The sequence below is a fragment of the Roseovarius litorisediminis genome, assembly GCF_900172295.1.
GTDB classification, from domain to species: Bacteria; Pseudomonadota; Alphaproteobacteria; order Rhodobacterales; family Rhodobacteraceae; genus Roseovarius; species Roseovarius litorisediminis.
This window is the reverse complement of the sequence record NZ_FWFL01000004.1, coordinates 229,383-397,939: the sequence shown is the minus strand read 5'-3', so window position 1 is coordinate 397,939 and position 168,557 is coordinate 229,383. Positions and strand designations below refer to the sequence as shown.

165 protein-coding genes, 1 tRNA gene and 1 riboswitch are annotated in these 168,557 nt (G+C 57.4%); of the genes, 100 read left to right on the top strand and 66 right to left on the bottom strand.

From position 1 onward, the window contains the following. On the top strand, window positions 1-123 hold a 123-nt coding region (locus PEL8287_RS10390), incomplete at its 5' end, for an EF-Tu C-terminal domain-related protein (RefSeq protein WP_463203579.1). A 264-nt stretch (window positions 124-387) separates the two neighbouring features. Here PEL8287_RS10390 and PEL8287_RS10385 read toward each other — a convergent pair. After that, a complete protein-coding gene (locus tag PEL8287_RS10385) occupies window positions 388-1,188 on the bottom strand; it encodes a helix-turn-helix domain-containing protein (RefSeq protein ID WP_085892302.1) in 801 nt (266 codons plus the stop codon). Window positions 1,189-1,268: 80 nt separating this feature from the next. On the opposite strand from PEL8287_RS10385, the gene PEL8287_RS10380 reads away from it, so the two are divergent. The 12 genes from PEL8287_RS10380 (at window position 1,269) to rpoC (ending at window position 16,172) form a co-directional block, all read left to right on the top strand. Continuing rightward, on the top strand, window positions 1,269-1,649 hold the full coding sequence (locus tag PEL8287_RS10380) for an MAPEG family protein (protein WP_085892301.1): 381 nt from the start codon (window positions 1,269-1,271) through the stop codon (window positions 1,647-1,649). A gap of 132 nt (window positions 1,650-1,781) precedes the next feature. After that, window positions 1,782-1,857 (top strand) — tRNA-Trp (locus tag PEL8287_RS10375). Window positions 1,858-2,016: 159 nt separating this feature from the next. Then, entirely contained in the window at window positions 2,017-2,730 is a 714-nt protein-coding gene (locus tag PEL8287_RS10370) for an FkbM family methyltransferase (protein WP_085892300.1), read from the top strand. A 409-nt stretch (window positions 2,731-3,139) separates the two neighbouring features. Beyond that, window positions 3,140-3,880 carry a hypothetical protein gene (locus tag PEL8287_RS10365; protein WP_085892299.1) on the top strand — a complete coding sequence of 247 codons (741 nt, stop codon included), beginning with the start codon at window positions 3,140-3,142 and terminating at the stop codon, window positions 3,878-3,880. 117 nt (window positions 3,881-3,997) lie between these two features. After that, complete coding sequence (gene secE, locus PEL8287_RS10360; protein WP_085892298.1) at window positions 3,998-4,195, top strand: preprotein translocase subunit SecE; 198 nt, start codon at window positions 3,998-4,000, stop codon at window positions 4,193-4,195. 190 nt (window positions 4,196-4,385) lie between these two features. Continuing rightward, window positions 4,386-4,919, top strand: a complete 534-nt coding sequence (gene nusG, locus PEL8287_RS10355) for a transcription termination/antitermination protein NusG (protein WP_085892297.1) — start codon at window positions 4,386-4,388, stop codon at window positions 4,917-4,919. A 136-nt stretch (window positions 4,920-5,055) separates the two neighbouring features. After that, window positions 5,056-5,481: a 50S ribosomal protein L11 gene (gene rplK, locus PEL8287_RS10350; RefSeq protein ID WP_085892296.1), complete on the top strand. Its 426-nt coding sequence runs from the start codon at window positions 5,056-5,058 to the stop codon at window positions 5,479-5,481. A gap of 1 nt (window position 5,482) precedes the next feature. After that, on the top strand, window positions 5,483-6,181 hold the full coding sequence (gene rplA, locus PEL8287_RS10345; protein WP_085892295.1) for a 50S ribosomal protein L1: 699 nt from the start codon (window positions 5,483-5,485) through the stop codon (window positions 6,179-6,181). 291 nt (window positions 6,182-6,472) lie between these two features. Beyond that, window positions 6,473-6,991, top strand: coding sequence for a 50S ribosomal protein L10 (gene rplJ, locus PEL8287_RS10340; protein WP_085892294.1), 519 nt, complete (start codon window positions 6,473-6,475; stop codon window positions 6,989-6,991). 74 nt (window positions 6,992-7,065) lie between these two features. Beyond that, a complete protein-coding gene (gene rplL / locus PEL8287_RS10335; protein WP_085892293.1) occupies window positions 7,066-7,446 on the top strand; it encodes a 50S ribosomal protein L7/L12 in 381 nt (126 codons plus the stop codon). 248 nt (window positions 7,447-7,694) lie between these two features. Then, on the top strand, window positions 7,695-11,831 hold the full coding sequence (rpoB, locus tag PEL8287_RS10330; RefSeq protein ID WP_085892292.1) for a DNA-directed RNA polymerase subunit beta: 4,137 nt from the start codon (window positions 7,695-7,697) through the stop codon (window positions 11,829-11,831). Between the two features lie 96 nt (window positions 11,832-11,927). After that, a complete protein-coding gene (gene rpoC / locus PEL8287_RS10325) occupies window positions 11,928-16,172 on the top strand; it encodes a DNA-directed RNA polymerase subunit beta' (RefSeq protein ID WP_085892291.1) in 4,245 nt (1,414 codons plus the stop codon). A 218-nt stretch (window positions 16,173-16,390) separates the two neighbouring features. Here the strand turns inward: rpoC and PEL8287_RS10320 are convergent, their stop codons facing one another. After that, window positions 16,391-16,954: a TetR/AcrR family transcriptional regulator gene (locus tag PEL8287_RS10320; RefSeq protein WP_085892290.1), complete on the bottom strand. Its 564-nt coding sequence runs from the start codon at window positions 16,952-16,954 to the stop codon at window positions 16,391-16,393. Window positions 16,955-17,232: 278 nt separating this feature from the next. Here PEL8287_RS10320 and PEL8287_RS10315 point away from each other — a divergent pair, with 278 nt between their 5' ends. Next, window positions 17,233-18,198, top strand: coding sequence for an alpha/beta fold hydrolase (locus tag PEL8287_RS10315; RefSeq protein ID WP_085892289.1), 966 nt, complete (start codon window positions 17,233-17,235; stop codon window positions 18,196-18,198). 306 nt (window positions 18,199-18,504) lie between these two features. Beyond that, window positions 18,505-19,224 (top strand): VPLPA-CTERM sorting domain-containing protein, encoded by a 720-nt coding sequence (locus PEL8287_RS10310; protein WP_139837765.1) that lies wholly within the window; start codon window positions 18,505-18,507, stop codon window positions 19,222-19,224. Between the two features lie 67 nt (window positions 19,225-19,291). Here the strand turns inward: PEL8287_RS10310 and map are convergent, their stop codons facing one another. Further along, complete coding sequence (gene map / locus PEL8287_RS10305) at window positions 19,292-20,170, bottom strand: type I methionyl aminopeptidase (protein WP_085892287.1); 879 nt, start codon at window positions 20,168-20,170, stop codon at window positions 19,292-19,294. A gap of 179 nt (window positions 20,171-20,349) precedes the next feature. Between map and PEL8287_RS10300 the strand changes: the two genes are divergently transcribed. Then, entirely contained in the window at window positions 20,350-21,525 is a 1,176-nt protein-coding gene (locus PEL8287_RS10300) for an acyl-CoA dehydrogenase family protein (RefSeq protein WP_085892286.1), read from the top strand. 85 nt (window positions 21,526-21,610) lie between these two features. Here the strand turns inward: PEL8287_RS10300 and PEL8287_RS20025 are convergent, their stop codons facing one another. Both PEL8287_RS20025 and sfsA read right to left on the bottom strand, forming a co-directional pair. Then, window positions 21,611-21,787 carry a hypothetical protein gene (locus PEL8287_RS20025; protein WP_176228614.1) on the bottom strand — a complete coding sequence of 59 codons (177 nt, stop codon included), beginning with the start codon at window positions 21,785-21,787 and terminating at the stop codon, window positions 21,611-21,613. 232 nt (window positions 21,788-22,019) lie between these two features. After that, the gene (gene sfsA / locus PEL8287_RS10290; RefSeq protein WP_085892284.1) at window positions 22,020-22,721 is read right to left on the bottom strand and encodes a DNA/RNA nuclease SfsA; all 702 of its coding nucleotides are present in this window, start codon (window positions 22,719-22,721) and stop codon (window positions 22,020-22,022) included. A gap of 49 nt (window positions 22,722-22,770) precedes the next feature. Here sfsA and PEL8287_RS10285 point away from each other — a divergent pair, with 49 nt between their 5' ends. From PEL8287_RS10285 to PEL8287_RS10265, 5 genes are read left to right on the top strand one after another with little or no spacing between them, the layout of a single operon-like run. Beyond that, window positions 22,771-23,493: a competence/damage-inducible protein A gene (locus PEL8287_RS10285; RefSeq protein ID WP_085892283.1), complete on the top strand. Its 723-nt coding sequence runs from the start codon at window positions 22,771-22,773 to the stop codon at window positions 23,491-23,493. Further along, entirely contained in the window at window positions 23,490-24,206 is a 717-nt protein-coding gene (locus PEL8287_RS10280; RefSeq protein ID WP_085892282.1) for a GNAT family N-acetyltransferase, read from the top strand. The genes PEL8287_RS10285 and PEL8287_RS10280 overlap by 4 nt, the downstream gene beginning before the upstream one ends. A gap of 7 nt (window positions 24,207-24,213) precedes the next feature. Then, complete coding sequence (locus PEL8287_RS10275; protein ID WP_085892281.1) at window positions 24,214-24,786, top strand: peroxidase-related enzyme; 573 nt, start codon at window positions 24,214-24,216, stop codon at window positions 24,784-24,786. A 1-nt stretch (window position 24,787) separates the two neighbouring features. Then, window positions 24,788-25,729, top strand: a complete 942-nt coding sequence (locus PEL8287_RS10270; RefSeq protein ID WP_085892280.1) for an OmpA family protein — start codon at window positions 24,788-24,790, stop codon at window positions 25,727-25,729. Between the two features lie 17 nt (window positions 25,730-25,746). After that, on the top strand, window positions 25,747-26,214 hold the full coding sequence (locus PEL8287_RS10265; RefSeq protein ID WP_085892279.1) for a methylated-DNA--[protein]-cysteine S-methyltransferase: 468 nt from the start codon (window positions 25,747-25,749) through the stop codon (window positions 26,212-26,214). Window positions 26,215-26,361: 147 nt separating this feature from the next. Here the strand turns inward: PEL8287_RS10265 and PEL8287_RS10260 are convergent, their stop codons facing one another. The 5 genes from PEL8287_RS10260 to fsa all read right to left on the bottom strand — a co-directional run bounded on the left by PEL8287_RS10260 (window position 26,362) and on the right by fsa (window position 30,157). Beyond that, window positions 26,362-27,069, bottom strand: coding sequence for a CDP-alcohol phosphatidyltransferase family protein (locus tag PEL8287_RS10260; protein ID WP_085892278.1), 708 nt, complete (start codon window positions 27,067-27,069; stop codon window positions 26,362-26,364). An 87-nt stretch (window positions 27,070-27,156) separates the two neighbouring features. After that, window positions 27,157-27,744 carry a cytochrome P460 family protein gene (locus PEL8287_RS10255; RefSeq protein WP_085892277.1) on the bottom strand — a complete coding sequence of 196 codons (588 nt, stop codon included), beginning with the start codon at window positions 27,742-27,744 and terminating at the stop codon, window positions 27,157-27,159. Window positions 27,745-27,839: 95 nt separating this feature from the next. Beyond that, complete coding sequence (locus PEL8287_RS10250; protein ID WP_085892276.1) at window positions 27,840-28,760, bottom strand: tyrosine recombinase XerC; 921 nt, start codon at window positions 28,758-28,760, stop codon at window positions 27,840-27,842. Further along, on the bottom strand, window positions 28,757-29,464 hold the full coding sequence (locus PEL8287_RS10245) for a DUF484 family protein (RefSeq protein ID WP_085892275.1): 708 nt from the start codon (window positions 29,462-29,464) through the stop codon (window positions 28,757-28,759). Before PEL8287_RS10245 ends, PEL8287_RS10250 begins: the two co-directional genes overlap by 4 nt. Before the next feature lie 39 nt (window positions 29,465-29,503). Then, a complete protein-coding gene (fsa, locus tag PEL8287_RS10240) occupies window positions 29,504-30,157 on the bottom strand; it encodes a fructose-6-phosphate aldolase (RefSeq protein WP_085892274.1) in 654 nt (217 codons plus the stop codon). 103 nt (window positions 30,158-30,260) lie between these two features. On the opposite strand from fsa, the gene PEL8287_RS10235 reads away from it, so the two are divergent. The 4 genes from PEL8287_RS10235 (at window position 30,261) to PEL8287_RS10220 (ending at window position 35,205) form a co-directional block, all read left to right on the top strand. Continuing rightward, a complete protein-coding gene (locus tag PEL8287_RS10235) occupies window positions 30,261-32,462 on the top strand; it encodes a primosomal protein N' (protein WP_085892343.1) in 2,202 nt (733 codons plus the stop codon). A 169-nt stretch (window positions 32,463-32,631) separates the two neighbouring features. Beyond that, a complete protein-coding gene (locus tag PEL8287_RS10230) occupies window positions 32,632-33,864 on the top strand; it encodes an MFS transporter (RefSeq protein ID WP_085892273.1) in 1,233 nt (410 codons plus the stop codon). 15 nt (window positions 33,865-33,879) lie between these two features. Continuing rightward, window positions 33,880-34,752 (top strand): 50S ribosomal protein L11 methyltransferase, encoded by an 873-nt coding sequence (locus PEL8287_RS10225; RefSeq protein ID WP_085892272.1) that lies wholly within the window; start codon window positions 33,880-33,882, stop codon window positions 34,750-34,752. Between the two features lie 108 nt (window positions 34,753-34,860). Then, entirely contained in the window at window positions 34,861-35,205 is a 345-nt protein-coding gene (locus PEL8287_RS10220) for a hypothetical protein (protein WP_085892271.1), read from the top strand. Between the two features lie 77 nt (window positions 35,206-35,282). Here the strand turns inward: PEL8287_RS10220 and PEL8287_RS10215 are convergent, their stop codons facing one another. After that, complete coding sequence (locus PEL8287_RS10215) at window positions 35,283-35,483, bottom strand: DUF1127 domain-containing protein (protein ID WP_085892270.1); 201 nt, start codon at window positions 35,481-35,483, stop codon at window positions 35,283-35,285. A 317-nt stretch (window positions 35,484-35,800) separates the two neighbouring features. Here PEL8287_RS10215 and ruvC point away from each other — a divergent pair, with 317 nt between their 5' ends. From ruvC to folD, 19 genes are all read left to right on the top strand, one after another. Next, the gene (ruvC, locus tag PEL8287_RS10205) at window positions 35,801-36,307 is read left to right on the top strand and encodes a crossover junction endodeoxyribonuclease RuvC (RefSeq protein WP_176228613.1); all 507 of its coding nucleotides are present in this window, start codon (window positions 35,801-35,803) and stop codon (window positions 36,305-36,307) included. Continuing rightward, complete coding sequence (gene ruvA, locus PEL8287_RS10200) at window positions 36,304-36,957, top strand: Holliday junction branch migration protein RuvA (RefSeq protein ID WP_085892268.1); 654 nt, start codon at window positions 36,304-36,306, stop codon at window positions 36,955-36,957. The genes ruvC and ruvA overlap by 4 nt, the downstream gene beginning before the upstream one ends. A 3-nt stretch (window positions 36,958-36,960) precedes the next feature. Next, a complete protein-coding gene (gene ruvB / locus PEL8287_RS10195) occupies window positions 36,961-37,986 on the top strand; it encodes a Holliday junction branch migration DNA helicase RuvB (RefSeq protein WP_085892267.1) in 1,026 nt (341 codons plus the stop codon). A gap of 158 nt (window positions 37,987-38,144) precedes the next feature. Continuing rightward, window positions 38,145-38,792 carry a hypothetical protein gene (locus PEL8287_RS10190; RefSeq protein ID WP_085892266.1) on the top strand — a complete coding sequence of 216 codons (648 nt, stop codon included), beginning with the start codon at window positions 38,145-38,147 and terminating at the stop codon, window positions 38,790-38,792. 6 nt (window positions 38,793-38,798) lie between these two features. Next, complete coding sequence (gene thpR / locus PEL8287_RS10185) at window positions 38,799-39,347, top strand: RNA 2',3'-cyclic phosphodiesterase (protein ID WP_085892265.1); 549 nt, start codon at window positions 38,799-38,801, stop codon at window positions 39,345-39,347. Window positions 39,348-39,589: 242 nt separating this feature from the next. Continuing rightward, the gene (locus PEL8287_RS10180) at window positions 39,590-40,513 is read left to right on the top strand and encodes a sulfite exporter TauE/SafE family protein (RefSeq protein WP_085892264.1); all 924 of its coding nucleotides are present in this window, start codon (window positions 39,590-39,592) and stop codon (window positions 40,511-40,513) included. 65 nt (window positions 40,514-40,578) lie between these two features. Continuing rightward, entirely contained in the window at window positions 40,579-40,968 is a 390-nt protein-coding gene (gene ybgC, locus PEL8287_RS10175; protein ID WP_085892263.1) for a tol-pal system-associated acyl-CoA thioesterase, read from the top strand. A gap of 114 nt (window positions 40,969-41,082) precedes the next feature. Beyond that, window positions 41,083-41,778: a protein TolQ gene (gene tolQ, locus PEL8287_RS10170; protein ID WP_085892262.1), complete on the top strand. Its 696-nt coding sequence runs from the start codon at window positions 41,083-41,085 to the stop codon at window positions 41,776-41,778. Between the two features lie 3 nt (window positions 41,779-41,781). After that, window positions 41,782-42,255, top strand: a complete 474-nt coding sequence (tolR, locus tag PEL8287_RS10165) for a protein TolR (RefSeq protein ID WP_085892261.1) — start codon at window positions 41,782-41,784, stop codon at window positions 42,253-42,255. 11 nt (window positions 42,256-42,266) lie between these two features. Then, window positions 42,267-43,370, top strand: coding sequence for a cell envelope integrity protein TolA (tolA, locus tag PEL8287_RS10160; protein ID WP_085892260.1), 1,104 nt, complete (start codon window positions 42,267-42,269; stop codon window positions 43,368-43,370). Then, window positions 43,367-44,689, top strand: coding sequence for a Tol-Pal system beta propeller repeat protein TolB (gene tolB, locus PEL8287_RS10155; RefSeq protein ID WP_085892259.1), 1,323 nt, complete (start codon window positions 43,367-43,369; stop codon window positions 44,687-44,689). Before tolA ends, tolB begins: the two co-directional genes overlap by 4 nt. 86 nt (window positions 44,690-44,775) lie before the next feature. Further along, complete coding sequence (gene pal, locus PEL8287_RS10150; RefSeq protein WP_085892341.1) at window positions 44,776-45,282, top strand: peptidoglycan-associated lipoprotein Pal; 507 nt, start codon at window positions 44,776-44,778, stop codon at window positions 45,280-45,282. A 14-nt stretch (window positions 45,283-45,296) separates the two neighbouring features. After that, window positions 45,297-46,124: a tol-pal system protein YbgF gene (ybgF, locus tag PEL8287_RS10145; RefSeq protein WP_085892258.1), complete on the top strand. Its 828-nt coding sequence runs from the start codon at window positions 45,297-45,299 to the stop codon at window positions 46,122-46,124. After that, window positions 46,121-47,374, top strand: coding sequence for a tRNA lysidine(34) synthetase TilS (gene tilS, locus PEL8287_RS10140; protein ID WP_139837764.1), 1,254 nt, complete (start codon window positions 46,121-46,123; stop codon window positions 47,372-47,374). Before ybgF ends, tilS begins: the two co-directional genes overlap by 4 nt. 81 nt (window positions 47,375-47,455) lie before the next feature. After that, window positions 47,456-49,372, top strand: coding sequence for an ATP-dependent zinc metalloprotease FtsH (ftsH, locus tag PEL8287_RS10135; RefSeq protein ID WP_085892256.1), 1,917 nt, complete (start codon window positions 47,456-47,458; stop codon window positions 49,370-49,372). Between the two features lie 8 nt (window positions 49,373-49,380). Further along, window positions 49,381-50,154, top strand: a complete 774-nt coding sequence (locus PEL8287_RS10130) for a methyltransferase domain-containing protein (RefSeq protein ID WP_085892340.1) — start codon at window positions 49,381-49,383, stop codon at window positions 50,152-50,154. Window positions 50,155-50,249: 95 nt separating this feature from the next. Then, entirely contained in the window at window positions 50,250-50,855 is a 606-nt protein-coding gene (locus PEL8287_RS10125) for an MOSC domain-containing protein (RefSeq protein WP_085892255.1), read from the top strand. 186 nt (window positions 50,856-51,041) lie between these two features. Next, complete coding sequence (locus tag PEL8287_RS10120; RefSeq protein WP_085892254.1) at window positions 51,042-52,718, top strand: formate--tetrahydrofolate ligase; 1,677 nt, start codon at window positions 51,042-51,044, stop codon at window positions 52,716-52,718. Between the two features lie 89 nt (window positions 52,719-52,807). Next, entirely contained in the window at window positions 52,808-53,698 is an 891-nt protein-coding gene (gene folD / locus PEL8287_RS10115) for a bifunctional methylenetetrahydrofolate dehydrogenase/methenyltetrahydrofolate cyclohydrolase FolD (protein ID WP_085892253.1), read from the top strand. 71 nt (window positions 53,699-53,769) lie between these two features. Here the strand turns inward: folD and PEL8287_RS10110 are convergent, their stop codons facing one another. Continuing rightward, entirely contained in the window at window positions 53,770-54,192 is a 423-nt protein-coding gene (locus PEL8287_RS10110; RefSeq protein WP_085892252.1) for a PaaI family thioesterase, read from the bottom strand. A gap of 264 nt (window positions 54,193-54,456) precedes the next feature. Between PEL8287_RS10110 and PEL8287_RS10105 the strand changes: the two genes are divergently transcribed. Next, on the top strand, window positions 54,457-55,107 hold the full coding sequence (locus tag PEL8287_RS10105; protein WP_235862270.1) for a LytTR family DNA-binding domain-containing protein: 651 nt from the start codon (window positions 54,457-54,459) through the stop codon (window positions 55,105-55,107). A gap of 11 nt (window positions 55,108-55,118) precedes the next feature. Here the strand turns inward: PEL8287_RS10105 and pdeM are convergent, their stop codons facing one another. Continuing rightward, on the bottom strand, window positions 55,119-55,781 hold the full coding sequence (gene pdeM / locus PEL8287_RS10100; RefSeq protein WP_085892250.1) for a ligase-associated DNA damage response endonuclease PdeM: 663 nt from the start codon (window positions 55,779-55,781) through the stop codon (window positions 55,119-55,121). A gap of 38 nt (window positions 55,782-55,819) precedes the next feature. Then, the gene (locus PEL8287_RS10095; protein WP_085892249.1) at window positions 55,820-58,228 is read right to left on the bottom strand and encodes a ligase-associated DNA damage response DEXH box helicase; all 2,409 of its coding nucleotides are present in this window, start codon (window positions 58,226-58,228) and stop codon (window positions 55,820-55,822) included. Window positions 58,229-58,555: 327 nt separating this feature from the next. Here PEL8287_RS10095 and PEL8287_RS10090 point away from each other — a divergent pair, with 327 nt between their 5' ends. After that, window positions 58,556-59,218 (top strand): outer membrane protein, encoded by a 663-nt coding sequence (locus PEL8287_RS10090; RefSeq protein WP_176228612.1) that lies wholly within the window; start codon window positions 58,556-58,558, stop codon window positions 59,216-59,218. Between the two features lie 78 nt (window positions 59,219-59,296). On the opposite strand, the gene PEL8287_RS10085 is transcribed toward PEL8287_RS10090, so the two are convergent. The 13 genes from PEL8287_RS10085 to PEL8287_RS10025 form a co-directional block, all read right to left on the bottom strand. After that, window positions 59,297-60,607, bottom strand: a complete 1,311-nt coding sequence (locus PEL8287_RS10085) for a DUF8689 domain-containing protein (protein WP_085892247.1) — start codon at window positions 60,605-60,607, stop codon at window positions 59,297-59,299. Between the two features lie 134 nt (window positions 60,608-60,741). Next, a complete protein-coding gene (locus tag PEL8287_RS10080) occupies window positions 60,742-61,242 on the bottom strand; it encodes a prepilin peptidase (RefSeq protein WP_085892246.1) in 501 nt (166 codons plus the stop codon). A 17-nt stretch (window positions 61,243-61,259) separates the two neighbouring features. After that, on the bottom strand, window positions 61,260-62,117 hold the full coding sequence (locus tag PEL8287_RS10075; protein WP_085892245.1) for a tetratricopeptide repeat protein: 858 nt from the start codon (window positions 62,115-62,117) through the stop codon (window positions 61,260-61,262). A 30-nt stretch (window positions 62,118-62,147) separates the two neighbouring features. Further along, window positions 62,148-62,699, bottom strand: a complete 552-nt coding sequence (locus PEL8287_RS10070) for a tetratricopeptide repeat protein (protein ID WP_085892244.1) — start codon at window positions 62,697-62,699, stop codon at window positions 62,148-62,150. Window positions 62,700-62,715: 16 nt separating this feature from the next. Next, complete coding sequence (locus PEL8287_RS10065; RefSeq protein ID WP_085892243.1) at window positions 62,716-63,699, bottom strand: type II secretion system F family protein; 984 nt, start codon at window positions 63,697-63,699, stop codon at window positions 62,716-62,718. 13 nt (window positions 63,700-63,712) lie between these two features. Next, window positions 63,713-64,681, bottom strand: a complete 969-nt coding sequence (locus tag PEL8287_RS10060; protein WP_085892242.1) for a type II secretion system F family protein — start codon at window positions 64,679-64,681, stop codon at window positions 63,713-63,715. 5 nt (window positions 64,682-64,686) lie between these two features. Next, window positions 64,687-66,138 carry a TadA family conjugal transfer-associated ATPase gene (locus PEL8287_RS10055; protein ID WP_085892241.1) on the bottom strand — a complete coding sequence of 484 codons (1,452 nt, stop codon included), beginning with the start codon at window positions 66,136-66,138 and terminating at the stop codon, window positions 64,687-64,689. A 13-nt stretch (window positions 66,139-66,151) separates the two neighbouring features. Continuing rightward, window positions 66,152-67,387 carry a CpaE/TadZ family protein gene (locus PEL8287_RS10050; protein ID WP_085892240.1) on the bottom strand — a complete coding sequence of 412 codons (1,236 nt, stop codon included), beginning with the start codon at window positions 67,385-67,387 and terminating at the stop codon, window positions 66,152-66,154. A 252-nt stretch (window positions 67,388-67,639) separates the two neighbouring features. Further along, window positions 67,640-68,296, bottom strand: a complete 657-nt coding sequence (locus PEL8287_RS10045) for an OmpA family protein (protein ID WP_085892239.1) — start codon at window positions 68,294-68,296, stop codon at window positions 67,640-67,642. Window positions 68,297-68,313: 17 nt separating this feature from the next. After that, window positions 68,314-69,735, bottom strand: a complete 1,422-nt coding sequence (locus tag PEL8287_RS10040) for a type II and III secretion system protein family protein (RefSeq protein WP_085892238.1) — start codon at window positions 69,733-69,735, stop codon at window positions 68,314-68,316. 195 nt (window positions 69,736-69,930) lie between these two features. Then, a complete protein-coding gene (gene cpaB / locus PEL8287_RS10035; RefSeq protein WP_085892237.1) occupies window positions 69,931-70,800 on the bottom strand; it encodes a Flp pilus assembly protein CpaB in 870 nt (289 codons plus the stop codon). Window positions 70,801-71,001: 201 nt separating this feature from the next. Further along, window positions 71,002-71,187, bottom strand: a complete 186-nt coding sequence (locus PEL8287_RS10030; protein WP_085892236.1) for a Flp family type IVb pilin — start codon at window positions 71,185-71,187, stop codon at window positions 71,002-71,004. A 180-nt stretch (window positions 71,188-71,367) separates the two neighbouring features. Next, entirely contained in the window at window positions 71,368-71,553 is a 186-nt protein-coding gene (locus PEL8287_RS10025; RefSeq protein ID WP_085892235.1) for a Flp family type IVb pilin, read from the bottom strand. 359 nt (window positions 71,554-71,912) lie between these two features. Here PEL8287_RS10025 and PEL8287_RS10020 point away from each other — a divergent pair, with 359 nt between their 5' ends. Further along, the gene (locus tag PEL8287_RS10020) at window positions 71,913-72,725 is read left to right on the top strand and encodes a lytic transglycosylase domain-containing protein (RefSeq protein ID WP_139837763.1); all 813 of its coding nucleotides are present in this window, start codon (window positions 71,913-71,915) and stop codon (window positions 72,723-72,725) included. 148 nt (window positions 72,726-72,873) lie between these two features. Here PEL8287_RS10020 and PEL8287_RS10015 read toward each other — a convergent pair whose 3' ends face one another. The 5 genes from PEL8287_RS10015 to tldD form a co-directional block, all read right to left on the bottom strand. Continuing rightward, complete coding sequence (locus tag PEL8287_RS10015) at window positions 72,874-73,497, bottom strand: 3-oxoacid CoA-transferase subunit B (RefSeq protein ID WP_085892234.1); 624 nt, start codon at window positions 73,495-73,497, stop codon at window positions 72,874-72,876. Window positions 73,498-73,509: 12 nt separating this feature from the next. Then, a complete protein-coding gene (locus PEL8287_RS10010; protein WP_085892338.1) occupies window positions 73,510-74,208 on the bottom strand; it encodes a CoA transferase subunit A in 699 nt (232 codons plus the stop codon). Window positions 74,209-74,322: 114 nt separating this feature from the next. Next, window positions 74,323-76,845, bottom strand: a complete 2,523-nt coding sequence (gene topA, locus PEL8287_RS10005; protein ID WP_085892233.1) for a type I DNA topoisomerase — start codon at window positions 76,843-76,845, stop codon at window positions 74,323-74,325. Window positions 76,846-76,964: 119 nt separating this feature from the next. Further along, the gene (gene dprA / locus PEL8287_RS10000; RefSeq protein WP_085892337.1) at window positions 76,965-78,113 is read right to left on the bottom strand and encodes a DNA-processing protein DprA; all 1,149 of its coding nucleotides are present in this window, start codon (window positions 78,111-78,113) and stop codon (window positions 76,965-76,967) included. Window positions 78,114-78,503: 390 nt separating this feature from the next. After that, a complete protein-coding gene (gene tldD, locus PEL8287_RS09995; RefSeq protein WP_085892336.1) occupies window positions 78,504-79,925 on the bottom strand; it encodes a metalloprotease TldD in 1,422 nt (473 codons plus the stop codon). Window positions 79,926-80,120: 195 nt separating this feature from the next. On the opposite strand from tldD, the gene coxB reads away from it, so the two are divergent. The 10 genes from coxB (at window position 80,121) to PEL8287_RS09950 (ending at window position 88,493) form a co-directional block, all read left to right on the top strand. Further along, window positions 80,121-80,990, top strand: coding sequence for a cytochrome c oxidase subunit II (coxB, locus tag PEL8287_RS09990; RefSeq protein WP_085892232.1), 870 nt, complete (start codon window positions 80,121-80,123; stop codon window positions 80,988-80,990). 80 nt (window positions 80,991-81,070) lie between these two features. Beyond that, window positions 81,071-82,018: a heme o synthase gene (gene cyoE, locus PEL8287_RS09985; RefSeq protein ID WP_085892231.1), complete on the top strand. Its 948-nt coding sequence runs from the start codon at window positions 81,071-81,073 to the stop codon at window positions 82,016-82,018. Continuing rightward, window positions 82,018-82,182, top strand: coding sequence for a cytochrome c oxidase system small membrane protein (locus PEL8287_RS20020; protein WP_176228611.1), 165 nt, complete (start codon window positions 82,018-82,020; stop codon window positions 82,180-82,182). Before cyoE ends, PEL8287_RS20020 begins: the two co-directional genes overlap by 1 nt. Beyond that, window positions 82,182-82,763, top strand: a complete 582-nt coding sequence (locus tag PEL8287_RS09980) for a cytochrome c oxidase assembly protein (protein WP_085892230.1) — start codon at window positions 82,182-82,184, stop codon at window positions 82,761-82,763. Before PEL8287_RS20020 ends, PEL8287_RS09980 begins: the two co-directional genes overlap by 1 nt. A gap of 25 nt (window positions 82,764-82,788) precedes the next feature. Continuing rightward, entirely contained in the window at window positions 82,789-83,601 is an 813-nt protein-coding gene (locus tag PEL8287_RS09975) for a cytochrome c oxidase subunit 3 (protein ID WP_085892229.1), read from the top strand. A 91-nt stretch (window positions 83,602-83,692) separates the two neighbouring features. Then, complete coding sequence (locus PEL8287_RS09970; protein ID WP_085892228.1) at window positions 83,693-84,379, top strand: SURF1 family protein; 687 nt, start codon at window positions 83,693-83,695, stop codon at window positions 84,377-84,379. Beyond that, window positions 84,376-85,764: a threonine synthase gene (thrC, locus tag PEL8287_RS09965; RefSeq protein WP_085892227.1), complete on the top strand. Its 1,389-nt coding sequence runs from the start codon at window positions 84,376-84,378 to the stop codon at window positions 85,762-85,764. The genes PEL8287_RS09970 and thrC overlap by 4 nt, the downstream gene beginning before the upstream one ends. Continuing rightward, complete coding sequence (locus PEL8287_RS09960; protein ID WP_085892226.1) at window positions 85,761-87,023, top strand: M16 family metallopeptidase; 1,263 nt, start codon at window positions 85,761-85,763, stop codon at window positions 87,021-87,023. Before thrC ends, PEL8287_RS09960 begins: the two co-directional genes overlap by 4 nt. After that, window positions 87,023-87,607 (top strand): GNAT family N-acetyltransferase, encoded by a 585-nt coding sequence (locus PEL8287_RS09955; RefSeq protein WP_176228610.1) that lies wholly within the window; start codon window positions 87,023-87,025, stop codon window positions 87,605-87,607. The genes PEL8287_RS09960 and PEL8287_RS09955 overlap by 1 nt, the downstream gene beginning before the upstream one ends. Window positions 87,608-87,674: 67 nt before the next feature. After that, window positions 87,675-88,493: an MBL fold metallo-hydrolase gene (locus PEL8287_RS09950; protein ID WP_085892224.1), complete on the top strand. Its 819-nt coding sequence runs from the start codon at window positions 87,675-87,677 to the stop codon at window positions 88,491-88,493. A gap of 33 nt (window positions 88,494-88,526) precedes the next feature. Here the strand turns inward: PEL8287_RS09950 and PEL8287_RS09945 are convergent, their stop codons facing one another. Beyond that, the gene (locus PEL8287_RS09945; RefSeq protein ID WP_085892223.1) at window positions 88,527-89,930 is read right to left on the bottom strand and encodes a hypothetical protein; all 1,404 of its coding nucleotides are present in this window, start codon (window positions 89,928-89,930) and stop codon (window positions 88,527-88,529) included. Between the two features lie 233 nt (window positions 89,931-90,163). On the opposite strand from PEL8287_RS09945, the gene PEL8287_RS09940 reads away from it, so the two are divergent. From PEL8287_RS09940 to PEL8287_RS09925, 4 genes are all read left to right on the top strand, one after another. Beyond that, complete coding sequence (locus PEL8287_RS09940; protein ID WP_085892222.1) at window positions 90,164-91,579, top strand: FAD-binding oxidoreductase; 1,416 nt, start codon at window positions 90,164-90,166, stop codon at window positions 91,577-91,579. 184 nt (window positions 91,580-91,763) lie between these two features. After that, entirely contained in the window at window positions 91,764-92,468 is a 705-nt protein-coding gene (locus PEL8287_RS20015; protein ID WP_085892221.1) for an ABC transporter permease, read from the top strand. Beyond that, the gene (locus PEL8287_RS09930; RefSeq protein WP_085892220.1) at window positions 92,465-93,178 is read left to right on the top strand and encodes an ATP-binding cassette domain-containing protein; all 714 of its coding nucleotides are present in this window, start codon (window positions 92,465-92,467) and stop codon (window positions 93,176-93,178) included. Before PEL8287_RS20015 ends, PEL8287_RS09930 begins: the two co-directional genes overlap by 4 nt. A gap of 15 nt (window positions 93,179-93,193) precedes the next feature. Next, window positions 93,194-93,994: an ABC transporter substrate-binding protein gene (locus tag PEL8287_RS09925; RefSeq protein WP_085892219.1), complete on the top strand. Its 801-nt coding sequence runs from the start codon at window positions 93,194-93,196 to the stop codon at window positions 93,992-93,994. 101 nt (window positions 93,995-94,095) lie between these two features. On the opposite strand, the gene PEL8287_RS09920 is transcribed toward PEL8287_RS09925, so the two are convergent. The 4 genes from PEL8287_RS09920 to PEL8287_RS09905 are packed head-to-tail and all read right to left on the bottom strand — an operon-like array spanning window position 94,096 to window position 96,536. Then, window positions 94,096-94,575: a DUF6505 family protein gene (locus tag PEL8287_RS09920; RefSeq protein WP_085892218.1), complete on the bottom strand. Its 480-nt coding sequence runs from the start codon at window positions 94,573-94,575 to the stop codon at window positions 94,096-94,098. Next, window positions 94,572-95,279, bottom strand: coding sequence for a biotin/lipoate--protein ligase family protein (locus PEL8287_RS09915; RefSeq protein ID WP_085892217.1), 708 nt, complete (start codon window positions 95,277-95,279; stop codon window positions 94,572-94,574). The genes PEL8287_RS09920 and PEL8287_RS09915 overlap by 4 nt, the downstream gene beginning before the upstream one ends. After that, window positions 95,276-96,340: an iron-sulfur cluster carrier protein ApbC gene (gene apbC, locus PEL8287_RS09910; RefSeq protein ID WP_085892216.1), complete on the bottom strand. Its 1,065-nt coding sequence runs from the start codon at window positions 96,338-96,340 to the stop codon at window positions 95,276-95,278. The genes PEL8287_RS09915 and apbC overlap by 4 nt, the downstream gene beginning before the upstream one ends. A gap of 1 nt (window position 96,341) precedes the next feature. Next, window positions 96,342-96,536: a DUF6494 family protein gene (locus PEL8287_RS09905; protein ID WP_085892215.1), complete on the bottom strand. Its 195-nt coding sequence runs from the start codon at window positions 96,534-96,536 to the stop codon at window positions 96,342-96,344. Between the two features lie 96 nt (window positions 96,537-96,632). Here PEL8287_RS09905 and PEL8287_RS09900 point away from each other — a divergent pair, with 96 nt between their 5' ends. Then, window positions 96,633-97,370, top strand: a complete 738-nt coding sequence (locus PEL8287_RS09900; protein ID WP_235862269.1) for a hypothetical protein — start codon at window positions 96,633-96,635, stop codon at window positions 97,368-97,370. Here PEL8287_RS09900 and PEL8287_RS09895 read toward each other — a convergent pair. Then, complete coding sequence (locus PEL8287_RS09895) at window positions 97,364-99,322, bottom strand: 4Fe-4S binding protein (RefSeq protein WP_085892213.1); 1,959 nt, start codon at window positions 99,320-99,322, stop codon at window positions 97,364-97,366. The genes PEL8287_RS09900 and PEL8287_RS09895 overlap by 7 nt on opposite strands. 381 nt (window positions 99,323-99,703) lie before the next feature. Between PEL8287_RS09895 and PEL8287_RS09890 the strand changes: the two genes are divergently transcribed. The 6 genes from PEL8287_RS09890 to fdh3B all read left to right on the top strand — a co-directional run bounded on the left by PEL8287_RS09890 (window position 99,704) and on the right by fdh3B (window position 105,347). Continuing rightward, window positions 99,704-100,246, top strand: a complete 543-nt coding sequence (locus PEL8287_RS09890; RefSeq protein ID WP_085892335.1) for a DUF3305 domain-containing protein — start codon at window positions 99,704-99,706, stop codon at window positions 100,244-100,246. Then, the gene (locus tag PEL8287_RS09885; RefSeq protein ID WP_085892212.1) at window positions 100,243-100,863 is read left to right on the top strand and encodes a DUF3306 domain-containing protein; all 621 of its coding nucleotides are present in this window, start codon (window positions 100,243-100,245) and stop codon (window positions 100,861-100,863) included. The genes PEL8287_RS09890 and PEL8287_RS09885 overlap by 4 nt, the downstream gene beginning before the upstream one ends. After that, a complete protein-coding gene (locus tag PEL8287_RS09880) occupies window positions 100,860-101,489 on the top strand; it encodes a TorD/DmsD family molecular chaperone (protein ID WP_085892211.1) in 630 nt (209 codons plus the stop codon). The genes PEL8287_RS09885 and PEL8287_RS09880 overlap by 4 nt, the downstream gene beginning before the upstream one ends. A 55-nt stretch (window positions 101,490-101,544) precedes the next feature. After that, a complete protein-coding gene (locus PEL8287_RS09875; protein WP_085892210.1) occupies window positions 101,545-101,736 on the top strand; it encodes a twin-arginine translocation signal domain-containing protein in 192 nt (63 codons plus the stop codon). Between the two features lie 110 nt (window positions 101,737-101,846). Further along, window positions 101,847-104,741, top strand: coding sequence for a formate dehydrogenase subunit alpha (locus PEL8287_RS09870; protein WP_085892209.1), 2,895 nt, complete (start codon window positions 101,847-101,849; stop codon window positions 104,739-104,741). A gap of 12 nt (window positions 104,742-104,753) precedes the next feature. After that, on the top strand, window positions 104,754-105,347 hold the full coding sequence (fdh3B, locus tag PEL8287_RS09865) for a formate dehydrogenase FDH3 subunit beta (protein WP_085892208.1): 594 nt from the start codon (window positions 104,754-104,756) through the stop codon (window positions 105,345-105,347). Window positions 105,348-105,396: 49 nt separating this feature from the next. On the opposite strand, the gene PEL8287_RS19775 is transcribed toward fdh3B, so the two are convergent. Next, window positions 105,397-106,008 (bottom strand): hypothetical protein, encoded by a 612-nt coding sequence (locus PEL8287_RS19775; RefSeq protein ID WP_139837761.1) that lies wholly within the window; start codon window positions 106,006-106,008, stop codon window positions 105,397-105,399. 132 nt (window positions 106,009-106,140) lie between these two features. Between PEL8287_RS19775 and PEL8287_RS09855 the strand changes: the two genes are divergently transcribed. From PEL8287_RS09855 to PEL8287_RS09845, 4 genes are read left to right on the top strand one after another with little or no spacing between them, the layout of a single operon-like run. Beyond that, on the top strand, window positions 106,141-107,379 hold the full coding sequence (locus PEL8287_RS09855; protein ID WP_085892206.1) for a formate dehydrogenase subunit gamma: 1,239 nt from the start codon (window positions 106,141-106,143) through the stop codon (window positions 107,377-107,379). Next, entirely contained in the window at window positions 107,380-108,717 is a 1,338-nt protein-coding gene (locus tag PEL8287_RS09850; RefSeq protein WP_085892205.1) for a c-type cytochrome, read from the top strand. 1 nt (window position 108,718) lies between these two features. Further along, window positions 108,719-108,856 carry a hypothetical protein gene (locus PEL8287_RS20010; RefSeq protein ID WP_176228609.1) on the top strand — a complete coding sequence of 46 codons (138 nt, stop codon included), beginning with the start codon at window positions 108,719-108,721 and terminating at the stop codon, window positions 108,854-108,856. Then, a complete protein-coding gene (locus PEL8287_RS09845) occupies window positions 108,853-110,226 on the top strand; it encodes a sigma-54-dependent transcriptional regulator (protein ID WP_085892204.1) in 1,374 nt (457 codons plus the stop codon). The genes PEL8287_RS20010 and PEL8287_RS09845 overlap by 4 nt, the downstream gene beginning before the upstream one ends. Before the next feature lie 2 nt (window positions 110,227-110,228). Here PEL8287_RS09845 and PEL8287_RS09840 read toward each other — a convergent pair whose 3' ends face one another. From PEL8287_RS09840 to PEL8287_RS09820, 5 genes are all read right to left on the bottom strand, one after another. Further along, window positions 110,229-112,196 (bottom strand): sensor histidine kinase, encoded by a 1,968-nt coding sequence (locus PEL8287_RS09840; RefSeq protein ID WP_085892203.1) that lies wholly within the window; start codon window positions 112,194-112,196, stop codon window positions 110,229-110,231. Window positions 112,197-112,318: 122 nt separating this feature from the next. Further along, window positions 112,319-113,344, bottom strand: a complete 1,026-nt coding sequence (locus PEL8287_RS09835; protein ID WP_085892202.1) for an extracellular solute-binding protein — start codon at window positions 113,342-113,344, stop codon at window positions 112,319-112,321. A gap of 121 nt (window positions 113,345-113,465) precedes the next feature. Further along, window positions 113,466-114,269 carry a metal ABC transporter permease gene (locus PEL8287_RS09830; protein WP_085892201.1) on the bottom strand — a complete coding sequence of 268 codons (804 nt, stop codon included), beginning with the start codon at window positions 114,267-114,269 and terminating at the stop codon, window positions 113,466-113,468. Beyond that, on the bottom strand, window positions 114,269-115,027 hold the full coding sequence (locus PEL8287_RS09825) for a metal ABC transporter ATP-binding protein (protein ID WP_370737918.1): 759 nt from the start codon (window positions 115,025-115,027) through the stop codon (window positions 114,269-114,271). The genes PEL8287_RS09830 and PEL8287_RS09825 overlap by 1 nt, the downstream gene beginning before the upstream one ends. Continuing rightward, a complete protein-coding gene (locus PEL8287_RS09820) occupies window positions 115,015-115,485 on the bottom strand; it encodes a Fur family transcriptional regulator (protein WP_085892200.1) in 471 nt (156 codons plus the stop codon). The genes PEL8287_RS09825 and PEL8287_RS09820 overlap by 13 nt, the downstream gene beginning before the upstream one ends. A 95-nt stretch (window positions 115,486-115,580) precedes the next feature. Here PEL8287_RS09820 and PEL8287_RS09815 point away from each other — a divergent pair, with 95 nt between their 5' ends. The 3 genes from PEL8287_RS09815 (at window position 115,581) to PEL8287_RS09805 (ending at window position 118,880) form a co-directional block, all read left to right on the top strand. Beyond that, window positions 115,581-116,486 carry a zinc ABC transporter substrate-binding protein gene (locus PEL8287_RS09815; RefSeq protein WP_085892199.1) on the top strand — a complete coding sequence of 302 codons (906 nt, stop codon included), beginning with the start codon at window positions 115,581-115,583 and terminating at the stop codon, window positions 116,484-116,486. A 120-nt stretch (window positions 116,487-116,606) separates the two neighbouring features. Continuing rightward, window positions 116,607-118,508 carry an acyl-CoA synthetase gene (locus tag PEL8287_RS09810; protein ID WP_085892198.1) on the top strand — a complete coding sequence of 634 codons (1,902 nt, stop codon included), beginning with the start codon at window positions 116,607-116,609 and terminating at the stop codon, window positions 118,506-118,508. A gap of 15 nt (window positions 118,509-118,523) precedes the next feature. Further along, window positions 118,524-118,880: a cupin domain-containing protein gene (locus PEL8287_RS09805; RefSeq protein WP_085892197.1), complete on the top strand. Its 357-nt coding sequence runs from the start codon at window positions 118,524-118,526 to the stop codon at window positions 118,878-118,880. 18 nt (window positions 118,881-118,898) lie between these two features. Here the strand turns inward: PEL8287_RS09805 and PEL8287_RS09800 are convergent, their stop codons facing one another. Next, window positions 118,899-119,492, bottom strand: a complete 594-nt coding sequence (locus tag PEL8287_RS09800) for a TetR/AcrR family transcriptional regulator (protein WP_085892196.1) — start codon at window positions 119,490-119,492, stop codon at window positions 118,899-118,901. Window positions 119,493-119,558: 66 nt separating this feature from the next. Here PEL8287_RS09800 and PEL8287_RS09795 point away from each other — a divergent pair, with 66 nt between their 5' ends. Together PEL8287_RS09795 and PEL8287_RS09790 are read left to right on the top strand one after the other, a co-directional pair. Beyond that, complete coding sequence (locus PEL8287_RS09795) at window positions 119,559-120,140, top strand: NAD(P)H-dependent oxidoreductase (RefSeq protein WP_085892195.1); 582 nt, start codon at window positions 119,559-119,561, stop codon at window positions 120,138-120,140. A gap of 25 nt (window positions 120,141-120,165) precedes the next feature. Further along, window positions 120,166-120,654, top strand: coding sequence for an anthrone oxygenase family protein (locus PEL8287_RS09790; protein WP_176228608.1), 489 nt, complete (start codon window positions 120,166-120,168; stop codon window positions 120,652-120,654). Between the two features lie 71 nt (window positions 120,655-120,725). Here the strand turns inward: PEL8287_RS09790 and PEL8287_RS09785 are convergent, their stop codons facing one another. Then, window positions 120,726-122,291, bottom strand: coding sequence for a 2-isopropylmalate synthase (locus tag PEL8287_RS09785; RefSeq protein WP_085892193.1), 1,566 nt, complete (start codon window positions 122,289-122,291; stop codon window positions 120,726-120,728). Between the two features lie 417 nt (window positions 122,292-122,708). On the opposite strand from PEL8287_RS09785, the gene PEL8287_RS09780 reads away from it, so the two are divergent. After that, the gene (locus tag PEL8287_RS09780; RefSeq protein WP_085892192.1) at window positions 122,709-123,374 is read left to right on the top strand and encodes an SDR family NAD(P)-dependent oxidoreductase; all 666 of its coding nucleotides are present in this window, start codon (window positions 122,709-122,711) and stop codon (window positions 123,372-123,374) included. Between the two features lie 39 nt (window positions 123,375-123,413). On the opposite strand, the gene PEL8287_RS09775 is transcribed toward PEL8287_RS09780, so the two are convergent. Further along, complete coding sequence (locus PEL8287_RS09775) at window positions 123,414-124,871, bottom strand: MORN repeat-containing protein (RefSeq protein ID WP_085892191.1); 1,458 nt, start codon at window positions 124,869-124,871, stop codon at window positions 123,414-123,416. A 152-nt stretch (window positions 124,872-125,023) separates the two neighbouring features. Here PEL8287_RS09775 and PEL8287_RS09770 point away from each other — a divergent pair, with 152 nt between their 5' ends. The 3 genes from PEL8287_RS09770 (at window position 125,024) to PEL8287_RS09760 (ending at window position 128,143) form a co-directional block, all read left to right on the top strand. Next, a complete protein-coding gene (locus PEL8287_RS09770) occupies window positions 125,024-126,694 on the top strand; it encodes an NAD+ synthase (protein ID WP_085892190.1) in 1,671 nt (556 codons plus the stop codon). A gap of 163 nt (window positions 126,695-126,857) precedes the next feature. Further along, window positions 126,858-127,277, top strand: coding sequence for a hypothetical protein (locus tag PEL8287_RS09765; RefSeq protein ID WP_085892189.1), 420 nt, complete (start codon window positions 126,858-126,860; stop codon window positions 127,275-127,277). Window positions 127,278-127,333: 56 nt separating this feature from the next. After that, window positions 127,334-128,143 carry a CE1 family esterase gene (locus PEL8287_RS09760; protein ID WP_085892188.1) on the top strand — a complete coding sequence of 270 codons (810 nt, stop codon included), beginning with the start codon at window positions 127,334-127,336 and terminating at the stop codon, window positions 128,141-128,143. A 28-nt stretch (window positions 128,144-128,171) separates the two neighbouring features. On the opposite strand, the gene PEL8287_RS09755 is transcribed toward PEL8287_RS09760, so the two are convergent. Then, entirely contained in the window at window positions 128,172-129,092 is a 921-nt protein-coding gene (locus PEL8287_RS09755; protein ID WP_085892187.1) for an MBL fold metallo-hydrolase, read from the bottom strand. Window positions 129,093-129,332: 240 nt separating this feature from the next. Between PEL8287_RS09755 and gltX the strand changes: the two genes are divergently transcribed. Next, entirely contained in the window at window positions 129,333-130,658 is a 1,326-nt protein-coding gene (gene gltX, locus PEL8287_RS09750) for a glutamate--tRNA ligase (protein WP_085892186.1), read from the top strand. Here gltX and PEL8287_RS09745 read toward each other — a convergent pair. Continuing rightward, on the bottom strand, window positions 130,642-131,922 hold the full coding sequence (locus PEL8287_RS09745; protein ID WP_085892185.1) for a DUF2254 domain-containing protein: 1,281 nt from the start codon (window positions 131,920-131,922) through the stop codon (window positions 130,642-130,644). The two genes, gltX and PEL8287_RS09745, sit on opposite strands and share 17 nt — an antisense overlap. Window positions 131,923-132,021: 99 nt before the next feature. Continuing rightward, entirely contained in the window at window positions 132,022-132,555 is a 534-nt protein-coding gene (locus PEL8287_RS09740) for a gamma-glutamylcyclotransferase family protein (RefSeq protein WP_235862267.1), read from the bottom strand. Window positions 132,556-132,683: 128 nt separating this feature from the next. On the opposite strand from PEL8287_RS09740, the gene PEL8287_RS09735 reads away from it, so the two are divergent. From PEL8287_RS09735 to PEL8287_RS09710, 6 genes are all read left to right on the top strand, one after another. After that, on the top strand, window positions 132,684-133,148 hold the full coding sequence (locus PEL8287_RS09735; protein WP_085892183.1) for an RrF2 family transcriptional regulator: 465 nt from the start codon (window positions 132,684-132,686) through the stop codon (window positions 133,146-133,148). A gap of 50 nt (window positions 133,149-133,198) precedes the next feature. After that, window positions 133,199-133,984, top strand: coding sequence for an SDR family oxidoreductase (locus PEL8287_RS09730; RefSeq protein ID WP_085892182.1), 786 nt, complete (start codon window positions 133,199-133,201; stop codon window positions 133,982-133,984). A gap of 94 nt (window positions 133,985-134,078) precedes the next feature. Then, window positions 134,079-134,165, top strand: a riboswitch (glycine riboswitch). Between the two features lie 155 nt (window positions 134,166-134,320). Then, complete coding sequence (gene gcvT, locus PEL8287_RS09725; RefSeq protein WP_085892181.1) at window positions 134,321-135,445, top strand: glycine cleavage system aminomethyltransferase GcvT; 1,125 nt, start codon at window positions 134,321-134,323, stop codon at window positions 135,443-135,445. Window positions 135,446-135,463: 18 nt separating this feature from the next. Then, complete coding sequence (gcvH, locus tag PEL8287_RS09720) at window positions 135,464-135,823, top strand: glycine cleavage system protein GcvH (RefSeq protein ID WP_085892180.1); 360 nt, start codon at window positions 135,464-135,466, stop codon at window positions 135,821-135,823. Between the two features lie 101 nt (window positions 135,824-135,924). Beyond that, complete coding sequence (gene gcvP / locus PEL8287_RS09715) at window positions 135,925-138,774, top strand: aminomethyl-transferring glycine dehydrogenase (RefSeq protein WP_085892333.1); 2,850 nt, start codon at window positions 135,925-135,927, stop codon at window positions 138,772-138,774. 599 nt (window positions 138,775-139,373) lie between these two features. Next, complete coding sequence (locus PEL8287_RS09710; protein ID WP_139837760.1) at window positions 139,374-140,288, top strand: M8 family metallopeptidase; 915 nt, start codon at window positions 139,374-139,376, stop codon at window positions 140,286-140,288. 336 nt (window positions 140,289-140,624) lie between these two features. Here PEL8287_RS09710 and PEL8287_RS09705 read toward each other — a convergent pair whose 3' ends face one another. The 4 genes from PEL8287_RS09705 to PEL8287_RS09690 form a co-directional block, all read right to left on the bottom strand. Beyond that, complete coding sequence (locus PEL8287_RS09705) at window positions 140,625-142,409, bottom strand: bifunctional helix-turn-helix transcriptional regulator/alpha/beta hydrolase (protein WP_085892178.1); 1,785 nt, start codon at window positions 142,407-142,409, stop codon at window positions 140,625-140,627. A gap of 161 nt (window positions 142,410-142,570) precedes the next feature. Continuing rightward, complete coding sequence (locus PEL8287_RS09700; protein ID WP_085892177.1) at window positions 142,571-143,434, bottom strand: inositol monophosphatase family protein; 864 nt, start codon at window positions 143,432-143,434, stop codon at window positions 142,571-142,573. 60 nt (window positions 143,435-143,494) lie between these two features. Beyond that, window positions 143,495-146,014: an ABC transporter permease gene (locus PEL8287_RS09695; protein ID WP_085892176.1), complete on the bottom strand. Its 2,520-nt coding sequence runs from the start codon at window positions 146,012-146,014 to the stop codon at window positions 143,495-143,497. After that, entirely contained in the window at window positions 146,011-146,688 is a 678-nt protein-coding gene (locus PEL8287_RS09690) for an ABC transporter ATP-binding protein (RefSeq protein ID WP_085892175.1), read from the bottom strand. Before PEL8287_RS09690 ends, PEL8287_RS09695 begins: the two co-directional genes overlap by 4 nt. Here PEL8287_RS09690 and PEL8287_RS09685 point away from each other — a divergent pair. Next, a complete protein-coding gene (locus PEL8287_RS09685) occupies window positions 146,687-147,376 on the top strand; it encodes an arylesterase (RefSeq protein ID WP_085892174.1) in 690 nt (229 codons plus the stop codon). The genes PEL8287_RS09690 and PEL8287_RS09685 overlap by 2 nt on opposite strands. 48 nt (window positions 147,377-147,424) lie before the next feature. Here PEL8287_RS09685 and PEL8287_RS09680 read toward each other — a convergent pair whose 3' ends face one another. From PEL8287_RS09680 to PEL8287_RS09670, 3 genes are all read right to left on the bottom strand, one after another. Further along, complete coding sequence (locus PEL8287_RS09680; protein WP_085892173.1) at window positions 147,425-147,631, bottom strand: cold-shock protein; 207 nt, start codon at window positions 147,629-147,631, stop codon at window positions 147,425-147,427. A 278-nt stretch (window positions 147,632-147,909) separates the two neighbouring features. Continuing rightward, window positions 147,910-149,262, bottom strand: a complete 1,353-nt coding sequence (locus tag PEL8287_RS09675; RefSeq protein WP_085892172.1) for a hypothetical protein — start codon at window positions 149,260-149,262, stop codon at window positions 147,910-147,912. 204 nt (window positions 149,263-149,466) lie between these two features. Next, window positions 149,467-150,021, bottom strand: a complete 555-nt coding sequence (locus PEL8287_RS09670) for a L,D-transpeptidase (RefSeq protein WP_085892332.1) — start codon at window positions 150,019-150,021, stop codon at window positions 149,467-149,469. A gap of 82 nt (window positions 150,022-150,103) precedes the next feature. On the opposite strand from PEL8287_RS09670, the gene PEL8287_RS20005 reads away from it, so the two are divergent. Continuing rightward, window positions 150,104-150,241, top strand: a complete 138-nt coding sequence (locus PEL8287_RS20005; protein WP_176228607.1) for a hypothetical protein — start codon at window positions 150,104-150,106, stop codon at window positions 150,239-150,241. Window positions 150,242-150,578: 337 nt separating this feature from the next. After that, window positions 150,579-150,869: a hypothetical protein gene (locus PEL8287_RS09665; protein WP_085892171.1), complete on the top strand. Its 291-nt coding sequence runs from the start codon at window positions 150,579-150,581 to the stop codon at window positions 150,867-150,869. A gap of 57 nt (window positions 150,870-150,926) precedes the next feature. On the opposite strand, the gene PEL8287_RS09660 is transcribed toward PEL8287_RS09665, so the two are convergent. After that, a complete protein-coding gene (locus PEL8287_RS09660) occupies window positions 150,927-151,115 on the bottom strand; it encodes a hypothetical protein (protein WP_085892170.1) in 189 nt (62 codons plus the stop codon). A gap of 476 nt (window positions 151,116-151,591) precedes the next feature. Here PEL8287_RS09660 and PEL8287_RS19770 point away from each other — a divergent pair, with 476 nt between their 5' ends. After that, window positions 151,592-151,867, top strand: a complete 276-nt coding sequence (locus PEL8287_RS19770; protein ID WP_139837759.1) for a hypothetical protein — start codon at window positions 151,592-151,594, stop codon at window positions 151,865-151,867. A 653-nt stretch (window positions 151,868-152,520) separates the two neighbouring features. On the opposite strand, the gene ettA is transcribed toward PEL8287_RS19770, so the two are convergent. Beyond that, window positions 152,521-154,176 (bottom strand): energy-dependent translational throttle protein EttA, encoded by a 1,656-nt coding sequence (gene ettA / locus PEL8287_RS09650; protein ID WP_085892168.1) that lies wholly within the window; start codon window positions 154,174-154,176, stop codon window positions 152,521-152,523. A gap of 194 nt (window positions 154,177-154,370) precedes the next feature. Here ettA and PEL8287_RS09645 point away from each other — a divergent pair, with 194 nt between their 5' ends. The 4 genes from PEL8287_RS09645 to PEL8287_RS09630 all read left to right on the top strand — a co-directional run bounded on the left by PEL8287_RS09645 (window position 154,371) and on the right by PEL8287_RS09630 (window position 158,947). Further along, window positions 154,371-155,642 (top strand): alpha/beta hydrolase, encoded by a 1,272-nt coding sequence (locus tag PEL8287_RS09645; RefSeq protein WP_085892167.1) that lies wholly within the window; start codon window positions 154,371-154,373, stop codon window positions 155,640-155,642. A gap of 75 nt (window positions 155,643-155,717) precedes the next feature. Beyond that, window positions 155,718-156,332 carry a nicotinate-nucleotide adenylyltransferase gene (locus tag PEL8287_RS09640; protein ID WP_085892166.1) on the top strand — a complete coding sequence of 205 codons (615 nt, stop codon included), beginning with the start codon at window positions 155,718-155,720 and terminating at the stop codon, window positions 156,330-156,332. 60 nt (window positions 156,333-156,392) lie between these two features. Further along, a complete protein-coding gene (gene dacB / locus PEL8287_RS09635) occupies window positions 156,393-157,886 on the top strand; it encodes a D-alanyl-D-alanine carboxypeptidase/D-alanyl-D-alanine endopeptidase (RefSeq protein ID WP_085892165.1) in 1,494 nt (497 codons plus the stop codon). A gap of 20 nt (window positions 157,887-157,906) precedes the next feature. Continuing rightward, window positions 157,907-158,947, top strand: a complete 1,041-nt coding sequence (locus PEL8287_RS09630; RefSeq protein ID WP_085892331.1) for a PLP-dependent cysteine synthase family protein — start codon at window positions 157,907-157,909, stop codon at window positions 158,945-158,947. Between the two features lie 130 nt (window positions 158,948-159,077). Here the strand turns inward: PEL8287_RS09630 and gatB are convergent, their stop codons facing one another. Beyond that, the gene (gene gatB, locus PEL8287_RS09625; protein WP_085892164.1) at window positions 159,078-160,589 is read right to left on the bottom strand and encodes an Asp-tRNA(Asn)/Glu-tRNA(Gln) amidotransferase subunit GatB; all 1,512 of its coding nucleotides are present in this window, start codon (window positions 160,587-160,589) and stop codon (window positions 159,078-159,080) included. 159 nt (window positions 160,590-160,748) lie between these two features. Here gatB and PEL8287_RS09620 point away from each other — a divergent pair, with 159 nt between their 5' ends. Then, complete coding sequence (locus PEL8287_RS09620; RefSeq protein WP_085892163.1) at window positions 160,749-162,413, top strand: matrixin family metalloprotease; 1,665 nt, start codon at window positions 160,749-160,751, stop codon at window positions 162,411-162,413. 69 nt (window positions 162,414-162,482) lie between these two features. On the opposite strand, the gene PEL8287_RS09615 is transcribed toward PEL8287_RS09620, so the two are convergent. Next, complete coding sequence (locus tag PEL8287_RS09615) at window positions 162,483-163,220, bottom strand: DUF8737 domain-containing protein (protein WP_085892162.1); 738 nt, start codon at window positions 163,218-163,220, stop codon at window positions 162,483-162,485. A gap of 89 nt (window positions 163,221-163,309) precedes the next feature. Here PEL8287_RS09615 and PEL8287_RS09610 point away from each other — a divergent pair, with 89 nt between their 5' ends. Beyond that, window positions 163,310-163,633, top strand: a complete 324-nt coding sequence (locus PEL8287_RS09610) for a winged helix-turn-helix transcriptional regulator (RefSeq protein ID WP_085892330.1) — start codon at window positions 163,310-163,312, stop codon at window positions 163,631-163,633. A 6-nt stretch (window positions 163,634-163,639) separates the two neighbouring features. On the opposite strand, the gene PEL8287_RS20455 is transcribed toward PEL8287_RS09610, so the two are convergent. The 4 genes from PEL8287_RS20455 to PEL8287_RS09600 form a co-directional block, all read right to left on the bottom strand. Next, window positions 163,640-163,762, bottom strand: a complete 123-nt coding sequence (locus PEL8287_RS20455) for a hypothetical protein (protein ID WP_268877807.1) — start codon at window positions 163,760-163,762, stop codon at window positions 163,640-163,642. A gap of 27 nt (window positions 163,763-163,789) precedes the next feature. After that, a complete protein-coding gene (locus tag PEL8287_RS09605; protein ID WP_085892161.1) occupies window positions 163,790-164,278 on the bottom strand; it encodes an Hcp family type VI secretion system effector in 489 nt (162 codons plus the stop codon). A 342-nt stretch (window positions 164,279-164,620) separates the two neighbouring features. Then, entirely contained in the window at window positions 164,621-164,803 is a 183-nt protein-coding gene (locus PEL8287_RS19765; RefSeq protein WP_139837758.1) for a hypothetical protein, read from the bottom strand. A 50-nt stretch (window positions 164,804-164,853) separates the two neighbouring features. Next, window positions 164,854-165,114: a hypothetical protein gene (locus PEL8287_RS09600; protein ID WP_085892160.1), complete on the bottom strand. Its 261-nt coding sequence runs from the start codon at window positions 165,112-165,114 to the stop codon at window positions 164,854-164,856. 266 nt (window positions 165,115-165,380) lie between these two features. On the opposite strand from PEL8287_RS09600, the gene lepA reads away from it, so the two are divergent. Further along, on the top strand, window positions 165,381-167,180 hold the full coding sequence (gene lepA / locus PEL8287_RS09590; protein ID WP_085892158.1) for a translation elongation factor 4: 1,800 nt from the start codon (window positions 165,381-165,383) through the stop codon (window positions 167,178-167,180). A 158-nt stretch (window positions 167,181-167,338) separates the two neighbouring features. Further along, window positions 167,339-168,025: a hypothetical protein gene (locus tag PEL8287_RS09585; RefSeq protein ID WP_085892157.1), complete on the top strand. Its 687-nt coding sequence runs from the start codon at window positions 167,339-167,341 to the stop codon at window positions 168,023-168,025. A gap of 139 nt (window positions 168,026-168,164) precedes the next feature. On the opposite strand, the gene PEL8287_RS20000 is transcribed toward PEL8287_RS09585, so the two are convergent. Then, on the bottom strand, window positions 168,165-168,320 hold the full coding sequence (locus PEL8287_RS20000; RefSeq protein WP_176228606.1) for a hypothetical protein: 156 nt from the start codon (window positions 168,318-168,320) through the stop codon (window positions 168,165-168,167). Window positions 168,321-168,557: the final 237 nt, after the last annotated feature.

Here is a 168,557-nt window from a genome sequence, read left to right as displayed (position 1 = left end):
GACAACCTGAAGTTCACGGTTGAACTGATCGCGCCGATCGCCATGGAAGACGGCCTGCGCTTCGCCATCCGCGAAGGCGGCCGCACCGTCGGCGCCGGCGTCGTGTCGAAAATTATCGAGTAAACCAAGTTTACTCGCTGAAATGCTCTGAGGGCGGCCATAGTTTGGCCGCCTTCTTTTTTGTCGTTTATCCGTTTGAAAACGCTCTTTGGCATTTAGATCCGGAATGACGACGTTTCCCCTATGGGGATCGCGTTCATACCCGTTGGTGTTTTGATGCTAGTTGCCTTTGTCGGCATTGCGACGGTGTTCCGCAGGTTCTTTGGATCGCGAAAAATCCTTTTTTACCCGTAATGAGTGGCTATTCAGGATTTGTGCCCACTCATTTCAGAATAATTTGCTGCCCTGGCCCTTTGCGCGTATCTGCGCATCGGTCGCATCGTCCAGCGGCACCATCAGTTCAACCTCTAATCCTTCGATTATCGCGTCCTGCACCGTAGCCAGTTGCCCCACAAACGATGTCATCTCCAGCGTAGGCCCGCCGGGCACACTCAGTCGTAAAGGTACATAGATCGGTGCAGGATGATTGCCGGTGATCATCTGTGGGATATGGTCAAACACACCTTCACGACGCGCCTGATCAAAGGCTTGTCGAATCTCAGGAACACGTTCGGCTTTTTCCAGCATTCGGAAATACAGCCCCTGACTGGCCTCGCCCCAGTTCAGAATCCGGGCGCGAAATTGTGGCGACAGTAGTAACTGCAACAGATTAGGGGATTCGTTGTCAGGATCGACCCCGAGGTTGGAAAACATGACCCGTGCGGGCGCGTTCATCCGCAGCACAGTCCATTCCGGGTTTAGGATGAATCCGGGGAAGGGCCAGTTATCAAGGATGCGGCAGGTGATCATATTCAAGGTGTCCGTCACCTCGTCCGAACTGAGAGTGCGGCGCGGGTAGGGAGTGCGGTGGTCCGAAGCCTCAAAGAGGGCGCCGCGCTGTGCCGCACTCAGGTTCAGTTCGGCACACAGGCGTTGGAGAAAGGCTGGCGAGGGGCGCGATCTTCCGGTTTCCAGAAACGAGACATGGCGCTGCGTGCTGCCCAACCGGTTGGCTAATGCCAACTGGCTGAGGTTGAGCGCACTGCGCAAGGCTTTGAGCGCCTTTCCGAACCGAAAGTCATTTTTCATGCAACTATTCCCCACGAGGGAATTGGGGATATTCCCCGAGCTTCATATCTAGCCTTTGTGGAAATCAAAAGGAGCGAAGGATGGTTTTTTGGATACTGGCTGCGATGGCCCTTTATCTGGTCAATGTCTACATGGCGGGGCTGATGTTGTTTGCCCGGATTGGGCCAGTGGCCTATTCCGGGCCGCGCGACAGCCTCCCTGAACCCGGCGTGTACCGGGCCCGGACCTTGAAAGCGGCGGCAAATTTCGCTGAAAATCTGCCGGTTTTTCTAGGGCTGGGACTATTGGCCCTGGTGGTGAATGGCGCAGATTTATCATTGGCGACACTGGGTGCTGAAATTTTCGTCTTGTCGCGCATCGTCTATATCGCAGTTTACATCGCGGGTGTTCCGTTGGTGCGCTCGGTTATCTTCACTTTCGGGTTGATCGGGATGGGCATGATGGCCTGGGCGCTGGTCTGAAAATCGGCACCTGAATTGCCATGCCGGGCTACGCGGCCATGCTGCCGAAGCAGGTTTTAGGGACCGAACCGCAAAAATAGGAGATTGCACGCTTGATTCCGGGCTTAAGGTGCCGTAATCCGACGCAGCGATAGGGGTATAGCTCAGCTGGTAGAGCGACGGTCTCCAAAACCGTAGGTCCCGGGTTCGAGCCCTGGTGCCCCTGCCATTTCAATCTGAAAATTTTCCTCTGGCGCGTTCTGCGATTCCTGTGGCCAGTGCGCAGCGTATCCACGCAGACCTGTTCACTGCCCGATTAAACTAGGTCGTTGCCGCCTGTTCCCAAAACTTGTAACCCTTCGTCCCTGACAAGAGACGAGGATCTGCAATGAAGACCTTCCTGAAAAAGGCAATCCCGGCGTCTTGGCGGCGCCGATTTAAAGAGAAAAAGAAACTGCATGCCCGCGCGGCACTGCACAGAATATCGTCGCGCGGCGTAAAAGTGCAGACAGTGATTGATGTCGGCGCGTCGGATGGGCGCTGGACCGTGCAGACAAGAGACTATTTTCCTGACGCTGATTACCTTTTGATTGAAGCCAATCCACATCACCAGCCCGCCCTTGAAGAATTTTCCAGATCCCACCCGCGGCCGCAGTACAAAATTGCAGCGGCAAGCAACCAGAAAGGGAAAATCAGTTTCAATGGCGATGATCCGTTTGGCGGCAAGGCCGAACCGGACAATTGTGCCAATCCTTTGGTCGTCGACGCCGTGCGCCTTGATGATCTTGTTGAACCGAACGCCGGCCTCCGTCCGCCTTATATGCTGAAGCTTGATACGCATGGCTATGAACTGCCCATTCTGGAAGGATCGAAGAACATCCTTGCCAACGCGTCTCTGGTTGTCATTGAAACCTACGGCTTTCAGATTGCGTCGGATTCCCTGCTGTTCGATGAAATGGTCTCGTACATGCGCACCAAAGGTTTTGGCGTGGTCGATATGTCCGATCCTCTTTGGCGGCCAGGGGACAGATGTTTCTGGCAGGTGGATCTGTATTTTGAGCCGCTGTCAGTGCCGCTTTTTCAGAATAATGCCTATGCTTAGTCAGGTTTAGACAGTTCCGGTCTTTTTGTCAGAGTTGCGCTCTGCCACGGCAAAACGGCATGGCATCGGGCGCTATGACGTCTTGCTATCGGATAACATCCGCATCTGTGCCAGAAAGGATTGCGCAGAGTTGGAGAGACGAATCGTTTTGGCTCGGCGCGGATTTCAGTGCGAGTTTTTTGGGTGAAGGTAAGGCCCTGCCGGGTAGCTGGCGGGGTCTTATTCATGCCTGTATGCGGTATTCATGCCTGTATGCGGTAAGTGTCAAAATTGGCGGCGCCAGATTTCCGACACCGGGTTGCCTTTAATTTGCCAGATTTCAGCCTTAGGAAAACCTTTAACCCCCTTGGTGCTATTGGCCAAGGGGGGGTACGCGTGGGGGCGCAGACAGAACAGACCGAGTGCTGCCATGAGTAAAAGATCGAAAGGCGCGCCAGATCCACTGGCCTATCTGCCCCACGAGGGGCGGGAATTTAGCGGGCATCCCCCTGTCGACGCCCAGTCCCCCGAGATTGCCGAGCAAACTGCCGACAGGTTGATCCGCAGGATCATGGTTGAGCAAAAGCGCGAGGTAAGCCACAAAAGCCTGCCGGATCTGATACCTGATATTTCCGACGACGTTCTGGAACCCGCGCCAAAAAAGGTAAGGCATCCGCGTCGTACAAATCCCCATATTGCGAAAGTTCAGAAAAAGCTGGTGATTCCCGTGCTCAGCCGCCTGTCGCCGTCGCGGGGGTTGATCTGGCTGTCGGACAAGGTGGTGAACTATACGCCGACACGTAAACATTCCATCATCGCAGTTCTCGCGCTGATCATGGTGCTTCGGCCATGGTTCTTGCCGGTCTTCTTGTTTGTCAGCTTTTGGGTCATCCTGATTTCGTATTTCAGCCTTGGACCTGACCGTGTTGCCGAACTGCTTGTCGGACTCTGGCAGCGGATCGACAGAAGGAACCCGAAACTGGCCGAATCCATCCGTCAGCGCGCTGAAGCCGGGGCCGAGCGTATTGATGCTTTCATGGATCGGCTGCCCGCGAAATGGACCGAAGGCTACCAAAGCCCCGACTTTTCGCGCCTGGCAGAGCCCGATCCGGTTTCACAGGATCAGCTGGACCCGTTTGACCGGATCGCAGCCGAGGCACAGCAGGGCTAAGCCAGGTATAAGCGCAACATCTGAAGGGCCAGGGCCGTTAAGCGGCTTCTGGCCTTGAATTTGCCGATCTGCCCGCGTATGTGGCGCACATAGGTTTCTTGAGAGAAGACAGGGCACATGGCACGCACTAATCCGCTTCAATTTATTCAGCAGGTCCGGTCCGAGGTTTCCAAGGTCGTCTGGCCAACCCGGCGCGAGGTTATGCTGACCACAGTGATGGTGTTTATCATGGCGGCGCTGACGGCAGTGTTTTTCTCTCTGGTCGATCTGTTGATCCGTGGCGGGTTGCAGGCGGTTCTGGGGATGTTTGGCTGAAGGCTGAGAAAAACCTGAATGGCCCCTTGAAATCAAGGGCAATCAGCGGTAGGTGACAGGCCTCTTCTGGACATGGCGTGCGGCGATTCGGGTTGCGCGCCGATTTTTGTTTAGGAGGCTCGGGTTTAACCGCCTGAATTAAGTAAGAATTATGGCCTTGCGGCCGGTCAAGACAAGGGCATGAAGCAGGATGGCAAAACGGTGGTACTCGGTTAGCGTTCTCTCGAATTTCGAGAAGAAGATTGCCGAGCAGATCAGACAATCCGTCGCCGATCAGGCCCTGGAAGACCAGATCGACGAGGTTCTGGTCCCAACTGAAGAAGTGATCGAGATGCGCCGCGGCAAGAAAGTAACCGCCGAGCGCCGCTTCATGCCCGGGTATGTGCTGGTGCATATGGAGATGTCCGATCGCGGCTATCACCTGATCAACTCGATCAACCGCGTCACCGGTTTTCTGGGCCCCCAGGGCCGCCCGATGCCGATGCGCGATGCCGAGGTAAATGCGATTCTGAACCGTGTGCAGGAAGGCGAAGACGCGCCACGCACACTCATCCACTATGAAGTGGGCGAGAAGGTCAAGGTCAACGAGGGTCCGTTTGAGGATTTCGACGGCACGGTCGAGGAAGTGGACGAAGACAACCAGCGCCTCAAGGTGACGGTTTCGATTTTTGGTCGGGAAACCCCGGTCGAACTGGAATTCACGCAGGTCACCAAACAGGGCTGAGCGTGGGATCGTCGCAGTTCCAGACGGGAATGCGGCGTAAGTGGGAGGCGAGGGGGCCGCGGCACCCGGACCGGACCACACAACTAAGAACCCAAGGGGCGCGCCCCGACGGTGTTGGAAACAAAGGAGAGGCCACATGGCCAAGAAGCTCGCAGGTAAGATGAAACTGCAAGTGCCCGCAGGACAGGCAAACCCCAGCCCGCCGGTTGGTCCGGCCCTGGGTCAGCGCGGCATCAATATCATGGAATTCTGCAAGGCGTTCAACGCCAAGACCGCAGACATGGAGCCTGGCGCCCCATGCCCCACCGTGATCACCTATTATCAGGACAAGTCCTTTGACATGGACATCAAGACGCCACCTGCGTCGTATTACCTGAAAAAAGCGGCCAAGCTGAAATCGGCGGCAAAACTGCCCGGCCGTGAAACTGTCGGCACCGTGACCACCAAGCAGGTCAAGGAAATCGCCGAAGCCAAGTGGAAAGACCTGAATGCAAACGATGTTGAAGCGGCGATGAAAATCATCCTCGGCTCGGCGCGTTCCATGGGCATCGAGGTGAAGTAAGATGGCGAAAATTGGAAAACGTACCCGCGCCGCTCGTGAAGCCTTTGCTGGCAAAGACAACCTGACCGTGGAAGAGGCTGTTGCCCTGGTTAAGGGCAATTCCAACGTGAAATTCGACGAAACCGTCGAGATCGCCATGTGCCTGGGTGTTGACCCTCGCCATGCTGATCAGATGGTACGTGGTGTCGTCGGTCTGCCCAACGGCACCGGCAAGGACGTGCGCGTTGCGGTTTTTGCCCGTGGCCCCAAAGCCGAAGAAGCACAGGCCGCTGGCGCCGATATCGTTGGTGCTGAAGACCTGATGGAAATCGTGCAGAGCGGTAAGATCGACTTTGATCGTTGCATTGCGACCCCGGACATGATGCCGATTGTTGGCCGTCTGGGCAAGGTCCTTGGCCCGCGCAACCTGATGCCGAACCCCAAGGTGGGCACGGTTACCATGGATGTGGCAGACGCTGTCAAAGCAGCCAAAGGCGGCGAAGTACAGTTCAAGGCCGAAAAGGCCGGTGTTGTGCACGCCGGTGTTGGCAAGGTGTCCTTCGACGAAGGCAAGCTGGTTGAAAACATTCGCGCTTTCATCGGTGCCGTCCAAAAGGCCAAGCCGACGGGTGCCAAAGGCGCCTATATGAAAAAGATCTCGCTGAGCTCGACCATGGGCCCGGGCGTCAACATTGACGTCAGCAACGCAGCGGTTGAATAACGTCTGTATCGCGCAAGCGATCTGACGACCAAGAATTTGTTCCGGTCCGTTCGCGGACCGGAGCGAATGGCAGGGCCGCCAAATTGGCCCTGTCCTGTCCGAGACGGAGGGTTCGTCGCAATCGCGGGGAATAATTCCTTCCTGAGATGGGGAACGAGATGAGATTTCTTTGAAGGCACTGCCTTCGGGTGATTTTGGCCTCGGGACCCTGAAATTGGACCCGAACGGGGCGTTGCACATGCAGCACCCTTAACTGAGCCGGGGGGAAACCCCCATATTTGGAGTGAAACTGTGGATAGAGCCCAGAAAGAGAAAGTGGTCGAGGAACTCGGCCAGATCTTTGAAAGCTCTGGCGTTGTAGTGGTTGCCCACTACACGGGTCTTACAGTTGCTGAGATGCAGGATCTTCGTGCCCGCGCCCGCGGCGCCGAAGCCTCCGTACGTGTCGCCAAGAACAGGCTCGCCAAAATCGCCCTTGAGGGCAAGCCGTGCGCAAGCATTGCTGATTACCTCTCGGGTATGACCGTTCTGACCTATTCCGAGGACCCCGTGGCAGCAGCCAAGGTGGCCGAGGACTTCGCCAAGGATAACAAGAAATTTGAAATTCTTGGCGGCGCTATGGGTGAGACCGCTCTGGACCGTGCTGGTGTTGAAGCCACGTCGAAACTGCCGTCGCGCGATGAACTTATCGCGACCATCGTTGGCATGATCGGCGCACCTGCTTCGAACATCGCGGGGGCCATTGGCGCACCTGCTTCGAACATCGCGAGCATTCTTTCGACCATCGAAGAAAAGGCCGAAGCCGCGTAAAGCAACTTGTAATATCCGCGTAGGGATTGATTGCCCAACGTTGGAACACATCTAGAAAACGGAAAGAGTCAAAAATGGCTGATCTGAAAAAACTTGCAGAAGAGATCGTTGGTCTGACGCTTCTCGAAGCACAAGAACTGAAAACCATCCTGAAAGACGAATACGGCATCGAGCCCGCAGCCGGTGGCGCGGTCATGATGGCGGCTGCTGGCGGCGACGCCGGTGGTGCTGCTGCTGAAGAGCAAACCGAATTTGACGTGATCCTGAAATCGGCCGGCGCGTCGAAGATCAACGTCATCAAAGAGGTTCGCTCGATCACTGGTCTTGGCCTGAAAGAAGCCAAAGATCTGGTCGAAGCTGGTGGCAAAGCCGTCAAAGAGCAGGTCTCTAAAGATGAAGCAGAAGAGATCAAAGGCAAGCTGGAAGCAGCTGGCGCCGAAGTCGAACTGAAGTAATCAGCGCCGGGGCAACCCGGACAAAAAACTGGCTGGGTCCGGAGTATCCGGGCCCAGCCTGACCTGTCTTAGAAAGGGCTTTGCAGCCCGCAATCTGCGAAGCCCTTTCTAAGGCCAGGTTTACATGATCGGGAGGCTGTCATTGGGACGACAGCCATGAATGGATCATAATCTGCCGTCTCGGATGGTAACGGTGCTGGGGCCCGACAGCACGCGCTACCGGTGAGAAATGAAAGGTGATATCGACCATGGCTCAGACCTACCTAGGCCAGAAACGTTTGCGCAAGTACTTTGGCAAAATCCGCGAAGTGCTGGAGATGCCGAATCTTATCGAGGTTCAGAAATCCTCGTATGATCTGTTCCTCGATTCCGGCGATCAGCCGCAACCGATGGATGGCGAAGGCATCAAAGGTGTTTTCCAGTCGGTTTTCCCGATCAAGGATTTCAACGAAACCAGCGTGCTGGAATTCGTCGATTACGAGCTGGAAAAGCCGAAATACGACGTCGAGGAATGCATGCAGCGCGACATGACCTACAGCGCCCCGCTAAAGGTCACACTTCGCCTGATCGTTTTTGATGTCGACGAAGATACCGGTGCCAAATCGGTCAAGGACATCAAGGAACAAGACGTATTCATGGGTGACATGCCCCTGATGACGCCGAACGGCACCTTTGTCGTGAACGGCACCGAACGTGTGATCGTATCCCAGATGCACCGTTCGCCCGGCGTGTTCTTTGACCATGACAAGGGCAAGACCCATTCATCGGGTAAACTGTTGTTTGCCTGCCGGATCATTCCCTATCGCGGGTCGTGGCTGGACTTTGAATTCGATGCCAAGGATATTGTCTTTGCCCGTATCGACCGCCGCCGCAAACTGCCGGTGACGACACTGCTTTATTCCCTCGGAATGGATCAGGAAGGCATCATGGATGCCTATTACAACACGGTCGATTTCAAGCTGAAAAAGAAAAAGGGCTGGGTCACCAAGTTCTTCCCCGAGCGCGTGCGTGGCACCCGCCCGACCTATGATCTAATTGACGCCAAAACCGGAGAAGTGATTGCCGAAGCAGGTAAAAAAGTTACCCCGCGGGTGGTCAAACAACTGATCGACGACGGCAAGGTTACCGAGTTGCTGGTGCCGCATGAACATATTCTTGGCAAGTTTGTCGCCAAGGACATCATCAACGAAGAAACCGGCGCGATCTATGTCGAAGCCGGTGACGAGTTGACGCTCGAATACAACAAAGACGGCGAAGTGACCGGTGGCAGCCTGCAGGAACTGCTGGACGCGGGTATCACTGATATCCCGGTTCTGGACATCGATAACATCAATGTCGGTCCCTACATGCGTAATACCATGGCCGCCGACAAGAACATGAGCCGTGAAACCGCGCTTATGGATATCTATCGCGTCATGCGTCCGGGCGAGCCGCCCACCGAAGAGGCCGCATCGGCCCTCTTTGACACGCTGTTCTTCGATTCCGAACGGTATGACCTGTCGGCTGTTGGTCGCGTGAAAATGAACATGCGTCTGGATCTGGATAAAGAAGACACGCAGCGTACGCTGGACCGCGAAGATATCGTGGCCTGCATCAAGGCGCTGGTCGAGCTGCGCGACGGCAAGGGCGATATTGACGATATCGACCACCTTGGTAACCGCCGCGTCCGTTCGGTTGGCGAGTTGATGGAGAACCAGTACCGCGTCGGCCTTCTGCGGATGGAACGCGCGATCAAGGAACGCATGTCATCGGTCGAAATCGACACGGTGATGCCGCAGGATCTGATCAACGCCAAACCGGCGGCCGCTGCTGTGCGTGAATTCTTTGGTTCAAGCCAGCTGTCTCAGTTCATGGACCAGACCAACCCGCTGTCGGAAGTGACCCACAAACGTCGTCTGTCGGCGCTTGGGCCGGGTGGTCTGACACGCGAGCGTGCGGGCTTTGAGGTGCGCGACGTGCACCCCACCCATTACGGTCGGATGTGCCCGATTGAAACGCCGGAAGGCCCGAACATCGGTCTGATCAACTCACTTGCCACCTTCGCCCGCGTCAACAAATACGGCTTTATCGAAACACCGTATCGCAAGGTCGAGAACGGCCATGTGACCGACGAAGTGCAATATATGTCCGCGACCGAAGAAATGCGCCACACCGTGGCACAGGCCAACGCGACGCTGGATGAAAACGGTAACTTCATCAACGATCTGGTGTCGACCCGGCAGTCGGGTGAATACATGCTGGCGCCGCGCGAAAACGTCGATCTGATTGACGTCAGCCCGAAACAGCTTGTCTCGGTTGCGGCTTCGCTTATTCCGTTCCTGGAAAACGACGACGCCAACCGTGCCCTGATGGGATCGAACATGCAACGCCAGGCAGTTCCGACCCTGCGGTCCGAGGCCCCTCTGGTGGGCACCGGGATCGAAGGCGTCGTGGCCCGAGATTCAGGCGCTTCGATCATGGCCAAACGCGCCGGAATCATCGACCAGGTCGATGCCAGCCGGATCGTTGTGCGCGCCACTGCGGACATGGAAATTGGCGATCCGGGGGTTGATATATACCGGATGCGCAAATTCCAGCGTTCGAACCAGAACACCTGCATCAACCAGCGTCCGTTGGTCAAAGTGGGTGACACCGTTGAAAAAGGCGAGGTCATCGCCGATGGCCCCTCGACCGATCTGGGTGAACTGGCCTTGGGTAAGAACGTGGTCGTCGCGTTCATGCCCTGGAACGGCTACAACTACGAAGACTCGATCCTGATTTCCGAGCGTATCGCGCGGGATGACGTGTTCACATCTGTGCACATCGAAGAATTCGAAGTAGCCGCCCGCGACACCAAGCTTGGGCCCGAAGAGATTACCCGCGACATCCCTAACGTTGGTGAAGAAGCGCTGCGCAACCTTGATGAGGCGGGCATCGTTTACATCGGCGCCGACGTAGAGCCGGGCGATATTCTGGTCGGCAAGATCACCCCCAAAGGTGAATCACCGATGACGCCGGAAGAAAAGCTGCTGCGCGCCATCTTTGGCGAAAAGGCATCCGACGTGCGCGATACTTCGCTGCGCGTCAAACCGGGTGATTTTGGCACCGTGGTCGAGGTGCGTGTCTTTAACCGCCATGGCGTGGAAAAAGACGAGCGTGCCCTGCAGATCGAACGTGAAGAGGTCGAGCGTTTGGCGCGTGACCGTGACGACGAGCTGGCGATCCTTGATCGCAACATCTATGCCCGTCTGAAAACGCTGATCATGGGCAAGGTTGCTGTAAAAGGCCCCAAAGGTGTCAAATCAAACTCGGAGATCACCGAGGAATTGCTGGAAACACTGACCAAAGGCCAGTGGTGGCAGCTCGCCCTCAAGGATGAGAAAGACGCCCAGATCGTCGAGGCCCTGAACGAGCAGTACGAGGCGCAGAAACGCACCCTGGATGCCCGTTTTGAAGACAAGGTCGAAAAGGTGCGTCGCGGCGACGACCTGCCCCCGGGTGTCATGAAGATGGTCAAAGTCTTTATCGCGGTGAAGCGCAAGCTGCAGCCGGGTGACAAGATGGCGGGCCGTCACGGCAACAAAGGTGTGATTTCCAAGGTTGTTCCGATGGAAGACATGCCGTTCCTTGCCGATGGGACGCCGGTTGATTTCTGCCTCAACCCGCTGGGTGTTCCCAGCCGGATGAACGTGGGTCAGATTCTGGAAACCCATATGGGCTGGGCCGCGCGCGGCTTTGGCCTGAAGATCGACGATGCCCTGCAAGAGTATCGCCGGTCGGGCGATCTGACGCCGGTGCGCGAAGCGATGAAAATCGCCTATGGTGATGATGTCTACGAAGAAGGCATCGCTGGCATGGGCGAGGACCAGCTGATCGAGGCCGCAAGCAATGTCACGAACGGTGTGCCAATCGCTACGCCAGTCTTTGACGGTGCAAAAGAGGCGGACGTGAACGATGCGCTGCGCCGTGCCGGTTTTGACGAAAGTGGTCAGTCGGTCCTGTTCGACGGTCGGTCGGGTGAAGAGTTTAGCCGCAAGGTGACGGTAGGTGTCAAATACCTGCTGAAACTGCACCACCTGGTGGATGACAAGATTCACGCCCGTTCGACTGGTCCGTACTCGCTCGTTACGCAGCAGCCGCTGGGTGGTAAGGCGCAGTTCGGTGGTCAGCGCTTCGGGGAAATGGAGGTCTGGGCGCTGGAAGCTTACGGTGCCGCCTACACCCTGCAGGAGATGCTGACAGTCAAGTCGGATGACGTGGCAGGCCGGACCAAGGTCTACGAGTCGATCGTCAAAGGCGAAGACAACTTCGAAGCTGGCGTGCCTGAATCGTTCAACGTTCTGGTCAAAGAGGTCCGTGGCCTCGGCCTGAACATGGAACTCCTGGACGCGGAGGATGAGGAGTGACGGGTTAACCGGAATTTTTGAAAAATTCCGGTCCGTTTTCTTTCAAAGAAAACGGGCCCGACTGCCCCACCAACGCCCGAATTCAAGGATTTGAAAATGAACCAGGAACTGACAAACAACCCGTTTAACCCCGTCGCACCGGTAAAGGTTTTTGATGAGATCAAGGTGTCGCTGGCAAGCCCCGAGCGCATCCTGTCGTGGTCTTACGGCGAGATCAAAAAGCCCGAGACCATCAACTACCGAACCTTCAAGCCCGAGCGTGATGGCCTGTTTTGCGCGCGTATCTTTGGCCCGATCAAAGATTACGAATGCCTTTGCGGCAAATACAAGCGTATGAAATATCGCGGCGTTGTCTGCGAAAAATGCGGTGTTGAAGTCACGCTGCAAAAGGTTCGTCGCGAACGTATGGGCCACATCGAACTGGCCGCGCCCTGTGCCCATATCTGGTTTCTGAAGTCGCTGCCGTCGCGCATCGGCCTGATGCTGGACATGACCCTGCGCGATCTGGAACGAGTTTTGTATTTCGAAAACTACGTCGTCATTGAGCCCGGCCTGACCGATCTGACTTATGGCCAGATGCTGTCGGAAGAAGAGTTCATGGATGCGCAGGACGCCTACGGCATGGACGCCTTTACCGCCAACATCGGCGCCGAAGCGATCCGCGAAATGCTGCAGAACATCGACCTTGAATCCGAGGCCGAGACCCTGCGCGCCGATCTGAAAGTGGCGACAGGTGAGCTGAAGCCCAAAAAGATCATCAAGCGTCTGAAAGTTGTCGAATCCTTCCTTGAATCGGGCAACCGGCCCGAGTGGATGGTCATGACCGTCATTCCGGTCATTCCGCCCGAGTTGCGCCCGCTGGTGCCGCTGGATGGGGGCCGCTTTGCCACGTCCGACCTTAACGATCTTTACCGTCGGGTGATCAACCGCAACAACCGTCTGAAACGTCTGATCGAACTGCGTGCGCCCGATATCATCGTGCGCAACGAAAAGCGGATGCTGCAGGAATCTGTGGATGCTCTGTTCGACAATGGCCGTCGTGGCCGGGTGATCACCGGGGCCAACAAACGCCCGCTGAAATCGCTGTCGGACATGCTGAAGGGCAAACAGGGCCGCTTCCGTCAAAACCTTCTGGGTAAACGGGTCGATTTTTCGGGCCGTTCCGTCATTGTGACCGGCCCGGAACTCAAGCTGCATCAGTGTGGTTTGCCCAAGAAGATGGCGCTGGAACTGTTCAAGCCGTTCATCTACTCGCGGCTTGAGGCCAAGGGCCTGTCCAGCACCGTGAAGCAAGCCAAGAAATTGGTTGAAAAGGAACGCCCCGAGGTCTGGGATATTCTGGATGAAGTCATCCGTGAACATCCCGTTATGTTGAACCGGGCGCCGACGCTGCACCGCCTTGGTATTCAAGCGTTTGAACCCGTGCTGATCGAAGGCAAGGCCATTCAGCTGCATCCGCTGGTCTGTTCGGCCTTCAACGCCGACTTTGACGGTGACCAGATGGCCGTACACGTCCCGCTGAGCCTTGAGGCACAGCTGGAAGCACGCGTTCTGATGATGTCCACGAACAACGTTTTGTCGCCAGCCAACGGTGCGCCGATCATCGTGCCGTCGCAGGATATGATCCTTGGCCTTTACTACATCTCGCTTGAGCGTGAGGGGATGACGGGTGAAGGCATGATCTTTTCGTCCATCGACGAAGTTCAGCATGCGCTGGACGCAGGCGAGGTGCATCTGCACGCCAAGATCACGGCGCGCGTGCCGCAGATCGACGAAGAAGGCAACGAAGTGATGATGCGCGTGGAAACCACGCCGGGCCGTGTTCGTCTTGGTGCGCTGCTGCCGCGCAATGCCAAGGCACCCTTCCATCTGGTGAACCGTCTGTTGCGCAAGAAAGAAGTGCAGCAGGTGATCGACACCGTCTATCGCTACTGCGGTCAGAAAGAGAGCGTCATCTTCTGCGATCAGATCATGACCACGGGCTTCCGTGAGGCGTTCAAGGCCGGTATCTCGTTCGGCAAGGACGACATGGTGATCCCCGACAGCAAATGGGGCATCGTCGAAGAGACCCGCGATCAGGTCAAAGGCTTTGAACAACAGTATATGGACGGTCTGATCACTCAGGGCGAAAAATACAACAAAGTGGTCGATGCCTGGTCGAAATGTAACGATCAGGTCACCGATGCGATGATGACCACCATCTCGGCTGAACGCCGCGATGAGAACGGCGCCGAAATGGAGCCAAACTCGGTCTACATGATGGCCCACTCGGGCGCGCGTGGCTCGGTCACTCAGATGAAACAGCTGGGCGGTATGCGTGGCCTGATGGCCAAGCCGAACGGTGACATCATCGAAACGCCGATCATCTCGAACTTCAAGGAAGGTCTGACCGTTCTTGAATACTTCAACTCAACCCACGGTGCCCGTAAGGGTCTGTCGGATACGGCCCTGAAAACGGCGAACTCGGGGTATCTGACCCGCCGTCTGGTAGATGTGGCGCAGGATTGCATCATTCGCGATCATGACTGCGGCACCGATCGTGCGATCACCGCCGAACCGGCGGTGAACGACGGCGAGGTCGTGGCGTCTCTGGGCGAACGTATTCTGGGCCGTGTCGCGGCCGAGGATATCGTGAACCCCCTCAACGACGAGGTGATCATCGCCGCGGGCCAACTGATCGATGAACGCATGGCCGACGCTGTAGAAGAGGCAGCTGTTCAGACCGCGCGCATCCGCTCACCCCTGACCTGCGAGGCCGAGGACGGTGTTTGCGCCATGTGCTATGGCCGTGACCTTGCCCGCGGTACGATGGTCAACACCGGCGAAGCGGTTGGTATTATCGCCGCCCAGTCGATCGGTGAGCCCGGCACACAGCTGACCATGCGGACCTTCCACATTGGTGGGGTGGCCCAGGGTGGTCAGCAGTCGTTCCTTGAAGCCAGCCAGGAAGGTAAGATCGAATTTGACAGTGCTCAGACACTGGAAAATGAGAATGGCGAAATCCTGGTTATGGGCCGTAACATGAAGTTGCGGATCCTGGGTGAAAAGGGCGTTGAACTGGCCAGCCACAAGGTGGGCTATGGTACGAAACTGTTTGTCAAAGAGGGCGACAAGGTTGCCCGCGGCGACAAATTGTTCGAATGGGATCCCTACACCCTGCCAATCATCGCCGAGAAATCCGGTACGGCCAAGTTTGTCGACCTCGTCAGCGGCGTTGCCGTGCGCGATGTGACCGACGATGCCACCGGCATGACCCAGAAGATCGTCATGGACTGGCGCGCGGCCATCAAAGGCAACGAGCTCAAACCAGAAGTGCTGGTCGTGGGCGCTGATGGCGAACCGGTGCGCAACGATGCGGGCAACCCCGTGACCTATCCGATGTCGGTGGACGCCGTTCTGTCGATTGAGGACGGTCAGGAAATTCATGCCGGTGAAGTTGTCGCGCGTATCCCGCGTGAAGGTGCCAAGACCAAGGACATCACCGGTGGTCTGCCGCGTGTGGCCGAACTGTTCGAGGCGCGTCGGCCCAAAGACCACGCAATCATCGCCGAAATCGATGGTTACGTGCGTTATGGGCGCGACTACAAGAACAAGCGTCGCATTTCCATCGAGCCAGCAGACGACACGTTGGAGTCGGTCGAATACATGGTGCCCAAGGGCAAGCACATTCCGGTACAGGAAGGTGACTATGTCCAGAAGGGCGACTACATCATGGACGGCAACCCCGCGCCGCACGACATCCTGAGTATCATGGGTGTCGAAGCGTTGGCGGATTACATGATCGACGAGGTGCAAGAGGTCTACCGCCTGCAGGGTGTTAAGATCAACGACAAGCACATCGAAGTGATCGTGCGTCAGATGCTGCAGAAATGGGAGATCCTGGATAGTGGCGATACCACGCTGCTGAAGGGTGAAAACGTCGACAAGCAGGAGTTTGACGAAGCCAACGCCAAGGCAGTGTCCAAAGGCGGCCGCGAGGCCAAGGGCGAGCCGATCTTGCTGGGGATCACCAAGGCAAGCTTGCAGACCCGCAGCTTCATCTCGGCGGCGTCGTTCCAGGAAACCACCCGCGTTCTCACTGAGGCCTCAGTTCAGGGCAAACGCGACAAGCTGGTGGGTCTCAAGGAGAACGTCATCGTCGGCCGCCTTATCCCGGCCGGGACCGGCGGCGCCACCCAGCAGATGCGCCAGATCGCTCAGAACCGCGATAACGTCGTGATCGAAGCCCGTCAGGAAGAAGCGGCCGCTGCCGCTGCTCTGGCGGCCCCGGTCGCCGATGATGTTTCCGACGGGGATGTGTTCGACAATCTGGTTGAAACACCTGAAAGCCGCGACGAATAAACTTCGCTTTTGACCCAATCAAAAGGCCCCGCCACACCGGCGGGGCCTTTTTTGCGGGCATGCCCAACCCAGGCCGTCTGTCGATTTTAAAATTTCAAACCCGGCCCACCGATAAAGCATGGCGTCATCCGCTTGGTTGAACAATGCGGAGTGTCGGGGCGAGACGTCCGGGGTTTCCAGATTGATCTTTTCCCGCAGGATACCGAAGAAAAACTGCGTCAGCCAACCCCTTGCGCAATCAGCACCTCAGCCGCCAGTTTTGCCTTTTGTGCGGGATCGTTCCCCAGCCCCATCACCGCCGTCACAATCGCTCCTTCTTTAAGAAGCATCAGCTGGTTGGCCAGTGTTTCGGGCTCTCGCGCCCCGGCAGCGCGGGCGATTTTGGTGAAATGCTCTAGCAAAAGCCGTTTGTGTTCAGCCGACTGCACATGGATCGGATGTTCTTTTTCCTGATATTCGGCGCTGGCCTTGATGAACATACAACCGCGAAATTCCTTTTTGGAAAACCATTCGGCCAGCACATCATAAAGCGCCAACAACCGGCCCACTGGCGTGTCCGCGATTTCTTCGATCCGGCGATACAGGAAGTTACGGAAATTCTCGTCGCGCAGGCGTAGGGCGGCAAGGATCAGATCCTCTTTGGTCCGGAAATGCTTGTACATTGAGGTCTTGGAAACGCCGGTTTCCACCACAAGCATATCCATCCCCGTGGCGTGAAATCCGTTGCGATAGAAAACATCCAGCGCTTTCCTGACCAGCTCATCGCGCTTGTTTGGGCGCATGAATCTCTCCTACCCTTTACTGTTCGGTACTTTTTTAAAATTCTGTATCTTAGAGGTAATATAGCATTTTATAGGCTTAATACAACATATTGCAGCGAAAATGGGATGAATAATCGGAAAGGCGCCGGCAAAATAGTTTGACAAGATGTACAGATCGGTACATATACACAATTATAGTGTACTGATCGGTTCACCAATTTACCGCCAAACCGCCAAACTGCCAGACCCGGCCTGGGCCCCGACCTGACCTGCCTGGCCAGACAAAAAAGGATTTGATCATGAAAACCGAACTGCTTACCGCAGCTGGCGCTGCCCTGATGATCACGGCGGGTCTGTTGCCCGAAGTCCAGCCCCACAGTGCAACCGCCGTTCTGGCCGCCATGCCGGACGTGTCCTACAAGGTCGAAAAAATCAACGGCTTGAATATCGCCTACCGCGAGGCAGGCGATCCGGCGAATCCCACCGTCTTGCTGCTGCACGGTTTTCCCACTTCGTCGCATATGTTCCGTAAGCTGATTCCGGAACTGGCCACGGCTTATCACGTCATCGCCCCCGACTATCCAGGTTTCGGGGCATCAGATATGCCCGCTGCGGCCGATTATGACTACACTTTCGCCAATGCAGCCGAAACCGTAACCGAGTTGCTGGATGTCAAAGGTGTTGGCAAATACTCGGTCTACCTGATGGATTACGGTGCACCGGTGGGGTACCGTATGTTTGCAAACGAACCTGGGCGGGTGACCAGCTTTATCATCCAGAACGGCAACGCCTACGAAGAGGGCCTGCGCGAGTTCTGGGATCCGATCAAGGCTTACTGGGCCGACCCTTCGGTGGAAAACGGCGATGCCCTGCGGGAGTTTCTGACACTGGATGCCACCAAATGGCAGTTCACCCACGGGGTGCAGGATCCCAGCAGCATCAGCCCTGACAACTTCTGGCATGTGCAATATCTGTTGGACAGACCAGGTAATCAGGATGTGCAGCTTGAGATGTTTTTGGATTATGGCACCAACGTCGCAGAATACCCGAAATGGCAGGCGCTGTTTCGCGAATACCAGCCACCTGCACTGCTGGTTTGGGGCGGCAACGACAAGATTTTTCCGACCGAGGGTGCGTATCCCTACAAACAGGATCTGAAGAACATCGAGTTTCACATCCTGGATACAGGTCACTTTGCACTGGAAGAGCAGGGGGATGTTATCGCAGCCGAGATGCTGGATTTTCTGTTGCACGTAAATCGGTAACAGGAATCAGATCAAAAGTTCGCGGCGCCCCGACAGAACCCTACCGGTTCTAACGGGGCGCCAGTCTCTTCCACGCCCTTTGACAAAGGCCTCGAATCAGTTCGGGTACTGAGTAGCCGCGCAGCTTTTACGTGCTCGGCACTGGATATTATCTCTGAAAATTGGCAAAACTGTACACAGATAAGAAACTGAAATACAATTTTAGAATGTATTATGGAGCCCCGATAGGCGAAGTGATCTCTTGCGTTTGACGTTGCTGAGAATAAGTCAGCATTGTGGCGATGTATAGATTATTTGGGGGTTATCATGTCTTTTCGTAAATCATTGGCTGCCGCTGCCACGGCGCTGATTGCAGGCTGTTCGACAGCATCTGCGGCAACAGTCTACGACGCCTTTAGTCACACAATTAGTGGCGTGGCCGAACACAGTCTTTGGTTCTCAGGGTCTGAGTCAAGCAATCCTCCGGGAGCAACCGGAGCGAAATCGAACCATTTTCTGTTCGAGAACTCAGTTGCGGGCAAGGGTACCTTTACCGTTGACGGGGTGCTTGCATCACTGACCGGTATTGTTCAAAACGCCGGCGGACAGGCGTTCAGCATACTGCTTAATCTGGTTGAAACCAGCAACCCCGGTGCAGGCCATCAAAAAGGGACAGGTCTGGGCGACGCCGATAGCTGGACATATTACACTCTGGACAGCAGCAAATCCAACACGCTGACTTCGCTTTCCGGGCTTGCCAGCTATGATATTACTCTGGACGATGCGATGTATGACGCGCAGTTTGGTATCGGTGCGAATGACAAGAATGCTGGTTTGTTGGGCTTTTCAAGCTGGGTCATCCTGACTGAAACGGGCGCTTGCACATCTTACTCCAACTGCAGTTCCCGCACGGGTGACCTTAACCTACTGTTAACAGGCGGCGGGGGTGGATCCGGTACCGTCCCGCTGCCAGCCTCGATTGTTCTGTTGCCTGCGGCCCTTGGAATGTTTGGTGCCGTTGGCATCCGCCGTCGCCGTAAAAGCTAGGGCACAACCTTTGAGCAAAAAAAACGCCCGCGGTTAGCGGGCGTTTTTTATTGGCCTATTGCTATCGTCACTTCCAGGTCGGGTAAAACCGCCCGGCGGGCGACAGGGTAAAAATATCGAACCCGTCTGCCGTCACACCAATAGAGTGCTCAAACTGCGCCGAAAGCGATTTATCGCGGGTTATCGCAGTCCAGTCATCGGACAGGACCTTGGTTTCCGGGCGGCCAAGATTGACCATTGGCTCGATAGTGAAAAACATTCCTTCCTCCAGAACCGGCCCGGTGCCCGCGCGCCCGTAGTGCAGCACATTGGGCGGCGAGTGAAAAACCCGGCCCAGACCGTGACCGCAGAAATCGCGCACCACCGACATCCGGTGACCTTCGACATAAGCCTGAATCGCATGGCCGATATCGCCGAATGTATTGCCCGGTTTGACCGCCTCGATCCCGATCATCAGCGAATCGTGGGTTACTTGGATCAGTTTTTCCGCATAGGGCTTTAGGTTTCCTGCCACAAACATGCGGCTGCTGTCACCGAACCAGCCGTCGACAATCACCGTGACGTCGATGTTCAGAATATCGCCGTCTTGCAGTTGGTCGTCAGTGCGCACATTGGTGTCATTCTTCCATTTGCGAATTTTGTCGCCCGGAATACCATGGCAGACCACATGGTTGACGCTGATGCAACTGGCGTGCTGATAGCCGCGATAGCCGATGGTGGCCGATTTGGCCCCGGCGGCATTCACCTTGTCCTCAATCATCCGGTTAAGCGCTCCGGTGGTCTGGCCGACGAAAACATGATCTGCGACCTCGTCCAGAATGCGGGCGGCCAGGGTGCCGGCCTTGTGCATACCGGCGAAATCCGCAGCCTCATGAATGCGGATGCCATCGCGGGTCAGTCGTCCTTTGTGTTTGTTCACGTCAATGCCTCGTGTCGTCTTTATCATTCCCCCCTATTTAGGCGGGATTGCCCCAAAGGGCCAGAGGCTGCGGTGGGCTGTGTTCAAACGGCTTTAACCCGCGGGGTTTGCGGCATTTTGTACATTCCGGTTTTTGAATGTTGCAGCCGATGAAATTCTCGGAGATTTAATTGTCATACATTTAATCCTGCAAATGGAGTCACGCCATGACCGCAAAGATCGACAGCATCCTCGCCGCCGCCCGCCAGCATTGCCAGAACGAGATCCTTCCGAATGTCGATGCCTGGAACGCTGCGGGCGTCTGGCCCCGGTCTGCGTCGGACAAGGCTGCGGCACTTGGCCTGACCGGCCTTTATGCGCCCGAGGAATTTGGGGGTCAGGGGCTGTCGCTGGGCGATGGTATCCGTGTCTACGAAGAACTGGGTCAGGGAGATGGCGCCTATGCCTTTGCGCTGTCGATGCATAACATCTGTACCTTTGCCGGCTGCGGCTTTGGCACCGAGGCATTCAAGGCGCAATGGGGCAAAGAGCTGACATCAGGCCGCAAACTGGCCAACTTTGCCCTGACCGAACCGCAGTCTGGCTCGGACGCGACCAACATGTATTCGCGCGCCGTGATCAACGGGGATGGCACATGGACGATCAACGGTGCCAAGGCCTGGGTCAGTCTGGCAGGCGAGGCGGATATTTATTTCACGGTCGTCAAAACCACCGACAAGCCCGGCCATCACGACATGGCCATGATCGCCATTCCGGCAGATGCCGAGGGGCTTAGGTTCGGACCACGATACGACACGCCTTCTTACAATTTCCTGCCCCTGTCCGAGATGTACCTCAAGGACGTTGTGGTGAGCGAAGACAATATCATTCTGCCCGTGGGGCAGGGGTTGCAAGGCTCCTTGATGGCGATTGATATCGCACGGGTTTCCATCGCGTCGGGCTGTTGCGGGCTGATGCAGGCCGCGCTGGACACCGCACTGGCCTATTCTGCCAACCGCAAGATGTTCGGCGGCAAAAACATTGATCTTGATGGCATTCAATGGATGCTTGGCGATGTCGCGACCGAACTTGAGGCCTCGCGCCTGCTTTACCGCGCGGCGGCCAACGCCCTGGGCACCCCCGAGGGGCCCTTGATGGCCGCCCATGCAAAACGCTTTGTGCCCGATGCTGCCGTCAAGGCCGCGAATACCTGCACACAGGTGCTGGGTGGCATGGGGTTGCTGAAACCCTATGGCATGGACCGCCTGTCGCGGCTTGCCCAGATGCTGCGCATCGTGGATGGGACCACCGAGATCAGCCGCGTCGTCATCGGCCGCAGCCTGAAAAAGCGCGCCGCCAGCCTGCCATCGCCGGTCATTCCCAAGGGCTATGGTGAAAGCTGAGTGCCGAGCACGCCTGCCGGGGCAGCTATCACCATCTGAAACAGGCTGTTTGCCCTTTATGAAGGGCAGACTTCGCCTCGTACGATCACTTCTTGTCGCGCGCGGCTTTCTCTTCTTTGGTCAGCTTGTTGTTCCAAACATTCTTGCTCAGGCCAAGCTCTTTTGGAAAGGGTTTGGTTTTACCAACACTGACGGTGCCCCCCTTGTTCAGGAACTCCTGAATAAGCGCATCGTCGGTGGTTTTTTTGGGGACATGTTTCATAGGCGCAAGCGTATCCTTTAGCCCAATTCCAGACAACTGCTGTTTTGCGAACTTAGCTGCCGTTGAGTGCCGGGCGCTGCCCGGCGGCGCGGCGCGCCTTTATTCCGGGCAACGGGGGTCGTCCGTTCAGGGCTCCTAGCGGTTGTTGGATGATGGTGGCTATGCCGGATGAAGCAAGGCTTTCTAAAAACTGACCCCGCCGGGATCATCGTACGCGGATTTGTCGCCAAGCCTATCCGACCGGCACCGGCCTACCCAGGTTGATCGCCTCTGGTGTAATGCATGTGCCATAGGCCATCGCTTCAACCCCCGCCGCACGCGCAACCTCAAAGGCCGCGGCATAGGTGGGGTCGATATCCGCCGCCACCGTCATGGACGCACAGTCGGTGCGTTGGATCAGGTAAAAGAGAATGGCGCGGTGGCCTTCGCGTGCCATCGCGGCCAGTTCCCCCAGATGTTTGCTGCCCCGCGCGGTAACGCTGTCGGGAAATTCAGCCAGTCCCGGCTGGCGCGAGAGGGTGACTGATTTCACCTCGACATAGGCATCCGGCAAACCGTTCTGTTGCAACAGAAAATCAATCCGGCTGCTTTCCCCGTATTTCTGCTCGGGCAGGACGGTTTCATAGGCGGCCAGCTCGGGCACCTCGCGGGCCATGATGGCCGTGCGCAGGGCGCGGTTAGGCACCGAGGTATCGACCCCGGTAAAATGGCCGTTTTCATGATCCACAAGCCGCCAGCCAAACTTCAGCTTTTTCTTGGGGTCCTCATTGGGCTCGACCCAAATTCGCATCCCCGGCGTGGCCAGCCCCATCATGCTGCCAGGGTTGGCGCAGTGGGCCGTCACCTCGCGCCCGTCCTCCAGCCGGATATCTGCCAGAAAGCGTTTATAGCGGCGGATGAGCACGGCAGGCATAAGAGGGGTTTGAAAGCGCATGCCAGCAGGCCTATACCGAAGAAAACGACCTTTCAAGGAGCGCCCACCGATGACCAATCCAACTGCCGCCATGCTGGTGATCGGCGATGAGATTCTGTCTGGCCGCACCCGCGACGCCAACATGCACTATCTGGCCGGTGAACTGACCAAGATCGGCATTGACCTGTGCGAGGTCCGTGTGGTCAGCGATGATGCCGAAGCAATTGTCGCAGCTGTGCAGGCGCTTAGCGGGGCCTATGACACCGTCTTTACCTCAGGCGGAATCGGGCCAACCCATGATGACATCACCGCCGATAATATTGCCCGCGCCTTTGACCGTCCGATCGGTGTGCGCGCTGATGCCCGCGCTGTCCTGCAGGCCCATTACGACCGTACCGGGCTGGAGCTGAACGAGGCTCGCCTGCGCATGGCCCGCATCCCCGAGGGGGCCACCCTGATCGACAATCCAATCAGTGCCGCGCCGGGCTTTACCCTGGAAAACGTTCATGTGATGGCCGGTGTTCCTGCGATCTTTCAGGCAATGGTTGCCAGCGTGCTGCCCACCCTGAGAGGCGGTGCACCTTTGCTGTCTCAAACCCTGCAGATCAACCGGGGCGAGGGTGATATCGCAAAACCTCTCAGCGATCTGGCAGCGCGCTATCCCGATCTTTCGCTTGGCTCCTACCCGTTCCAGCGCGATGGCGCTTACGGGGCCAATATCGTGATTCGCGGCAATGACGGTGCGCGGGTAGACGCCGCCATCGCCGAGTTGAGCTCTCTGTTTCCAGCATGATGCCCGATGCCGCAAAACTCTATGAGGTGACCGAGGCCACCTGGCCCCCCGCCGCCCGCAAAACGGTTGGCCCCTGGATCATCCGCGACGGGCAGGGCGGAGGCAAACGTGTGTCATCGGCCACCGCGCGGCAGCCGGTGGCGGCTGAACATCTGCCGGCAGCCCAGTCTGCCATGCAGTCGATGAACCAGACCCCGCTGTTCATGATCCGCGCAGGCGACGACGCTCTGGATCAGATGCTTGCAGATCAGGGGTACACCATCGTTGACCCTGTCAATATCTTCGCCGGACCCATTGCTGACCTGGCCCAGCCTACCCCGCGCACAAGTACTTTTGCCATATGGGAGCCGCTGGCGATCCAGCTGGATATCTGGGCGGCGGGCGGTATTGGCCCTGGCCGCATCAATGTCATGCGCCGCGCCCCGTCCCCTAAAACCAGTATCTTCGGCCGCGCCGACAACCGCCCGGCCGGAACCGCCTTTTGTGCCATTCACGAAAATATCGCCATGGTGCACGCGCTTGAGGTGCATCCCCGCAGTCGCCGCCAGAACATGGGCCGTTACATGATGCAGCAGGCCGCGATATGGGCTCAGGAAAACGGCGCCACCCATATGTCAGTCGTCTGCCGCCAGAACAATACCGGCGCCAATGCGCTCTACACTTCCCTGGGGCTGACGCTTGTGGAACAGTACCATTACCGACAAAAGGCATGATCCAACGATGACAAAATCTGACAAGACCACCGCACTTGACCTGCCCATGGTCGACCCGCTGCCCGAAGCCACGCAAAAATATTTCGATATCTGCAATGAAAAACTGGGCATGATTCCCAATGTGCTTCAGGCGCACGCCTTTGATATCGACAAGCTGAATGCCTTCACGGCGCTTTACAATGATCTGATGCTGGCTGACAGCGGCCTTTCCAAACTGGAACGCGAGATGATCGCGGTCGTCGTCAGCTCGATCAATCGCTGCTGGTACTGTCAGGTGGCCCATGGCGCTGCGGTGCGCCAATTGTCTGGTGATCCGGCCCTGGGCGAGGCGATGGTGATGAATTATCGCGTGGCGCCCCTTGACGCCCGCCAGCGCGCGATGCTGGATTTCGCGGCCAAGGTGACCACGGCCAGTGCCACGATTGAAGAAGAAGACCGCAATGCGCTGCGCGCCGTGGGCTTTAGCGAGCGCGACATCTGGGACATCGCCAATGTGGCGGGGTTTTTCAACATGACCAACCGGGTCGCCAGCGCCACTGGCATGCAGCCCAACCCCGAATATCACGCGCAGGCCCGCTAGGATGATCCGGGCGCGACTGGCACTGCTGGCCGCCCTGATCCTGCCCGCCGATGCGGGCGGGGCGCTGGATCTGTCATTACCCGGCAATGCCACCCTGACCGCCGAGGTGATCAGCCGGGCAGACAGTTACCTTTTGCCCGTAGGCCCCTATGTCGATAATTCCCTGCCGACACTGGAAATCGAAGGCAGCGTGCTGCAGCAGGCCTGGCGGATCTCGGCTCAAAGCATGACTACCCTTCAGGTCGTTCAGCCGCTGCGCGACCAGTTGGAAGAGGCTGGATATGACCTGCTTTATGATTGCAGTGGTCAGGAATGCGGCGGATTTGATTTCCGGTTCAACACACCCATTCTGCCTGCGCCTGATATGTTCGTGGATCTTTTCGACTATCGCTTTCTGGCCGCGCGCAAGGGAATTCCGGGGTCCGGTGCCGATTACGTTTCGGTCATCGTCAGCCGCTCGGGCGTCACCGCCTATGTGCAGATCACCCATGTCGATCCTGGCGGGGTTGAACCCCTCAAGGTTGATCCCAACGGCCCCGTCAGCCGCCCGACACCTGCACCGGATGGAAAAATTGCCAGTGCGCTGGTCCAGTACGGACATACCATTCTTGCGGATCTTGAGTTCGAAAGCGGTTCGGTCTCGCTTGGCGCGGGGCCCTATGCCTCGCTTGTTGATCTGGCGGACTATCTGAAATCCGACGAAACGCGTCGAGTGGCCCTTGTGGGGCACACCGATGCGGTCGGTGGGCTTGACGTCAATATTGCCCTGTCGCGCAAACGAGCAGCGTCGGTGTTGGAACGGCTTGTCGACTCCTACGATGTACCGCGTGATCAGCTTGAGGCGGAAGGCATGGGGTATCTTGCGCCCGTTGCCCCCAATCTTACGCAGGAAGGGCGCGAGGCCAATCGCCGGGTCGAGGCGGTTTTGCTCAATACCGAATAGAAAGAAGGAAACCGTTCATGCCCGCGGCCCGTCTCGATACGCCCCTTGGCCTGATGACCGTCGTGGCACAAGGCGGCACCATCAGACGGCTGAGTTGGGAAAAAGGCGCGGCATGCAACACCACCGAGTCCACTACCCCCGAGCTGGACGAAGCCCTGCGCCAGTTGCGTGCCTATTTTGACGGTCGGCTTGGCCGGTTCGATTTGCCGCTTTACGTTGAAGGCTCAGATTTCCAGCGCGCGGTCTGTGACGCGATGTTGGCGATCCGCCTTGGTGATACGCGGACCTATGGCGATTTGGCGGCTGATCTGAACGCTTCGGCGCAGGCGGTGGGCAATGCTTGCGGCGGCAATCCGATACCGGTGATCATTCCGTGCCACCGGATATTGGGGGCATCCTCGTTGGGTGGGTTTTCCGGGAATGGCGGGGTCGAAAGCAAGGTCTGGCTGCTACGACACGAAGGGGCGGCTGGCTTGCTGATCTAAGGCGTTACACCTTGAACCAGAGATATCAGATTAAGGAGAGGCGCGTATTCCATTCAGTTTGCGCTCTTTAGGGGGGGCGGTTGTGTAAGCGGCATTCTGAAATCGCCCTGTTTTTTGTACAAAACCGACGTACAAAACGTACAGGCCTTACGATAGATCTGGTTTCTTTCTGGCGGGAATCAGTTGTTGTGCGATGCCTGCAAAAATCAGGTAGATGCTGGTCGCCGTCAGCCCCCAATGCGCCCAGCTTTGAGGATGGAAATCCACCCAGGCCGCCCATCCGGCAAAGAAGGTCCAGGCAAAGGCAATCGGCAGCGATATGGACCGCCAGCGCTCAGTCCGGACCGGGTGGATGAATTTCAGCGGCAGGAACATTGCAGCCGCCAGGGCGGCAACAAGGGCGACGATGATCCAGAAATTCGGCTCGATTGCAAACAGAACAAGCACCAGCATATTCCAGCAACCCGGGAATCCTGAAAATGAATTATCCAACGTTTTCATGCGATTGTCGGCAAAATACAAGGCGCTTGAAAAGGTGATGATGATGATTGCAAACCACCCGGTCCATCCTGGTAGCAGGTCTGATTTGAATAAGGCAAATGCCGGTATGAAGACATAGGTCAGATAATCAATGATCAGATCCAGCAACACGCCGTCAAAGTTAGGCGCGAATTTCTTGACGTGATATTTGCGCGCCAGCGGCCCGTCGACCCCATCCACGGCAAAGGCAACCACCAGCCACAGAAACATCAGGCTCCACTTGCCATCTACGGCAGCCAGCATTGCCAGCATGGCAAAAACAGCCCCCGTGGCTGTCAACAGATGAACCAGTAAAGCTTTTAGTTGCGGCGTCATGCCCGCTTAATGGCCGATACGTCTGTAAGATGCAAAGAAAAAGCCCGGCGTCTTGCGACACCGGGAAAATCCTGCGGCTTTGACGCCTTAGTTCGACACGCGAACCTCTTCCATCGGGTAGGCCAGAGCATCCTGTGATTCCCAACCGATGTGGCAATCGTGGCAAAAGCTCTGCTTGAATTTCATGGGTTTGCCGTTTGGTTGAACGGCGCTGTACAGCCAGTCACCGGTGTCTGGTGCGCCACCTTCTTCCAGTTTCGTCATGATGAAAAGCGGGCCCACCTGGCCGATTTTTTTCTTGCTGCTGATCTTTATGCTTTCCTTGGCGAGCACCGAACCTGCGGGCATTTCAACGCCCTCTTCGGCGAATTTTAGATATTGCTCGGCGGCAATGTCATTGGCAAAGGTCTGCAAAAGGCGGTTGCCATGTGGGCCCGCCACCGCAGGCCGGGTCGAACTGACTGTCCAGTTGCGGTATTCTTTGGCGACCTCGTTATCGCCTTTGGTGTAGCTCTCAACCATCTTGTCTTTCATGCAGTCGTACAGCGCGATGATGCCGGCCTCATCCAGATCAAACGGGTCCTCCACATCGACAGCGCAGTTGCCTGCCATAGCTGTTTGTCCAAACATCAGACCTGCCATCAGGGTTGCGGCGGTGAAAAACGGTTGTTTCATTATGACCTCTCCATTTTGTTCAAAGAATATGGTGATTTCTTTGAGCGCACACTTGCACGATTCAAACGTAATGGGGCGTCACATATGCGTGAGACTCAGCGCTGACCGTGCGGGTGGCTGCGATTGTAGACTTCCATCAGTCGCGCGGTATCGACAGCGGTATAAGCCTGGGTGGTCGACAGTGAGGCATGGCCCAAAAGTTCCTGTATCGCGCGCAGATCGCCGCCTGCATTCAGCAGATGGGTGGCAAAGCTGTGGCGCATCGCGTGCGGTGTGGCACTGGCGGGCAGGCCCAGTTGCAAACGGGTTTGTTCCACGACCTTTTGGATCGCCCTTGGATTGAGTTTGCCTCCGCGCACCCCCAGAAAAAGTGGTGTTCCCGCCTCAATCGGGAAGGGGCAGAGGTGAACGTAATGCGCCACGGCGTCACGCGCGGGCGCGATCACCGGCACGATCCGTTCCTTGCCCCCTTTGCCAGTTATCCTGAGGGAGTCGCACAGAGGCAGATCGGCGCCGGTCAGGCTCAGGGCTTCGGAAATCCGCAGCCCACAGCCATAAAGCAGGGTCACCACAGCCTGATCGCGTGCCGCGACCCAAGGCGTTTCGGACTGCATTTCAAGGGTGTTGATCATATCCTGTGCCGCATCTGGCGACAGCGGGCGCGGTAATTTGCGTTGAAATTTTGGTGAACGGGCAGCGAGAACAGCGGTAGGTTCAAATCCTTCCCGCTCGGACAGCCAGCGATAAAAGCTTTTGACTGCGGACAATTTTCGCGCCAGCGAGCGCGGCCCGACATCGCGGCTACGGGTAAAGGCCATCCAACTGCGCATATCGCCGACGCTGATTCGGGCCAGTGGTGCCAACCCCTGGGGTTCGCCCTTGTGCATGGTCATAAAGGCCAGAAAATCGTTCACGTCACTTGAATAGGCCGCCAGAGTGTTCGCGGCTGCACCCTTCAGGGCCTTTTGTGCGTCCAGCCAGCCCTGCAACGCGTCGCGGGCGGCCGGACTGATCATGACAACCAGCCGCGCATTGCCCGTTCAAAAACACCTGCAAAAAAGGCCAGAAGGTCAGTGCCCTGCTGCGGCGTAAACTGATGCGGGTCCTCGGCCCCCAAGGCCAGCATGCCAGGCAGGCGGTCTTTGCCAAAATCAAGCAGAAGGCAGGCCTCAGAACGCACAAATCCGGCGTCCCGCCCGTATATCTGAATGTCGCCTTCATGAACCTGGCGCAGGGTGACCTGGCGCAGGGGCGTATTACGCCCGCCAGACAGGTATTCATGGATAAAGCCTGGTTCAGCCACTGACAGGACATTGCCCAACCGATTCACTGCTGGATCATTGTCGTTCTGCACCGATTCCAGCACCAGCTTGACAGATTCCACCCGCAAAATGCTGGCCACGTCACCATCGAGATCACGCAGAAAGCTTTCAAATTCAGTCGGGTCCAGCATGCGCAGAATGGCCCGATGAATCTGATTTGTCCCCGCCAGATTTTCGTATGCTGCTGCGATGACACTGCGATGCGTGTCTTCCAGCCGATCCAACCGAGCCTCTAGCCGTTTCATCGCGATACCACGCAGATCGACGATGTTGCCGCCCATCGACTGTTCATTGGCAGCAATGAGGGCGCGCATAAGATCTTGATCTTCAAGTATAACGTCAGGCTGCGCGATGATTTTCTTGCGCAGCGCGTCATTCATTTCTGGTTTGGTACTCATTAACGCCTCAGCCTTGATTTGCGCCCTTATAACATGACTTTACAGGATTTTCTGCCCCGTTTTTGCCCAATCGGCCATAAAAGACTCTAGGCCCTTATCGGTCAAAGGGTGCTCGGCCATTTGCTTGATAACCTTTGGCGGGGCGGTCATGACGTCCGAGCCGATCATAGCCGCCAGATAAGCGTGATTGACGCTGCGGATCGAGGCGGCAAGAATCTGTGTTTCAAACCCGTAATTGTCATAGATCTGGCGAATGTCCGAGATCAGCTCCATCCCATCAAGGTTGATATCATCCAGACGCCCGATAAAGGGACTGATGAATGTGGCACCTGCCTTGGCCGCCAAAAGCGCCTGATTGGCCGAGAAACACAACGTGACATTTACCATGTTGCCCTCGCCTGACAGCACTTTGCAGGCTTTCAGCCCATCCCATGTCAGCGGCACTTTGACGGCGATGTTGTCGGCAATCTTGGCCAGCTTGCGGCCTTCGGCGATCATCGCGTCGGCCTCAAGTGCCACCACTTCGGCACTAACCGGACCTTCGACCATATCGGCGATTTCCTTGGTAACCTCCAGAATGTCACGACCGGATTTCATGATCAGCGAGGGGTTTGTGGTCACACCATCAACCATGCCCAGATCATTCAGTTCGGCGATTTGATCGACTTCGGCGGTATCTACGAAAAATTTCATGTCAGGGGTCCATTTGCGCGGGGTTGGAGTTTCTCTTTCCTGCGTTTACCTCATAGAGTGATCCACTGAAACCCCTGACGACCCCCCGATAAGGAGCCTTGTGTTGACGCCACGGACGCCAGACTTTTTTGACGAAGGGGCATTGGTGGCGGTTCTTACAACGCAGCCTCTGGACCGGGCGCTGGATTACAAGGCACCCGAGGGTGGATGCCACATCGGTGCTTTTGTCGAGGTGCCCCTGGGGCCGCGCAAGGTGCTGGGTGTGGTCTGGGGCCCCGGGCAGGGCGGATTTGACCTGAGCAAGGCGCGCTCGGTCATCCGGGTGCTGGATGCGGCCCCGATGCGCGATGAGATGCAGGAGTTTCTGCAACGCGCCGCAGATTACACGCTGACCCCAATGCCGGCCATGCTGCGGCTGGCCACCCGCGCGCCGGGGTTGAGCGACCCACCGTCGATGCGCAAAGTGTACCGTTTGGGGCAAGGGCGACCCGACCGCGAAACCGATGCACGGCGTCGGGTGTTGGCGGTACTCAACGAATATGGCGGGTTGTCGTTTACCCTAAAAGAGCTAAGCGATCAGGCCGGGGTGACGTCATCGGTTGTCAAAGGGCTGGTGAAACAAGGTGTTGTACTTGAAGAGGACACGCCGCGCGATGTGCCCTTTCGCCTGCTGGATCCTGCGCTGAGTGCCAAGGACCTGACCGAAGATCAGGCCCGCGCGGCGGACGCGTTGCAGGCCGGGCTGCGAAAGGGGGGGTATGGCACAACCTTGCTGCGCGGTGTCACCGGTTCTGGCAAGACCGAGGTTTATCTTGAAGCGGTGGCCGAATGCTTGCGCCAACGGCGGCAAGCACTGGTACTGTTGCCCGAGATTGCCCTGACTGCCGAGTTTCTTAAACGGATCGAGGCGCGGTTTGGGGCAAAACCTGCCGAATGGCACTCGGGCGTTACGATGACCGAACGCCGCCGTACCTGGAAAATGGTGGGGCAGGCGGGCTGTCAGGTGGTTGTCGGTGCGCGCTCGGCTTTGTTTTTGCCCTTCCAGAACCTTGGGCTGATCGTGGTCGATGAAGAACACGATACATCGTACAAGCAGGAAGATGGTGTTTTGTATAACGCCCGCGACATGGCGGTTTTGCGTGCTTCGATCTGTGGGGCGCGGGTGGTGTTGGCTTCGGCCACACCCAGCCTTGAAAGCTGGGCCAATGCCGAAGCAGGCAAATACGAGCGGCTGGAGCTTACCGCGCGGTTTGGCGAAGCGGTGATGCCTGATTTGCGCGCGATAGATATGCGCACTGAAGCCCTGCCATCGACGCGCTGGATTTCACCCACCTTGCAAAAGGCGGTTCAGGCGCGGGTCGACAAGGGTGAGCAGGCGCTGCTGTTCATCAACCGACGCGGTTATGCGCCAATCACACTATGCCGGGCCTGTGGGCATCAGCTGGGTTGCGAGCATTGTGATGCACGGCTGGTCGAGCACCGCTTTCTGAAGCGGCTGGTTTGCCACCAATGTGGCGAGACGCGACCCATTCCCGATGCCTGCCCCTCGTGTCAGGCTGAAGACCGGCTGGCTGCAGTGGGCCCGGGGGTTGAGCGCTTGTCGGAAGAGGCGGCGGCGCTTTTTCCTGACGCGCGGATTGCGACGCTGTCGTCGGATATGTTTGGAAGTGCCCGTGCGCTGAAAGAGCAGATCGAACAGATTGCGGTGGGGGGGGCTGACATTATCATCGGCACCCAACTGGTGGCAAAAGGCCATAACTTTCCGCATCTCACACTGGTGGGCGTGATCGATGCCGATCTGGGCTTGCAAGGATCAGATATGCGTGCGGCGGAGCGCACGTTTCAGTTGATGCGGCAGGTGGCAGGCCGGGCAGGCCGGGCGGAAAAGCCAGGCACGGCGATGCTACAGACGTTTCAACCCGAGCATCCGGTGATCCGTGCGATTCTGGCAGGCGACGAAGAAGGGTTCTGGCGCGCCGAGGCCGACGAAAGGCGCCATGCCGGCGTGCCGCCATTCGGCCGGATGGCGGGAATTATCCTGTCATCGCCCGACATGCAGGGGGTATTCGATCTGGGCAATGAACTGGCCCGTCGTGATGGCCCTCTGCGGCAGATCGGGGCACAGGTGTATGGCCCCGCAGCTGCTCCTGTTGCCCGGATACGCGGACGACACCGGGTCCGGCTGTTGGTAAAGGCACCCAAAGGGGCGGCGCTACAGGTGGCTGTGGCGCAGTGGATCGGTCAGGTGCGTATACCGGGGCAGCTTCGGCTGACGGTCGATATTGATCCACAAAGTTTCTACTGATGCGTTTCGAGTGAACGTCTTTATCCCACTGAAACACCCTGTCTGGAGTAACTGAGCCGCCTGCGTGCCCATGTGCTCGAAATTTATCCATGTTTGCGCACAGAAATATCTATCGCAATTGCAGATTCATCCCCTCGCCAAGCCCAACTGATCGGCGTAAAGGTGCTGAATGACACGCACCGTCCCCCTTGCAGATGCACGGCATCTGCCGTTCTGGCGTCGCCCCGTTACCTTGCTTTTTGTGATGGCGGCAGCGATGCCAGTGGCGTTTGCAACCTGGTCTGCCTTGCTCAATAATTTTGTGATTGAGGTGGCACGCTTTAACGGATCCGATATCGGCTGGCTGCACACGGTCCGCGAAATCCCCGGGTTTCTGGCGGTTGGGGTGATCGCCATCATCATTTTTGTACACGAGCAGGTGCTGGGGATCGTCTCGCTTTTCCTGCTGGGTGTGGCCACCGCTTTGACCGCTTGGTTTCCATCGCTTGGTGGCATCCTGACGATTACAATGCTCAGTTCGATCGGGTTTCACTACTACGAAACAGTCAATCAGTCACTGCAACTGCAGTGGCTGGACAAGTTGCGCGCGCCAAAGGTGTTGGGGTGGTTGGTTGCGGCCGGGTCGGCCGCGACGCTGGTGGCTTATCTGCTTATTGTCATGACATGGGAGACGCTTGGACTGACCTACAACACCGTCTATCTGTTGTCGGGCGGTTTCACCGCGGCGACTGCGGTATTCTGTTTCATTGCCTATCCACGATTTGAGGCGCCGAACCCGCAGATCAAAAAGATGATCCTGCGCCGCCGCTATTGGCTTTATTATGCACTGCAGTTCATGGCCGGGGCCCGGCGGCAGATTTTTGTGGTCTTCGCTGGTTTCATGATGGTCGAGAAATTCGGCTTTGCCGTGCATGAAGTGACAGGCCTGTTTCTGATGAACCTGGTGGCCAATATGATTTTCGCGCCGCTGATGGGGCAGGCTGTCTTTAGATATGGCGAGAGGAATACGCTGATCTTTGAATATGTCGGGCTGGTTGCTGTATTCCTCGCCTATGGCGGAATTTATTTCTTTGGGTGGGGGGTGTTGCTGGCCGCTGGATTGTATGTGATTGACCATTTGCTGTTTGCCCTGGCGTTGGCGCTGAAGACCTATTTTCAGAAAATTGCCGATCCGGGTGATGTTGCGCCTACTGCAGCTGTGGCCTTTACCATAAACCACATCGCTGCGGTTTTCCTGCCTGCGTTGCTGGGCTATCTGTGGCTTATATCGCCCGCTGCGGTATTCATGACGGCAGCCGGCATGGCATGTGTTTCGCTAATGCTGGCGCTGATGATCCCGCGGCATCCGGAAAAGGGAAATGAGACCATTTTTTCGGTATTCGCCACATCCCCTGCTGAATAATCTGAGGTTCGTCTGATGACCACGTTTACCGCCCTGACCACCCTGACCGGAAAAGAGCCCGCCGAAGCGCTGGCCGAGGCCTTGGAAAACCTTGTGCCCGAACCCACTGGGGTCGGGGTGTTCGAGATCGAGGATGGATCGGGCCTGTGGGAAGTGGGAGGATATTTTGAATCCACGCCTGATCAGGTTGGGCTGGCTCTACTGGCTGTCCTTTATGACGCCAAGCCCTTTGCCGTGTCTGAACTGCCCGATCAGGATTGGGTGGCCAAGGTAAAACGCGAATTGAAACCTGTTCATGCAGGGCGGTTCTTTGTCTACGGCAGCCATGATGCCGACAACGTCCCAGAGGGGTGTGAGCCTTTGCTGATCGAGGCCGCAATGGCCTTTGGCACAGGGCACCATGGCACCACACTGGGGTGCCTGCGGGCACTTGACCGGCTGGCGAATGCGGGCTTTGTGGGCAAATCGGTTCTGGACGTCGGTTGCGGTACCGCAGTTCTGGCAATGGCGGCAGCGCGGATTTGGCCGGGTGTTGTGTTGGCAAGCGACATCGACGAGGTTGCCGTCGAGGTCGCCCGTGCCAATGTCGCCGCAAATGGGCTTGAAGGGCGGGTCCGATGTATCGAGGCCACAGGACTGGACCATGAAGTGTTGCGGGCCAATGCCCCCTACGACCTGATCTTTGCCAATATCCTGAAAGGGCCTTTGATAAACTTGGCGCCTGACGTGACGTCATGCTTGGCAGAGGGCGGTCGGGTGATTCTCTCGGGAATTTTGAATGAGCAGGCAGACGAGGTAATTGACGTTTATTGCAATCTTGGAAACAGTCTGCAATTTCGCGATGAGATTGGTGAATGGACGACAACAACAATCGCGAAAAGTGTTTGAAAACAATTCGAAAACCAGCAAATTTGAGGCAGTTGCCTTAGTCTTGCCATAATTCGAACGTAGCATTTAGTTTAAGTCGGTGGGGCCGATGAAAATGGGATATTAATTATGAGTGATGTGTTTCAGAGTTTTGATGCTCGCCTTAAGAAAATTGATCGCAAACGGTCGCGTCTTTCGCGTGGTTATGTAAGCCAGGTTGGTCGAGACGGATTGATTGTTCTGCGCCCGAAACGCCGGCAAAGGTCTTTCCCTCTGCGTGGCCTTACCTTTCTGGTCGTCGGATTCTTCTGCTTCAAAGGTCTGATCATGGCCCATCTCGGGGCGGCGCTTTATGAACAGCGCGTTGAAGCACTGAACTCCGGTTCGATCATTGAACAGGTTGGCGCATTTGCTATGCAGGCCGATCCGATCACGCAAAGCATTTCTGCCAAGATTCGCCCTCTGCTCAGGTAATTTTAGCTAGTACTTATACTGAAAAAGCCCTGCACTTGGTCCCGGTGCAGGGCTTTTTCTTTGCGCTGTTGAAAAACTTAACCTTGGCGAACAACGCTGTCGATATCGCTGCGGCACAGGCCGATATCGTCCAGTTCACGGTCGCTGAGTTGCGACAGTGCCTTACGTGTAGCGCGGGCATCATTCCATGCGGCGAAAGCGCCAACGAATTTTGCGACAGCCTGACCAAATTGGCCTGCAGGAACTGCATGAGTGCGGGTTGTATCTATAACGGCCATTGTTTCATTCCTTAAAGGGGGCGGACGTATGTGTCTGTTCTGGGCTGCAGGTAGTAGGGCAAAATCGCTCTTACAACACATGTTTCCGCATATGCCCTATGCGTTTTCTGCAAGGCTGAATCTTTTTGGTAAAAACTTGATTTACTTAATTTATAGCAGCGAAAGTCCGGGATGTTTTGTCAAATTCCGCCCGTTTCTCTTCGGCGGGCCAATTTTGGCCGTATCGGTGTCGCAAGGCGTTGGCATTGCATTCTTCTTGGTCTTTGTTCCCCTTTCGTGCTAGGGGTTGGGAAAAGCAGCAGAGCAGGGCACAGATCATGCGGGTATTGGGCGTCGACCCCGGATTAAGAAACCTTGGCTGGGGTGTGATAGATGTGGAAGGCAGCCGGATCTGCCATGTTGCAAACGGTGTCTGTCGCTCGGTTGGTCAGGATCTGCCAGAGAGATTGCTATCGCTGCATCAACAACTTACCGAGGTTTTCTCCAAATTCCTACCTGAAACTGCGGCTGTGGAGCAGACATTTGTCAACAAAGACGGGGCCGGCACGCTGAAGCTGGGACAGGCGCGCGGTATCGCCTTGCTGGTGCCCGCCCAGTTTGGACTGTCTGTTGGCGAATATGCCCCCAATACGATCAAGAAAACTGTTGTGGGTGTCGGCCATGCCGACAAGTCTCAGATCGCGCATATGGTGCGGGTTCAGTTGCCAGGTGTTGACTTGGCGGGACCAGACGCTGCAGACGCCTTGGCGATTGCAATTTGTCATGCACATCACGCGCGGTCAGCCGGGATGCTGGCAAGGGCCGTGCGGAGGGCCAGTGCATGATTGGACGGATCGCAGGACGGATTGATTATCGCGCACCAGACCATGTGCTGATTGATGTGCGCGGGGTGGGTTATCTGGTCTATTGTTCCGATCGCACATTGCAGGCCCTGCCCGGCACGGGGGAGCATACAGCGCTATATACGGACCTGCTTGTACGCGAAGACAATCTTCAACTCTTTGGTTTTACAACGCTTTTGGAAAAAGAATGGCATCGGTTGCTGATGAGCATTCAAGGGGTGGGTGCCAAGGCGTCTTTGGCCATACTGGGGGCTTTGGGCCCTGATGGGGTAGGACGTGCGATTGCCTTGGGCGACTGGAATGCTGTGAAAGCGGCCAGAGGCATCGGCCCGAAAACCGCACAGCGTGTGGTGAATGAACTGAAAGACAAAGCACCTCAGGTCATGGCGATGGGGGCTGCACCGGCGCCGGTGAAGGACAGCGGTGAGGATGTAATTGAACCCATGACGCCTATGCCGGTTGCCCCCGCAGGATCGAATGCACAGGCCGAGGCTTTGTCGGCTTTGACAAACCTTGGTTATGCGCCCGGCGAGGCCGCCGGCGCCGTGGCGCAGGCCGCTGGAGAAACGCCTGATGTGTCTACACCAGAGCTGATCCGTTTGTCGCTTAAGCTGTTGGCGCCAAAGGGGTAATCCATGTCCGAGCCTGATCCCACATTGCGCCCCGAGTTGCTACCCGAGGATACCGACCGAAGTCTGCGACCGCAGGCGCTTGACGAATTTATTGGTCAGGCAGAGGCGCGTGCGAACCTCAAGGTGTTTATCCAGTCCGCGCGGCAACGGGGTGAGGCGATGGATCATACCTTGTTTCACGGCCCCCCGGGGTTGGGTAAGACCACACTGGCGCAGATCATGTCGAAGGAACTGGGCGTTGGCTTTCGCATGACGTCGGGGCCGGTGCTGGCCAAGGCGGGCGATCTGGCCGCGATATTAACCAATCTGGAGCGTAATGACGTTTTGTTCATTGATGAAATTCATCGTCTGAACCCTGCTGTGGAAGAGGTTTTGTATCCTGCTTTAGAAGATTTCGAGCTGGACCTGGTGATTGGCGAAGGCCCTGCCGCACGGACAGTTCGCATTGAATTACAACCCTTTACGCTGGTTGGGGCCACCACGCGGTTGGGCTTGCTGACCACCCCCCTGCGCGACAGGTTCGGCATCCCGACCCGGTTGCAATTCTATACGGTGGACGAACTGCACGAGATCGTGGCGCGCAATGCAAGGTTAATGAATATCCCCACTGACCGGGATGGCGCGCGGGAGATCGCGCGGCGGTCACGGGGAACGCCGCGGATTGCCGGGCGGTTGCTGCGGCGAGTGGTGGATTTTGCGATCGTGGATGGAAATGGCAGCATTTCCAAGGAGTTGGCCGACAATGCGCTGACCCGTCTGGGGGTGGACCATCTGGGGCTGGATGGTGCGGACAGGCGATATTTACGTTTGATTGCAGAGGCTTATCAGGGTGGCCCCGTGGGAATCGAGACCATCGGCGCGGCCTTGAGCGAGCCGCGCGATGCGTTGGAAGAGGTGGTTGAACCTTTCCTTTTACAACAAGGGCTTATCCAGCGCACCCCGCGTGGGCGGATGTTGGCGCAGGGGGGGTGGAAACATCTTGGCATGGCTGCGCCCAAGGCAAAAGGCCAGGAGGATTTGTTCGAGTAAGACCGTACGATCCGTACGTTTTGTACGTGGATTTCGTACGCGGGACGCACCATCTGGCGGCCACCGCGTACGTTTCGTACGAAATCCGGCCGGATGCCCCCATTTGACCATGCCAACGGGTTTGTTAAACCGGGCGCGTCACTGCAAAAGGGCCGACCATGACTGACACGATCAATCCCTCCGAGATAGAGGCGCTGTTCACCCGCGCCGACGGCAGTTTCGTATTTGCCCGCTGGGGGCGACCGATTGTGCCGATTGTCTTTGGCGTCGATGACAAGACACTGGAAGTGATCAAAGGCGCGGTCGAGGCTGTGGCAACCCTGGCCAACCACGAGGTCGCCGAGACTGACCCGGAACTGGGCGCCAATCTGATGATCTTTTTCTTCCGGCAGTGGGATGAACTGATCGAAGTTCCCGATCTGGACAGGCTGATCCCCGATCTGCATCCGTTGGTGGACAGACTGAAATCGGCAGACGCCAACCAGTACAGGATTTTCCGCTTTGACGAGACAGGCGCCATAAAGGCCAGTTTTGTGTTCCTGCGTATGGATGACCAGCTCAGCGAGGTACCGGCCGAGACACTGGCGCTGAGCCAGATCGTGCAGACGATTTTGCTGTGGTCGGATACGGCTTTCAGCGCGAAATCCCCCCTCGCGGTAATGCCGGACAATCAGGCCGTCATCCTGCGCCCGGACATCGCGGGGCTGGTGCGGGCGGCCTATGATCCGGTTTTGCCGCCTCACGCCGATGACCCGTCGTTGGCGCTGCGGCTTTTCGCCCGGATAAACGCAGCTCAGGTGCAGTGACCACTGATGCGGGTGTTCGTTGCGATAGGTTTGCCGGACGAGGTGAAAGACGTGCTGATGGCAGTTCAGTCAGAGCTGCGGGTGGGCCGGTTGGTGGACCCTGATAGCATGCATGTCACGCTGGCATTTCTGGATGACCAGCCGCTGACAATGATTGAGGCTGTGCACGAGGCGCTGGGTGAAATTTCTGTCGCGCCTTTTGAGATGACGATCCGGGGGGTGGATGTGTTTGGCGGCAACAGCCCGCGTCTGGTCTTTGCCGGGATAGAACCATCGGAGGCCCTGAGCGGGTTGCGCCGTAAGATAAGGACGGCGGTTCAGGGTGCTGGCGTTCAGCTGAAACACACGCGATTTCGCCCGCATGTGACATTGGCAAGGATTTCAAAAGACCGGCAACAAGACATCGGCCCGCGGCTGGGCCGGTTTCTTGCGATGCACGCTGGCCTGTCGCTGGGGCCTGTTCCGGTATCGAAATTTGGGTTGTACCAATCGCATCTGGCGCCCGAGGGCGCATCTTATGAGGTGCTGGTCGATTATCCGCTGGGGCAAGAGTAGTTACCTTAGAGGGCTGGCGGAAGTATAGCCGTCATGTCACGCAAAACCCGTAACTGCCCCGGAAATCCGGTCAACGCCTGAAGCCGACGCCATCATCGGAAATGGGTGAAATGGCCTGCTGCGCGGCGGTCCTGAAGTCGCCGTTCGTCGGGCCGCGGCGGGTTGTCGCGGATTGTTTTCTTGCGTTCGCCAGGGCCCAGGCGTAGGTGCGAGACCAGTGCAACCAGGTATTCCCGGCGCTTATGGAAATTTATTTGCCCATCGCCGAGGTGTCGGTGAACGGCCCTCTTCTACTTTCCATCGGGCTTGTTGTCGGCCTGCTCTCTGGCATGTTCGGGGTTGGGGGCGGTTTTCTGATCACACCGCTTTTGTTCTTCATCGGCATCCCGCCTGCCGTAGCGGTGGCCACATCGGCCAACCAGATCGTCGCATCGTCCTTTTCGGGCATTCTTACCCATATCCGCCGTCGTACCGTCGATTTTCCGATGGGGATTGCGCTTATGGTAGGGGGGCTCACCGGTTCGACCGTGGGCATCTACATCTTCAATTTACTAAGCAAACTCGGTCAGGTCGATCTTCTGGTAAACATCTTCTACGTGGTCGTTCTTGGGCTGATCGGCGGGATGATGTTTATCGAAAGCCTGAACGCGATACGCAAGGCAAAGGTGCAGGGCCCCAAACCCAGACGCAAGCGGGGCGGTCTTGACTGGATTCACGCCATGCCGCTGCGAATGCGCTTCCGCTCATCGGGGCTTTATATCTCGGTCTTTCCGCCGCTTATTGTCGGCTTTTTTGTCGGCGTGCTGTCGGCCATCATGGGTGTGGGTGGCGGGTTTGTTGTGGTGCCTGCGATGATTTATATCCTTGGCATGCCGACCAAAGTCGTTGTCGGAACCTCGCTGTTCCAGATTATCTTTGTCTCGGCATACACCACGATGATGCATGCCTATAACAGCCACACAGTCGATACGGTGCTGGCCATGCTGCTTATTGTCGGCGGCGTGATCGGCGCCCAGATCGGCGCCCGCATCGGGCTGCTGCTGAAAGCCGAACAACTGCGCATTCTGCTGGCCTTGCTGGTTCTCGCTGTCTGCCTCAAGCTGGGGCTGGATCTGGCGCTGCACCCGACCGAGATTTATTCGCTCACGACCCCCCATCGGTTCTGAGCGCGGCGAATGGTCGTTGACAGGGTGGCTTGCGAGGCACCGCGGCCTTGCCTAGTGTCAGCGCCATGACACACTGTTTTCCGATCCGCGTTTACTACGAAGATACCGACATGGGCGGGATCGTCTATTATGCCAACTATCTGAAGTATATTGAACGGGCCCGCAGCGACTGGGTGCGCGAAATGGGAATTGACCAGAACCGGATGCGCGACGCCGAGGGCGTTGTTTTTGCGGTGCGGCGGGTTGAGGCCGATTATCTGGCCCCGGCCAGGTTTGACGACATGCTGGAGGTGCGCACCAGAACACTGGCGGTCACCGGGGCGCGGCTTGTGATGGAACAACAGGTCCTGCGCGGTGAAGACCTGCTTTTTGCGGCGACCGTAACGATTGTCTGCATTGCTGAAACCGGTCAGCCTGCCCGTTTGCCGGCGAATATCCGCCTGATCCTGCACTAGCCATGCGAATTTAGCAGCCGATAACGCGGATGTGTTGGCTTTCCCCTTGGATATGGGGTAGTTTGACGCGCAATAAGTCCAGACAAACTGGGCCACACACAAAAGAGCAGGCAGATGGAAGCAGAAACCCTGGCACTGGCACAGGAGATTGATTTCTCCATGTGGGCGCTATTTGCACGCGCGACATTTATCGTGAAACTGGTGATGCTGATGCTGACCGTGGCCTCGTTCTGGTCATGGTCGATTATCATCCAGAAAATCATAAGCTATCGCAAAGCCCGAAAAGAGGGTGAGGTTTTCGATCAGAGGTTCTGGTCAGGCGAGCCGCTGGACGGGTTGTTTGACGAGATCGGGCCCGACCCGGACGGACAGTCCGAGCACATTTTTGCCGCGGGCATGACCGAATGGCGGCGCAGTCACCGCAACGACGGGGGTATGATCGCAGGCGCCGCCGCGCGGATCGACCGCAGTATGGACGTTGCGATTGCGAAAGAGGCAGAAGAGCTGCAAAGCGGTTTATCGGTGCTGGCAACGGTCGGTTCCACGGCGCCTTTTGTGGGGCTTTTCGGCACCGTCTGGGGTATCATGCATGCCTTTATCAACATCGCCGAGCAGCAGAATACCAGTCTGGCAGTGGTTGCACCCGGCATCGCCGAGGCCCTGCTGGCCACGGCGCTGGGGCTGCTGGCAGCCATTCCGGCGGTGATTTTCTACAACAAGCTGAGCGCTGACAGTGATCGGATCGTGGCCGGATACGAGGCCTTTGCCGACGAGTTTTCCACCATCCTCAGCCGTCAGTTGGACAGCTAGGCCATGGGAGCCGGAGTAGTCCAGAAAACCGGGGGAGGCGGGCGCAGACGGCGGGGCCGTGGGCGCAGCCGCCCGATGTCCGAGATCAACGTCACGCCCTTTGTCGATGTGATGCTGGTATTGCTGATCATCTTCATGGTGGCAGCCCCTCTGATGACGGTAGGTGTGCCGGTGGAATTGCCGAAAACGGCGGCCAACTCCTTGCCGGGTGAACAGGAAGAGCCCCTGACGGTGACGCTCACGGCGCAAGGCGTGGTGATGATCCAGAAAAGCGAAGTGTTGCGGGACGAACTGGTGGCGAAACTGCGCGCCATTGCGGCGGAGCGCGATAGCACGCGGGTTTACCTGCGTGCCGATGGGGCGGTGCCCTATGCGGATGTCATGCAGGTGATGGGCGCACTTAACCGGGGCGGATTCAATGATATCGGTCTGGTGACCGACACCGGCGGCCCGTCTCTGGACGGCCGGGACGGCTAAAGGCGGATTGGGTGAACACCGGTCAGATCATATCGGGCGCGGGCCATGCGGGCCTGATCTGCTGGGCCTTGCTGGGTGGCTTTTTCCAAAGCGCGCCGGCACCGTTTCAGGTGACTGAAGTGACAGCGATTTCAACCGAAGAATATGCTGCCCTGATCGCGCCACAGCAGGCGCCAGACGCGGTTTCCAACGTTGCAACGCCCGAGCCCCCCGCGCCGGGGGATATGGCGCCTGATCTGTCGTCCACGGCGGATGACGCGCCCGACGTAGCACAGCCTGATGTGGCGGATACCCCGCCACTGGAAGAGGCGCCGGATGTGACCGAGATAAGTCCACCCGTCGAAGCCGAGGTGAGTGACGAGCCGCCCGTGCTGGAGCCGCCATCCGAGGATGTGGCTGTTCTGGTGCCCGAAATCTCGCCCCGTCCACAACCGCGCCCGGCGCCGCGCGTGGCGCCTGAACCCGTCGCGCAGCCCGAGCCGGACGTAAAGATTGACGATGTCGATCAGCCAAAGGCGGAACCGTCGGACAAGCCCGACGAGGTGGTCAAGGAAGACAAACCCGAGACCGCCCGTGAGGAAGCCACGACCAAGATCGTGACCGAGGCGGAAAAGGTGGCCAATGCGGCGCCGTCAAAATCGGTGCGCCCGCGCACCCGGCCGGCGGCCCCGAAACCGGAACAAACGGCGAAACCGGCAGACACAAAGCCGACCACGGATTCCAGTTCCGTTAACAATGCCCTTGCCGAAGCACTCGGCGCGGGCGAGAGCAATACCGGCAAACCCGGTGGCCCGCCGCTGACCCATGGTGAAAAAGATGCGCTGCGGGTGGCAGTGCAACAGTGCTGGAACGTGGGTTCTTTGAGTTCCGAGGCTTTGAATACGACGGTTGTGGTAAGTGTTGCGATGACCGAAAATGGGAAACCCAAGTCCGAGACGATCCGAATGCTAAGCTCAAGCGGCGGCACCGGTAATTCGGCGCAGCAGGCATTTGAAGCCGCAAAACGCGCAATTATACGTTGTGCAAAAAGCGGCTATGGTCTGCCAAGGGACAAATATGACCACTGGCGCGATATTGAAATGACCTTCAATCCTGAGAATATGAGGATCAAATGATGAAACAGTTTCTGACCCTCCTGATGGCCTTGTTTATTGCGGGCATGCCCGCCTTTGCACAGGACGGGCCGCTTCGGATTGAAATTACCGAGGGTGTGATCGAACCCTTGCCATATGCGGTGCCGAATTTTGTGGCCGATAATGCAGCAGGCGCACAGTTTGGCAAACAGATCGCCGATGTGATTGCATCGGATCTGACGGGCACGGGCCTGTTTCGCGAAATCCCCGACACGGCGTTCATCAGCCAGATCACCAGTTTCGCCAGCCCGGTGCAGTTTGCCGACTGGAAAGCGATCAACGCGCAGGCGCTTGTCACCGGGGCTGTCAGTGTCGATGACACAGGCAAGCTGGTGGTGCGGTTCCGGATCTATGACGTTTTTGCCGGGCAGGAGCTGGGCAATGGGTTGCAGTTGGTGGGCACGCAGGACGGGTGGCGCCGGATGGCCCATAAGGTGGCCGATCAGGTCTACAGCCGGATCACCGGTGAGGGCGGATATTTCGACAGCAGGGTGGTGTTTGTGGCCGAAACCGGTCCCAAGGATAAACGCGCCAAACGCCTGGCGATCATGGATTATGACGGGGCGAACGTGAGTTATCTGACCGACAGTACCAGCATAGTCCTGGCGCCGCGGTTCTCGCCCGCGGGCGACCGGGTGCTTTACACCAGCTATGAAACCGGTTTTCCAAAGATTTACGTTCTGGATGTCGCCAGTGTGAACCGCCGCAGTCTGAACACCGCGGAAGGCACGATGAGCTTTGCTCCGCGTTTTGCCCCCGATGGGCGCACGGTGGTTTATTCGCTGACGCAGGGCGGCAATACCGATCTTTACCGGATGGACACAGGCAGCGGCGTCAGCACCCGGCTGACCAATGCTCCGTCGATTGAAACCGCCCCAAGTTACAGCCCCGATGGCCGCCAGATCGTGTTCGAGAGTGATCGGTCAGGCACGCCGCAGCTGTACATCATGCCCGCAGACGGGGGTGAGGCGCGGCGGATCAGTTTCGGCCAGGGGCGCTATGGCACACCGGTCTGGTCGCCACGCGGCGATCTGGTGGCCTTTACCAAGCAGTCCAAAGGCCGGTTCCACATCGGGGTGATGCGGCTGGATGGCAGCGAAGAGCGGCTGTTGACGGCATCCTTTCTGGATGAGGGGCCGACATGGTCGCCCAACGGGCGGGTCATCATGTTTACCCGTGAAACACAGGGTGCGCAGGGGCGCGCCAATCTGTATTCGGTGGATATCACCGGTCGGAACCTGAAACAGATATCGACCGAGACAGGCGCAAGCGATCCGTCATGGTCGCCATTGCAGAAATAACCCCCCGGTTCGTGCGTTTCCTTGGCGCGCGGGCTGTGGTAGAAAGTGGCAAGGGCATGAAAAAACAACGAGTGGGGCACTATAAAATGACCTATCTGAGCAAGACACTTATCTTATGCGCCGGTCTGGCGCTGGCAGGCTGTACCAATCCGGACCGTTTTGCCAATACCGGCGCTGACGGCCTGAACGGCGGTGGCGCTTTGGCGGGATCAGCGCAGGATCCGGCTTCGCCTTTGTATTTCCAGCAGACCGTGGGCGACCGGGTTCTGTTCGAAGTGGACCAGTCCAACCTTAGTCCCACAGCGCAATCCACGCTGGCGGGTCAGGCGCAATGGCTGATGTCGAATCCTGAATATAATGCCGTCGTCGAAGGCCATGCCGACGAACAGGGTACACGTGAGTATAACCTTGCGCTTGGTGCGCGGCGGGCAAATTCGGTTCAGGAATATCTGGAAAGTCAGGGCGTGGCCGGCAACCGCATGAAAGTGGTAAGCTATGGCAAGGAACGTCCGATCGAAATTTGCAGCGAAGAAGCCTGTTATGTCAAGAACCGCCGTGCGGTGACGGTGATCTCGGCTGTTCCAAGCAGCTGATAGCGGAGGACGCGATGCGCCGTTTTGTAAAGGTTCTGGCCCTTGTGGCAATGGTAAGCCCCGCACCGGGTGTCGCGCAGACCGATGAAACCCTGGCGGACATCCGCCAGGAGTTGTCGGTGCTGTATGTCGAGTTGCAGAAGCTCAAGCGCGAGCTGAGCACGACGGGGTCGGTCGGGGATGCGAGCATCGGTGGCTCGGCGCTGGATCGGGTTGCAGCGATTGAAAGCGAATTGCAGCGTCTGACATCAAAGACCGAAGAGCTTGAGTTTCGCATCGACCGGGTGGTTAGCGACGGTACCAACCGGGTGGGCGATCTGGAGTACCGCCTGTGCGAGCTTGAACAGGGCTGCGATGTCGGGACGCTGGAAGAAGGCAGCACGCTGGGCGGGGTGCTGCCGGCAACCGGCAGTGTCGGCACGGTTGTGACTCAGCCTGACGCCGACGGCCCGCAGATGGCTGTGGGTGAGGAAAGTGATTTCAGGCGTGCCGAAGACGCGTTGAACGCGGGTGACTATGCCGCCGCTGCCGAGCAGTTTGCAAGTTTTCAGAATGCCTATCCCGGCGGACCCCTGACAGCGCGTGCCGGGCTTATGCGTGGTCAGGCACTGGAAGGTGCGGGTGAACTGACAGGCGCGGCGCGGGCCTATCTGGATACGTTCAGTGCGGCGCCAACCGGGCCGGTGGCCCCCGAAGCGTTGTATCATCTGGGCAACGCCTTGGGCGGTCTGGGCCAGACCGATGAGGCCTGCGTCACCCTGGGCGAGGTCGGCAGCCGCTTTCCGCAAACAGATGCGGCGACCGAGGCCAGAACGGCAATGGCTGATCTGGGCTGTTCGTGACGAGCAGGGCTGATTTGCTGCGCGACCGGATTATTGCCCACTTTCTGCCCAAGCCACCCGAAACGCTGGGCGTTGCCGTGTCGGGTGGTAGCGATTCGCTGGCGCTGTTGGTTTTACTGAACGACTGGCGCCGGGAAGGCGGGCCGAAACTGGTTGCGGTGACGGTGGATCACCGCCTGCGCGACGAGGCCCGCGACGAGGCCGAACAGGTGGCCCGGATATGCGAGGGTCTGGATATTCCCCATGAGACGCTGGCATGGACAGATTGGAACGGGCAGGGGAACCTGCCGGATCAGGCCCGTCGTGCGCGCTATGGTCTGATGGTTGACTGGGCCAGCGCGCGTGGGATTGACGCAATCGCCCTTGGACATACAGCCGATGATCAGGCCGAAACGTTCCTGATGCGGCTGGCGCGTGAGGCCGGTGTGGACGGGCTGTCGGCGATGGCCGCGACCCGGCGGCAGGGCAAGGTGATTTTCTGCCGCCCGGCACTGCATATCTCCCGCGAAGAGTTGCGCGATGTGTTGCGCGACAGGGGGATGGCATGGGTCGACGACCCAAGCAACGCGGATCTTGCTTATGAACGGGTTCGGGCGCGGCGGGTTCTGGCGGCATTGGCGCCACTGGGGATCACTGCGCAGAACCTGTCAAATGTGGCCCATCACATGTCCGACGTGCGCGATACCCTTTACTGGTACGCCTTTCTGGCTGCACGCAAAAGCGTTGGGTTTCAACAGGGTGATCTGCTGATCGACCGCAAAGGGTTTCGGGCGCTGCGAGGCGAGATTGCCCGCCGCTTGCTGCAAGACGCATTGAAATGGGTCAGCGGTGCAGAATATGGCCCCCGCGGCCGTGCCATGGATCTGCTGCTGGATGCCATCAGGAGCGGAAACAGCATGACCTTGCAGGGCTGCCAGATCACCGTGGGCACGGAACAATTGCGTGTCAGCCGGGAATACAACGCCGTGGCTGGCCTGCGGTGCGGGACTGATGAAATCTGGGACGGGCGCTGGAAAATAACCGGCCCGGTCACAGTGGGGGCAGAGATTGCCGCCTTGGGCCATGAGGGTCTGTCGGAATGTCCGGAATGGCGTGAAAGCGGCCTGCCGCTGGCATCGGTTATCGCCAGTCCGGCAGTGTGGCAAGGGCGCGAACTGCTGGCCGCGCCGGTGGCAAGATCAGAAAACGGCTGGTCTGCAGAAATGATTAGAGATGGTGAACATTACTTTGCCGCATTATTATCTCATTGAAGATGTAGGTATGATCTCTATTTAAGAGTGGCGGGCCATGTGATAGACGCAGGCCCAATCCGAATTTTTGGGAGAGATTCCTTGGGTAACGCAAGAAACATCGCCTTTTGGCTGGTCCTTTTTCTGCTGATTATGGCGCTGTTCAACCTTTTCAGCGGCTCTGGAAACACGTTGCAGAGCAAATCGGTTAAATATTCCGAGTTTGTGACGGCTGTGGAAAACGGCGGTGTGAGCCAGGTCGTGCTGGATGGCGAAAGCATTCGCTATCGGGATGCATCGGGCAAGGAATTCATCACCATCAAGCCGGTCGATGCCGAGATTACCTCTCGTTTGATCGAAAAAGGTGTGCCGGTCACGGCGGAAAGTCAGGAACAATCCGGCTTTCAGACCTTTCTGATTTCGCTGTTGCCGTTCCTGTTGCTGATTGGCGTGTGGATTTATTTCATGAATCGCATGCAGGGTGGCGGCAAAGGTGGCGCGATGGGCTTTGGCAAATCCAAGGCCAAAATGCTGACCGAAAAGCATGGCCGTGTCACATTTGACGATGTGGCGGGCATCGATGAGGCCAAGGAAGAACTGCAGGAAATCGTGGAGTTCCTGCGTCATCCGCAGAAATTCAGCCGCCTTGGTGGCAAGATTCCCAAAGGGGCGCTGCTGGTTGGCCCTCCGGGCACAGGTAAAACACTGCTGGCCCGGGCGATTGCGGGTGAGGCGGGTGTACCGTTCTTCACGATCAGCGGTTCTGACTTTGTTGAAATGTTCGTAGGCGTGGGGGCAAGCCGCGTGCGCGACATGTTCGAGCAGGCGAAAAAGAACGCACCCTGTATTGTTTTCATCGACGAGATCGACGCTGTTGGACGCCATCGTGGTGCCGGGTATGGCGGTGGTAACGATGAGCGCGAGCAGACGTTGAACCAGCTGCTGGTTGAAATGGACGGGTTTGAAGCCAACGAAGGCGTGATCATCCTGGCCGCAACCAACCGAAAGGACGTGCTGGACCCTGCGCTGTTGCGTCCGGGCCGGTTTGACCGTCAGGTCACCGTTGGTAATCCTGACATCAAAGGCCGCGAGAAAATTTTGGGCGTACACGCCCGCAAAACCCCGCTTGGTCCTGATGTGGATCTGCGCATTATTGCCCGTGGTACGCCTGGGTTCTCGGGCGCCGATCTGGCTAACCTGGTGAACGAGGCTGCGTTGACAGCGGCCCGCGTTGGCCGCCGCTTTGTCACCATGGACGATTTTGAACAAGCCAAGGACAAGGTGATGATGGGGGCCGAGCGCCGATCGATGGTGCTGACCGACGAGCAAAAGGAAAAAACCGCCTATCACGAAGCCGGCCATGCGGTTGTAGGTCTGGAATTGCCGAAATGCGATCCGGTCTACAAGGCCACGATCATCCCGCGCGGTGGCGCGTTGGGGATGGTTGTCAGCCTGCCCGAGATTGACCGTCTGAACTGGCACCGGTCGGAATGCGAACAGAAACTGGCGATGACCATGGCCGGGAAAGCTGCCGAGATTCTGAAATACGGTGAGGACAATGTCAGCAACGGCCCCGCAGGCGACATTCAGCAGGCCAGTGGATTGGCACGCGCGATGGTGATGCGGTGGGGCATGTCAGACAAGGTTGGCAATGTCGACTATGAGCAGGCCCATGAGGGATACATGGGCAATGGCGCAGGCGGATTTTCGATCTCGGCCCATACCAAGGAACTGATTGAAGATGAGGTGAAGCGTCTGATCGACGAGGCCTATGTGATGGCCCACAAAATTCTGACCGACAAGAAGGAAGAGTGGGAGCGTCTGGCCAAGGGGCTGCTGGAATATGAAACCCTGACCGGCGAGGAAATCATGCGTGTCGTGCGCGGCGAGCCGCCTTCGTCGGATGACGATGATGGTGACACGGCTGGCGATGAAATCAAGCCGTCTGTCACAGCGATTCCCAAGACCAAACCCAAATCGTCGCCCGGTGGCGGGTTGGAGCCCGAGCCCTCGACGTGAGCGGCCCGGTGAAACAGCCCGACTGGAACCCGGGCGCCTATGCCCGGTTCCGTGATCAACGCCTGCGCCCGGCGCTGGACCTGCTGAATGCGGTGGGCCAGATGGGGGCCGGCGATATTGTTGATCTGGGCTGTGGCAATGGCGCGATCGGCGATGCCCTGACGGCCCGCGCGGGTGGCCGGCAGGTGGTTGGGGTTGATGCATCGCCTGCGATGTTGGAAAAGGCAAAGCAGACGGGTGCCTATGACAGCCTGCAACAGGCCGATATCAACGATTGGCATCCGCGCCGCGCGCCGGGTCTGATTTTTTCCAATGCTGCGCTGCACTGGGTTGGCGGCCATGAAAAGCTGATGCCAAAGCTGGCGGGGATGCTGGGCAAAGGCGGGACTTTGGCCATTCAGATGCCGCATCAGAACAAGGCGCCGTCGCACCGTGTCTGGTTAACCCTGGTCGAGGAAATGTGCCCTGGACGGGTCGAGAAAATGGGCACGCCTGGCGTGATGGCCCCGGTGAAATACGAAGAATTGCTGAGCCGTCTGGGACAGTTCCGCATGTGGGAAACCGAATATTATCAGCGTCTTATGGCCGAAACGGGCAGCCATCCGGTGCGCCGTTTTACCGAAAGCACCTATGCGCGACCGGTGCTGCAGGCGCTTGACGACAAAGAAAAATCAGAAGTGATCAAGCGGTACGAAGAAGTCATGCATGCGGCCTATCCGGTACGCGCTGATGGCTCGGTTCTGTTTCCCTTCCGGCGGATGTTTTTCACCCTGACGGTGTAGCACTGCCCCTGAAGCCCACGAATCATATTTTCATTTGACCGTTTCGGCGGATCGGGGGAAGGTGCGCGCAAATTGATTATGAAAAGGTGATCCTGATGCCTGCATTGCTGCCCACGGAATTTGTTGCGAAAATTGTTTGGTTGGGGCGGGTCGCAGATCGTGAAACCAGCCTGCGGTCTGAACCCCTGCAAGAGGTGCAGGCGACATTTGCAGGGGTCGCGGGTGAAGAGCATGCCGGGCTGACCCGGCCCTCGTGCAGCCGGGTGACAAGCCAGTATCCGCGTTACACCGAGATTCGCAACGTCAGGCAGTTTTCGGTTGTCTCGGCCGAGGAACTGGCGGCAATCGCCGCCAAGATCGGTGTGGCCGAGTTTGATCCTGCGTGGATCGGAGCGTCGATTGTGATCGAAGGCATTCCTGATTTTACTCATGTGCCACCGTCATCACGGCTGCAGACGCAGGATGGCACAACTTTGGTCGTGGACATGGAAAACCGTCCCTGCGTTCTTCCCGCCCCGGTGATCAATGAAGACGCCCCGGGCCATGGCAAGGCATTCAAATCGGCGGCCAAAGGCCGACGGGGGGTAACAGCCTGGGTCGAGCGGGAAGGGCCGTTGCGGGTGGGCGATACGTTGCGCCTGCATGTTCCGGATCAGCGCATATGGCAGCATCTGAGCGACGTATCAAGCGACGCGGATTGACCGGCCCAAAAGAGTGTTCCGCACCCTGCAATACAAGGTGACAGCGTGTTTCCGAAAAGAAACCTGGCTGCGGCGGCTCGCCGCATCAGGTGCGGGATATGTCGGATTCGCAGTCTGTATACCGTGGAAGACCCGGTATAGCGTTGTCAGATCAATCCGCCCGGCGGCCACCTTGAAGGAAAAACAATGAGCTATAAATCTGACATCGAGATTGCGCGCGAAGCCAAGAAAAAACCGATTCAGGAAATCGGTGACAAGCTGGGCATCCCGACCGAGCATCTGCTGCCCTACGGCCACGACAAGGCCAAGGTGAGCCAAGAGTACATCAACTCGGTTCAGGGCAACAAGACCGGCAAGCTGATCCTTGTGACCGCGATCAACCCAACCCCTGCGGGCGAGGGCAAGACCACCACGACCGTGGGTCTGGGTGACGGCCTGAACCGTATCGGCAAGAAGGCGATGATCTGTATTCGCGAAGCGTCGCTTGGGCCGAACTTTGGCATGAAGGGCGGGGCCGCTGGCGGCGGTTACGCGCAGGTTGTTCCGATGGAGGACATGAACCTGCACTTCACCGGCGATTTCCATGCCATCACCAGCGCGCACAGCCTGCTGTCGGCGATGATCGACAACCACATTTATTGGGGCAACGAGTTGGATATCGACGTGCGCCGGGTGGTGTGGCGCCGGGTTGTAGACATGAACGACCGCGCACTGCGGCAGATCAACGTCTCGCTTGGTGGTGTCGCCAATGGTTTCCCGCGCGAAGGCGGGTTTGACATCACCGTGGCCTCCGAGGTCATGGCGATCCTGTGCCTGGCAAACAACCTGAAAGACCTTGAAAAACGTCTGGGTGACATGATCGTGGCCTATCGCCGCGACCGCAGCCCGGTTTTCTGCCGCGATATTCAGGCCGCCGGCGCGATGACCGTGCTGCTGAAAGACGCGATGCAGCCCAATCTGGTGCAGACACTGGAAAACAACCCGGCCTTTGTGCATGGCGGACCGTTCGCCAACATCGCGCATGGCTGCAACTCGGTCACGGCCACCACAACGGCGCTGAAAATCGCCGACTACGTCGTGACCGAAGCCGGTTTCGGTGCCGATCTGGGGGCCGAGAAATTCATGAACATCAAGTGCCGCAAGGCCGGTCTGGCGCCCGATTGTGTGGTGCTGGTGGCGACCGTGCGGGCGATGAAGATGAACGGCGGCGTGGCCAAGGCCGATCTGGGTGCAGAAAACGTTGATGCGGTGAAAGAAGGATGTTCGAACCTTGGACGTCACATCGGCAACCTCAAATCTTTCGGCGTGCCGGTGGTTGTGGCGATCAACCATTTTGTCAATGACACCGACGCCGAGGTTGAAGCGGTCAAGGACTACGTGAAAAGCCAGGGTTCGGAAGCGATCCTGAGCCGTCACTGGGAGTTGGGCAGCGAAGGCTCGACCGATCTGGCCAAGCGCGTGGCCGAGATTGCCGACAGCGGAGTCAGCCAGTTTTCACCGATCTACCCCGATGACATGTCGCTGTGGGACAAGATCAACCGTATTGCCAAGTCGATCTATCGTGCCGACGAGGTGATGGCCGACAAGAAGGTTCGCGATCAGCTGAAGCAGTGGGAAGATCAGGGCTATGGCAACTTGCCGATCTGCATGGCCAAGACCCAGTACAGCTTTACCACCGATCCCACCCGTCGCGGCGCCCCTACCGGCCATTCGGTGCCGATCCGCGAAGTGCGTCTGAGCGCCGGTGCCGGGTTTGTTGTTGTTGTCTGCGGTGAGATCATGACCATGCCGGGCCTGCCCAGCAGACCGGCCGCCGAGTCGATCCATCTGAATGATGATGGTATGATTGAAGGGTTGTTCTGAAGACATAAAAGGTTTGACCCGGGCATTGAACCCGGGTCAAACCTGTGCCTTCGGCGAGAGTATTTGAAGAAAACTGAAAGGGGTGCTGCATGAGTGCTGATATCATCGACGGCAAGGCCTTTGCGGCCAAGGTTCGTGAAAAGGTCGCGGGCCATGTGGCACGTCTGAAAGAAGAACACGGCATTGTCCCGGGTCTGGCGGTGGTGCTGGTAGGGGAAGATCCCGCCAGTCAGGTTTATGTCCGCTCAAAGGGCAAGCAGACTGTCGAGGTCGGCATGAATTCCTACGAGCACAAGCTGGATGCGGACACCGCTGAGGCAGACCTGCTGGCGCTGATTGATACGCTGAACAACGATCCGGCAGTGCATGGCATTCTGGTGCAACTGCCGCTGCCCAAACACCTGGACGAGGATCTGGTGATCAACTCGATCAATCCGGCCAAGGATGTGGACGGGTTTCATATCTCGAACGTCGGCCTGCTGGGCACCGGACAGAAATCGATGGTGCCTTGCACGCCGCTGGGATGCCTGATGATGCTGCGCGAGCACCATGGCAGCCTGTCGGGGCTGGATGCGGTGGTAATCGGGCGTTCGAACATCGTGGGCAAGCCGATGGCGCAACTGTTGCTGGGTGATAGCTGTACCGTGACGATCGCCCATAGCCGCACCAAGGACCTGCCAGAGGTGGTGCGTCGCGCCGATATCGTGGTTGCTGCCGTGGGCCGCCCCGAGATGGTGCCGGGCGACTGGATCAAGGAAGGCGCCACCGTGATTGACGTGGGCATCAACCGGATCGAGCGGGACGGCAAGAACAAGCTGGTCGGCGACGTCGATTTTGCAAGTGCGGTGGAACGCGCCGGCGCGATTACACCGGTGCCGGGTGGCGTGGGCCCCATGACCATCGCGTGCCTTTTGGCCAATACGGTGACGGCCTGCTGCCGCGCCAACGGTCTGGCCGAGCCTGAGGGGCTGACAGCCTGAACCTGACCTTAAGGAGCGCGGAAGCGCCGCCTGCAAGGAAATCAAAACCCCCGGTCGCAAGCCGGGGGTTTTTATGTGACAGGCACCGGCATCATCGTTCCGGTCATGATCGCGATATGGGTCTCGTTTTCGCCAGCAAGCGCAAACACATCCGCTTGCACGATCACCAGACGGCGGCCTGGTTTGATCACCCGGCCGCGCGCGATTAACAGGTCGCCTTGGGCCGGGGCCAGCAGGTTTATCTTCATCTCGGTGGTCAAAACTTCGTGATCGTCGGGCAGCACCGACAGGGCGGAATAACCCGCTGCACTGTCCCCGATTGAAAAGGTCAGACCGGCATGAGCAAAGCCATGTTGCTGGCGGCTGCTGTCGAGAATGGGGGCCTGAATTTCGACAGCGCCTTTAGACACTGCCTTTATCGAAGCCCCGAGCGTCGCCATCAACGACTGGGCGTCAAAGCTTTTGCGAATTTTCTGTTCTGTTTGCGGGGACATATTGGCAAGTTTTCCCATTCCTGACGTAACGTTAACTGGTTCATATTAAGCTTAAGTATGGCCGCCGTGAATGTTGGCAGGCGGAGAAAACTGCGTATAAATGCACGCACAAGGGTGGTTGTAAGCAGTATGTCAACGTTGACGAGAATAAAGTTACATTTTTCTGAAACATTTGCCACACTCTTGTCGCCTTTCACGTTGCTGTCGTGGGCGGTTTGCATCGTAGTCGCGGTGCTTGCCGGGCCGTTCGGCACCTACGCCGGAATGAACTTGCAAACGCGGCTGGTCTATTGGCTGGTCATTGTCACAATCGCGATTGTTATCGGGCATGCTGCGCGGGCAGCGGCGGTGGCGTTGATCGGCCCCAGACGCCCGATCCTTTTTGATCTGGTCGCGGCAACTCTGGTCGTCATCTTCCTTTCACCGGTTATCCGGATCGTGCGCGGGGTGACCGAGCCATCGTTGGACGGGTTGAGTCTGATCAGCATTGGATTGAATACTTTTGTGATCGCCGCAGGCGTGTTTGTACTGCGGCGGCAAAGCGGGCTGGAACAGCCGGGCAGCTATTGGGTTAAGCCGACCGAGCCTGAAGCACCGGTTCCGCGCCTGTGTCGCCGTTTGTCAGATGAATTTCAGGGCGAGATCCTGAGATTGTCGGCCAGTGACCACTTTGTTGAGGTTACCACGGTCAACGGGGTCGAAACCCTGCGGATGCGCTTGGCCGACGCGATTGACGAGATGGACCCGACCCATGGGTATTGTGTCCACCGGTCGCATTGGGTGGCGCATTCGGCTGTTGTTGGTATTGAACGCGAAAATTCGCACAAACTGTTTGTGAAGCTCAGCAATGGAGACGAATTGCCGGTAAGCCGAAAATACCGCCCCAATCTGGTTAATGCCGGGCTGATTGACTAACGCGAAATGCTTTAGCGTGGCATCGGTGCAGGCCGTGGAACCGGACCTGTCAGTACGGCCATTGCCCCGGGCCCCATCAGCGCTTGCAGGCAGGAGTCAGTGCTGCGCACCCCCCCTGTATAAGTGCCATAGGCAGGCAGGATCACACGGGTCTTGTCGATCAGAAAAGCAGGACGCGACAGATGACACCCTTTTAAGCGTAAACTGACCTTGGGATGGTAGTGGCCTGATATTTCGCCCTTTTCGCCCATTCGGGCGATATGGCGGAAGGTCAGCGGCTGCAGGCATAATTCGGTCAGATGGGCGCCGCCCAGATTGACCGGCCCGGGATCGTGATTGCCCTCGATCCAGATCCAGCGGCGGCCCGCCTGCAGCGATGCGATCCAAAGTTTTTCATCGTCGAGCAGCGCCCCGACTGCCGCACTGTCATCGAAACTGTCGCCCAGGCATACAATCATGCGCGCGTCGGTTTTGGCTATGTCTGCCTCAAGTCGGGAAAGGGTGTCGCGGGTTTCATAAGGTGGCAGGGGAGGCTGACCGCGCCGCGCACGGCGTTCGGATTTACCAAAATGCAGATCCGAAACGCAAAGCAGGTTTTGCGCAGGCCAGTAAAGCGCGCCGGACCCAAGCGCTGTCAGGTCGGTGCCATTCAGGGTGAAATTGTATCCGTTCATGATACGTTCTTGTCGCGGGAGTGACGGATTTGCAAGGTCTAGTTTGCCAGCCCGGCGGCCTGCATCAGGCGTTCGGTTTCTTCGGCCAGAAGCCGTTCCTGCGCCGCGCCGGCGACCGGCGTGCGTCCCACCTCAAGAAACAGAGGGGCCGCCAGAGGGGTAACGCGGGGCAGGCGTTGCAGATTAATGCGGGGGCCAACCCGCGCGATCATCTCTTCGATACGGCCAAAATCAACAAGACCGCGCATCGCTTCCTGCCGGGTAATATCCAAAAGCAGGTGGTCGGGATCATACTTGGCCAGCGTGTCATAGATGATGTCCGACGACATGGTGGCCTGCCGCCCGGATTTGCGCGATCGTGGCGTGTTGCGTTGAATGAGGCCTGCGATGCTGGCCGAAGCGCGAAACGTGCGCTTCATCACCGCATTGCCCATCAGCCAGGTATCCAGACCATCGCGCAACGCCTTTATGTCAAACAAAGGCCCGGCGCTGATCAGCGGCTCCAGCCCCCAGATCAGGGTGGCATAGTCGGTTGCAACAAAACCAAGCGGGGCAAGGCCGAGCTCCTCCATCCGTTTGGTCAGCAAAAGGCCAAGGGTTTGCTGGGCATTGCGGCCGGCAAACCCATAGATGCAAGCATGCTCACGTCCGTCATGGGGGAAGCTTTCGATCAGCAGGCTGTTGGCGCGGGGCAATTCCGACATCTGCCGCTGAAGGTGCAGCCAGTTGCGGGTATGATCCGGTAATTCGGGCCAGTCATCTTGTGCAAACATCGCCAGAATGCGCTGGCTGAGCTGGGTGGAGGTGGCGAATTTGGTACCCGAGAATACCGCCACTTTGGGTTTGCGCCCCTTGTGGCGGCTGACCTCGACGGTCATGTCGCGCAGGCCCTCAAAGCGTACGATCTGGCCCCCGATCAAAAAGGTATCGCCGGGCGAAAGTGAAGCGGCAAAGCCTTCTTCGACCTCGCCCAGGGGTTTGCCGCCGCGGGCGCGTTTCATCCGCACCTTGAGTGTATCGCTGTCCTGAATGGTGCCGATATTCATGCGGATCAGTTGGCTGGCGCGAGGGTCCCGCAACTGCCATTGCCCGTCGGGGCGCTGCAACAGGCGCTGCCATTGATCATAAGCACGCAGGGCATAGCCGCCGGTGGCGCAGAAATTAAGACAGGCATCGAAATCTTCGCGGCTGAGTTTGGCATAGGCGCCTGTGGTGATTACTTCAGTGTAAAGCTCTGACGCATCGAAGGGGCCGGCGCAGGCGCGGATCAGGATATGCTGGCAGAGCACGTCGCGCGGTCCGGGGCCGCGAGAATCACCGTCCAGATCATGGGCAAAAGCGGCCTGAAGGGCGGCCAGACATTCAACCACTTCAAACCGGTTGGCGGGCACAAGAAGCGCCTTGGATGGCGCGTTGTAGCGATGGTTGGCGCGACCGATGCGCTGCACCAGACGCTTGACGTTTTTGGGGGCACCCACCTGAATGACCAGATCGACATCACCCCAGTCGATGCCCAGATCCAGGCTTCCGGTGCAAACGATGGCGCGCAATTCGCCGCGTTGCATGGCCCCCTCGACACGTGCGCGTTGCTGTCGGTCAAGGCTGCCGTGGTGGATGCCGATGGGCAGGGCATCATCATTGGCAAGCCAAAGATTATGAAAGAAAATTTCGGCCTGCGCGCGAGTATTGTGGAAGATCAGAGTGGTGTTGTGCTGCCGGATCTGATCCATCACCGCAGCTATTGCATAGGCGGCCCCACCACCTGCCCAGGGCGGGGCCTGAGGTGTTTCCAGCATGGCAATGTCCGGATCGGGGCCGGGATCGGCCAACAGGATATCGCAGGGGTCAGGATGGCGGGCCAGAAGGCTGGCGATGGCAGCGGGATCTTCGACGGTGGCCGACAGCCCGACACGTTTCAGGCCGGGGCAAATCGACTGCAGGCGGCTGAGCGCCAGCATCAGCTGATCGCCGCGTTTGCTTTCGGACAGGGCGTGTATTTCATCAACAACAACCCGTTTGAGACCTTCAAAGGTACGGGCCGCATCCTCGTAAGATGTTAAAAGCGCAAGGCTTTCTGGCGTGGTTAGCAGGATATGCGGCGGATCTGCGCGTTGGCGTTTTTTCCGGCTGGCAGGCGTGTCGCCGGTACGGTCCTCGATCCGGATGGGCAGGCGCATTTCGTCAACCGGTGTGCGCAGGTTGCGCTTGATATCAGCCGCAAGTGCCTTGAGGGGGGAAATGTAAAGGGTGTGCAGGCCCTGATGTTTGCCGTCGGCAAGATCGACAAGTGTAGGCAAGAACCCGGCCAGTGTTTTGCCGCCGCCGGTGGGCGCGATGAGCAGCAGGGCAGAGTCCGTGGACCGGTCCAGCATGGCCTGCTGGTGCGGATGCAGAGACCATCCACGTTTGGCAAACCAGGTTTTAAAAAGGTCGGGAAGAGGTGCCATGCGCCCACCCTAAAGCACTTTGCGTTTTCCTGAGCCAGCGAAAATGGCAAAAGGCACTCGCGTTTTTTGGATCTGTGGGCGCTTCTTATTCAATCTGTGCGTCGGTAAAATGCAACATACTTTGGTATGCGCCACGACTGGAGAAGTCTTTATATTGGCGAAAAGCGACTGCATGCTGTCAGGTAATTCGTCAGATAATTGTGCTGCGTCAAAGCGCCTGTGATCCCAATTTGGTAGGCTTAATGTTTGGGGTGCCGGGAAGGCGTTCTGGCGTTTCAAACGCCGTGGCTTGGGATGGCACTGCTGAGATATTTGGGAGGAAATACCATGGCCTTTAATGTGAAGAAGTTGGCGTTAAGCGTGTCTGTTGCAGTTACGCCGTGTTTGGCAAGTGCGCAGAATTGGGATGGTTTATATGGTGGTGTGACGCTTGGTTATGCCAGCCATGATGCAACGCATTCATTCAGCAATGGCGCACCCACCGGAAGTTCCGATCCGGATGGCGCGCTTTATGGCGGGTTTGTCGGCTATGCGGTCCAGTCCGGCCAGATGGTTTACGGTGCCGAGTTGGATTTTGAAGGTAGTTCTGCCTCGGGATCATTCACCAATACAACGGGCGCGACTTCGGGTGGCCGGGTTGAGCAGAATTGGCAAGGATCGATCAGAGGCGTCTTGGGGTATGCGGGCAATCTGGGGCCCAACCCCGCTTTATTTTATGCTACAGCCGGTTGGGCCTACGGTGATTTCGATTTTCAGGGCGGCCCTGCAAGCGCCTTTGTGAACAACAGATACAGCGACAGTTTAGACGGCTGGACAGTTGGGCTGGGTATGGACATGCGGCTGGCGAATAACTGGTCGCTTCGGACCGAGTATCGCTATACCGACTTTGGCACGGCAAATGGCACTCTTGCCCCGTCATTTCCGGGTGTATCCATGCCGGTATCCGTCGAGCAGCATGCGGTACGTATTGGATTGCGCATGGACTTCTGAATGTGAAGGACAAAAAAGACCCCGGCGAGGTGTTTGATCCTTTCCGGGGCCGTGTATCCGGGGCGGATGCCGCCCGTTTTAGTGCAGGATTTCTTCTTGTTTGACGAACATGTTGGCCCAGGCCCTGTCGATCAGCTCGGGGGACATCTGATAGGGGATGCCCTCGAACTCGCAGATGGCGATCATCTGGTCGATCAGGAAGATGGGCTGATAGTTGGCATAGATGTTGTCGATGGTCGGATATTTCTTTTTCAGCAGGTGCACGAGCGCGGCTTCTTCCAGAGGCATCTGTTTCTTGCGGGCGACCATGGCAAAGATTTTCAGGAAATCCTCCTGACAGGGGCCATCAATCTTGATCTTGAAGAAGATCCGGCGCAGGGCCGCGTTATCGAAAATCTCGTTCGGGTGGAAGTTGGTGGAAAAGATAACCAGCGTGTCGAAGGGTACTTCGAACTTTTCACCCGATTGCAGGGCAAGGATGTCTTTGCTTTCCTCCAGCGGAACAATCCAGCGGTTGACCAGTGACTGAGGCGGTTCGGCCTGGCGTCCAAGGTCGTCAACGATGAAGATACCGCCAGTGGACTTCAACTGTAGCGGCGCCTGATAAGTCCGGGCCGTCGGGTTGTAGACCAGATCCAGCATATCGAGGCTTAGTTCACCCCCGGTGATCACGGTCGGCCGTTCACAGCGGACATAACGCGCATCATAGCTGCGGCGGCGGCGCAGGCTGTTGGGGTCGTCCACTTCCTGTTCGGCTTTGGAATGCACGATCGGATCATAAACAGTGATGACCTGACCGGCGTATTCGATGGCGCGGGGGACGTATATCTTGTCACCCATCGCGTCGCGGATACCGTTGGAAATACTGGATTTACCATTGCCCGGAGGGCCATACATCAGAATAGAGCGACCGGCGCTGACGGCGGGGCCAAGGTGATCAAGCAGGCTGTTGGGTAGAACCAGGTGGCCCATCGCGTTGGTCAGTTGGTCGCGCGTGACCTGAATGTTGCGGATAGACTGGCGTTGAACCTGCTCGCGGTAGACCGCCAGCGGTACCGGCATCGCGCCGAAATATTCGGACTGCGACAGCGCATCAAGGGCGCGGGATTTGCCCGCATCGGTCAACTGGTACCCCATTTCGCCACCCGAATTGGCATTCAGGGTACCTGTTGCCTCGAGCAGTTTTTGTTCGCGGGCCATATCGATCAGCTCTTGGGTGACCGCACGGGGCAGACAGATCGCGACGCAAAGCTCGGAAACCAGATTCAGGTTCTTGCGGAAAATCGTTTTCAGCAGAATGTCCCGCATCATCACCACAGGCAGCTGCATTTCTTCCAGCCGGTTGGGGGGCGGGGGGGGCTGAACACCTTGAGTGACTTGCATATTCATCGGTTTGCGCCTGCCTTTGATTTATGACGTCAGCACCCGCGAACACACACGCGCGCGGATCAAATGCAATATGCAAGCGAAACGTGCAGAAATTGTGGAGAGGGTCGGGCGGCTGCAAGGCAGAGTGCCGTGATTTACTGCCCGAATGCCACACCCAGTCCAAGGTAGATAACCAATGTGCTGCCCAGGGAAAATCCCATCGGGAATTTCCCTTCGCGCGTCCAGCTTTCCCAGTCAGGCGCAAGCTTGCGAAGGGGGGTGTGTTTGGCGATCCGATGTGTGATCAGGGCGGCAAGCGAGTTGGCAGCCAAAATCAGAAGCACGAGAGAGATATCGCCAAGTGCAATGAACGGGGCCGCGGCAGCGGTGAACTTGATGTCACCTGCGCCAACCAGTCCTGTCATGTTGAGAAATATGCCCGGTAAAAGCACGACGGCCAGCTGTAAAATCCGCCAGGCATATTCAGAAAAAGGAAGCGTAATCAATCCAATAGCAAGAAACACGCCAACAAGTGCCAATACCGCCTTGTTGGGAATTCGCATGGAGCGCAGATCGCTCCATGCGGCCCAAAGACAGATCGGTGCGACAAATGGCAGGAACCAGAGCGCTGAAAAAACGGTAATGTGCAAGGTCATCTGCGAGCGACCTTGGCCTAGTTGCTTACGTTTTCTTCAAGGGCCTGAAGGCTGCGTGCGGCGGCCTCAAAATGCTGGGGATGCGTATCAATTGCGTCACGCAACAGGCCTTTGCCGATAGCAGTATCACCCTGTTTGATTGCGGATAGCCCAAGCGAATAAAGAAGCTGTGCGCGTTCTGCCTGATCCATCGGGATTACAGGTAGAGAATATTTCTTTTGCGCGCCACGGGCCAGAACCAGATTGTTTTTCGCGGTAAACAACGAGCTGTCCTGTCGGATTGCGTCGACGAACAGCCGCTCGGCCCCGGGATAGTCGCCGCGGGTCAGTTTGGAATACCCCCAGTTGTTCATCACGCTGGCGGGTTTTGTTGTCAGGCCAACAGCGGTTTCATAAAAGCTGTCAGATTTTTTCCACTCCTGATTGCTGTCGGCGATCATTGCCTCAAGCCGGTAGCGCTTGAAGGTTTCGAACGTGGGGGGGATCTGATCCAGCGTCTGTTGGGCGCGGTCCCATTCGTTGTTGCGGATCAGGGCATCTGCCAGATCGACGCGATCTTCATCGGTTGCATCCTTATGTTCGGCAACCTTGGACCAGACGGTGACGGCCTCGGTATTGCGTTTGGCACGGATCAGGGATTTTCCCAGACCGCGCTGCAGGTCGATCCGGTCGGGTTTTTCATTGGTTGCGCGCTGAAAATAAGAGACCGCCTCGTTCGGGTCGGCCACTGTCAGCATCACATCATTAAGATTGGATTCATCCACCACGTTGACGTCCTGAAAGGCACGGTCAACATTGTTACCGGTAGATTCTTCACAGCCTGACAAAGCAAATGCGCCTGTCACGCACAGGGAAATAAGAATAGGGTGGCGCATTTTTTGCGTCCTTTTACTGCCTCAGCCTCATCATGGTATCGTGCGGATCAGATAGTCGCTGCTGCCCCGACGTACCAGTTTGTAGTCTTGTTCTTGTTTTTCTTCACCGTAATCGAAATTTTCGGATTTTGCGAGCGCTAAGCGTAAATTATCGCGAATTGCGTCACTTTCGCCATTATCCAGGGCGTAAGCCCTGCGGAAAACCTGTTCGGCTTCGGAGTTTTCGCCCTTTTCCATCAGCACAACGCCCAGATTGTTCCAGATTTCGGGGGATTTTTCGTCTTTGGAAACCGCTTTGCGAAGCAAGTGTTCAGCCTGACCGAGGCGCCCGAGGCCAAGGTTGGCACTGCCAAGTCCGGCCAGCACATCGGCGGTCAATCCGTGTGTAAGTGCGGCGCGCGAATAGGAGTCTATGGCAAGCTCATATTCACCAGCATTCATTAGGCGATGCCCGACAAGCAGGCCGTCTACGGCCTCGCCGCGGGTGGCAACACCGGGGGCATAAGGGTTGTCGGGTGCCTTGTCCTGACTGCAGGCAGTCAGGAACAGAACCAACACTGCAATTACCCCCGCCCGTGTCATTAAGCCTCGTGTTCTTTTATTGGCCGGCCATCGTGAAGAGTTTCATGATGCCCAGAACCGATGGGCCAACCAGAATGATCAGCAATGGCGGAACTGTAAGCATCATTGTTGCCAATGTCATCTTTGTGGGTAGCTTGTTGGCTTTTTCTTCGGCCCGCATGACACGTTTGTCACGCATTTCACCAGCATAAACCCGTAGCGCATCTGCGACAGAGGTGCCGAAGGTCTGGGACTGGATCAGAACCGTAACAAAGCTTGAGATATCCTGAACGCCACAACGCTCGGCCATTTCGCCAAGAACCGAAGGTTTGTCGCGACCGGCCTTGATCTGATGGGCAACGATTTCGAATTCGTCCGCCAGCGAGGGATAAGAGGCGCGCATTTCCTTGGATACCCGGATGATCGACTGATCCATCGACTGGCCAGCCTCGACGCAGACCAACATCATATCAAGGCTGTCGGGAAAGCCATTTGTGATTTCATCCTGACGTGTTTGTTGCCGTTTGGTGATCCAGTATTTTGGCAACATGTACCCCGCCAGACCAGGCCCCAGAATATACATCAGGGTTTGGGTCGTGGTTGTTTCCTTACCAGATTGGAACAGGATGAAGTAAAGCACACCAAGAACGAGGAACCCGATACCCAACGCAAATTGTGCAAAGTGGAAATACCGAACCGCGTCACGGTTGCGATAACCGGCCTGCATCAGCGTGAGGCGCATCTGTGAAAGCTGTTTTTCATCCTGGGGTTCCAGGAAGTTCGCATATCTGTCCAGCTTTTCGTTCCGGGTGCCTGAACGAAGACGCTTCTTGGTCTCTTCCTCAGGTTTTCCGGTGCGCGTGGCTTTCTTGAGTTTATCTAGGGGGTCCTGGCTTTGCTTGATCAAAATCGGGATTGTGATCAGCACAAGCAGAACACCCAGGGTGCCCACCGCAATCAGGGGGCCGAAGGGCCCAAGTGCGCCCGTCAGAATATCTTGGATCTGAGTCAGGATTTCCATTTTAAGTTCCTCTTCAGACTTGGATGTTCACAAGCGCGCGCATGACGATAAGGTTCAGCGTCAGGAAGGCACCTACAACCAGACAGGCGGGTATGAAATACGGGTGAAGCATGGCTTCGTCATAATAATCGGGTTTGAGCAACTGGATGCCGACAAGCGCCATCAATGGGAAACCGGACAGAAACTTGCCGGACCACTTGGCCTCGGCGGTGATTGCCTTGACCCGGCGAAACAGGCGGAACCGCGAACGGATCACCTTGGCCAGACCATCCAGGATCTCGGCAAGGTTCCCGCCTGATTGCTGCTGAATTGTCACGGCGACGGCCAAAAACCGCAAATCCTGCATGTCCAGGCGTTCTGCCATATCCTTGAGCGCCTCGCCTGTGTCTCGGCCATAGGCGCTTTCGTCAGCGATAATGCCAAACTCAGTCGCCAACGGGTCACCGACTTCGGTTGCGACGATTGCGATCGCAGATGAGAACGGATGCCCCACCCTGAGTGAGCGAACCATAAGTTCGATTGCATCGGGCAGTTGCTCTTCCAGCATGCCCATCCGCTTGTTGGCTTTCATATTGATCCAGGTGAAAACACCGCCGACGCCCATGACAACAGAGACCAGAGCCCTGACAGGAACACTGGTAGCGGTGCCAACCGACAAGCCAATAAACGCAAGAAAGCTTACACCGACCATGATCAGCATCAGCTGCTTAGGTGTAAAGGCGATGGCGGCTTTCTGGGCCTTGGTTGACAGAATCGAATAAAGCGGAATTTTGCGCGACTTCAGGTGTTGCTGCATTTCCTTGCGCAGCTTTTCCATCACTTCTTCGCGGTCGCCGGTCTTGTCCAGCATTTCCAAGCGACGGTTGACGCGATTGTTCAGACTGATAGAGCGCCCGAAAACCGTCAGGTAGAGACCCTCCACAAGCACCAAAACGCCGATGAAGATTAAGCCATAGATAATCGGTTCTGCACTGATTGACATCTGCGTTACTCCGCGGCGATGGGTTCAAATATGCTGGGGGGCAGATCGTAGCCCCACAGACGGAAACGTTCGGAAAAGTTGGACCGGACACCGGTTCCGGTGAAATGGCCGATGATCTTGTTGTCCGGGGACAGGCCCACGCGCTGGAATCGAAAGATTTCCTGCATCGAGATGACATCGCCCTCCATCCCGGTCACTTCTGTGATCGACGTCATCCGGCGTGATCCATCCTGAAGGCGGCTGGCCTGTACGATGAGGTTTACCGCTGAAGCGATCTGGGAACGGACGGCTTTGAGCGGCATTTCGATACCAGCCATGGCCACCATGTTTTCAAGACGGCTGATGCCGTCGCGCGGGTTGTTGGCGTGGATTGTTGTCATCGAGCCGTCGTGGCCGGTGTTCATGGCCTGCAGCATGTCGATCACTTCTTCGCCGCGCGTTTCGCCGACGATAATCCGGTCCGGGCGCATCCGCAGGGCGTTTTTCAGACAATCGCGCGGGGAAACTTCGCCCTTGCCTTCCACGTTGGGCGGGCGGCTTTCCATGCGGCCCACGTGGGTTTGTTGCAGTTGAAGTTCCGCCGTATCCTCGATCGTCAGGATACGTTCTGAGTTGTCGATGAAGCCGGACAACGCATTCAGCGTGGTGGTTTTACCTGAGCCGGTACCGCCCGAGACGATGATATTCAGCCGCGTGGCCACTGCGGCCTGAAGATAGGCGGCCATTTCCTCGTTGAAGGCGCCGAACCTGACCAGGTCGTCAATGCCCAGCTTGTCCTTTTTGAATTTCCGGATGGACACCAGGCTGCCATCCACGGCAACCGGGGGCACCATCGCGTTGAATCGCGAGCCGTCGGCAAGACGGGCGTCAACATAGGGGTTTGATTCGTCGACCCGGCGACCCACGGCCGAAACGATTTTGTCGATGATCCTCAACAGGTGCTTTTCATCCTTGAAAACCACATCGCTCATTTCCAGTTTGCCGTCTCGTTCAACAAAGATCTGATGCGGGCCGTTGACCAGAATATCGTTGACCGTGTCGTCCTTGAGCAGCGTTTCTAACGGACCAAGACCTTTGACCTCGTCGTACAGTTCTTGTGTCAGGGTGGTACGGTCTTCGCGGTTGAGGACGATACCGCGCTCTTCCAGCACCTCACCGGCGATTGAACTGATTTCGGCGCGAAGATCAGATTCAGTGGCGGTATCAAGCGCGGAAAGATTGAGATTGTCGAGCAGCGAACGGTGCAGTTCGAGTTTGATTTCCCCCAAACGCTCCTTGCGCTTGCGTTCTTTGTCCATCGGAACGGCCTTGGCGGCAGAGACTTGCTCGGGGCGGCGCAAAGACGGTTTTACTGCGACAACAGCCTCGACCGGCTTGGTGGCGGGCTGCTCGTCCAGCTTTGCGGGCCGGGCTGATTTCGCGGACGCCGCGTTTGGTTTTTTGTAGCGTGAGAACATCTGATTTTACCTTTTAAGCAGCTTCTGCTTCGCTTTTTCCAAGTTCGTGCAACGACGCGGCCAGTTTGGCGATTTCCTTGCGCAGCGGATTCTTGGCGGCTGATGAAGCCAGGGGTTGACCATGGTCTGAACTTTGGCAAATTGCCCGGCCACCATCGGGAAGTTGAACTTCAATCCCGATCTCAAGGCTTTCCGACAGGCGCTTTACGCGGGATTTCCCGTTCAGATCGGTGAATTTCGGGGCACGGTTCAGACAGAAACGGAGTTTCTCAACCGGTAATTCCTCGGCCCTGAGAGCGCGCTTCAGGCGCAGGGCGTTCTGTGCGGACCGCATATCCAGTTCGAGCGTCGTGAAATAAATCTGTGATGTGACCAGTACTGTTTCGGTCCATTGCACAAGGGTGTTCGGCATGTCGATGATAACATAGTCAAATTCGGCGCGGGCCAGCTCGATCACCTTTTTCACGTCTTCGGGGGTGATCATGTCAAGCGGCAGGATGTCGGGCGGAGATGTCAGGACCCAAAGCTTGTCCTCGAAGGTAACCAGAGCCTGCCGGAAGATATCCTCGTCCATAGAATCGGTGTCGGACCACATTTCATAAACGACTTCGCGCCGCGGCAGATCAAGATATGTTGAAACCGATCCGAATTGCAGATTGAAATCCATCAGGCACACACGGGGCGAATCTTTTTTGTCGACGGTCGCAAGTTCCCAGGCAAGGTTCACTGCAAGGGTGGTTGCCCCTGTTCCCCCAGCCAGGGCATGGACGCCCAACACAACGCCATCAGCGTTTGTCTTTGCCGCGCCATATTGTGGCTGAGCCGCCACGGGCGGAACTTCGACTGTCTTGAGGCGCTCGATTGCCGCCTCAAGTTCATTTTCGGGCAAGGGGTAGGGCACAAATTCGTCCGCGCCCTGGCGCAGCAGTTGGTGCAGAGCGGCGGGGCTGACATCTTCGGCAATCAGAATTACCTTGATGTTCTTGCTATTGGCCAGCGAGATGATCTCGCCCAGCATAACAAGGTCATCTTCGTCGGTTTCGTCAATTGCAACGGCGACAAATTCGAGAGATGCGGCCTCGGGCTGGTTGAGAAAAGCAAGCGCTTCTGAAAACCCAAGATCCCCCCAGTTTTCACCAAGGGCGGTTTCCATATCTTCAATGAGAAGGTCAAAGTTCTGAACATCACGGCTGATGGTACAAGCAATGATCGGGCTTGGTTCTGGTTGTTTCATTGTGCTGCTCGTCATCTCTCTACTGGTCCTATTCTGCTGTCGCCCTACGTCGGACACCAAGATTCGCCGAATGCGCATGCCCTGTCCGGTGTACGGCGCCCCTAACATGTGAGGGAACCACTCATGCTACGGTAAGACTGTCCCCCATAACTTTGGCAACATTTAGACCAAAAGATCGCAATTGTTCGATTATGGTGAACAAAAAAAACCCGCCAAAGGGCGGGTTTCAGGTGGCCCGGCAAACAGCCGGACAGGGAGATAACGGTATCAGTTCGATTCGCTCGCAGAACCTTCTTTGACAATTATCAAATCAGATGCCGGTTTCGCGCTTTCGATATATTCACGATAGACAACCTCGGCGTATTTGCCGTCCATGACCATGGGGTGGGACTTTATAAATCCTGAAACTTCGGTCACGGTGCGGCGATTGCGCCGCTCGCGTCCTTGAGTGACAATCAGTGGTTGGGTTTCTCCAAAGGAAACAAGGGCTTCAAGCCGGGATCGACTGATACCCTGTGTGCTCAGATAAGCCACAACAGCCTGGGCACGGCGCAGGCCAAGGCGTTTGTTATAGCCTTCGGACCCAACCGCGTCGGTGTGACCGTAAACCTTGAAACGCACTTCGGGGAACTGACGTATCCAGGTGGCCTGGGTGCGAAGTGTATCGCGGGCTGTTTCATCCAGTTGAGCCGAATTAAACGCAAAGTTCACTGTGCTTAACACTTCATCCGAGAAGCGGTTCGACAGATCGTGGACGTATCCCCGCTCACCTGTCATGACCAGCTGGTTGTTCATGTTGGCGTTACCGAAATTGCCGCCATCCACCAAAGAACCTGCTTCGCTAAAGTAAGAGCGATAGACCTCGCCTTGTTGTGAGCAGGCAGTCAGTGCAACAATTCCTGCCGTTGCTAGAAGATGTTTCATGTTCCGCTGCCTTCCCATCAATCCATCACATAGCCGTAAGAGCCGCTGAAATCCTGTTTGGCCACTTCACCAACGACGCCACCTTTGGAGCGTACTGATTTGGCGACGCGACCGTTAAGAAACAGATCTTTTTCAGTCGGAAGCTTGACCCGATCCGTTGGCAGGGCAAAGGCCTCGCCGCGTGTTGGCGAAACAAGATGCGCTGTCACGATGATAACAAGTTCGGTTTGTGACCGCTGGTAATCCGCACTGCGGAACAGCGCGCCAAGGATCGGAATGTCACCCAACCACGGAACCTGACCGTTATTGTCGCGAAAATCGTCCTGAAGAAGGCCGGCAATTGCAAAGCTTTCACCATCGCGCAGAGAAACCGTTGTAGACGTTTCACGCCGGCGGAAAGCATCAATTTGAAACCCGTCTGCTTGAATTCCGTTTGTCGGATCCAGAGAGGAGACAGCCGCCCCCATCTCCAGGTTAATCACGCCGTCATCAACAACACGCGGAACAAAGTTGAGTTCCACACCGAACGGTTTGAATTCGATGGTAGTCGTGTCGTTATCCTGTGCCACCGGGACAGGATATTCGCCACCTGCCAGAAAATTCGCTTCCTGGCCTGAAAGAGCGGTCAGGTTTGGTTCAGCCAGAGTGCGAACAACCCCTTTGGTTTCAAGGGCTTCCAGAAGAATACCCACCTCGACCGAGCCGACGTCAAACCCAAAGGAGATTGCGCCGTTGTTGTTGTTCACATTGGGTACCGCACCGCTTAGAACGCCCAGAATACCACCTTGAGTAACAGAGGTGTTCGTACCACCGATTGCACCCAGACTGTTACCGGAGCGCCCGTCGATCGCAAGCGACGTAGACAGCGCTTTTGAAACATTGCGTTGCATTTCAGCAAAGCGGACCTTCAGCATGACCTGCTGATTGCCCGACACCGACATCAGGTTTGAAACCCGCTCGGGGGCATAGCGTTCGGCAAGATCCAAAGCGCGTTGCAGGCGCGATGAACTGGAGACCGTACCGGAAAGAACGATACCGTCATTCGCAGAACGTACCTCGATCTTTTCACCGGGAAGGATCTGACGCAGACGTTCTTTGAACTCTGAAACATCGGCGGTTACGTGAACCTCGACGTTAGTGATCAGACGCCCGTTGCCATCCAGAAGGGTTAATGTCGTACGCCCCGGAGTTTTCCCCAGAACATAGATTGTCCGATCTGAAAGAGTCGAGAAATCAGCGATAGCAGGGTTCGCGATACTGAGTTCCGCAAAGGGGACGTCACTTTCGACGACAACCGCGCGGTTCATCGAAACATTCAGATCCCGATTTGAGCCTTTTTGGACAACGCGCAGGTTTTCCGCCTGCACAGACGTCGCAAGTGGCCCAACAGATACTGCCAGCCCAAGAAGGGCGGCTTTTACAAAGCCTAAATTTTTCATGTGACCTGCCTTTCCGATCACGCCTCATTTTTGGGTCTTATCGCCCGTGTTTCGAAATACTCTGCGTCAATTCCAAATTTTTTTCAAGAATCAATGATATTATTCTTTTTTTAGTTGCCGTTGTGGCGAAATAGCTGCGTTAAAAACAAAAAGGGCGCCCCAAAAGAGCGCCCTTTTATAACGGAATTGAGTTTTTTAGTTGGTGCAGGGGATCATGCTGACGACCAACTCGGCACCGCGCCGGGTGCGCACAGAACAGACTTCTTTTTCAGGGGCTTTCTCGGCAACGATGTCTTCGGTGATGCCCAGAAGGCTGCGTTGGTCAACTTCGATTACTTCTGCAATCGTGTCATCCATTGCGCCAACCAGGGACAACGCCAGGCGACCTGTTGCCTGGGCCTGCGCCAAAGCAGCAACCTGTTGCGGGCGAACAGCAACTGTCACAGTGCGTGCGATCGAAGCCTGAGTGCGCTCGCCACCCGATATCTGGTCAACCGCAATCAGCTTGATTCCGGTATCGATCAGCTTTGTTACGTCACCTGTTGAATTGCCTTCGGTGCGAACACCTTCGCCCCCGATTTTACCAGTCCAGTATACATCGACATAGTCGCCCGGGCGCAAGAAGCCGGAAACACCACTGGACACGTCAACCTTGATTGCAAAGGCACGCATGCCGCGCGACAGTTGCGATGTCAGGCCAGCGTCTTCACCGGGGTTGGTCACCTTGACGGCAAGAACGGCTTCGTTCTTTTCCATGGTCCGCAGGACGGTACGGGGTTCATCTTCACCTTCGGGGAACAGTTCCTCGTAGGTTTTATACACGCCTTCGGGCAAAGAGTTTTTGGGGAATGCGGTTAAACGGACGTCTGCTTTCAATAGCGTCTCTCCGTATGCCAAACTGCGTTCGGCGACATACACGTCGACCGTTTCAATCGCGGGTTCGCGCTGCGATCGTTCGAGCGCCAATTGCGCCTGATATCCCTGGATATAGTTCTTGGCCATGTAGACGGCAAAACCAGCCAGTCCCAGCCCCAATACCAGCACAAGTCCAAATACCAATCGCATGGTCGTTCCCCTTTCACGGTTCTCAGCTCTTGTCGGCAATCCATTTTGCCGAAGCGTCAATTTTAAGAAGTAGCGTCAGATTGTGGCGAAATTCGGGTTTCAGCGGACTATTTTTGAGACCAGAACTGCAGTGGTATGAACATGTCTGACGATTCAAATTCGCACTGTGTCGCTGAATGCCGCGTTGGCAGTTCAGGCGCTTTATTCGACGCCGGTCGTTGTTTTCGCCAGATCTGAACTGATTGTTGATGCGGCTTTTGACACCCCAAGGCGGGTCTGTTGTACGCCAACGGTCGCAAGGCCTACGATAGCGGCTGTCAGGACAACCCAGTCAACTGTGACCGCACCGTCTTCGTTCTGTATGAAATTCTGGATATAGTTTTTCATGCTTCTTCTCGTCACGGTCTAAAATGTGGACTTGGAAGCCTGAGTAACCACTCGGGGATCCAGGCAGCTATCAATCTTCAGGCTAAAAGGAAGCCTTATTTGAACTGATAACAGGGAACTTAGGTAAAATGGCCGCATGCCGGAGGCATACGGCCATTTTTAAGCGCTGAAGCGGTAGGTTTATTCTACGCCAGTTGTGGTGGCGCCAACATCTTTCGAGATGGTGCTTGCCAGTGTGCCAACGCCTTTTTTGACGGTGGTTACACCGGCAATGCCCAGGCCAACAACGGCTGCGGTCAGAACGACCCAGTCTACTGTTACGGCACCGTCTTCGTCTTTTGCGAAATTCTTGATAAATTTGATCATGGTTTGGTCCCTCCAAAGGATCAGTTGCTCAGGTTACAACCGTTTAGCAGTAGTTGGGCCGTCTCTCTGTTTTGGCCCGCTGCCTTTGCGGTATGTAGCTATATAGCCAGCCAATTCAGGCAGGAATTGGGCGCGATTCGAGCCTTTTTTGTGAAGATTAATTTTTTTGCGGGGCGGTTATCTAAGTGATTGAAAAGTAATATTTTATTTCTTAAAAAAAGTACTTTGCGTTGGCGAAAAACCGCTTTTTACGCGATTTCGCCGCGCCAAATGGTTTCCCGATTCAATACAATGCTAGCTATAAAACGCTACTTTTGCGATAGTAGTCCTAAAGCGAAAGAGGCAGAGCAGAGCCACTCATGAAAATCGGCATTACACTGGCTTTTTGCCTTTCGATAACCTTGCCGACGGTGTCAAAAGCCGGTGATCCGGCCCCTTTTCCCGAATTTACCTTTAAAAAAAGTAAACCACCCAAGGCTGGCACCCGCAAACTGATAACGGTTCAGATCGAGCCCAAGGCCGAGTCGGCCCAGGATGTGGCCAAGGATACCGAAGAGGTGCCGGTTGCCCCCGTTGTGGCAAGCTATGACTGGTTCTGGCAAAAGGTGTCGCCCGACCTGACCGATGACACCGCCGCGCGGATGCGCCTTGCCATGGATAGTCTGGGCAAGGCACCTGCAGGTCGTAGCGTTCCGCAGCCGCGGTTGCAGATCCTGCAGACCATAGTGCGCGCCGAGGGCACAACCATTCTGCGTTCAACAATCGGTACAAGGGTTTCACCTGCGCTGGTGCTGGCCGTTATCGCGGTCGAGTCAGGCGGACGCGTCGAAGCCGTCAGCAGCAAGGGTGCCCAAGGGCTGATGCAGCTTATGCCTGACACGGCGAAGCGCTTTGGCGTCACCGACAGCCTGTCATCGGGTGAGAACATCAAAGGTGGTGTGGCATATCTGGATTGGCTGCTGAACGAGTTTGATGGCGATGCGGTGATGGCGCTGGCCGGATATAACGCCGGTGAGAATGCGGTGAAAAAACACAAAGGCGTGCCGCCCTACGCGGAAACCCGTGATTACGTGCCCAAAGTGCTGGCGGCTTTCGAGGTGGCCAAGGGGCTGTGCAAAACACGGCCGGAACTGATCACCGACGCCTGTGCTTTGACCCTTGCCATGAACTGAAAAGGGCGGTGCAAAAACACCGCCCGTAACATACAGTTTATATACACCCTATATATAAGGTGTCGCTTCGCCGTTTCTCCGACAGTTAAATTTGCCGGAAAAACCGCGTTGTCCTGACATCTGTCTTTCTTTCGGGCCACCGAAAAAATCAGACAATTGTTGCCTCGGTTGCAGCGCGCAATTCGTCGCGGGTGACGCCCTCGGCGCATTCCACGATATGCAGGCCCTTGTGGGTGACATCCAGCACGCCCAGGTTGGTGATGATCCGGTCGACCACGCCTTTTCCCGTCAGCGGCAGGGTGCATTGTCTGAGGACTTTGCTTTCACCATGTTTGTTGGTGTGATCCATAACCACCACCACGCGGCCGACACCGGCGACCAGATCCATCGCGCCGCCCATGCCTTTGACCAGCTTGCCGGGGATCATCCAGTTGGCCAGATCGCCGTTTTCGGCCACTTCCATCGCGCCGAGGATCGCCATGGCGATCTTGCCGCCGCGGATCATGCCGAAGGACGTGGCGGAATCAAAATATGAAGTTTCGGGCAATTCGGTGATGGTTTGCTTGCCCGCATTGATCAGATCGGGGTCTTCGGTGCCTTCAACCGGGAAAGGGCCCATGCCCAGCATGCCGTTTTCCGATTGCAGCACCACCTCGACCCCTTTGGGGATGAAATTGGGCACCAGGGTCGGAATGCCGATGCCCAGGTTTACATATGTGCCGTCTTCCAGTTCCTGTGCCGCACGGGCAGCCATTTGGTTGCGATCCCACATTTTGCCGTCTCCTTATGCTGCCGGGCGCGTCGTGCGCTGTTCAATACGTTTTTCGTGCTTGCCCTGTATCAGGCGGTGCACATAGATGCCGGGCAGGTGGATCGCATCGGGATCAAGGCTGCCGGTGGGTACAATTTCTTCGACTTCGGCGATGCAGATCCTGCCGCACATCGCGGCAGGCGGATTGAAATTGCGCGAGGTCTTGCGGAAGATCATGTTGCCGGTTTCATCCGCTTTCCAGCCTTTGACGATGCTGAGATCGGCAAATATGCCTTCCTCAAGAATATAGGTCTCGCCGTTAAAGTCTTTATGCTCCTTGCCCTCGGCTATCACGGTGCCGACACCTGTCTTGGTGTAAAAGCCGGGGATCCCACAGCCGCCCGCGCGCATCCGCTCGGCCAGAGTGCCCTGCGGGTTGAATTCCAGTTCCAGTTCACCGGACAGGTACTGACGCATGAATTCAGCATTTTCGCCGACATACGAACTCATCATTTTCCTGACCTGTTTGCTTTGCAGCAGAATGCCGATGCCAAAATCATCAACGCCGGCGTTGTTGCTGGCAAAGGTCAGGTCCTTCGTGCCCGCCTCTTTGATCGCCTGCAGCAAAAGTTCGGGAATGCCGCAGAGGCCAAAACCCCCGGCGGCGATCAGCATACCGTCCTGCAGCACGCCATCCAGCGCTTCGGCTGCATTTGCATAGACCTTTTTCATCATGGAAACCCTCTTGAAGCCCGTTTGCCCCGATATGCGGCGGGTTGCGGGTGAGAGTCAACGTGAACCGGCCAAGTTGCGGCGGTGCCAGGCATTACGGCGAATGACCTGCGGTTATTTCTTGGCCGCGGCCTTTTTCTTTGTCGGGGCTTTACGCCCCTTGCCTTTTTTCGAGGCCTTTTCGGCAATCAGTTCCACAGCCATTTCCATGGTTACATCTGTGGGCTCGGTTCCTTTCGGAATCGTGGCGTTAACCTTTTCCCATTTCACGTAGGGGCCATAGCGGCCGTCCATGATATTGACCGGGCCGCCCGACTCGGGGTGTTCGCCCAGCTCTTTCAGCGGTTTGGCAGCCGCGCCGCGCCCTGCACCCCGCGACGCGGCCTTTTTGGCAAGTTCTTCGACCGCGCGATTCATACCGATGGTAAAGACGTCTTCCACATCCTTGAGATTGGCGTAAAGCCGGTCATGTTTCACAAACGGGCCATAGCGGCCGATGCCGGCCTCGACCATCACGCCGTCCTCGGGATGAGGGCCGATCTCGCGCGGGAGATTGAGCAGCTTGAGGGCTTTTTCAAGGTCCATGTCGTCAGGGGCCCAGCCTTTGGGCAGGCTGGCACGCGGGGGTTTCTTGTTTTCTTCGGTTACCTCGCCGCGTTGCACATAAGGGCCAAAGCGACCCGAGCGCAGGCTGATGTCATCGCCATTGTCTTCGCCCAGAACCCTGTCGCCTCCCTCGGCGGATTCTCCGCCGATGGGTCGGGTATAGCGGCATTCGGGATAGTTGCCGCAGCCCACAAAACCGCCGGACTTCGATGTTTTGAGGTGAAGCTTACCTTCGCCACAAAGCGGGCAGGTACGCGGATCACTGCCGTCTTCGCGTGGCGGATAAAGCGTGGGGGCAAGCGCATCATCCAGCACACTCAGCACTTCTGTAATGCGCAACTCGGATGTTTCCGCTATGGCGGCCGAAAAATCGCGCCAGAAACGGGCCAGTACCTGTTTGTAGTCGGCTTCACCCGCGCTGACACGGTCAAGCTCTTCCTCAAGGTTGGCGGTGAATTCATAGCCCACGTATTTGCGGAAGAAATTCAGCAGGAAGATCGTGACGATCCGCCCCTTGTCTTCGGGGAAAAGGCGGTTCTTGTCCTTGCGGACATATTCGCGGTCCTGAATTGTGGTGATCACGCTGGCATAGGTTGAGGGCCGTCCGATTCCCAGCTCTTCCATTTTCTTGACCAGCGTCGCCTCGGTGTAGCGCGGCGGGGGCTGGGTAAAATGTTGTTCCGGGCTGACATTGCGCTTGTCGGCCTTTTCGCCCTGCATGATCTGGGGCAGGCGGTTGTCGTCGTCATCCACGACAGCATCATCACGGCCTTCTTCGTAGACTTTCATGAAACCGTCGAACAGCACGACCTGGCCGGTGGCGCGCAGCCCGACCTGGCCATCGGCGCTGCCGATGTCGACAGTGGTGCGTTCCAGACGGGCGGCCTCCATCTGGCAGGCCAGAGTGCGTTTCCAGATCAGATCATAAAGCTTGCGCTGATCGGTCTCGGTGATTTTAAGCTGGGCTGCATCGCGCGCCATGTCGGTGGGGCGGATACATTCGTGGGCTTCCTGCGCATTCTTGGCCTTGTTCTTGTACATTCGCGGGCTGGAAGGAACATAGGCGTCACCGTAACGCTCTTTTATGGCATCACGGGCGGCCATGACCGCCTCGGGCGCCATATCAATCCCGTCCGTCCGCATATAAGTAATGTACCCGGCCTCGTACAGGCGCTGTGCGGTTGACATGCACTGCCGCGCGCCCATGCCAAATTTACGGCTGGCCTCTTGTTGCAGGGTCGATGTCATGAACGGCGCCGAAGGGTTGCGGCTGGCCGGTTTGGCTTCAACCGAGGTTATGGTCAGATCCCGCGAGGCGACAGCCTGTACAGCCAGTTCGGCCTGCGTGGCGTTTTCGATATCGAATTTATCCAGCTTTTTGCCAGCCAGAACGGTTAAACGCGCCTCGTACTCCTGCCCGCGGGGCGTGCCCAGCAGGGCCTTGACTGACCAGTATTCGCGGGCGTTGAACGCTTCGATTTCCATCTCGCGCTCGACAATAAGACGCAGGCAAACCGACTGTACCCGGCCCGCCGACTTGGCGCCGGGCAGTTTGCGCCACAGGACCGGCGACAGGTTGAAGCCGACAAGATAATCCAGTGCCCGGCGGGCAAGATAAGCCTCGACCAGTGGCGCGTCGACCTGCCGGGGGTTTTTCATGGCCTCGGTCACGGCGGATTTGGTGATCGCGTTGAAAACCACGCGGCTGACGGGCGTGTTTTTATTGATTGCCTTGCGCTTGCGCAGGGTCTCTTCGAGGTGCCAGCTGATCGCTTCGCCTTCGCGATCGGGGTCGGTGGCGAGGATCAGTGCATTATCGTCTTTCAGAGCGTCAGCGATGGCCTTGACGTGCTTGCGGCTGTCATACCCGACCTCCCATTTCATTTCGAAATCGTGTTCGGTATCGACCGATCCGTCTTTCGGTGGCAGGTCACGGACGTGGCCATATGAGGCCAGAACCGTATAGTCGGAGCCCAAATACTTGTTGATTGTCTTGGCTTTAGCCGGGGATTCGACAACGACAACGGGCATGGAAACTCCTTTCGACTCGGGACGAGACTTATGGCGGCGGACCATGTGGGGTGGCAAGGGGAATTGTCAATGCGGCCCTGTCAAAAGCCGCAATTTGTCCGGATTGATCTGGTGTGCGGTCAGGGCGCGAGGGAAAGAAGACCGCCAGCCTGCCGTTTGATGCGCCCCTCCAGCTCCAGATCCAGCAGCACCGGCGCTACACTGTGCGCAGGGGCAGAAAGATCTCGGATCAACTGATCTTCTGCCACGGGCGAAGGCCCCAGGCGATCAAGGATCTGACTGTGCAGCAATGCAGTTTCGCGCAGGCTGCGTTTTTCAGCAGGCGGTGCAGGCGCGTCGGATAGCGGCATTTCGCCTTGTTCTGCCGGGGCCTGAGTGGCCGGCAATGCCTCGATTACGTCATCCGCGTTGCGCACAAGGCGGGCGCCATCGCGGATCAGCATGTTGCAACCGCTGGCGCGCGCGTCAAAGGGATGGCCGGGCACGGCCAGCACTTCGCGCCCCTGATCAAGGGCGTTGCGCGCGGTTATCAGCGAGCCGGATTTCGCCGCGGCCTCAACCACAACAACGGCCTGAGACATGCCGCTGATAATGCGGTTGCGGCGTGGAAAATGCCGGGCCTGGGGAATTGTGCCCATGGGCTGTTCAGACAGGCGCAGGCCGGCTTTGGCAATATCTTCGGCCAGACGGGTGTTTTCGGCGGGGTACATCACGTCCACGCCACCGGCCATTACCGCGACAGTGCCGGTTTCAAGGGCAGCCCCATGGGCAGCAGTATCGATCCCTCGGGCCAGGCCCGAGACGATGACATTACCCTTGCCCGCAAGACCGGCGGAAAGCGCTTTGGCCATTCGGGTTCCAAGCGATGAGGCATTGCGCGCACCAACGAGGGCAATCATCGGGCGTTGAGTGATTTTGGCGTCGCCGATGGCCCACAACAACGGTGGGGCATCCGAAATCTCTTGCAACAAGGCAGGGTATTCGGGGTCGGTGAAGCAAATAAGTCGCGCACCGGCAGCGTTTCCAGCGTTCAGTTCATCCTGAACAACGCCATCCGGACAAATCTGGTAATTTTCCACCCCGGCGGCTTTGGCAACATCCGGCAGCGCCAGGAGAGAGGCCTGAGCGCTGCCATGTTCTGTCATAAGCCGGTAGAAAGTGGAGGGACCGACCCTGCGGGAACGCAAGAGACGAAGCCATGACACCCGATCATCTTCCGTGGTGGGTGGGAGTGGGGGGTGAGTGGAAGGATGTATTTCCTCGGTCATCATGACTCCGCCTGCTTACCAAACCAGTATTAGGTCCCTGTTGGTTAATGGGGGGTAAACCTCAGATGTAAGCGCTGAGAAAAATGGGGAATCAGGGGTAACTATAAGAAAATAAGTAAAAAATACAAGATTCACTGCCGTTGATAGATGCCGGGATTACTGTTTCCAGGCTCAAGATCACACTGGCCTGATGCATTTGTCAGAAATTTGAACATTCGATTCGCTCGCATTGCAGGGTGACTGCCGAAATGTTCCGGGATGAGGTTTGCCAAAAATTCCAATGATTTTTCAAAGCGTCACATTGGCCAAGACCAACGAGAACGCAGCCGAAGGCGAAGTGCGAGACAAACCTGAGTGCGCGCAGGCGCACTCCGCTTGATAACACTGTGTTCAGATGGCCGATCCGCCAACGGTCAAGCCACTGATCATCACGGTGGGCTGACCTACACCCACGGGCACCCATTGGCCCTGTTTGCCGCAATTGCCCATGCCGGGGTCAAGTGCCATGTCGTTGCCCAGCGCGCGGATCTGCTTGAGGGCGGTAGCACCGTCACCGATCAGCGTGGCGCCCTTTACCGGTGCACCAACCCTGCCATTTTCGACGCGATACGCCTCGGTGCAGGAAAACACGAACTTGCCGTTGGTGATATCCACCTGTCCGCCGCCAAATCCGACCGCGTATATGCCATCCTTCAGATCAGCGACGATATCCGCCGGGTCCGCCTTGCCGCCCAGCATATAGGTGTTGGTCATGCGCGGCATCGGGGCATGGGCATAGCTTTCTCTCCGGCCGTTACCGGTCGGACGGGCGCCCATCAGCCGGGCGTTTTGCCGGTCCTGCATGTAACCTACCAGAATGCCATCTTCGATCAGGGTGTTCTTTTGTGACGGCGTGCCTTCGTCATCCACGGTGATCGAGCCGCGCCTGTCGGGGAGTGTACCGTCATCCAGAACGGTCACGCCCGGGGACGCAATACGCTGCCCCATAAGCCCGGCAAAGGCCGAGCTGCCCTTGCGGTTAAAGTCGCCCTCAAGCCCATGACCAATTGCTTCGTGCAGCAAAATTCCGGGCCAGCCGGGGCCAAGAACCACGTCCATCACCCCTGCGGGCGCAGGCCCGGCATCAAGATTGACGACCGCCACGCGCAGCGCCTCTTGGGCCTTTTTCTGCCAGTCGGCAGGATCCAGCAGGCCATCAAGGCCAATACGCCCGCCCCCCCCGGCGGTCCCGGTTTCACGGCGTCCGTCCTGATCGACAATGATCGAGACATTGATGCGGGTCATCGGGCGGATATCGCTCACTTCGGTGCCGTCCGGGCGCAGAATGAAAACCTCCTGATGCGACGCTGCGATGCTGGCCGAAACCTGCACCACCCGGGGGTCAAGATTGCGCGCAAAGGCATCTATCTGGCGCAGGGTTTCCAATTTCACCGGAAAGGACGCCCCGGCGATCGGGTCGGCATCGGTGTACAGGTGGCGGTTGGTGCGGGCTGGGGGCGGGGCCATCGTGCCGCCGCCATCGCCCACTGCCAGACGTGCGGTTTCGACCGCGCGGGCAAGGGCCGTCTCGGAAATATCTGAAGAATGCGCATATCCGGCCACTTCGCCGCGCACCGCGCGCAGTCCAAACCCTTCGGAGGCATCATAGGATGCAGTCTTGATCCGCCCATCATCAAACAGAAGCGCCTCGGACCGGCGGCGTTCGAGGAACAGTTCGCCATCATCCGCACCCCGGGTCGCGGCCCGCAATTGGGCAAGAGCGCGGTCGCGGTCCAGCGATGTCTCGAACGGGCGGAAGGGGCTGTCGGTCATTTTCAGGCGGTTCCTGTCTGTCTGAGGGCACATTAATTTGATCTAAATCAAAAAAGCGTCCGTTTGCCGCAATGGTCTTTCTTGTCTGTCGCAGCAGAATATGGTTTCTAGCGGCCTTGAGACAATGGGATTCCGTCGATAGAAGATCCCTACGTACTGACAGATATGAACCGCTTCAACCGATCAGGGTGTAAAATGCGACTACTTTCCAGCCTTCTGGCCGTCATGGCCGCCGTTTCCGCCCTTCCTGCGTCCGCACAGGAAGGTCTTGAATCCATCGGCAAGCCAATTTCCGGCGGCAAGGGGTTCCAGCCTGCCGCAACCGAACTGGCCCGCGATCTGCAATGGCTGGACGGTATGGTCCTGGTGATCATCACCGCGATTACGGTTTTTGTAACGGCCTTGCTGTGCATTGCCATCGTCCGTTTCAATCGCAAGGCAAACCCGACCCCGGCAAAATTCACCCATAACTCGCCGCTGGAAGTGGCCTGGACCCTGATCCCGATTGTGATTCTGGTCTTTATCGGGGCGTTTTCGCTGCCTGTCCTGTTCAAGCAGCAGGAAATCCCGCAAGGCGAGATCAACATCAAGGTGACCGGTTACCAGTGGTACTGGGGTTATGAATATACCGATCACGACTTCGGCTTTGAAAGCTTTCTGATAGGCGAAGGCAAAGTTCTGAACGACGAGGTTGTGGCCGAACTGGAAGCAGCCGGTTACACCCGTGACGAATTTCTGCTGGCCACCGACACGGCGGTTGTCGTGCCGGTGAACAAGGTTGTCGTGATGCAACTGACCGGTGCCGATGTGATCCATAGCTGGACCATTCCCGCCTTTGGCGTGAAACAGGATGCGGTGCCGGGACGTCTGGCGCAGCTTTGGTTCAAAGCCGAAAAAGAAGGCGTATATTTCGGTCAGTGCTCTGAACTGTGCGGTAAGGACCACGCCTATATGCCGATCACCGTCAAGGTGGTTAGCCAGGAGGCCTATGACGCATGGTTGAAAGGCGCGATCGAAGAATATGCCGGCAAGCCGCTGGATTATAACGTGGCCGCAGCCGAATGATGGCGGCGGGGCGGGGTAATCCCCGCCCAACGGCAGAAATGTAGGGCGGGGGTTACCCCGCCATATCCGGAAAGACGGAAATGAGCGACGCAAGCATCAACACAACAGGCGCACAGACGCAGATTGGCGACGCCGGGTTTGGCGATTATTTTGCCCTGCTCAAGCCACGTGTGATGTCACTGGTTGTGTTCACTGCGCTGGTTGGTCTGCTGGCGGCCCCTGTTGGCGTACATCCCGTAATCGGTTTTGCTGCGATTTTGTTTATCGCCGTAGGCGGCGGGGCGTCAGGTGCGCTGAACATGTGGTGGGATGCGGATATCGACCGGATCATGAAACGCACCAAGGGCCGCCCGATTCCAGCGGGAAAAATCACCGAAGGTGAAGCGTTTGCCTTTGGTATGACGCTGAGTGTGATGTCGGTGATCATGCTGGCGCTGGCCAGCAATTTTGTAGCGGCGGGCCTGCTGGCGTTCACAATTTTCTTCTACGTTGTGATTTATTCGATGTGGCTGAAGCGTTGGACCCCGCAGAACATCGTAATTGGTGGTGCGGCCGGTGCCTTTCCTCCGATGATCGGCTGGGCAGTGGCCACGGGAGGTATCAGTGTCGAGAGCGTACTGATGTTCACACTGATCTTCATGTGGACACCGCCGCATTTCTGGGCGCTATGCCTATTTATGAAATCTGACTATGAAAATGCCGGTGTGCCGATGCTGACCGTCACCCACGGACGCCGCGCAACCCGCACTCACATTCTGGTCTACACGATCCTGCTGGCACCGATTGCTGTTGGCACGGCCTTTACCAGCATTGGCGGACCGATTTATCTGGCTGTGGCGTTGCTGCTGAATGCGCTCTTTCTGAAAGGCGCCTGGGATATCTGGCGCCGCGACGAGGTGCAGGCCGAAGCCGACAAATACCGCACCGAAAAGAAAGTGTTCGCTCTGTCACTGTTTTATCTTTTCGGTCATTTCACCGCGATCCTTGCGCAATCGGCGCTGGCGCCCTTTGGCATCGGAGGCTGGTGATGGCTTTGTCGCGTCAACATGAGCTGCACAAACGCCGCTTTGGCCGCAACCTGGGCCTGGGTCTGGTGCTGGCTGGGTTTGTGGCTTTGGTGTTTGGCATGACGATTGTCAAAGTCACCAACGAAGATTTTTCGGTTCCTTCCAGTCAGGGGGCAGGCAACTGATGGAAATGGACGCGAAAACCAAAACCGTGACACGCCTGGTTGGCGTTGTACTGCTGATGGGCGGACTGGCCTGGGCCTCGGTGCCATTTTACGACTGGTTCTGCCGGGTGACCGGCTTTGGCGGGACAACAGGCGTGGCATCGAAAGCGTCAGGTGAAGTCCTGGACAAGACAATCACGATCCGATTTGATGCCAGCAAGGAAAACGGCATGCCATGGAAGTTCAAACCCATGGTGCGCGAGATGGAATTGCGGATCGGTGAAACCGGACTTGCCTTCTACGAGGCCTATAATCCGACCGACCGTCCCGTAGCAGGGCAGGCTGCCTATAATGTCACACCCTACGAAGCGGGTGGATTTTTCACCAAGATCGACTGCTTCTGCTTTACGGAGCAGGTGCTGCAGCCCGGTGAGCGGGTGCAAATGCCCGTCACCTTCTTTGTCGACCCAGAGATCGTGACCGACCGGGATGCGAAATACACCCATACGATCACCCTGTCCTATACATTCTACGAAATTGATCTTCCGCAAGAGCAAGCCGCCCTTGCACCCGAGCAAGAAACCGATAAAAAACTGAACTGAGCCTTCCACGAGGGATAGCAATAAGATGGCACACGAAAAAAACCACGACTACCACATTCTGAACCCCTCAATCTGGCCGTTTCTTGGCGCGCTGGCTGGGTTCATCATGCTTTTTGGGGCGGTCCTTTGGATTTCACCCAATGTCGAGAATAACCAGCCTTGGGTCTTTCTGGCCGGGTTTGTCGGCGTTCTCTACGTGATGTTCGGCTGGTGGACGGATGTTGTAACGGAAAGCCATGTCGGCGATCATACGCCGGTCGTCCGGATCGGTCTGCGCTATGGTTTCATGATGTTCATCATGTCCGAGGTGATGTTCTTTTCTGCGTGGTTCTGGGCTTTCTTCAAGAATGCCATGTACCCGATGGGACCGATGTCACCAATCAAGGATGGCGTCTGGCCGCCGGTCGGGATTGAAACCTTTGATCCCTGGCATCTGCCGCTTATCAACACGCTGATCCTGCTGTGTTCGGGTTGTGCCGCGACATGGGCACACCATGCGTTGGTGCATGAAAACAACCGTGAAGACGTGAAATGGGGCCTGATCATTGCAATTGCTCTGGGTGCGCTGTTCACGGTGTTCCAGGTATATGAATACAGCCACGCGGCCTTTGGTTTTTCGGGTAACATCTATGGTGCGACCTTCTTCATGGCTACCGGTTTCCACGGGGCGCATGTGATCATCGGAACGGTTTTCCTGTTCGTCTGCCTGATGCGGGTCTACCGCGGCCACTTCACCCCCGAACGGCATGTCGGGTTCGAGGCTGCGGCCTGGTACTGGCACTTTGTTGACGTGGTGTGGCTGTTCCTGTTTGCTGCCGTTTACATCTGGGGCGGCTGAGAAATCGCGTGGGTGACACCCACGCGCCCTCGATCAAACAAGGCGCGCGGGCAACTGCGCGCTTTTCCTTTTCAACCCGGAGCGTTCAGGTTTGCGCCGTATCATCATCCCCTTAGTTTTTGGACTGGCCGGGGCGGCTGTGCTGATCTCGCTTGGGGTTTGGCAGGTGCAAAGGCTGGCATGGAAAGAGGCTGTTCTGGCCGATATCGAAGCCCGGATAGCCGCCGCCCCCGTTGATCTGCCAGCAAAGCCCGATCCGGTTAATGATCGCTATCTGCCGGTAAAGGTCAGCGGCGTATTGGCGGGACCAGAACTGCACGTGCTGGTCAGCCAGAAACAGGTCGGCGCCGGATACCGGATCATTCAACCGTTCGAGGTGCAGGGCCGCCGGATCATGGTGGACCGTGGTTTTGTCACTGCAGACAAGATTGACACACCCCGGGCTCAGACCCATGAAACCCTGATCGGTAATCTGCACTGGCCCGACGAGACGGATGGCTACACGCCTGAACCTGATCTGTCCAAAAACATCTGGTTTGCCCGTGATGTGCCCAAGATGGCCCGCGCACTGAAGACTGAACAGGTTTTGCTGGTGGTGGCCAGCCAGAAGTCGGAAACGGACCCGAGTTTGACGCCACTGCCCGTGGACACAAGCGGCATTCCAAACGATCACCTGAGTTATGCAATCACCTGGTTTTCACTGGCGGCGATCTGGCTGGCGATGACCGGATACTTCCTGTGGCGGACGACCCCTACCAAGAAAGGCGATGTGACGTGAAATACATTTCGACAAGGGGTCAGGCGCCCGTATTGAACTTTGAAGAGGCAATGCTGACCGGGTTGGCGCGCGACGGCGGGCTTTACGTTCCGGAGACCATTCCACAGATGAGCCACGCCGATATCGCGGCGCTGGAAGGCTTGTCCTACGAAGAGGCAGCATTCAGGGTGATGCGGCCGTTCATTGGCGACACGTTCAACGATGACGAATTCAATCAGATCATTGCCAAGGCCTATGCCGGGTTCGGTCACGCCGCGCGCGCGCCGCTGGTGCAGTTGGATAGCGGGCATTTTCTGCTGGAATTGTTCCATGGCCCGACGTTGGCATTCAAGGATTTTGCCATGCAACTGATCGGTCAGTTGTTTGAGGCGGCGCTGAAGCGCAACGGGCGACGGGTATGTATTGTCGGCGCGACCAGCGGCGACACAGGCAGCGCCGCAATCGAGGCGTTCCGCGGTCTGAAGGCAGTGGATGTTTTTATCCTTTATCCGCATGGCCGGGTGTCCGAGGTGCAGCGCCGTCAGATGACAACACCTTCCGAGTCGAACGTGCACGCACTGGCAATGGATGGGCATTTTGACGACTGCCAGGCGCGGCTAAAAGATATGTTCAACGATTTCGAGTTCCGCGATGCGGTGGGGCTGGCAGGTGTCAACAGCATCAACTGGGCACGCGTGCTGGCGCAGGTGGTTTACTATTTCACTTCAGCAGTGTCGCTTGGCGCACCGCACAGGAAGGTTAGCTTTACGGTGCCGACGGGCAATTTCGGCGACATTTTTGCCGGCTACATCGCCAAACGCATGGGCCTTCCAATTGACCGGCTTGTGGTAGCGACGAACCAGAATGACATCCTGCATCGTTGCCTGAGCGGGGGGGAATACAAGCCGGATGGTGTCGTGCCTTCGATCAGCCCTTCCATGGATATTCAGGTCAGCTCGAACTTTGAGCGGGCCTTGTTCGAGGCATACGGGCGTGATGGCAATGCTGTCAGCCAGTTGATGGATGAACTGAAGGCGGGCGGGTTCAATGTCAGCCAGGGTGCCTTGCAGGTGTTGCGTGAAAACTTCGACAGTGGGCGTTGCAGCGAAGAGGAAACCCGTACAACGATACGCGAGGCCTATGCCCGTACCGGTGAGTTGCTGTGTCCGCATTCTGCCGTGGGCGTGAAGGTGGCCAAGGAGCAGCGCGTGGCGGGAACGCCGATGATCACGCTGGCGACGGCGCATCCGGCCAAATTTCCGGCTGCGGTAGAAGACTCGAGCGGTGTGCATCCCCCCTTGCCCGATCGCATGTCGGACCTGTATGAGCGGGACGAACGCGTAACCCGGGTTGAAAACGATCTGGACGCGCTTGAGACACTGATCAGAGAACGGACCGGGAATTGACCGTCAACCTTACCACGCTGCCCAACGGCTTTCGCATCGTCACCGAACATATGCCGGGGCTTCAGTCTGCGGCGATTGGCGTGTGGGTGCTGGCAGGCGCACGTCATGAAACGGCACAGCAGAACGGCATCGCGCACTTTCTGGAGCACATGGCGTTCAAGGGCACCAAACGGCGCACCGCGCTTGAGATTGCAGAGGCGATCGAGGACGTGGGAGGGTATATCAACGCTTATACCAGCCGCGAGGTCACGGCCTATTACGCGCGCGTGTTGAAGGACGATGTGGCGCTGGCGCTGGACGTGGTAGCGGATATTCTGCGCAACCCGATCTTTGACGCCCGCGAGATCGAGGTCGAGCGGGGCGTTATCCTGCAGGAGATCGGTCAGGCGCTGGATACGCCCGACGACATCATCTTTGACTGGTTGCAGGAAGAGGCATATCCCGATCACCCACTTGGCCGCACCATTCTTGGGCCGGAAGAGCGGATCAAGGCCTTTGCGCGCCACGATCTGGAAGGGTTCGTCGAACAGTATTATCGGCCCGGGCAAATGATCCTGTCGGCGGCGGGGGCGGTGGATCACGATGCGCTGGTGCGTTTGGCTGAAAAGATGTTCGGTGACATGGTGCCCAGTGCAGTGATCGAGCCACCGGTCGCACGTTTCATGGGCGGCGAAAGCCGTCACATCAAGGATCTGGAACAGGCGCATTTCGCGCTTGCCTTTGAAAGCCCGGATTATGCCGATCCGCAGATATATACGGCGCAGATATATGCCAGTGCGCTTGGAGGCAGCATGTCGTCACGCCTGTTTCAGGAGATCCGCGAGAAGCGGGGCCTTTGTTACACTATTTACGCGCAGGCCGGGGCCTATTCTGACACGGGCATGACCACGATCTATGCCGGCACCTCGGCCGAGCAGATGCCGGAACTGGCCCGGATCACTGTCGATGAGATGAAACGCGCGGCAGATGACATGAGCGCAGAGGAAGTCGAGCGCGCCCGGGCTCAGATGAAAGCGGGTCTGTTGATGGGGTTGGAAAGCCCCAGCAACCGGGCCGAACGTCTGGCGCGGATGTTGCAAATCTGGGGCCGGGTGCCTGCGCTGGAAGAAGTCGTTGAACGGATCGATGCGGTAGGACTAAAAGATGTTTCAGCATTGGCCGAGCAGATAGCGGCACGCGCCCCTGCGGCGATGGCACTTTATGGTCCGGTCGGGAATGCGCCCACGCTGGAGGCATTGCAGGAAAGGCGCGCAGCCTGATGTTTATCCCGCGCCGTAAGCTGCGGATCGAGACCGAGCGCATGACCCTGCGCCAGCCGGTGATGAATGATTTTCGCGATTGGAGCAGCCTGCGCACGACAAGTGCAGATTTCCTGACCCCCTGGGAACCAAGCTGGGCCCGGGATCATCTGGCACGCAAGGGTTTCACCAACCGGGTCTATTGGGCGCAGCGTTCGATCTCCAACGGTTCGGCCGTACCGCTTTTCCTGATCCGGCGTGAAGATCAGGTTTTGCTGGGCGCGATCACCCTGGACAATATTCGGCGCGGCCCGTCTCAGGCGGGCACCCTGGGATATTGGATCGGCGCGCCCTTTGCGCGGCAGGGTTATATGAAAGAGGCCATATTGGGCATGGTGCATTATGCGTTCGAGCGTTTGGATCTGAGCCGGATCGAGGCCGCCTGCCTGCCGGAGAACAAGGCCTCGCGTGCCTTGCTGGAAAAAAGCGGGTTCAAATACGAAGGTGTCGCACAAAGCTATCTGCAAATCGACGGTCGCTGGCGCACCCATGTGCTCTATGCGTCGCTCAGGATGGACCGGCGTGGACGCACCGAAGCCGGATAAGCCAATCCTTTAGGGGTGACGGATGGGGTTTGTGTGCTACCTTGGTGGGACAAGGAGGTATGCTGCCATGATACGTTTTATCCTTGTTCTGATAATGTTGGTACCGCCCGCTGCCGCGCAGGAACGTCGGCCCAGCCATTGCATTGCCATTTCGCAAAGCGCCCCGGGGTTAGAGTATCTGCAGAAGGCCGCCTTCAGCGATCCGCTGCCCGAATTTTCAGTGCGCATCAGTTATATCGCGCATGCGTCTTTCCTGATTCAGGCGGGACAAAGAAGTGCTGTAACGGATTTTACCGGGTTCATCGGCAACGTGGATTTCACCCCGGATGCGGTTACGATGAACCACGCCCATGACACCCATTGGACAGCCTATCCGGATCCTGAAATTCCCAATGTCCTGCCCGGCTGGGGTGAATTTGGTCAGGGCATCGAACACCACCTTGATCTGGAGGACATGCTGATCCGCAATGTGCCAACCGATATCCGGTCCTTTGGTGGCGGGATCGAACCCAAGGGTAACTCGATTTTCGTATTCGAGGCGGCAGGCCTGTGCATCGGGCATCTTGGCCATCTGCATCACGAGCCGACAGACGAACAATACGCAGCCCTTGGGCGTATGGATGTTGTCATGGCGGCGGTGGACGGAGGTATGACACTTGACCTGCCCACGATGATGAAGGTGCTGCGGCGGCTCAGGGCCAGAATCATCATTCCCATGCACTGGTTTGGCGATGGTACGCTGGGGCGTTTCCTGGCGGGGATGGCGCCTGATTTTCCGATTGTGAATGAGGGCGGCAGCGAGATCGAAATTTCACTACGCTCTTTGCCCTCCCAACCTACTGTTGTGGTACTTCGACCGCGTTATTTGCGCGATGCGGAAGAATAGGAAGGCCCCGGTTTGGCCGGGGCCATGCCATGTTTATTTGGAAAGAGGGGACAAGCCACCAAAGATGTGGCTGATTTTGATGCCGTCACTACTGCTGCTTACGTTGTGGCAGGTAAAACAGTTTTCAGACTGAAACCCGTTGTTGGTATCCGGGTACTGGTGGAATGTTTCCATCGTGGAATTGGCCAGCCGCAGACCGCCGCGGATGTTCGCATCTGTGCCGCTGGTTGGTATCTGGCCCTCAGCCGTCCAGATGCCGCCCAGCTGGTAGTAATTGCCGCGTACATCCCCCAGTTTCGCCAGCATGCCCAGAACCGTGGCATTCAGCGAAACCAGATCGGTATTGCTTTCAACCTCGGTTGTCTCTGCGGGGCTGTTGCCCCAGGGGTTTTCCTGAACCACATCGACCGGGACAATCGTGCTGCCCTTGTCAGCGGTGATATTGCCGGAACTGTCGACGCTGGCCACTGTTGTCACAGCAGCGGGCTGGGCTGCACCTGATGGCAGAAATGTCCAGTTGCCGGTACTGTCATAAGCCTGCGATGTCGCCGTGCCCTGCTGGTTGAGATAGTAAAATTCGGCATTTGGCGCATTGCTGATATGCTCGAAACTGATCCAGACCAGTTCGGGGTGGCCATTCACGGGGGCAACGATGTGCATTCCGACCAGCGCCAGTTCAAGTGTTTCCGATCCATTCCGCGTCCAGGTGGTGTCGGACGTTTTGGTATAGGCCGGAACCTGGGCTTTCATGGTGACAAATTCTGCAGCATCGACCGTTGAGGCATCCACCCATGAGGTCTTGAGTTCCATCGTCATGGCCTGCGGATTTGCCAGATCATGGCCAACATAGGCCGCGATGAGTGCCATGTCTGCTTCGGTCGTGGGAAAGTTTTCGGCAATGGGCGTGCCGGTGAATTTTCCGGTTTTCTGTCCGGTCAGGTACTGGGCATAGATATCGTTGGTGTGGATGCCGTAATAGTTGAGAGAGCCTTTCTGACTGATCAGAACATCGCTGCCTCCGGCCTGTCCAGTTCCACCGATATCTTCGGCTTTCACGCTGCGCAGGCTCATCAGATTGGCAGCTTCGGTACTGTTTTGCTGAAAACTGAACCCACCCTGAGCATTGGCGACCACATCGTAGAATTCGGGGCTGTCGAACACGAGATCATCGCCTGGCGCCGGGCTGGTCAGCCACAAGAACATCTGCGCCCCCCATTTGTAAAAGTCGCAATCGGTGTTCTTTATTGGTGGAAAGGTAAACCCGTCAGCCGGGCTGACCGCGCCATTCTGCGCGGCGGACCCTGAATAAAACCACGCATCAAAGCCGCTGGAATCAAGGCCGCAGGTATTTTGGTAATCGCTGGGAAAGCTGTTCTGGGCGAAGGCGCTGCCGCCAGCCAATGCAAAAAGCGCTGTCGTTAACAGGACCGGTTTCATGGAAATCTCCTTGTTGAAAGAACTTGGGAATGAAAGTTTGGGTGAAACACATTCTACTAATCTGTGGTTGTATATTCACCTTTGATTGAAGGTCTGTCCAGATAAATCGACCTTAGCGTGTATTTCGGGGGCCATAGGGAGGGTCGCGTTGAAAGGATGCCGAATTACCACCGGGCTGCGCGCTTTCAACAAGAAGGACTGGACGGTCCCGGCGTGCGTGCTAGGACAGGGGTATGACCCTGAATTCTGCTGATCCCGCTTTCGTCGCAAATCTGCGTCGGCTTCTGCCGCCCGCCGCCTTTCGCGACATTTCACCCGCTTATCTGCAAGAGCCGCGCGGCCGTTGGCAGGGCCAGGCGGGTGTCGTTGTGGCACCAGATTGCACCGAAGATGTAGCCGCTGTTGTGCGTGCCGCCGCCAAGGCATGCGTGCCCATAATACCTTACGGTGGGGGTACAGGCCTGGTGGGCGGCCAGATCAGCGCAAATGGCCCGGCACCGGTTGTTCTGAGCCTTGAGCGCATGTGTGCGATACGAGGTGTTTTCCCTGACGAGAACGTGATGGTTGTCGAAGCTGGGGTGATTTTGGCAGATATTCATGATGCGGCCAGCAAAGTGGATCGCTTGTTTCCCTTGTCGATTGCCGCCAAAGGCAGCGCGCGTATCGGCGGCAATCTGGCTACCAATGCGGGCGGGGTGAATGTGTTACGCTATGGCAATGCCCGCGATCTGTGTCTGGGGTTGGAGGCCGTGTTGCCTGACGGGCAGATCTGGCACGGGCTAAAACGCCTTCGCAAGGACAATACCGGGTATGATCTGAAGAACCTGCTTATTGGTTCGGAAGGCACCTTGGGGGTGATCACGGCGGCCGCGCTGAAACTTCACCCAATACCTGCAGGCGAAGGTACGGCGCTGATGACGGTGAAAGACCCGCGCGCTGCATTGAATCTTTTGGCAATGGCGCGCGATCAGTTGGGAGAGGCGATCAGCGCGTTTGAATTGATGCACCGCACCGGATTGGAGTTTCTGACCGAGGCCCTGCCAGATTTGCGCCAGCCCTTTGAGGTGGCCCCGGAATGGTTTGTTTTGATTGATGTTGGTCTGGCACGTGGGCTGAATCCGTCTGAAGCACTTGAGGTTCTGTTTGCTGATGCGTTCGAGGCGGGGCTGGTCAGCGACGGCACGATCGCGCAATCCCAGGCGCAGAGACATGCCTTCTGGGAGGTGCGTGAACAAATCCCCGAAGCAAACCGGCGGGTAGGGTCCGTCAGCTCGCACGATATCTCTGTACCGATGAGCGTCATTCCCGAGTTTATTGAAAGGGGAGGCGAAATCATTGCCGGTCTGGGTGATTTCCGGATCAATTGTTTCGGACATCTGGGTGATGGCAACCTGCATTACAACGTTTTCCCCCTGGCGGGGCACCACCGGGATGACCACCGCAATCAACGCGACGCGATCAAGCGCGCGGTGCATGATCTGGTTGATGAAATGGGCGGGTCGATTTCGGCCGAGCATGGAATCGGACGGCTGAAAGTGGATGATCTGGAACGCTACGGTGACCCGACCAAACTGTCGATGATGCGCGCAATCAAGGCCGCGCTGGATCCGGTTGGCATTATGAATCCGGGGGTTATTCTGCGCGAATGAGGTTTGATTGCGCCCTTTTTGTCCAGCTTTGCAGTTGTGGACATGGGGGCGATACCCATTCTGACCATTTGGACTGAGGGTGGGGCGAAAACAGACGGCACATGCCGCATTTCCCCTGTTTTTCCATAAGTTAAGTGGCTAACTCTTGGAGCGGAAGCTGGCGCAGGGGGACGCGCGGAGGATCATGTCTGAGTTGTGGGAAGGGTTAACCCAGGCCTTTTGGCTGGTGGTCACGCTGGATGCGGATCTGGTGGGTATTACCCTGCGATCGCTACGGGTGACTCTGACGGCGCTGATTCTGGCGTCGGCGATCGCACTCCCTCTGGCGGCCTTTCTGGCGGTCCGGCGGTTCCGGATGCGGCGGCTGACGATTGCAGTGCTGAATGCCCTGATGGGGCTGCCGCCGGTGGTGGTTGGGTTGATCGTTTACGTGTTTCTGTCGCGTGCCGGTCCGCTGGGCGTACTTGGGTTGCTGTTCACACCTACAGCAATGGTAATTGCGCAGGTGATCATCATCGTGCCGTTGATTGCCTCGGTGGCACATCAGTCCTTGCGCGAATTATGGGCGGAATATCATGATCTTCTGATCTCTATGAATACCACCCAAACGCAACGTATCGCAACATTGCTATGGGATGGCCGCCGGGCCCTGTTAACGGCGGCACTGGCCGGTTTTGGCCGTGGCATTGGAGAGGTCGGGGCGATCATGATTGTCGGGGGCAATATCGATCAGGTGACCCGTGTGCTGACCACGGCCATCGCATTGGAAACCGGCAAGGGCAATTTTGCCCTGGCACTTGGTCTGGGATTTGTCCTTATCGCCTTGGCGGTGGCAGTCAATCTTGCGATCCACTGGCTGAGCCGGACCGAAACGGAGGGCCGGTGGTGAGCGAATTGTTCCCATTGACTGTACAAGGCGCAAAGGTGCAGCGGCGCGGCAAGGTATTGCTGGGGCCGGTTGATCTGACGCTGGAAGGTCAGGGTGTGACTGTGGTGATCGGACCCAACGGCGCGGGCAAAACCAGCCTGCTGAAGATGTTGCACGGGATCGTCCGGTTGAGTGCCGGAAAGGTGACCTGGGCCTGCGGCCAAACCGAGGCACAGCGCCGGCAGGGGTTTGTATTTCAGGCGCCAGTGATGCTGCGCCGTACCGTTCTGGAAAACCTGACCTATCCTCTGCAGCTTGCAAACATGGCCAAACCCGAGGCGATGGCGCGGGCGAAGGATTGGACACAACGTATCGGGCTGGGTGATGCACAGACCCGTCAGGCGACTGTTCTGTCCGGAGGAGAGCGTCAGAAGCTGGCGCTGGCCCGGGCGTTGATCCGTGACCCGGATGTGCTGTTTCTGGATGAACCCTGCGCCTCGCTTGACGGGCGGGCGATGCGTGAAATCGAAGAGATTTTGCAGGCTGCCGCCAAGTCCGGTACGCGGATCATCATGTCGACCCATGACATGGGGCAGGCGCGGCGCCTGGCCACTGAGGTGATTTTCATTCTGCGCGGAAAGGTACACGAATTTGCGCAGGCCGGGGCATTTTTCAACTCGGCACAGACTGTCCAGGCACGGGAATTTCTCAACGGCGATATAGTCGAATAGAAGGGAGACTTTGGTATGTTGAAATGGTTTGCAAGCGCGGCTTTTGCGCTGGCTTTGGGTTCGGCTGCGATGGCCGAAGACCTGAAAATGGCAGTGACAACGTCGTTCCACAATTCCGGGCTGGCCGAGGTGCTGCTGCCGGAAATCAAGAAAGACACCGGTATTGATCTGCAGCTTCTGGTGGTCGGCACCGGTCAGGCCCTGCGTCTGGGTGAGGCAGGAGATGTGGATGCCATTCTGGTCCACGCCAAGGCGGCGGAAGAGAAATTTGTCGCCGCTGGCCATGGCACCCATCGGACCGAGATCATGTATAACGACTTTGTCATTATCGGCCCCAAGGCGGACCCGGCCAGCATCAGTGGCGCCGGCAGTGCCGCAGCGGCCTTGCAGATGATCGAAGGGGCCGAAGCCCCCTTTGTCAGCCGGGGCGATGACAGTGGCACCCATAAAAAGGAACTCAGCCTTTGGAAAGGGGCGGGGGTCACGCCCGAAGGGGCATGGTACAAGGCCGTAGGCGCAGGCATGGGGTCAGCATTGAATACGGCAAGCGGCATGAATGCCTATATCCTGTCGGACCGGGCCAGCTGGTTGAATTTTGGCAACAAGGGTGATCTGGCATTGCTGTATGCGGGTGATCCGGTGCTGTTCAACCAATATGCCTATATTCCGGTGAATCCCGAAAAACACGCTCATGTCAAAAGCGATCTGGCCATGCAGCTTGAAGCCTGGCTGGTTTCGGACCGTGCCAAGGAACTGATAGACGGCTACCGTTTGTCCGCCGAGCAGCTGTTCACGTATAACGCCAAGAGCGAGTGACAGGGATATATACAGGGTAGGGCGCGCGGGGGCCCCAAGGGGTATTTGTGCCAAGAAAAAGCAAGGGCGTGTCCCTTGCTTTTTTTTCGAAGAGGCGGGGTTTATTCGTCGAGGCTGCCGTGGATTGCAAACTGTTCCAGCCCGGCTTCCTGCACTTCGATCACGCGATAGCTTTCGCGCACCCCGGCCTCGGTCAGCTCGCGTGCTACCGTCAGCAACGTGTTTGGGGCGTGATCCTCGCACAACTCAATCATATGGGCGATTTCCTCGTTGGCGATGGGCAGGGCCGCGGCCAGATCAGGGGCGCCGTAGATGTCCACGAAATGCTGCGCCAGTGCCCGGCTCAGAGCATCGCGCTCGGCCTCTTCCACTTGGGTAATGGCGACGAAGGTAACGCGGCCAAAGGTTTCGACCCCAAGCCAGCCGTTGGAAAAGGCCTGCCGTGCCTTGCCGGTAAGGTCCGCCTCGGTCCAGTTGGAAAACTCGAAGCCGCCCGAAATGCACCATTCTCCGGTGCGCGCGGGGCTGTGGAACACGCGTTGGTCGCTTTCGTCGAAATGGATTGCACGGGCCAGTTTCATGGGCTTTTCTCCAGCTGGGTGCTGAGCGGGATCAGGTGGGTTGTCTTGGAATCGCGCAGCAACATACCAAACTTTTCATCGACGCCAAGGAAGGTGCCGGACAGGCCATTTTGCGTGATATCCTCGCCAATGCCATGGGCCAGCCCGCGCCACTCGGCATGAACAGGTTGTGCGCCGTGTTCGTCCCACCGCGTGATCCAGTTAAGGGTATGGCGCGACCAGCTCTCCAGAAGCGCGGTCGGATCTACATCGGCGCAGCCTTCATCGTAAAGGGCTGTCTGATCCGGCCGATCGCCAGGGCGTTCGGCGATCTGCATCAGCGGTAATTCAAACCCCACCACCAGCCATCCGGGCAGGGCCGCAGGGTCGCTTCCGCCAGCCGCCACGCGCAGCCGCCCGCACGACGCGCCGTTGATGCGGATGCCACCGGACCATTCCAGATGAACCGCCACTTCCGGGGGGGCCAGCGCGCCAAGCGCGTTCTGAAAGCCGACACCGCAAGTGGGAAGCATGGCCATCGCGTCTTCCAGTGGCACCTCGGGGGCCATGACCAAAGCCGCCATTATCCGGTCGGCGGTGATGTTGTGCACGATCAACCCGGCATCGCAGCCAAGTGCGGCCATGGCACAGGCCTTGTCGAACGGATCGATCCGGCCCTCTACACCCAGGCCGGACATCAGCGGCGGGAAAGCAGGCGCGGTCATGCCACCCCCTGGGCAATCAGCTGCCGGGCGATATCACGAAAAGCCTGCGCCTGAGGCGCATCAGGTTTAGAGACCACAATGGGCGCGCCACCATCGGCCGCCAGACGGATATCCAGATGCAGTGGGATCTCGGCCAGCAGAGGCACGTTCATTTTTTTGGCTTCAGTTGCCACACCGCCGTGGCCAAAGACGTGCTCTTCATGGCCGCATTGCGAGCAGATATGCGTCGACATGTTTTCGATCATACCCAGCACAGGCACGTGCAACTGGTTGAACATGTCGATCCCCTTGCGCGCATCCAGCAACGCCACATCCTGCGGGGTCGAGACGATAATCGCACCATCCAGCGGCGCCTTTTGCGCCAGTGTCATCGGCACATCTCCGGTGCCTGGTGGCAGATCTACCAGCAGGCAGTCGAGCGCACCCCATTGCACCTGCATCAACATCTGTTGCAGCGCGCCCATCAGCATCGGACCGCGCCAAACCACGGCCTGACCTTCGTTGGTCATCAGACCGATGGACATCATCGTGACGCCATGATTGCGCATTGGCAGGATCGTTTTGCCATCGGGCGAGGCGGGCCGCCCCGAAACCCCGAGCATCCTTGGCTGGCTGGGCCCATAGACATCGGCATCAAGCAGGCCAACGCGCCGCCCTTCGGCGGCCAGGGCGCAGGCCAGATTTGCCGAGACAGTGGACTTCCCCACACCGCCTTTGCCGGAAGCAACGGCAATGATGTGCTCAACACCGGGAATTCTTTCGGGGCCTTTCGGTTCGGCCTTGCGTTGCGGTTTCAGGTCCGGTGGGGCCTTGGCTGAATGCCCTGTAAGTATTGCTGAAACCTCAGCCACACCTTCGATTGCCTTTACAGCCGCCTCAGCCGCATCGCGGACCGGGGCATAGGTCTCTGCCTTTGCTGGATCAATTTCCAGCACGAACCGCACCGTATTGCCTTCGACTGTCAGTGCCCGGGTGACGCCTGCTGAAACGATATCCGAGCCGCTGACCGGATCGGTAATCTGTTTGAGCGCATCAAGCACGCTCTCTCTTGTCAATGCCACGTCAGTTTTGTCCTTTGATCGTCCCGGTGACGACATGCTCGACATCCAGGCCTTCGACGGTCAGCACAACCTTGGCTGTGAATTCCTTGCCCGCAATATCCCCCGCATTGCGCAGGCCTTCTTCGATCGCCTGTTGCGAGGTCACACCGACCTGCTTGAGGAACTTGCGCATTGACATATTGAAGTCATCGCTCATTTTTTATCTCCTTCTTCCAAGTTTGTTGACGCAGGCCCCCGGGTTTTCCTACCCTTTGGCATGTGCGATTGGATTCCATCCCTTAAACGGGCGGCATTGGCCCTTGTTATCGTCGCGACCGGCCTGATGCCAGCCTTGGCGCGTGCCGATGACCGGACCTTTCGACTCAGCGTGCCGGATGCGCTGATTGAAACGGGGTTGATGAAACATCTGCTGCCGCGATTTTCGTTGAAAACCGGTGTGCGGATTGAGTTGGTGCCCGAGGCGACCGAGGCCGAGATCACCCTTTCGTCTGGCAAAGGGCGGCCCGTTTTTTCGGATTCCAAAACCACATGGCATCTGCGCTTGCATGCGCAGGATCATGCCGGGGCCGCGCGGTTTGCAGATTGGCTGAATTCTGAGGTGGGTCAGCGGACACTGACCAGTTTTGAAGTGGACGGCACCGCACATTATACGCTGCCCGACGCCGTAGAAGAGATTGACGGCGCAGTGCAGTTTGAGGGCAATGCGGTTCGCGGACGGGCCCTGTCGGTGCGGCATTGCGGCCGCTGTCATGTTGTCAGCGAAGATAACCGGATGAACGCCATCGGATCGACCCCGTCCTTTTTCGTGCTGCGCGCGATGTCGGATTGGGATGTGCGGTTTCAAAGTTTCTACGCTCTCAACCCGCATCCGGCTTTCACCCAGATTGCCGAGGTGACAAAACCGTTCCCGATCCACCAACCGCCGCCCATCATCCCGGTTGAAATAACGTTGGATGATCTTGAGGCGATTTTGGCCTATGTATCGGACGTCGCCCCGGCCGACCTGGGTGCGCCGCTTGTTCATCAGTGATCCCGGCGTTTGCTGAGGTAATCATCGGTCGTACGCGGTCGTGGGCGCTCGCCGCCCTCAAACGGGTTATCCTGAGAGTTGAATTGTGCGTTTACCCGGCAGTTGTCGCACATCTGGATCATCCTGGCCGCGTCAGACGTGGCGAACATCGAGTGCTTGCCAGCCAGCTTTTCGATGATCTTTTCCACCGTCGATTTCACCCCGAACAGCGCGCCGCATTCGATACAGGCAAAAGGTTCTTCTTCGTTCAAGACCACCTGTGTCAGCGCCGCGTCGGTCAGGTTCAGGCGCGGCTCGTAGGTGATGGCGTCTTCGGGGCAGATGTTGGCGCACAGACCGCATTGCAGACAGGCATCCTCCTGAAAGCGCAGCTGTGGCATGTCGGGGTTGTCGTTCAGGGCACCTGAGGGGCAGAGCGAAACGCACGAAAGGCACAGGGTGCAGGCCTTGGTATCAACCAGTACGGCCCCATAAGGCGCGGTGTCGGGCAGTGGCAGGGTGTCTGTGCCGGGGTTCAGTGCCTTGGCCGAAAGGCGCGCCACCTGACGGCGACTACCCATCGGAAGCACCGGATCGGTGCAAGGCGCGGGCAGGTCTGCCGGGCCGTAAAGCGCATCGCTAAGCGCATCCGGATCGGTAATATCCAGCAGCCTGATCCTGGCTTCACCCGCGATCGCCTGTGCCAGGGGCACCTCCATATCCAATGCGTCGCGCTCGGTGTTGGGCGACAGCAGTAGCGCGACTTCGACAAAGCCCGAGGCAAGCGCGGCCAGCATCTCGGCATGTCCGAAACCTGACAGGGTAGATACCTCGAGCGGGATCACATCAGCCGGCAGGCCCCGGCCGTGGCGTGCTGCCATTTCGATCATCTGGCGGCCATAGGTTTCATCACAGACCAGCACACGCGGCGCCTTGCCTCCGGCGTTGCGATAGGCCTGTGCCAGTGTCTGCAGGCGGCGGAAAATGATCTCGGGTTGAGGTGCGTCATAGGTAATGGCCCCTGACGGGCAACGCGCCGCACAGGCGCCGCAACCGGCACAGACCATCGGGTCGATGCTGACGTGGTCGCCATCGGGGGTTATTGCGCCAGTAGGACAGATATTCAGACATTTGGAACAGCCTTGCTGCTCGGCCCGCGAATGGGCGCAGATCAGCGGCTCCAACGCGACATAAAGTGGTTTTTCAAATGTGCCCAGCAGTTGCGAGGCATCAAATACCGCGTCTGAAACAGCAGTCAGGCTAGCCGGATCGGCGCGCAGATACCCCTCGCGCTTCTCCGGGGCCGGGAACAGCGGGGTGCCGCCGCTCAGATCAAGAATGATGTCACAGGCACTTTGCCCACCATCGCGCGGTTCGGTCCAGCCAAGGGGGCCTCGTCCACCCGGGTCAACCTGCTGCAGGGCATCAATCAGCAGGGAAAACCCGCCAAGCGCCCCGTTGGCGCGGCGCAGCCGACCCCGGATCACGTCAAAAGCGCGGTCTTCTGGCACATCACAGTTGTCTGTCAGCAGCACGGTGACATTCAGCACCGGGGCCAATTTACCGGCAGCGGGCAGGGCCACATCACCGGCTCCGATAATCAGGCATATACCCTCCGAGATAACGTCCAGCGTCTTCTCACCAGGTGAGGGCAGGCTGGCTTCGGCCAGAAGGGCGGCCATTTTGGGTAGTTTAGAGCGGGGGTCAGATGTCCAACCGGCCCGGTCACGCAGGTCGATGAATCCTGGATCGGGGGCGCCAATTTCGGCGGCCAGTTCTTCAAAAACCCGCTGTTCCTGTCGGCAACAAATAATTGCGTCGCCTGTGGCAATTGCCTTGGATGCCTGGTCAATCTGGTGGGTGCAAAGGCCTGAATACACCTTGGAGCATGCAAAGCCGCTTACTTGTTCCAATGCGCCGCGATCCAGCTCTTGAGTTCCGGAGCAGTTACACAATATCAATTGCTTAGGCATGTTTTTCCTGGCTGGATTGTGGTGGATTTATGGGTGGATTTTGGATGCTGCGGCGTAAGATTAGGCACGATTCGTTCCAAGCGTAAACAGGTTTTCGAATCATTCGGTAAGCCCGCCTTGGGAGAAAATAATCCTTAGTGATTCTGTTTGGCTTGTGCTTGCCGAGGCATGGGCGGAAGCAGTGTTGTTGCCCGTTTCGGACAAACTGTCCCTCGTCACCCCTTTGCCCAGCATCAAGTGCCCAAATTGTCCTTAAGTTGTTTATGTGCACCATCGCATCCAGAAATCGCTTTGAGTGGTATGGAATTTGTACCAATCTGGTTGTCAGTCAAGCTGGGGGCCGACTTACAAGTGATCCACAATCCCGATATGTACGCCACTATGCCCTTGGGGGTCGTTGTAAGGAGGACGCCCGGGGTAACCCGTTGGGCGGCTTGGGCTTGGAAGGCGGTCTCGGTACTGCCCGGCGCGGGACAGGCGCGCTGGCGCGAGTTGCGCAGTGATGGCGACGCCACCGACTATCATGCAGCCACACCCCTACTGGAATTACACGGCGCTGAAACAGAAGCGTACCTGCACGGGATCTCGGCGCGGGTGCCGTCGGTCTATGTGGTCATGCGACCCACTGAAGGATCAGAAGGCCCGCCGCTCGATGTGGTGCTGGTCACGGCCTCGCCCTACGAGGCGCAGGATTATGCCGACAGCGGCGAGGAGATCGTGGAAAAGGTGCCTATGCCCGAGGGGCTGGTGGCCTGGGTGCGTGACTTTGTCGAAGCCTATCACGAGGATGAGGTTTTCAAGAAGCGCCGCCGCGACAAAACAACGGTCGGTCAGGCAGAGGACGGCGTGGGAGACCCGCGTATCGCTCAGCTGAGCGATGTCTACCGATCACCGCAAATGATCCGTAAAGGAAGGTTGCATTGAGCCGCGGAAGTGATTTCTGGTCCCGCCGCAAGGCGCAGGTCGAAGCAGAGGCAGACGCCGAAGCCACTGCCGCCGAGGCGGCCGAACTGGCATTGCATGAGGCCAAGCTTGCAGAAAGATCCGACGAGGATTTGCTTGAGGAACTGGGCCTGCCTGATCCCGATAGCCTGCAGCCCGGGGACGACTTCAAGGCCTTTATGGCCAAAGCGGTGCCCGACCGTCTGCGCCGCCGGGCATTGCGGCGCCTTTGGCTTTCGAACCCTGCGCTCGCCAATCTTGACGGGCTGCTGGATTACGGTGAAGATTTCACCGACAGCGCCAAGGTTATCGAGAATATGCAAACCGCCTATCAAGTCGGGAAGGGTATGAAAGCCCATGTCGATGAAATGATCCGGCAGGTCGAGCTTGAAGCCAACCCACCGGAAGAGGCCGATCCGCTGCCCGAGCAAGATGAGACCGATGAAGCGTTGACGCTGGCCGATGAGGCCGGACAAGTACCAGCGTTGGACATCGCCGAAGTTGACGAGGTCGAAGACGAAAACGAAGACCTGTACACAACTGCACCGCGTCGGCGCATGCATTTCGAATTTGAAGATCAGGCTGGAGGACCGGCATGAGCAAGCAAGAGGTATTGATGAGCGATCAAACCACGGCACCGGAAGTTGCGGAAGAAGATCGCTTGCGTGCCGATCTTTATGATTATCTGGGATTGGTCCTGTCGGGCCCACCCGATGAGACGCTGTTGAAACAGACCGCAGCGCTGAAGGGGAATGAGACCGAGCTGGGTACAGCCATTGCCGCGCTCTCGCGGATTGCCGGCCTTAGCAAACCCCGAACAGTCGAAAGCGAGTTCAACGCGCTTTTCATCGGTCTGGGACGAGGCGAGCTTTTGCCTTATGCCAGCTATTACCTGACCGGGTTTTTGAATGAAAAGCCTTTGGCGGGCCTGCGACGGGACATGGCCGTACGCGGCATGACACGGGCGCAGAATGTCTATGAACCCGAGGACAACATCGCCTCATTGATGGAGATGATGGCCGGACTGATCCGCGGCCGGTTTGGTAAACCTGCGTCACTGACCGATCAGAAAACATTCTACAACAAACACATCGGCCCTTGGGCCGGTCATTTTTTCACGGATTTGGAAGCAGCCAAGAATTCGGTTCTCTATGCATCCGTCGGCGCTGTCGGCCGGGTGTTCATGGTGATTGAGGCCGAGGGCTTTCGAATGAGTGCGGACTGAACCGCACTGTAACCGGCGGGGAAGCCCGCCATCAACGAGAGGGAGGAGACCCCTTATGACCAGAAAGACCGAAGGCACGACCAGCCGGCGCGACTTTCTTAAGCTGGCTGGCACTGCTGCGCCTGCTGCCGTGGCGGTCGCCGCGGTCAGTGGTACTGCGGCCGAGGCGGCCGAGCCTGACCTGACATCGAACAAGATGCAGGATACCGCGCACACTCGCGCCTATCTCGACAGCGCCCGGTTTTAACACTCCGGACGACGTCTCAAGACCCGCTGGCGACTGGTTGCGATAGGCCCGACAGTCAGAGGTAAATCAGGACCCAACCCCGAGATGGGGCTAAGGGAGGAGAAAGAAATATGCTTAGGAAAAAGACCAACGGGGTTGCGAGACGCCCCCAGCGGACAAGTATCCTGTCTGAGGTCGCCGCAAAATCGGTTGACCGCCGCGCATTCCTGCGCGGATCAGGACTGGCCATAGGTGGCCTGGCCGCGATTGGTGCTACAGGTGGCACCGTAACAAAAGCCAACGCTCAATCCGCTGCAAAAGAAGCAGTCGAGACAGTGAAATCAGTTTGTACACACTGCTCGGTGGGCTGCACGGTTGTGGCCGAAGTCAGCGACGGTGTGTGGATCGGGCAGGAACCCGGCTGGGACAGCCCGTTCAACCTGGGCGCCCATTGCGCCAAGGGCGCGTCGGTACGCGAACATGCCCATGGCGAGCGTCGCCTCAAATACCCAATGAAGAAAGAGGGTGGAGAGTGGAAGCGCATCAGCTGGGAGCAGGCGATCGGCGAGATCGGCGACGGCATGATGAAAATCCGGGAAGAAAGTGGCCCGGACAGCGTTTACTGGCTGGGATCGGCCAAGCACAGTAACGAGCAGGCGTATCTGTTCCGCAAGTTTGCTGCCTACTGGGGCACGAACAACGTGGATCACCAGGCGCGTATCTGCCACTCAACCACCGTTGCGGGTGTTGCAAATACATGGGGCTACGGCGCCATGACCAACAGCTACAACGACATTCACAATTCCAAGGCCATCTTCATCATCGGCGGCAACCCGGCCGAGGCGCATCCCGTCTCGCTGTTGCATGTTCTGAAAGCCAAGGAACAGAACAACGCCCCTGTCATCGTCTGCGACCCGCGCTTTACCCGTACGGCGGCGCATGCCGATGAATATGTGCGTTTCCGTCCCGGCACCGATGTGGCGTTGGTCTGGGGCATCCTGTGGCACATCTTTGAGAACGGCTGGGAAGACAAAGAGTTCATCCGCACCCGTGTCTGGGGGATGGATCAGATCCAGGATGAAGTGCGCAAGTGGAACCCCGAGGAAGTTGAGCGTGTGACCGGCACACCGGGCAGCCAGTTGCGCCGCGTGGCGCGTACGTTGGCCAACAACCGCCCCGGCACCGTTATTTGGTGCATGGGTGGCACGCAGCACACCAACGGCAACAACAACACCCGTGCCTACTGCATCCTGCAGCTGGCCCTTGGCAACATGGGTACCTCGGGTGGTGGCACAAACATCTTCCGCGGTCACGACAACGTGCAGGGGGCAACCGATCTTGGCGTTCTCAGCCACACGCTGCCGGGGTATTACGGCCTGTCCGCCGGCAGTTGGGGCCATTGGGCCCGCGTCTGGGGCGAAGACCCCGAATGGCTGTCTGGTCAGTTTGACAGTATCAAGGACAAGGACGGCAAGAACACATCGCTTCAGAACCTGAAGGGTATCCCTGTAAGCCGCTGGATCGACGGTGTTCTTGAAGACGCAGAGAACATGGACCAGCCCAACAAGGTGCGCGCCATGGTTCTGTGGGGTCACGCGCCCAACAGCCAGACCCGCGGCAAGGAAATGAAAACGGCGATGGAAAAGCTGGACATGCTGGTCGTGGTAGACCCGTATCCCACCGTGTCTGCCGTTCTGCATGACCGCACCGATGGCGTTTACCTGCTGCCGGCCTGTACGCAGTTCGAAACCCGTGGCTCGGTCACGGCATCGAACCGCAGCTTCCAGTGGCGCGACAAGGTGGTTGATCCGTTGTTCGAGTCTAAACCCGACCACGAGATCATTGGCATGTTCGCCAACAAGTTTGGTTTCGGTGACCGGTTCTTCCGTAACATCGAGATGGAAGACGAGAACACGCCAAACGTCGAAAGCGTATTGCGTGAAATCAACCGCGGCATGTGGACAATCGGGTACACTGGTCAAAGCCCTGAGCGGCTGAAACTGCACATGGCCAACCAGCACACGTTCGACAGGACAACGCTGCAAGCGATTGGTGGCCCGGCAGATGGTGACTATTATGGTTTGCCATGGCCCTGCTGGGGCACGGCCGAGATGGGTCACCCGGGTACACCAAACCTTTATGACATGTCCAAACCTGTGTCTGAGGGCGGCCTGACCTTCCGTGCCCGGTTTGGTGTGGAACGCGATGGCGATAACCTGCTGGCCGAAGGTGTCTATTCAGTGAATTCGGATATTCAGGATGGTTATCCTGAGTTTACGATGCAGATGCTGATGGATCTGGGCTGGGATGGCGATCTGACCGCCGAGGAACGTGCTGCCATCGACGCGGTCGCCGGACCCAAGACCAATTGGAAAACCGACCTTTCAGGCGGAATCCAACGTGTAGCGATCAAGCACGAATGTGCGCCCTTCGGCAATGCCAAGGCGCGTGCAGTCGTGTGGACCTTCCCCGATCCGGTGCCTCTGCACCGCGAGCCGCTTTATACAAACCGGCGCGATCTGGTCGCGGATTATCCGACATACGAGGACCGGCACGATTACCGTCTGCCGACCATGTATGCCTCGATCCAGAAGAACGACTTTTCCAAGGATTATCCAATGATCCTGACGTCTGGTCGTCTTGTCGAATACGAGGGCGGCGGTGACGAGTCGCGTTCAAACCCCTGGCTTGCCGAACTTCAGCAGGACATGTTTGTTGAAATCCATCCGCGCGATGCCAACAACCTTGGTGTCCGTGATGGAGAACAGGTCTGGGTTGAAGGGGCCGAGGGCGCCAAGGTCAAAGTCATGGCGATGGTCACCGAAAGGGTGGGTGAGGGCGTAGCCTTTATGCCGTTCCACTTCGGCGGTCATTTCGAGGGCAAAGACCTGAGGGACAAGTATCCCGACGGAGCCGATCCTTATGTCCTGGGGGAGTCGTCGAATACGGCGCAAACCTATGGCTATGATTCGGTAACCCAGATGCAGGAGACCAAAGCGACTCTCTGCAAGATCAGCGCAGCATAAGGAGAACGAGATATGGCTAGAGCAAAATTTCTCTGCGACGCCGAACGCTGCATTGAATGCAACGCCTGCGTCACGGCCTGTAAGAACGAGCATGAAGTGCCATGGGGTATCAACCGACGCCGGGTCGTCACCATCCAGGATGGTAAACCCGGTGAGCGGTCGATCTCGGTGGCCTGCATGCACTGTTCGGATGCACCTTGTATGGCAGTCTGCCCTGTAGATTGTTTTTACCAGAACGAGGAAGGGGTGGTTCTGCACTCCAAGGACCTCTGCATCGGGTGTGGTTATTGCTTCTATGCGTGCCCCTTTGGCGCGCCGCAATATCCACAGGCGGGCAATTTTGGGTCCCGCGGCAAGATGGACAAATGTACCTTCTGTGCCGGTGGCCCCGAAGAAAACCACAGCCAGGCCGAGTTCCAGAAATACGGACGCAACCGGATCGCCGAAGGCAAACTGCCGATCTGCGCCGAGATGTGCTCGACCAAGGCGCTGCTGGCAGGGGATGGTGACATCGTCTCTGCTATCTACCGCGAACGCGTAGTGGCGCGCGGTTTCGGTTCGGGCGCCTGGGGTTGGGGAACGGCCTATGACCAAAAAGGTGGCTAAAGCTGCTGCGGGAACTCCGGCCCTTGGGCCGGGGTTCCTTTCATGGGCGTCAATTTTCCAGACGGCACTCCAGTGCAAGCCTCGGCGTATACTGTCGCCTGGGAAGGTTGCTGCCGTTTTCACAACGTCCGTTAACCTCAACAACCTGACTACGAGGCAAAGGGTTATTTGGTCCGAAATGGAAAGTTTTCTGGTTCACGCAACCCGGCCCTATGGTCGGATCCTCGCCACAGGCTTGGGTCGCCTGTCTTGCCCAGTTCTTACAAACGTTATCCAGCGCGTTCGAGTCGAAACTTTCAAAATTCGACCGGCCCGCGATCGCTTTGCGGCTGCCGTTCAGCGTTTGTTTTTCGGTGCCCCCGGGGCCTTTGATGCTGATCCAGTCAATGCCGGATTTGCAGGACGCCGATGCATGCCAACGAATGCGCCTTTCTTCGGTGTAACTCCTGCCATTCGGATCCCAGCGTTCCCACCTCAGTTTACGGGGGGCAGCTCCGGGATTATCGGGCCTGAGTCTCAGAATGACTTCATGATCTCGCTGAGGCTGCTTAAGGATAATGTAATCGCGTGCGGCACCACTTTCGACGCCGAGGCTCTGCGCGCTTGCAAGCGCCGGAACCATCGCCAGGTGACAGGCTATAATACAAAACTTCAGTCGCATCTAAATAACTCCTCAAAAATACAATTGCAGGAAAGAGTGCTTGAAATCGGGCGCTCGCGGTTTTCAGGATACCACCAGAGCCCTGTCTCAGCAGGTCAGGAAATCCACCATTGCATGCAGCCGGAGGCATAAATGCAACCTATAACAACAATCGTTCTACTCCTTGCTCTGCTGACCCCAGCTCATGCGCAAGAGCTTTCCGAAGACGTGGCTGGAACGTATCAGTTGGCCCAGGCCGAGCCTGATAGCCGTGCCGCCACAGGTGGGGCGCAGACACTGGAAGACATTCTCGCCCGGCAACGCGGCGAGGAAATCGACGATACGTTCCGCAGAACCGCGACGGGTAATCCCGACAGCGCTGCAGGGATCGCATCGCAACTGGGAACGCTGGGTGGTTCATCAGACCCTGAACTTTGGCGCGCGCTGCGCTATGGCACGGCTGATATTACCGTTTCCAGCGGCGGGCCCGAGGCGCGGGTGCTGATGCAGGATGGCGGTATGAAATGGCTGGCCTTTCGCGAGGGACCCCTGTCAACCGTCGGGGCCGGGGCACTTGGCGGCACGCTGGTTCTGTTGTTGCTGTTCTACATGATGCGCGGCCGTATCCAGATCGACGGCGAAAAAACCGGCCGCACGGTGACCCGTTTCAAGGCGATCGAACGGTTCGGCCACTGGCTTATGGCGGGGTCGTTTATATTGCTGGGAGTCACTGGTCTTGTTTCACTGTTTGGCCGCAAAGTGCTGATCCCAAGCTTTGGACACGAGGCATTTTCGACCATGGCCATCGCGTCGAAATGGATTCACAACAATGTCAGCTGGGCTTTCATGCTGGGCCTGATCATGGTGTTTTTCATGTGGGTTATGCACAATTTGCCAAATCGCACCGACATCAGGTGGCTGGCCCAGGGCGGCGGCATCCTGTCCGATGGCGTGCACCCCCCTGCAAAGAAATTCAATGCGGGGCAGAAACTGATCTTCTGGTCGGTGATCCTGTTCGGCGCCTCTATTTCAATATCGGGACTGTCGTTGCTCTTTCCCTTTGAATTGCCACTCTTTGCGAAGACTTTTAGCATTCTGAACGCCACTGGTTTGCCGCAAGCCGCGGGCTTTGGTGACCTGCCGGTGATGCTGGCCCCGCATGAGGAAATGCAACTGGCCCAGCTTTGGCACTCGATCATTGCCTTTGTTTTGATGGCGATCATTTTCGCGCATATCTATATCGGGTCGATCGGGATGGAAGGGGCCTATGACGCCATGGGCAGCGGTGAGGTCGAGGAACAGTGGGCGCGCGAGCACCACAGCCTTTGGCTGGAAGAAGTCCAAAGCCAAAAGGGCGCAGAGCCCGATGGCAAGGCAACCCCAGCGGAATAAATGCGCGCGCTTGCCGCCAGTCTTTGCCTGATTTTCCTGCCTGTCCCGGGGGCAGCGCAGGAATTTAGCACTCTGAAGGGCCACGGCGGGCCGATCATGGATATCAACGTCAATCCAGAGACTGGCCAGGTGGCCACGGCAAGTTTTGACAACTCGGTTGGGCTTTGGAAGGGCCGGTCACCCATTTGGCTGGAAGGGCATGAGGCCGCCGTGAATTCGGTGCTGTTTCTGGGTAAAGACATTCTTTTGTCTGGGGGTGATGATTTTCGCGTGCTTCTCTGGAGTCCCACCCTTTCTAAGCCAAGCGAGATCGCTGTGCATCGTGGCAAGGTCACGAATGTCGCTATATTTGAGCATGGGCGTGAAATTGCCTCGGCCAGTTGGGACGGAACGATTGAACATCGCAGCGTTATTGATCCGCTTGGGACGTCCGAAACGAAAGACCCGATCCATTTCAAATCAACCACCCTCACTGGCCATGATGCCGGGGTGAATGCCATCGTGTTTTCTGGGGCAGGGGAGCTCTATTCTGCATCGACTGACGGTACAATCCGGCATTGGCAGATTGGTCTGAAGGAAACAAAATCGCGGGTTATTGTGTCGCACGGGTTTGGCATCAATGAATTGGTTCTGAACGATAAAGAGGGCTGGCTGGCCTATGGATCGGTCGATGGTATGACACGGGTGATAGCCCCCGAAACGGGTGACACACTGGCGGATTTTACGCTGGAACGGCGGCCAATCCTGTCGATGGCCTATCATGACGCCACCAGCCAGTTGGCCGTGGGCGATGGTCATGGCTACATCATGATGATCGACACTGCTACCTGGCAGATAACCCGTGATTTTCGCGCCATGCTCCGGGGGCCGGTCTGGGCGCTGGATTTCAGCCCCGATGGCAAGACCATTTATGCCGGAGGGCTGGAAGATGTCGCATATTCATGGCCCGTGGCGTTGCTGGACGGGTATGAACCAGTAGACGGGCCAACGCGGTCTTTCTTGCGTAACCCCGAAGACATGCCCAACGGTGAGCGCCAGTTCATGCGCAAATGTTCGATCTGCCATGCGCTGACGCCGCCCCCCTCGCGCAAGGCCGGGCCCAGCCTTTACAATTTGTTTGGGCGCCGGGCTGGGACAGTGCCCGATTATCCCTATTCCGACATTTTGTCAGGATCAGATATAATCTGGTCCGATGATAGTATTGATGCTCTGTTCGATCTGGGGCCGGATCACTATATTCCAGGTTCAAAGATGCCGATGCAGCGTATCACAGCAGCCCAAGACCGGCAGGACCTGATCGGGTTTCTGCGTATTGCTACGGGCGAAAAGGAGAACTGAAATGAAAGCCATGTTCACGGCCTTTGTGGCCATCGCAATTATCAGCGTTGGGGCCTACTATGTCCTTGGCGGGATGGGATTTACCAGCCAGGACAGAAATGCAGGTAACGCGGTGCGGCTGAGTGATACCGACGAATGACCACAGGTGCCGGGCAGGCCGCCGTTGCGCCCCCTCGTGAAGACGAATACGGCGAAAACCTTGAACTGGGCTCGATCCTTGTGATCGATGATGAGCCTGGGATGCGGAATTTTTTGACAAAAATCCTTGAGCCAAGGTGCAAACGGGTTGAGCAAGCCCGATCGACCAGCGAGGCGTCATCTATTCTGGATCAATCTCATTTCGATCTGGTGATCCTGGACAATATCATGCCCAACCAGACTGGCCTGGACTGGCTGGAAGAACAGCGGCCCGTCGGCTTTTTCGCCGATACAATCCTGATCACCGCGTATGCGGATCTGGACACGGCGATCAAGGCGTTGCGAACAGGGGTTGCGGATTTCGTGCTCAAACCGTTTAGGGCAAACCAGATTCTCAATGCCGTAGCCCGGGCGCTGGATCGTAAATATCTGCGGCGCGAAAACATCTTGCTGAAACACGAACTGTCCGAGGGGGGCAATGCAGCGCGCGGGCGGCTGTTGGGAAATTCGCTGCCGATCCAGAAGGTGCGCGATATTCTGAACAAACTTGCGCCATTGCCCACGTCAGTTCTGTTCACCGGGGCCAGCGGCACCGGAAAAGAGATTGCAGCACGAACGCTTCATGGCCTTTCTGATCGGGCAAATAAACCGTTTGTTGCAGTGAACTGCGCCGCGATTTCAGCTGATAATATCGCCGATGATCTGTTTGGCGTGGTCGAGGGCAACACCCGGCGCAAAGATGGCCTGTTTCTGCATGCGGATGGCGGCACCTTGTTTCTGGATGAGGTGGCCCAATTGCCTGAACAGGTGCAGGCGGCTCTTTTGCGCGTTCTGGAAGATCAACGGATCAGGCCCGCAGGCGCTGAACGTGAAATCCCGCTTAACCTGAGGTTCCTGTTTGCTACCAATGCTGATCTTCCCGAGGCGGTGGCCAAGGGCAGTTTTCGCGAGGATCTGTATCACCGCATCAATGTGGTGAATATCGAGATGCCGCTATTAAGCGAACGCACGGAAGATATCGTTGAACTCGCAGCCCTTTTCATGAGCCAGTTTTCCAAAAGCCTTGGGATGCCCGCGCTTGAGATGAACGAAGAAGTGCTGCTTAAACTCAGCCGTTATAACTGGCCCGGGAATGTGCGCGAACTGAGTAATCTTATCGAAAGATCTGTTATTCTGGGGGCATTTCCGGACGAGTTTTCTGGCAGTGGCCGTGTTACCGGTACGACAGCGATCGAAACACTGGAACTGGTCGAGCAGCGCCATATCATGAACGTTTTGGACGCCTGCGGTGGAAACCGCGCCGAGGCCGCGCGACGCCTTGGTGTGTCGCGCAAAACGATTGACCGTAAATGTACCAGCTGGGGGGTGTAGGCTTAGGCTGCAGCCTGTTCGCCGTGGTCCTCGGGCAACCAGACCGTAAACTCGGCCCCGCCTCGGGCCCGGTTTCGAACTGAAATCAGGCCGTCGGCGGCCCGGATGAGTGTCTGGCTGACTGACAAACCCAAGCCGGTGCCTTCCCCCATTTTTGTCGTATAGAACGGGTCGAATACGGTGTTGAGTTTTTCTGCTGACACCCCCGGTCCCGTATCGGCAATTACCAGTTTTGCACCGGATTTACCGTCATATTCGGCGGCACTGATCGTGATCTCAAGCTTGCCGTCGCGCTTCATCGCCTGCACCGCATTGATGATCAGGTTAATGACCACTTGCTGCAATTCGCCGGGGTTGATGCGGACAGGCGGTGGGTCACCTCGGTGTATCGTGACCGTGACACGGCCCTTGGAAATGACATGATCGACCAGCACGATACAATCGTCCAGAACTGCGCCGATATCCACACTCTCCTCAAACGTGCCAAACTCGGAAGGTCGGGCGAACTGCAGCAACTTTCCGACGATGGCATTGATGCGGCTAACCTGCTGATCAATCAGGGCCAATTCAGTCGCTACAGGATCAGCCTGCGGGCCCAGGGTTTGGCGTATCACGTCGACATTGCCCTGAATAACAGCAACAGGGTTGTTGATTTCATGGGCCACACCGGCGGTGATTTCACCGATCGAGGCAAGCTTTTCCGACATGACCAGTTGTTGATAGGTGGTTTCCAGTTTTTCGTTGGCTTCGCGCAGTTCCGCGGTGCGTTCTTCAACCCTGGTGTTCAGCTCGTCCGCCCATGAGCGCAGGGCCTTGTCACGCTCCTGTACCTGATCCAGCAGGCTATCAAGGTGGGCTGCGACAGTGCCGATTTCATCTTTTGAAGCAACCTGGCCAATGCGGGCGTCCAGCTGGCCGCCTTCGACCTTTTTCATTGTCTGGGTCATTTTTTCGAGCGGTGAAAAGATACCGCCAGCCAGCCGCAGGAACAGCGGCACCGTCAGGGCGAGCACCAGAACAAAGGAAACGAAAATCAAAACATACGCACTGCGCTTGGCGGCAGTGAACGGCGCTTCCAGAAACCCGACATAAAGCATGCCTACGCGTTTGCCAAAACTGTCGGTCAAAGGCAGGTAACCCGAGATATACCAGTCATTCACCACAAACGCGCTGGCAAGCCATGTGGTTCCCTCATCCAGCACAGTATGGCGTACCACCGCCGAGACGCGGGTGCCAAGCGCGCGGGACCCTTCAAAAAGGCGCACATTTGTGGACACCCGCACATCTTCCAGAAACAAGGTAGCGGTCCCTTGCCTGTCATTTCTGATGTCAGTTTCACGGTAGACAAGCGCGTTGATCGTGTCGATAAAATCCAGATTTCGGTTTAGCAGGATCCCCCCTACCAGAACGCCGTGCCGGTCAGGTGTGGATACATCTGTGGCCGTGTGCACCACCATGCCACGATCTTCAGTGGTACGGTCGGTAGGCACTGCGGCCTCGGTTTCGATCAGCGGTATCCGGGCGCGGCTTGCCAGATTGCCGGGCAAACCTTCCAGATCAGCTGCTGAGAAGATGTCGATCTGGGTCGCGAGCTGCCCATTTGCGGCGGCCCGAATGACCGGCCACTTCTGTTTTGCATCAGATGCGGCGTCTGCTGGCAAATAGTACAGGAAATCCAATTCCAATGCCTTGCGGTGGCCCTCAAGAAATGCTTGGAAATCATACTCGGGCGCCTTGGAAGCCTCTTGAAAACTGACAGAATGGGCCAGACTGTCGACATGGTTTCCGGTTTTGCTGAGGATCTGTTGCAAATATTGCTCGGCGATGCGCAGATCGCTTTCCACATTGGTGATCAACAGATCGTCGTAATTGGCCGACCAGCGGCTCACAGCCAGAACAAGCAGCAACGGCATCAATACCATCAGCGGTAGCAAGGCAAGGATCAGCAATCGCAGCCGGACAGATGTCATTGGTCACTCGGGTTTAGTGAACTGACCATCAGCTTAGGCGACAATTGGGTGTCAGGCAAATAACAAGACAACGAAAAAGGCACCGGGCGCACCGGTGCCTTTCATAGAATAAAGTTGCGGGATCAGTTCCAGCCAACCTGATTGAATATGATCTGCGCTTTGCCGGCGTTGCGGCTGAAGGCCGAGGTGTTCGTGGTGGTATCCGCCTTGAAGTCACCCAGCCGCGCGGTGCTATCGTCTGCGCCTAAACCAGGAACTGCAGGGTATTCGTGGTTCTGATTTGCGAAATGCTGTTGGGCAAAATCGCTTGTCAGAAACTCAAGCAACGCGGTGGCTTCTTCAGGGTGCGGGGCCGCCGCCGTGATCGATGCCGTGGCGAGATTGATATGTGCCCCACGCCCATCCTGATTGGGCCAGACCCACCCAATGCTGTCGATTCCAGCACTCAGCCCGTCGACGTCCTGATCAAAGCCGCGTAGAAAATAATAGTGGTTTGCAACGGCAATATCGCATTCACCTGACACAAGGCCACGCAGTTGGTCGGTGTCACCCCCTTGCGGTGGGCGGGCCATGTTGTTGACGATCCCCTGCGCCCATTCCATGGCTGCCTCTTCGCCGTCGACTTCAATGATCGAAGCCAGCAATGACTGGTTGTACACGTTGGACGAAGACCGGATGCAAACTTTGTCTTTCCACTCAGGCATGGCCAGGTCCTCATAGGTTGCTGGCGGGCTGTCGACCCGATCTTTGGCGTAAAAAATCATGCGGGCCCGCTGCGATACGCCAAACCACAGATTATCCGGGTGCTGTAGGTGATCAGGGATACGGGCTTCGATCACATCCGAGTTGAACGGCTGCAAAACTCCGGCTTTTTCTGCACGGTCCATACGACCGACATCGACCGCAATGAATATATCGGCGGGGCTGTTGTCGCCCTCAGCCGTCAGGCGAGCGATCAGTTCGTCAGCCTTGCCCTCAATACGGTTTACGGAAATGCCGGTTTCTTCAGTGAAACGGGCATAGAGTGCATCATCCGCGTCATAGTGACGGCTGGAATAGATGTTGACCTCTTGCGCAAAAGCGGGGGCCGCAAAGGCGGCCAGCGCCGTTGAAATTGTTAGGCCTTGGGCAAATTTCAGGGAGCTCATGAAGCGTCCTTTCTGATTTCTGACTAAATTACTATGTTATCTCTGATATTTCTGATAAAAAGAGTCAAGTCAAATTAATACTGCCAAAGCCAAGACGCCGTGCAGTAAAGATTCAGTCGTTTCACGATCGCTGCGCCGGTCTTACAACAGCACTGATCAGGCTGCTCAAAGCGAATAACGTGGCCGCGACACAGACAATTGTTGGCCCTGTCGGCGTGTCCAGAGTAAATGATATCTGCAGCCCGCCAAGGGCCGCCGCCGCGGCAATCAGCGAGGCGATGGCTGCCATACGTTCCGGTGTGGCCGACAGCGGTCGCGCCGCAGCCGCAGGTATGATCAACATGGCCGCAATGAGCAAAACGCCGACAACTTTGATGGCCACGGCCACGACAAGCGCAAGGGCAAGTGTCAGGACCAGTTGTTCGCGCTTGGGGTCGATGCCGCTGGCATAGGCCAGATCTGTGCTGATTGTGGTGGTCAGCAAAGCCTGCCAACGCCAGACAAGAAGTGTTAGTACCAGCGCGGCGCCCCCCCAGATAATCAAGAGATCGATTTTAGCAACGGCAAGGATATCGCCAAAAAGATAAGCCATCAGATCAATACGCACATTTGTCAGGAGCGACACGGCCACCAAACCAAAAGCCAGTGCCGAATGCGCCATAACCCCCAAAAGCGTATCCATCGCATAGCCGCGCCCGGTCAGGGTTGATACGGTGGTTGCCATGATCAGCGCCACCGTCAAGGCGCCGGCGAATATGGACATTGAAAACCCCAAAGCCAGCGCGACACCAAGGATCGAAGCATGTGCCGTTGCATCGCCGAAATAGGCCATCCTGCGCCAGACAACGAAACAGCCCAATGGCGCCGCAGCCAGAGCGACACCAAGCCCTGCAAGGGCCGCGCGGATAAGGAAATCGTCAAGCATTACTGCGCTGCCTCATGTGAATGGTCGTGATCGCATTCATGGTCATGGTGGTGGTCATGATCATGCCGATACAGGGCCAGTGCACCTTGAGTGCCGCTGCCAAATATGGCGCGGTATTCAGGGGCCGAGGCGACGACATCCGGTTTGCCTTCGCAACAGATATGGCCATTCAGGCAGATCACCCTGTCTGAGGCACTCATGACCACATGCAATTCGTGGCTGACCATCAGAACCGCACAGTGGAGTTCGCTACGGACCTCTTCGATACGGCGGTAAAACGCGGCCGAACCGGGCTGGTCCAAACCCTGGGTCGCCTCGTCAAGAATCAGCAAGTCAGGCTTTTCGATCAGCGCACGCGCCAGCAGAACGCGTTGAAATTGCCCACCCGACAGGTCGGCCATCTGGCGGTCCTGCAGGTCGGGCAAACCGGCCTGTTCAAGGGCAGTGTGCAGGTCTGTGTCGGCATGTCGTCCGGGTAAGCCCAGAAAGCGCCGCACGGTCATCGGCAGAGTAGGGTCGATATGCAACTTTTGTGGAACATAGCCGATACGAAGGCCTGGTAACTGCTTAATCGAGCCACGCGCCGGTTTGATTGCCCCGATAAGCGCGCGCAGCAATGTCGACTTACCCGAGCCATTGGGGCCGACAATGGTAACAATCTCGCCGCGTTCAAGCGCCAGGTTGACACCTGTAAGCACCGTGTTGGCACCGTGACGGATATCAAGGTTATGGGTTTCGATCAACGTCACGCAGCACATCTCGGGCACAGGCCAAGGGCCTCGACCACCGCCTGTTCAATTTTGAATCCGGTTTCGTCGGCGGCTCGGCCCAGCATGCCACACGAAGGTTCGGCATGCGCCTCGGCCACTGCATCGCATTTTCGGCAAATCAGGAAAGCCGGCGTGTGGTTCTGACCGGGGTGGGCGCAGGCGATAAAGGCATTCAGGCGCTCGATCTTGTGCGCAAAACCATGGCTGACCAGAAAATCCAGCGCGCGGTAGGCAACAGGCGGCTGTGATCCCAGGCCTTCTTCGCGCAATTTGTCCAGTATCTCATAGGCACCCATCGCGCGGTGTTCCTGCAGCATGATTTCCAGCACCCTGCGTCTTACAGGGGTAAATTGCAGCCTGTGACGAACGCAATGTGCTGCCACGGCCTCAAGCCCGTCTTTGATGCAGGTAAGATGATCATGAGTTTCGAACCCGATTGCATCCATTGTCAGCCTCATTTGATAAAGCGTTCAGGGGTTGATATGTTATAAAGTTACATATATCAAGTTAGATTATTGCTTACTCGTTGGAAGATATTGCGATGCGTTTGGCTGTTCTGCTGTCAGTTTTCTTAGGTGCTTCGGCCGCGGTGGCCGAGGTGCCGCGCGTGGTCACAGATATAGCGCCAATTCATTCTCTGGCTGCGCAGGTCATGGCTGGTGTGGGAGAGCCTGACCTGATCATTCAGCCCGGAGTTTCCCCTCATAGTTATGCGATGCGGCCGTCCGAGGCATCTGCATTGGCCAAGGCAGATCTGGTAATCTGGATGGGTGAGGGGCTGACACCCTGGCTGGCTGGTGCGATTGATACGCTGGCGCCTGATGCCCGGAAAATCGCGCTTTTGGAGTCTGACAAAACCCAACAAATGCCACGTCGCGAAGGGGTGGAATTTGGTCACGAGGCGCATGATGAACATGACGCTCATAACCACGCTGATGGCGTCGACCCCCATGCGTGGCTAAGCCCTGGAAACGCCAGGGAATGGCTGTTTCTGATCGCTGCCGAACTGTCTGCGATGGATCCGGAACACGCCGGGATCTACCAGGCCAATGCCGAAAGCGGAGCTGAACGGTTAGAGCAGGTCGTGCAGTCCATTTCAAAGGAGCTTGAACCGGTTCGTGGGGTGCCGTTTGTGGTGCTTCACGATGCCTATCAGTATTTCGAGAATAGCTTTGACATCCCAGCCGCCGCTGCAATTTCACTGAGTGATGCCACAAGCCCGGGCCCTGCGCGCCTTGCTGACTTGCGTGCACTGGTCAAAGACAAGGCAATAAACTGCGTACTGAGTGAGCCGCAATTCGACACCAAATTGACCGGCGCGATCCTCGCGGCAGGCTACAAGACCGGCGAACTGGATCCGATGGGTGCCCGGTTGGTACGGGGCGCGGGGCTTTATCCGGCGATGTTGCAGGCACTGGCCAAGGGTTTTGCGTCTTGCGCAAGGTGATTGCCACAGACCTGGGGTGAAAAACGCAGCGTAAAACTTGCGCGATGTGGAAAACACACTCATGCTGGTTTCAAAGGGAATACCGCACCTGCCTTAAGGGTGCGCTGGGAGGAAATGATGATGAGTTTTGCCACGCGGGCGGATGTGCTTGCCATTCAGAATGAAATGCCATGGGATGCACGCGCGCGGCCTGAGACGCTGTATCAGATGCTTCGGCACACGGCAAAAACCTTTCCCGGCCGTCCGGCTGTTAGCTATCAGCTGTTTTCAGGCCCAACGGACAAAGCGCAAACGCTAAGCTGGCAACAATTTCATGATCAGGTTTGTCAGGCTGCCAACCTGTTCCGGTCCTTGCGGGTCAAGGAAACAGACGTGGTTGCCTTGGTGTTGCCGAATTGCCTTGAAACGGCCGTGGCGACAATCGGTGGCATGGTCGCGGGGATTGTAAACCCGATCAATCCGCTGCTGGAGCCTGAACAAATTTCGGCTATTTTGCGCGAAACCGGCGCCAAGGTCGTGGTCACGCTCAAAGCCTTTCCCAAAACGGATATCGCCCAGAAAACCGCCGAGGCCGTACGCCACGCGCCGGGTGTGCATACGGTGCTTGAGATTGACCTGAACACTTATTTAAGCCCTCCCAAAAGCTGGATTGTGCCGTTCGTGCGGCCCAAAAACCCTAACAATCATCACGCTGATGTCCTGAACTTCAACAAAGAAGTGTCGCGGCAGAATACCGCGCTTGATTTTGCTGATAGCGCAACAGATCGCGTCGGGGCCTATTTCCATACCGGGGGCACCACTGGGATGCCCAAGGTGGCGCAGCATCGCTATTCAGGCATGATTTATAATGGCTGGCTGGGGCATCGACTTCTGTTTGATGAAAACGATGTAATCATGTGCCCGTTACCTCTGTTCCATGTTTTTGCCTGCCATGTGATCCTGATGGCGATGATCAAATCCGGGGCCCATGTCGTTTTTCCAACACCTGCGGGCTATCGCGGAGATGGTGTGTTCGATAATTTCTGGAAGCTGTGCGAGCGCTGGAAGATCAGCTTTGTGATTACCGTGCCCACCGCGACCTCGGCCCTTATGCAGCGCCCGGTGGATGCCGATATTTCGACCGTCAAAAATGCCTTTTCAGGTTCGGCTCCGATGCCGCTGGAGTTGTTCAAGCGGTTTGAATCGGCCACCGGTATGACTGTGATCGAAGGCTATGGACTAACCGAAGCGACCTGTCTGGTAGCCTGCAATCCGCCGACGGGGGAAAAGAAGGTTGGGTCAGTCGGGGTTCCGTTACCTTATACGGATGTGAAGATTTACAAGGACACCTCTGACGGACCAGTTGAATGCGGTGTCGATGAAGTGGGCGAGATCTGCATCGACAATCCAGGTGTTTATGCCGGGAATACCTACACGGAAGCGGTCAAGAACCGTGAACTTTATCACCACGGGACCTATTTGCGCACCGGCGATCTGGGCCGGATCGACGAGGATGGTTATCTGTGGATCACCGGCCGGGCAAAAGACCTGATCATTCGTGGTGGCCACAATATTGATCCTGCAGATATCGAAGAAGCCTTGATGGCCCATAAGGCAGTTGCCATGGCAGGGGCGATTGGACAACCCGATGCCCATGCCGGTGAAATCCCTTGCGCCTATGTTGAACTTGTTGACGGGGCCACGGCCACGGGTGACGAACTGCGCGAACATTGCAAGATTCATGTTCACGAACGTGCGGCCGTTCCGAAATACGTCGAGGTTCTGGACGAGTTGCCAAAAACCGCCGTGGGCAAGGTATTCAAACCTGACCTACGCAAACGTGCGATTACACGCATTTACAATGCAGCATTGGAAGAGGCCGATGTGAAGGCGCATGTAGTACAAGTCATTGACAGCAAAAAGCGCGGTCTGGTGGCGCAGCTTGAGAAAACCGGAGACGTTGATGAGGCGCGGCTGGGCGAGGTGCTGGGCCAGTTTATACGGCCTTGGGAATGGGCAGAGCATGCGCCAAAGCAGGACTGAGCGGAGATTGTAAAAATGACTGACAGGGATTTCAGGTTGGACCCAAGCCCGGCAAAGATGGAGCCGTCGCATTTGAATGTACCCGAGGTGTTCACCACCCAGGACCAGACTGAACTGAACTATACGCATTTTGCAAACAAGGATGAAAGCGTTCTGTCGGGCGTCTGGGAATGTGCGCCCTGCCGGGAGGAAATCGAAAGCTATCCGGTGCACGAAATGATGACGGTGGTGTCGGGATCCCTAGCTTTGACTCATGCGGACGGCCGGACCGAAACATTTACGGCTGGCGACACATTTTTTATCGCAAAGGGCACGAAACTGATTTGGGAGATCACCGAAACCTTGCGAAAATTCTATATGATCGTCGAATGAGGTGCGACCGGGCGTTGTTCATGCTTCGTTAAGTGTCAGGCTTTGAATGGCGATGGCGCTTATTCGTTCTATATAGCGCGGCTGAGGCCAGCCACAGGTCACGGTCAACTGTTCCCAGTTTGAAATTGATAGCAGCGTCCACAGAATATCTGTCGCGCTGTCAGGGTCCAATTCCGGTTTCAAAAGGTCTTCGGCGTCAAGCGCAGTTATAGCCGCGGCGCATCCCTCGCGCATGTCCTGCATTCTATCCGCCCAGGCTGTGGCGGCGTCTGCGTCGGTCTCTTTCATCACCATCAGTGTTTTGGCCACGCCAAAGATTTTGGGAATATGGTTGGCCCAGGCCTCGATGTAGCGGCGCAGCCTGTCGGTGCCAGATTTGGCTGACCGCGTTTCCGCCAACCCGTCCTGTATTCCAAAAACTTCATCCTGATATTTGGTTGTGGCGATGAATAGTTCGGTCCGGTTGGGAAAGTGCAGGTACAGCGCCTGCCGGCTGACCCCAGCCTTTTTAGCAATATCAGACATTCGTGCGGCTACGCCCGGATTTGAATCAAGCAACTCCCAGGTTGCTTTGAGAATTCGGGTGCGGGTGGGTAAATTTTGACTTGACATAGTGTAAACCTTCTCTTACTTGACATCGTGTCAATTGACACTGTGTAAAGTCAACGGAGAAATGCAATGAAGAAGAAAATATTCATCTGGGTGGCACATCCGCGCGCAAAATCGCTTTGTGGAAAACTGGCGGATGCCTATCAGGAAGGTGCGAAAGGCAAGGGCGGCCAGGTTCGGCGAATGGATTTGGCGAATATGGTCTTTGATCCGCACTTCGACGGCTATGGCCCGGATGCCCCTGCGCTAGAACCTGATCTGTTGGAGTGGCAGGAAAATGTTGCCTGGGCTGATCATCTGCTGATCGTGCATCCCTATTGGTGGGGCGCCATGCCCACGACAGCCAAGGCAGTGCTGGACCGCGCGCTGACCTCGGGCTTTGGCTATAAATATCACAGTCGCGGGATGGGCTGGGACAAGCTGCTGACGGGCCGTACAGCCGATGCGCTGATCACCTCGGACACGCCACCGCTGATAGATACGTTCATTTACCGTAAACCGGCGCGTCGGGTGATCCGCAACCAGGTTCTGGGTTTTTGCGGGATCAAGGCGCGCAATGTTGTCCAGTTTGGGTCGGTCAAACTGGCAGATGCGGCAAAAATCACCGGCTGGATCACCAAAGCCCATGAAATGGGCCGCTCGGCGGCCTGACAACCGTCTTAGAGGATTAAAAACTATGACACATACAATCGAACTTATCGCCTACGCAGGGGCGACTTTGCTTACCGGACTTGTTGCCGGGGTCTTTCTGGCTTTTTCCGACTTCGTCATGCGCTCACTTAGCGCAGCAACGCCCGTAGCCGGGATCGAGGCGATGCAACTGATCAACCGCAAGGTTTATGCCTCGGTCTTTCTGGTGTGGCTGCTGGGGATGGCACCGGTATCAGCTGCGTTGGCTGCTTACGCTTGGTTTGCCATTGATGGCCCTGCCGCGGACTGGTTCATTGCCGGCGGAACGATCTACGTGATCGGCACGTTTCTGGTGACAATGCTGGGCAATGTTCCGATGAACAGGCGGCTGGACGGCATGACAACCGCTGGGGCCGAAACGCAGATTTACTGGCAAACATACGCTACCTACTGGACCATGTGGAACCACGTGCGTACCGTTTCGTCAGCACTGGCTTCGGGGTGTTTTCTGGTGGGGTGCGTTCTTTATGCCTGACAGGCGCCAGGCCACTGAGCTTTCATCACGAAAACAAAAGGGCGCATCCGTTGGAATGCGCCCTTTTTTCTTCAGGAAACGTCTTTGTACGACACTTCCCGCGCATCCGAACCGGTTTTTTCGCGTCGGACCAACAGACGGTTCAGGGCATGAACATAAGCCTTGGCGCTGGCGACCACAGTGTCGGTATCAGCCGATTGGCCGGTGACGATCCGGCCGTCTTCTTCCATCCGCACGCTGACCGTGGCCTGCGCATCGGTACCTTCGGTCACGGCGTGCACCTGATAAAGTTGCAGCCGCGCGTCATGTGGAAAGAGATTTTTAACCGCATTGAATGTCGCGTCCACGGGTCCGTCACCGGTGGCCTCGGTGCCGTGTTCAACGCCGTCAACTTCCATTGTCAAAGTGGCCATCTGTGGACCATCGGTGCCGCAAACAACGCGCAAGTGCTTGATTTGCAAGCGATTACTGTCAGTGTCCGCGCCTGCGGTGACCAGGGCGATCAGGTCGTCATCGTAGACTTCCTTTTTACGATCAGCCAGTTCCTTGAAGCGCACAAAGACATCATTCAGTTGATTATCAGCCAGTTCATATCCCAAATCCTTGAGCTTTGAACGCAACGCAGCGCGCCCCGAATGTTTACCCATAACGATATTGGTTTCGGTCAGGCCCACATCTTCAGGGCGCATGATTTCAAACGTCTCGGCGTTTTTCAGCATGCCGTCCTGATGGATGCCGGATTCGTGGGCAAAGGCGTTTTTACCAACGATGGCCTTGTTGAACTGCACCGGAAAGCCCGACACGCTGGCCACGCGGCGCGAGATGTTCATGATTTTGGTCGTGTCAATGCCGGTGTAGAAGGGCAATATATCCCCGCGTACTTTCATCGCCATGACGACTTCTTCCAGGGCCGTGTTGCCTGCGCGTTCGCCTAAGCCATTGATTGTGCATTCAATTTGCCGGGCGCCGCCTTCAACCGCTGCCAGGCTGTTGGCCGTGGCCATGCCCAGATCGTTGTGGCAGTGAGTGGCAAACACCACCTCATCCGCGCCCGGGACGGTGGCGATCAGGCGGCGGATCAGGTTGGCGGATTCGACCGGTGCGGTATAGCCGACCGTATCGGGGATGTTGATGGTGGTGGCACCGGCCTTGATCGCAATCTCAACCGTGCGGCACAGATAATCCCATTCGGTGCGGGTGGCATCCATCGGTGACCATTGTACGTTGTCGCAAAGATTACGCGCATGGGTTACGGTTTCATGGATACGGTCGGCCATCTCATCCTGGGTCAGGTTGGGAATAGCGCGATGCAGGGGGGAGGTGCCGATAAAGGTATGAATGCGCGGGCGTTTCGCGTGTTGCACCGCCTCCCAACACCGGTCAATATCTTTGAAATTCGCGCGAGCAAGGCCGCATATCACTGAATTCGCGGCATTTTTCGCAATCTCGCTGACGGCATTAAAGTCGCCCTCGGAGGCAATAGGGAAGCCAGCCTCGATGATGTCGACGCCCATCTCATCCAGCAGGCCAGCGATTTCCAGCTTTTCGGCGTGAGTCATAGTGGCGCCGGGGGATTGTTCGCCGTCGCGTAAAGTGGTGTCAAAGATCACCACTCGGTCTTTGGTTTGATCGGTCATTTCGGGTCTCTTTATGTGATTGTCCTAAGCCTGTGGCGCGAAAAGGCACATCCTCTGAGCGGTCGCGCCGTCTGGCACGCTCAGAGGCGGCTTAGGAGTAGCAGGATAGCGCGACAGGCGGCGCCAGAGGGCCGCTGAGCAAATGCGATATGATCCTGCGTTTTCATGGGGGAAATTATAGGCACGGTTTTGGGGGATGGAAACCCTGATTTTGGAATGTTTACCTGCGGAGTAGGTAGAATCGGATAAAGTTATAGTTTCCATATTGGGAATTGGCGATTTTGGGCAGGATCGCGGGGGTGTGGTGCCCATAGCAAAGTTAACGGCGCCTGTGTAGGTAGCGCACAGATTGCACATGGATCTGCGCGTTTCCAAGCGTTGCCTTGAAGTTGTGGCAGGGGCTGCTAGCTGTGACTCATGGAAAAGGCATTGATTATCGGAGTCTCGGGCGGAATCGGCGATGCAATGAGCGCGGCCCTGACCGCTAGGGGCATAGCTGTCACGGGGGTGTCGCGCAGCGGCGACGGTCTGGACGTAACTGATGAGGCGTCAGTTCATCGTGTGCTTGGGCCTCTGGCTGGGCCCTTCGATCTGATCTTTGTCGCCACTGGTGCGCTGGAGATTGATGGTGCAGAGCCCGAGAAAAACCTCAGATCGGTCACGGCCAGGGCAATGATGGACCAATTCATGCTGAATTGCGTAGGGCCGTCGCTGGCAATGAAACATGCGATCCGCCTGATGCCCCGTGACCGGCGTTGCGTTTTTGCTGCGCTGTCCGCCAGAGTCGGATCCATTGGGGACAATGGTTTTGGCGGCTGGTATTCCTATCGTACCGCCAAGGCTGCACTGAACCAGATGATCCATACCGGCGCGATTGAACTGGCGCGCACCCACCGCCACGCGATTTGTGTCGCGCTGCACCCTGGGACGGTTCGAACGTCCTTTACCGAAAAGTATCTTGGCCGCCATCCCGCAGTGCCGGCACCTGAAGCTGCTGCAAACCTTCTGGCGGTACTTGACGGCCTTTCGCCGGAACACACCGGTCAGTTTCTGGACTGGCAGGGCAAACCTGTCCCCTGGTAAGGGGGCCTGGAACACACGCACATCGGCCTGGCAATGCCATCACTCAGACGGCGTATTATCCGTGGTCGTATCGGCCACGCCTTCGCTGCCTGAGGATTCTGCTTTATTGGAAAGGGCCCCATCCTGCCACTTGCCGCTGGCCTCTTCGCCTGTGGCATAGCGCATGATGCCTTCACCCTGGCGTTTGCCGTTGCGGAACATACCCTCGTAGACATCGCCGTTCAGATAGGTGGCCGTACCTTTGCCGCTGATTTCACCATTCTGCCATTCGCCCGAGTATTTGAAGCCATCCGGCATCACAATCTCGCCCTGACCATGGCGTTGGCCTGCGCTGAACTGGCCGGTGTAGACAGTACCATCGGGATAGGTAGCTGTGCCCTGGCCCTGGCGCTGACCGTCTTCCCAGTTGCCTTCGTACCGGTAGCCGTCGGCATATGTCATCACGCCATGCCCGTGGTTGCGGGCATTCTGAAATTCGCCTTCATAGACCAGACCATTCGGATAGGTGGCCTTGCCCGTGCCATCAATCACGCCGCCGCGCCATTCGCCTTCGTAGGTCGAGCCATCTGGATAGGTAATTTTGCCCTCGCCATTGGCCAGATCATCGCGAAACTCGCCCTCATAGACCGATCCGTCAGGATAGGTGACCTTGCCTTGGCCCGAGATTTTGCCGGCACTCCATGACCCGACATACTCGTACCCGTCTGTTCCCGTGAATTTCCCTTGCCCATGGCGGCGGTCATCCTTGAATTCGCCCTCATAGACATCGCCATTTTCATAGGTGACGCGGCCGGTGCCTTCGCGCCGACCGCTGACAAGTGTGCCCTCGTAGACATCGCCATTGGGCTGGGTCAGTTTGCCGGTGCCATTGATCTGGCCATCTTTCCAGAGGCCGGTATAGATCAACCCGTCGGGCATGATCAGCGTGCCTTTGCCATCACGTGTGCCGCGTTTGACCTCGCCTTCGTATACGGCGCCGTCCGGATAGGTGATCTTGGCCATGCCTTCCTTGACGCCATTGACCCAATCGCCATCATAAATATACCCGCCGGGCGATTCCATTCGGCCCCGCCCGTCGTGCATCGCATTGCGAAAGCCTCCTTCGAACCGCACACCATTGGCGTATACCGCCACACCGCGCCCGGTGATTTTGCCATCTTCCCAGGTGCCTTCATAGGTGCCGCCATCGGTAAAGACGATTATGCCAACGCCGTTGGGTTTGCCCTTTGCAAATTCACCTTCGTAAACAGATCCGTTCGGAAAGCGTGCAACACCTTTGCCTTTGATTTCACCTTCAACCCACTCGCCGGAATATTCATAGCCATTGGGCAGGGTATAGGTTCCTGTGCCGTGCTGAAGGCCATTCTTGAAGGTGCCTTCGTAGATGCCGCCATCGTCATATTGCTTGGTGCGTACATCGCCATCCTGTGCGTGCAGCATGCTGGCGCCGGTCAGCGCGGCGATGAGTGTGATGGTCCGTGTCAGTGAAAACGTCATTTTTGCCCCTGAAGCCCCAGCCCGCCAATGCCTTGCGGGTGCGGGAAATCTAGTGGACCGGTGGCGGGCTGACAATGTGTTTTGCTCAAATCGGCTTTCCCTCGCCGGGCGATCTGCTAAATCAGGCAAGGAAATCAAGCGCGAGGCACCCGATGGCCGACAGGTTTCGCCTGACACTGGCACAACTGAACCCCACGGTGGGCGATCTTGACGGCAACGCCGTGATGGCACGCAAGGCGTGGGAAGCGGGGCGCAAGGCAGGCGCACAACTGGTAGCGCTGCCCGAGATGTTCATCACTGGTTACAACACGCAGGATCTGGTGATGAAACCGGCCTTTCACCAGGCGGCCATCGCCAAGCTGGAAGAGCTGGCGCACGATTGCGCAGACGGCCCGGCGCTGGCGATTGGTGGTCCGGCGCTTGAGGGGGCAGGGCTGTATAACGCTTATTACATCCTGCAAAATGGCCGCACGAGCGCCTGTGTGCTGAAGCATCATTTGCCCAATGAAACTGTGTTCGACGAGGTGCGGATTTACGATTCGGCCGAGGTTGGCGGACCTTATGTCGTCGATGATGTGCGCATCGGCAGTCCGATCTGCGAGGACGCCTGGCATGAAGACGTGACCGAGACCCTGGCCGAGACGGGGGCGGAATTTCTGCTGGTTCCCAATGGGTCGCCTTATTACCGCAACAAGATGGAGGTGCGTCAGAACCTGATGGTGGCGCGGGTGGTCGAAACCGGATTGCCGCTGATTTATCTCAACCTTGTGGGCGGGCAGGACGATCAGGTGTTCGACGGCGGCACGTTTGTTTTGAACCCCGGTGGTGAGCTGGCGTTGCAGATGCCCGTTTTTGAAGAGGCGATCACGCATCTTGATATGGTGCGCACGCCAGAGGGCTGGCGCGCTGAACAGGGTGAGCTGGCGCATATTCCCGACGCTTATGAGCAGGATTACAACGCCATGGTTCTGAGCCTGCGCGATTACATGCGCAAAACCGGGTTCAAACGGGTGCTGCTGGGGCTGTCGGGCGGCATTGACAGTGCCATCGTGGCAACGATTGCCGTTGATGCTCTGGGACCCAAGAATGTGCGCTGTGTGATGCTGCCGTCGGAATATACCAGTCAGTCCAGCCTGGACGATGCCAAGACTGTGGCCGAAAATCTGGGCTGCCGGTATGATTTTGTGCCAATATCCGAGGGGCGGCAGGCCGTTACCAATACCCTGGCGCCCCTGTTCGAGGGAACCGAGCCGGGCTTGACCGAGGAGAATATCCAATCGCGCCTGCGCGGGCTGTTGTTGATGGCCATGTCGAACAAGTTCGGTGAGATGCTGCTGACGACCGGCAACAAGTCCGAGGTCGCGGTAGGATATGCAACCATCTATGGCGACATGGCGGGCGGCTACAACCCGATAAAGGATATGTACAAGACCCGCGTTTTTGAAACCTGCCGTTGGCGCAACGCCAATCACCGTGACTGGATGATGGGCCCCGAAGGTGAAGTCATCCCGCCCAATGTGATCGACAAGCCCCCCAGTGCCGAGCTGCGCGAAGATCAGAAAGACAGCGATTCACTGCCTGATTACCCCGTGCTGGACGGTATCCTGGAAATCCTAGTGGATCGGGATGGCAGCATCGGCGATTGCGTCGCGGCTGGGTATGACCGGGCCGATGCCAAGCGGGTCGAACACCTGCTATACATTAGCGAATACAAACGGTTCCAGTCGGCCCCGGGCACCCGCTTGTCCAAACACGCCTTCTGGCTGGATCGTCGCTATCCCATCGTCAACCGCTGGCGGGATGAACGCGAAGCCGATGTTTGAAGTGCGACGCAGCAAATCCAACGCCCGCGTGCTCATGATTCTGAGTACAGTGTTTTTCCTTGTTGCTTTGTTTGCCTTTTATGGATTTGCGCAATACGGGCTGTCGGGCCTGTTTTCACCTCTTGTTTTCGCGATCTGAGGCCTGCCGCTACTGGCGGGGCTGGTGATTCTTTGGGCCGGCGCTCGGCAGTCAAAATATCCTCAGCTTCTTCTGCAAGCAGATGAAACTGGTATCAAACTGGGTGAGGGTGAAAAGACGCATTGGTCAAACGTCGAGTCACTCATCGTTTTGAATTCCTATCTTGCGTATTCTCCAAGGCAAATTTTGACCGTGAGGCGGCGTTACACGCCATCGGGATCTGCCGCCAAACGTGTAGAAACCGTGGCGCGGCACGTGCTGGAAGATCGCAGCACACCCATATCGCTAGGCGATCGCCCGGCAGCAGAAATTCTGGATCGACTTGGTACTCTCATGGCCGGTGCCGGATATCGGCTGGACGGCTCACCAACACGGAAATACCGCGGTCTTTGCACCCAAAGCCTTTGGCCGGTAATCTCTGATGACCACAAAGATGTGATTTGAGCTATTCATAAAGGGCTGCAAATTGGAGCTGACTTTTTAAGCCAGAGGATTTACCGATGCGCCTGCGTTTTTTGCTTGCCGTTCTTGCATGTATGGCGGCCGCGCCGACCTTTGCCTGTGGACCTGATAGTGACTGCCAGTTAGGAAGCCGTCACTACCGAATTGCCATGCCTGAAGGGCATGATGGCAAAACCCCCGTCGGTGCGATTCTGTTTGCCCATGGCTATCGCGGGTCGGCCAAGGGGGTGATGCGCAATAGATCCCTGCGGCGTATGGCGTCTGAGATGGGGGTGGCACTGATTGCATTGAAATCGGGCGATGACGACTGGGTTATCCCCCACGCACCGCGGCATGAGGATGCGGATGGATCGGTTGAGTTCAATTATGTCGATGCGGTGCTGCGGGATGTCACGAAGAGGTTTGCCATTGATGACAGCCGGATCATGGCCAGCGGGTTTTCGGCAGGGGGCATGATGGTTTGGAATCTGGCCTGTGCGATGCCCAACCGCTTTTTCGGCTTTGCACCGATTTCCGGCACGTTCTGGCTGAAGCCGCCCAAGATCTGCAAATCTCCGGTAGCCAGCGTGGTGCATATTCATGGCGATTCTGATCCCACCGTACCGCTGGGCGGGCGTCAGATTTTGAACACCCATCAGGGGGACGTGATGGAGGCCATTGATATGTACCGTGATTTTGGAAATTTTGGGCAAGAGACCAGATTGCAGCAAGGCGGATTGACGTGCCGTAACCGACGCAACAATGAGGGCGAGATTCTGGATTTCTGTATGTTCAAGGGCGGCCATTCGTTCCGCACTGAATATGTGCGTTTCGCCTGGAACAGCCTGAAAAAAGCGGGGCAGTTTTAAATCAACTGCCCCGCCTTAAATGCGAAGTCTAAAGCATCATCTGATAGCTTGACGGCACATAGTGAAAGCCATCGCCGCGGGTATCGACATAGCCCAGGGCAGGCCAGGGCATGTGGTAGCCGATAAAGGGCAGCTTGTCGGCTGCCAGCATGCCCAACAATTTGCGCCGGGTTGCGGCGGCGGCGGTCTTGTCCTGATCGAATTTGACCTCCCAATCCGGATAGGCCAGCGACCAGACATAGTGGTTGGCAAAATCCGCGCCCAGCAACAACGGTTTGCCGTCGCTTTCCAACATATAAGTCATGTGGCCCGGTGTATGTCCAAACGCGCCGATTGCGGTAATGCCTGAAACCACGCTGGCTTCGGGGTTCAGCAGGGTGGTCTTTTCGGCCAGAGGCTTCATTTTAGAGTCAAACCCTGCATTGCCAGCCGCTGACCAGGCGTCAAATTCGGTGGCGCCGGTTACATAGCGTGCATTGGCAAAAGTGGGCGTGCCATCTGCCATCAGACCGCCGATGTGATCGCCGTGCATGTGGGTGATAACCACAACGTCAACCTGATCGGCGGTATATCCGGCAGCACTCAGGGCCGCGGTTATCCCATCGGGATTCAGACCGGTGTCAAAAAGCACCAGCTCCGCACCGGTATTCACCAAAGTCGGCGTAAAGAAAAACTGCGCCTTGTCGGTTGGCAGGTTAGCCGCAAGCGAGGCGGCTGCAAACTCTTCTTCGCTGGTGTTTAGCCCGAAAATCTTGTGAGGATCGGGGACGGTGCGGGTGGCCGCCAAAAGCGTTGTGATCTCAAAACTGCCAAGATTAAAGCGGTTATAGGGTGGTGTCGAAGCGCCCAGCATCGGGGCGGCTGCACGGGCGGCAGAGAATGCCCCTGCAAGCGGCAACGCTGCGGCAGATGCAAGGACAGTGCGGCGGGTAAGCATCGTTTTGGTCATGCGATTCCTCCTATGGATGAACAAAAGATAGTGCATTTTCGTAGAGGTCACCCGGGTTTCACATCATTGTGAGGTCCGCCAACCGGCATCGGCATGCTTCTGCCAGGAAGGATGGTTGCGTCTTTTCGGTTCAGGGTCGGGTAAAGCCGCTGCATTGCTGCTACTGCGCGGAATGCCTCCCTAGTTTTCTGGACAAAGCCTGCTTCATATGACATTTCGCAGGCGAACCAGGAGACACACATGACCACCACCCGTTTCGCCCCGTCACCCACCGGTTATATCCATGTGGGCAACCTGCGCACCGCGCTGATGAATTACCTGATCGCCGCCAAAACCGGCGGCACGTTCATCCTGCGGATCGATGATACCGATCCGGAACGTTCAAAAGAAGAATATGTTGATGGGATCAAGCGGGATCTGGAATGGCTGGGCCTGCACTGGGATCGGATCGAGCGGCAGTCTGAGCGGCTGGACCGTTACGCCGAGGCTGCCGATCGCCTGCGCGAGATGGGGCGTTTCTACGAGGCGTTCGAGACGCCGACAGAACTGGACCTCAAGCGCAAGAAGCTGCTGAACATGGGCCGGCCGCCGGTCTACGACCGCGCCGCGCTGAACCTGACAGACGAAGACAAGGACAAGCTGCGCGCCGAGCGTGGAGATGGTGTGTGGCGGTTCAAACTGGATCAGGAACGGATTGAGTGGAGCGATGGTATTCTGGGCGATATCTCGATCGATGCGGCATCGGTCAGTGACCCGGTGCTGATCAAGGCCGATGGTCAGGTTCTGTATACGCTGGCATCGGTGGTGGATGATACCGACATGGGTGTGACCAACATCGTGCGCGGATCTGACCATGTGACCAATACGGCGACGCAAATCCAGATCATCAAGGCCTTGGGTGGTGCAGTGCCAGCGTTTGCGCATCATTCTTTGCTGACCGGTCCGCAGGGCGAAAGCCTGTCGAAACGTCTGGGCACGCTGGCCTTGCGCGATCTGCGTGACCAGGGCGTTGAGCCGATGGCGCTGCTAAGCCTGATGGCGCGGCTGGGGTCGTCTGATCCGGTAGAGTTGCGCAATGATATGGCCGAGTTGATTGATGGGTTCGATATTTCGCATTTTGGCGCAGCGCCAACCAAGTTTGACGTAGCCGATCTTTTTCCTCTGACGGGCCGGTATCTGCAGGGGCTGCCGTTTGAGTCGGTAAAGTCAAAGATCGCAGCGATTGGTGTGCCGGACGACATGGCGAAACAGTTCTGGGCCGTGACCCGTGAGAATATCACCATTCTGGCCGATCTGGATTCCTGGTGGGAGATGTTCCGCAACGGGGCAGAGCCGGTAATTGACGATGAGGACCGCGAGTTTGTGGCCGAGGCTTTGACGTTGTTGCCGGACGGCCCCTATGACAGCGAAAGCTGGGGACAGTGGACCGCTGCGGTGAAAGAAGCGACGGGCCGCAAGGGCCGGGGGTTGTTCATGCCGCTGCGCAAGGCGCTGACCGGTCAGGCGCATGGGCCGGATATGGCGCAGGTGTTGCCGCTGCTGCAGAAGATCAAAGCGAAGGGCTAAAGCCCCCATCGGGGGCTGCAGCCTTTTGCAGGCGGTTCTTGTCGGCGTCGGTCAAAAGGGCAGTGTCCGCGTGCGCAAGCGCATATGACGACATCTTTTCGGTAGCGTCGGCCATGCCGGAAATGCTGCATTGCGAAAGCGAATGCAGGGCATGTTGCAGGCGGCATCCCACCTCGATCACCGAGGCCCCGTCGCGTGCTGTGCTTGAGAAAGCATTTTCAATCAAATCACTTGCGGTAAGTTCGGGCAGGAAAATATTGGCAAATTGCGGCGGCTCTTCGGGTGGGCTTGTGTGGGCCCATTCCCATAAAAGCTTTTCCTGACGGGCGATCACGTCGATCGCGGTTCCCGGATCATTGATGCCTGGCGAAAGCGCGCGTGAAGCGATCTCGGACAAGACCAGCAGGCCAAAGCCCGCGTCTTGTTCGAACGTGCGGTGCTGGCCAAATGTCAGGCAATTCCGGATCGACTCCAATTTACCTTCGGGCAGGCCGGAAACATGACCAAGTTGCTGACCTTCCAAAACAAACCGGCCCGGCGCGAGTGTGATATAGGCATAGGCGCCCGTGGATTTCAGCGTTTTGTCTGCCTGGTGTACATCAATGAATTGCAGATACCCCGAACAGGGTGCGCAGAGGGGTGTTGCGCCTGTGGGGATCACGGTGTCGGATGTCAGGGGAATAGCGCCAAACGCAGGGAACTTGCGGGTTTGCAGCAGGCTGGAACGCGCCTCGGCCTCGGCTGCGCGCAGGGTGGCATCCATGCTGCCCAGATCACTCAGATGGTCGATCCAGCGCAGTATCGCCAGGATGACAAGCACCAACACCACAACTGTATAGCCCATCACAACCACCGAAGCCCCAGGCGCGTGAAGTTTGGCCTTGAACAGGATAATGGCGCTGAGCGCATAGACAAAGGCACCGATAAAGGTGGCCAGAACGGTCTGGGTTGTCGTATCGGCCAGCAGGATTCGATGGGCCCGCGGGGTGGCCTGGGATGCGGCGGCGTTGTGCGCGGTGACCATCACATTCAATGAAAAGGTGCTGACGGCCAACATGCCCGAGGCAAGGATAGTCAGGACCGGCATCACCGCGTCGGGGGTGAAGCGTTCGCGCAGGAAGGTTGGGATCAGGTCATCCAGCAGCATCGCCGAGACCGAGGCGAGAATGGCCAAAAAAGCCATCAGCGCCACGCGCACCCACAGACGCCGGCTGAGGCGCAACAGCAAAAGAAAGGGTTTTGACGTGGGTTTGATGCTGTGCATATCGCCTCCTGACCTGAAGCATGAGCGATGTAGGGCAAGAGGTCCAGTGGCTGATTGCGACGCGCATCCGCCTTGACCGGTGGCCTTAGACGCGGATCATCAGGCCGGGTCGATGATCCGGACAGACAGGGCACGTAGGCGGTCGTCGACAAAATCCTGTTCATCGGGCTTGAGTGTGCGATGGCGTGGATAAACCGGTGCGGCGCGGTCGTCCATAACCGGCGCATCCCAGCCCGAAGTGGTATTGAAGAACCGCTCGGCGCCGTCCTCGCCGAATTCGCGCAGATAGCCCTGCACCACCACATCGATATAGCTAAGCAGGACGGGGTAGGTTTCTGACGGGATGCCGTGACGGCCATCAGGGATGGTATAGACAGCGATTTGCGGTTCATGGGGCAAGCCGTGCGTGATCTGATGCGCGGCATGGACGCGGTCATAAGCGCGTTCGCGTTCGTCCAGAGCAATCCAGTCATCGCCTGGAACCGCGGCGATCAGACCTTCAATCGTGCTGTCGGCGTCTGGCACGACCGTCAGATAAGCCACCGGGCGCAGCGTGGTGTGGCGCCAGACCCGGCGCCAGCCGCGCAAGCTGGCAGTATGGGCGTCATCAAACACATGGGTGTCGCGATTCACCAGGCTGCCATAGCCAAAGAAATATGCATGTGAATTATATGTTATCGGCCCGGCCCTTGATCTGAGTCATGTCGTGTAAAACAATTTGCCAGCAGAATAGCGCGAATTCAAGCAACTGGGCAGGTGCCATGCGTATCACCAAACGAACCAATATAGCTATTCGTCTGCTGATGTTCTGCGGGGTGAATTCTGATCGACTGGTCACGAAGTCTGAAATTTCGGCGTGTTGCAACACATCGGAAAGCCATCTGGCGCAGGTAATCAACCGGTTGGGTCAACTGGGATATCTGAGCACTCAGCGCGGGCGCAGCGGGGGGCTTAAGCTAAAACGTCCGATGTCCGAGATTACCATTGGTGAAGTTTTCCGAGAGTTGGAGGCGGGCGCGCCGATTGCCGAATGTTTCGCTGATGTCGATAATACTTGCCCGCTGGTAAACGCCTGCCGGCTGAAACTGGCCATCGCGGCGGCTGCGGAAGCGTTCTATGTGTATCTGGATAAAATAACGCTTGATGAACTGGTCTGCAATAACACGGCTTTGGCCAATATCATGGCGCTGCCGGGATGTAGGCGCGAGGCATTGGTTGACAACTGACCAGCGCTGCCTTTCCAATCTGCAGCAACAGATTGGGCAGGAATTCAGGTATGTGGGAATTGGGATTGTCCGGACGAGCCATCGTCACCGGAGCAGGGCAGGGTATAGGCCGGGCAATTGCGCTGCAACTGCTGGCTGCCGGATGCCACGTGCAGGCAATCGGACGGTCCGGGGAAAAGCTGCTGACGCTGGCAGACGAGGCAAAGGTCCCTGCAGATCAAGTGTTGGCGACTGCGCTTGATATTCAGGACACAGCCGCAGTTGCACAGACGTTGGCGAAGTCGCAAGCTGATCTTGGGCCGCCACGATATCTGGTCAATTCGGCGGGTGTCCTGAAATCATCGCGACTGCTGGACACACCCGAGGATGCACTGGCCAACACAATCGCCATCAACCTGACCGCAACCGTTGTGATGAGCCAGATCGTGGCTCGGCAGATGATTGAGGCCGGACAGGGCGCGATTGTGACCATCGGTTCAAATTCGGGTACCACTCCGCGTTTGTTACTGGGTGGCTATCCGGCATCCAAGGCAGGGCTTGAGATGGCGATGAAATGCCTGGGGCTGGAGTTGTCCGAATATGGCATCCGCTGCAATATCGTTTCGCCTGGTTCGACCGACACACCGATGCAGGCAGCCTATCAAGGTGACACCAAAAGCCGTGAAAGAGTGCTGAAGGGTGACACGGGCAGCTGGCGATTGGGAATTCCGCTGGGCCGCATGGCGCAGCCTGAGGACGTGGCCGATCTGGTGTTGTTCCTGTTGTCTGACAGGGCGCGTCACATCACCATGGAAAACATCGTGATTGACGGTGGAGGGACACTGGGCGCCAGATGAGTTCAAGCCATATGGTCGGGACTGAACAACCAGAAAGATGCAGCCCCAAACGATTGTGACTTGCAACGAATCGCGCGGCATACTATCGCACACTGAAATCTGATCGGGAGAACCGGCTATGCCGGTGCCGAAGGAGCAACCGCCCCGGAAACTCTCAGGCAAAAGGGACCGATTGGATTGAAGTACTCTGGAGAGTGGTGCAAGCTGCACCCGCCGAAGGGATAGCGATCTCAGGCGAAAGGACAGAGGGGGCATCGTGGCACAGCCCAAGAGGCGTGCCGGAACGATGCCGGAAAGATCGCCAGATTTTCCCCGGCAGTTTTTGGGAGGACCGAGATGAGCGATCTGCGTACAACTCCGCTTCGCGACCTGCATGTTGAACTGGGCGGCAAGATGGTGCCTTTTGCAGGGTATGAGATGCCTGTACAATTTCCACTGGGCGTGATGAAGGAACATCTCCACACCCGCGCCAAGGCAGGGTTGTTCGATGTCAGCCATATGGGGCAGGTGATTGTCTTTTCCAACCAGGGCTATCGTGCTGCTGCGTTGGCCATGGAGACGCTCGTTCCGGTGAACCTGGCGGATTTGGGCAAAAACCGGCAGCGCTATGGGTTTTTCACCAATGAAAAGGGTGGCATCGAGGACGATCTGATGCTGGCCAATCGCGGTGATCATATGTTCGTGGTCGTCAACGCTGCCTGCAAAGAAGGCGATGTCGCCCATATGCGCGAAAACCTTGCCGACTGTTCCGTTGAAGAAATCACCGACCGGGCGCTTTTAGCGCTGCAGGGGCCCTCCGCCGAGGCAGTGATGTCCGGTATTGTATCTGAGACGGCCGACATGAAATTCATGGATGTTGGTATGTTCGATTCCGATTTTGGTGAACTATGGATTTCCCGCTCGGGCTATACTGGCGAGGATGGTTTTGAGATTTCGGTAGCCAACGATCAGGCCGTGGCATTTGCCAAAGCACTGCTGGCACATGAGGATGTGGAACCCATCGGCCTGGGCGCACGTGATAGTTTGCGCCTGGAAGGCGGGCTTTGCCTTTATGGTAATGACATTGACGCAAATACCAGCCCGGTCGAGGCCGCACTGACATGGGCCATCCAGAAGGTGCGCCGCAGGGGCGGCGAACGCGAGGGCGGTTTCCCCGGTGCGGATCGCATACTGGATGAGCTGGAAAATGGTGCCGGGCGTACCCGTGTCGGACTGCGCCCCGACGGGCGGGCGCCGATGCGCGAAGGTACTGAACTATACGCCGCCGCAGAGGGTGGAGAGGTGATTGGCAAAATCACATCCGGCGCTTTTGGCCCTACGATTCAGGGGCCGATGTCGATGGGATATGTACCCAGCGATCTGGCCGCAGAAGGGACAAGACTTTTTGGGGAAGTGCGCGGCAAACGCCAACCTGTTTCGGTTGCTGCAATGCCCTTTACCCCAGCCAATTTCAAACGCTGATCATCGAAGGAGAGACAGATGAAATTCACCGAAGAACATGAGTGGCTGCGCGTCGAAGATGATGTCGTAGTTGTGGGTATTACCGAACATGCCAGTGAACAGCTGGGCGACGTTGTGTTCGTGGACCTGCCGGAAGTGGGCACTGAAGTGGTCAAAGATGACGAGGCCGTCGTGATCGAAAGCGTCAAGGCCGCCAGCGATATTCTGGCGCCGATCGACGGCGAGATCGTCGAGGTCAACGAGATGCTGGTTGATGAGCCGGGCAAGGTAAACGAAGATCCTCAGGGCGATGCCTGGTTCTTTAAGATCAAGGCAAGTGACCCGTCCCAGCTGGACGATTACATGGATGAAGCCGCCTATAAGAAGTTTATTGGCTAACGGATGATCGCTCTCGTCGGGGCCTTCTGACGAGAGCATTTTCAGCAAGACAAAGCGCAGGCGGGCCACCCCGAGCCTGCCCCGTTTAGATGGAGTTTGGGATGCCTTTCGAACCGACCGACTATTTGCCTTATGACTTTGCCAACCGCCGCCATATTGGCCCCTCGCCGGAAGAGATGGGTCAAATGCTGGAAACCCTTGAGGTGGCCAGTCTGGACGAATTGATTGACCAGACCGTGCCCAAGGCCATCCGTCAGGATGAGCCGCTGGATTTCGGGCGTCCGATGTCCGAGCGCGAATTGTTGCACCACATGCGACTGACTGCGGGTAAGAACAAGGTTCTGACTTCATTGATCGGGCAGGGTTATCACGGTACCGTCACGCCGCCTGCGATTCAGCGCAACATTCTGGAGAATCCGGCCTGGTACACGGCCTATACGCCTTATCAGCCTGAAATCAGTCAGGGGCGGCTTGAGGCGCTGTTGAATTATCAAACCATGATCAGCGATCTGACCGGGCTGGAAATTGCTAACGCGTCGCTGCTGGACGAGGCAACCGCCTGTGCCGAAGCGATGACCATGGCGCAGCGGGTGTCGAAATCCAAGGCCATGGCATTTTTTGTTGATCGTGACTGCCATCCGCAGAACATTGCGGTGATCAAAACCCGTGCCGCCCCGCTGGGGATAGAGGTGATCGTCGGCAACCCCGACAAGATGGACCCTGAAAAAGTATTCGGCGCAATCTTCCAGTATCCGGGCACCTATGGCCATGTGCGTGATTTTACCGATCACATTGCCAAGCTGCACGAGCATAAGGCCATCGGTATCGTCTCGGCCGATCCGCTGGCGCTGACCCTGCTGAAAGAGCCGGGCCAGATGGGCGCGGATATTGCCGTGGGCAGCACGCAGCGGTTTGGTGTACCTCTGGGCTATGGTGGACCGCACGCGGCCTATATGGCCACAAAAGACGCGCATAAACGCTCAATGCCCGGGCGGATTATCGGCGTCAGCATTGATGCCAACGGCCACCGTGCCTATCGCCTTTCGTTGCAGACGCGTGAACAGCATATTCGCCGTGAAAAGGCGATGTCGAACGTTTGTACTGCGCAGGCGCTTTTGGCGGTCATGGCATCTATGTACGCAGTTTTTCATGGGCCAAAAGGCCTGAAGGCAATTGCGCAACGTATTCATCGCAAAACAGTGCGTCTGGCCAGGGGGTTGGAAAAGGCTGGCTTCAAGGTAGATCCAAAGGTGTTTTTTGACACAATCACTGTGGACGTCGGCCCGTTGCAGGCGGCAGTGATGAAGTCGGCCGTGGACGAAAAGATAAACCTGCGAAAGGTCGGTGAAACGCGCGTTGGCATTTCGCTGGATGAATGCACAAGGCCCGAAAATATCGAGTCAGTCTGGCGCGCCTTTGGCATTTTTCACAAGGACGATGATTTCAAACCAGAATATCGTATTCCGCCGGAAATGCATCGCAAGACCGACTATCTGACCCACCCGATTTTCCACATGAACCGGGCCGAGACCGAGATGATGCGTTACATGCGTCGCCTTGCGGACCGTGATCTGGCGCTCGACCGGGCAATGATCCCGCTGGGCAGTTGTACGATGAAACTGAATGCCGCCGCCGAAATGATGCCGGTCAGCTGGCGTGAATTTTCAAGGCTGCACCCCTTTGTGCCGGCCAATCAGGCGGAAGGGTACAAGGAACTGATTGATGACCTGAGTGCCAAATTATGCACCATCACGGGGTATGACGGTTTGTCCATGCAACCAAACTCGGGCGCGCAGGGCGAATATGCAGGGCTTTTGACAATTGCCGCCTATCACCGTGCGAACGGGGAGGGGCATCGCAACATCTGCCTCATTCCGATGAGTGCGCATGGCACCAACCCTGCCAGCGCCCAGATGGTCGGCTGGAAGGTCGTGCCCATTCAGTCAAAGGAAAACGGCGACATTGATGTCGAGGATTTCCGCGCGAAAGTGGAAGAGCACTCGGACAATCTGGCCGGCTGCATGATCACCTATCCCAGCACTCATGGCGTATTTGAGGAAACGGTCAAGGATGTCTGCAAGCTGGTGCATGATCATGGTGGGCAGGTTTATATTGACGGGGCGAACATGAATGCCATGGTTGGTCTTTCGCGCCCCGGCGATCTGGGCGGGGATGTCAGCCACCTGAACCTGCACAAGACCTTCTGCATTCCGCATGGCGGCGGCGGCCCCGGCATGGGGCCGATTGGTGTCAAAGAGCATCTGATCCCGCATCTTCCGGGGCATCCGTCGACGGGTGGAGAGCAGGGTCCGGTCAGTGCGGCGCCCTTCGGCTCGCCTTCTATCCTACCGATTTCATGGGCTTATATCCTGATGATGGGGGGCGAAGGTCTGACGCAGGCGACACGTGTGGCGATCCTGAACGCCAACTACATCGCGAAACGGTTGGAGGGGGCTTATAAGGTGCTGTACCGCGGTAAACAGGGACGGGTGGCGCATGAATGCATCATTGACACACGCCCCTATGCCGACAGCGCCCACGTCACCGTGGATGACATTGCCAAGCGGCTGATCGATTGCGGTTTCCACGCCCCGACCATGAGCTGGCCGGTGGCGGGCACGCTGATGGTCGAGCCGACCGAAAGCGAAACCAAGGCCGAGCTGGACCGGTTCTGTGATGCGATGCTGGCGATCCGCGAGGAAATCCGCGATATCGAGGAAGGCAGAATTGACCCTGAAAACAACCCGTTGAAGCACGCGCCTCACACGGTGAATGACCTTGTGGGCGAATGGGAGCGGCCGTATAGCCGCGAGCAGGGTTGTTTCCCTCCGGGATCGTTCCGGGTGGACAAATACTGGCCCCCGGTTAATCGGGTGGACAATGTTTACGGCGACCGCCATCTGGTTTGCACCTGTCCGCCGATGGAAGATTACGCCGAGGCGGCAGAATAAGCTGAAGCAAATTTGACCGGCCGCGCGGGGAGTTTCGCGCGGCCGGTCGGCATTGTGACAATTGTACGAAACGTACGGATTGTACGTGGATTTCGTACGCTCCGACGACCTGTTTCAGAAACCCACGTACGTTTCGTACGAAATATCCGCCGCCGCTCGAAAACGCCATGCTACGCCTGTTGGTCTGAGTGTTGGCACGCGGGGGAAATGTACTGCGTCCGCACCGCCCCGCGGGACGGCAGGTGGTTGCCACCGATGAAACGGGGCCGAAGCCGTGGAAGGCCCGCGATTTGCCGTTGGCGGGCATGCCTTGTGGGGTAACAACAACAATTTCTGAGCCTGCTGAGCGTCCCCTGAATATCCATGCAGCGGGTCTGCGGTGCGCACCAGATTGTGTCACATTCCCAACAGCGCCCAGGACAAAAAAACTGGGTATCATGCGCTTTTAAGAAACAATCGCGTCCAGAGTCCGTTTCCGTAGGCCGTTTTGGAAATACTGACGCAAGCGCGCCCGAAATCGGCCATATTTCTGACAAACTAATTAACACTGGTTGTTCGTTAATACTTTGGCCGCCATTGTTTTCGAAAGGAATTCTTTGATGACACGTAATAACAACCGCTACGAACTTGATGATGATACGTTTAACTTCGACTGGGCATATGCACGTGGAAATTTCGACTGGGCATATGCACGTGGCGATCAAGGGGGCAGACCTTCGGGGCCACCCAATGGCGGAAATGGCGACACAGGGACGTCGACAGGTACCTACACCAGCGGCGCGCCGGATGGCGCGTCTGACGGTTTCAATCTGGAACTGAACTTTCTGGGCGACGCCTGGACCCTGGATGCGATGAACGCCTTTGCCGCCGCCGCTGATTACCTTTCCAACCTTATCACTGCCGGGCTTGCCGACGACGGTGCGATTGACGACCTGGTGATTGACGTGTCTCTGATCGACATTGACACCATCGGGGGCACGATTGGGCAAGGGCGTCCCACCGCAGTAAGGTCGTCGGACGATGCAACCCCTGATGGCTTGCCGGTTTCAGGTGAAATTTTCGTCGATACTAACGACGTGGATTTTCTTCTTTCGCAGGGGACGTTGGATGATCTGGCCCTGCATGAAATTCTGCACGTCATGGGAATGGGTACCCTGTGGGAAGTACCCGGCGTGCGGGACTACCTGTCAGATCCGGTTTTTGTCCCGGATCTGACGACGCGCAATCCGAACGACGGTGATACGATCATAACATATACCGGTGGTGCGCTTGACGAGAGCGGCACGACCCCGCTGGTTGAGACGGAAGGTTCTCTGGGCCACTGGCAGGAAGAGGCCTATGGCGATGAACTGATGACGACTGTGTTCAACACCAGCGGTAATTTCCTGTCGCAAATGTCTTTGGATGCCCTCAAAGATCTTGGTTATTCGGTGGACGACACGGTTGGTGCCGAACTTGCGACGGCGATTGACCTTACCGCGTCTTATAGCCTTGACGATTTCGCGATCGTTTAAACATCAATAGCAAGGTTTCCGCTTTGATCGTTTGGAAAACTTTTGCGGATACCCTAAAGCGTTTCGCCCTAAACCCATGATTCAGGTTTTCTGGGAAACGCTTTAGAATGAATAAAAAGGGCGGTCTCTGTCGAGACCGCCCTGGTTTCGTGATAAAAAAGTGACTTTTTATAAGATGCGACCCGAGGTGGCGGGCCTAATTGAAAATAGCGGTCTGGTTGTTTGCCAAGAAAACATTTTCGTTTTCGATCAGCTATGATCCCCCAGGCCATTGGTACGATCAACTTTATGTGAACTGCGACAGGCTGTCATACCCCAGATAGGGTAAAATACAATTTATTCTTGTAGAAACTTGCCGACCGCATCCAGCACTGAACGCCAGTGACGGAAGAAAACCAGCTGTCCTGAATCTTCATAAACCTGGTAATTGATCCAGTCGTGATCCTGCTGGAATTCGTGCAGCGTGCCAAGGGGCACCTGCGGGTCTTGTGTGCCGTTGATGAAGGTCACCGGCAGGCGGCCGCGCAGCGCATTGACATCGGCGGTCCAGTCATCGCGCTGACGCCCCAGCAGCATGCGCGAAAACGCGTCATGGGCCGAATGGCTATCCGACAGCGCGGTTTCCGAACCGGTGACCATGGCCTCGAACACTTCGGGGTCTTCAAAGGTGGCAACATCGGCGGGGCAGTTGCCATAGACCGCATGAATAAAGCCGCGCTTGCCGATCTTGCGCGCCAGCACAAAACCGGCCTTGACCATGAAAGGCAGAAGGTGGGGGGTGAATTTGGCACCCGCCAGAATAAAGCGGTGCCATTTCTCCATCCGCTCAAACTGTTCCCGGCGCGTCATTGGCAGGACGCCGGCACAGGCGATCAGCGCGGTGAACCTGTCGGGATGCGCCAGCGGCAGCTGGAAGCCGTAAAACGTATCGCTGCCCATGGTCAGGATCGGGCATTTTTCAACGCCTGCAGTATCGAGCACCTGAATGACATCGCGGATCAGCGCCGCATCGTAGTTTTCGTGCTTTGGCAGCGGATCGGACAGGCCATAGCCTGCACGCACCGGCACGATAATCCGCAGGCCGCGGCGCTGCGCGTCGGCCTCGGCCGAGGCGGGCCAGCGGACAAGGCCATAATCCAGCGGCATGAACAGCACCGGGGCGCCGTCGGGATCGCCCAGAAGAAGGTAATCCAGCCGCCGCCCGTCTGGTGTAACGACCGAGCGGTATCGGCGTTCTTCCAGCGTGGCATAACCGCGGCTGACGACGCGGGGGCCGGGGGCGGACTCGATCGCGAGGTTGGCCATGTCCATGACCGATAGGGCAAGGCGGACCAGTTCGACCTGCGAATGGGTTTCGGTCTTGGACAGGATCGAGCGGATCTGCGCGCGGATGGTATCCACCGAACGGCCCCGCTGCGTGGCGATCTCGGCGACCGAGCAGCATTCGACCAGCGCGTGAACCACATCAGTCTCGGCGCTGGTCAGGTCAAAGGCACTGCGCAGGATATCGCGAAACCCCTCGGGCCAGCCCACCTCGTTCGAGGAGGCCAGAACCAGCGGGGTGCCATCGGCGATGGTGCAGCGTTGCAGGCGCAACACGACAAAATTGCCGCGTTCACGTGAACGGACGCGCAGCACGGCGGTGCTTTTGCTGCTTTGGGATATGAGCGTGTGCACCGTGCGGCTGACCGCATCGATATCATCGGCGTTGATCGGCAGGTCAGAAAGCTGTGCGCTACGGTTCAGCGCCAGCCGGGTCTGGGCGGCATCATTGGCGGCGCGTACCTTGAGATCGCCATCAAGGATAAAGGCGGCGACCCGTTCAAAGGGGGCCAGGATTTCGTGGACCTCGTCGGTCAGCCCGACAGTATCAACTCGGTCCAGAAAGGCACTGGCGCGGCGGAAATGGCTGGCGATCAACGGATCATCCAGCAGGCGCGGGGCCTTGAAATCAGCCTGTGCGCGCAGCGGGCTGACGGCGTTTTCCCACAAATCCAGAAGTGCCTCGTACCGGGTGGGATCAAGCGCCACGTCATAAAGACGGTCGATCGCGGCATCCCTGTCGTCGTCCGGCAGGTTTGACGGATCCTGATTTTCTGGCTGTTTGCGCCTTGTGCCCATTTATTTCGACCTCTTGGGTTGTACGCATACTACCTGAAATCACGGTTTCGTGAAGTCTGGTTTGCCTTAAGTTAATGAACGACCTGTTTCCAATTCGGGCCTAATCCGCAGGGGGCAGGCGGTTCATCATCGCAATCCAAGGCGTCAACCGGGCCTGGGTTTCAATCCAGCAGGAACGCAAATCGGTCACGCAGGCGGTTCCAGCTTTCCTGATTGGGGGCGGCCAGAACATAGCCTTGGGTGATGCCGGCGTTATAGTCGCGCCCGTCCAGCATTGCCGCCACGCCGCCTGCCTGCTGGCAGGCCAGAACGCCGGCTGCGTGATCCCACGGGTTGGGCACGCCCGACAGGCAGAAATCCATGCCGCCCTGCGCCAGCATCCGGTATTCGTGGCACGAACAGCGCAGCATATAGGTGCGGGCGAATTCTGGAAGACAGGCGGCCAGTTCAGCCTGTTTATCCTTTGGTGCAAGATAAAGGTGCAGATAGCCCGACATGTCCGACAAGGCGCCCCCGCGCGAGACACGGAGCGGACGGTCGGCGCCAAGGCTGCGCGACAGATGCGTGGGCTGGCCTTCGGCCGCGATGACCCAGTCATCCATAACCGGATCATACAGCAGCCCAAGGACCGGTCTGCCAAAGCGCGCGACCGCGACGATCACGCCAAACAACGGCAGGCCGTGGGCGAAATTCCAGGTGCCATCCACCGGATCAAGGATAAAGGAAAGCTCGGCCTCGGCGATCTTTTCGCGCAGGGTGGGATTGGCGGCAACGGCCTCTTCGCCCACAACCAAAGCATGGGGAAACGCCTGCTGGATGCCGCGCGACAGCATCGCCTCGGCGGCAGTGTCGGCCTCGGTCACCAGATCATGAGGGCCGGATTTGGACGAGATATCGGCGTGGCCCAGATTGCGAAAGCGCGGCATGATCTCGGCCCGGGCGGTTCGGCGGACAAGGTTGATCAGCGTGGCCTGCTGTGCGGGCGTCAGCGGTGAGGTAAGCGAGATGGGAAGGGAATCGGTCATCCCAAACCAATAGCGTGTTTCGGGGATAACCTGCTACCTGTTGAGTGCCGAAAAACCCGTCTATTCGCGCGCGCGCAGGATTTGGCCCGGGCGGGCCGTGAGCGGCCCCCAGGCAAAAGCCATCCCCGCCAGCAGCGTGACCACAAGTCCGCCAAGAATGATCAGCAGGGCCGAGGGCCAGATCACCTCGAATGAGGTTTCCATGATGAAATGGCTGACGGCCCAGCCCCCCAGAATACCGGCGCCAAGTGCCACGGCACCTGCCGCAAGCCCTAGGATGGCGGCGCGCATGGCAAGACTGGTCAGGATGCGGCCGCGGGTAGCGCCAAGGGTTTTGAGGATCGCCGCCTCGTAGGTGCGGGCCGACTGATCTGCGGCGGCCGCGCCAATGAGAACCATAAAGCCGGTAAGCAGGGTCACCGAAGCGCCCCATGCCGTAGCTGAAGCAAGCCCCGCCAACAGATCCGAGACACGGTCAAGCGCGTCGCGCACCCGGATGGCGGTGACATTGGGATACATATTCGAGATATCGCGAAGAATGGCGCCTTCGGCCTGTGGTTCGGCATAGACGGTCGCGATGAAAGTATGCGGCGCGCCTTCAAGGGCAGCCGCATTCATCACCATGACAAAACCCATGCCGGCAGTTGAAAAATCAACCGCGCGAAGGCTGGTCAGATCGGCGGTGATGTCACGGCCAAGGATGTTGACGGTAATTCTGTCGCCGATCTTCAGCCCAATCTCGGCGGCTTCTTCTGCGGCAAAACTGACTTGCGGCGAACCGGTGTACCCCTTGCCCCACCAAGCGCCTTCGGTAATGCGGGTGCGATCGGGTAGCGCATCAGCGTAAGAGATGCCGCGATCCCCCTTGATAACCCAGTGGTCGGGGGCGATTTCGGACGCAGGCACGCCATTGATACGGGTCAGGATGCCACGCATCATCGGGGCGCGGTCGGTGCGCGAAACGGCGGGATCGTTTTCCAGCCTGTCCAGAAAGCCCGGCATCTGATCCTTTTGCAGGTCCACAAAGAAAAATGCGGGCGCCTTACCGGGCAGGTCACGATCAATGGCGCTGCGCAGGTTGCCATCAATCTGGCCCACAGCGGCCAGTACCGACAGGCCCAGCCCCAGCGACAGCATGACCGGGCCTGCGGTCGTGCCCGGCCCACCGATGGCGCCAAGCGCCCAGCTAAGCGCGGGTTTGCGGCGCAAGCGGGGGCGCAGGCGATGAGCGGCAAGGCGGACCAGCAGAGCGGCAAGCGCCAGCAGGGCCAGCGCCCCGGCAATGCCGCCCGCTGTCCAAAGCGTCAGGCGCAGATCACCCGAGAGCCAGCTGGCCGAGGCCAGCAGCAGGGCGATCAGCCCGGCGGTGACCAACAGGAATGGAAGTCGGGGCAGGGCGCGCGCGCGGGCCGTGGCATCGCGAAACAGGGTGGCGGCACGGACTTCTTGCGCGCGGGCCAGCGGCCACAGGGTGAAGATCAGAATGGTCAGGCTGGCGTAAAGCGCCGCCTCAAGCATCGGGCCGGGATAGGGGCGGAAGATGGCGGGGACCGGCAGGCGTGATTCCAGCAACGGGGCCAGAAGCACGGGGATACCGGTACCAAGCGCGATGCCCGCGACAAGACCCGCCAGCGCCAGCACACCGACCTGCATGAAATAGGTCTGGAAGATGGTTCTCTGATCGGCGCCCAGCGTGCGCAGGGTGGCGATCACTTCGGTCTTGCCCGCCAGATAAGCGCGCAGGGCGGCCGATATGCCCACGCCGCCCACGGCAAGGCCACTAAGCCCAACGAGCACCAGAAAGGCGCCCAGACGGTTGACGAAATCCGCCACGCCGGGGGCGCCATTGCGGGCATCGCGCCAACGCATGCCGTTGTTTTCAAATTCTTCCTGCAGCGCCAGCTGGGTCTGCGCCAGATCGGTGCCGGGCGGCAGGTCAAGCCGGTATTTGGTTTTGTAGAGCGAGCCGGGTGACAGAAGGCCCGAGTTTTCAAGTGCCGTAGTGGCGACAATCGTGCGCGGGCCAAGGCCAAACCCGTCGATGGCATTGTCAGGCTCGTCGGTCAGGGCGGCCATCAGGCGGAAATCCTGCGTGCCAAGGCGGAAAGTGTCACCGGGGGCAAGGCCCAGCCGGTCAATCAGCAACGGGTGCATCACCGCGCCAGGCAGGCCAGCCGCGCCCTGCAGCGCCGTTTCAAGCGGCATGTCGGGGGTAAGGGTGACCTTGCCGATCAGCGGATAGGCGTCATCGACGGCCTTGATCTGGGTCAGGCCGCGCTCATCCGATGGTGTGACGGCCATCGAGCGAAAATCAACGACTTCCGAGGTTTGCAGGGCAACCTTATCCATCCAGGCGCGCTCGGGCGCGGTGGCAAAACGATAGGTCAGCCGGATTTCGGCATCGCCGCCCAACAGCGACGCGCCCTCGGCCACAAGCCCGGCACCTATGCTTTCGCGAATTGTGCCCACGGCGGCGATGGCGGCAACACCAAGGATCACGCAGGCCAAAAAGATACGAAAGCCATGCAGGCCGCCACGCAACTCTCGCCGGGCAAATCTGGCGGCAATGCGCAAGGTCATGCGGTCTTCTCGATCCGGCCATCGCGCAGGGTGATCACGCGGTCGCAGCGGTCGGCCAGCTCGGGATCATGGGTGACCAGCACAAGGGTTGAATTGTGGCGGTCGCGCAGGCCGAAAAGCAATTCAATGATCGAGGCACCTGTGGTGGTATCAAGGTTGCCGGTGGGTTCATCTGCCAGAATGATGCCAGGCCGGGGTGCGGCGGCGCGGGCCAGCGCGACGCGCTGTTGTTCGCCGCCCGAAAGCTGCGAGGGGTAGTGATCGGCGCGTGCCGAAAGGCCGACGGCGTCCAGTTCCTGAGTCGCTCGGGCATGGGCATCGGCGTGACCTGCCAGTTCCAGCGGGGTGGCGACATTTTCAAGCGCGGTCATGGTCGGGATCAGATGAAACGACTGAAACACAACGCCGAAATGATCACGGCGCAAGCGGGCCAGCTGATCCTCGTTCATTGCGGTCAGATCGTGGTTCAGGGCGATCACCTGCCCGGATGTGGCCTGCTCCAGCCCGCCCATCAGCATCAGCAGCGAGGATTTACCAGACCCGGACGGCCCAACCAGCCCGCATGTTTCACCGCGGTGGACATCCAGCGTAATCCCATGGAGTATCTGCACAAGCCCGGCATTGCCCTGAAGCGACAGCGTGGCATCGTGCAAAGATAGAATCGGAGAGGTCATGCGTTTACGCCTGATTGCAAAGAATTTTCTGACATATGGGGTATTGGCGCTCAGGGGCAAGGCGGTGGCGGCTTTTCTTTTGCTGGCCAGTCCCGTCTGGGCCGAACCGGTGACTGTTCTGGCGCTGGGCGACAGCCTGACCCAGGGCTATGGTCTGCCCGAGGATCAGGGCTTTGTCCCACAGCTTGAAAAATGGCTGACGGGTCAGGGGGTTGAGGCCCGTCTGATCAATGGTGGCGTGTCTGGCGACACCACCGCAGGCGGTGCCGCAAGGGTGGACTGGAGTCTGACGCCCGAGGTGGACGCGATGATCGTGACATTGGGGGGCAATGATGTTCTGCGCGGGATTGACCCCGGGGTAAGCCGGGAAAATCTGGATAAGATTTTGAGTGTCGCCAAGGACAAGGGTGTAAGTGTGCTGCTGGTTGGCATGCCGGCACCGGGCAATTTTGGCCCTGACTACCAGCAGGCTTTTGACGCGATATACCCCGATTTGTCGGAAGCCTATCAGACGCTGCACTATGACAATTTCTTTGACGGTTTGGGCGATGCTACGCTGGCGGAAAGCCAGGCCTATTTCCAATCTGATGGAATTCACCCCAATGCCGAGGGCGTAAAAAAGATTGTCGCGGCGTTGGGGCCGAGGGTGATTGATCTGATCAGGGTTTCCCAACAGGCCCCAGATTGAAAAAGGGCCCCATCCTGGGGCCCCGTTCCGAAATCTTTTGTTTGTGGCTTACGCCAGGGCGATATTCGACGCGCTTTCGCGGCCGTCACGGCCTGCTTCGATGTCGAAGGTTACTTTCTGGTCGTCTGCCAGACCGGTAAGACCGGCACGTTCAACGGCAGAGATGTGTACAAACACGTCTTTTCCGCCGCCATCGGGTGCGATGAAGCCGTAACCTTTTGTTGAGTTGAACCATTTTACGGTGCCAGTAGCCATCCCGTAGTCTCCTTTTCTCTTGCTGCCCGCGGGGTGCGGCAGCCCGGCTAGTCAGTGCAAGATCGAGTGACTGAGCCGTTGGATAGGAGCAGATGGTCGATAGTGGTAACGTCGCGAGCATTGATATGCGCATGATGTGCCCGCAAATCAAGAAAAATTAATTTGTCGCAGCCGAATAGGCGGATATTTGATGGGCACCCGGTGCAGAAGCCCCGGGTGACCCTTTTATATGCTTCTGGCATAAGCAGAGTGGTTTTTGCCTACGCCCAATGACCGCATCAGTTGTCGTCTTCGGTTTCAGTTTCAGCTTCGCCAACCGGGCAGCAGCGATATTCCTGACGTTTCTCAAGCAATGCGATCTGTTTTTCCAAAAGCTTGTTTTCAAGCGCCTTGCGCACCAGATCCAGCTCGATCGACTTTTGCCGGCTATCCTCGCAGACGTTGCAGGAATCAAGGCAGCCTTTCACCAGAACTCCCTGCGTGGGCAGGCAATAGGTGCGCACAAATTCAAGCTCGGCGGCCAGCCTGGTCCCTACCTTGTCTGAACCGGCCTGCGCAAGGATACCTTCCTTGACCAGATCGTCGTCGACTTTCTTGAGAACCTTGTCATGAACGTCGGGCGGCAAGGGCTTGGCCGTGGCTGCCAGACGAAGGGGCGTTGCCGTGGCCAGGAGATTGGTGTTGAAGCCACCTCCGGTCAGGCCAACGCTGCCTACGTTTGACAGGATATTCGCCCGTTGTGCCGCCGCTGAGGTACGCCCCGTGGTCTGCACGTCCAGGCGGGCGGTCTGGGTGGCCAGAACCCCGTTTGGCAGCACCTTGATGCCGGTGGCAGGCCGCACCGGGCGTGCCTCGGCAATACTGCTGGCTGCGGCGTCGACAACCCGGCGCAACACCGAAACGATCCGGAACCGGAGGGTTTGCTGTTTGACAAGCTGATACGCGAAATAGGTGACCGCGTGGCACTCGTTCTTGTTTTCGATCACCCGGGTCGAGGCCTCGTAGGCGCTTTCGCTTTCGCCCTCGGCATGGCTGCGGCTTTGTACTTCGCCGATCTGCGTGGCATTGGCGGCACGTGTGGCCTGAACCGAGCGATCATGCGACGCCCGCGCGTGGCTGGACAGCTGGCGCATAAAGGATGATGAACTGCGCGAGTTGAAGTCGCCTTCGACATTGACGCTGCCGCCGCCTGCAAATCCGATTGACGCATAAGAGCCATCGACATCGGTTTCGAAGTCGGAATGCGACGACGATGCCGCCGAGCCCTGATCGGTGACCGTCAGATCCGAGAGGTACCGATCCATCGAACGCATGTAGTATGTTTCCTCGGACGTCTGCTCGTGCCGGTAGCTGACCTCGCTTTCGCGGTCATAGGTGAACCGGCTGTTGCGGTTCGACGTATAAAGCCGGACCTTTTCGCCGGGCAGCAGCGTGGTGGAATAGACAACGTCACCCAGGGACAGCGGCCCCGGACAGCGTTCAAGCTCGGCCACGATGGTGATTTCCACTGGCACATCATTTTGACGGTTGGTCAGCCGGTAGGAAATCCGCAGGCTTTCGCAGCAGGGCTTGGTCATCACTTCGGGGCAGCAGGGAATTTTATTTGTTGAGATAAGATCACCGTCAGGCATAACTTGTTCCTCCAAAAATTGAGTTGTTTAAAATCTGCCTGCCGCCACTCGTAGAAAATGCGACTTGTGACGTTCGCGTGCAGGCACGCCCAAAGGGTACCACAATTCGTGCTTTGATAGAATAATTACAGCCAGAACGCGCCGCATTCGGCCAGAATTGGCTGATGCGGGCGAAATATTTGGGCGAAAATATCGCCAGGATGGTTAGAGAACAGTGACGACCGTGCCGATCGGAACGCGCTGATACAGATCCTGAACATGCTGGTTCAGCATGCGGATACACCCGTTCGAGACCGAGCGCCCGATGGAATTCGGGGCGGTGGTGCCGTGGATGCGGAAGAAGGTATCGCGCCCGTTCTGGAAGAGATACAGCGCACGCGATCCCAATGGGTTACCCGGGCCACCGGGCTGAACATAGTCGTTGTCCTTGAACTTGGCATAGGTCTGGGGCTCGCGTTCGATCATCTCGTTGGTCGGGCGCCAGGTGGGCCATTCTTTCTTGACGGCAATCGTGGCGGTGCCGGTGAATTCAAGCCCGGCCTTGCCGACGCCCACGCCATAACGCAGTGCTTTGCCTGGTTCGGTGATAAAATACAGGAAATGCGCGCGGGGCAGGATCAGCAACTGGCCGGGCTGATATTCGCTGCTGATGCGCACCGGTTGCGGCGTGAATTTCGGTTCCAGCTCAAACGCGTTTGCAAGGCCGGGCAGAGCGGCAGCGGCAAGGCCGGTGGCCAGAAGTTTACGGCGGTGAATCATGTCGACGGTCCCTTTGATACGCATTTGGTTACTACACGGCTTCATATAGTTTGCCACGAATTCCGCGGAAAATCAAAACCTGGTGAAGCGCATTCTAGCGCGTGCCATGGTCGTCGGAAACAGGTCTGATCCGTTCCAGAAAGACAGCGCCGCATTGCCCGACCTTGAAGCCGGGGCTGGGGTCAACGCTGTTGGTCAGCCATTTGAAAAGGCGGAGTAATTTCCTCATGCGGTGTCGTATAGCACAACTGCGGTCAAATGGCGGCCCAATCGGTGAATCGATAGGGCAACGGTTGCCGGTACCATTCCAGCCTGTTGTGCGTCTGGCGTTTGGCGTGGTCTTTTTGAACGGCCATGGTGACTCTCCTGTGTTTTGGTCTTTTCAAGAGATGGAGAGTGGACAGGCCTGGTGCCAGAGGCGGTCCTTGTGTCGTGAACGGATGTGAGCAGATTGTAAAATCCGGGTTTTTCCGGGCCATGCTAAATCGGGGTTTTTTTACCAAAAACGGCGCAAATCCTGTATACTGGGCAGGCGAATTTCTGAAAGGGAGGGGACGATGTCTTATGTCACGATTACCACTTGGGAAATTGCCGACGGAACCGATTATGACGTCAGCATGCGCAACATTCGTGAAAAACGCCTGCCCGCGCTAAAGGAACTGGGCGCCAACCGTGTCACCGTGGTGCGCACCAGCGACCGCACCAGTGCGGCAATCACCGAATGGCCCGATCAGGTCACTCGCGACACCGCTGAGGCCGCGATTGAAGCGGTGCGGGCAAAGGTGCATACCGAAGACATGGTGCGCCTGACCGGTGAGATGAACGGCGAAGTGGTGGCAGAGGTCTGAAGCGTTTCGGGATCAGGTTGATCCGCAGAAGGTGGTTTCTGGAAAGGCCGCGCGCTTTCAGGCCGCGAAACTTGCAGGAAAACGCTGCCGCATCAACGTAAGGATGCCGAACGCAAGAAGTGCCGCAAGAGTGACATTGAGGTAGGTCACGCTGCCCTGCCACAGTGTGGCGTTAAAAAAAGCAAGCTGTACCAGTGCAACCGCGAAACCCAGAAAGCCGCTGAATATAAAAAGGACTGCTGACATCTTTCACCTTCCCGATTGTCGCCACTTTAAAGGATGTGACGTTTCATAGCTTGCACCTAACTGTGGCCGTGGCTCGCGGTAATTTGGGTAATTTCTGGGCAGGTGACGCGTGTCGGATGTCCTTTGAGGCCGGGAAAACCCTTTGCTTTTGCTGCAAATCTCCAAGACTTTTTTCCGAGAATAATGGCGCCGGTAGCGAATCCTAGTCGTTCCGGCACCGGCCGGGCAAGAGCAATTGTTGACATTTTGTGGTCAATTGCGGGGATTTTGACTTATTGTCATCCATAAGTAGGGCCCTGAAGACCCCCTGTGGCGCAATGTATGGCAGCGGCAAGATTTTAAAAAATAGTTTAAAATCAATGATTTTAAGATTTTCAGGCGGATATTTGCTGTCAGATGGACGGATTTCCCCGCAAAAACGCGCCCCACCCAATGCCATGTATCTTCACGTGACTGTCAACCACGGGGAGAAAGCCATGTGGCCGAAAAGAAGGAACGCAGCCTGCGCCGAAGATCCAAAGCCGCAGCAAGAGTATGAAGATCTGCTGAAAGAAACTTTGCCGGACCTGCGCCCGTTGAGCAAACCCGCACAACCCGCCCAGCGGCCCGCCCCATCCCGCCCGATGCTTCAGGACGACAAAATCCGCCGGGCCACGGCACCCGTGCCGCCGGTGCCTGACTTTGTGATAAGCGGGCTTTCGCGACGCGTGTCCAATCTGGACCTACCCTGCGGCACATTGGTGGCTGTGTAAGGGGGGCTGACATCCCCACGCGCGGCGACTGAGCCGGTACGGGCCAAGGTGCACACCGAGGACATGGTGCGCCTGACCGGCGAGATGAAAGGCGAGGTAGTTGCTGAGGTGTAGGGTGCGTATTTGTGGCGCACCACATGTTGAATGGGCGGAAGTGGTGCGCGAAATTACGCACCCTATGGTCGGCATAGAAAGAGGGGCGGCCCGAAGACCGCCCGATTTCAAAGGAATAATCCGATGATGGTCAGCAAGAGCATCAAAGTCGCAACAATGTCGCGATAAGATACTCGCCCCTCTATCTTGAATGAAAACCGCATGGCGTTAGCCTCTAGCGATGCTCATCCGGATGAGCGTTAAAGTTCGCTCAGTATTTATATCCCGCCCTTATAACGGCGGTTCGGCGTGCTCCTATGTACACTTGGAGCTACCTTTCGACGACTATCCGCTCAGAGTATTCACGGCACCGCCGTGAGTTCTGCCGGGCCGCCTTAGCCAGTCCAGGCTAAGGACCGACATAGCACCGCTAAGCGCTTACGATTTCGGGACGGGGTTTGCAGTTAGCCTTTTCAGGGGTGCTCACCCGACGCACGACCGTTTAAGGCCTCCTTCGTCACCACAACATATAGGGGCTCGCCAAGAAATCGTCAATACATCTACCTCGCAAACTTCTTGTGCTTCAATCGCTTCGGCTCCAGCGCGTCAGCCCCCAGACGGCGTTTTTTGTCTTCTTCGTAATCCGTAAAGCCGCCTTCGAACCATTCCACGTGGGCGTTGCCCTCGAACGCCAGCATGTGGGTGCAGATGCGGTCGAGGAAGAAACGGTCGTGGCTGATCACCACGGCGCAGCCGGCGAAATTGACCAAAGCATCTTCCAGTGCACGCAGGGTTTCGACGTCAAGATCGTTGGTCGGCTCATCCAAAAGCAGCACGTTGCCGCCCGAGCGCAGCAGGCGGGCCATGTGGACGCGGTTGCGTTCGCCGCCCGACAGAAGCGAGACCTTTTTCTGCTGGTCGCCGCCCTTGAAGTTGAAGGCCGAGCAATAGGCGCGGGCGTTGACCTCGGCGTCGCCCAGTTTGATGATGTCCTGACCGTCGGCGATGGCCTCCCAGACGTTTTCATTGGGGTTCAGGTCATCGCGGGACTGATCGACATAAGACAGCTGCACCGTGTCGCCGTATTCAATTGTACCGGCATCGGGTTTTTCCTGCCCGGTCAGCATCTTGAACAGCGTCGATTTACCCGCGCCGTTGGGGCCGATTACGCCGACAATACCGCCGGGGGGCAGCGAGAATGACAGGTCTTCGATCAAAAGCTTGTCGCCCATATGTTTCTTGAGACCATTGACCTCGATTACCTTGTCGCCAAGGCGCGGGCCGTTGGGGATGACGATCTGGGCATTGGCCAGCTTTTCACGCTCGGACTGATTGGCCATCTCGTTATAGGATTTGATCCGGGCCTTGGATTTGGCCTGCCGGGCCTTGGCGCCCTGACGCATCCATTCCAGTTCGCGTTCAAGGGTTTTCTGCTTGGACTTGTCCTCGCGCGCCTCTTGTGACAGGCGTTTGGCCTTTTGTTCCAGCCAGGCGGAATAGTTGCCCTCGTAGGGGATGCCGCGGCCACGGTCCAGTTCGAGGATCCAGCCGGTAATGTCATCCAGAAAATACCGATCGTGGGTGACGATCAGGATGGTGCCCTTGTAGTCAATAAGATGCTGCTGCAGCCAGGCGATGGTCTCAGCATCAAGGTGGTTGGTCGGTTCGTCCAGAAGCAGCATATCGGGCACTTCGAGCAGCAGTTTGCACAGCGCCACGCGGCGGCGTTCCCCGCCCGACAGGCTGGACACTTCGGCGTCGTCGGGGGGGCAGCGCAGGGCCTCCATTGATACGTCGATCTGGGCATCGAGATCCCACAGGTTTTCGGCGTCGATCTGATCTTGCAGGGCGGCCATTTCATCGGCGGTTTCATCGGAATAGTTCATCGCCAATTCGTTGAAACGATCCAGCTTGGCCTTTTTCGCGGCCACACCCAGCATCACGTTTTCACGCACGTTGAGCGTCTCGTCCAGTTGCGGTTCCTGCGGTAGATACCCCACGCGCGCGCCCTCGGCGGCCCAGGCCTCGCCGGTGAAATCGGTATCAATTCCGGCCATGATCTTCATCAGGGTGGACTTACCCGAGCCGTTGACGCCAACGACACCGATTTTCACGCCGGGCAGAAAGGAAAGGTTGATGTTCTCAAAGCACTTTTTGCCGCCCGGGTAGGTCTTGGACACACCCTGCATGTGATAGACGTATTGATAGGCTGCCATGGTGAACGCTCCGGTCAGTAAATGGTTTGGCCGAGGCTTAGCCTGTCAGGACGGCGGGTGCAATCGGATGGGGTGGAAAACGGCAGGGTTGGCGCGCTCACAAAGACCTGAACACCGCGACGTGGAAATACGTTGTCCGGTCAGATCGGCTGGGTGATAGTGCGGGACATTCTTTTGGATATAGATGGCCGATCATGCGAAACCAGACCAACGGGCCGCCCACCAATTTGGAATACGTGCTGCTGCAATGGCTGCGCTGGCTGGCAGTTGCGTTGCTGCTGGTTCTTTTGCTGGCGGCATGCGAACGCAAGCCGCAGTTGGTGACCGGTCTGGGCCCCGGCGGTGCAGATGTGAGTGGCAGCACGGCGAAAGTGTTTTTCGTGACCGACAGGGGCGCGCAGACCGAGGGGCGCAAGGGCCTGGCCTATGGGCATCGGCGCAGTCAGTCGATGGCGTTTGGCGAGGCGATTGTCCGGTTCGGATCGGACGGGGCCGTGGCCGGTACCAGCCGCCGGATCCCGATCAACGTGGTACGTGTGGACGAACAGCTGCGGTTTCCTCAGACGCCCCTGCCGTTTTCGCAACGCCGCGGGGTGGTTGTGCCGGATAAGGGGGCACGGGCGGTCTATGGGGCTGCCGCCGATGAATTCAAAGCGCGGGTGGCGCAGGAGTTGAAGCGAACGGGGCAGAGCGAGATTGTGGTTTTCGTTCATGGTTTCAGAAATGATTTCAACGATGCGGTGGCGACGCTGAGCAACATCTGGCATGCGTCCGATCGGATGGCGATGCCGATTGCCTATACCTGGCCTGCGGACAATCCCGGCCTGCTGGGCTATTTCAGGGATCGCGAAAGTGGTGAATTTTCGGTCTTTCACCTGAAAGAAACCCTGCGTCTGCTGGCCGAGGTCGAGGGGCTGGACAGCCTGCATCTGATTGCCCATAGCAGGGGCACCGATGTGGCCACCACCGCCCTGCGCGAAATGATCATTGAGGCACGGGCGTCGGGGCGAAATCCGCGTGATGTGCTGAAAATTGACAATCTTATCCTTGCCGCCCCGGATCTGGATTTTGGCGTGGTCCGCCAGCGGCTGATCGCCGAAAGGTTCGGCCCCGCGTTTGAATGCATCACCGTTTACATGAACCCCGAAGATGGCGCATTGGGCACGGCGCAGGCGGTGCTGTCGGGGACGCGTTTTGGCCGGCTGTCATTCGAGGATTTGAGTGAGGTCGACCGCGAAATTTTCCGACAGATCGGTAATGTCTATTTCATTGACGTCAGCCAGGTGGCAACGCGGACCAGCCATTCGTATTTCAGCCGGAACCCCGACGTGATGACGGACATTGTGGCGTTGTTGAAGACAAGTGCCGCGCCAGGCAGCCCGGAGCGGCGCATGACCCATCTGGAGGCGAATTTCTGGCAGCTGGAGCTGGAGGAAAACTTCAGGGTTGTCAGGCCGGACCGGTAGGCAATTGCCGGTGTGCGCGGGAGTCAAAACCCTGAATTCGCTGGACACCGGCCGCCCGGCTGGCAAAAGGGAAGAATGAAGTATTCTTTGCCAGCAACGCGGCCCGGTCAGGTGATCGGCCTGTTGGGGGGGTCGTTTGATCCGCCGCATGCCGGGCATGTGCATATCAGTCGCGAGGCGATCAAGCGCTTTGGTCTGGACAAGCTGTGGTGGTTGGTGAGCCCTGGCAATCCGCTGAAAAAAAAGGGGCCTGCGCCGATGGACATGCGTATGGCCGCGGCCCGCAAGATCATGCAGCACCCCAAGGTCGAGATCAGCGATTTCGAGGCACAGGCGGGAACGCGCTATACGGCGGAAACGCTGTGCGCGTTGCGGTCGGCGTGCCCGCAGGTGCATTTTGTCTGGCTAATGGGGGCTGACAATCTGGCACAGTTTCATCTCTGGCAGGACTGGCAAGAGATTATCGAAAGCGTACCAATGGGCATTCTGGCCCGCCCCGGACAGCGTATTCCGGCGCGCACCTCGCGCGCGGCGCGGATTTACGCCCATGCCCGCCTGCCGGGCCGCCAAAGCCAGCTGTTGGGACAGTTGCGCGCCCCGGCCTGGTGTTTTGTCAACGTGCCGATGATCGCCATATCCTCGACCAGATTGCGCGCGCAGGGCGACTGGCATGCGACGCCGCAAAAGTGATGACTTCATGAGGTCGATATCGCATTGCCTGGCGATGCAGCCTGAGGTTTACTTGGACGTATGACCAAAAGCTTTTCGCGACGATTTTTTCTGGGCAGTGCCCTGAGTGGACTGGCGGGTGCGGGGTGGGCTACGCCGCCGGCGGTGTCATTGCGACCGCGGGCGCGACCGGATGCAGGCAAAGCGCGTGCCGTTCCCGGCGCTGACGCGCTGGTGGCCGATGCCAAGCTGGGCGGGCGGGTCGGGTTTTCGGTGATGGATGTGAAAACCGGCCTTGTGCTTGAGGGGCGTGACGCCAGAAAAGGACAGCCGCCCGCCAGCGTGACCAAAGCGGTCACAGCCCTTTACGGGTTGGCGGTGCTGGGGGCGGAGTACCGGTTTGGCACGCGTCTGTTGGCAACAGGTGTTGTGAAAAACGGTGTGCTGAATGGTGATCTTGTGCTAGCGGGCGGCGGTGATCCGACGCTGGATACCGATGCGCTGGCAGATATGGCGGCCCGGTTGAAAAAGGCCGGTGTGCATTCGGTCAAAGGCAGGTTTCTGGTCTATGGCGGGGCCTTGCCTTATGTGCATGAGATTAACAGCGGTCAGCCCGCACATGTAGGGTATAACCCATCTGTGTCGGGGCTAAGCCTGAATTACAACCGGGTGCATTTCGAATGGAAGCGCAACGGCAGCGGGTACCATGTGATGATGGATGCCCGCTCGGCCAGATACCGGCCTGACGTGCAGGTGGCACGTATGCTTGTCAAGGAACGCAAGGCCCCGATCTATACCTACCGGGACGGCGGAAGTTTTGACAGCTGGACGGTGGCCCGGGCGGCATTGGGCAAGGGCGGCTCGCGCTGGCTGCCGGTGCGCAAGCCCGAGTTCTATACCGGCGAGGTTTTCGCTACATTTGCCCGGTCCCAAGGCATCGTGTTGCGCGCGCCTGAAGTGATGAAAAGCGCCCCCGGGGGTACCGTTCTGGTAACCCATCAAAGTGCCCCGCTGCGCGATATCCTGCGGGAAATGCTGAAATATTCAACCAATCTGACTGCTGAAATGGTGGGATTGGCTGCAACTTCGCGGCGCCTGGGACGCCCCGCCACATCCCTGCGGGCCTCTGCCCGGGAGATGAACAGCTGGGCGCGCAAGGAATTGGGCATGGATAGCGTGCAGTTGGTGGATCATTCGGGTTTGGGTGGGGCCTCGCGGCTGAGCCCGGCGGCCATGGCCGCGGCGCTGGCGCGCGTGCATCGCAACGGCGCGCTGAAACCGATCCTGAAGGATATTCCGATGAAGGACGGCAAGGGCAGGCCCATATCCGCCCCCCCGGTCAAGGTGGTCGCCAAGACCGGGACGCTGTATTTCGTAAGCTCATTGGCGGGATATATGACCGCGCCGGACGGTACTGAACTGGCCTTTGCGATCTTTGCCGCTAACGAAAAACTGCGGGCCGGAATCAATCCCGAACGGGACGAACGCCCGCCCGGTGCGCGCGGCTGGAACAGGCGTGCAAAAAAACTGCAGCAGCAGCTGATTGAGCGATGGGGTGTGGTTTATGGCAGCTGAAATCAGGCGGAGCAATTGAAATGGGTCGGTGGGTCACTGAAGCAATCAGAAAGATTGAAGCGGATTATCAAAGGTCTGCAGATACCCATTTATTCAAGCTGACAATCCCGCAGCTAACGGGCGTCGATATCTACCTGAAAGATGAAAGCACACATCCCACAGGAAGTCTGAAACACCGGCTGGCCCGGTCGCTGTTTCTATATGCGTTGTGCAATGGCAAGCTGGATGAAAACTCGACCGTGATCGAGGCGTCTTCAGGCAGCACCGCTGTATCCGAAGCCTATTTTGCCCAGATGCTGGGCCTGCCTTTCATTGCGGTGATGCCGCGCAAGACCGCGAAAAGCAAAATTGACAAGATCACGCTTTATGGTGGTCAGTGCCACTTTGTTGACAGCGCCCCGCAGATGCATGATGCGGCCAGCGCATTGGCGCAGGAAACCGGCGGTTATTTCGTGGATCAGTTCATGTATGCCGAGCGGGCAACAGACTGGCGCGGCAACAACAACATCGCCGAAAGCATTTTTGTGCAGATGCAGCAGGAGCCGTTTGCGGTGCCCCATACCATTGTAATGAGCGCCGGGACGGGGGGCACCTCGGCGACGCTGGGCCGGTATATCCGCTATCGCGGGTATGACACGCGGCTGTTGGTTGTCGATCCCGAAAATTCGGTTTTCTATGACAGTTTTGTTCAGAACGATCAGGGGCTGGTGGCGGATTGTTCAAGCCGGATCGAAGGGATCGGCCGACCCAAGGTTGAAAAGTCGTTTCAGCCCGGTGTGATCGACGAGATGCTGAAAGTGCCGGATGCGGCCAGTGTTGCGACTATCCTGTGGCTGGAAAAACTGATTGGCCGCAAGGCAGGGGCGTCCACCGGGACAAACCTTTGGGGGGCACTGCATGTGGCGGAGAACATGATGAAAACCGGCCAGAAAGGATCAATCGTCACGCTGATGTGCGACAGCGGAGAGCGGTATCTGGAAACCTATTATAACGCGGACTGGGTCAGAGGCGCTATTGGCGATATCACAGGTTATTCCAAGCGTCTGGAACGCTGGCTGTAAACGGTGCCAGAGGGACCCATAGGTAAAGCAAGGAATGGATTCGGCCTTTCGGTGAATCTTCCCAACAAAGGGCATTTCTTGCCTGCCCAGCGGACAGGCGAAATCGCCTGCCGCATAAGACACCCGCGAGTTATAGCCCCAGTTTGGCGCTGACGATCTGATTTACCGCCTTGGGATTGGCCTTGCCTCCGGTGGCCTTCATCACCTGACCTACGAACCAGCCTGCCAGTTTGGGATTGGCCTGCGCCTTTTCGACCTGCGCGGGGTTGTCGGCGATGATCTGATCCACCGCCGCCTCGATGGCGCCGGTATCGGTGACCTGTTTCATGCCGCGCGTTTCGACGATCTCTGCCGGATCACCACCTTCGGAATAGACGATCTCAAAAAGGTCCTTGGCGATCTTGCCACTGATGGCGTCCGAGCTGATCAGGTCAACGATCCCACCCAGTTGACCCGGTGAGACCGGCGACTGGGTGATGTCGTGGTCTTCTTTCTTCAACCGGCCGAACAGCTCGTTGATCACCCAGTTGGCGGTCAGCTTGCCGTCACGTCCCTGGGCAGCCTCTTCGAAATAGGCGGCGTTGGCGACATCGGCGGTCAATACGTTGGCGTCATATTCGGACAGGCCGAAATCCCCCATGAAGCGCGCTTTTTTCTCATCCGGCAGCTCTGGCAGACTGGCGGCAATCTCATCCACCCAAGCCTGTTCGATCTCCAGCGGCAGCAGATCGGGGTCGGGGAAATAGCGGTAATCATGCGCTTCTTCCTTGGACCGCATCGAGCGCGTTTCGTTCTTGTCGGGATCGTAGAGGCGGGTTTCCTGGGTAACTTCGCCCCCGCCTTCGACAATCGCGATCTGGCGGCGGGCCTCGACCTCGATCGCGGCCTGAATGAACCGCATCGAGTTCATGTTCTTGATCTCGCAACGCGTGCCCAGATGGCTGAAATCCTGCGTCTCCATGTATTTTTCATACTGGCCGGGACGGCAGATTGACACGTTCACATCCGCCCTCAGGCTGCCGTTCTGCATATTGCCGTCGCAGGTGCCCAGGTAGCGCAGGATCTGGCGCAGTTTGGTCACATAGGCGGCGGCCTCTTCGGGACCGCGGATATCGGGGCGGCTGACGATCTCCATCAGACAGACACCGGTGCGGTTCAGATCGACAAACGACATGTTCGGGTCCATGTCGTGGATCGACTTGCCGGCATCCTGTTCCATATGGATGCGCTCCACACGGACAAGGCGGGCAATGCCCGGCTCCATATCCACAAGAATTTCACCTTCGCCTACCAGCGGATTGTAGAGCTGGGAAATCTGATAGCCCTGCGGCAGGTCGGGGTAGAAATAATTCTTGCGATCGAACGCCGACCACAGGTTGATCTTTGCCTTCAGCCCAAGACCGGTGCGCACGGCCTGTTCCACGCAAAACTCGTTGATGACCGGCAACATGCCGGGCATGGCCGCATCCACAAAGGATACGTTCGAGTTGGGGGCCGATCCGAACTTGGTCGAGGCACCGGAAAACAGTTTGGCCCTGGACGAAACCTGGGCGTGCACTTCCATCCCTATGACAAGTTCCCAGTCATGTTTGGCACCCGCAATCACCTTGGGATTTGGGCATTCGTATGTCAGGTCAAGCATATTTTCGCCTCTTTTTTCCTCTATTGGCTTCTAGGTCAGCGGAACTCCGCAGGCAAGAGCAAGGATTTCTTGTGTTGGTTGAGATTAAGTTTGTGATGTGTAAGCAGCGTGTTTGACGGCGAGAAAAGTAGACAACGATCTACTGACGAGGAGTGAAATATGGCAAACATAACTAACTTGAACTGGGGGACTCCCCAATTGGGTGACGCAGGTGGTGTGATAACCTGGAGTATCGCTGCCGCCGGGGAGAATATTGAAGTTTTTTCTGCCGCGGGCAGCACCACGTCGGTCGATGCCAACTTTCTGACATTTGATTATGAGCAGGTCATTCGCGATGCCCTTGCGCAATGGTCGGCTGCGGGCAATATCGAATTCATGCAGGTCGAGGATGCCGGCGGTGCAGCCGGCACTGGCAAGGTTGCCGATATCCGCATTTTCTTTGGGCCTATCCCGGGCGGCACAGTCGGATGGGCCTGGTTCCCCTCGTCTTTCGGGTCGGCCCTTGCGGGCGATATACTGCTGGATACTGTAGACATCTTCAACAAAAGGCCCGACCTGTTTGCCGCGGTGGTGGTTCACGAACTGGGTCATGCCCTTGGCCTGGACCATCAGGACGATCCCAATATTGACTCTGTCATGACATCAACTGTCAGCACCAGCATCCTTACGGCCGACGACATCAGCGGCATTCAGCAAGTGTACGGCGTGCAGGATAACGGCCCGGTTGTCTATAATATGCCGACTGGGCAGGCCGATCTGACGATCCTTGATATCGCTGCCGCCGCCACAGTGAACGGGAATTCCTTGAACAACAAAATCACCGGCACAGATGTGGCTGAAACCATCAATGGCCAGGACGGTAACGACACGTTGATCGGCAATGGTGGCAACGATGTGATGAGAGGCGGTAATGGCCGTGACCTTGTTGTCATGGGTAGGGGCGCAGACCTTTTCCAGGATAATGCCGAAAGCGGTGTTTCCGGTAGCGACTCAGTATTCGGCAATGCCGGCAATGACACCATTCTGGGCGGCGGCGGGAATGATAAGTTCTTCGGTGGTATCGGTGCAGACCTGATTTTCGGAGGTCTGGGTGATGACAAGATCTTTGGTAATGAACAGAGCGACCGGCTGCACGGTGGCGAAGGCAACGATACGGTTATCGGCGGCAATGGCCGTGATTTTGTTTCACTGGGTTCCGGCGCTGACATTTTCTTTGACAACGCCCAAAGTGGTTATTTTGGTAGTGATACCGTTTTTGCAAACGCGGGTGACGATACCATTCAGGGTGGCAACGGGGATAACCAATTCCACGGGGGCCAGGGGAACGACCTTATCGTTGGCCGCCAGGGCAATGACCTGATTCGTGGCGGCGCCCAGAGCGATGTGATCTATGGGGGCGGTGGCAACGACACGATTTACGGTGACAACGGTCTTGATCTGATTTTCATGGGCGACGGCAACGATATTTTCTGGGACAATGCGCAGACCGGGTTTTACGGCAAAGATACCGTTACGGGCGGCGCGGGGAACGATACGTTTTTTGCCGGTGGCGGTGATGATGTCTATACCGGTAGCGCCGGTGCGGACACATTTGCCTTCAACGTTGGCCTGGGTCAGGATACCATCACCGACTTTGAGGTCGGAGCCGATATTCTGCAATTTGATAATGCGCTTTGGTCAGGCAACCTGACGGCGGCTCAGGTTGTCAGTAGCTTTGCAACGGCTGCGGGTGGGAATGTCGTGTTCGATTTCGGTCTTGATACGCTGACCCTTGAGGGCCTGCTGACGACCGCCGGTCTGGCAGACGATCTGGCTATCGTCTGAGGGTTTGGAAATGGGCGTTGCGCGCGGGCCGCTCTTTGGAGAAGAGGGCACAGGCCCGCGCGCGCAGCCTCAGCCAGTGACAGGCAATCTGGAGTTTGCCCATCGTAGCTGAGTGATCGAGATCAGGTGGAACCCCAGAAACATCGGCACGAAGAAGCCCGGGAACATTGCAAGCGGATGCAGGTTGATGATGTTGGGCAGGTCTGGTGACAGGAGGTGGGCAAAACCCTCTGACGTCAGGATGCCAGTCACAACGGCGACCGCAAAATCCAGAATGCCGATCATGTTGGACTGCGCGATTTTCCGGTGTGCGTCAGGATCACCTTGTTTACAGGCCTTCCACGCGCGGTAACCCGCGATCCCTGCTGCGATGTCGCCAAGACCGGCAGGCAGGGCGAATTGCCAGGGGATTACCCCTGCCGCCCAACCCGCCAGAAATACGGCGCCCATTACGCGCGGGATCTGATAGGCAGCGATCAGGCCGGGGCTGGTATGTTCCATGATCTGCCGTCCGGTCGGCGTCATGCATGCCAGCGCCCAAAGGATAAAGGCGCCGCCAAACAAAGATATCAGCACATAGGGCGGATTGCCGAGAGTGGCGGGCACGTTGAAAAAATCGCGTTCTGACAGGTACATGGCAAATGCGAACCACAGCGATACCAGCAGAGCAGGCAGGATCAAAGCGCGCCCTGTCCGGGCAGGGGCAAGGCCTGCGCGCGTGGCGCCAATGGTGATGATGGCAAGCGCCATTGCCGGCAGCAAAATTGAAAAGAAATGGACATAGCCGGTGAAGAAAACATGCAGCATGGGTGACTCCTTTTAAAGCTACGAAAAAAATAGAGACTACGAATAAAGAAGTCAATTCAGTTTTTGAATTCAGTCCCTATATTGACGCCATGAAAAAAGACAGCCGTAAGAATTGCCCGGTCCTGCGGGCCACCAATGCAATGGGGGATCAGTGGTCGATCCTGATACTGCGCGAATTTTTCCTGGAAGGGCCCCGCCGGTTTCAGGATTTGCAAGACGTGCTGAAAGTGTCGCCCAACACCTTGTCAGGACGTCTGCAGAAACTGGAAAAGGCCGGAATCATTGAGCGCCACCAATATTCCAGCAACCCACCGCGCGCCGAATATCACCTGACCGAAGCGGGCAGGGCGCTTTCACCGGTTATGGGTGCTTTGCATACATGGGGGTCGGCTTATACACCCGATCTGGAATGATCCGGTTCAGGCCCGCCGCAGGCTGGCCACAAGACGGATCAACAGCTGCTCTACCGGCCCGCGATAGGGCGTGCCGGGAGGTTTGTCCTCTTCAACCGCCATCAGATAGCGGAAATTGTTGATGCACATCAGCGAGCCTGTCTGCGGGCGCGGGCGTCAGGCCCCTGCCGCGATGTCATATTCAATCTCATGTTCGTCCCCGGCAGAGTGGTCATCGGCCTGCACGGTATACTTGATGTTGATCTTCTCGAATTCGATCTCCACCCGTTCCCCGATCTGCTCCTGCGGGTCTTCCAGTCCCTGATTGGTCATCTGATATCCGCTGATCATACAATTGGTCAGCGTGATCACCAGATAATCCAGATGGGCATCGCCACTATCCTTGCGCACGGACAGCACGATTTCATCAAAGGATTTTCCCTGCGCCACCGCCAGCGCCAGATAGGGCGAGCTTGCATCGTAAAATTTCAGCACCTCCACGGGTGAGGCAACGGCCCGGCTGCGCCGTCGGCCACGCCCGATCAGTTGACTGCTGTCGCGTGCGACATCCCAGTCGATCCCGTGGAAATCAATCTCGTCCTCGTGATCGGCCCGCTTGCTTTCGCCTGCGATATCGGGAATTTTCATGTAACCGGTCAATGGCATTTTGGTAGCTCCTGAATGTCTTTTGATAATGCGGCGAGTGTAGCACAGATTTTCGCGTCAGCCGAATATTGACCGGAGCGTCACGGGCGGAAAGCTGCCAACGTTCCATGGGGCGTCCAAATCAAGCCGCTCGGGTTTCAGGCCCGCACTTTGGGCTTGTGGGCGTGTGCCATTGGGGCGGGCTGCAAGCCCGGGCCGCGCCCGACCCTCCCCCCGGGAGGGCGCATTTACGGCGTCGCATCCCTCTTGGACGAATCGGCTTTTTTTTGCAGGCATCGGAAAACCAGACCGTATCGACGCGCCCACCCAGGATCGGTCGCGACCCTCATGCCCCACTATCATTCAGAAAAACGGCAGCCAGGCTTCAACGGCTTCGATAAGCGCGCTCACTTTGTCGGGGTTGAGAGCCAAATACCCACCACCAACCGCCGGAATACCCCATTTGATAAGTGTATCGACCACAAGGTCGCCTTTTCTGGCGCACCATTTGAGGCAGGCCGCCAGCCCACTTTCAATCATCGCCAATGCCGCTTAGACCTTCCTCTTGTCCGGTGTCTCGGTCTCAATTTCTTTGGTCAGGTCGTCCACCCCGGCCAGATCAGGGTAATATGGTGTTCAATGACAGACGCCTCGTCGATGGCTTCCGGCGGGTTGTTTCCGCCGATACCAAGGCGGGTCTGCAGAACGGCATCTTTCTCGGCAGCTAAATTCAGCAGCGCAACTTCTACGTCATACCGTGCCCTGATCCGCTCAATCTCTTCGGCCACTGCCTTTGGCCCGGCCTCCCAGATCGCATCGTCAATCAACGCCACCCGCCGCTGAAGCTCCCAATCCATCGGCTTGCCGTCAAGAGTGCAAGCGCAAGAGCCTTGTCACTTTTGCTTTGGACATGCATGACAGAGGGAAAAAACCCGCAATGCCGCGCGGGAGGCGATAGTCACCGAAACTTCCTGAGGCTGTTCATTCAGCCAGTTCTTAAATTCATCGTCATCCAAAAGAAAAAAATCAATTCGCCAAGAAGCCATCCGGTTAATCATATCTACGCCCAAGAACCATTCAAGCCACCTTGACCAAGCCCCAAATCCCATACATATCCCAATCCATGACAGACCTCGCACATATCCGCAATTTCTCGATCGTGGCGCATATCGATCACGGGAAATCCACGCTGGCTGACCGGCTTATTCAGTCCACCGGAACCGTCAAGGACCGGGACATGAAAGAGCAGATGCTGGATGCCATGGATATCGAACGTGAACGTGGCATCACCATCAAGGCCAACACCGTGCGCATCGACTACACGGCAGACAATGGCGAACAATATGTGCTGAACCTGATCGACACCCCCGGCCATGTCGATTTTGCCTATGAGGTCAGCCGCTCCATGCGCGCGGTCGAGGGCAGCCTTCTGGTCGTGGACAGCACCCAGGGGGTCGAGGCGCAGACACTGGCCAACGTCTATCAGGCGATCGACGCCAACCATGAAATCGTGCCGATCCTCAACAAGATCGACCTGCCCGCGTCTGAGTGTGACCGCGTGGCCGAACAGATTGAAGATGTGATCGGCATTGACGCCAGCGGTGCCATCCGGGTGTCCGCCAAAACCGGCGTCGGCATCCATGAAACGCTTGAGGCAATCGTGCAGCACCTGCCGCCCCCCACCGGCACCCGCGATGCGCCGCTCAAGGCGATGCTGGTCGATAGCTGGTATGACGCCTATCTTGGCGTGATCGTTCTGGTCCGCATCATGGACGGTGTTCTGAAAAAGGGCGACCGCATCCGCATGATGTCGAACAACTCGACCCACCATGTCGACCGCATCGGCGTGTTCAAACCCCAGCGAGAGGACATTCCCGAACTGGGCCCGGGCGAAATCGGTTTTCTTACCGCGTCGATCAAGCAGGTCCGCGATACACGTGTGGGCGATACGATCACCCATGAAAAGGGTGGCACCGACAAGGCATTGCCGGGCTTCAACCCCAGCCAGCCGGTGGTTTTCTGTGGCCTGTTCCCGGTGGATTCAGCCGAGTTTGAGGACCTGCGTGATGCCATCGAGAAACTTGCCCTCAACGACGCGTCCTTCTCTTACGAAATGGAAACCAGCGCGGCGCTTGGCTTTGGTTTTCGCTGCGGCTTTCTGGGCCTCTTGCACCTTGAGGTCATCCGCGACCGGATCGAGCGTGAATATGATATCGATCTGATCACCACCGCGCCCAGCGTCGTCTATCACATTCACCTGCGCGACGGCTCCATGGAAGAGCTGCACAACCCCGCCGACATGCCCGATCTCAGCATTGTCGACCACCTTGAGGAGCCGCGGATCAAGGCGACCATCCTTGTGCCTGACGAATACCTTGGTGACGTGCTCAAGCTGTGTCAGGACCGGCGCGGTATCCAGATGGATCTGACCTATGCCGGCACCCGCGCGATGGTGGTCTATGACCTTCCTTTGAACGAGGTGGTGTTTGATTTCTACGACCGTCTTAAGTCGGTCACCAAGGGCTATGCCAGCTTTGACTATCAGCTGACCGACTACCGGCAGGACAATCTGGTCAAGATGTCCATTCTGGTGAATGACGAACCCGTCGATGCCCTGTCGATGATGGTGCACCGCGACCGGGCCGAGGCGCGGGGCAGGGCGATGGTTGAGAAACTCAAGGATCTGATCCCCCGCCACATGTTCAAAATCCCGATTCAGGCGGCCATTGGCGGCAAGGTGATTGCCCGCGAAACCCTGTCGGCCATGCGCAAAGACGTAACGGCCAAATGTTATGGCGGTGACGCGACCCGGAAAAAGAAACTGCTGGAAAAGCAGAAGAAGGGTAAGAAAAAGATGCGCCAGTTCGGGAAAGTGGATATCCCTCAGGAAGCTTTCATAAGCGCGTTGAAAATGGACAGCTAAGCTGGCCATTTTTGGCGATTATGAACGACGGTGCGGGTAAGCGATTGGCAAAGCCAATGGAAACCTTACCCCTGCTAGGTTGTGTGGGTGGGTGAGCGAAAGCGTTGAATTAGCGGTACTTCGTACCCGAATGCTTGCAGCATAGGAGGCCGAAAGTAATGCACTCAGATGACGAAAGGGCGGAAGACGACCGTAGAGTTAATGCCCTTGTAGAGTACATCAGGAGTCTTGGCCTTGAGCGAATGGCTAGGGATATTTCTGACGAACGTATTGCCGGACGCATTCATGATCGTCAGCTTTGGATCAACTCATACGATATTCAGAAATCAATAGAAGATGATCGTCAAGAAAACATTGAACAGCGCTTTATAACATTCCAGGCCCAATTGTTCGACAAGGCCGCAAACTACAATAACATTGTTATTACTTTCGGTTACGCTGGTTTTTTTGCGATTTGGAATTTTGTTTCAGATAGGCTGCATAGTTGGGACACTGCGCTAATAGCTCTACTTCTTGGCTCATCGCTGCTCGTGTTCATTTTTTGGACGCTATCGGTTTCTTTTCACAACGCTTTCGCAATGAGAAAACTCACTGGAATCTATCTGGCGGAGTTTGAAAACACGGAGGATAAGATTGCGGCTATTGTTGAAAAAGAAAGTAAAATTAATCTTGGTCTAATGCGGCTTCAGAGAATCTGGCTCTTTGTTTTCTTTTTTACGGTAGCGACTGGTTTCTCTGCTGGTTTGGCGTTAATTGTTTTAATGCTTTGCAGAGTACTTGGAATTGACTTCGATCTATTTGATATTTGGATAGCCGTTGTCGGTCCGCCTACATACGAAATCTAGTTGTAGAAAAATGCCCAATCTCCGATTGGGCAGCGCCCGAACCGCCCGCGTCATGCCAGAGGTACGCCTGTGGCGTGACGCGGGCGCTTCGTTTCCTGCCTCTCGGTTCGGGCGCGGCGGTTCACTGAAAGGCCCGTCCTCAGAACAACCCGTCGCCGCCTTTTTTCTCTTCCGCGGCCTTGTCGGCCACCACGACCGCACCCGCGCCGATGCCTGCGATCACAACCGGGGCGCAGGCGGACAGGGTGACGCTGCTGCTGGCCATCGCCAGAAAGATCCAGAGTTTCAGTTTCATGTCCGCTCTCCCACGGGAATTAAAATCAATCTGCCTGTCCGATAGCATAGGCACACAGCCGCTAACACATCTGAATGCCGCCGCAAAGCTTTTGCAACTGCAGCATTTTGCCTGTCACACCCCCCGCGCGTTAAATCGCCGCTTATCCCCCGCCAACCCAGCCGGATTACAGCGAAATTTCGACTTATCCACAGGGATTTCCCCAGTAAATCCAACGGGTTATCCCCAAGAAATTTC

Excerpts from the sequence above, each read along its gene's own strand:
- PEL8287_RS10055 (WP_085892241.1), bottom strand. The coding sequence starts at position 66,138 with ATGTTCTCACGCTACAAAAAACCAAACGCGGCGTCCGCGAAATCAGCC.
- PEL8287_RS09805 (WP_085892197.1), top strand. The coding sequence starts at position 118,524 with ATGACTGACAGGGATTTCAGGTTGGACCCAAGCCCGGCAAAGATGGAG.
- PEL8287_RS10250 (WP_085892276.1), bottom strand. The coding sequence starts at position 28,760 with ATGATCAGTCCGGCCGCCCGCGACGCGTTGCAGGGCTGGCTGGACGCA.
- PEL8287_RS09705 (WP_085892178.1), bottom strand. The coding sequence starts at position 142,409 with ATGGGCACAAGGCGCAAACAGCCAGAAAATCAGGATCCGTCAAACCTG.
- PEL8287_RS10370 (WP_085892300.1), top strand. The coding sequence starts at position 2,017 with ATGAAGACCTTCCTGAAAAAGGCAATCCCGGCGTCTTGGCGGCGCCGA.
- PEL8287_RS10300 (WP_085892286.1), top strand. The coding sequence starts at position 20,350 with ATGACCGCAAAGATCGACAGCATCCTCGCCGCCGCCCGCCAGCATTGC.
- PEL8287_RS10015 (WP_085892234.1), bottom strand. The coding sequence starts at position 73,497 with ATGTGGGATCGCAACCAAATGGCTGCCCGTGCGGCACAGGAACTGGAA.
- PEL8287_RS09795 (WP_085892195.1), top strand. The coding sequence starts at position 119,559 with ATGAAGAAGAAAATATTCATCTGGGTGGCACATCCGCGCGCAAAATCG.
- dacB (WP_085892165.1), top strand. The coding sequence starts at position 156,393 with ATGACCAAAAGCTTTTCGCGACGATTTTTTCTGGGCAGTGCCCTGAGT.
- folD (WP_085892253.1), top strand. The coding sequence starts at position 52,808 with ATGAGTGCTGATATCATCGACGGCAAGGCCTTTGCGGCCAAGGTTCGT.
- ruvB (WP_085892267.1), top strand. The coding sequence starts at position 36,961 with ATGTCCGAGCCTGATCCCACATTGCGCCCCGAGTTGCTACCCGAGGAT.
- gatB (WP_085892164.1), bottom strand. The coding sequence starts at position 160,589 with ATGCTTGACCTGACATACGAATGCCCAAATCCCAAGGTGATTGCGGGT.
- PEL8287_RS09620 (WP_085892163.1), top strand. The coding sequence starts at position 160,749 with ATGGCAAACATAACTAACTTGAACTGGGGGACTCCCCAATTGGGTGAC.
- fsa (WP_085892274.1), bottom strand. The coding sequence starts at position 30,157 with ATGAAATTTTTCGTAGATACCGCCGAAGTCGATCAAATCGCCGAACTG.
- PEL8287_RS10315 (WP_085892289.1), top strand. The coding sequence starts at position 17,233 with ATGAAAACCGAACTGCTTACCGCAGCTGGCGCTGCCCTGATGATCACG.
- PEL8287_RS10050 (WP_085892240.1), bottom strand. The coding sequence starts at position 67,387 with ATGACGAGCAGCACAATGAAACAACCAGAACCAAGCCCGATCATTGCT.
- PEL8287_RS09675 (WP_085892172.1), bottom strand. The coding sequence starts at position 149,262 with ATGCCTGACGGTGATCTTATCTCAACAAATAAAATTCCCTGCTGCCCC.
- PEL8287_RS10180 (WP_085892264.1), top strand. The coding sequence starts at position 39,590 with ATGGAAATTTATTTGCCCATCGCCGAGGTGTCGGTGAACGGCCCTCTT.
- PEL8287_RS09745 (WP_085892185.1), bottom strand. The coding sequence starts at position 131,922 with ATGCACAGCATCAAACCCACGTCAAAACCCTTTCTTTTGCTGTTGCGC.
- thpR (WP_085892265.1), top strand. The coding sequence starts at position 38,799 with ATGCGGGTGTTCGTTGCGATAGGTTTGCCGGACGAGGTGAAAGACGTG.
- rpoB (WP_085892292.1), top strand. The coding sequence starts at position 7,695 with ATGGCTCAGACCTACCTAGGCCAGAAACGTTTGCGCAAGTACTTTGGC.
- PEL8287_RS10275 (WP_085892281.1), top strand. The coding sequence starts at position 24,214 with ATGACAAAATCTGACAAGACCACCGCACTTGACCTGCCCATGGTCGAC.
- PEL8287_RS10120 (WP_085892254.1), top strand. The coding sequence starts at position 51,042 with ATGAGCTATAAATCTGACATCGAGATTGCGCGCGAAGCCAAGAAAAAA.
- PEL8287_RS09890 (WP_085892335.1), top strand. The coding sequence starts at position 99,704 with ATGCCCTTGGGGGTCGTTGTAAGGAGGACGCCCGGGGTAACCCGTTGG.
- PEL8287_RS10280 (WP_085892282.1), top strand. The coding sequence starts at position 23,490 with ATGATGCCCGATGCCGCAAAACTCTATGAGGTGACCGAGGCCACCTGG.
- PEL8287_RS10260 (WP_085892278.1), bottom strand. The coding sequence starts at position 27,069 with ATGACGCCGCAACTAAAAGCTTTACTGGTTCATCTGTTGACAGCCACG.
- PEL8287_RS09950 (WP_085892224.1), top strand. The coding sequence starts at position 87,675 with ATGATACGTTTTATCCTTGTTCTGATAATGTTGGTACCGCCCGCTGCC.
- PEL8287_RS10255 (WP_085892277.1), bottom strand. The coding sequence starts at position 27,744 with ATGAAACAACCGTTTTTCACCGCCGCAACCCTGATGGCAGGTCTGATG.
- PEL8287_RS09770 (WP_085892190.1), top strand. The coding sequence starts at position 125,024 with ATGGCCGACAGGTTTCGCCTGACACTGGCACAACTGAACCCCACGGTG.
- coxB (WP_085892232.1), top strand. The coding sequence starts at position 80,121 with ATGCGACTACTTTCCAGCCTTCTGGCCGTCATGGCCGCCGTTTCCGCC.
- lepA (WP_085892158.1), top strand. The coding sequence starts at position 165,381 with ATGACAGACCTCGCACATATCCGCAATTTCTCGATCGTGGCGCATATC.
- PEL8287_RS09840 (WP_085892203.1), bottom strand. The coding sequence starts at position 112,196 with ATGACATCTGTCCGGCTGCGATTGCTGATCCTTGCCTTGCTACCGCTG.
- PEL8287_RS09870 (WP_085892209.1), top strand. The coding sequence starts at position 101,847 with ATGCTTAGGAAAAAGACCAACGGGGTTGCGAGACGCCCCCAGCGGACA.
- PEL8287_RS09700 (WP_085892177.1), bottom strand. The coding sequence starts at position 143,434 with ATGACCGATTCCCTTCCCATCTCGCTTACCTCACCGCTGACGCCCGCA.
- PEL8287_RS20025 (WP_176228614.1), bottom strand. The coding sequence starts at position 21,787 with ATGAAACATGTCCCCAAAAAAACCACCGACGATGCGCTTATTCAGGAG.
- PEL8287_RS09680 (WP_085892173.1), bottom strand. The coding sequence starts at position 147,631 with ATGGCTACTGGCACCGTAAAATGGTTCAACTCAACAAAAGGTTACGGC.
- pdeM (WP_085892250.1), bottom strand. The coding sequence starts at position 55,781 with ATGAACGGATACAATTTCACCCTGAATGGCACCGACCTGACAGCGCTT.
- PEL8287_RS20455 (WP_268877807.1), bottom strand. The coding sequence starts at position 163,762 with ATGTGCATCAACAATTTCCGCTATCTGATGGCGGTTGAAGAGGACAAA.
- PEL8287_RS09880 (WP_085892211.1), top strand. The coding sequence starts at position 100,860 with ATGAGCAAGCAAGAGGTATTGATGAGCGATCAAACCACGGCACCGGAA.
- PEL8287_RS10045 (WP_085892239.1), bottom strand. The coding sequence starts at position 68,296 with ATGAAACATCTTCTAGCAACGGCAGGAATTGTTGCACTGACTGCCTGC.
- PEL8287_RS10085 (WP_085892247.1), bottom strand. The coding sequence starts at position 60,607 with ATGAATATGCAAGTCACTCAAGGTGTTCAGCCCCCCCCGCCCCCCAAC.
- PEL8287_RS09905 (WP_085892215.1), bottom strand. The coding sequence starts at position 96,536 with ATGAGCGATGACTTCAATATGTCAATGCGCAAGTTCCTCAAGCAGGTC.
- PEL8287_RS09945 (WP_085892223.1), bottom strand. The coding sequence starts at position 89,930 with ATGAAACCGGTCCTGTTAACGACAGCGCTTTTTGCATTGGCTGGCGGC.
- PEL8287_RS10125 (WP_085892255.1), top strand. The coding sequence starts at position 50,250 with ATGCCTGCATTGCTGCCCACGGAATTTGTTGCGAAAATTGTTTGGTTG.
- PEL8287_RS09665 (WP_085892171.1), top strand. The coding sequence starts at position 150,579 with ATGTCTTATGTCACGATTACCACTTGGGAAATTGCCGACGGAACCGAT.
- PEL8287_RS10385 (WP_085892302.1), bottom strand. The coding sequence starts at position 1,188 with ATGAAAAATGACTTTCGGTTCGGAAAGGCGCTCAAAGCCTTGCGCAGT.
- PEL8287_RS20020 (WP_176228611.1), top strand. The coding sequence starts at position 82,018 with ATGGCTTTGTCGCGTCAACATGAGCTGCACAAACGCCGCTTTGGCCGC.
- PEL8287_RS10110 (WP_085892252.1), bottom strand. The coding sequence starts at position 54,192 with ATGTCCCCGCAAACAGAACAGAAAATTCGCAAAAGCTTTGACGCCCAG.
- PEL8287_RS10220 (WP_085892271.1), top strand. The coding sequence starts at position 34,861 with ATGAGTGATGTGTTTCAGAGTTTTGATGCTCGCCTTAAGAAAATTGAT.
- PEL8287_RS09585 (WP_085892157.1), top strand. The coding sequence starts at position 167,339 with ATGCACTCAGATGACGAAAGGGCGGAAGACGACCGTAGAGTTAATGCC.
- PEL8287_RS09605 (WP_085892161.1), bottom strand. The coding sequence starts at position 164,278 with ATGCCATTGACCGGTTACATGAAAATTCCCGATATCGCAGGCGAAAGC.
- gcvP (WP_085892333.1), top strand. The coding sequence starts at position 135,925 with ATGCCTTTCGAACCGACCGACTATTTGCCTTATGACTTTGCCAACCGC.
- PEL8287_RS10310 (WP_139837765.1), top strand. The coding sequence starts at position 18,505 with ATGTCTTTTCGTAAATCATTGGCTGCCGCTGCCACGGCGCTGATTGCA.
- PEL8287_RS09730 (WP_085892182.1), top strand. The coding sequence starts at position 133,199 with ATGTGGGAATTGGGATTGTCCGGACGAGCCATCGTCACCGGAGCAGGG.
- gltX (WP_085892186.1), top strand. The coding sequence starts at position 129,333 with ATGACCACCACCCGTTTCGCCCCGTCACCCACCGGTTATATCCATGTG.
- PEL8287_RS09710 (WP_139837760.1), top strand. The coding sequence starts at position 139,374 with ATGACACGTAATAACAACCGCTACGAACTTGATGATGATACGTTTAAC.
- PEL8287_RS09790 (WP_176228608.1), top strand. The coding sequence starts at position 120,166 with ATGACACATACAATCGAACTTATCGCCTACGCAGGGGCGACTTTGCTT.
- PEL8287_RS10040 (WP_085892238.1), bottom strand. The coding sequence starts at position 69,735 with ATGAAAAATTTAGGCTTTGTAAAAGCCGCCCTTCTTGGGCTGGCAGTA.
- PEL8287_RS09690 (WP_085892175.1), bottom strand. The coding sequence starts at position 146,688 with ATGACCTCTCCGATTCTATCTTTGCACGATGCCACGCTGTCGCTTCAG.
- fdh3B (WP_085892208.1), top strand. The coding sequence starts at position 104,754 with ATGGCTAGAGCAAAATTTCTCTGCGACGCCGAACGCTGCATTGAATGC.
- sfsA (WP_085892284.1), bottom strand. The coding sequence starts at position 22,721 with ATGCGCTTTCAAACCCCTCTTATGCCTGCCGTGCTCATCCGCCGCTAT.
- PEL8287_RS09855 (WP_085892206.1), top strand. The coding sequence starts at position 106,141 with ATGCAACCTATAACAACAATCGTTCTACTCCTTGCTCTGCTGACCCCA.
- PEL8287_RS09735 (WP_085892183.1), top strand. The coding sequence starts at position 132,684 with ATGCGTATCACCAAACGAACCAATATAGCTATTCGTCTGCTGATGTTC.
- ruvC (WP_176228613.1), top strand. The coding sequence starts at position 35,801 with ATGCGGGTATTGGGCGTCGACCCCGGATTAAGAAACCTTGGCTGGGGT.
- PEL8287_RS09895 (WP_085892213.1), bottom strand. The coding sequence starts at position 99,322 with ATGCCTAAGCAATTGATATTGTGTAACTGCTCCGGAACTCAAGAGCTG.
- ettA (WP_085892168.1), bottom strand. The coding sequence starts at position 154,176 with ATGGCAGCCTATCAATACGTCTATCACATGCAGGGTGTGTCCAAGACC.
- PEL8287_RS20010 (WP_176228609.1), top strand. The coding sequence starts at position 108,719 with ATGAAAGCCATGTTCACGGCCTTTGTGGCCATCGCAATTATCAGCGTT.
- PEL8287_RS10285 (WP_085892283.1), top strand. The coding sequence starts at position 22,771 with ATGACCAATCCAACTGCCGCCATGCTGGTGATCGGCGATGAGATTCTG.
- dprA (WP_085892337.1), bottom strand. The coding sequence starts at position 78,113 with ATGACCGAGGAAATACATCCTTCCACTCACCCCCCACTCCCACCCACC.
- PEL8287_RS10070 (WP_085892244.1), bottom strand. The coding sequence starts at position 62,699 with ATGACACGGGCGGGGGTAATTGCAGTGTTGGTTCTGTTCCTGACTGCC.
- PEL8287_RS09755 (WP_085892187.1), bottom strand. The coding sequence starts at position 129,092 with ATGACCAAAACGATGCTTACCCGCCGCACTGTCCTTGCATCTGCCGCA.
- tolB (WP_085892259.1), top strand. The coding sequence starts at position 43,367 with ATGATGAAACAGTTTCTGACCCTCCTGATGGCCTTGTTTATTGCGGGC.
- PEL8287_RS09760 (WP_085892188.1), top strand. The coding sequence starts at position 127,334 with ATGCGCCTGCGTTTTTTGCTTGCCGTTCTTGCATGTATGGCGGCCGCG.
- PEL8287_RS19770 (WP_139837759.1), top strand. The coding sequence starts at position 151,592 with ATGTGGCCGAAAAGAAGGAACGCAGCCTGCGCCGAAGATCCAAAGCCG.
- tldD (WP_085892336.1), bottom strand. The coding sequence starts at position 79,925 with ATGACCGACAGCCCCTTCCGCCCGTTCGAGACATCGCTGGACCGCGAC.
- ybgC (WP_085892263.1), top strand. The coding sequence starts at position 40,579 with ATGACACACTGTTTTCCGATCCGCGTTTACTACGAAGATACCGACATG.
- PEL8287_RS10010 (WP_085892338.1), bottom strand. The coding sequence starts at position 74,208 with ATGAAAAAGGTCTATGCAAATGCAGCCGAAGCGCTGGATGGCGTGCTG.
- PEL8287_RS09955 (WP_176228610.1), top strand. The coding sequence starts at position 87,023 with ATGTTTATCCCGCGCCGTAAGCTGCGGATCGAGACCGAGCGCATGACC.
- PEL8287_RS09980 (WP_085892230.1), top strand. The coding sequence starts at position 82,182 with ATGGAAATGGACGCGAAAACCAAAACCGTGACACGCCTGGTTGGCGTT.
- PEL8287_RS09820 (WP_085892200.1), bottom strand. The coding sequence starts at position 115,485 with ATGGATGCAATCGGGTTCGAAACTCATGATCATCTTACCTGCATCAAA.
- PEL8287_RS09920 (WP_085892218.1), bottom strand. The coding sequence starts at position 94,575 with ATGAAACTGGCCCGTGCAATCCATTTCGACGAAAGCGACCAACGCGTG.
- gcvH (WP_085892180.1), top strand. The coding sequence starts at position 135,464 with ATGAAATTCACCGAAGAACATGAGTGGCTGCGCGTCGAAGATGATGTC.
- PEL8287_RS10105 (WP_235862270.1), top strand. The coding sequence starts at position 54,457 with ATGAACTTGCAAACGCGGCTGGTCTATTGGCTGGTCATTGTCACAATC.
- PEL8287_RS10265 (WP_085892279.1), top strand. The coding sequence starts at position 25,747 with ATGCCCGCGGCCCGTCTCGATACGCCCCTTGGCCTGATGACCGTCGTG.
- PEL8287_RS10065 (WP_085892243.1), bottom strand. The coding sequence starts at position 63,699 with ATGGAAATCCTGACTCAGATCCAAGATATTCTGACGGGCGCACTTGGG.
- cpaB (WP_085892237.1), bottom strand. The coding sequence starts at position 70,800 with ATGCGATTGGTATTTGGACTTGTGCTGGTATTGGGGCTGGGACTGGCT.
- PEL8287_RS09685 (WP_085892174.1), top strand. The coding sequence starts at position 146,687 with ATGCGTTTACGCCTGATTGCAAAGAATTTTCTGACATATGGGGTATTG.
- PEL8287_RS10075 (WP_085892245.1), bottom strand. The coding sequence starts at position 62,117 with ATGCGCCACCCTATTCTTATTTCCCTGTGCGTGACAGGCGCATTTGCT.
- PEL8287_RS10270 (WP_085892280.1), top strand. The coding sequence starts at position 24,788 with ATGATCCGGGCGCGACTGGCACTGCTGGCCGCCCTGATCCTGCCCGCC.
- gcvT (WP_085892181.1), top strand. The coding sequence starts at position 134,321 with ATGAGCGATCTGCGTACAACTCCGCTTCGCGACCTGCATGTTGAACTG.
- secE (WP_085892298.1), top strand. The coding sequence starts at position 3,998 with ATGGCACGCACTAATCCGCTTCAATTTATTCAGCAGGTCCGGTCCGAG.
- ruvA (WP_085892268.1), top strand. The coding sequence starts at position 36,304 with ATGATTGGACGGATCGCAGGACGGATTGATTATCGCGCACCAGACCAT.
- PEL8287_RS10380 (WP_085892301.1), top strand. The coding sequence starts at position 1,269 with ATGGTTTTTTGGATACTGGCTGCGATGGCCCTTTATCTGGTCAATGTC.
- PEL8287_RS09615 (WP_085892162.1), bottom strand. The coding sequence starts at position 163,220 with ATGCTGCATGTTTTCTTCACCGGCTATGTCCATTTCTTTTCAATTTTG.
- PEL8287_RS10230 (WP_085892273.1), top strand. The coding sequence starts at position 32,632 with ATGACACGCACCGTCCCCCTTGCAGATGCACGGCATCTGCCGTTCTGG.
- PEL8287_RS20000 (WP_176228606.1), bottom strand. The coding sequence starts at position 168,320 with ATGAAACTGAAACTCTGGATCTTTCTGGCGATGGCCAGCAGCAGCGTC.
- pal (WP_085892341.1), top strand. The coding sequence starts at position 44,776 with ATGACCTATCTGAGCAAGACACTTATCTTATGCGCCGGTCTGGCGCTG.
- PEL8287_RS09600 (WP_085892160.1), bottom strand. The coding sequence starts at position 165,114 with ATGGATTGGGAGCTTCAGCGGCGGGTGGCGTTGATTGACGATGCGATC.
- PEL8287_RS09780 (WP_085892192.1), top strand. The coding sequence starts at position 122,709 with ATGGAAAAGGCATTGATTATCGGAGTCTCGGGCGGAATCGGCGATGCA.
- PEL8287_RS09775 (WP_085892191.1), bottom strand. The coding sequence starts at position 124,871 with ATGACGTTTTCACTGACACGGACCATCACACTCATCGCCGCGCTGACC.
- PEL8287_RS09830 (WP_085892201.1), bottom strand. The coding sequence starts at position 114,269 with ATGCTTGACGATTTCCTTATCCGCGCGGCCCTTGCAGGGCTTGGTGTC.
- PEL8287_RS09815 (WP_085892199.1), top strand. The coding sequence starts at position 115,581 with ATGCGTTTGGCTGTTCTGCTGTCAGTTTTCTTAGGTGCTTCGGCCGCG.
- PEL8287_RS09645 (WP_085892167.1), top strand. The coding sequence starts at position 154,371 with ATGCGAAACCAGACCAACGGGCCGCCCACCAATTTGGAATACGTGCTG.
- PEL8287_RS09940 (WP_085892222.1), top strand. The coding sequence starts at position 90,164 with ATGACCCTGAATTCTGCTGATCCCGCTTTCGTCGCAAATCTGCGTCGG.
- map (WP_085892287.1), bottom strand. The coding sequence starts at position 20,170 with ATGATAAAGACGACACGAGGCATTGACGTGAACAAACACAAAGGACGA.
- PEL8287_RS09810 (WP_085892198.1), top strand. The coding sequence starts at position 116,607 with ATGAGTTTTGCCACGCGGGCGGATGTGCTTGCCATTCAGAATGAAATG.
- PEL8287_RS10095 (WP_085892249.1), bottom strand. The coding sequence starts at position 58,228 with ATGGCACCTCTTCCCGACCTTTTTAAAACCTGGTTTGCCAAACGTGGA.
- PEL8287_RS09835 (WP_085892202.1), bottom strand. The coding sequence starts at position 113,344 with ATGAGCTCCCTGAAATTTGCCCAAGGCCTAACAATTTCAACGGCGCTG.
- PEL8287_RS09850 (WP_085892205.1), top strand. The coding sequence starts at position 107,380 with ATGCGCGCGCTTGCCGCCAGTCTTTGCCTGATTTTCCTGCCTGTCCCG.
- topA (WP_085892233.1), bottom strand. The coding sequence starts at position 76,845 with ATGCCCGTTGTCGTTGTCGAATCCCCGGCTAAAGCCAAGACAATCAAC.
- PEL8287_RS10245 (WP_085892275.1), bottom strand. The coding sequence starts at position 29,464 with ATGAGTACCAAACCAGAAATGAATGACGCGCTGCGCAAGAAAATCATC.
- nusG (WP_085892297.1), top strand. The coding sequence starts at position 4,386 with ATGGCAAAACGGTGGTACTCGGTTAGCGTTCTCTCGAATTTCGAGAAG.
- PEL8287_RS10060 (WP_085892242.1), bottom strand. The coding sequence starts at position 64,681 with ATGTCAATCAGTGCAGAACCGATTATCTATGGCTTAATCTTCATCGGC.
- rplL (WP_085892293.1), top strand. The coding sequence starts at position 7,066 with ATGGCTGATCTGAAAAAACTTGCAGAAGAGATCGTTGGTCTGACGCTT.
- PEL8287_RS09785 (WP_085892193.1), bottom strand. The coding sequence starts at position 122,291 with ATGACCGATCAAACCAAAGACCGAGTGGTGATCTTTGACACCACTTTA.
- PEL8287_RS10030 (WP_085892236.1), bottom strand. The coding sequence starts at position 71,187 with ATGAAAAACTATATCCAGAATTTCATACAGAACGAAGACGGTGCGGTC.
- PEL8287_RS09610 (WP_085892330.1), top strand. The coding sequence starts at position 163,310 with ATGAAAAAAGACAGCCGTAAGAATTGCCCGGTCCTGCGGGCCACCAAT.
- tolR (WP_085892261.1), top strand. The coding sequence starts at position 41,782 with ATGGGAGCCGGAGTAGTCCAGAAAACCGGGGGAGGCGGGCGCAGACGG.
- PEL8287_RS09825 (WP_370737918.1), bottom strand. The coding sequence starts at position 115,027 with ATGTGCTGCGTGACGTTGATCGAAACCCATAACCTTGATATCCGTCAC.
- PEL8287_RS10320 (WP_085892290.1), bottom strand. The coding sequence starts at position 16,954 with ATGCGCCCAAACAAGCGCGATGAGCTGGTCAGGAAAGCGCTGGATGTT.
- PEL8287_RS09640 (WP_085892166.1), top strand. The coding sequence starts at position 155,718 with ATGAAGTATTCTTTGCCAGCAACGCGGCCCGGTCAGGTGATCGGCCTG.
- PEL8287_RS09875 (WP_085892210.1), top strand. The coding sequence starts at position 101,545 with ATGACCAGAAAGACCGAAGGCACGACCAGCCGGCGCGACTTTCTTAAG.
- PEL8287_RS10190 (WP_085892266.1), top strand. The coding sequence starts at position 38,145 with ATGACTGACACGATCAATCCCTCCGAGATAGAGGCGCTGTTCACCCGC.
- PEL8287_RS10080 (WP_085892246.1), bottom strand. The coding sequence starts at position 61,242 with ATGACCTTGCACATTACCGTTTTTTCAGCGCTCTGGTTCCTGCCATTT.
- PEL8287_RS09800 (WP_085892196.1), bottom strand. The coding sequence starts at position 119,492 with ATGTCAAGTCAAAATTTACCCACCCGCACCCGAATTCTCAAAGCAACC.
- PEL8287_RS19775 (WP_139837761.1), bottom strand. The coding sequence starts at position 106,008 with ATGCGACTGAAGTTTTGTATTATAGCCTGTCACCTGGCGATGGTTCCG.
- rpoC (WP_085892291.1), top strand. The coding sequence starts at position 11,928 with ATGAACCAGGAACTGACAAACAACCCGTTTAACCCCGTCGCACCGGTA.
- cyoE (WP_085892231.1), top strand. The coding sequence starts at position 81,071 with ATGAGCGACGCAAGCATCAACACAACAGGCGCACAGACGCAGATTGGC.
- PEL8287_RS10025 (WP_085892235.1), bottom strand. The coding sequence starts at position 71,553 with ATGATCAAATTTATCAAGAATTTCGCAAAAGACGAAGACGGTGCCGTA.
- PEL8287_RS09925 (WP_085892219.1), top strand. The coding sequence starts at position 93,194 with ATGTTGAAATGGTTTGCAAGCGCGGCTTTTGCGCTGGCTTTGGGTTCG.
- ybgF (WP_085892258.1), top strand. The coding sequence starts at position 45,297 with ATGCGCCGTTTTGTAAAGGTTCTGGCCCTTGTGGCAATGGTAAGCCCC.
- PEL8287_RS09975 (WP_085892229.1), top strand. The coding sequence starts at position 82,789 with ATGGCACACGAAAAAAACCACGACTACCACATTCTGAACCCCTCAATC.
- PEL8287_RS20015 (WP_085892221.1), top strand. The coding sequence starts at position 91,764 with ATGTCTGAGTTGTGGGAAGGGTTAACCCAGGCCTTTTGGCTGGTGGTC.
- PEL8287_RS10215 (WP_085892270.1), bottom strand. The coding sequence starts at position 35,483 with ATGGCCGTTATAGATACAACCCGCACTCATGCAGTTCCTGCAGGCCAA.
- rplK (WP_085892296.1), top strand. The coding sequence starts at position 5,056 with ATGGCCAAGAAGCTCGCAGGTAAGATGAAACTGCAAGTGCCCGCAGGA.
- PEL8287_RS09845 (WP_085892204.1), top strand. The coding sequence starts at position 108,853 with ATGACCACAGGTGCCGGGCAGGCCGCCGTTGCGCCCCCTCGTGAAGAC.
- PEL8287_RS09630 (WP_085892331.1), top strand. The coding sequence starts at position 157,907 with ATGGGTCGGTGGGTCACTGAAGCAATCAGAAAGATTGAAGCGGATTAT.
- PEL8287_RS10090 (WP_176228612.1), top strand. The coding sequence starts at position 58,556 with ATGGCCTTTAATGTGAAGAAGTTGGCGTTAAGCGTGTCTGTTGCAGTT.
- PEL8287_RS09660 (WP_085892170.1), bottom strand. The coding sequence starts at position 151,115 with ATGTCAGCAGTCCTTTTTATATTCAGCGGCTTTCTGGGTTTCGCGGTT.
- PEL8287_RS09670 (WP_085892332.1), bottom strand. The coding sequence starts at position 150,021 with ATGATTCACCGCCGTAAACTTCTGGCCACCGGCCTTGCCGCTGCCGCT.
- PEL8287_RS10365 (WP_085892299.1), top strand. The coding sequence starts at position 3,140 with ATGAGTAAAAGATCGAAAGGCGCGCCAGATCCACTGGCCTATCTGCCC.
- PEL8287_RS10020 (WP_139837763.1), top strand. The coding sequence starts at position 71,913 with ATGAAAATCGGCATTACACTGGCTTTTTGCCTTTCGATAACCTTGCCG.
- PEL8287_RS09695 (WP_085892176.1), bottom strand. The coding sequence starts at position 146,014 with ATGACCTTGCGCATTGCCGCCAGATTTGCCCGGCGAGAGTTGCGTGGC.
- PEL8287_RS09915 (WP_085892217.1), bottom strand. The coding sequence starts at position 95,279 with ATGACCGCGCCTGCTTTCCCGCCGCTGATGTCCGGCCTGGGTGTAGAG.
- PEL8287_RS10225 (WP_085892272.1), top strand. The coding sequence starts at position 33,880 with ATGACCACGTTTACCGCCCTGACCACCCTGACCGGAAAAGAGCCCGCC.
- tolQ (WP_085892262.1), top strand. The coding sequence starts at position 41,083 with ATGGAAGCAGAAACCCTGGCACTGGCACAGGAGATTGATTTCTCCATG.
- rplA (WP_085892295.1), top strand. The coding sequence starts at position 5,483 with ATGGCGAAAATTGGAAAACGTACCCGCGCCGCTCGTGAAGCCTTTGCT.